Here is a 230,686-nt window from a genome sequence, read left to right on the forward strand (position 1 = left end):
CACGAGGGTGGCGACACATTCGCCTTCGTCGTCAGGGAGGAGGGCAAGGGTGCGTGATTGGAAGCCGGGGCCCATGATGTCGGCGCGCCAAGCGTCGGCGGGGGGTGGCCCGTCGTCTCCCCAGGGGGCGAGGACGTCGATGGGGAGTGTGTCTTCGGCCTGCTCGGTGGTCACTTCGTCGTGGTCAGTCATGCCAACCAGGGTACGCTGTGGGGGCTGCTTGGGGTCGGATTCGAGGGGGCGTCGAATAAGTGTTCAGGGGTGGGAATGGGGGGTGAACGAAGGTTTCAGTTGAGGAAAAGGGGGCTGACCTTTGTTTGCGCGTGAGACAAATGTTGCGGATGTTGCGATTGTGACTATTGTTGCGTATGCGACAGAAGAGGTATCTGTTGTAATTGTGATGAATGTTGCATGTGGGAGATGATTCCGTTAATCTGATGCGGAATGTAAAGGCGCGTACCCTCCTCGCGAGGGTGCGAGTCATACACTCCCCATCAACATGACAATGACCTGAACAAGGAATCCATTGTGAGTATCTTCCGTTCCGGCGGACAGAAGGGTCGTCTCACGGCGGCCCTGAGCGTGGGCACCGTCCTCGCCCTCTGCCTGCCCACCCTTGCCTGGGCCGCGCCCGGAGATGACGATATTGCGCGCGCCCGCGCCGAAGAAGAAGCAGCGCGCATGTCGGTGGCCCGTATCGAAGTTGAGCTCGCAACCGTCGCTACTCAGGCCCAGCAGGCGCTTCAAGCCGCTCAGATTGCCGCTGAACAGTACAACGGCGCGCGCGTCGCCCTCGACGAGGCCACCGCCGCAGCGAAGAAGGCCCAAAACGAGGCTGACGCCGCCCAAGCCGAGTACGAGAAGGGTCGCCAGGAAGTCGCCTCCGTCGCGCAAGCCGCCTACCGCAATGGCGGGTCGGCCTTGGATTCCCTCGCCCCCTATCTCGAAGCCGAAGGCCTGCGCGCGGTGGAAGCGCGCCAGACCACGTTGACGACCTTCGGTAACCAGGCCAACGTCAAGATGCAAAAGGTTGCGGCCCTCGAGCAGGTCGCCGACGTCATGCAAAAGGCCGCCGATAAGGCCCTTGATCTGCAAAAGACGGCCACCGCTGAGGTCGAGGAGCGTTCGAAGGCGGCGGAGAAGGCCGCAAATGAGGCAGCCGCCGTGCAGGCCGAAACCGAGATGCGCCGAGACGTCTTGCGTCAGGAACTCGCACGGAAGCAAAACACGACGGTAGAGCTCATTGAAGCCAAGGAGCGCGCCGAGGCTGAAGCGCGCGCAGCTGCAGAAGCGGCAGCCGCACAGCGAGCAGCTGAAGAGGCCGCTCGTCGCCGTGAGGAAGCTCGTCGTCGTGAAGCTGAGGAGGCCGCTCAGCGTGACGCCTACCGTCCCGCTCCGGCCCCTGAACCCGCTCCCTACATTCCGCCAGCTCCGCCGTCGCGAGGCAATGTTGGTGCTGCTCAAGGCGCGATCGACGTTGCCAAGAGTCTGCTGGGCTCCCCCTATGTCTGGGGTGGTGAAGGTGGCGCCGACGGCGGTTACGACTGCTCCGGTCTTGTGACTGTCGCCTACCGCTCCCAGGGGATCTACCTGGAGCACTGGTCGGTTGCCCAGTACCGCTACGGCGCGTCGGGGGGTTCCTACGTGTCGCTAGGCGATGCTGAACCGGGCGACCTCGTCTTCTGGTCATCGAATGGGTCGGCATCGGGCGTCTATCACGTGGCGATCTACCTTGGTGGCGGCCAGATTATTGAGGCTGCAACCTTTGGTGTTCCCCTGCGCATTACGGGTATGTATAACCGTGGCGCGATGATGCCCTACGCCGTGCGCGTCGTCTAAGGGAGCAGCGAGGCGAGCCCGCCAGAGAGTTCGTTGGTCAGCGTTGGCCCGCCACGTTGGCTGGTCAGCGTTGGCTAGCCGAACGCGGGAGGTGCCGCGTTGACAGTTCGTCAATAAAGGTCTGGGGCGGTGGGATATTCCCACCGCCCCAGACCTGTGTTGGAGCTGTTTTAAGGGGGGGCAAGCCTCCCTCAGTGCGCGCCCCCTGGCGCGCGCGACTCAGTGCTGATCGCCAGCATCCTTGAGGCGCTGGAAGGAGCGACGAATTTCCTCCTCGGCGGCCTCGCGGCCCACCCAGTGAGCGCCCTCAACCGACTTACCGGGCTCGAGGTCCTTGTAGACCTCGAAGAAGTGCTGAATTTCTAGGCGGTGGTATTCCGAGACGTCATCAATGTCGGTACGCCAGGAGGCGCGCTGGTCAGCGGCGGGCACGCACAAGACCTTATCGTCGCCGCCCTTTTCGTCGCGCATACGGAACATGCCCAGCGCGCGGCAACGAATGACGCAGCCAGGGAAGGTGGGTTCGTCCAGGAGGACGAGGGCGTCGAGGGGGTCGCCGTCTTCACCAAGGGTGTCGTCGATGAACCCGTAGTCGTCCGGATAGCGTGTTGAGGTGAAGAGCATGCGGTCGAGGCGGATGCGGCCGGTCTCGTGATCGATCTCGTACTTATTGCGATTCCCCTTGGGAATCTCGATTGTGACGTCGAATTCCATGTCTGTCTCCATCCAGCCTGTGAGGTCGTCATCATCGGGGAGGTGCCCGATTTTTGCCGTCTGCTCCGCCCGGTTTTGGTGCCGTGCGGCCTGTTTATTCGAGTCTGCCGCGCGCACCGTCTATTGTGAACGACGGAGAGGAACACCAAGGGGGTCACCTATGCGACGCAGAACTATTGCTGCGATTGTATGCTTAACTTTCGTTTTACTGGGCATTGGAGCCTACCTCGTGGCGAGTTTTTACCGCCCCTTTGCCTCCCCTGATGATGAACTGGGACCTATTGCCGCCACCGCAGCCCCAGACCTAGAACCTCAGTCCCAGCCTGCCCTGCACAGCGGCCAGGTGCGTCAAGCTCAGGAAGTAACGGCCGAACAGGTCCAAGAAGCCTATGCGCAGATCGCTCAACTCGACAGTGACCAGCCGTGGACGGCGTGGGCGCATGTGGTGGATGCTCAGACCGGCCAGACACTTCTGGACGAGGGTGCAGCTCAGCTGCGCACGCCCGCATCGGTAACAAAGATCCTCACCGCTTTCACGGCTTATACCCATCTGGATGAGAACGCTCGCCTCGCGACGGGCACCTCGCTCCTTGGCACCGACCTCTTCTTGTGGGGCCAGGGAGATATCCTCCTCGCCCGAGGCGAGGGCAACCCCCGCGCCATCAACGGGCACGCGGGCGTTGCTGACCTGGCGGCCGATACCCTCGCCGCCCTTCAAGAACGAGGGATCAGCACGGTGACCTTGCGCTGGCAGGCCAACCCCTTCGAGGGCCCGTCCCACCTGCCTGCCTGGACCGCTCAGGAGGTCGGAAACTACGAGGGCCATGTGGCGGCCTTCGCTATCGACGCTGGCCGTGTCGGTGTGGACAGCAATGCCTTCCGCTCCGACCCGGAAATGGACGTTGCCCTCGAACTTGCCGCTCACCTGCGCAATGGGGGTGTGGAAGCGATCGTCACTGCTGAAGGAGAGGCCCCCGAGGGGGCCCAAGAGCTTGCCCGCGTCGAGTCGGCGACCTTGGGGCAGCAGATCCGCTTCATGCTCCACGAGTCGGATAACACCCTCGCTGACCAGCACTGTCGCCTGGCCGCGCAGGCAGCCGAGGTGGAGACTTCCTTCTCGGGTGCGACGGCGAATATCACCAACACTATGTTGGGGGCTGGTGTTGAGGTTGCCGGAATGAAGTTGGAGGACTGCTCGGGCCTGTCCACGAATGACCGCATTGCCCCTGAGACCATGACCGGCACCTTACTCAAGGCGATGAATGCTGAGCGCGCGGACTTGCGTGACCTTGTGCGCGCTCTGCCGTGGGGTGCCTGGCAGGGGACAATGATTCGCCGTTATGAGGGCAATGAGGCTGCGGGGAATGTGCAGGCCAAGACCGGTTCCTTGTCTCAGGTGACTTCTTTGGCGGGCATTGTGCGTACCTCCACGGGGCGGGAGCTGGTGTTCGCGGTTGGCCTCGAAGGGACAGCCGAGGGGGAGTCCTACTTCCTGCGCTCGCATATTGATTCCTTCATTGAACGTTTGTCCGCCCTGTGATGGGCGCTGCTCAGTGGGGACTTTTGGCGCGAAGGAGCGGGCTAGACTGATGACCATGACCAGCAGTGAATACACCTCCGCATTGGGCCGCGTCGCTGCGGCACTGACCGCCGCAGGCCCCTATGTGTCGGCAACGGGAGCGGCCGCCACCGTTGCGCGCCTACGCAAAGCTGTCCACTGGTCTGACCCTTACCTCTCGCGCCTGACCGGGCTGGACGAGGCCGCCGCGAAGGTCCGTTCTACGCGCGCGCTCGTCGTTGACCGACGCGCAGCGATCGACACGATGGAAGCCATGATCGCGCGCGCACTGCGCGGTGCGGCTTCGCCGCTGTCAAGTGTTGCCCTTGCGATGGGGATCCGCGCAATGTCGGCCCAGTCGATGGGCGTGTGGGATCCCTTTACGCAGCACCGTATTCTCATCGCCCCTAATGTGTTGGCCGCTTCGGAGAAATACGCCCTCGATCAGAAGGACTACTGCCGGTGGAGCGCCCTGCGCACGGGCCTGTGGGCCGTTCACCTGGAGCATGCGCCGCACCTTATCGCCCACATGGGTGCATTGGCTGCCGATCTGCCCGCCAGTGCGGTGGAGTTTAAGCAGCTCATTATGTTGCTCGTGGCCTTGCCGGATGTGGAGATGGAGGCCCTCACCCCGCGTGACCTGCCCTCGATCGGGTGGATTCGTCGCCACAAGATGGACTCTGCGGGGCTGGCGGGATTGCACCTGCTGCACAAGGCTGGCGTTCCCTCCGCTCACCTGGAAGAAGAGCAGGCTGCCGCGCAGGCCTTTGCGCGAATGGTGATGGACACGGGTGCGTTGGCTCTGCTGTTGGAGCGGGTGGAGAATCTGCCGACGAGCGAGGAGTTCTCCAACCCGCAGCTATGGCGTCAGCGTGTCGGCATCTAAGGAGCGTGCGCGCGCATCGGAGCTGATCGGAGCGACTCCGACGCCTCCGGTGCGCGCGATTTCTTTACCCGTTCACCACTGCCTGGCCTCCTGGGCGCGCCGCGCCCCAGGAGAGGCACCCCCGATCGTGTTGGTCGCCTGCTCGGGTGGCGCCGATTCGATGGCCCTGGCGGTGTCGGCGATTGATTCCGCCCATCGCCTGGGACTGCCCGTCCACAGTGTGACCGTTGATCATGGGTTGCGGGAGGGCAGTGCGGAGGAGGCCGAGGCAGTCGCCTCCTACCTGGAGGATGTGGGGGCGTGCGCGCACGTCCTCGGCCCGCGTTCCTTCGACGTCCTTGCCTCGCATTCGCTGAACCCGCCTGTCTGGGAGGACGAGGGCGTCGCCGCGCCCCTCAGTCCCGCTGTGGATGTCGCCCAGGGGCCGGAGGGGGACGCGCGCGCTCTGCGCTACGGCGCGATTAGGTATCTTGCCGGGCAGTTGCACGCCGCTGCGGGAGGGGTCTCCCCGGTGCTTGTCCTTGCGGGGCACACCATGGATGATCAGGCAGAAACGGTGCTCCTACGCCTTGCGCGAGGCTCTGGCGTGGGCTCCCTCAAAGCGATGGCTGCGGTTGTTCCCTTCCCCCTCACGCACACCGCAGACATGGTCGACGGCGAGCACTCTCGCACGCACGCACCTGCGCATCCTCCGCAGGCAATGCTCCTGCGTCCCCTGTTGGAGGTGCGCCGCGCGCAGACTGTGGCCTTTTGTCAGGCTTTGGGCTGTCCCGTTGTTGAGGACCCCACGAATGCCCTTGACGGACCGTGGCGGAGCGCCGATGGGAGCCCGCTACGCCGCTCAGCGATCCGCCACCGGGTTTTACCCGCTGCGCGTGAAGCCCTGGGGATGGATCCCGTGCCCGCCCTCGCTCGAACGGCGCAATTATCGCGCGATGATGATCAGGCCTTGGATGTCTACGCTGATCGGGCCTTCCGATCAGCGCTACGGTCCTTTTCGCCGCAGGACGAGGGCGGTGGCCTCGTCCTTGATATTGCTGCCGTGGCTGACCTGCCCAGGGGGGTGCGTCGGCGGGTCATCCACCGTGCCTGTCTGCAAGCTGGCGGAGCTGCGGGGAGCCTCAGTGCTGAACATCTCATGCGTGTTGATGAGCTCATCTCCCACTGGCACGGCCAAGGGCCCCTGTCGATCCCTCGCCTGCGCGTCGTGCGAAGAAAAGACGCGTCAGGCCAGCCGATCATGGTCTTTACCTCGGCCCCGACAGTGGGGGAGTGAAAGCGCCGCCTTCCTGGGGCGTCAAAGCCCTGCCGAGTATTGCTTCTGGCCCAGTGGCCCTCCTTCTACGCTCTGGGCGAAGAAACGGACTGGAGGGGGCGTTCCACGGGGAAATATGGCACGCTTAAAGGTGCAGGAATTCACCTGCTCACCACGCTAACCGACGGAAGGGCCTGGAGTGGACGCGAAAGATATGGGAAGCGACCTCAAGGACATCTTGTTCACCGAGGAACAAATCCATGCTCGCCTTGATGAAATGGCAGCTGAAATCGACCGCGATTACGAAGGCAAGGACATTCTCCTCGTGGGTGTTTTGCGCGGCGCCGTCATGGTGATGGCTGATCTTTCGCGCAAGATCCATACTCCGCTCCAGATGGACTGGATGGCTGTCTCCTCTTACGGGTCGGGCACCAAGTCTTCGGGTGTTGTCCGCATCCTTAAAGACCTCGACAATGATGTCCACGGTAGGCATGTCCTTATCGTTGAAGACATTATCGACTCGGGTCTGACCCTGTCGTGGCTGCGCACCAACCTGGAAAACCGCGGTGCAGCATCGGTTCGGATCGCCACCATGTTGCGTAAGCCTGATGCGGCGAAGGTCGATGTGGATGTGTCCTACGTTGGTTTTGATATTCCCAATGAGTTCGTCATTGGTTATGGACTCGACTACGCCGAACGTTATCGCCACCTGCCTTTTGTGGGCACTCTGGCTCCTCACGTCTACGGCGGCTAAGTAAAGAACAAAGGATTCTCGTGGCAGAGCGCACGAAAAAGAAGCGGATCAATCTCGCATTTATTCTCATTCCGCTGCTGATTTTGATGATGGCGGGATGGTACCTGTGGCAGATTTTCCAGCCGCAGGAGGTTGATACCTCGGAAGGTCTAGAAATCCTCAAGGGTGACACCGTTGAGCGTGTCGTCATTAATGACGTCACTCAGCAGGTCAACCTCACCTTGACGAAGGACTGGGAGCATAAGACCACCGGCCTGGGGGACCCCACACGTAACCTGGGCACCTCCATTGTCTTCACCTATGCTGATGTTCAGGCCAAGGACATTATTGCCGCAGCCCAGAAGGCAGAGCCGGCGAAGGGTTGGAATGCTCTTTACCCGCGCACTTCGGCGCTGATGGCCATGGTGCAGATGGTGCTGCCTCTGCTGCTGGTTATGGGCTTGGCCTTCTGGTTCCTCAACTCGCGGATGAGCGGGGGCAAGATGCTGGGTGGTTTCACCCAGTCTCAAGCAAAGGAGTTCAACCAGGAACGTCCCGATGTCACCTTCGCTGATGTTGCTGGCGAGGACGAGGCCGTTGAAGAGCTCGAGGAAATCCGCGAATTCTTGGCTAGCCCGGAGAAGTTCCGTAAGGTCGGAGCGAAGATCCCGCGCGGCGTGCTGCTCTACGGCCCTCCCGGCACGGGCAAGACCCTGCTGGCCAAGGCTGTGGCCGGCGAGGCTCAGGTGCCGTTCTTCTCGATCTCGGGTTCGGAATTCCTCGAACTCTATGTCGGTGTGGGTGCTTCCCGTGTGCGCGACCTCTTCGTGCGTGCGAAGAAGAACGCTCCTGCCATTGTGTTTATTGATGAGATTGACGCCGTTGGCCGCCACCGCGGTTCCGGTATTGGCGGCGGTAATGACGAGCGCGAGCAGACCCTCAACCAGCTCTTGGTGGAGCTTGATGGTTTCGATGACCGCGCTAATGTCATCCTCATTGCGGCCACAAACCGCCCTGACATCCTTGACCCCGCACTTTTGCGCCCGGGTCGTTTCGACCGCCAGATCGCGGTGGATGCCCCTGACCTGAAGGGTCGTGAGGCTATCCTCAAGGTCCACGCCACCGGCAAGCCCTTGACCGAGGACGTTGACCTGCGTCAGATCGCCAAGCGTACCCCTGGTTTCACGGGTGCGGATCTGGCGAATGTCCTCAACGAGGCTGCGCTGCTCACTGCGCGCTCGAATGCGGACCTCATTGACGACCGCGCCATTGACGAGGCCATTGACCGTGTCATCGCCGGCCCGCAAAAGCGTACTCGCGTGATGAACGACCACGATAAGGCTGTGACCGCCTACCACGAGGGCGGCCATGCTCTGTGTGCTGCGGCCCTGCGCTACACCGATCCGGTGACGAAGGTGACGATCCTGCCTCGAGGCCGGGCCTTGGGCTACACGATGGTGATGCCCACCGAGGACCGCTACTCCAAGACCCGTAACCAGATGCTTGACGATCTGGTGTACGCCATGGGTGGTCGCGTCGCTGAAGAACTCGTCTTCCGTGACCCCTCCAGTGGCGCTGCGAACGACATTCAAAAGGCTACGCAGACTGCGCGTGCCATGGTGGTTGAGTATGGCATGTCCGAACGTATCGGCACTGTGAAGCTGGGCGGTTCGGACACGGAGCCTTTCTCTCACAGTGGGGGCGGGCATGCCCAGGGGCCGGGCTACTCGGGTGAGACCGCAGCTGTGGTCGATGCTGAAGTGCGTACCCTCATGGATAACGCCGTGCGTGAAGCCTGGGAGATCCTTACCCGCAACCGCGCTGTTCTCGACACCTTGGCAGAGCGCCTCCTTGAAGAGGAGACCCTGGACGAGGCGCAGCTGGCTGAGATCTTCACCGACATCGTCAAGCAGGATGAACGCCCCGTGTGGAACTACGGTGTGGACGCCGCCATTCCCGGCGCTGTGATGGGCAATCCTGTGGGCGTGAGTGATACGCCTGCGACCGGTCCGGCTTTGGACCTGACGCCTCAGGTGAGTGCGGGCGAGGGTGCAGCCGTCGATGGAACGAATACGACTGAGGGGCACAGGGCCTGATGTATAACGAAGAAGCCGTTGTCGCGGCAGTGAAGGATCTGCTTGTTGCCGTCGGTGAAGATCCGACTCGTGAGGGTATCCAGGACACTCCGGCACGTATGGGGCGGGCCTGGAAGGAGCTCCTGTCGGGGATGAATGAGGACCCTCGCGAGCACCTGCGGACCACTTTTGAAACTGGTACGGATGAGCTGGTCCTCGTGCGCGATATTGAGTTCCATTCCGTGTGCGAGCACCACCTGCTTCCCTTCTACGGGCGTGCGCATGTGGGGTATATTCCCTCCAATGGCCGCGTGACGGGCCTGTCGAAGTTGGCTCGCGTTGTGGAGGGCTACGCCCGGCGCCCCCAGGTCCAAGAGCGTTTGACTTCGCAAATCGCTGATGCTTTGCATGAGGTGCTGGCTCCCCAGGGCACCATTGTCGTTATGGAGGCTGAGCACATGTGCATGACCATGCGTGGCATCCGTAAGCCCGGTGCCTCCACGGTGACTTCGGCACTGCGGGGCATTATGGCCCACCCCGCTACCCGCGCCGAAATGATGGCATTGGTGATGGGCGGGCCTCGGTGAATTCCCTGTCCCCTGCTTCCACCACCGCTCAAGGCGAGGCGGCCGATCTGCCTGCCTCGGCGCTTGTGCGTTCTCACCCGAGGCTCCCTGCGGGGCGGGTGTTGCCAGAAGGGCGGACGTTGGTGATGGGCATCCTCAATATGACCCCCGATTCTTTCTCGGATGGGGGCTTGTGGGTGAGGCCTGAGGCGGCGCTTGCTCACGCCGAGCAGATGCGCCAGCAGGGGGCCGACATTATTGATGTCGGTGGGGAATCGACTCGTCCTGGGTCGCCTCGGATCACTTCTGAGGAGGAATGGTCCCGCATCGGCCAGGTGGTTGACGCTCTGTCTGGGGCGGGTTTCGTTGTGTCGGTGGATACGATCCACGCTGACACTGCTCGGCGTGCCGCTGAGGCGGGGGCAAGCATCATCAATGATGTCTCTGGTGGCCGCTTGGATCCTGAGATGAATCGGGCTGTGGCGGAGACGGAGTGTGCGTACGTCGTGCAGCATTTCCGTGCGCTGCCGGGTACGCCGGGGGAGCATTTTGACTACGGGGATGACCTCGTCGCGACCTTGTGTGAGCGTATTGCTGGTCAGGTCGAGGATGCTGTGGCGGCGGGCGTGAGTCCTGAGCGGATCATTATTGACCCCGGCCTCGGCTTTTCCCTCACTAATGAACAATGTTGGACTATTGTTGACTCAGTCGAAGCCTTCAGGGGGCTAGGGTATCCTGTGCTCGTTGGAGCATCACGCAAACGCTTCCTTGCGGCACGCGGGGGCGACACAGATGCCCTGACCGCAGACGTTACTCGGATGCTCGCCCGACAGGGGGCGTGGGCCGTCCGGGTTCACAATATTGAAGCCAATATTCGAGCACTCCGAGACATCGCAGGCGCAGATCTTCATGGTCGAAACCTCGACAGTCCAGACCTCGACATGACCGGGAAGTGAGGTTAAGCCAGTGAGCGCCAAGCTTGACATCATCACCCTCCGAGGGCTGACTGCCGAAGGCATCCATGGAGTGTTTGAATTCGAGCACGCTGCCCCGCAGCCTTTTGTTATCGATATTGCTCTATGGGTCGATACGACGGATGCCATTACCAGTGATGACATTGCTGACACCGTCTCTTACGCGGATGTTGCTAATGATGTCGTTGGCGTCGTTGAAGGCCCTCCCGCTCATCTCATTGAAACCCTCGCTCAGCGCATCTCCGATGTTCTGCTTGCCAACCCCCGCGTTGAAGGCGTTGAGGTGACCGTCCACAAGCCCAAGGCTCCTCTGGAGCAGGAGTTCACGGATGTGGCCATCACCGTGCGCCGCGGGCATACGCCCGGAACGATCTTGCGTATCCGCGATATTACGGTCGTTGACGGGAAGGTTGCGCCCGAGGCGGACGAACCCCTCGTGAGTTTTGGTGGGCCCGACGAGGCTCGCCCTCCCTCCTCGCAGAAACGCCACGTAACGTCACGGCCGCGCAGGCTCCTGTCGCGAATGCCCCTGCCGCGCAGTCCTCGGTAACGCATTTCTCGCAGGAGCACGCTCTCCGTGCTGAGGAAGCGCAGCCGCACAGCTTCGTCCTGGCGCTGGGAGGCAATGTTGGTGACGTGCCCGTCACCCTGGCCGCAGCGGTCTCACACCTCATTGATATTGCGCAGATTCAAATCCATGACGTTTCCCCGTTGCTGCGGACACACGCCGTGCTTGCGCCCGGTCAGGCCGCCCAGGATGACCACTGGAACGCCGTCATTCTGGGGAGCACCACGCTAACCCCCCACGAACTCCTCGCTCACACCGCTGGCATTGAGGCAGCCCTTGGGCGTGAACGTCACGAACACTGGGGGCCGCGTCGGATCGATATCGACATCATTACGATGGGGCACCTCACTGTCAGCGACGCGACGCTGACTATCCCTCACCCTCGCGCGCATCTGAGGGCATTCGTCCTCGCTCCCTGGCTTCTTGTTGATCCCGAGGCGACACTGCCCGGTTTCGGTTCCGTTGATGAATTGCTCAGCCAGACAGCCGATCTGGATGGCATTGTCGATGCCGTTGATGACTGGTTGGAATCCCCTGAAGGGATCCAGGATGAATCCGATGCCCTGGTGGCAGCCGGACGCACAGTCCCCGAAGCTGACAGCTTCCCCGCTGAGCAGTCGAACTCGTCCGAGGCCGCAGGCATGGCAGCGATCCCTGGCATGGCCGATCCCGCTCGGCCGCTGGTCATTCCACCCATTGCTGTTCCCGAGGTTGCAGAGCCCTTAGCGCTGAGCCGCCTGGATCGTCTTGACCCGAGTTCGAAGGCATCCTTGCAGCCTGATCACGGTGCCGACCTGCTGTGGCATAAGGTGTGGAACTCCTGGGCCCAGACGCCTATTGAGCCCGAGGATCTGCCTGAACAGTCGCAGGCTGAGCACCTTGGTGGGAGCGTCATTGCCGACGAGGACGTGCCTCAGGTGAGCGTGCCCGCGCCAGCTGTTTCCCCTGCTGAATCTGCGTCAAGCCCCTCCCGTGCGTCAAGCCTTACTGCTGCGCAGAGTCCGGCTCCCGCAGCTACCCCACCCGAGGCCCCGGCGGAAGCCTCGTCGGTGAGGGATAATCCCCACCGCCTGGACTTCGTTATCTCACCCGACAAGGCACCCGAAGGGGCTCTGGAAGAGGCGCAGCCCCCGGTCATTCCTCCCGCTCGTCGGACCGATACTCCCGCACAGGCGGCCCCTGTTCGCTCTTCTCGTGTCTCTACAGGTCCGGCTATCGCCCAGCCGTTACCTTTCCAACAGGTCCTCGTTGATGATGTCGTACTGGAGGAAAACCCCGGCCACCGACCGATGCAATGGGCGCCGATCCAAAGCTACGATGGTGCCTCTGACAGTGCAGGGGGGTCGCGTTCGTACAGCACGCGGATGGTTCCTCACTCCAACGTGCCTCACTCGCAGCCCGATGCCGATGCAGCTGACGAGGCTCGTGCCCGCGCCGAGCTGGAGCGCATCGAGGCTCAACGCGCTGAGGAAGCGCGACAGCGTCAGGCGCGCGTGGAGGCGGAACGCCGAGAGCAGGAGGCTCTGGAACGCGAGCGCCTCGCCCGGGAGCAACGCGAGCTCGCAGCCCAAGAAGCCGCCCGTATCCGCGAAGAGGCAGCACGTGCCGAGGCTGTGCGTGCTCAAGCAGCGCGCATTGAGGCTGAACGGATCGCGGCCGCAGCGCGCGCCGCAGCTGAACGTGAAGCCGCCCGTACCCCCTTGCCGAAGAGGACCGCGCAGTATGCGCCTTTGCCTGAGGACGGTGCGCGCACTCAGGCCGAGAGCTTCGCGCATGCTGACGCTGAGGGAGTGGAACGCCCCCTGCCACAGTGGGACTTCTCCCGTGCGAAGGTGACGATTGTTGATGACTCGGCAGACAACGCCCACGGAACGGCTGCTCGCGCCTCGGTATTGGCCCCAGACTTGCCTGAGGGAACGTTGACCGGGGCGGTTGCTGAGGCTCCCACGAGCACAGGGATGGTGAGCCGTGTGACGATGCGCCCCACAGCGACCGGGATGATTCCGGTGGTGAAGCGGGATACGCAGCACCCATGAAGCCTCTGACTCTACTGCCGCTTATCGGCTATGGCCTAGTGGGCATGGCGCTTACGGCGGGAGTGAATTTTGTGCTGCTTTCGCTGGGATTTAGCCCCTTTCTGGTCAGCCCTTTAGGGGCACTAGCTTCGGTGGCTTTGGCGGTTGCCTTACTCATTGCCGGTAATGGCGTCCGTCGTCTCCGCGACGGGAAGACGACGCGCATGACACCCCTGTGGGCTTTCCGTATTGCTCTGTTGGCACGCGCTTCTGCTGGGGTGAATGCCGTCCTCGTGGGGTGTTGGCTGGGTTTATGCCTGTCCTACCTGCCGTGGACAGAAGCGCCGGGTGTACGCGGGGCGTTGCTGTGGGCTCTATTTGCTGCCCTGTGTTCCCTGGTGTGGGCTGTTTCTGGCGTGGTGGTTGAGCGCTGGTGCCAGATTGATTCTGATGAGCCTGAGGGCACCCAGGGTGGAAGCGGGGCGCGTTCGTCGACACGTCACACTCCGTTGGCTGGCGGCGTGTAGCCTCTCGGGATTGGCGTGGGCGCGCTAGCGTTCCTCCTATGCCACACTCTTCTCGTCCTTCAGGTTCTTCGCAGGGGGAGCGTCCTCGTCGGGGCGTTGCACCTTCTGGAAGTGGAGCGTCCGCCTCTGCGGGTGGGCGTGGTCGGCCTCGTCAGGCGTCCTTGGCGGGCTCACCGTCGGGGGTTCGTCGGCAGGCGGGTCGTAGGAAGGGGCGTGCGAACCTGTGGCCGCGCCGCATTATTACGGGCACGGGCTTGCTTCTTGTTGTCGGCCTTATCCTCTGGGCGCTGTTCAACGCGGTGGCGTGGGTGTTTTCTGATTCTGACGAGGCCGTGGCGCAAAGCGGTGCGCAGTCCGGTGCCGTTGAGGACAGTGACTCGCCGCGGATGACCGCTGATGGGGTGCTCTACCCCAATGATGCGGTGCGTATCCCGGAGTGTACGCCTGACATGCTGGCACTCAATTCCACCACCGGGAGTATCCATGTCGGTCAGGCCCTCACTGCCTCCGTTGAGGTGTCGACGCAGGCGAACACGGCGTGCTCAACGGATGCGGGAATGTTTGGGCTGATGATTACCAGCGGTGATGAGATCTATTACGATTCACGCCAGTGTGAGGCCGACGGGCTTGGCTCTCCTTTGTTGCTCTCTCCTACAGCCTCTTGGTCAGGAGAATTGAAGTGGGATGGGCGCCGCTATGCGGGCTGTTCACCCATCGACAGTGATGGTGATGGTGCGACGGATCTCGCCCAGCCGGGTACCTATAAGGTGCGCGTCATGTACGGGGACCACAACACCAGCAGCGAGCACATCATCGAAGTCGGGCCGTAATACGTCGCTTGATTCCATATGGGATGGAATCCATCAAGGGCCGGCGGCACGCAGTGCTCGCGGCGCGGATGGGCATATGAGCCGCGCGAAGCACGGGCTCATGGGCACGAGCGCTGCGTGCCGCTGGCCCGTGGCGGATTGGGGCAGGGGTGCTGCGTGCCGCTGGCCCGTGGCGGATTGGGGCAGGGGTGCTGCGTGCTGCCGACCCGTGGCGGATTGGGGCAGGGGTGCTGCGCGCTGCTGGCCTGCGGCAGATTGTGGCGCGAGTAAAGCGAGCGGAAAGGACGCGTTTTACCAGCCGACGATGCCTGAGTCTGCCATCTCCTGCTGGCGCAGTAGGCTGTCGCGAATGAGCTTGGCACGGTAGGGGCCAATCGCTTCAATCTCTTGAAGCTCCTCAACGGTGGCTTCACGCAGGTCAGACAGTGAATTCCAGTGCTGGGCAATATCCTTAATGACCGACCACGGCAGGCGCGGCACGAGGGACAGCGCGCGGTAGCCTCGCGGTTGGACGAGGCGGTCAAGGTCAGCCACGTCAAAGACCCCCAAGGAGAGCACATTCGCCACAGCCATGAGGTCAACAAGCTTCTCGCCGGAAAGCTCAGATAGAAGCGTTTCAGCGGTGGGAATGGAATCCTGGTCGCGAATGTAGTCGCGCATAATAAGGGCGCGTTGGGAGGCCGAGCCGTGCAGAAGGTCATCCATCTGCAGGGCGAGCAGACGGCCCTCAGAGCCCAGCTCGTCAAGGAATCCGTTGATCTCAGTGGTGATGCGGCGAATCATCTCCATGCGCTGCATGACGGTTGCCACGTCACGGATGGTCGCAGAGTCGCGCATTTCGAGGACAGTGAGCGATTGCAAGACTTCGTCAAGGCGCTGGCTGTAGCGGTCCAGGGTATCGACGGCCAGGTTTGCGCGAGACAGCAGCGCTTCAGGCTCTTCCACCGTCTGATGGAGCTCCCCAACGTAGATGGAGATCATGCGCATGGAGGCCGAAAGGGACAGTACGGGCAGACGGGTCTGACGGGCAACGCGCTGGGCCGTGCGATGGCGCATACCGGATTCGGTGGTGGGGATGGACGGGTCCGGCAGGAGCTGGACGTTGGCCAGGCGGATCCGCCAATGTTCAGGGTCGATGACGACGGCGCCGTCCATCTTGCACAGTTCGCGCAGCCGAGAGGCGGTGAAAGGGACGTCAAGTTCGAAGCCGCCCGAGCACAGGCTGGTGACTTCTTCGTTGTAGCCCAAGACTATGAGCGCGCCGGTGTGTGAACGCTGAATTCGGCCAAGGCCCTCACGCAGGGCAGTGCCGGGGGCAACTGCTTGAAGGGCTCGCCTCATGCGGGAAGCATCTGAGCTCATCGGCGTTCCTTAATCAATCGACGTGTTCGCTGGCTGCTGGGATGGCAGCCTCATCAGCGCTCAATAAGAATTCTACGGCAGGGCTACCCGGACAGCGGTTGCGAGATCCGACACGGGCAACACCATCAGGCCATCGACAGCTTGCAGATCCTCCGACCCCTGAGCGGGCACGATTGCCTTCGTAAACCCCAGTCGCGCGGCTTCCTGGAGGCGGCGCTGAACGCTCAGGCAGGAGCGGATTTCACCGGTCAACCCGACCTCCCCGATGACGACCAGGCCAGCGGCGGTAGCCTGATTGCGCGCAGCAGAGACAACCGCGATGGCGGTGGCTAGGTCAACGGCTGATTCACTGGTACGTGCCCCACCCACCGTTGACACATACACGTCCAGGGTTGAAGTGTCAGCCCCCAGGCGTGCCTGGAGGACGGCCAGAACCATCGCCACACGCGAATGATCCACGCCTGAAGTCGTGCGCCTAGGAGACCCCGACGAGGTCGCCGCGACGAGGGCTTGGACCTCGGTGGGCATCGGTCGACGCCCCTCCATCGAGACGGTCACGCATGAGCCCGGCACGGAGGACAAGGATTGAGAGAGGAACAAGCCCGAAGGATCAGGCAAGCCGCGAATCCCCGTATCGGTTAGCTCAAAACAGCCGACCTCGTCGGTTGGTCCGTAGCGATTTTTCACAGCGCGCAGCAGACGCAAGCGCCCGTGGCGCTCGCCCTCAAATTGGCAGACGACGTCCACCAGGTGCTCAAGGACGCGGGGCCCGGCAATGCCACCATCCTTTGTCACATGGCCAACCAGCAGCACAGGAAGGTTGCGTTCTTTTGCGACGCGGATAAGCCCCGCAGCGACGGCGCGCACCTGCGCCACGCCGCCGGCGCCGCCCTCGACCTGCGTGGATTGGATGGTCTGCACAGAGTCGACGATGAGCAGGGAGGGTGAGGTCGCCTCCACGTGCCCGAGAAGTACGGCGAGGTCGTTGTCGTCGGCAAGGAGCAGGTGATCGTCGATCGCACCAATACGCTCGGCGCGGGCCTTGACCTGAGCGGAGGATTCCTCGCCCGTCACGTAGAGCACCGGCCCTGCTGCCGAGCCGTCACTGCTGCGCGCCTGGCGGGCAGCCCTCGCGGCCACATCAAGTAAGAGCGTAGATTTACCGACCCCGGGCTCACCGGCCATCAGCACCACTGCGCCGGGCACAATGCCCCCACCGAGCACGCGATCAAGTTCGCTCACCCCCGTGGCACGGCGCCGAGCCTGCTCCCCATCAACCTGGCCGATGGGGAGGGCAGGGGAGCGAGGCGCAGCGGCCGCAACACAACCGGGAGCGGCGGCGCCAGCCTCGTCAATCGTCCCCCAGGCCTGACACTCCCGACACTGCCCGACCCACTTCGGGGAGGACCACCCGCACTCACTACAGCGGTAGGTCACCTTCTCTTTAGCCATGCCACCACGCTACACACTCCACCCCGAATCTGAATGAACGCCCTTCTGTGAGGAGCGCACACCGCGCAGGCGAAGATCAAGGACGGGCCGCGAAATGCTCCAGCAGGCTTGTATCACCCGAGACAATAATGACGTCCTCAGGGTTAATACGCGTCTGCGCGCTCGCATACTCGAAAGGCTTATCAGGCGAGATCACACCCAACACATTCACCCCGTAGCGGCCGCGCAGATCCAACTCGCCAATGGTGAAACCCTGAATCTCCTTGGGTGGGTGCAGCTTCATCACAGCAAAGCCGTAGCGGTCCATCTTCAGGTAGTCGATCATGCGGCCCGACACCAGGTGCGCGGCGCGGATACCGGCGTCAAACTCAGGGTAGACAACGTGGTGGGCACCAATACGCTTGAGGATGCGGCCGTGCTCGCGCGAGGTGGCCTTGGCCCAAATATTAGGCACTTCCAGCTCCACGAGGTTAGCGGTGATGAGCACCGAAGCCTCCAGAGAGGAACCCACCCCCACAACAGCGGAAGAAAACTCGCGAGCCCCCAACTGCTCAAGGGCCTCATTCGTTGTGGCGTCAGCCTCCACCAGGGGGAAACGCCCGGTGAATTGCTGAACGCGACGCGGATTCTTCTCCACAGCCAAAATCTCGTGACCGAGGGACTCCATTGTGGTGGCCACGGCCGACCCGAAGCGCCCCAGACCAATAACCAGGGTGCCGGAGGTGCGCTGCTTATCATCTGCCATAGCTCGTATTCTCTCACCTTTGCGAGCATTTTCGAGGCGAGGCGCTCGCGTGGAGCCCGCTCATGAACCTAACTTGGGTGACAGAGACGGCGTCATGGAGGGTGAAGGCCAGGACTTTAACCGATAATCGGGCGTTCCTCAGGCATGCGAATGACGCGGCGACGCTCACGCAACGCTAGGGCGGCAGCCAGGGTCATCGTGCCGGTACGGCCAGCAAACATGAGGGCCACCAGCACATACTTCGCCAGCGGCGGCAGGGTGGGCGTAATGCCTGTAGACAGGCCGACCGTGGCAAAAGCAGAGATCGTCTCAAAAAGGATGACGTCGAGGGAATACTGCGTCAAGGTCAGCAAGAACACCACCGACACGGCCACCATCGCTGAACCAATGAGGGCCACGGACACAGCCACCCGCACCACGGGAATGGGGATGCGTCGCCCGAAGGACTCAATATCGCGGTCGCCTCGTGCTTCGGCGATCACCGCAAGGACGAGGACGGCGAAGGTCGTGACCTTAATGCCGCCGGCGGTGGATGCCGGGCCGCCGCCGATCATCATGAGCACGTCTTGGACGAAGTGGGTTTGAGGGCGCATGACCCCCACATCCAGGGCAGACAAGCCCGAGGAGCGCGCATTCACCCCCGCCAGGAGGACGTTGAGCATCTTGGAGGAGGTGTCGAGCTCGCCCAAGGTCTCGGGGTTGGTCCACTCGGTCAGGGCCATCATGACAGCACCAATTGCCGCCAAGATGAGGTAGGTGGACAGGGTGAGCTTCGTGTGCAGCGTCCACTTCGAGGGCGTGCGCCAGCGGGCGGCGAGGTCGGAGACAACGGGGAAACCAATGGCGCCAACGAAAGTGCCGACAATGATCGGGGTGATCATCCACCAGTCAGACTGGTGCGGAGCGAGGCCACCGACGATGACGACAAAACCCGCATTGTTGAACACGGAGATCGCCATGAAAAGCCCGTGCCAGGCGGCGGGAAGGACGGATTCACCCAGGGCGAGGAATCGAGGGAAGAACGCCAGAAAGAGCACGCCCTGAGCGATGACGGAGGTGGCAATGACTGCGCGGATCAGGGTGGTGATGCGCCCCATCTGCTCGGTCTTTGTTTCCGCCGCAGCTAAGAGACGCTGAGTGAGGCCAAGATGGTGAGAAACCGCGAAACCCAGAATCGAGGCGAGGGTCATGACCCCCAGTCCACCAATGAAGATCCCCAAGGCGATAACGGCCTGCCCGAAGGGGGACCAGTAGGTGGCGGTATCAACGGTGGTCAGGCCGGTGACGCACACGGCTGACACCGCTGTGAAAAGGATGTCAACAAAGGGGGCGGGGCGGTCAGACACCGTTGAGATCGGCAGTGCCAAGAGGGCTGTGATGACGGCAATGATGGAGGAGAACACCACCAGGGCCAGTCGGGCTGGGGCGATGCGGGCCTGGTCTTCGACCCATTCGCGGAGCTTGCGCAGGCGCCTCTTTTTGAGGATGGAGTGTTCGCGCGCCTCCTCCATCCGGAGGACAGGAACGGGCATGGGGGCTTCAAGCAGGGTTTCGGGGTCGAAGTGGGGTGTGTGTGACGAGGGCGTTGGGCGCGTGGGGCGTCGCCGGAAGAAGGTTCTCCCCGACCGGGGTGCTTCAGGACGACGTTCCATGAGTGTGTGGGCTTTCTCGTGGGTGAGAGGGGTCTAAGACCTCGTGGAGGTGGGCGCGTTGGGTTGAGAGTGGCGCGTATTGGCGCCGATTGGGCACATTTTGTCTCCATCGTAGGGGCAAAAGTGGGGTGTGGGAACTCGCGCGGCGGGGAAAGGAAAAATTGCTCGTCTATTTTGTAGCTCAGTGCGACGATAAGTCTGTAATATATGTTCAGAGGCGCCACAAGTGCGGATAAAGGTCCGCTGCCTGTACCCCTGGGAGACCTGGTAATGACTCAGCATTCCGCCCCCCGTTTTATGACGGTGACAGAGGTGGCGGAGCTTATGCGCGTCTCGAAAATGACCGTTTATCGGCTGATTCACGGTGGGGAGATCCCCGCTATTCGTGTTGGTAAGAGCTTCCGTGTTCCTGAAGTTGCTGTGCGCCAACTCATTGACGCCCAAATGTCACAGTGGGCCGATGATCGACTTACCGGAATTGGCGGGTAGTATTACTTCTGTTGTGCTCTTGGCACCCCTAAGAGCGCGGTAACAGCAACGACTCTAAAGAGGGAGGAACCCGATGGGCTCCGTCATCAAGAAGCGCCGCAAGCGCATGGCAAAGAAGAAGCACCGCAAGCTGCTGCGCAAGACGCGCCACCAGCGTCGCAACAAGAAGTGACGTGTTGAGGGGACTTGGCTCTGGCCAGGTCCCCTCTATCGTTCCCCCGCATCCCTTCTCGGCCGCCCTGCCCTGACGGATTTCGCGCGCCGCCCTCGTGAATCGCACGCCACGCAGGGCGCATCTGCGCCTTTGGCCCTGATAGATAGCCAAGCAGGTCACCTATTCTGTGGGGGTGTCTTTGGAGTTTCCCCCTATTACCCGGCGTCTCAAGCCTGAGGTCCTTGCCCCGGCTGGCAACCTTGCCACCGTCAAAACCGCTATCGACTTTGGTGCTGACGCCGTCTACTGCGGGGGCAAGGCCTTTGGGATGCGCAGTGCTCCCCAGAACCTGTCCCTGGAGGATTTTGAGGAGGCCGTCGCCTACGCCCACGCCCGCGATGCACGCATCTTCGTCACCTGCAATATCTTGCCCACCAATGATGAAATCGACGCGATGAACTCCTACATGGGGCAGCTGGGGGAGATCGGCGTTGACGCCCTCATTGTCTCCGATATTGGCGTCCTCATGGCGGCGCGCAGAGTAGCCCCTCATGTTGAGGTGCACGTCTCCACCCAGGCAGGTATTACGAACTACCAGGCGGCGAACGCTTTTGCTGCACTCGGCGCCAGCCGTGTCGTCCTCGCCCGAGAACTTGATATAGAGGCAATCCGCGGTATCCGCGCCCATGTGCCCGACGACCTAGAAATCGAGGCCTTCGTCCACGGCTCCATGTGCATGGCCTTCTCTGGCCGTTGCCTCATCTCCCAGCACCTGACAGGCCGCGACGCCAACCATGGGGATTGCGCGCAGTCCTGCCGGTGGAAGTACCACGTCGTGGAGGAAAAACGCCCCGGCCAATTCATTCCCGTGGAAGTCACCGACGGGGGGACCTTCCTGTTCAACTCCCACGACATGAACGTCCTCGCCCACGTCGATGAGATCCTTGATGCGGGGGTCACCAGCCTCAAGATTGAGGGCCGCGCCAAGAGCGCCTACTACGTGGCGGCCATGGCGAACGCCTACAAGACTGCGGTCAATGAGTTCATGATCCAGCGGGGTTTCGAGGACGAGGCCGGGCGCCCTCTACGCCCCTTCACGTCGGCTGCACAGCCCTCCTCCGCGCAAGGAGGGTCGGCCGTCACCCTTCCCGAATGGCTCCTAGCCGAGCCCGACAAAGTCACCCACCGAGAGTACTCCACCGGCTTCTACTACCCCGAACAGCCCGCCGGAGAGAACATCATGGTCGGCGGCTACATCAACGAGTGGCGCTGGGTGGGGGACGTCTTAGGTTACGACGAGGCCAACGCCCGCCTGCATATCTACGCCAAAAACAAGATCAGCCCCGGCATGGACATTGAATTCCTTTTCCCCGGGCATGCGCCCATCGTCTTACGTGTGCCCGATCAGGGCCTGCTGGACGAGGCCGGTGAGCCGGTCGCGGAGATCAACCACCCGGCGCATGAGTTCTCACTGCCCTGCGACCAGGCTATTCCCAGGGGTGCGATGATCCGCGCTCGCCTACGAGCCCGCACGCTCCCTGTTTCGGCAGCCTCCTGAAGCGGGGGTATCCCTTCACCCTTTGAGAGCCGCTGTGGGAGACTAGAGGCATGGTTGCTACGGTTATTCACGTCATGCGTCACGGTGAGGTCGACAATCCCGAGGGCCTGCTCTACGGGCGCCTTCCAGGTTTTGGCCTGACCGAACGCGGCCACGCCATGGCCCAATGCGTTGCCGACTCCTTCGCCCAGCGCGGCGCTGACCTCGTGGCTGTCATTGCCTCCCCTCTCAAGCGCGCCCAGCAGACAGCGGCACCCACCGCCCGCGCTTTTGGGCTGGCGGTGGAATCCGATTCACGCCTCATTGAGGCCGCGAGCTTCCTAGAGGGCATGCCGGTCAACGCTAATCGCAAGGCCCTGGCTCATCCGAAGTACTGGAAGTACTACCGTGCGCCCCTGCGCCCCTCCTGGGGAGAGCCCTACACCGAGGTTGCCTCGCGGATGAGTGCCGCACTCTCCCGTGCCCTGCAGGTTGCCAAGGGGCATGAGGCTTTGCTGGTCTCTCACCAGATGCCCATCGTCACCCTCTCGCGTTTTGCTCGGGGACTGAGCCTGCCGCATAACCCCCTGTCTCGGCAGTGTTCTCTGGCGTCAGTGACCTCGTTTATCTTCGACGGTAATACCCTGGTGGGGATCTCTTACGATGAACCGGCGGGACACCTGCTGGAGGGCGCGCTGGATATGACGCCGGGCAATTCTGCCGCTGGCCTCAAGCGCTAGGGGCAGTCAGCGGGCGTCCTCATCGGGATTGTCCTCCTTGGGGGCGTCCGCCTCCTCCGTGCCCCTGTTGGCGACATCGTCAGCGCTGACCTCGCTGCCGCCCTTGATGCCCGCAGTGCTCTCTGGGCCCGCAGTGTTTTCCTGGCTGACGGCGTCCTGGCGCGTCGAGGCAGCCGCGCGTTCCTCCTCGCGCTCGCGAGCGAGGCGTTCCTTTTTCGCTTTCTCTTCAGCTGCGCGTTCCTCGGCGCGCTTGCGGGCAAGGTCGCGCTCCAAACGGAAGAGAAACTCCGGATCGTCATCGGGGGCAACAGGTGCGGGCGCGGGTGGGGCAGTGGGAGCAACGCGGTCCCTCACAGTGCTCAAGAGGCCATCATCGTCAAGGGTTTCACCGCGTTGGCGTGCTTCGGCACGGGCCACGGCCCTCAAAATCACCCAGGCAATAGAGCCAATAGAGAATGAGGGAATCGTCAAGAGAATGAGCAGCAGCCACAGGGCTTTAGGAATACGGCCCGGACAGCGCTCCTCCGGGGTCCGCCACCAGTCGGCAAGGGCGTAGACCGTGACACCGATCCACAGCAGGGCAATGACTACTCGCAACATCCTTCGAGCATAGTCAGTTTGCCGCTTCTTCGGCACACCAGGAGGTGATCCTCACGCGGGGCGCACCCCCAGCAGCACTCTCAGAGCGCTCAGACAAGCACCCACAGGAGCGCCACCGCCGCAACAATCCCCCACAGCAGGGTGTGCAGCCCCGTATTGCGCAGCAAAGCCAGGAAATGGCCGCGTTCTTGCGCCCGGAAGATCCCACGAACGAGGGAAACCGAAGAAAGGGCGGTTACACCAGCAAGCGCAGCCCAAACGCCAGAAGGGGGGATGAGAGCAAAGACGAGGAGAAGGAAATCAGCAAGGATGCACGCAACGTACACCCAGCGGGAGGCGCGATCTCCCAGCCGCACAGCCAAGGTGGTCTTCCCGCACTCACGGTCGGTGGGAATATCACGAATGTTATTGACCATCAGCAGGGCCACCGACAGCAGACCCATGCCGCAGGCCAGCAGCCACACCCACGCGGGCAAGGCGGCCTCGTCAGAGGGCATCACCTGCGTGTAGGTCGTGCCAGCGGTCGCCATCAGGCCAAAAAAGACAAAGACCATCAGTTCAGACAGACCAACGCCCATATAGCCATAGGGAGTACGTCCCCCCGTATAGAACCAGGCAGCGATAACGGCGCCAACCCCCGCCAGGATCAACCACCAGGTGCCCGACAGGGCAACGAGCGCCAGACCAGCAACACCGGCCAGAGCAAAACAGGCCAGAGCGGCAGCGAGGACCACGCGGGGGCTGACCGCCCCTGAGGCCGTCAGGCGCGGAGGACCAACCCGGTGATCGTCAGTACCGCGAATCCCGTCGGAATAGTCATTGGAGAAATTCACCCCCACCTGCAAGAGCAAGGCAACAAGCAGGGCGAGGGCGGCGCGCACAGGCTCCCAGGCGCCGAGGTTGACCGCAGCAGCCGTACCCACAATCACGGGAGCCAGGGCCGCAGGAAGAGTGCGAAGACGAGCGCCCTCCAACCACAGAGCAGCTGTTGCCATTCTTATTTCCTCCACGCTAATTCGCGGTCAATTGACTCCTTGAGGATACGCGCTGCCTCGCACCGATCCACCTTCCCACTCCCGCTCACAGGCAGGGCATCGGTCACGGCAATAATACGGGGCGCGTGCTTAGGGTCAATCCGCAGTGCGCAGGCGGCGCGCAAGGCCTCCGCCCAGGCCCTATCTGTGGGCACGCTATCGGCTGGTGCGCTGTCGGCGGGTACGACGAGGGCGGCTACCGTCTGCCCCCAGCGCTCATCCTCCACGCCTCCCACCCAGGCGTCCTTAACCCCAGGCAGGTGCAGCAAAGCCTCCTCCACCTCGCGCGGAGAGATCGACAAACCTCCCGAGACAATGACGTCATCAGCGCGGCCAGCGACGTGCACGCGACCGTCCTCATCAATCGTGCCGGTATCGCCGGTCAGGAGCCAGCGCTCCCCCTCAATGTCGACGAAGGGGCAATCCCCATCAAGGTAGCGGGTCATGAGCATGGGCCCATGAATCGCCAGGCGTGGTAGCCCCTCCACGTCCACGAGGCGCACCCTGACGCCTTCTAGTGGCATACCGTCGTACACGCAGCCGCCACTGGTTTCCGTCATCCCGTAGGTCGTGTGGACGTGGATCCCGCGCTCGCGGGCCTCGTCGAGAAGCGCTGTTGAGATCCCCTGACCGCCCACAAGCACAGCAGAGAGCGTGGCGAGGGCGGCGGCGACGTCCTCGTCAGCCAGGCAGGCGCGTAACTGTGCGGGCACGAGAGACAAGTATGCGGGCACGCCCTCGCGGGAGGTTGCCCCGCGAATGGCGGGCAGGAGGGATGCGGGCATAAAACCGCCGGAAGTATCGACGATACGCGGCGGGAAATCATGGGCCGTGGAGCGCAGGAGAACCTGGGCGCCCGCAATGTGGTGGGTGGGGAGGGCGAGGATCCACGTCCCTGGCCCGTCGAGGGCGGCGTGGGTAGCGGCAGCGGAAGCGAGGAGGGCCTCGGTAGAGATGCCCACCAGGTGAGGTGTCCCCGTGGAGGAGCCCGAGGTTTCCAGGACGAGGTCAACGCCGTCAAAGAAATGGGGATCGGCGGCGATCGCGTCGGCGAGTTCAGGGAAGGCGAGGGCTGGCTCCATGGCGGCGCCGCGAAGGGTTGAGGGGGGAACGCGCTCGGGGGCGCGAACAACCACTACCGTGTGTGGGGCGGGATGATCGGGGTCAGCTTGCCGTTCTTCGTAGAGTTCAACGAGCTTATGGATCCCCGCGTGGGCCAGGGCGACGGCGCCGATGGCGGTGCCACCGGGAACAAGGAGAACGCGGGTGGACATGAGTCGAACCTTTCTGCGGTGCGAACAGGAGACGCCGAAGTAGAGCATAGCTTGCGCCTTGAGGGGAAGAGGAAGCTGGGAGGGCGTGAGCGGAGTTACTGGAACAGGGGCAGAAAAAGGGGGCACCGTGTTTTAGGATCGGGGGTGATGAAACTCAATCTGTCTGCGCTTTCAACGCGCGCGAAGTGGCTTATTGCCGTACTCCTTGCTGTGCTCGTCACCTCCGTTGGTGCGGCAACGGCAGCGCATATGTATTACCGGACCCACGTGGTGCCCGGTATTACAGTGTTGGGAGAGAACGTCTCCGGTCTGGACCGTCAGGCCCTCACTGCTCGCCTGGCGGCGCGTGTTGATGCGGCGAAGGCTTCCCTTGAGGTTGATGGCGTGACACGGACCGTGTCGACAGCGGATCTTGGGGTGACCGTTGACGTCGATAAGACGGTCGACGATATCTTTGCCCTGACCGCCAGCGTTGGTGGGCAGATGAGGGCGGCTTTTAGCGGTGCGGACCTGCGCCCCGACTATTCCATTGACGACGCGGTGCTGTCCGAGTTTGCCCACCGCCTAGTTGAGGACGCCACTGGCCGTGTGGAGAACGCGAAGGTCGCCTTCAACGCGGACTCAGCGCAGTTCATTGCTTCGCCCGCGCGTGAAGGCAAGAAGGTCAATATTGATCAGGTGAGGGAGGCTGCCACCACCCTGGCAACGACCCTGGCTCCGATGAGTGCCAGCGTCACTGTCGACCACGAGCAGCCCGCTGTGACCACGCAGATGGCCGAGGAGTCCGCCGCCGCTGCGAACCGCCTGATTGGCACGGCCGTGTCGGTCACTGATGGTATTACCGTTTACGAGGCCAGTGTCGCGGATAAGGCAGGATGGGTGTCCCTGAGTGTGGAGGCCACCGGCCTTAAGGGACCCGAGGTGAATGAGGCGAAGGTCGTTGAGTGGGTGAAGAAGACCGCTGAAGCGACGAATGAAGAGCCTGTCAAGGGCGTGAAGAACGTCAATTCTCGCGGGGATGAGGTCTCCATTCACTCGGCGGGCAAGCCCGGGTGGAGGGTGAAGAATGCTGATGAGGTGGCCAAGGAAGTGACCGCTGCCTTCCGTTCTGGCACACCGTATGCGGGTGACTTTGACTATGACGAGGCTCAGCCTGAGTTTGATACCCGACTGATTGCTGACGGAGCGGGTTCACTGGTGTACCACGCGGCTCCGGGTGAAAAATGGATCGACATTAACCTCTCGACGAATACGGTGAGTGCTTACGAGGGGGCGACGATTGTTCAGGGGCCGGTCTACATGGTGCCGGGCGCCCCGGAGACGCCGACTATTACCGGCACCTTCAAGGTGTGGCACCAGAATCCTTTGCAGACTATGCGGGGTTTTAACGCAGACGGTACTCGGTATGAAACGCCGAATGTTCCCTGGGCGACCTACTTCCATGGTGATTTTGCTTTGCATGGTGCTCCGTGGCGTTCCTCCTTTGGATGGAACGGTCCGGGTGGTTCCCATGGGTGTGTGAATATGCCGGTGGATTCAGCGCGGTGGATTTATGAGTGGGCTGATATTGGGACCACGGTGGTGAGCCATTACTGACCCTGAGTGTCAGCTGAAAACGTGTGCAATAGCATTGCTTGAATGCTGGTTGGCTCTTCGGAATCTGAGGGCTAACCCACTATGATCGGTTCTCATGACAGACCATCCTTCACGTCGGCGTTTGTGGATTGCTAGTGGCGTGCTCGCAAGCCTGGTTCTGATTGGCGGAGCAACGGGAAGCTATGCTTATGCGGCTCATTACGACACCCGTGCCCTGCCTGGCGTGAGTGTTGCCGGTCAGCCGGTCACCGGTATGGATGTGGCGAGCATTGGTGCGATGCTTGAGCAGCGCGCCAAGGACGTCAAGGTGGAGGTCACTGTCGAGGGGGAGGCCGTTTCTGCGAGCCTTGCCGATCTGGGCGTTGCGGTTGATGCGACGGCAACTGTTGACCAGGCGATGGCAGGCAACGCTTCCTTCACTTCGAAGCTGGGGGCACTGTTCTCCTCTCGAGATGTTGCACCTGTGGTGAGTGTGGATCGCGAGAAGCTGCAGTCCTTCGCTGATAGCCTTGCGCGTAAAGCCGGTCCGGTTGTGGTGAATGCAAGCGTTTCTTTGGATCCGGAGACGAATACCTTCCATGCGACCGAGGCTGTCTCGGGTACGGGCCTTGATGTGGATGCGCTGAGTCAGGTTGCTGAGCAGGCTGCTGGCACGTTGAGCAGTGCGTCGACGACGGCTGTTGTCCAAGAGGTCAAGCCTGAGATCAGCACTGAGGAAGCTCAAGAGATGGTGGCGGCCGCTCAGGCCCTGGCGGGTCTTGAGGTCTCTATTACTGACGGTATTGATGACTTCGCTGCCGATGCCGCAACCCGCGCTTCCTGGGTGAAGGTGCCTGTGTCATCCGATGGTAAGAGCCTGGAAAAGCCTGTCGTGGATGAGGCGAAGCTGCGTTCCTGGGTGGAAAAGACTGCGGAAGAAACCAATGTGGCTCCTAAGCCGGGCATCAATAACGTTGATGCCAATGGGAAGGTATTGGTGGAGGCACGTAAGGGTGTGAAAGGCTTTAAGGTCAATAACGCCGATGCGGTCACCAAGGATGCCTTCAAGTCCCTGAGTGAGGGGAAGAGCTTCGCGGGTGACTTTGATTATGACGAGGTTGAAGCCCCCTACGAGAGCCGTCAGGCTTTGCCGGGCGCTGAGAATGCCCTTTACCCTGCGGCTGAGGGGGAGAAGTGGCTCGAGATCAACCTGGGGAATAATTCGGTGTCGGCCTATGTTGGTCTGTCCCGCGTTCATGGCCCCGTGCCGATCGTTCCGGGTTCTCCGGGGCATGAGACGGTGACCGGCTTGTTCCACATCTACCTCAAGTACGACAAGCAGGACATGGGATGTACGCCTGAGTGGCCGTATTGTGCGAAGGATGTGCCGTGGGTGTCCTACTTCCATGGCTCGTATGCCTTCCATGGTGCGCCGTGGCAGGATTCCTTTGGGTGGAGCGGCCCGGGTGGTTCCCATGGCTGTATTAATATGCCCGTTCACGAGGCGAAATGGGTGCATCAGTGGTCGGAGATGGGTACTCCTGTGGTGAGCCATTACTAAGAGCGTGATGAGGTGTTGGGGGATATTCCTGCGAAGGGATATCCCCCAATTCTCTTAAGCCGACGACAAAATATATCTAGATGACGAGGTATTTTTTTGGCGGAATTCCGCCGGAAAGTCAGGGGCTGTCCTCGAGATCTGTAACAGTTCAATAACAGGGTGGGCATCAGTTTTGTTGTTCAGAGGTATCTGCCCTACCATGGAGTTCACACCAAAGAGGGTGCCTCCTCTATTCGGTTTCGTTAGCGTTAACGATGAGGGGTTTTCAGCCCGACCACAGCGATGTGATTGGCACGAAGGGGTGAGAAGTGACGAACTTACTCGAATTAAAGGGGATCTCCAAGACGTTCCCCGGCGTGAAGGCGTTGTCCAACGTCAACATTGACCTGCGCGCTGGAGAAGTTTTGGGCCTGTGTGGCGAAAATGGTGCTGGTAAGTCCACACTAATGAAGATCCTCACGGGTATTTACACCGCCGATCCCGGCGGCGAAATCTGGCTCGAAGGGCAAAAGGTTGCGGTCCGCGATCCCAACCATGCCCGCGACCTGGGCCTGAGCATCATTCACCAGGAACTCAACATCATTCCTGACCTGACCGTTGCTCAGAACCTCTACATTGGACGCCCGGGCTCAACCAACAAGGGTTTTATCAAGGACTCCCAGCTTGAAAAGCAGGCTCGTGAGCTCTTCGACCGACTGGGCATGGACATCGACCCCTCGGCATACTGCCGTGACCTGACGGTCGCACGCCTGCAGATGGTTGAAATTGCGCGTGCACTGTCCTATGATGCGCGCATCCTCGTCATGGACGAACCCACTGCGGCTCTTACCACCCAAGAAACCGAGACTCTCTTCGGTCTCATCCGCGACTTCATCTCTCCCACAACGGGCCTGATCTACATCTCCCACCGCATGCCCGAAATTGAAGAGATCACCGACCGTGTCTCGGTCCTGCGTGACGGCCAGTACGTCGGCACCGTCACCACCAAGGACGTCGAGATGCGCGAAATCATCTCGATGATGGTCGGCCGTGAAGTGGCAGCAGACGCGCGCCCCACCAACCCGCCCGTCTCCGATGAGGTCGTTCTCTCCGTTCAAGGCCTGTCCACCACCAAGCTCCTCAAGGACGTCTCCTTCGAGGTGCGCAAGGGTGAAATCCTCGGCTTCGCGGGCCTCATGGGTGCTGGCCGTACCGAGGTTGCGCGCTGCATCTTCGGCGCCGACCCCCGCTTGAGCGGCGACATCGCCATCAACGGCAAGAACGTCCGCATTCACAACTGCCGCGACGCCGTGAAGGCTGGCATTGGCTACCTCTCAGAGGACCGCAAGCGTTACGGTTTGCTCCTGGAACAAGACATCAAGTTCAACACCATCTTGTCCACCATGGAGGCCTTCACCTCCCTCGGTGTCATTAAAGAAGCGAAGGTTGGCTCAGTCACCCAGGAATACACCGACAAGCTGCGCACCCGCACGCCCTCGATCAACCAGCTGCTGCGCAACCTCTCCGGCGGCAACCAGCAGAAGGTCGTTATCGCCAAGTGGCTGATCCGCGACTCTGAGGTCCTCATCTTCGACGAACCCACCCGCGGTATCGACGTCGGCGCGAAGGAAGAGATCTACCAGCTCCTCGAGGCTCTCGCAGCCCAGGGCAAGGCCATCATCATGATCTCTTCGGAACTGCCCGAAGTCCTGCGCCTGTCCCACCGCATCGCGGTCATGGCACACGGCCGCATCATCGGCACCCTCGACAATGAGAACGCCACCCAAGAAAACATTATGGAACTGGCCACCGTCGGTCAGGAAGAAGCGAATGGAGTAGTCGCGTGAGCAACGCTAAAGCCCTCGATGCCAAGACGCCGAACAGCGTTGTCGCCTCGATCAAGTCCCAGATGCAGCTTGTCTTCGTCATGCTGGCGTTGATCGTCGTCTACATCTTCTTCATGTTCGCAGCACCGAAGTTCGCGCAGTTCAGTATCTTCACCGACATCCTGCTCCAGGCCGCCTACATGGGCGTCATGGCTCTGGGTGCGACCTTCATCATCGCCACCTCCGGCATTGACCTCTCCGTTGGTACGGGTATGACCCTGGTCGCCGTCGGCGCCGGTGTCTTCCTCTCCGCAGACTGGATGGGACTGCCCCTGGCCGCTGGCCTTATCCTGACCATCGCGCTGGGCGCCCTGATGGGTGTGATTAACGGTGTCAATGTCTCCATCCTTGGACTACCGCCATTCATCGCCACCCTGGCCATGATGATGGTGGCCCGTGGCCTGGCGCTGATCATCTCCGGCACCGCAACGATCTCCATCGCTAACCCCGGATACATCTTCCTGTCCACCGGTAACATCATCCCCGGCCTGTCCAACGCCGCACTCTTCTTCATCATTGCCACCGCTATCGCGGCCTTCCTGATGAACAAGACTGTCCTGGGCCGCTACGCCCTGGCCATCGGCTCCAATGAAGAAGCAACCCGTCTCTCCGGTGTGGACGTGCGCAAGTGGAAGATCATCATCTACATGGTGGCCGGTATCTTCATGGCCTTCGGTGCCATCCTCTACTCGGCTCGCTTCGGCTTCGTCCAGCCCGCTGAAGGCGTCGGCTTCGAGCTCAACGTCATCGCAGCAGTCGTTATCGGCGGCACCTCGCTGGCCGGCGGCCGCGCCTCGATCTTCGGCACCCTCATCGGCGCCCTCCTCATGGAAACCCTGAAGAAGGGCCTGACCATGATGGGCGTTGCCGCCGAATGGCAGCTTGTTGTCACCGGTATCGTCGTCCTCCTGGCCGTCTTCGTTGACAACATCCGTCGCGCTCGCGCCGCAGCGGTGTGAGCCCCCTAAACAACCCATGAGAAAGGGCCTTGCGCCCACCCCCAAGCACGAGGAACGCCGGCGTTTCTCGTCCCCCAAGAAAGGAAAATCAATGCGCTCCATCGGACGTATGACCACAGTTGCCGCCGCTTGCGTCATGGCCCTCGGCCTCGCCGCTTGCTCCGGCTCCACCGCCCCTGCAGCTGATGCCCCCGCATCCGACGCTCCTGCAGCAGACGCTCCCGCAATGGAAGAAGGCGGCACCATCTACCTGGTGTCCAAGGGCTTCCAGCACCGCTTCTGGCAGGCAGTGAAGGAAGGCGCTGAAGAGGCTGGCGCAGAACTCGGCTACACCGTTGAGTTCGTCGGCCCCCAGGATGAGACCAAGGTCACCGAGCAGCTTGACCAGCTCAAGACCGCTCTCGCCTCCGGCCCCGCCGCTATCGGCTTCGCTGCTCTTGACTCCAAGGCTGCTGCTCCCGTTCTCGAAGAGATCAAGGCCGCTGGCATCCCCGTCATCGCCTTCGACTCCGGCGTCGAGTCCGACATTCCTCTGACCACCGTTCAGACCGACAACAAGGCTGCCGCTGCTGAAGCTGCAAAGCACATGGTCGAACTCGTTGGCGGCAAGGGCACCGTTGGCCTCATCTGCCACGACCAGACCTCCCAGACCGGCAAGCAGCGTTGCGAAGGCTTCCAGGAATACATCAAGACCAACGCTCCTGACATCACCCTCCTCGATCCCCAGTACGCAGGTGAGGTCGGCAAGGCAGCAGACACCGCCAAGGCTCTCATCCAGGCTAACCCCGAACTCGTTGGCCTCTACGGCTCCAACGAAGCTGCCGCTACCGGCGCCATCCAGGGTGCCACCGAAGCTGGCAAGGCTGAGCTGAAGGTTGTCGGCTTCGACTCCGGTAAGACCCAGATTGCTGCCATCAAGGAAGGCAAGCAGGCTGGTGCCATCACCCAGGCCCCCAAGAAGATGGGCCGCATGACCGTTGAGGCCGCTGTCAAGGCCATCAAGGGCGAGAAGCTTGAGAAGATCATTGACTCCGGCTTCTACTGGTACGACAAGGCCAACATCGAAGACGACGATATCAAGCCCAACCTCTACGAGTGAGGTTCCTCAGTCTCTCGATGATTGACTGAAACCGACAGTGGGGCGGTGCGCGCTGCGCCCCGCCCCACTGTCACACCACCGGTAATCAAGGAAAATCACAGATTTCAGGGGTGCGCGACTCCCGGGCAGTGAAGCCGCGGCGATACACCCACCACCTCCACACACAAAGGACAAGGGAACAACATGACAGACCATCCCCGCATTGGTATCCGCCCCACCATCGACGGTCGTCGCCGCGGAGTCCGTGAAAGCCTCGAAGATCAGACCATGAACATGGCCAAGCGCGTCGCGGCACTCTTCACCGAGAACCTCCGCTACGTCGACGGCACCCCCGTTGAGGTCGTCATCGCAGACACCACCATCGGCGGCGTCGCTGAAGCGCAAGCATGCGCAGAAAAGTTCGCCCGCAATGGTGTCGGCCTGACCCTCTCAGTCACCCCCTGCTGGTGCTACGGCACCGAAACCGTGGACATGGATCCCACCATGCCTCACGCCATCTGGGGCTTCAATGGCACTGAACGTCCCGGCGCCGTCTACCTCGCAGCCGCCCTCGCCGGACACGCACAGCTGGGTATCCCAGCCTTTGGCATCTACGGCAAAGAAGTTCAAGACTCCGACGACGAATCCATCCCCTGCGACGTGCGCGGCCGACTCCTTGATTACGCCAAGGCCGGTCTGGCTGTCGCCCAGATGAAGGGCAAGTCCTACCTGTCCATGGGCTCAGTCTCCATGGGTATTGCCGGCTCGGTCGTCAAGGACGAATTCTTCGGCCCCTACCTGGGCATGCGCAACGAATACATCGACATGACCGAGTTCATCCGACGCATGGATGAAAAGATCTACGACGAAGAAGAATACGAAGCCGCCCTCAAGTGGATGCGTGAAAACCTCACCCAGGGCGAAGACTTCAACCCCGACTTCAACCAGCACCCCGAACTCCACGACGAATGGTGGGAGATCTGCGCCAAGATGACCATTATCGGTCGTGACCTCATGCGCGGTAACCCCAAGCTCGCTGAAATTGGCTGGGGTGAAGAAGCCCTCGGTCACGGTGCCCTCGCCGGTGGCTTCCAGGGACAGCGCCAGTGGACCGACCACATGCCCAACGGTGACGTCCTCGAAACGATCCTCAACACCAACTTCGACTGGACCGGCATCCGCCAGCCCTACGTCCTCGCCACCGAGAACGACTCCCTCAACGGCGCCTCGATGCTCTTCGGCCACCTCCTGACCGGCACCCCCCAGATCTTCTCTGACGTGCGCACCTACTGGAGCCCCGAATCCATCGAACGCGTCACCGGCTGGAAGCCCGAAGGCCGCGCCGCTGTCGGTCTGCTCGACCTGCGCAACTCCGGCTCCACCTCAATGGACGGCGCTGGCAAGTCCGTGCGCGACGGCGAAAACGTCATCAAGCCCTGGTGGGAAATGACCGAAGAAGACTGCCAGGCAGCCCTCGACGCCACCACCTTCCACCCCGCCACCTACGAATACTTCCCCGGCGGCGGCTTCTCCACCCACTTCCGCACCTCCGGCGAGATGCCCGTGACCATGTGTCGCCTCAACCTCGTTGCTGGCCTTGGCCCCGTCCTGCAGATCGCTGAAGGGTGGACCGTGGAACTGCCCGACGAGGTGGCTACCACCATCGAAAACCGCACCGACCGTGCATGGCCCACCACCTGGTTCGTCCCGAACCTCACCGGTGAAGGCGCTTTCGCCTCGGTCTACGACGTGATGAACAACTGGGGCGCCAACCACGGTGCGATCTCCTACGGTCACATCGGCGCTCAGCTCATCACCCTGGCTTCGATGCTGCGCATCCCCGTGAACATGCACAATGTCTCCGAGGACCGCATCTTCCGTCCGAAGTCCTGGTCGCTCTTCGGTACCGCAGATCTGGAAAGCGCCGACTACCGCGCCTGCCAGACCTACGGTCCGATGTACCGCTGACACCCGTCAGCAACGGGTGCCTCGCCGCTGACGAGGCACCCCTGCGGGAAGCCGACGCGCTGAAGCGTTACTCCCGCTCCTGAACACAGGTGTGCTGTGGGGTGAATACCTTAGGGATTCACCCCACAGCACACCCCACTGACACATTTTTTGCCGCAATGATGCGGCTCTTCTGCTTCGATACACCTCCCACTTCCCAGGAAGGGCCTCGCTATGACTACTGCACTTGCTGTTGATCTTGGCTCCTCGTCCGGTCGCGTTCTGGCCGGCACCCTTGTTGATGGACGCCTTGAGATCACGAAGGTTCACCGTTTCTACCACGAGGCCCGCCGCGACGGTGAAGACCTAGTGTGGGACCTGGACACCATGTGGACCGAACTCGTCGCTGGCCTGAAGATGGCCGCCGAGCAATTCCCCGACGCCGTCTCCATCTCTGTGGACACCTGGGGCGTGGACTTCGTGCCCCTCAACAGCAAGGATGAGATTGTCGGTAAGTCCTTGGCCTACCGTGACGAACGCACCGTCCGCACCCATGAGGCTTTCCGTGCCCGCATTGGCGATGAAGAATTCTTCGAACTGACCGGTAACGCTCCGGCCACCATCAACTCCGCCAACCAGCTCTTCGCCCTCACCCAGGAACATCCTGAGCAGGTTGACGAGATCGACAGCTTCCTCTTCCTGCCCGACTACTTTGCTTGGAAACTCACCGGCGTCAAGGGATGGTCGCGTACGATTGCCTCCACCTCTGGCCTGTGTGGCCCAGGCGCACGCGAATGGTCCGACGAGGTCTTCACCCGCCTGGGTCTGAAGAAGGAATGGGCAGGAGAACTCAATAAGGACCTCACGGTCGTTGGCCCCTGCACGATTCCGGGCCTGGAACACCTGACCGTTGTGCGTGCAGGCGCTCATGACACCGCCTGCGCCGTGCATGGCCTGCCTATTGAAGACGGCGTGAAGAAGGCATTCTTCCTGTCGGCTGGCTCCTGGTCGGTCTTGGGCGCCATGGAGGATAACCCCCTCATCAGCCCCGAGGCCTACGCCATTGGCCTGACCAACGAGGGCCGCACCGACGGCGGTGTCCGCCCATTGTTCAATATCACCGGCATGTGGATTCTTCAGGAACTCCAGCGTCAGTGGGAACGCGAGGGTACCCCCACTGACACGGATGAACTTGTCGCTCAGGCCCGCGAATGTGCTCCCTGCGAGGCCGTCTTTGATCCGGATGACCCGCGTTTTGCTGAGCCGGGTGGCATGGTGGAAAAGATCGATCAGGCTTTGGCTGAGCAGGGTGTGGCAGCCCCGGCGTCCATGCCCGAGTACGTGCGTCTCGTCATTGAGTCCTTCGCCCGCCGCTACGCGCGTGCTATCGACGACCTCGCTGCCATCGTGGGGGAGCGCCCCGAGCAGCTCAACCTCGTGGGTGGCGGTGCTCGCAACCACCTCCTGTCGGATCTGACGGCACGCCTGGCGAATGTGCGCGTGGTGGCTGGCCCGATTGAAGCCTCTATCCTTGGTGGCCTGCTCGCCCAGTTGGAGATCATGGGCTACCTTGATCCTGCTGATCGTCCCGCTGTCATTGCTGCTACGGCTGAGACCCGTGTCCACACCCCGTGAGCGTCCTAAACGCGTCTCGCTAGCCGACGTTGCGCGGCTAGCGGGCGTGTCGCCCAACACCGTGTCGCGCGTCGTGCGCGGAGACGGTGAGGTCGCCGATTCCACGCGGCGGCGGATCTCGGAAATCATTGACGAGGTCGGCTACCGGCCCAACTATGCGGCGCGAGCCCTCGCTGGGAAGAAAACTGGCGTGCTTCACGTCATCTTGGCTGCCCCCATGTTCCACGGTCACGGTCAGACCCTGCTGTCCGTGATGAACGAGGCCGGCGGTGCGGACTACACGGTCAGTGTTGCCAACGCCTACATGGGGGCGGGCAGGATTGACCATGGGGCTCCGCCCTTCCAGGTCGATGGCGTGATTATCCTTGGCGGGCAGCAGCCCACTGTTGAGCTCGCAATGGAGATGGCGACGCACACGCCGACGGTTCTGCTTCTTGCGAATGAGACGAACCTTCCTGGAGTGTCGACTGTGTCGGTTGACAACGCTCACGGCACAGAGGTCGCCACCCGCCACCTGTGTGAAACGGGGGTGCGTACCCTCGTTCACCTGGCTGGCCCCGATAGTTGGAGTGACGCGGATCGACGGCGTGAAGGATTCGTCACGGCCTGCGAGGCTGCGGGCGTTGCCTATGACATTGTGACGAGTCCGTCGTGGAATGCTGAGGATGGGCATCGCGCGGTCAAGACGTTAGGGGTCCTGCCCGATGGTTTTGTCGCGGCGAATGATCAGCTTGCTTTGGGTGCCATGCGTGCTCTGCATGAACGGGGCGTGGCTATTCCTCAGGAGGTCAAGATCGTCGGCTTCGATGATAACGATGGGGCAGAATGTTATTTGCCTCCCTTGACGACCATTCGTCAGCGCTTCGATCTTGTCGGGCGCGCGGCGATTAATCAGATGGCCTCCCTGCTTGACGGTGAAGGCCCCACGGATGTTCTTATTGAACCTGAGCTGGTCATCCGGAACAGCTCGCTTGTATGAAAGGAACCGACAATGCTGTACGGACCCATGACCCATCCCCAGTTGCTGCGCGCTCTGGCGGCTGCGGGCCACGGATCGAAGATCCTCATCGCTGACGGCAACTACCCCCACACTACGGGTGTCAATGAGCTGTGCGAGCTTGTCTCCCTCAACCTTGCCCCCGGCCTGCTGGATGTCAACCAGGTTTTGGATGTCCTCAAGCGCACCATCCCGATTGAAAAGGCTGAGATCATGGTGCCCGAGGATGATAACGACCCCATCGTTATCGACGCTCATGACGACTACCGCGCCGCCCTGCCGGACGTGGAATTCGGCGAGATTAAGCGCTGGGCCTTCTACGATGCTGCACGCAGTGGCGATGTTGGCATCATTATTGCCACCGGCGATCAGCGCCTCTACGCCAACCTGCTGCTCACCGTTGGTGTACGTCAGCCCGGAGAGTGAAACTCGCTGACAAGCTGAGGACTTTAGTCCTTTTCGTTTGTTGGTGAAGGCGAAAGCTTATCTGTCGAGGCCTGTCGATGGTGTTCTATGAACACCATCGACAGGCCTTCGCGTATCTTCCGCTGATTTCTTGCGGAAAAAGGAGGGTTGCTTTGAGTTTGAGGGAGTCGTTTTCTGACGTTGGTGTGACCTTGCTGTCTTTCGTTTGATCGATTACTATGGCCTCAAGAGAAAGATAAACGGAAGGGCTTGCCCTTCGGATCTCACGAGGAAGTGACCGCAATGAGCATGGATCGCGTTGAACGCGCGAACCACATCCTTGACCGCCTCGCCATGAACGGCGAGGTGAGCGTCAACGTGCTCTCCGAAGAACTCGGCGTCTCCCCGGTTACCATCCGCTCCACACTCAAAGGCCTCGAAGAAGACGGCTACCTCGTGCGCACCCACGGCGGCGCACGCCCCACTGCCTACCGCAACATCCACCTGCGCCAAAGCGACCGCGTCGAAGAAAAAGAACGCATCGCAGCCGCAGCCGCCGCCCTCGTGCGCGACGACGACCGCATCATGATTGAAGCAGGCACCACCTGCGCCATGATGGTCCGCTATCTCTTTGGACGTCGAGGGGTGCAAATCGTCACCAACTCCGTCCTTGTATTCGCCAACGCGCGAAACAACCCCCAACTGAGCATCACGCTGACAGGCGGCCAGTTCCGACCCGAATCGGAATCACTCGTCGGCCCCGTCGCTGAACGCTCCATTAACGCCTTCAACGCCCGCATTGCATTCCTGGGCACCGACGGATTCACCATCGACCGTGGCCTCACCACACAACTTGTCGAAGGTGGACAAGTCGGATCCCTCATGCGAGCCCGCGCTGAGGAGACCTGGCTGCTCGCAGACTCGTCAAAGTACGGTCGCAGCGGATTTGTCAGTTATATGGACATCGGAGAGGTCACCGGCATCATCACTGATGACGCCCTCACCGCTGAATCGGTCAAGGAATTGGAAGAGCACACGCAACTGCGTGTCGTCTAGGAGGAACACATGGCCACCATCGTGGTGATGCCCCAGCTCGGCAACTCGGTCGAGTCGTGCCTGATCATGTCGTGGGAGGTCGCCGTTGGCGACACCGTCGCCGTCGACCAGGTTCTGTGCTCGGTTGAAACAGACAAGTCCACCATGGAGGTGCAAAGCACTGACGCTGGCACCGTCCTCAAGCTCCTGTGGGAAGAAGGCGACGAAGTTCCCGTCAAGGACCCCCTCATCATCGTGGGTGAACCCGGCGAAGACATCTCCTCCCTCGTTCCCGGTGGCAGCGCCGACGCCGCCCCCGCCGCAGCTGCTGACGAGGCCCCCGCCGCCGACGCAGCCCCCGCAGCTGAGGTTCCCGCGCCCTCCTTCGCCACCTCCGCTTCCGGCGGCGCCATCTCCCCGCGCGCCCGCAGCCTCGCCGAAGGTCACGGCCTCGACGCCGCTGCCGTGACCGAAGGCTCCGGCCCTGGCGGGCGCGTCATCGAACGCGACGTTCAGGCACACCTGGCCGCCAACCCCGCGACCTCCGCAGCCCGCGCTGAAGGCGCAACCGGCTCGGGCACCGGCCTCGGCGGCCGCGTCTCCACCGCCGACCTCGCCGCAGCCCCCGCAGCGGCAGCCGCACCGGCAGCTGCCGCAGCAGCACCCGCCGCCGTCTCCGCAGGCGAATACCCCGGCGCCACCGAGGCAACCCCCCTCAAGGGCATCCGCAAGGTCGTCGCCGACCGCATGGTCGCCTCCCTCGCAGAAGCCGCCCAGCTGTCCTACACGGTCTCGGCCAAGGCAGAGGGCCTGCTCGCCATGCGCAAGAAGCTCAAGAACGCAGACGAGTCCCTGGGGTTGAGTGCCATCACCATCGGCGACCTCGTCGGCTACGCCGTGGTCAAGACCCTCACCAAGTACCCCGTCTTCAACGCCACCCTGGCTGACGGCGTGCTCACCACCTTCGAAAACGTCCACCTCGGCTTCGCAGCAGACACCCCCCGTGGCCTGCTCGTCCCCGTGGTCCGCGGCGCCTCGGCCATGACCCTCAAGCAGTTCTCCGCTGCCTCCAAGCAGCTCGCTGCTGACGCCATCGCCGGAACCATCAGCCCCGACCTGCTCTCGGGCGGCACCTTCACCGTGTCCAACCTGGGCTCCTTCGGCGTGGAAACCTTCACCCCGATCATCAACCGCCCCCAGACCGCGATTCTGGGCGTAGCTGCCATCACCCCCCGCCCGGTTGTCCTCGCCGACGGCACCGTGGGCGTGGAACAGCGCATCGGCTTCTCCCTCACCGCTGACCACCAGGTCATCGACGGTGCGGACGCCGCCCGCTTCCTGCGCGACCTTGTCGCCGCCATTGAAAACATCGACGTCACTGTTCTGGGATGAGAGATATGACTACTGAATTCGACGTAATCGTCCTCGGTGGCGGCCCCGGCGGCTACCTCGCCTCTGAACGCCTCGGCCACGCAGGCAAGAAGGTCCTCCTCGTTGAGGAAATCGCCCTGGGCGGCACCTGCCTCAACGTGGGCTGCATCCCCACCAAAACCCTGCTCAACTCGGTCAAGACCTACACCCACGCCCTCGAAGGCGACCACTTCGGCGTCCACGCTGAAGGCGTCACCTACAGCTGGGAACGCATGCAAGCCTGGAAGGCCGAGGTCGTCAAGGGCCTCGTCGCCGGTGTCGGCATGGCCGAAAAGAAGGCCGGCGTGACCGTCCTCAACGCTCGTGGCACCTTCGAAGGCCCCGGCCGCGTGACCGTGGAGGGCACCACCTACACCGCCGAGCATGTCATCCTCGCCACCGGCTCCGTTCCCGTCATGCCCCCCATCCCCGGCGCAGCCGACAACCCCAAGGTCGTTGACTCCACCGGCATCCTCTCCCTGGCCGAGGTGCCCGCCCGCCTGACCGTCGTTGGTGGCGGCGTGATCGGCGTTGAGTTCGCAGCACTCTACGCGGCGCTGGGCACCGAGGTGACCGTCATTGAAATGGCCGCCGAAATCACGCCCTTCGCTGACGCTGAGGTCGCCGCAGCCCTGCGTAAGGCACTGGGCAAGGTGACATTCGAGATGGGCTGCAAGGTTGAATCCATCTCCGATGGCGCCATCACCTACAGCAAGGACGGCGCCGCCCACACCGTCGACGCCGACGTCATCCTCATGGCCGTTGGCCGCCGCCCCGCCCTGCAGGGCTGGGGTGCAGAAAACACCGGCCTGGAAATGACCCCTCGCGGTATCGTCGTTGACGACCGTATGCGCACTAACCTGCCCAACGTGTGGGCAGTGGGTGACTGCAACGGCCGCTCCCCCCTGGCTCACTCCGCCTACCGTATGGGCGAGGTCGCTGCCGCTAACATCCTTGACCCCGAGGCTTACCGCCGCGGCGAGGTCATGCGCTGGAACACCGTTCCGTGGGTTGTCTACACCGCCCCCGAAATGGCTGGCGTTGGTATGACCGAAGCCTCCGCTGTCGAAGCAGGCCACGAGATCATCACCGCTAAGGCGCCCGCCCTCATGTCGGGCCGTTTCATCGCTGAAAACGGCTTCCGCGCACCGGGCTTTGCCAAGGTCATCGCCGATAAGCACACCCGTCAGATTCTGGGCGTTCACGTCCTGGGCGCCTACGCCTCCGAAATGATCTGGGGCGCGCAGGCCATGCTGGAAACCGAACTCACCATTGAGGACGCCCGCCAGCTCGTCTTCCCGCACCCGACGGTGTCTGAAGTTATCCGCGAAGCTCTCTGGGCTTTCTGATTCACCTCGTCCGAACCGCCAAAGAAGGCAGAAAAGAAGAAAGACAATGACTAAGTCTCTTATCGTTGATCCCTCAGTGGTGCGCGCCCCCGGCAAGCTCACCATCCCGGAGATCCCCCTCAACGCCTACACCTTCGATCTCGACACCGAACTTGCCCGTTACGGCAAGGACGGCATGGTGCGCATGCTCCACGACATGATCGTCGTGCGCACCTTCGAGTCGATGCTGGACTCCATTAAGAAGACCGGCTCCTGGGAAGGTATCGAATACAACCACGCTGGCCCCGCCCACCTCGGCATCGGCCAGGAAGCCGCCTACGTCGGCCAGTCCTTCGTGCTCACCCCCGACGACCAGCTCTTCGGCTCCCACCGCTCCCACGGTGAAATCCTCGCCAAGTGCTACTCGGCGATGCGTCAGATTGACAACAGCCAGCTCGAGACGATCATGAAGGACTTCCTCGACGGAGAGACCCTCTCCTTCGCGGAAAAGATCGACTACACCGACACCAAGGATCTCACCGAGAACTTCATCCTCTTCGGTGCCCTGGCTGAAATCTTCGCCCGCAAGTCCGGCTTCAACCGCGGCCTGGGCGGCTCCATGCACACCTTCTTCCTGCCCTTTGGCTCCTACCCGAACAACGCCATCGTCGGTGGCTCGGCACCGGTTGCTAACGGTGCAGCATTGTTCAAGCGCATCAACCGCAAGCCCGGCATCGTCATCTCCAACATTGGTGACGCCTCCATGGCCTGCGGCCCCGTGTGGGAAGCCATGAACTTTGCGACCATGGACCAGTTCGCCACCCTGTGGCGTGAAGAGGATGGCGGCTACCCGCCCATCCTGTTCAACTTCTTCAACAACTTCTACGGTATGGGCGGCCAGACCTTCGGCGAAACCATGGGCTACGAGGTCCTCGCCCGCGTCGGCGCCGGCCTCAACCCCGAAGCCATGCACGCCGAACGCGTCGACGGCATCAACCCCCTCGCCGTCGCCGACGCCACCAGCCGCAAGAAGGTCCTCCTTGAAGCCGGTAAGGGTCCCGTCCTCATGGACACCCTCACCTACCGCTTCTCCGGCCACTCGCCCTCGGATGCCTCGTCCTACCGCAACGCCGACGAGGTCGAGCTGTGGCAGAACGTGGACTGCATCAAGTCCTACTCCGAGCTGCTCATCGCCAACGGCCTCACCACCCAGGGCGACATCGACGCCTACACTGCGGCCTTCACCGAGAAGCTCACCAAGGTTTTGCGCCTGGCCACCGACGAAGAGAACTGCCCTCGCATCGCCGACGGCTACATCGAAACCGTCATGTTCTCCAACACGCCCACCGAGGCTATGGAGGAAGGCGAAGCTGAGATCTACCTCGAAGGCAACCCCCGCGTGGCCGCCCTCGAAAAGAAGATCCGCACCGCATTCGACGAGAACGGCAAGCCCGTCTCGAAGATGAAGATGTTCCAGTTCCGTGACGCCCTCTTCGAGGCTATGCTTCACCGCTTCTCCATCGACCCGACGATGGCAGCATGGGGTGAAGAAAACCGCGACTGGGGTGGCGCCTTCGCCGTCTACCGCGGCCTGACCGAGGCCCTGCCCTACCGTCGCCTCTTCAACTCGCCCATCGCCGAGGCCTCCATCGTGGGCGCAGGCGTCGGCTACGCCATGGCTGGTGGCCGCGCGGTCATTGAGCTCATGTACTGTGACTTCCTTGGCCGCTCCGGCGACGAAGTCTTCAACCAGATGGCGAAGTGGCAGTCCATGTCCGCTGGCCTGCTGAAGATGCCCCTGGTCCTGCGCGTCTCCGTGGGTAACAAGTACGGCGCTCAGCACTCCCAGGACTGGTCGGCACTGACCGCCCACATCCCGGGCCTGAAGGTCTTCTTCCCCGCTACCCCCACCGACGCCAAGGGCATGCTCAACCTCGCCCTGCGCGGCACCGACCCCGTGGTCTTCTTCGAATCCCAGCTCCTGTACGACAAGGGCGAAGAATTCGAAAAGGACGGCGTCCCCACCGGCTACTACGAGACCCCCGAGGGTGAGCCCGCCATCCGCCGTGAAGGCACTGACGTCACCATCGCCACCTACGGTGCGACCCTGTACCGCGCGATGGAAGCAGCCAAGATCCTCGAAGAGAAGTACGGCATGTCCGCCGAGGTCATCGACCTGCGCTTCGTGGCTCCGCTGAACTACGAGAAGCTCCTGGCTTCCGTGAAGAAGACCGGCCGCCTGGTTCTGGCTTCCGACGCTGTCGAGCGTGGATCCTTCCTCCACACCGTGGCATCCACCGTCCAGACCCTCGCCTTCGACGACCTCGACGCCCCCGTGGCAGTCGTTGGTTCGCGCAACGGCATCACCCCCGGCCCCGAGCTCGAATCGATCTTCTTCCCGCAGCCGGAGTGGATCATCGACACCATCCACGAGCGCGTCGTGCCGATCCCCGGCCACGTGCCCACCTCGAACCAGACCGAAGGCGAAATCATCCGCCGCAACCGTCTGGGCATCTGAGGCCCACAGCTTGCTCGGGGCAGGCACCTGATGTCTGTCCCTGAGTAAGCACGCGGGCTGGGGTGGGGAGAACACCCTCCCCACCCCAGCCCGCACACTATTACCACATGCTCTTGCCCCTTCGTCGCCGCTGATGTGAGGACCCCATGCACGCCACCCACGATGCCACCAATGATGTGACTGTCAGCCCCGCAGAACGCCTTGCCGCACTGCGCGAGCTCGCCTCCACCGAAACCTTCCCCGCATGGGAGGTTGAGTCCAACAACCACATCCACACCTGCTACTCCTTCAGCCCCTACACGCCCGCCGCAGCCGCCCTCGGAGGCCGCCGCGCTGGCCTGCGTGTGGTCGGCTCCGTTGACCACGACTCCATTGGCGCCGCCGACGAAATGACCCAAGCCTGCCGCATCCTCGGCATGGGTTCAGTGACCGGCTTCGAATGTCGCGCATTCTTCGAAGAGGGCAATGACGGCCCCTTCGCCAGCCGCAAGCTCAACAACCCCGACTCCTACGGCATCGCCTACCTCACGGTGCAGGGCGTGCCAGCCTGGGCCCGTGAGAAGGTCGCCCAGTGGCTGGCCCCTAAGCGTGAAGCCCGCCTGCGCCGCACCCTGGCTATGGCTGAGGCCGCCAACGAGATCCTCACCTCCCTGGGCCTGGCGCCCTTTGACCCGCAGGCCGACATGGTTGACCGCTCCCAGTACGCCAACGGCGGCGGCATCACCGAACGTCACCTCCTGGCCGCCATGGCCGACGCCCTCATTAAGGGCTTCGGACGCGGCCCCGCCCTCGTCGAAGGCTTGAGCGGCATGGGCGTCACCATCCCTCCCGCCCTCGCAGGCGCACTCGGGGATGCGGACAACCCCCACCTCATGTACGACCTGCTGGGCGTGCTCAAGTCCGAATACCTCGACCGCATCTACATTCAGCCCACCGACGAACTGCCCACCGCCGCTGAGGTCGTGGCCTTCGCCGACTCCATTGGTGCGATTGCCGCCTACGCCTACCTTGGTGACGTGGCGGCATCCCCCACGGGCGATAAGAAGGCTGAAAAGTTCGAGGACGAGTTCCTTGACGAGCTCTTCGAAGCCCTCGAAGAACGAGGCTTCCGCGCCGTCACCTACATGCCCCCGCGTAACACTCCCGAGCAGTTGGAACGTATCCACGAGCTCGCTGTGCGCCACGGCATGCTGGAGATCTCCGGCGTGGACATTAACCAGCCCCGCCAGTCATTCAACTGCCCCGAGCTGCGTCGTCCCGAGTTCGCCGACCTCAACGAGGCCACCTGGGCGATGGTCGCCCACGAGGCACTGTCCACCGTTGACCCCGAGCTCCACATCCTCGGCAGTGGCCGCCTGAGCCCTGAGCGCCTCGCAGAACGCATCGCCGAATACGCGCCCCTAGGCCGCGCCTTCGCTGACGGTGCCGACGCTGCTGAACTCGCCGAAAAGGCAAGCCGCGCATAAGTTTCCATTTTTGGGCCCCACCGTTGGGGCTCCGCCCTCGTAAAACTCTATGGAGGAAAACATGACCGTCGCACCGCTCGTGAGAGGCCTGTTCCTGTCCGAACTTGCCTGCCCCGTCATTGTGCGCCCCACCGACGCTCCCGCAACGCTCAGCCTGCCCGACACCGTCGAAGAACTGCGCGAATACACGCTCGGAAACGTCGAACTGCCCGTCGTCGTCTCCGCAGGAGAGGAGACCTTTGAAGTCATCCCAATGCCCGTCGGGGAGCGCGCAATCACCGGCCGCGTGGCGCTGGTTACCGGCGGCGCCCAGGGCTTCGGCGCTGAAATCGCCAAGGGCCTTATTGACCAGGGATGCTTCGTGTACATCGCCGACCTCAACGGTGAAGGCGCCAAAGCAAAGTGCGCTGAACTCGGCCCCAACACCCACCCCATCACCGTGAATGTCGGCGACGAAGACTCCGTTGCCGCCATGGCCGACGAGATCGCCCGCGTCACCGGCGGCCTCGACCTCGTCGTCTCCAACGCGGGAATCGTGCGCGCAGGGTCAGTACTTGAGCAAAACCTCTCCGACTTCAAGCTCTCCACCGACATTAACTACGTGGCGTTCTTCCTCGTCACCAAGCACGTCGGCGCCCTGCTAGCACGCCAGCACCTCACCGCACCCAACTGGCTGACCGACATCATCCAGATCAACTCCAAGTCCGGCCTGGTCGGTTCCAATAAGAATGCCGCCTACGCTGGCTCGAAGTTTGGCGGCATTGGCCTCGTCCAGTCCTTCGCCCTCGAAATGGTTGAGCACGGCGTCAAGGTCAACGCCATCTGCCCGGGCAACTTCTACGACGGCCCCCTGTGGTCCGACCCGGAGAAGGGCCTCTTCGTCCAATACCTCAACTCCGGCAAGGTTCCCGGCGCTACAACCGTGGCCGACGTTAAGGAGTTCTACGAGTCCAAGGTTCCCATGCGCCGCGGCGCAACGGGCATCGACGTTCTGCGCGCGATCTACTACATCGTCGAGCAGGCCTACGAAACCGGCCAGGCTGTGCCCGTCACGGGCGGCCAGGTCATGATGAACTAACCCCAACGACCAGATCCCGTCCTACTGAAGGAAAGAAGTAATGAGCGAGATCCCCACCACTCAGCATGCGATCCAGATCGTTGGCGCAGATGAGGTTATCGTCAACCCCAACAAGTCCGTGGACCCTGTTGGCCCCCACCAGATGATGCTCCAGGTTGAGGCCTGCGGTATCTGCTTCTCCGACACGAAGCTGCTCCACGCCTTCGACAACCACCCCCGCAAGTCCGAGGTGGTTGCCGGCATCGACCTCGATGCACTGGCGGAAATTCCCTCCTACAAGCCCGGCTCGGCACCCGTCGTACCCGGTCACGAACCCGTCTGCCGCATCATCGAGGTCGGCGAGAAGGTCACCCACTTCAAGGTCGGCGACCGCGTGCTCGTTCAGGCCGACTGGAAGCACCTGCGCACCGCCAAGTCCAATGGCGCGTTCGGCTACAACTTCGATGGCGCCCTGCAAGAATACGTCGTCGTTGACGAACGCTGCGTTGTCAACCCTGCCGACGGCGAAGAATTCCTCATCCACGTCTCTGACGCTCCTTCGGCTGCCGCTGTTGGCCTGATTGAGCCCTGGGCAACTGTGGAAGGCTCCTACGCCTGGGCAGAGCGCAACCACGTCGCTGATGGTGGCCGCCTGCTCGTCGTCGGTGAAGGCTGCGTTGAGGAACTGACCGCTGAGCACGTTCCCGGCGAGGTTGTCCGCGTTGCCGCTTCCGAGGTCGCCTCGCTGGAAGGCCAAGAGTTCGACGACATCGTCTACTTCGGTGCCTCCGCTGAGGTCATCGAGGCGCTCGCCGCACTGCTCGGCACCCGCGGCACCTTCTGCGTGGTCCTGGGTGGCGAGCGTATCGAACGCAAGGTCAGCCTCGATATTGGCCGCGTCCACTACGACTTCATCCGCTTCTGTGGCACCACCGGCAGTGATCCTCGTGAAGGCTACGCCTGGATCCCCGCCAACGGTGACCTGCGTGAGAACGACAAGATCGCCATCATCGGTGCTGCTGGCCCCATGGGTCAGATGCACACCATGCGCGCCGTGACCTCCGGCGTTGCAGGCATCACGGTCGCGGGCACTGACCTGTCTGATGAGCGCCTCGAAGGACTGCGCAGCGTCGTTGGCCCCGTCGCCGAAGCCCGCAACGTGCCCCTGGAGATTATCAACACCTCCACCACGCCCCTGGAATACGGTTACACCCACGTGTCGTGCATGGTCCCCGTGCCCGCACTCGTGTCCCAGGCCATTGACCTGGCTGCAGAGGATTCCATCGTCAACGCTTTCGCCGGTATCCCGGCAGGCACCTTCGGTGAATTCGACCTGCAGGGCATTATCGAGCGCCGCATCTTCGTGCTGGGCACCTCCGGTTCGGATGTCTCCGACATGCGCACCGTCCTGCGCAAGATCGAAGAAGGCATTATCGACACCACCATTTCCCTGTACGCCGTGACCGGCATGGCTGGCTTCGTTGACGCCATCAACGCCGTCATGAACCGTACCTCCGGTGGCAAGATCATGGTCTTCCCCATGCTCCACGACCTGGGCCTGACCCCGCTGTCCGAGATGGCCGAGAAGCTGCCTGAGGTGGCTGCCAAGCTCGACAACGGCCTGTGGACCAAGGCTGCTGAAGAGGCTCTGCTGGCGACTGCCAAGTGAGTTGGCGAGTAGCTGTCTGAGCTGTGGCCCCTGTGTGAGGCCCCTGTCTAAGGCCCCGCCTGGATTATCCAGGCGGGGCCTTTCCTCTGTTTTACACACTGCGTTGTAGTTTGCACACCGCATAGCCCCCAGAAACTGCAACGCCCCTCCCATTCGACGGCTTTTCTGGTCGTGTCTGCCGTGCTGCTGGCTGTCCTCGGCTTTTACGCACTGCGTTGTAGTTTCCACACCGCATAGCCCCCAGAAACTGCAACGCCCCTCCCATTGGCAGGGCAGGGGAGGGGCGGGCCATAGGAAAGCGCCTGCCGCAAGTGCGATACAGGCGCTTCTGGGTGGGCGTTAGGACAGTGAGAGGAAGAGCTTTTCCAGGCGGGCCATGTCTTCGTCATTGTGCGTGTGGCTGGGGTTAATGGCGCAGTCGCGCATGGCTCCGGCGACGACGACGAAGGCTGTGCGGCGCACGGCCGAGTGTGCTGCAGAGAGCTGGGTGATGATCTCGTCGCAGGGGGCGCCGTTTTCGATGGCGGTGATGACGGCGTCAAGTTGGCCGCGGGCGCGCTTGAGGCGGTTGAGTACCTTCTTGGGTTCGCTGACTGGCACTGGCGTTGCTGCTGGAGTGTTGCTCACGGTGTCCGTCCTCGTCATCTGGGGGTATTCATGCATCCTAGAGGAGGGTCCTTAAACCGTCCTTCATCGTGAGACATAACCTATACACAAATATACCCCAGGGGGTATCATGTGTACATGATCTGTACTCCTGATGAAGGGACACAACTATGAGGATCGTTGTCGTTGGCGGTGTGGGCGGCGGCATGAGCTGCGCAGCTCGCGTCCGACGCCAGATGGAAGATGCTGAGGTCATCGTTCTTGAAAAGGGCCCCGACGTTTCCGTTGCCACCTGCGGCCTGCCCTACTTTGTGGGTGGCGAGATCGCTGAGGAATCTGCCCTCACCGTGCAGACTCCCGCCAAGCTCAAGGCGTGGCTGAACCTTGACGTTCGCACCAACCACGAGGCTATCCGCATCGACGTTGACCGCCGCGCCGTCCTCGTGAGGAACGAGGCCGGGGAGGAATGGCTCGAGTACGACGCCCTCGTTCTCTCTCCCGGTGGGGACGCCGTTCGCCTGCCCATCCCCGGAATTGATCGCCCCGAGGTGCGCACCCTGCGTTCCATCGACGACGCCCGCTTCCTCAAGACCGCTGTGGCCGCTGGAGCCAAGCGCGCGGTAGTCATCGGCGCGGGCTTCATCGGTGTGGAGGCTGCAGAAAACCTTGCCGAAGCAGGCCTGGATGTCGCCCTCGTTGAAGGCGCCCCCCATATTCTCATGCCCTTCGACCAGGAGATCGTCCACCCCCTGCGCGTAGAGATGCGACGCCTGGGTGTGTCCCTCCACGAGGGCGTATCCGTCGCCGCGATTCACGAGGCCGACGCCGGCGTGATCGTTGAGCTGGGTGACGGCACGCAGATCCCCGCCGACGTTGTTGTCTCCTCTGCTGGGGTGCGCGCCAATATTGAGCTGGCCGAGAGCGCCGGGATTGAGTGCGAGAATGGCGCATTCACTGTCGACCAGCATGGTCGTACTAATATTCCGGGCATTTGGGCCATTGGTGATGCTGTGAACTCAGTGCATGCTGTGACTGGCGGCGTGCGTCCGGTTCAGCTTGCTGGGCCCGCTAACCGCGGCGGGCGCCTCGCTGCCGATGACATCGCCGCTTCCTTTGGAGGGATGAACGAGGCCCGCCCCATGCCTCAGCCTCTGGCGACCGCTATCGTTCGTGTGGGCAAGCTGATGGCTGCCGCAACCGGTGCGAACCGCGCGATGCTTGACGGCGCTGGTATTGACTACCGTGCGCTGCATGTCATGGCGAATAACCATGTGGGCTACTTCCCCGGTGCCGTTCAGATGTCTCTGGTGGTTTACGTTGATGCCAATGGGGAGATCTTGGGTGCTCAGGGTGTTGGTGAGGACGGTATTGATCGTCGTATCGATGTCATTGCCACCGCAATGCGTGGCGGGCTGCTGGTTGAGGATCTGATGGATCTGGACCTGTGCTACGCACCTCCCTTCGGGGCGGCCAAGGATGCCGTGAATCTGCTGGGCATGATTGGTGAGAATGTCGCCAATGGTTTCCTTGAGCTGTGGTACCCGTGGCAGCTGGAGGAGATGCGTCAAAAGGCGCTCATCCTGGACGTGCGTACTCCCGCTGAGGCTGCGGAGGTGCATATCGAGGGCGCCCTCGTTATTCCCCACACCCAGTTGCGTGAGCGCATGGACGAGGTTCGCGAGGCCGCCCAGGGCCGCTTCGTGGCGATCCACTGCCGTTCGGGTATGCGCTCCTACCTGTCGCATCGCATGCTCAAGGCTGCGGGTATTCCGTCGGCGTCGCTGTCGGCGGGCATGCTGGGCTTGGAAGCCTACCTGGGTGACTCTGCCCGCGAGGTTCTGGTCTACGGGGAGTGAGTTCCCCAGCAAGGTTTTCCGAGGGGCTTCCGATGGGGGCGTGCTCGGGTTTGACACTCTATGAAAGGACATCTCTATGTGTCGTGCAGTGACCTGCAAGGTGTGCGGTAAGACTACTTGGGCTGGCTGCGGTCAGCACATCTCCTCTGTGAAGGCCGGTGTTCCTCGCAATCAGTGGTGCGATGGGAAGCATACGGCTGAGGAGCGGGCCGAGGTTCCCGGATTCTTTGCGCGCCTCTTTGGCGGCAAGAAGAAGTAATCCATCAACACAATTTTGAGAAGTGAAGGAGAGGGCTATGTGCCAACCTGTTCCCTGTACCTGCGGTAAGACCACGTGGACTGGCTGCGGTCAGCATATTGATTCCGTGAAGGAGATCGTTCCCCCCGCACAGTGGTGTGATGGGGATCATGCTGGTCAGAACTGAGTCCCGAATCAGTGCTTTTCCGGCTTGGTTGTGACCGGTGAGAGCTGATCCCACTCATGCACACCCCGTGTTTTCCGCGAAAAATCGCGAAAAACACGGGGTGTGTCCACGCTCACAAGAAAATGGTTTGACGTGTGGGTGGGGGGCTGTGTAGATTATTTACTCGTTGCGCCGGACGGTGCGGGGACGCGAGAGTGGTTTTCCGTGGGGTGTGGCGCGAATGTTCACCTCAGTGATTTGCTTGGATGCGTGTGTGTCTGGGTGGTTGTTGTGTGTGGGTGTTGTTTGTGAACTCGATAGTGTGTCTTGACATTTTTTGTTGTTTTTATGCCTGTTTTTTGTTTTTGAGTTTGTTATTTGTTGGGATTGCCATGGCTGCTGTTGGTGGTTATGGTTTTCTGGGCTTTAACAGTTTTTTGTTTTTGTTCGGAGAGTTTGATCCTGGCTCAGGACGAACGCTGGCGGCGTGCTTAACACATGCAAGTCGAACGGACCGCTTGGGCGCTTTGCGTTTGGGTTGGTTAGTGGCGAACGGGTGAGTAACACGTGAGTAACCTGCCCCCTTCTTCGGGATAACGTTCGGAAACGGATGCTAATACCGGGTATTTACTGCTTGTCGCATGGCGGGTGGTGGAAAGGTTTTTTCTGGTGGGGGATGGGCTCGCGGCCTATCAGCTTGTTGGTGGGGTGATGGCCTACCAAGGCTTTGACGGGTAACCGGCCTGAGAGGGTGACCGGTCACATTGGGACTGAGATACGGCCCAGACTCCTACGGGAGGCAGCAGTGGGGAATTTTGCACAATGGGCGAAAGCCTGATGCAGCGACGCCGCGTGAGGGATGAGGGCCTTCGGGTTGTAAACCTCTTTCGCTCATGGTCAAGGCCCAGCTTTGGGTTGGGTTGAGGGTAGTGGGTAAAGAAGCGCCGGCTAACTACGTGCCAGCAGCCGCGGTAATACGTAGGGCGCGAGCGTTGTCCGGAATTATTGGGCGTAAAGGGCTTGTAGGCGGCTTGTCGCGTCTGCCGTGAAAACCCGGGGCTTAACTCCGGGCTTGCGGTGGGTACGGGCTGGCTTGAGTGCGGTAGGGGAGACTGGAATTCCTGGTGTAGCGGTGGAATGCGCAGATATCAGGAGGAACACCGGTGGCGAAGGCGGGTCTCTGGGCCGTTACTGACGCTGAGGAGCGAAAGCGTGGGGAGCGAACAGGATTAGATACCCTGGTAGTCCACGCTGTAAACGTTGGGCACTAGGTGTGGGGGCCGCCCTTGGTTTCTGCGCCGTAGCTAACGCTTTAAGTGCCCCGCCTGGGGAGTACGGCCGCAAGGCTAAAACTCAAAGGAATTGACGGGGGCCCGCACAAGCGGCGGAGCATGCGGATTAATTCGATGCAACGCGAAGAACCTTACCAAGGCTTGACATGCACCGCGACACTGCAGAGATGTGGTGGCCTTCGGGGTGGTGTGCAGGTGGTGCATGGTTGTCGTCAGCTCGTGTCGTGAGATGTTGGGTTAAGTCCCGCAACGAGCGCAACCCTTGCCCTATGTTGCCAGCACGTGATGGTGGGGACTCGTGGGGGACTGCCGGGGTTAACTCGGAGGAAGGTGGGGATGACGTCAAATCATCATGCCCCTTATGTCTTGGGCTTCACGCATGCTACAATGGCTGGTACAGAGGGTTGCGATGCTGTGAGGCGGAGCGAATCCCTTAAAGCCGGTCTCAGTTCGGATTGGGGTCTGCAACTCGACCCCATGAAGGTGGAGTCGCTAGTAATCGCAGATCAGCAACGCTGCGGTGAATACGTTCTCGGGCCTTGTACACACCGCCCGTCACGTCACGAAAGTTGGTAACACCCGAAGCCCATGGCCTAACCGCTTGTGCGGGGGGAGTGGTCGAAGGTGGGATTGGCGATTGGGACGAAGTCGTAACAAGGTAGCCGTACCGGAAGGTGCGGCTGGATCACCTCCTTTCTAGGGAGTCCCGTTTTTTGGCTCGTGTCACGCGTTGCGCCCTGTTGGGGTGTGGGTGTGGTGGGGGATGGCAAACGCTGTGTTCTATCAACGTGGTGTTGGTGGGGGTGTTTGCGTGTTTTGGGGCTGGGCATAGAGATTTCAATTTTTGGCGCTGCACTTGTTGTGTGGTGGTGGTGTTGGGGCATGCTGTCGGGTTCACGTTCAACACCTGTGGTGGTGGGCGTTGTGCCTCCATGTGACTGCTTGTGCTGCTGTGTGTGGTGGGGTGGTTGTGTGGTGGGTGGGTTGTTTGTGAACTGTATAGTGGTTGTGAGCATCTTTTGTTTTCTTGTTCTGTGTGATTTTGTTGTTTAGTTTTTGTGGGCATTCGGTGGATGCCTTGGCACCAAGAGCTGATGAAGGACGTTGTGGCCTGCGATATGCCTCGGGGAGTTGGCGAACGAGCGTTTGATCCGAGGATTTCCGAATGGGGGAACCTAGCTGCAGTTGTGTGTGGTTACCATCATCTGAATTCATAGGGTGGTGGGGGGAACGCGGGGAAGTGAAACATCTCAGTACCCGTAGGAGAAGATATTCCGTGAGTAGTGGCGAGCGAAAGCGGAGGAGGCTAAACCTTGTGTGTGTGAGAGCCGGCAGGCGTTGCGCATGGGGTGTTGTGGGGCATGATCGTTTCTCCTCTGCCGGGGAGTGGCATGTGTGTGTGGCGTGAGGTGAATAGTCTGGGATGGCTGACCGTAGTGCGTGAGAGTCGTGTAGCTGTATGCGCCGCATGCTGTGTGGGTTGTGTGCCCGAGTAGCGCCGGACTCGTGAAATCTGGTGTGAATCTGCCAGGACCACCTGGTAAGCCTAAATACTACTTGGTGACCGATAGTGCATAGTACCGTGAGGGAATGGTGAAAAGTACCCCGGGAGGGGAGTGAAATAGTACCTGAAACCGTGTGCCTTTAAGCCGTCAGAGCCTTGTGGGGTGATGGCGTGCCTTTTGAAGAATGAGCCTGCGAGTCAGTGGCACGTGGCGTGCTTAACCCGTGTGGGGTATGCGTAGCGAAAGCGAGTCTGAAAGAGGGCGTTTGTCGCGTGTTCTGGACCCGAAGCGGGGTGATCTACCCATGGCCAGGTTGAAGCAAGGGTAAGACTTTGTGGAGGACCGAACCCACCAGGGTTGAAAACCTGGGGGATGAGCTGTGGGTAGGGGTGAAAGGCCAATCAAACTCCGTGATAGCTGGTTCTCCCCGAAATGCATTTAGGTGCAGCGTTGTGTGCTTCCTGCTGGAGGTAGAGCTACTGGATGGTCGATGGGCCCTGTGGGTTACTGACGTCAGCCAAACTCCGAATGCCAGTAGGTGTGAGCATGGCAGTGAGACAGCGGGGGATAAGCTTCGTTGTCGAGAGGGAAACAGCCCAGATCATCAGCTAAGGCCCCTAAGCGTACGCTAAGTGGGAAAGGATGTGGAATCGCGTTGACAACCAGGAGGTTGGCTTAGAAGCAGCCATCCTTGAAAGAGTGCGTAATAGCTCACTGGTCAAGTGGTTTTGCGCCGACAATGTAGCGGGGCTCAAGCGTACCGCCGAAGCTGTGGCACTCACGCGTTATTCCTAGCGCCGGGAACCGGATGTTGGGGTGTGAGTGGGTAGGGGAGCGTCCTGCACGAGGTGAAGCCTGGGGGTGACCTCTGGTGGATTGTGTGGGAGTGAGAATGCAGGCATGAGTAGCGAATCTAGGGTGAGAATCCCTAGCGCCGATTGACTAAGGGTTCCAGGGCTAGGTTTATCCGCCCTGGGTTAGTCGGGTCCTAAGGCGAGGCCGACAGGCGTAGTCGATGGACAACCAGTTGATATTCTGGTACCGCCTTTCAACCGCCAAAGCTGAATCTCTTGTACTAACCACTTTGCCCAGATACCGCTCTCACCTTCGGGTGTGGGTGGTGGAGGGGCCGTGGGACCTTGAGGGTAGTAGGTTAGCGTGTTAACAGGGGTGACGCAGAGAGGTAGCTGTCGCACACTGGTGGAAATTTGTGTGTCTAAGGTCGTGGCCCGTTTCCTAGGCAAATCCGGGAAACATATAAGGGTGAGAACTGATGGGGCTGCCCGTTTGGGGTGGCTGATGGTGATCCTGTACTGCCAAGAAAAGCCTCGACGTGAGGGTGGAAGGCGCCCGTACCCTAAACCGACTCAGGTGGTCAGGTAGAGTATACCGAGGCGTTCGAGTGAATCATGGTCAAGGAACTCGGCAAAATTCCCCCGTAACTTAGGGAGAAGGGGGACCCCCTGCGGTGCCAGCGCCCTTGGCGTGCTGGGTGCGGTGGGGGGTCGCAGAGAAGAGGGAGAAGCGACTGTTTACTAAAAACACAGGTGCGTGCGAAGTCGCAAGACGATGTATACGCACTGACGCCTGCCCGGTGCTGGAAGGTTAAGAGGAAGACTCAACGCGTCTATTGGCGTGTGAAGGTTTGAATTTAAGCCCCAGTAAACGGCGGTGGTAACTATAACCATCCTAAGGTAGCGAAATTCCTTGTCGGGTAAGTTCCGACCTGCACGAATGGCGTAACGACTTCTCCGCTGTCTCGACCGTGAACTCGGCGAAATTGCACTACGAGTAAAGATGCTCGTTTCGCGCAGAAGGACGGAAAGACCCCGGGACCTTTACTATAGCTTGGTATTGGTGTTCGCTTGTGCTTGTGTAGGATAGGTGGGAGACTGTGAAGCCTGGGCGCCAGCTTGGGTGGAGTCGTCGTTGAAATACCATTCTGGTGCAAGTGTGCATCTAACCTCGGCCCGTGATCCGGGTTGGGGACAGTGCCTGGTGGGTAGTTTAACTGGGGCGGTTGCCTCCTAAAATGTAACGGAGGCGCTCAAAGGTTCCCTCAGCCTGGTTGGTAATCAGGTGGCGAGTGCAAGTGCACAAGGGAGCTTGACTGTGAGACCGACGGGTCGAGCAGGTGCGAAAGCAGGAACTAGTGATCCGGCCATGGCACGTGGGTGCGTGGTCGCTCAACGGATAAAAGGTACCCCGGGGATAACAGGCTGATCTTGCCCAAGAGTCCATATCGACGGCATGGTTTGGCACCTCGATGTCGGCTCGTCGCATCCTGGGGCTGGAGTTGGTCCCAAGGGTTGGGCTGTTCGCCCATTAAAGCGGTACGCGAGCTGGGTTTAGAACGTCGTGAGACAGTTCGGTCCCTATCCTCTGTGCGCGCAGGAAACTTGAGAAGGGCCGTCCCTAGTACGAGAGGACCGGGATGGACGAACCTCTGGTGTGCCAGTTGTACCGCCAGGTGCATGGCTGGTTGGCTACGTTCGGAAAAGATAACCGCTGAAAGCATCTAAGCGGGAAACTTGCTTCAAGATGAGGTTTCCATACACCCCAAAGGGGTGTTGTAGGCCCCCGGCAGACTACCGGGTTGATAGGCCAGAAGTGGACACACCGCAAGGTGCTCTCGAGCTGACTGGTACTAATGGGCCAACACTAAACACACACCGCCAAGCACACCGCTCGGCACACACACGCGCAAGCAAAACACGCTCACAACCACCATACAGGTTCACGACCAACCCACACCCCCCACCAAAACAAAGACCGGGGGGCGAACACAAAACAACACCATAATTGGTCGACCCTTTTGCGGCGGCAATAGCGTGGGGGAAACGCCCGGACCCATCCCGAACCCGGAAGCTAAGCCCCACAGCGCCGATGGTACTGCACCCGAGGGGGTGTGGGAGAGTAGGACACCGCCGCAACACAACCACAAAATGAGGGCCCTCAGGAAGCAACGCTCCCCGAGGGCCCTCAAACACACACCCACAACGAGCCACCACAGAAGACAAACCCACAAGGAACCTTAACCCTAGATGTGGCCCCTGAATGGCGAGCACCATCGCAGACATTGCATGCAGAGAAACACCACATGGTGTTTCTCTGGCTGTTCTTCTGGGCTCATGTGCGTTGAAGCGTGCTTGCACTCAGGGAATGGCCGCTCACGGCAGCCCGTCATGCCCGTGCATGCCAGACAGTCCAGTAGTCGACTTCTTTGATGGGAAAGCCTCCCTGGGAAGAAGCGCCGATTTCATAACAGATCCTGTCAGTGAGCACCGCGAGCTCGTCATCTGAGAGCTCGTGGAGAAGTGAACGACCAGTTCGGGCAAGCAGATCCGATGTGATCTCGGCACAATCGGCATAGACGCGTCGTTCTTCGGTGAATTGCTCAATGCCCTCGACGTTAAAACCAGCCTCCTTTAAAGCCTCTGTGACTGTTTCTTGCTTCGGGCGGCGTCTTCGCTCGACCTCAAGCAGTTCGGGGAATGCCTCGAAGAAATAACCACGGAAGTGTTGGGGTGATGATGGCATGAGGACGTCCTCCATCGTGCGGTCTTGAACGAGGAGTGTGCCACCCGGGCGCAAGATTCGATGCGCCTCGGTGAAAGCGTCAGCGGGAGATGGCAGATGGTGAATAAGTGCTCGTTGCAGGACAAGATCCACTGTATGTTGAGGAAGTCCCGTGTTACAGGCCTCTGCCTGGAGAAAAGAAACGTTGCTGAGCTTGAGGCTCTTTGCTCGCGCCGAGGCATCTTCGACCATTTGCGCTGAAAAGTCGATTCCCTGCACGAAATCGGCACCCATCTGGGCCAGGGCTGTGGAGTAGATACCTCCGCCGCAACCGATGTCCGCGACATACAAGCCCTTAGGGGAGATGATGCTGCATACCTGTGACACCCATGTGTCACTGGCTGTGCGAGTGGCGTAGGTGCCAGCGTTTGTCGAGGAATGAAAGTCTATTGCCATCAGGATGCCCCCTCAATGTTGCTGTGCTGGTATGTCAACGGCAGAAACGATTTTATCTCGATGTCGAGATAAAATCGATTGGGGAGCGATCCCATCCATTGGGACATGCACTCTTTTCCGGAGAGTGCCGCACTCTTAACGCAGTGAGGTGGATGTGGACTCTTTGCCGCGCCTGACAAGGAGGAAATGTGAAAGGATGATCGCCACGAGGCCGACATTTGCTCCCATCAGCACCTGCCATACGAGGATCTCAGCGGCAGCGTTGCCCCCGTGCTCGACGGGAGGAGGCGGTGCCACCAGAAGGATCAACGCTAGTCCTAACGGTAGACACAGGCGTGACAGCAGGCCTTTGACCCCGGGGCTTTGTGCGAATGCTCCTACGACAGCAATTCCTGCAGAGGGGAGCGTGCAGAGTGCTAGGGCTGTCGCGGCGAGTAAGGGGAGCTGGCCAACTGGAGTGAGAGGGCCGTACCACGCAATGGTTGTGGCACTCAGAAAGCCCAGACAAAGAAGGAAACTCTCCAAGTAACGGCGCCACCCCGATTGCTGAGACTGTCGCATCCCCAGCCACGTGGAGGCGGATGCTACGACTGCCCAGAGCCAAGTGCCGCTTGTCAGGTGGTTCAATAGCCACAGGGGTGATGTCGACGCCGTCTCTGTAGGGATGGACTCAATGATTCTTTGTGCTGTGGTCCCAAAGATCGCCCCTCCGGCAATGGACACGCCAATGGTCCAAAGTCTCCTGTAGGGTCCTGGCAAAGTTGTGATGCGCGGCATGTTCCCTAACATAGGGGTTGCCGTTCTCGTGGTGATAAAGGGGCTGTTTTCCTGCTGCTCGTGTCTTTCCTCGTCCTGCGGGATCTGGTGGTATGTGGGAGTGAAGATGGTAGGATCTGAATGAAGAATTAATGACATTCTGCAGTGTTGCAGTGCGCCTGATCTTCATCGATCTTGTCCATCGTCACGAGCATGTGACCGACGAAGGGAGTCCTCATGGCACTGTCTCATTCCGACGAACAGGAAGTGCGTCGAATTACCCAAGTCCCTGACGGTGACCATTGGCGCGACAGCTACTTCGCCACCAAAGTTATGTTCGCCCCCTTCATTGCAGGGCTGGGCGTGATTGCTGGCGTTATCGCCATCATCGGTTACTTCTGGGGCTGACAATCCTCCTGTATTGACGCTGCCGTAGGGAGGAATTTTCTATTCCCCTCTTAAGCTGGGAATATGGACTTTCGTGACTATGTTGCCTTTCTGCCTCTGCAGCGGCGTGTTCGCGCTGAATGTATGCCAACAGGGCAGCGGTGGGTGTGGAATTCGCATGTGATTCACGTTGCTCGTCGGCGGAATGCTCAAGCGCCCATTCGTCTCATCGTCTGTCATGGAGCGGGTGGCTACTCCGACGCGCTCTGGCCGATCTGTGCCCAGATAGATCCGGCAGCCTGCGACCTTTTCCTGCCTGACCTCCCCCTCTACGGGTATAGCACCACAGTCTCTCCGCAGAACGTGCGCTACGAGGACTGGATTGAGTGCCTCCGCGCCTTCATCGAAGAAACTGACGACGGCAGACCCGTCATCCTCTGGGGCTTTAGTATCGGGGGAATGCTCGCCCACGAGGTCGCCTGCCGGTCGCCCCTCGTCAACGAGGTCATCGCCACTTGCCTTGTCGACCCGCGCTCCCTTCGTGCCCGCCTCCATATCGGCCGCTGGGGGATGGGACTGCTAGGAACGCCCTTCCTCGGAGTGGGGAGGCGTTCGCCGCTGTCTAAAATCATGATTCCGATGAAGCTCGTTGCCAATATGGGGCGGATGAGCCGCAAGAAGGCGCTGTCGGTATTGTGTGCGAAGGATCCGCGAGGGGGTGGCGCCGCAATTCCCCTCGGTTTCCTCGCTACCTTCCTCGCATACGCTCACTCTCGTAGGCGGAGTGAGGGGGAGGCGGCTGTGCGCATAACCCTGGCTCACCCTGCGCAGGATGCGTGGACTCCCGCCTCTCTTAGCATCACAACTCTGAGGCGACTGGAGGGCGTGGGGCATATCGTGATGCTGGAAAACTGTGGCCATTTTCCGATAGAAGAACCGGGGCTTACTCAGCTTGTTGAGGCTGTGGAAGAACGCCTCCATGCTGTTGCTGGAGGAGTGAAACCCTCATGATGTCGAAACGTTCCTATAAACAGGGAAACTACGGCGGGTATTTTTGATGCGCGTGACGATAAAAAAGGGAAAAGTCCCATAAAAACGTTTCGAGAACGCTTGCGAGGTGTATCACACGGCATTAGCATGACAGTATGCGCTCATGCAACGGAGCACGCGGCGCTATTACCGTCATCATGCATCAGCAAAGGAGCTGTCATGCCGCAGATACTCAAGAACCTCGGGTTCTCTCCGCTCGCCCTCTTCCAACTCGCCCTCATCACCGTCAATGCCCAGCTCATCTACGCATTCTGGGACATCCGCAACACCCTGCCCAAGGACTTCCCCACGGCAATGGGCGTCACCGACGCGCAAGCAGGGCAGCTCTACGCCATGCAGGGCCTCGTGATCCTCCTGGGCACCATCGCCCTGGGCTGGATCGGTGACCGCTTCTCCATCCGCTCCATCATGCTCATCGCCACCATGGGCGTCGGCGCGATCTCCCTCTTCATTACCCTGAGCTCGCCCAACCTCTCCTTCCCTGTCCTGCTCATCTGCTTCTTCTCCATGCTGCTGCTCTCCGAAGTGCTCTTCAAGCCAGCAAACTTTAAAGCCGTTCGAATCTCCACCACAGAAGAACACCAAGGCGCAGCCTTCGGTTTCTTCGAATTCGGCCGCGGCCTGCTCGCCTTCCTCATCTCCCTGCTGTGGACCGCGATGATCGGCGCCGACGCCTCACCCAAGACCATCATGATGACCGCATCCATTATCGTGCTCGTCACCGGTATCGCCGTCTACTTCGTAGTCCCCAAGGACGCCCGCGTGGGCGATGATGAAGAGGTCACCGTCTCGAGCACCAAGGAAGCCATCAAGGGCGTCGCAGAGGTCGCCAAACTGCCTGTCGTCTGGGTTGCCGGCATTAACGTCTTCTGCATCTACGGCACCTTCGTTGCGGCCGGCACCTACTTCGCCCGCTTCCTCCAAGCCGGCTATGGAACCAGCGCCGTCGCCGCAGCCGCCTTTGCCACCACCGTCATCGCCCTGCGCATGCTGCCACTGGTGTCGACCATTCTCGTTGAAAAGGTCTTCAAGACCGCCACTCGCTTCATGCGTGCCATGGAAGTCGTCCTTGCCATCCTGCTCCTCATCATCGCGGCAATGTTCTTCATGAACCCCGCTTCCGTCTCCGAATTCCCGGCAGGTGACGCACCCGAAGGCATCGTCAGCAGCGGCGTCTTCTGGACACTCATTGTCCTCATGCTCATGGCCTCCGCCGTCACCTTCATGATCCGAGGCGTCTACTACGCGCCCATTGGTGAATTCGGCGTCCCCAAGAAGCAATCCTCCTCGGCAATGTCCTTTGCCATCACCCTGGGATACATTCCCGCGCTCCTCGCACCTCCCACCCTCGGTGCTCTCATCACCCCCGCCGTCAAGGACGCTGACGGTACGGTCATCACCGAAATCCTCACCCCAACGGCAACCCTTGGCACAGCCTTCATCGGCCTGGCTATTCTCGCAGCCATCGCCGCTGTGCTTTCGCATATCCTCGTCAAGATGCACGCCCAGCGCGCTGCCTAAAAGACGCTGGGGTGGGCAGGCAAAGATGCCTGCCCACCCCAGAGCGGAGGTGACCCCACCATGACACACACGTACCCACGCCACGCAAACGCCAGCTGGATGAGTGCCCTCAGCGACAGGACGGCGCTCACCGAACTGGCCATTCCCGGCACACACGACACCATGACCGCTGAGTGTGCCGAACGCTACTACGCCACCCAACACGACTCCCTTGCCGAACAACTCACCTACGGCGTGAGATTCCTCGACATCCGCCTCCGCCGCACCCTCATCGCTGCCCACCGCGAGTGGGTGAGCAACATTTCCGGGCAAGAAATCCTCGATACCGTCGGACAATTCCTTGCCGACAACCCCAGTGAATGCGTCATCATGCGCATCCAAAATGCCAACGAAGCCAAAGACGACTATCCCGAATACGGTGAAGCTATCCGCGGACTCGTCGGCGCAAATCTGGACCTCTTTCACCTCTGGGGCGCCCCCGAAACGCCCTGGCCTGAACTTGGGCAATGTCGTGGGCGAATCCTCGCCCTTGAATGCGCCCCGCCGTCGTACCACTTCAGTGACCGGCATGGCATCATCTGGGCACAAAACTGGCACGACAACGAATACCTCAGCATCCAAGACCTGTGGGACGGGCCAACAATCGAGGACAAAAAGGCCGCCATCACCGAAGCACTGGACCACAACGCTCCCGGTGACGCACTGGTTCTTAACCACATCAGCGCCACGAATGGGCAACTGGGCTACCCCGACGCCTATGCTGAGATCCTCAACCCCTTCACAAGGGCACTCAATGAGCAGATCCGCCACGAGCGCAGCAGTGACGCTCCCCGCAGGCGGGGCAGAGGAGTGCAAATCTACGACTTCAGCACCCCCGAACTGACTGCTGCGGTCATCTCCATCAACGCCTAGGGACACCGACACGGGAACAGGAGGTCAGACGATGACACTCGATTGGGAGGAACTCCTCGAAACAGCCGTCAACGTCGTCACGGAAGCTGCTCGCATCGCACGCGAATCCAGCCAAACATTCGAGGTCTCCACCAAATCCTCACGTAATGACCTCGTGACCACGGTCGACATCGCCATCGAAGGGCTCATTACCTCCCGCCTGCACTCCATCACCGGCTATCCCTGTATGGGCGAAGAAGGGCACAGCGTCGACTCCTTTGACGGACCAGTGTGGGTCATCGACCCCATAGACGGGACGATGAACTACGTCGCCACCCAGCGGGACTACGCGGTATCTGTCGCCCTGTGTGTCGATGGGGCGCCCACTATCGGAGTGGTCTGTGACGTCGCAGCCGACACTATGTACACCGCAATCGCAGGCCAGGGAGCATGGCGCAACGGGGAGCCCCTCGGGCCGGTGCCCGAGAACACGTCCTACCGTGAAGGAATCCTCATTGCCGACGTGAAGGAGCTTGACGCGCTGCCACGTCTCGCGCAGCTCGTCCGGGAATCACGAGGCCACCGCCGCTACGGCTCGGCAGCCCTTGAGTGTGTGGAGGTCGCCCGCCGCCAAGCCGCAGCTTTCGTCCACCTGTGGGTATCCCCCTGGGATATCGCCGCAGCCCAGGTGATTTGTCAAGAGGTAGGTGTGCGCGTGACGAGGTTGGATGGAACGCCGTTAGATGTGCGCTACAAGGGTTCGATCCTGGCAGCGTGGCCCCAGGCGCACGCAGAAGTCCTCCAACGACTCTGCATCGACCCCACCTAGGACTGCGAGCGTACGAGAAAACGGTCGCCGGTTCTGCGGTGCTGGGAGCTTCAGGCGCCGCAGAACCGGCGGATATACTGAAAATTGTCCGAGGAAGGCATCTCATCACTAAGGGAGGACTCATGAGCCACACCAGGGTCACCCTCCGTGACATTGCAGAGGCAGTAGGTACCTCCATTAGCACTGTCTCCCTGGCCCTGCGTGATGACGCACGTGTCAGCGACAAACTTCGCCACTCCATCCAAGCAACAGCCCAAGAGCTTGGATACAAAGTGGACCTTCTGGGCTCGATGATGCGCTCCAATACCCCCCATGTGCTTGGTGTCGTCGGCAGATTTGACCAGGAGCTTCACACTCACTACATCCGCATCCTCGGCGAAGCGGCTCGCGAACGCGGCTACTACGTTATTGCGGAAAATGCGGCTGCCTACGACCACATGACTGATGCCCTCAAAACCCTTGCGCAATTTCGAATTACCACCACTATTGCCATCAACCCCTCGCATGAGGATCACATGGACACCCTGCGCAATGGGCCCACCGTCGTCATCGGTCAAGAAAGGGTTTTTCCTGGCGCAGACCTCATGACGAGCCGGAACACCTCAGGCGCCGAGGAACTGGCCGCTCACCTCTACGCACTGGGCCACCGCTCAGTTGCTTACTTCGACGGAGCTTCAGGCGTGTCTGCGCAGACACGCAAGCAGGCCCTCGAACGTGCCTTCTCCGGCTACAACATCCGATTCGATGTGTTCCCTGCTGGTGCGACCATGGATGATGGCTTCACGGCGGCCTCTCATCTGATGGCCGATCAATGGGCTCAGTATCGCCACGCTCACCAGGAGTCCACACGCGGACGCCTCGGCGAATACTCGGCGATCGTGGGATACAACGATCAGTGCGTTCAAGGCATTGCCGTTGCCCTCATGGGAGCGGGGCTGCGCATCCCGGCAGATGTGTCGCTGGCGGGCTTTGACAACTCTCAGGTGGCACAGTCCTCAACCTTCAACCTCACCAGTGTGGACAGGGGGGTAGAAGAAATTGCAGCCCTCGCCCTCGACCGCGCTATTGAACGCATCAGCACCCCTGAGCTTGAGGCCGTCACCGTCGGTGTCGACTCCCACCTGGTCATCCGCAGTTCAACCGCTCGGGCCTATTACCTCAACACGCCTGCCCCTACTTCCGCTACCGGTGGTGCCGGCACAAATAGAAACCTGTGAAGGCGCAGCTAAAAGCCGTCAGCGTGTGCAGATCCACACCCTGACATCGCCGCCGCCCCTCCTCTTGAAGAACACAGCCGCGTATGATTGAAGGCAGTGTGAATGGCGTCCCCTCTGAGAGGCAACGCCCCTGAGATGTCACGAATGCCTCAGCATTCTGAGAATGGCCGAAAATGACGGCCCGTGACATCCGATGAAGACAATCGTGATAGTCCACGTCCCGACAGGGACCACGAGACGATACTGAAAAACAATCGCCACAACGGCAGAAATAGAGGAACACCATGGCAGACGATTACCGAGGACGATCCGACAACTCTCATGGTGGCTCTCACCGTCAGTGGCGCGACTCCGGCGACCGCTCATGGCGAGGCGAAGAGCGCCCCCGCCGATCTTTTGGTGATCGTGATGAGCGTCGTGGTGGCTTCGACCGGGATGATCGTGGTCCGCGTCGTTCTTTTGCTGATCGTGATGAGCGTCGTGGTGGCTTTGATCGTGATGATCGTGGTCCGCGTCGTTCTTTTGGTGATCGCGATGAGCGTCGCGGTGGCTTTGATCGTGGCGACCGTGGTCCGCGTCGTTCCTTTGGTGATCGCGATGAGCGTCGCGGTGGTTTCACCCGTGATGATCGAGGTGAGCGTCGTTTCGATGGTCGTGATGAGCGTCGTGGTGGCTTTACTCGTGATGATCGAGGGGATCGTCGTGGTGGCTTCGGTCGTGAAGATCGTCGCGGTGGTTTCACCCGTGATGATCGAGGTGAGCGTCGTTTCGATGGCCGTGATGATCGTCGTGGTGGCTTTACTCGTGATGATCGAGGGGATCGCCGTGGCAACTTCGGTCGTGACGACCGCCGTGGCGGTGGTTTCACCCGTGACGATCGCGGTCCTCGCCGTTCCTTCGGCGATCGCGATGATCGCCGCAGTGGTGGTTTCGCCCGCGATGACCGCCGTGGCGGCTTTGGCCGCGACGAGCGTCGCGGCGGCGGATTTAACCGTGATGATCGCCGGGGTGGTTTTGGCCGCGATGATCGCCGTGGTGGCGGTTTTGGTCGCGACCAGCAGCGCGGCAGTGAATACCGCTCCACCGACGAATACATTTCCCCCACGGGCGATGAACCTACGATTCCTGCAGGTGTCTCCGCTGAAGAACTCGACGCCATGGCACTGCGCTCCCTGAGCACCCTGTCAGGCGTCAACCGCGACATCGTCGCCCGCCACCTCGTGATGGCTGGCCAGCTCATCGATCTTGACCCCGAGCAGGCCTACGCCCACGCTCAGGCCGCAGCCAAGCGCGCTGGACGCGTTGACGTCGTCCGCGAAGCCGCTGCCCTGACCGCCTACGCCTCCGGCCGCTACGAAGAAGCCCTGCGCGAGGTCCGCGCCGTGCGCCGCATGCGTGGAGATAACTCCCTGCGCGCCGTCGAAGCCGACGCCGAACGCGGCATGGGCCGCCCCGAAAAAGCCATCCAGATCATTGACGAGACCGAAACCAAGGGCATGGAGCTGTCCGAGCAGGTTGAACTCGTCCTCGTCTCCTCCGGGGCACGCGCCGACCTCGGGCAAAATGAGGTTGGCCTGCTCATCGTCGATGAAGCCCTGGCTGCACTACCGGAAGACACCGACCCCGCGCTGGTCATGCGTCTGATGTCCGTCAAGGCTGATCGGCTCCGCGAAATCGGCCGCGACGAAGAAGCCGACCAGGTCGAAGCCGAGATGCCTGAGGTCGTGGAGGACCCTGAGATCCTTGACCTCTCCCTCTACGCCGATGCTGACGTCGACAAGAAGACCTCACCCCTGCGCGGCACCGAAGAAGCCCTGTGCGCCACCTACGATGTGGCCCTGCTTGACCTCGACGGCACCGCCTACCAGGGCAAGGAACCAATCGAACACGCCGCTCAGGCCACGAATGAGGCACAGGACGCTGGCATGCTCGTCGCCTACGTGACGAACAACGCCATGCGTACCCCCGCTGCCATTGCCGAACACCTCCGCGAACTCGGATTCGACGCAGCCCCCGAGGCCGTCATGACCTCCTCCATGGATGTCACCGCCCTCATGGCCGAAGAAATCGAAGACGGCTCCAAGGTGCTCGTTATCGGCGCTCAAGGGCTGCGCGAACCCATCGAAGCCGCTGGTTACACCGTTGTTGAATCCGCCGACGATGAGCCCGCAGCCGTCGTCCAGGGCCTGGACAAGTCCCTCGACTGGGCCACCCTGTCCGAAGCGGCCTTCGCCATCCAGCGAGGCGCAAAGTTCTTCGCCACGAACCTCGACTCGACCCTGCCTGTTGAACGAGGCTTCGCCCTGGGCAACGGTGCGCTTGTGCGCGCCGTCCAGCACGCCACCGGCGTGCGCCCCACCGCCGCAGGTAAGCCTGAGGCAGGCATCTACCATCGCGGCGCCGCCCTCGTTGGTGGGACGAACCCGCTGGCGGTGGGCGACCGCCTGAATACTGACATTGCAGGTGCTGTGACAGCAGGTATTCCTTCGCTGCACGTTCTGACCGGCGTGTCCTCCGCCCGTGACGTCATCTGCGCTCAACGAGGCCAACGCCCCACCTACCTGGCGCTCGACATGCGCGGACTCAACGAATCCCACCCGCGTCCCAAGCACCACCGCGACGGCACCTGGACCTGCGGTGTTTCCCAGGTGGCGAAGGTCCTGCGTGATGGCACCCTGACCGTTGATGGCGTGGCCCTGACCAGTGAAGTCACCGTCACTCTCGACACCTACCGCGCTCTGGCCGCAGCCGCATGGGAATACGCCATGGAGCAGCGTGCCGACGTCACCTGCCCCGAGATCACCGTCGTTGACAACGACGATCCCGCCGGAATGGTCGTCGCTCCCGAAGAACCCGAGGTTGATGAGACCATGCTTGAGGCTGAGGCTGAGGCTGAGGCTGAGGCTGATGACGCCGATGGTTTTGGCGACGCCGACATGGAACTGGGCGCCCACGCTGACGGCCTCGATGATGCTCCGGAAGAAACCTTGACCTTCCTCCCCGGCGAAGAGGAACTCGAGGAACTCCTGGGCGACATCTCCGACATGGACGACATCGTTGAGGACAACTAATGACTGACCCCACGTCCGTGGGCACACACGCCGTCCCCTCTCCAGTAGAGGGGGCGGCGTCCCTCGTCCCCGACATCGCCGCACAGCTGGCCGACATTGAGGACCTTGACCTCGATACGCAAATCACCCTACTCGGGCGGGCAGACGCGCAACTGCGTTCGGCACTGGAGGCAACGAGGCAACGCCCATGAAACTTCGACGCATCGACTCTGAGCTCGTTCGGCGAGGCCTTGCGCGCTCCCGCACGCACGCTCAAGAACTCATCGAAGCAGGGCGCGTCGCCCTCGACGGACAGGTCGTCACCAAACCCGCGCGCCAAATGGACCCTGCCCAAGCCATCGTCATCAGCGAAGAAACCGGTGAAGAATACGTCTCCCGCGGAGCCTTCAAACTCGCCGGCGCCCTCGACGCCCTCGGCGAGAGAGCCCCAATAGTCGAGGGACGCCGCTGCCTTGACGCAGGTGCCTCCACCGGAGGATTCACCGACGTTCTCCTGCGCCGCGGCGCCGCCCACGTCGTCGCCGCCGATGTCGGCTACGGTCAACTCGCCTGGAAACTCCAACAGGACGAAAGGGTCGAAGTTCGCGACCGCACCAATGTGCGCACCCTCGCAGCCGGAGACGTTGACCCCGCCCCAGGCCTCGTCGTCTCCGACCTCTCCTTCATCTCCCTCACCCTCGTCCTGCCAGCCCTCGTAGCCGTGGCCGCGCCCGACGCTGACTTCCTGCTCATGGTGAAACCCCAATTCGAGATCGGCAAGGAACGCCTAGGACACGGGGGAGTGGTGCGCAACCCCGACCACCACGTCGAAACCGTCGAAACGGTCGCCCGCGCCGCCCAAGCACTCGGGCTTGAAATCCGCGATGTTGAAGCCTCGCCCCTCCCAGGGCCCTCAGGCAACGTAGAGTATTTCCTATCAATGCACGCCACCGGCAACGGCGACCTGCGCAGCGAGGCCGACGACCTCCACAACAGGATCGTTGACGCCGTCCGACGTGGACCAGCCGGACAGGGGAAGAAGAAAGGCATAAAGTGACTCAACGGGTCATGGTGGTACGTCACGTCCACCGTCCAGATGCCATCGCCGCAGCTGAAGTAGCGCGCCGTGAACTCGAAACACACGGCATTGAGGTCGTCCCCGAACACTGCACCGACTGCGAGGTCGACCTCGTCCTTGCCCTCGGCGGTGACGGCACGATCCTCGCAGCAGCCGACCTCGCACGCACCCACGACGTCCCCCTCCTCGGCGTCAATATGGGACACATGGGCTTCCTCGCCGAAGTATCTGGCGAAGGCATCCCCAAGGTCATCGAACAGCTTGCCCGCAATGACTACCGCGTCGACACGCGCATCACCCTCGACGTCACCGTCCGCTTCCCTGACGGCAGTGAAATCACCGACTGGGCCCTCAACGAAGCCGTGCTCATGCACACCAACGTGGCCCACCCCGTCCAACTCGCCCTCGTCGTTGACGGTCAGGACGTCTCCACCTACGGCGCGGACGGCATCATCCTCGCCACCCCCACAGGATCCACCGCCTACTCTTTCTCCGCAGGAGGTCCCGTGGTCTGGCCCGACACCGAAGCGATCGTCATCTCACCCCTCGCGGCTCACGGTCTCTTCACGCGCCCCCTCGTGGTCGGCCCCTCCTCAGCGGTGGAAGTCGTCGTCCTCGAGCACGACTGGTCCGCGCCCGAAATGTGGTGCGACGGCCTACGCCAAACCATCGCACCCGTGGGGACAAGCATTATCGCCCGCGTGGGACAACGCCCCGTGCGCCTCGTACGCCTCGACGACACGCCCTTCTCCACCCGTCTGGTCCACAAATTCCACCTACCCGTGCGCGGGTGGAGGCAACGTAAAGAGCAGCATGATCGACATGGCACCACCGAGGCAGCCCAATGATCCACTCGATCGCCATCGCCTCCCTGGGCGTCATTGAAGCCACCGACGTTGAGTTTGGACCCGGACTGACCGTCCTCACCGGCGAAACCGGCGCCGGTAAAACGATGGTCCTCACCTCCGTCAACCTCTTGCTCGGACGACGCGCTGACCCTGGCCTTGTGCGCGCTGGTCACAGTGCCGCCACTGTTGACGGCATCTTCAGTCTCACCCCTGCCCTCGCCAATCGGGCTGAGGAATTGGGCGCCCACATGGACGATGAAGAAATCATCGTGTCGCGTACCGTGGCCGCCCAGGGCCGATCCCGCGCCCACCTGGGAGGCCGCCCCGTCCCCGCAGCAGTATTGGCCGAAATTGCCGACGAGCTCGTCACCATTCACGGTCAAGCCGACCAGCTGGAATTGCGCGCAGCCAACGCCCAACGCGACACCCTTGACGCCCACGGCGGAGCGGCACACGCAGCCCTCCTCGCCTCCTACACCCAAGCCTGGGCCCGTGCCGTCGCCGCCAAACGTGCCTTCGATGAAGCGCTGAACTCCCACGAGGATCGCAGCGCCGAGATTGAGAGCCTACGCGGAGCGATCACCGCCATTGCTGAACTCAACGTCCAAGCAGGCGAGGAAGACGACCTGCGCGCCGAAACTGAGCGCCTCACAAACATTGAGGACCTACGCCAATATATTGGAAAGGCTCAGGCCATCCTCGCAGCGGGCGAGAGCTCCTCAAGCGCGCTTGACCTCGTCCGCCACTCCCTCGAGGAACTCCGCCACGCCACCCGCTTCGACCCCAGCCTCGAGGCCACCTACGAGCGCCTTAATAGTCTGTGCTTGGAACTCGACGCTTTCGCCGATGACCTTGCCCACTACCTGCGAGGTCTCGAAGCCGACCCTGCGCGTTTGGCGGCCCTCCACGACCGTCGGGCCGCCCTGCGCGAGCTTTTGCGCGGCCGTGCCAGCGACACCACCGAACTGCTCGAATGGTATGAGAAGGCCCAGCAACGCCTCGACCTTCTCGAAAACTCCCGGCACACGCCTGAGGAATGTCAACGGGCCCTCGAAGAAGCCAAAGAAGAGGTCGTGCGCATCGGCGCTGAGCTCACTGCGGCCCGCCAACACTACGCTACGAGCCTCTGCGACGCCGTCACCACGGAATTGCACGCCCTGGCCATGCCCAATGCGCGTTTCATTATCGAACTCACTCCACGCAAACCTGGCCCCCACGGCTGCGAGGACGTCACCTTCCTCCTCCAAGCCCACCCCTCCATGCAAGCCCGGCCTCTGGGGCAAGGCGCATCGGGCGGTGAACTCTCACGCATTATGCTCGCCCTGGAGGTTGTCCTGGGACAGGGAAGCACCTCCCCGACCTATATCTTCGACGAGGTTGATGCCGGTATCGGCGGACGCACCGCCACCGAAGTTGGCCGCCGCCTCGCCAAACTCGCCCGCCACAAGCAGGTCATAGTCGTCACCCACCTGCCTCAAGTAGCAGCCTTCGCTGCCCAACACCTCGTGGTCAATAAAGATGGAGCGAGCACAACCGTCCGCGCCGTTGACGGGGAAGACCGCATTGAGGAATTAGCGCGCATGATGGGCGCCGACGAGGCCTCCGACGTGGCGCGCCGACACGCCCAAGAGCTCCTTAACAGCGCGAGCATGGAAGAATCAAGACTGTGAATCCCACCGACCGCTCACAGAGTTCAACACCTCACCCCGATCCTTCAACAGGGATCCGTGCCAGAGTGCGCGTTGACGCCCGTGCCCGTAAGCTTGCTGCACGCCTCGAACACGGAGAAATCGCCGTCATCGACCATGCGGATATGGATCGGGCAACAGCCCAAGCCCTCATTGGAGCTGGCGCAGTTGCCGTGCTCAACGCCTCACCCTCGTCCTCTGGACGCTACCCCAACCTTGGCCCTGCACTGCTGCTTGAAGCGGGTATTGTCCTCGTTGATGACTGCGGACCGGACATTATGACCCTGCGTGAGGGCGATGAGGTCGTCATCGTAGGGGAGCGCGTGACCCGCAGTGGAACCACGATCGCCACCGGTGTGCGCCAGAGCGCCGCTGAGGTTCAGGCCTCTATTGAGAACACGCGTGAGGGGCTGTCCACCCGCGTCGCCGCTTTTGCAGCGACCACCGGAGAATACTTCGAACGTGAAGCGCCCCTGCTGCTTGAACGCGTCGGCCTGCCTGAGATTGAGACTGTGCTTGAGGGCGCCACCGTTCTTATGGTCTTCGACGACCCGAATTCTGCCGAGGAACTCAAGGCCTGCCGCGAGTGGATCCGCGACACCAACCCCCTGGTCATCGCCGTCGAAGGTGGCGCTGACATCGCTGCGAGAGCCCACCTGCGTCCCGCCCTCATCGTGGGCGACATGGAGCTCGTTTCAGAAAAACTCTTGCGTTCAGGAGCTGAACTGGTTGTCAGTGAGAGCCTGGATCGGCCCAACCCGGGTAAGGACCGCCTCAAACGAATGGGCCTGGAATACCGCGTGATGGAGACCTCCAGCACCGCCAAGGACGCCGCGATTCTTCTGGCAGCCCTGGCCCAGGCTCAGGTCATCGTCACTGTCGGCGAGCGCACAAGCCTTGAAGATTTCCTCGACCAGGGACGCACCGGCATGGCAGGCACCTTCTTCACGCGTCTCTTGGCTGGAACCCGTCTGGTGTCTGCGACAGCCATTGCCTCCACCCACCGGCCGCGCATCCGCATGATGTCGATCATCCTGCTGATCCTCGCCGCCGGCGCCGCCCTCGCGGCAGCTGTGAGCGTCACCCCACTGGGCGCAGACGTCGTTGACTCCGTCAGCGATCTACTAGGCTCAATGACCGTCCAGTCGCCCCAATCTGATGCCATTACAGGACAGTGAAAGAGAGTACATCCCATGATTAATTTCCGTTACCATCTGGTCTCTCTCATTGCCGTGTTCGTTGCCCTGGCTATTGGCATTGTTCTTGGAGCAGGGCCGCTGCAAGCGCGTATTGCCCGCTCGGTGACCCCCGCCGACTCTGGCGCTGTCACTGTTGACACGGAGGCTCTGGCTCAGGCTGAGGTGTTGATTTCGGCGGAGAAGGCTGGTGTTGATCACCTGTCACGGCGGCTGACAGCTTCAACCTTGAAGGGGATTCCGGTGGTGACTGTCTCCCTGCCGGGTACCGACGGTGAGGATATTGCTTCGGCGCGTAACGCGCTCAGCCAGGCGGGCGCGACGATGGCCGGCGCGGTGACGCTGACGGACAACTGGGATATTCAGGGCATGGAGCAGTACCGCCAGACTCTTTCCACTCCGCTGTCCTCGCACACTGTGCGTCAGATTCCTGCCGATGCGACCTCGGATGCTGTCATTGGTTATGCCATCGTTGACGTGTTGACGACGACTGGAGCGGAGCGCGATATAGCTGCCGAGATCCTCACTGATGCGACCACGCCGATCCTCACCCTCGATGAGGATCCCAAGGGCACGGCTCAGGCCATTGTCGTCATTGGTCCGCGGAATTCGGTACCGAAGAATATTGCGACCGACGAGAACATTCCTGTGCGTTCTTCGTCAGCTTGGATGGGTCTGGCTCGTGCGATCGCTGCTGCCCCTCGTGGCGGCGTCCTCGTGGGGGATGCCTCCCACGCCCAGTCGATGCTTGCCCAGATCCGTTCCCTGAGCGTTCCAGTGACGACCGTTGATCAGGTGGGGACGAATTCGGCGAATCTTGCGATGGTTTTGGCTTTGCCACAAGCTAATGAGCAGGCACGTTCCTTTGGTGTGGGGGAGGGGTCCACCGAAGTGTTCCCCGTGATCGAAAAGCTCAACTAAAGTGGGCGGGGTGCGTGCGAGCGCACGTGTCCTACATACCTGTCGTCATACTTCTATGAGGCGCCGGAGGCCGCTATGCCCTTGACCGAAATTGATCCTGTTGTTCACGGCCCGCTGTGCGATGAGCGTGCGAGTCGCCCTGTTCATGGGCGTACTGACATTTGGCAGGGCAGGATCGTCTCTGTTGCGACTGAAGAGGTTGAGATCGTCGCGGGCGAGGCGCCGGTGACCCGCGAGTTCGTCATCCATCCTGGCGCGGTTGCGGTGGTGGCTCTGCGAGGTGAGGCCGGTGCTGAAGAAATCCTTCTGGAGCGGCAGTACCGTCATTCAGTGCGCGCGAATCTGTGGGAGATTCCTGCTGGCTTGCTGGATGTGGACGGTGAGGATTATCTTGCTGCTGCCCAACGTGAGCTCGCGGAGGAAACTGACCTTCAGGCTGCGACCTGGCATGTTCTGACCGACTATTTCAATAGTCCTGGCGGGTGTACGGAGTCGGTGCGTATCTACTTGGCGCAAGATCTCACGCCCACAGATGAAGAGTTTGAACGCGAGGATGAAGAGTTGGACATGGTGGCTGCGTGGTGCCCGCTTGACGAGGCCGTGGCTGCGGTGTTGGAGGGGCGTTTCCATAACCCTTCCGCTGTGGCGGGGATTCTTGCGGTTGCGGCTGCGCGAGCACGCGGGTGGAAGGATTTGCGTCCGGCTGATGCGCCGTGGATGCGCTGATGGAGCCAGCGGGGGAGAGGCCAAGGGGAGACGCTGGTGGGAGTGCTGAGGCTGCACCCAGTGATTTCATGGCGAGGCGTCAGGAAAGTTGACGTGTCTCACCCTCGGCATAGGGTAATTTAGCAACGACTATCTTCCCAAAAAGACGTACACTGGACTCTGTCAACTAAACGGCGGGGCCTGGCCCTCGCGTTGCGGTGTATCGCTCCAACAACGGGAACAGAGAGAAGGTGGTGACAGCGATGTCAGAACACGTTGACGTTCGTACTCGCCAGCAAGTCCTCGACCTCATTGTTGAAAAGGGTCCAGTCACAGCCTCGGCAATCGCTCGGGTCCTGGGTCTGACCACCGCAGCCGTACGACGCCACATTACCCTGCTCGAAGAAGCCCATGAAATCGCTGAACGCGAGCCGGGCAACATCGGTAAACGAGGCCGCGGCCGCCCCGCCAGACACTACGTTGCAACGGAACGCGCCCACGAAAAACTCGCCGACGGCTACTCCGAACTCGCCCTCAAAGCCCTGTCCTACCTCGGACAGCTCAACGGCGACGAAGCAGTCGATGACTTCGCCGCAGCGCGCTCTCGTGAGATTGAACGCCGTTATGCGCCGATCGTGCGCGAAGCAGGAAATGACCCCCGCGTACGTGCGCAAGCTCTCGCTGACGCGTTGACCCAAGACGGCTATGCTGCCACAGTGCGTGATATCGGTGGAGGAACCTTCGCCATTCAGCTCTGTCAAGGGCACTGCCCTATTCAGACAGTCGCCGGGGATTTCCCCCAGCTATGCGATGCTGAAACTCAAGCTTTCTCTCGGTTGCTCGATGTGCATGTCCAAAGGCTTGCCACACTCGCCGGAGGAGAACATGTGTGCACGACCCACATTCCCGTGGGAGCACCAATCATTCGCCCGGGCAGCCGGGCCGCGTTGCGTAAGTGACGCAACCCGTTGAGATACACCATTACGAAGCAAGGACAAGTATGACTCAGTCACCGCCGGTGCCTGCCGCGGAAAACCGCCCCATGAGCGATGAAGAAATCATCGACTCCATTGGCGCATATGAGTTCGGCTGGCACGACAACGATGACTACTCCAAGGATGTCCCCTACGGCATCAATGAAGACATCGTGCGCCAGATCTCTGCGCATAAGAACGAACCCGAGTGGATGCTTGAGCGTCGCCTCAAGGCCCTCGAAATGTTCGAACGCAAGCCCATGCCCACCTGGGGCCCGGATCTGTCGTACCTGGATTTCGATGACTTCAAGTACTACGTGCGCCCCACCGACCGTCAAGTGAAATCCTGGGAAGACCTCCCCGAGGAAATCCGCGACACCTACGATCGCCTGGGTATTCCGGACGCAGAAAAGAACCGCCTGGTCGCTGGCGTCGCCGCCCAGTACGAGTCCGAGGTTGTCTACCAGCAGATCCAAGAAGACCTCGAACGACAGGGCGTCATCTTCCTCGACACTGACAGTGGCCTGCGTGAATACCCGGAGATCTTCAAGGAATACTTCGGGAAGTCCGTGCCTTCGGGCGACAATAAGTTCGCCGCACTCAACACCGCCGCATGGTCGGGTGGCTCCTTCATCTACGTCCCGCCGGGCGTCCATGTGGAGATCCCCCTCCAGGCCTACTTCCGTATTAACACCGAAGCAATGGGCCAGTTTGAACGCACCCTCATTGTCGCCGACGAAGGCTCCTACGTTCACTACGTCGAAGGATGCACCGCACCCATCTACGACGTGAACTCCCTGCACTCGGCAGTGGTGGAAATCTTCGTCCGCAAGGACGCGCGCGTTCGCTACACCACTATCCAGAACTGGTCCACCAACGTCTTGAACCTGGTGACCCAGCGCGCCATCGTTGAAGAAGGCGCCACCATGGAATGGGTGGACGGCAACATGGGTTCAGCCGTCACCATGAAGTACCCTGCCTGCTTCCTCATGGGTGAGCACGCACGTGGCGAAACCCTGTCCATCGGTTTTGCTGGCCCGAACCAGCACCAGGACACCGGCGCCAAGATGGTCCACATGGCACCCCACACCTCCTCCTCCATTGTCGCCAAGTCGGTCTCCCGTGGTGGTGGCCGCACCTCCTACCGTGGCCTGGTCGAGGTCCACCAGCGTGCCCGTCACTCCAAGTCCAATGTGCTCTGTGACGCGCTCCTGGTCGACAAGATCTCCCGCACAGACACCTACCCCTACGTTGACGTGCGCACCGATGACGTCGAAATGGGGCACGAGGCCACCGTATCCAAGGTCTCCGAAGACCAGCTCTTCTACCTGATGAGCCGCGGCCTGGACGAAAACGAAGCAATGGCGACCATTGTCCGTGGCTTCGTTGAGCCCATCGCGAAGGAACTCCCCATGGAGTACGCCCTCGAACTCAACCGCCTCATCGAGCTGCAGATGGAAGGATCGGTCGGCTGATATGACCCAAGAGACCACCACCCCCACCGAAGGCGCACAGCGTAACGGCGCCAGCGACTCCATGGTGCACGTCACCCGCGCTGACCGCTTCACCTCCTTCGACCTTGCTGAACACCCCGTGCCTCACGGTCGTGAGGAAGACTGGCGCTTCACCCCGATGCGCCGCATCCGTCACCTCTTCGACCCCGAAACCTACGCCGGAGAGGACGCCGCCCTGCGCGTCGACGCCAGCGCTGAGGTCAGCGTCGAAACCGTCGGCCGTGATGACGAACGCCTCGGCACCGTCCTCGCCCCCGGTGACCGCACCGCCGCCGTCGCGTGGAATGGCTTCACTGAAGCGACCATCGTCACCATCCCCAAGGCCGCTGCCGTTAACACCCCGATCGTCATCACCATTGACGAGGTCGAGGGCGCTCGCAACCAGCACCTCATGATCCGCGCCGAGGAACTCGCTTCCGCCACGGTCATCATCAACCACACGGGATCGGCGCAGGCGGTCCTCAACCAGAGCGTTGAGATTGAGGCCGGGGACGCCGCACAACTCACCGTCGTCTCCGTCCAGGAATGGGATGACACCACGGTTCATGCTTCCAACCACCGCGTGGCCCTGGGCCGCGACACCGTGCTGCGCCACATTGTCGTCACCCTCGGCGGCGACCTCGTGCGCGTCAACGCCGAAACCGACTTCCGCGGACCTGGCGGCCAGCTCACCATGCTGGGCCTGTACTTCGTCGACGCCGGACAGCACCTTGAGCACCGCGTCTTCGTTGATCACTCTGAGCCCAACTGCTACTCCCGCGTCACCTACAAGGGCGCACTCCAGGGTAAGGACGCTCATTCGGTGTGGATCGGCGACTGCCTCATCCGAGAGGCCGCTGACGGCACCGACACCTACGAACTCAACCGTAACCTCGTGCTCACCGAAGGCGCGAAGGCTGACTCGGTGCCCAACCTGGAGATCGAAAACGGCGAAATCGCAGGAGCCGGCCATGCTTCGGCCACCGGACGCTTCGACGATGAGCAGCTCTTCTATCTCATGAGCCGCGGCATCAGCGAAGCCGACGCGCGCCGCCTGGTCGTGCGAGGCTTCTTCGCTGAACTCATCGAGCAAATCGGTGTTCCCGCCGTTCAGGATCACCTGATGGCCGCCATTGAAGCCGAACTTGAACGCGCCTCAGCCGCTGGGGCACAAACGGTCTGACCCGACGCAATACTGAGCGTCCGACGACCACCACAAGAACAGACTGAAAAGCAAGACAGCGGCTGAGACCGCAAGGAGAAACAATGTCTACTTTGACCATCAAGGACCTGCACGTGTCCGTGGAGACCACAGAAGGTCCCAAGGAAATCCTCAAGGGCGTGAACCTCACCATCAACTCCGGTGAAATCCACGCCATCATGGGCCCCAACGGCTCGGGCAAGTCCACCCTCGCCTACGCCCTCGCCGGCCACCCCGCCTACGAGATCACCTCCGGTGAGGCATGGCTCGACGACCAGCTCATCACCGAAATGAGCGTTGACGAGCGCGCCAAGGCGGGCCTCTTCCTCGCCATGCAGTACCCCGTTGAGGTCGCTGGCGTGTCCGTGTCCAACTTCCTGCGCACCGCCAAGACCGCTATCGACGGCGAAGCCCCCCAGATCCGCAGCTGGGTGAAGGAAGTCAAGCAGTCCATGGAAAACCTCCGCATGGATGCCACCTTCGCTGATCGTGACGTCAACGTCGGCTTCTCCGGCGGTGAGAAGAAGCGCCTCGAGATCCTCCAGATGGAGCTCCTCAAGCCCTCCTTCGCCGTCCTCGACGAAACCGACTCCGGCCTTGACGTTGACGCCCTGCGTATCGTCTCTGAAGGCGTCAACCGTGTGCACGCAGCACAGGGCTGCGGCATCATGCTCATCACCCACTACACCCGCATCCTGCGCTACATCCACCCCAGCCACGTTCACGTATTCGTGGACGGCCGCGTGGCAGCACAGGGCGGCCCCGAGCTCGCCGAGCAGCTCGAAAACGAGGGCTACGACAAGTACCTCACCAAGTGAGCTCCAGATAGCGAATTGGTGAAGTGATGTCACAGAAGTCGGCCCCCGCACCCGTCCACGACGACGCCGCACCACGCGGCGGCGCCCGCCCATTCAACGACGCTGAGCTGGCGGAAATCCGCGCAGATTTCCCCATCCTCGAACGCGTTGGACGAGGCGGACGCCCCATCGTCTACCTTGATGCTGCAGCAACGGCCCAAAAGCCCCGCAGCGTCATCAGTGCGGAGGCCGACTTCTATACCTTCAATAACTCCGCCGTACACCGCGGCACGCATTTGCTGGGCGACGAAGCCACCCAAGCCTACGAGGACGCCCGCTACGAGCTGGCCGCCTTCGTTGGCGGACGCGGCGACGAAATCGTGTGGACGAAGAACGCCACCGAAGCCATTAACCTCGTCGCCTACTCCATCGGCAACGCCTCCATCGGGCGCGGAGGATCAGCCTCTCACTCGCTGAGGATCGGACCAGGCGACCGTATTGTCACCACCCGAGCCGAACACCACGCCAACCTCGTTCCCTGGCAAGAACTCTGCGCGCGCACCGGCGCTGAACTGGCCTGGCTTGACCTGGATGCTGACGGCCGCATCGACCTTGACACCCTCAGCGTCATCACCCCCAACACCAAGCTTGTCGCCTTTACCCACGTCTCCAACGTCACCGGCGCGCTCTCACCCGTGGACGCCATCGTCGCCGCCGCGCGCAATGTCGGCGCACTCGTGCTTTTGGACACCTGCCAATCCTCGGCCCACATGCCCATCGACGTTGCGGCGTTGGGCGTTGACTTCGCGGTCTTCTCCGCCCACAAGATGATGGGGCCCACCGGTATCGGCGCACTGTGGGCACGCCGTCGATTGCTTGAAGCGATGCCTCCCGTCCTTGGAGGCGGCTCCATGATTGCCAGTGTCACCATGGAATCGGCCGAATACATGCCGCCCCCGGAACGCTTCGAGGCCGGCACTCAACCCGTAGCGCAGGCAGCCACTTGGCCCGCAGCCCTTACCTACCTCACGTCTTTGGGAATGGACCGCATTCACGCACATGAGGCCGCTCTGACGGGTTACCTCATGGACGCGATCGGCGACATGCCCGGCATTAAGATTCTTGGCCCCACATCCTCTGCCGACCGTATTGGCGTGGTTGCCTTCGCCGTTGATGGCGTCCACCCCCACGACGTTGGACAGATTATGGATGGTGATGACATTGCGGTGCGCGTCGGACACCACTGTGCGATTCCGCTCCACCACTTCTTCGGTGTACGCTCCTCCACACGTGCGTCGCTGTCTCCTTTCACAACAGTGGCCGACATCGACCGTTTTGTGGAATCCTTAGGACGTGTCGGTTCCTACTTTGGAAGGGTCTAATGTCTAGCCTTGAACAGCTTTATCAGCAGGTGATCCTTGATCACTCCCGTCAACGCCATGGCAGTGGCACCCTCGACGAGGGAATGGGCGCTACCTCTCACCAGGTCAACCCCACCTGCGGTGACGAGGTCACCATGGGCGTGACCCTTGGTGCCGACGGCAACATCGAACGCATGGTGTGGGAGGGCGATGGTTGCTCCATCTCCCAAGCCTCCCTGTCCATCCTCAGTGACCTCATTGACGGCAAGGACCTCGCTCAAATCTCCGAACTCTACGCCGCCATGGAAACCATGATGCACTCGCGTGGCAAGGGAGTGCCCGACGACGTGCTTGATCTTCTTGAGGACGGTGCCGCCCTCGAAGGCAGCTCTCAATTCCCCAACCGCATTAAATGTGCCCTGCTTGGCTGGTACGCTCTGCGTGACTCGCTGGCTCAACTCGGCACCGATATCGCAGGAGAAACCCGATGACCCACACCGATCCCGCTGCGAACCCCATGGCGCAAAGCGAGCCCGTCGAACAGCGCTTCGCCCCTGTCACCGAAGAAGTGAAGAAGCTTGAAGGCACCGAAATCATCGAGCAGGGCACCCTTGCCGGTGAAGATATTCTTGAAGCCCTCAAAGACGTTATTGACCCCGAACTCGGCATCAACATTGTCGACCTCGGCCTGGTCTACGGCGTCACCATCAGCCCGGAGAACGCCATCCGCCTGAATATGACGCTCACCTCCGCAGCCTGCCCGCTCACCGACGTCATTGAACGCCAGGCTGAAATGATCCTTGCGGAGTTCTCCTCTGAGGTGTCCATCAACTGGGTGTGGCTACCGCCGTGGGGGCCGGATCGCATCACCACCGACGGTCGCGATCAGTTGCGTGCCCTCGGGTTTAATGTCTGAGGCGTAGCCCTTCGCCCTTCGTTTTGGTGGACCGCCGTCCGTTTTGCTAGACCGCCAAGGATCCCCGCCGCGAGACCGCCAAGGATCCCCGCCGCGAGACCGCCAAGGATCCCCGCCGCGAGACCGCCAAGGATCCCCGCCGCGAGACCGCCAGGGTACACCGCTCGTGCCCATGAGCCTTCACTTCGTTACGGCTCATATGCCCATCCGCACCGCGAGCAGTGTACCCTGGCGGCCTTTCCTACGCTGACGGCTTTCCTTGCGGGGAAGAGATTACGCCCACAGGTTCACATCTGCGTATGACAGCGACAGTCCTTCGGCGCACAGAGAGGATAGCCTCACTTGCTGCGCAGGCGATTGAGAATGTGCTCCTTGACGAGGCGACGCTGCACCTTGCCGAGCTGATTACGAGGCATGTCGAGGATGAACTCAATGCGGCGGGGGAGTGCGTAGTGGGGAAGCACGCGCTCAGCCCATGCACGCACCTGGTCCAACGAGAGCGCATCAGCAGCGTTCTTGAGAATGATCGCGGCCGTGACTTCCTCGCGCGCATCCCCAGCGGGCAGGCCAATCACGGCCACGTCCTCGACCTCGGGCATCGTGCGGATCGCCTGCTCGACCTGAGTGGGGTAGACATTGAAGCCGCCCGAGAGGATTAACTCCTTCTTACGGTCAGACAAGACAATGTAGCCATCCTCATTGACCCCAACATCTCCGGTCCTAAACCACCCATCTTCGGTGAAGACCTGGGCGTTCTCCTCCGGGGCATTGAGGTAGCCAGAGAACACATTCGGGCCCTTCAAAAGGATCTCGCCAGCCTCTCCATCCTCCACATCACGGCTGGGATCCTCCAAGTCAACGAGGCGAATCTCCATCGACGGGTAGGGCAAGCCCAACACGCCATGACGACGATTCGGAGAGAGGGGAGAACCACACGAGACCGGGGAGGTCTCCGACAGGCCATAGCCTTCAATAATTGCCCCTCCCGTGTACTCCTCCCATCGGCGAGCAAGAGCGCCAGATAACGGCATCGCCCCGCACACCGACCACTTGATGGAACTGAGGGGCTGACCGGCCGTCTCAGCCGCCAACAAAATACGCTCAAACATCGGAGGAACACCGGGCATGAAAGTCACAGGCCTACGGCGCATGGCCTCCAAAGCAAGCTCGGCGTCAAACCTCGGCAAGATCACCTGGGTCGCAGCCAAACGCACAGCGCTACACAGCAGTAGGGTCAGGCCAAAAGCATGGAAGTACGGCAGAGCCGACATAAAGGTTTCAGCGCCCTCATGAAGCTTCCACACCCAGAACACATTCTGGTTGACGTTGGCGCCAATATTGAGGTGTGTCAGGGGCACAGACTTGGGTACACCATTGGTGCCACCCGTATGAAGAATGACCGCACGATCTTCCACCGACGCATAAGGAGTGGTATCAGGCAGTGGAGAAGCCGCCGCAACCGCACGATCCCAGGAACGGGTGCCCGCGGGAACCTCGCCACGCATCTGAGCGCGAGTCTCGCGTGCCTTCGCCACCGGCAACGACAGCAGGAAACGATGCCTGGCAGGCATGGCCGCTGAAATATCAACGGTGAAGACCTGCTCAATCGAGGTTGAGCCATCAAGGGGATAGGCCTCAACGGACTTCTCCCACACGATCGCCACGCGGCCACCATGACGTTCCAACTGGCCCTTGACCTCGGCGGCAGGAGCCAAAGGATTATGTTCAGCGGCTACGGCGCCAATACGCATGCACGCCCAGAAGGCAACAAAAGCCTGCGGACAATTCGGCAAGGCAATGGCCACCACCTCGCCCTTCTTTACCCCCGCATCGCGGAGCACCTGAGCAGCACACAATACCTGCTGGTGAACCGCCTTATAGCTCAGTGTCGCACCAAAATAGTCGATCGCCGTGCGCGTCGGGTACAGGCGGGCAGCGTCGTCCAAGAGAGCGAAGAGCGACACCTCGGGGAGGGGGATTTCATAGGGACAGCCCGGATCGTAATGAGCGCGTGCTTGCTCAACGATACTCATGGCCATACCCAATCCCTTCACTGACGATTACCTTCTCAGGGTACTCCTGTCTGACGCCTGTCCCTGACACTTCTGGGGAGAAAGGGGAAGACGCGGCACAAGCTGCACCAATGCGCGCACTCGCAGGCGCCTGTCGAGCAGATGCTCAGAGAGAGCGTGCTTCCCAGGTGTTACACGCACCAATCGACCCCTGCGTCAAACCGTGCATCAGCCACTTCTGACGCTGCTCAGCCGAGCCATGCGTCCACGACTCCGGATTCGACCCGCCCTGGAAACGCTCCTGCAACCGGTCATCACCAATAGCCTGCGCCGTCTGCAAAGCCTGAGCAATCTCATCAGCGGTAGGAGTCTTCAAGAACGCCGCGCCAGATTCAGGATCAATCGTGTGCGACGCCCAATACATCCACACGCCCGCATAACAGTCAGCCTGCAGCTCCGAGCGCACACCACCGCCATTGGGTCCAGCCTCGCGCGTGTTGTAACGAGAGAAGACGCCCGAAATATTCTGAATGTGATGGCCCCATTCGTGGGCAACCACATACTCTTGTGCCAGAGGAGCATTGGCTGCACCAAAATCGCGCTCCATCTGGGTGAAGAAGTCAAGGTCGAGGTACACCGTGTGGTCAGCCGGGCAGTAGAAGGGGCCAACCGCTGACGTCGCATTACCGCAACCGGTCGATACAGAGTTCCGGAAGATCTTAAAACCGGGCATCTTGTAGGGCACGCCCGTCTGCTGCTCTGCAAGCTGAGCATTCCACACGACGTCAAGAGAATCCGCTGTGGTCACCATGCGGCACTCGGTGTAGGCATTCGCGTCAGCCCCCGTCTTGCAATGGGACAGGTCAACGGCGCTTTGAGCGGGGCCCTGCCCAACGGGAGCCTCTGAGAGCATGGAGGTGAGGTCAATCCCGGTGTACTGGGAGATCAAGAACAACGCGATGACGCCCAAGATGGAGCCTCCACCAAGACTTGCGGCACGACCGCGACCGCCGGAGGTTTTTACGCGGGAGGAATCGGATCGTACGCTCTCATTGAAACTCATGGTCAGCCTCTCTTTGCTGCCAAAGCGCCGGCCCGGTAGCGGCCCAGCATCTCGTCGCGGAATGACTCGTAGGTGCCCTCTGCAATGGAGCGTCGGATACCATCCACCAAGCGCACGGTAAACCACTCATTGTGGATCGTCGCGAGAGTAGAGGCCAGAATCTCCTTTGCCTTGAAGAGGTGGCGGACATACGCCCGGGTGAAGTGAGTGCAAGTGTAACAGCCGCACCCTTCGACCAGCGGGGTGAAATCTGAGCGGAAGCGCGCATTCGTAATGTTGTAACGGCCATCGGGCGTGTAGATCGAACCATTGCGTGCGACGCGGGAAGGATTCACACAGTCGAAGGTATCGGCGCCTGCCTCGACAGCACGGAAGAAATCATCGGGCTCGGAAATCCCCAGCAGGTGACGAGGCAGATCCTCCGGCAGTTCTTCGCATACCCACGAGACGATCGTCCCCAGGTTTTCCTTCTCCAACGCGCCGCCCACACCAAAGCCATCAAAACGCTGCCCCTCGACCTCCATTTGAGCCAAAGTGCGTGCAGCGCGCCTACGCAGATCCTCATACTGCGCGCCCTGCACCACACCCCACAGTTGCTGGTAGGGACGGTGGGATCGCTCCTCGGTGAGTCGCTTATGTTCGCGGAGGCACCGCACCGCCCACGCCTCCGTGCGATCCAAGGACTCTTCCTGATAGGAGCGAGGATGCAGGAGAGAAGTCAGCTCATCGAAGGCAAACATAATGTCCGAACCCAGCTCATGCTGGATCCCCATCGACACCTCCGGGTTGAAACGGTGGGCAGTACCGTCAATGTGACTGTGGAAGATCACACCATCATCGTCAACGACAGCACGCGAAGCCTTCACTACCTGACGCAGGAGAGCCTCATTCGTGGTGTCGGCATTGCCTGAAAACTCCTCCGACAACACCTTCTTAAACCCAGCGCCCAAGCTCAGCACCTGGAAACCACCCGAATCCGTGTAGGTCGGCCCACGCCACCCCATAAAAGACCCGAGGCCTCCGGCCGCATCCACCAGGTCAGATCCGGGCTGCAGGTAGAGGTGGTAGGCATTGGCCAGCACCGCCTGAGCCCCAAGGCCAGCCACCATTTCAGGGACGAGGGCCTTGACATTCGCTTTAGTCCCCACAGGAATGAACGCAGGGGTAGCGATATCACCGTGGGCCGTGTGAATGACACCGGTACGGCCGAGGCCCGCGCCAGTGTCAAGACGTGTGCCGAGAGTGAAGCCGCGGTCAGAGGTAACAGTGGGAGCCTCCAAGGCTGGGAAGAAGGATGAGCCTGTCGGCTGAGTGCCTTCCGTTGCGGCGAGGGGGGCTTCAATCCAGTGGGCGTTCATGCGAGCGACTCCTGAGAAGAGGGCGCCTCAGAAGAGAGCGCAGCGGAGGCGGAGAGACCTTCAAAGCGGCGAACCCAGGCGATCACCCGGTAGGTCAAGGGCAGGAGAATAATCTCCACACCCACTTTGTAGAGGTATCCCACGATGAGGTAGTTGAGGAAGTCAGAACCGGGGATGACACCCAGGAATGCGACAGTACAGAAGATCACGGTGTCGGCGGCCTCGCCAACCACCGTTGACCCCACGAGGCGCGCCCACAAGTGCTTCTCGCCCCACCGCTGACGGATCCTCACCAGCACCAGAGCATTCAAAAACTGTCCCGCCAGATAGCCAATCACCGAGGCAGCAACAATGCGCGGAACAAAGCCGAGCACAGCCTCGAAAGCAGCCTGATTCTCATACCCCGGCCCGACCGGAGCGAGCTGCACAAGGAAGAACGCTAAAGAGGCGAGCAAGGATGCGGCAAACCCCAGGAAAATCGCGCGGCGAGCCCGCGAGAAACCATAGATCTCCGCCAGGACATCCCCCAGAATGTAGGTGAAGGGGAAAAGGATTGCGCCGCCATCAAAGACAAAGTGGGCGGGGCCGACATCAATGCCAATCACCTTCGTTGCTGCCACATTGGAAATCAGCAGGAAAGAGACGAACATGACCACAACAACGTCATAGGCGCGGGGAAGCGCAGGCGTTGTGCGGGTCGAAGCGGCAGGCGATGATGTCTGTGTAGGCATGGGCTCTCCAGTGTCGATAGTATTCCACCCCATTGTGCCTAATGACCGGCGGTCCTCTCATCTTGGTGGGGGTGGGAAGGCACACAGCGCGGGCGTATGAGGGCTTGCAACGGCAGAAGAAGTGCAGTGCCACGATAGAATTCCACCCGTGATTAACGTCCAGAATTTCTCCCTGCGAATCGGCGCGCGTGAACTCGTCAAAGATGTCACCTTCCGCGTCGACAAAGGTATGCGTATCGGTCTTGTCGGGCGAAACGGAGCCGGAAAGACCACCACTATGCGCCTCCTCGCAGGCGAGGACGATCGCGGTATCGCCGAACACGACGGCATGATCAGCCGCACAGGCACCGTCGGTTACCTACCTCAAGACACCCAAGCTGGCGACCCCGAACAAAAAGCACGCGAACGCATCATCTCCGTGCGCGGCATTGACACTATCATTGCCCGCATCCGCAAAGCCGAACAAGAAATGTCCACCCTTGAGGGCCCGCGTCAGGTCAAGGCCATGGAACGCTACGTGCGCCTCGACCAAGAATTCACCAACGCTGGCGGGTGGGCAGCCAACGCGGAAGCCTCGCAAATCGCCCACGCCCTCGGCCTTGAAGACCGCGTCCTCGACCAACCCCTTGCCACCCTCTCCGGCGGTCAACGCCGCCGTGTGGAACTGGCGCGCGTCCTCTTCTCCGGTGCCGATGTGCTCCTCCTGGACGAACCCACCAACCACCTCGATCACGACTCCATTGTCTGGCTGCGCGACTGGCTCAAAACCTTCCCCGGTGGGGCCATCATTATCAGCCACGACGTCAAGCTTTTAGGCGACACCGTCAACCAGGTGTTCTTCCTTGACGCCACCCGCGCCGTCATGGACATCTACCACCTGGGATGGACCGCCTACCTTCAGCAACGCGCCGAGGACGAACGCCGCCGCCGCCGCGAACGCGCCAATGCCCTCAAAAAAGCCGAGCAGCTACGTGCCCAAGGCGAAAAGATGCGCGCCAAGGCGACCAAAGCCGTCGCCGCCCAACAGATGCTTCGCCGCGCCCAAGAACTCCTCGAATCGGTGGGCGATGAGCGTCAGGAAGAAAAGGTCGCGCGCCTGCGTTTCCCTGAGCCCGCACCCTGTGGACGCGTGCCCCTCAGCGCCGAGGACCTGTCCAAGTCCTATGGCTCCTTGGAAGTCTTCGCCGGAGCTGACCTATCCATTGATCGCGGAGCGAAGGTCGTGGTACTTGGCTACAACGGCGCCGGTAAGACCACCCTGCTGCGCATCCTGGCAGGCATTGAAACCCCAGACACCGGCCAGGTTGTTCCCGGGCACGGGCTCAAACTGGGCTACTACGCTCAGGAGCACGAAACCCTCGACGGCGAGGCGACAGTCTACGAAAATATGGCCCGTTCCGCCCCCGGGCTGGATAACACGCAGATCCGCAATGTCCTGGGGCAGTTCCTCTTCTCCGGTGATGACGTAGAAAAGCCCGCCTCAGTCCTCTCAGGCGGGGAAAAGACGCGTCTGGCGTTGGCAACACTGGTGGTGTCGGCGGCAAATGTGCTACTCCTGGACGAACCGACGAATAACCTTGACCCGGCCTCGCGCGAGGAAATCCTCTCGGCCCTTCGCACCTATGAAGGCGCGGTCGTTCTCGTCACGCACGACCCGGGTGCTGTCGAGGCCCTCAATCCTGATCGCGTCCTTCTGCTGCCTGACGCCGATGAGGACCTCTGGGATGAGTCCTACTTGGATCTGGTGACACTGACATAAATGGCCTCTTAGCTGGAGCAGTCAAGCGTTCGGCCTTATCAGGCCGGCTCGCGGGGGCCAGCGCAAGCGGGAAGGTGGCAGACTGGCGGATTCGGCGGCCAGTTTTAGTTGCCGTAAAAGCTGCGGATAATGGCGCTCACTTGATCGGATTCGATAAGGAAACCGTCATGCCCGCAAGGAGAAGAAATCTCCGCGTAACGGGCGTGAGCGATGGCTTGCGCGCAGGCACGCACCTCGGTGGGGTAGAAGAGGCGATCGGAGTCCACCCCAATCACCAGCGTTTCAGCTTGAATGTTGCCAAGAGCGCGTTCTACGCCACCGCGGTCACGGCCCACGTTGTGGGTGATCATCGTGCGGCACAGGGTCACGTAGGAGCCCGCGTCGAAGCGACGTACGAGCTTCTCTCCGTGATAGTCCAGGTAGGAGGCGATAGCTAGGCGCCCACCTGTGAGGGGGTTTTCGCCGTGCTGAGCGTCATTTCCAAAGCGCTCCGCTAATTCTTCGGGGGCGCGGTAGGTGGTGTGGGCAATCTGGCGGGCGAGGGCAAGGCCGCGCGTGGGAGCCTCGCCGCTGGCGTAGTAGTCGCCGCCCTGCCAGTTGGTGTCAAGGGTGATGGCCTGAATCTGCGTGTGTGCCCAGGCGGCCTGCTCGGCACTGGCCTGCGCGCTGGATGCGACGATAATGAGCCGTTCCAGGCGTGCGGGGTAGGTGACTGCCCACTCGTAGGCGCGCTGGCCTCCCAGCGAGGCGCCCACAACCGTGTGCCAACGTTCAACGCCGAGGGCGTCGGCGAGCAGCGCCTCAGCATGAACCTGATCGCGGGTGGTGATGAGGGGGAAACGCGATCCCCATTCGCGCCCATCAAGGCCGATCGAGGAGGGGCCGGTGGATCCCTGGCAGCCGCCGAGGACGTTCACGCCGACGACGAAGTGGCGGCTGGTGTCAATGGCTCGGCCAGGGCCCACAATGTCGTTCCACCATCCGGCGGTGGGCTGGCCGGGCGTGGCCTCGCCGCAGACATGGGCGTCGCCGGTGAGAGCGTGGAGGATGAGGATAGCGTTGCTGCGGTCCTCGTTGAGGGTGCCCCAGGTTTCGTAGGCGAGGCGCAGGTGGGGCAGGTAGTCGCCACTTTCGAGGGTGAGGCCACCGAGGTCGGCGAAGTGCCGCTCTCCGGTGGGGTCGCCGTCACGCCATCCGCCCTGGCGTGGGGCGCGTGGGACGAGGGCGAGCGGTGGGACGAGGGCGGGTGCGCCGGTCGTTTCGTTGGGGGAGAAGGGAGTATTGGAAGGGAGCAAAGGGCGGGCGGCAGCGGACATGGCCTTACCATTTCTGTTTTCTACGAGGGGTCCGGGCGTATCCTGCATCGTTGCAGGGAGCACACAGGGGCCGTCACGCTATTGCTGCTGAGGAAGGGGCAGTGCAAGAAGCCTGGGGCTAGGGCTGCGTGCTCAGCAGGACATTCGACGGGTCAATCGTGAAAACATGTGTTGAGTGTAAGCCGGGATCCGCATATGACTATGGTCCCTCTCACATGGGGAGACGCTGTGTGAATCCTGAAGTATCGTCTTTGCCTACTGACTCTCGACCGCGTCTTGCGAAGGGGGCGCACGTAAACAGTGGCCTGTGGGCCAAGCGTTGAGACACTCAGCCCACAGACCACTGCGAAAGACAAGGACTCTCAGAGCACTTTAGAGAAGAACTCCTTGGTGCGCTCCTCCTGCGGGTGATCAATCACCTGCTCGGGGGAGCCCTGCTCAACAATCACGCCACCATCCATGAAGACGACGGTATCGGCAACCTCTCGGGCGAAGCCGACCTCGTGAGTGACGACAACCATCGTCATCCCCGACTCTGCCAGGTCCTTCATGACCGCCAAAACCTCGCCCACCAGTTCAGGATCAAGGGCAGAGGTCGGCTCATCAAAGAGCATCAGCTCGGGTTCCATCGCCAGCGAACGTGCAATGGCCACGCGCTGCTGCTGACCACCTGAGAGTTCCGAAGGGTAATGATCAGCGCGGTCAGCCAAGCCCACCAACGCAAGCAGCTCCTCCGCGCGGGTCTTCGCCTGCGCCTTAGGGACCTTGGCGACGTGGATCGGGGCTTCCATAACGTTTTCTAGAGCCGTCATATGAGGAAAGAGGTTGAAACGCTGGAATACCATACCGATCTTCGAGCGCTGCTGTGCGATGGCCTTATCCGGCAGATCATGCACAATGACCTGCCCGTTCTTTTCTTCCTCGCGGTAGCCCAGCAGAGTGCCGTCAACGTAGACGCGACCAGCGCTAATCGTTTCCAACTGGTTGAGGCAGCGCAACAGGGTGGACTTTCCTGAACCTGAGGGGCCAAGTACCACGCACACCTCACCGGGCTGCACATCCAAATCCACGCCTCGAAGAACATGGAGGTCGTCGAAGAACTTGTGGACGCCTCGAAGGGAGACCTTCGCCTGAGTGCTCATGGGGTTACCTCGATGAAAGGATCGTCGTTGGTCGTGTGGGAACGGTTAATCGCCGCTTGTCGATCATGCGTGGGGGTGGGTGAATCGCGACGATCAAAACCCTTCCCGAAGTGACGCTCAATACGGCTTTGCACCATCATCAGCAGGGTCGTGATGAGCAGATACCACAGGGCCGCCGCGATCAACAGAGGAATTGGCAAGAAGAGCGCCTGCCCCTTCGTGCGAGCCACGAAGGTCAGTTCATAGGTGTAGGGGATAGCGCTGACCAACGAGGTCGTCTTGAGCATCGAAATCGTTTCATTACCGATGGGCGGCACGATGACGCGCATGGCCTGGGGCAAAATGATCCGGCGGAAGATCATAGAGCGCGGCATGCCCAGGGCTGTTGCTGCCTCCCACTGTCCCTTGTCAACAGAGAGTAAGCCGGCGCGGATAATCTCGGCAAGGTAGGCGCCTTCGTTGAGGCCAAGGCCGATGAAGGCCATCCAAAGTGGCGTGAAATAGTCGATGGTCGAGAACTCCACGAAGGGTTCCATGAAGGGGATCCCGATGCCAATGGTGGGGTAGAGGCTGGGAAGCAGGGACCAGAAGATGAGCTGCGTATAAATGGGGGTGCCGCGGAAGAACCAGATGTAGAAGGTGGCGACCCCACGCAAAATCGGATTCACTGACTGGCGCATGACCGCCATGGTGATGGCCAGGACAGTGCCCAGGGCCATTGCGAGGACGGTCAGGAGAAGAGTGAAGAGAACGCCGCTGACGATCGTCTGCGAGAAGACCCACTGAGCAACGACATCCCATTGGTAGTTCGGGTTTGTCGCTAGAGAGTGGAGGGCGATAACAGCGATGAGGCCGATAAAAGCGGCAGAGACCCAGCGGCCGGGCCGCGGGACAGGTTTTGCCTCGAGGAATTCAATTCCGTCTTTGACATGGGGCATAGGAGGAGTCTTTCCGCGCGATACAACGTCGTGGGATGCTCGGATGGAGCATCCCACGACGTGTGGAGGTGTCACTTACCGGGGTTGAGTTCTGCAGTGGTCAGAGCCGCATCCTCAGCGCCGTATGCGCCCAGAATCTTGGCGAACTGGCCGTTATCCATGAGGTACTGAACGGCGGCCTGGACAGCCTTGGCCAATTCCACATTGTCCTTGGCAACGGCAATTCCCTGCGGTTCAGATTCGATGACCTCGCCGACCTGTTCGAGCTTACCCTCTGCGAGTTCGACAGTGAAGCCAATGACCGTGGAATCTGCCAGTGTGGCATCGTATTGACCGCCGATCACCTTCGTTGCGATGGAGGTCTGGACATCTTCGGGCTTGATTTCAATGGGGCTCTTACCGTCAGCAACGCACTTGTCGGACAGCTCTTGAGCGTAGTCCTGCTGGTAGGTGCCGTTCTGGACGCCGATAGTGGCGCCGCAGGGGTCGGTCGGGTCAAAGCCCTTGGGGTTGCCTGCTGCCACGGCGTAGGCCGAACCAACCTCAACGTAGGAGATCATATTGACCTGTTCGAGGCGCTCAGGGGTGATGGTGAAGGAAGATGCCGCCACATCGAACTTCGTGCCCAGCGCGGGAAGAATGGTGGGGAACTCTGCGTGGCTGGTCTGGCCCTCCTTGAGGCCCATGACCTTAGCAATGGCCTTGACGAGGTCAACGTCGTACCCGACGGGGGTTTGGCCATCATCGCCGCGGAACTCGCCGGGGGCGTAGTCGGTGGAGGCGCCGTTGGTAAGAATGCCCTTTTCCTTAATGTCTGCGGGGACGAGGGCGGCAACCTCGGGAACCTCTGAGAGCGTCGAGACATCGAAGGGGGTGATGCCTGCAACGCCAGCGCCTGCGCCTGAGTCGGCTGCGCTTTGGGAGGCACCGGTGGTGGGGTCTGCGCAACCTGCCAGGGCGAGGGTTGCAACAGCGGTAAATCCAATGAGTGCGGTCAGCTTCTTCATGGGAGTGCCTTTCTCTGTGGAGCGACTGATACAAGTATGCGCATATGCGCATAATATTCGTATGGGTGTCTCGCAATGAGAGATGCACTGAAAGACGCGCGGGAGCTGTCGACCAACGTGCACCCATCACACGTCACCCCAGCAGAGGGGAAAGAAAAAGTGGCCCTCCCACATTGGGAGGGCCACAGCAGTGAAGCGCCAAGGACTAACGCCCACGCAAAGCACGACGATTCATGCGAACACGATTCGGATCAACACCCTTTGGAATCGGAGCGCTCGACGCCGTCAAAGCATTCAAGCGCTGACTCACCGACGGAATCTCCTCGCGAGTCAAGACATTCTTCAGCTTACGCAGGCGAGACTGCAGATCCGCCAGACGCACCTGCCCCTCACCGCTACCCACCTCAATGAGATGAACAGGAACATTCTGCGCAACGCGCTGAATCTTCTTCCGTTCAGCATTCAGCAGCGGGCGCACGCGCGAGGACGGACCTTCCGAGATCAACACAACGCCGGGGCGGCCCACAATGCGCCAGACGATATCCTGCTCACGAGTAGCGTTCACAGGGCGCTCAAAAACAATCCAACCGCGCTTAATCTGGCTCAATACCGCATACACAGAACCAACGGTGCCCTCAATCTGCGTGTACATGGCGCGAGGAGCCAAGTAGGACAACAAGAGCATGGCAATGAGAATGCCCGTCATCACGCCCATGAGAATCCACAGCACCCAACTACCTTGAGTGAGAGCTGCAAAGAGGATATTCAGAGCGAGTGAAACGATGATGACAGCAGCGAGTACCCACTTCAGCCAGGGGTAGGAACGTGCGGTGATCTTATAAGCGTCAACCACATTGTGGTACCAACGACGCTTCTTCATGGGGGAGGGAGTCTTATCAGCCATAGCTCTTCGATCTTAGCGTGTTCTCCTCGCCAGGGGTAGCGCGCTCAAGGCCGCAATCACGCAGGCGCCAGCCGAGACGAGGAAGGCAGCCTGAGGGCCCGTGTGTGAGGCTGCAAAACCACCAGCAATCGACCCAGCAGAGACCCCCACTGTAATCGCTGCAGGCATCGCCGTCATCGCTACTGCCAAACCGCCCGCAGGAGCAAGCTTTTCAGCATTAGTAAAGGAGGTCACCATCATCACTCCCACATTGAGCCCCGCCACGAAGAGAACGCCAGCAACAGGAAGGAGGGAATCGAAGTGCCCAGCTAGCCACATGGCACCCGCCGCAAAAAAAGCTGGAAGAGCAACGCGCATCGCCGGAGTGACGCGTTCAGAGATCACCACAACGAGGATCGCCATGATTGCCGATCCAATCCCCATCGCTCCATAGACCACTCCGGCTTGGCCAGGCACCCCCAACGCTGTCGCCTTTGCCGTCAGCCCTGCTTGCGTGGCGCCAAAGAGAGTGCCGATGGCCATCATGGCAATAATGGCTGGCGCAATTGCCCACAGGACCCGGGCAATACTGGGCCGACTATCAACGCCAGCCGCCTGGGGCTCGACCAAGGTGCGGGGCGCGTGGTAGGCGAAGAGGCCCCCGGCGACGGTGACCAGGCCCGCCGCCAGAGCAAGCGGAGCAGCAGGGAAAACCACCGCGGTGAGGCCCACAAGGACCGGGCCAAAGACGAACATCAGTTCATCCACCATTGACTCATAAGAAAAAGCCGTGGCAAGCAGTCGCGGAGTCAAGGAATGAGAAACCCACCGGGCGCGCGTCAACGACCCAATCGGCAAAGACGTCACGCCAACAAAAAGACAGGCAGCCCACAGGCGCCAATCCGACCAGCCCATCAACGCCGCCGTCAGCAGCGAGGCTAATGCGAGGGCGGACAGAGGCGTCACGATAAGCAGCATGCGGCGCTGTCCGGAATAGTCCGACCAGCGCCCAATGAAGGGTGAAGCAATAGCAGTGGACAGGGAGACGACACCGGTGGCGAGACCGCCAAGAGCAACTGAACCGGTGGAGGCCGTAATGGCGCTCATTGTGCCGAGAGGAACCATCGCGTAGGAGGCGCGGGCAGCAGCGGCAACAAGCAGGCGACGCCAGCTGACGATGGTGGGAAGAGAACGATAGTGCGCGAGGGCGCGGAAAGGAGAGCTTTGCACAGGAGTGCTCCAGAAATCGACTGCCCACAAGGGTCCCACCAAGGGGAGCATGTGGGCCTGCCTCGTCAAACGAGGGGATGGCGCTATCCTATCGCTTCTCGCGCGCAACGCCGGAGGGAAAGTTATCCACAGATTCATGCCAGCGTTTGGAGAAGGCCTGAAAAATCACCATTCTGGAGTTATGGACGTTGATGGCTACGAAATTGGTGAGATTGCCTACCTCCGCAGCGATGGACCCCTGTGGGCGGCACGTGACTCGCAGGGACGCGAGGTGTTGATTTCCTTCCACTCCTCCCTTGAGGGCGAGGAAAGAAGTGACCGCTGGCGTCAGTGGGCCACCGTTGACAGCCCCCACGTTGCGGCGCTACGCGATGTCGTCCGCCACGAGGACGGCCGCTGGGCCCTCGTTCAAGAACGCGTTGACGGCGAATCCTTGGCGATCCTCCTCGCTGACGGAGGAGTGCGTGAGAAGGCCGCCCGGCACCGCATCTATCAGGGGATATGCGAGGGCATCGCCGCCTTGCATCGCGCCGGAATCATCCACGGAGATCTCAGCCCCAACAACATCATCGTCGCTCCCGGGCACAGGGCGGTCATCATTGACCTGAGCGACGACCCTGATGCACTGGCCGGAACGGAGGGATGGAGCTCGCGAGAAAACCCCAGTATGGAGGCCGACATTGACGCCGTGGAGAGGATACGCGACGCTCTGCTTGCCGCAGAAGGATCGGGAGAAGTCACTGACCCGGCAACGCGTTTACGCCTGCATGCCACGCTCCCCGCTACAGAACTTCGAGCACCTCAGCAGCGCTTCCGTGTCGCGTCGCGTGCGAGCAATTCTCGGATCCGTAGCAGCCGTGCCCGCAACAGCCGTCGCTCCAGCTCCGCGCGCCGCCCTCGACCCCGCGCTCTAGTCGGAGTCGGCATTATGGTGGCACTGCTCTTTGGCGGAGCGAGCTACGCTTTTGCAACCGCCCACACTCAGCAGGCAGAGTCCACCTCATCTGGGACTGCTGAGTTTAGTACTGCTCCTCAGAGCGCTCCTTCGTACAAGCAGAGCGTTTCAGTCAGCGGGCCAAGCGACAAGGAACAAGCCGGTGTAGGTGCCTCTGACCGAGGACAAAGCTCCCAAGGAACGCGGGCGTCGGAGGCGGCACCCGCCTGTGAGGGCGAGGAAATCTCTCGACGAGTGAGAGACATCCTGCAGGCGCGAGACGAGGCCTTCAACAGCGCTCGCGCTGATGAACTCCCTCAAGCCCTTGGCGGAGCTTTATTGGAGGCAGACCGCGCACTCATTGAACAGATACGTGACAGGGGTATTAATATCCGCGAGTTCGACACTGAGCTGACGGCACTATCTGTCCTTTCCTGCGGACTGGGGAGCGCACACGTGGAGGTCACCCTGCTACACAAAGCCCACGAACGCTGCCAAGCAGGGGAGTGCGTACAAGCCCCGGAAGGAGAAGCCCAGGTATTCATCCTGGAACTTGAAGGAAATCCGTGGAAAGCCGTGCATGCACGGTGAAAAGGACGAGGCAGGCGTGGAGCTGGCCTCGGAGGACCAGGGTGAAAAGCGCCCCTGAAAGGAAAGATCTGGGAGGGGGCAGCGGCGGGAAAGCGCTGCTGGAGGCCAGGGGAGGAACACAGTGAGGGGTCATGCGCAAATACGCATGACCCCTCACTCAGCGGGTGCAGTATCTACTGCCTTCCCTACAACGTTCAGGCCAGGTCAGCCTCAAAAGCTGCTTCCTCCAGGCGCTTCTTGACGGCCATGAGGTAACGGGCAGCGTCTGCGCCATCGACCAGGCGGTGATCGTAGGACAGCGACAGGTAGACCATGGAGCGAATCGCAATAGCGTCGTTCCCCTCGGCGTCCTTGACCACCACGGGACGCTTGACAATGGTGCCCACACCCATGATCGCGGTCTCAGGCATGTTGAGAACGGGGGTGTCGAAGAGAGCGCCACCGGAGCCGGTGTTGGTGATGGTGAAGGTCGAACCGGTCAGTTCCTCCGGGCCCACCTTGCCGTCGCGGGTGCGTGCTGCCAGATCGTTAATGGAACGGGCAATGTCAGCCATGGACTTTTCGCCAGCGTCCTTAATGACGGGAACGAACAGGCCCTTGGGCGTGTCAACAGCAATACCAATGTGCTCGTGGCCGTGGTAGGTGACCTCGGTGTCATTGATCGATGCGTTGATCTTCGGGTGGTAGGCAAGAGCCTCAGTCGCAGCCTTGACGAAGAAGGGCAGGAAGGTGAGCTTGGTGTTCTCGCGAGCCTGGAAGGCATCCTTATTGCGTGCACGCAGAGCAGCAATGCGGGTGACATCAACCTCGACAACGGTGGTGAGCTGAGCAGCAGTCTGCAGCGAATCCACCATGCGACGAGCGATGGTCTGACGCAGGCGAGACATCTTCTCAGTGGTGCCACGCAGAGGCGAGGGCTCCTGTGCGGGAGCTGCGGGAGCGGCAGGTGCGGGAGCCGGAGCCGCAGCAACGGGAGCAGGGGCAGCGGCAGCTGCCTTGCGAGCAGCAATCGCAGCCTCAACGTCTTCGCGGCGGATACGGCCACCGACACCGGTACCGGTTAGGGTAGCTAGGTCAATGTCAGCCTCGCGTGCAAGCTTGCGCACGATGGGGGTGACGTAGCCGTTGATGGCCGAGGCCGGGGCCGGAACCTCGTCGGCCTTCACGCCAGCGCTCTGCGCCACGGGGGCAAGAGATTCTGCGGTGGGGAAGGGATTGACGGGAGCGGCCGGTGCCGATGCTGCGGGTGCCGGAGCCGGTGCTGCGGGTGCCGGAGCCGGTGCGGGCTCAGCCACCGGAGCAGGAGCTGCTTGAGCTGCGGGAGCTCCTGCCTGGTCAGCGATGACGGCAAGAACGGTGCCAACGGCGACGGTCTCATCTTCCTGAACGCGAATCTCGACGAGGTAGCCCGACACGGGGGAGGGAACCTCGGAGTCGACCTTGTCGGTGGCGACCTCAAGGAGGGCCTCATCAGTCTCAACCTTGTCGCCCACGGACTTGAGCCACGTGGTAACAGTGCCTTCAGCGACGGACTCGCCCAGAGCTGGCATGGTCACCTCAGTGCCGGAGACAGGGCCAGCGGCGGGTGCCGGGGATGCCTCAGCAACGGGAGCGGGAGCTGCGGCAGCTTCCTCAACGGCGGGGGCTGCTTGAGCGGCAGGCGCGGGAGCGGCTGCCTCGGAGGCATCGCCAATCATGGCGATGGTGGTGCCCACCTCAACGGTTTCATCCTCGCCAACGAGGATCTCCAGCAGAACGCCAGCAGCGGGGGAGGGGACCTCAGAGTCAACCTTGTCGGTGGCGACTTCAACGAGGGGTTCATCCAGAGCGACGGTATCGCCCACGGACTTGAGCCAGGTGGTGACGGTTCCTTCGGCGACGGATTCGCCCAGGGCAGGCATGGTCACTGCGGTTGCCATTAGATTCTTCTCCTTGTTGACTTTTGGTCAGTTATGGGAGTGGAGAGGCTTACCCGCCAAGGCGAGGGCAGCTTCACCGATGGATTCATTTTGGGTGGGGTGAGCGTGAATCAGCGCAGCCACATCTTCAGGGTACGCCTCCCAGTTCACCAAGAGTTCGCCTTCACCAACCTGTTCGCCGATGCGAGCGCCAATGCCGTGGAAGCCCACGATCGGACCACCCTCAACGGAAACGAGCTTAATAAAGCCGGTAGTACCAAGGATATTGGACTTGCCGTTGCCTGCAAGGTTGTATTCGACAGAACGTACTGCATCGCCATACTGCTCACGAGCCTGCTTTTCAGTCAGGCCCACAGAAGCAATCTCAGGCTCGCAGAAGGTCACGCGGGGGATACCAGACTCCACAATGGGAGCAGGATTAAGGCCAGCGATTTCCTCGGCAACGAAAATACCTTGAAGGAATCCACGGTGAGCGAGCTGCAAGCCGGGCACAATGTCGCCAACGGCGTAAATATTGCCCACACCGGTGTGGAGACGATCGTTGGTCAACACAAAACCGCGATCCATGGAGATGCCAGCTTCTTCATAGCCCAAGCCAGCGGTGACAGGACCGCGGCCTACGGCCACAAGCAGCACGTCAGCGTCGAAGGTTTTGCCGTCCTCGGTCGTCACATGAACGCCGGACTCATCCTGCGTGGCGCCAGTGAAGCGAGTGTTGGTGTGGAAAGCGATGCCGCGCTTACGGAAGGTACGCTCCAGGTGCTTGGAGATCGCTTCGTCCTCGTTAGCCGCCAGGTGGGGCAGAGCCTCAAGGATGGTGACCTCAGCGCCGAAGGAACGCCACACGGAGGCGAATTCCAAGCCAATAACGCCACCACCCAGGACGATAGCCTTCTGGGGGACCCATTCCATCTGGAGGGCCTGATCGGAGCTGATAATACGGCCGCCAATTTCCAGGCCCGGGAGAGAACGAGAGTAAGAACCGGTGGCAAGGATGACATGACGGCCAGTGATACGACGACCGTCCACTTCGACGGTGTCTTGGGAAACCAAACGGCCCCAGCCCTGGATAATGTCAACATTGCGGGAGGCAAGCAGGCCCTGGAGGCCCTTGTAGAGCTTGGTGATCACCGAATCGCGGTAGGCACCAACCTTGGCCATGTCGATGCCATGGAAGGTAGAGGACACGCCAAATTGCTCAGACTCGCGGACAGCATCTGCCGTTTCAGCAGCGTGCAGATACGCCTTAGTGGGGATGCAGCCGCGGTGCAGGCAGGTGCCGCCAACTTTGTCACCATCGATCAAAGCTACTGTCATGCCCAGCTGGGAACCGCGAAGGGCGGCGGCATAGCCACCCGATCCGGCACCCAAAATGACGAGGTCGTACGTGGGTTCGCTCACGTAATCCACTCCTTAATTGTGAAAATAACGGGGATGTCCGTATGGGCCTATTGTCCCACTCTGGAGCGCTCTTTTCCTCCCTCTTCTGGAAAAATCAGGGTGGGAACTCCCACATTAGGAAAATACGCCCCCAAGACGCTTACGGGAGTGAGCCTCATGCCCCTGAAGGAGGCGTCGGCAGTGCAAGGTCCTGCCTTCTCGCGCCCTTAGACACCTCCGGGGAACCCGCACTGGCGCCACGCCTCGTACAAAGCAATGGACGCCGAATTTGCGAGGTTGAGCGAGCGGGCCCCCGGACGCATATGAATGCGTACAAGACCATTCACCTCAGGGTGGTCAAGAACCCCCTGGGGAAGACCGTCAGGTTCAGGGCCAAAAAGCAGGCCATCGCCATCGCTATAGGCAATGTCGGTGTAGAGAGTGGAACTATGCCCGGTGAAAGCCCAAATCTTGCCGGGAATCTCAGCCAGAGCGTCCTCCAGAGAAGGATGCACCTTGACATGGGCCAGATCGTGATAATCCAAGCCGGCTCGGCGCAGCTTCGTATCATCCATATCGAAAGCCAAAGGCTCAACGAGGTGCAGCATGGACCCCGTACATGCCGACAGTCGGATGGCAGCGCCGGTATTCCCAGGAATCTTTGGCTCGAAGAAAATAATGTGAAGCATCGACTCTCAACTTAGACAATGGGTTTAGGCGATGGCGAAGGTGGCAGTGAGCCTCGCTCGCGCAATCGTGTGGAAGGCAAGATGGAAGGCGCACTCGGCAGGAGTGGCCTCGTCATCAATCCCTAAAGTTTCCACATCAAGGGCATGAACCGCAAAAATATAGCGATGCGGATGATCATGCGGCGGGGGAGCGGCGCCAAAATACTCCGCCCCACCGTGGTCAACACGTAGGTGGAAGGCCGCCCCATCAAGAAGAAGATCGGACTCACCCTGCCCTTGGGCAAGCTCAGTGGTTGAGGCATCCATATCAACGATCGTCCAATGCCACCAGCCTGAGGGTGTCGGGGCGTCGGGATCAAAGCAGGAAACAACGAAACTTTGTGTCTCCTCAGGAAAACCTGACCAGCGAAGATGTGGAGAGACATTTCCGCCCTCGGCGCTATGAAGAAGTGGCAGTGCCTCCCCATCGCGAAGGTCGTCCGACTCAAGAGTGAAGGAGGGGACGGGAGGGAGAAGGTCGTAGGGATCGGGGGCGATAGGGCGTTCAAGTGACGTCATGACTGGACCTCCAGGGACGAAGCGGCAAAAACGGGATACCTCCCCTACAATCATCGAACAGGTGTTCGATAGATGTTGTGGGAAGCGAGGTGTGAGCGCCATGTCGCAAGAAAACGCTCATAGGCTTGCTCGTGCTCGTGAAATTCTCATGGGCGCGCAGATCGCTATGGGAATAACGCACACACACCCGGACCTCCAGCTTGCCGCAAAAAGCGACAGAAAAACACCCCCGGGAATGATCTACTCCATTTCCGGCACACAAAAAGACCTCAATGATGCACTTTTGCAATGCGCAACCCCTCTGACATGGATCGCGGTCGCCGCGCTACCTGAGATCGGATGGCAACGCCTGAGCGAACAAGGTCTCAACCTTGAGAGGGTCGTTGCCCTTCCCAACCTGGACATCGCCGCCGAAAGAGTGCTCTCCATCCTCGCTTCTGCGGTGGACATCCTCTGCGTCGGAGACCTCCCCCTCAGCGCTCAAGGACGCAAACGCATCGCCGCAAAAGCTCGACAAAAAGGCTGCCTCATTCTCAGTGCAACCCCCTGGCCGGGACTCTCACGCTCCTTCCCACACCACTGGCAGACAGGCGCCACAGTGACCCAACTCCCTCAGCGGGCGGTGGGAACATGACGGAAGGAATTCGGCGCTTCGCCCTATGGGTACCTGACTGGCCCACAGCCTGTCTGATCCTCGGCACCCCGCCGGGAGCGCCAGCCGTCCTCGTTGATCGAGGGCGCGTGCAGCACACTACCGTCGCTGCCCGTCAAGCGGGAGTACGGACAGGAATGAGTACCCGAACCGCCCAACACCTCTGCCCAGAATTAGTGATGAGCGGCGCAGACCCCGACACGGAAGCCGCTCATTTTGAAGAAATCCTGCGCGCCTGCGAAGAAGAAATCGCCGATATCGCCGTCCTTCGCCCAGGCCTGGCATGGGGACCCATCGGGCCCGCAGCCCGCTGGCATGGCAGCGAAGAACACGCGGCAGAAAACATTATCGATGCTGTCAGTCAACGTACCGGAGTTGAATGTCTTATTGGCATTGCCGATGGCACGCTCGCCCCGCTACTAGCCGCACGCTCGGGGCGCATTATTCCCCCGGGTGAAAGCCCGGCCTACCTTGCAGGACTTTCCCTCGAACGCATTCCCTACCTCCTTCCCGGATACGGTCACACCTTCAGCCCCCTCATTGCCGCCCTCAATAAACTTGGGATGAAAAGCGTTGAGGACCTGCGCCGCGCCGACGCTCCCGCCCTGCGCGCGCGTTTTGGTCAGCCTATGAGCTCTCTTCTGGCCTGCATCACAGGCGCAGACCTGCAGCTTCCGCAGGGACAACGCATCTGCGCTGAACTCACCTTCTCCTGCGCCATCGACCCTCCCGCCCACCAGGTCGAACACGCGGTGATTCCCATGAGGCGCATCGCCCAAGAAATCGTTGACGCTCTCACGTCTCGCGGCATGAGCGCCCAAAGCCTGACCATCACCCTCCGCAGCGAAGCTGGACAAACGCGTACCCGCACCTGGAATGGATGCGATGCTCGCGATAGTCACACCATCATTGAGCGCCTCCGCTGGCACGCCCAAGGCTGGATGAGCCTGAGTGATCTTTCCCCCGAGGACGCCCCGCGTGGCCCCTTGAGCGGTATTGACGTCATCGTCAGTGACTTCATCTCCGCGCCCGAAAGTGATTACCTCTGGGGAAAAGACGCCAACAAAGAGGTGGTTGACCGGGCCATTACCCAGATTCAAGCCCTCCTGGGCGAAGAAGCTGCCCTCGCAGTCAGTCTCCAGGGAGGGCACGACCCCCGCAGCCGTACTTTCATGCGCCCCTGGGGCAGGGGCCTGTCGGGCAGTGTTCCTCGTGAAGGAGAGTGGGAAGGAGGTGTGAGTGATAACCCCGACACCCTGTGCCATCCGCCAATTCCTGCCGCGCTCTTTGCCTGTGCCGAGAATAGAGACGCAGGAAGGAGACTGCGTCTAATCACTCCTGGGCCCTCGCCCTCGGCAACACCCGGCTTCTCTTCGTCCAACTCTGAAGCTCTGGAGGAGGAGCCCGTCCAGGCTCGACCGGTTATAGTGACGCCCCGAGGGGTCCTGAGTGACACGCCCACGCACATCACTTTGCGGGCCCAGCCCCGCTCAGGCGCCCTCGCCCATTGGGAGAAGGAGTGTCCCTACGCGATGAGCTGTGCCAGCCCTCTGTGGGTTGTGCGCGGACGCTGGTGGGACAGGGCCGACCATGCCAGGACACAGCGGGTGTACCTGCGCGTGAGAACAGAGAAAGGACCCGACCTGCTTCTCGTCTATCGATCAGGTCAATGGTGGGTTGAAGGAGCCTACGCTTAGAGCGCTAGGATGGCAGGGACAACTCTTAAAGAAGGGGAGCCGAATGGCGAAGTTGTACTTCCGCTACGGAGCAATGAACTCAGGTAAATCAACTGCTCTGTTGCAAGTTGCCTACAACTACGAAGAACGCGGCCAACGCATCCTTTTGGCCAAACCCCGCATCGACACCAAGGGGGACAGGAATATCCTCTCGCGCCTGGGAGTAGCCCGCGAAGTTGACATCCTCATTGACGCAGAAGACTCCATCCGCGACTGCGTCGCTCGCGCCAGCGCTGAGGACTTTGAATCCCCCGACAGCCCTCGGCCTGTAGCCGCCATCTTGATTGACGAGGCCCAATTCCTCACCCCCCAGCAGGTCGATGACGCCCTACGACTAGCGGTTGAAGAAAATATCCCAGTCCTGGCCTACGGCATTCGCACGGACTTCAAAACCGTTGCTTTCCCTGGGGCTCGTCGCCTCCTGGAAATCAGTCACTCCCTCGAAGAACTCAAAACCATCTGCCGCTGCGGCCGAAAAGCGATCTTCAACGGACGACGAATCGGAGACACCTTTGTTTTTGATGGCAACCAGGTGTCTATTGACGGCGTTGACGCCGAGTATGAATCCCTCTGCGGGGCGTGCTACCTCAAAGAATCCGACGGAGCCCTAGGGGACTAACGATCGACGCCACCCGTACTCCCCGCCAGCAGGAACTCCTCGACCTGCTTGCGCGCCTCAGCGACGAGGACCTCAAAGCACGGGTGGGAACCGTGCAATGGGGCCACGGTCAGCGCGCCTTCCACCAGGGAAAAATCTCCTCATGCGAATGGGACAATGACTCCCTTGCGGGGCGAATTCGCGCCGACGGCCTCGCCTATAAGGTCAGGCTCAGCGTTCACGATGGGCAGATGCGTTCCCAATGCGCCTGCCTCCTTGAAGGCGATTGCCAACACAGCGTCGCCCTCGTCCTCTACGCGCGTGAACACACGTACACTCAGGAGACCCGCGCGCTGGCCGACCCTCAGCATTGGCGCGAAGAACTCGAGCTTCTTCTTGGCGGTAGCGCTGCACCAGGGGATCCCCTCGCCCTGTACATTGAAGTCCGCGCTCCAGGGGAAGAAATCTGGCTCACCCCCATGCGCCCGGGGCAAACCCGTCGGTGGGTGACGAAACGAGCCAGTTGGACCGACCTGACCTCTACCCAGTGGGCGTCGGTCACCGATGGTCTTAATCCCACCCACGTTGCGGCCTTTCGTGACGGCTATCGTATGTCACGGCGAGGTCGGCAGTGGTTCTCTCCTGGGGAAGTCAGCCTCTCCTCCATCGGAGAAGACGCCTTCGCTTGGCTTGTGCGCCTTCACGCAATGGGCGTCACTCTCTTGTGCGACACGCATGACTGGCGTGAGATCACCCTTGACCACAACGGGCCCAGCACCTACTATCATCTGAGCCGCGGGGCTGAGGGGATTACCCTCACCCCGAAGCTGCGTTCCGCGCCCCCGGGGCATCATGTCGGCTTCCATGACCCTGATACCGGCTTATTCATTATGGAAGGCGGATGCCGCTTACGTAGCGAGACCCTCGGTGATGAAGCGACCCATCGTGAACTCCCGATCCTGAGTGTTCCCCACGCCGATGAGGCAGAGTTTTGGGCCTATCATCTGGAAAACCTCAAGGCGCGATATGAGGTAGAGATCGACACTGATGCCACGGTGGAGACCCCGCGCGTCTGTATGAGCGTCACGACCCATAGTCCAGAGCAGATTCGCGTGGCTTGGGGGTTGACCTATATCACCCCGCAGGGGCCGTCGACCGTGCCTTTGCAGGAGGATCTTCTTCGAGATGGCGTCATTGATCCGCGAGTGCCCCCTGTGATGGAACATGTGTGGCGAGCCCTCAAAGCCAGCGACACTGAGGGGATTGTCAGGCAATCCTCCCTCGCTTCTCGGCGCTCTGCTCAGCAATGGGACCCCGTCCTGCTGCCAGCATGGCGGGGGCCTGAAATCCTCGACATGTCTGACTCTTTGGCGGAGCATCCCCACATTGTCTGGCAGATTTCCCCTGAGATTGCTGAGCTTGTCGTCAGCGATATGCCCGTGGAAATATCAGTGGACCTGATTCCAGCTCACGACGGTGACTGGTTTGATCTGCAAGCCACCTTGAGCGTGGGTCAGGCCGAGGTTCCCTTCGAGCGCGTACTGCGGGCCGTCGCAGCCGGAGAGGAATACCTGCATGTCAATGGCGAGTGGGTGCGAATAGAGTCCGAACGAATTGAAGAGCTCAGAGACTTACTGGCTGAAGCCGCACTCTTGCACCCCTCAAACGATGGGAAGGTGCGCCTTCAACCTTGGCACGTGAGCCTGTGGGAATCCTTCTGCGCCCTGTCTCACCACGCCTCTTGGCATGAGCAGTGGACGCAACGCCTGCGAGCCCTTCCCGGTCGAGGAGACATCCCTGCCCTGCCGCTGGTCGACATTGATCCAGAGGTCCTGCGCTCCTACCAGCGTTTAGGCCATGAATGGCTCACCGGTCTTATGCGCTCACAGATGGGTGGGATTCTTGCCGACGATATGGGGTTGGGAAAGACCCTGCAGATCCTCGCAGCAATCGCCTCCTACCGGCAGTATGCCCCTGAGGCTCCCACGTCCATCGATCAGGCCTCCCAGCATGAGACCGTGCTCCCACAGCACGATTCGGACAACGAGGCTCCCGCCGAACCTCGTCCCGCTCCCATCCTGGTTGTCGCCCCCACATCCGTGGTGGGCATTTGGGAGGCGGAAGCACGCCGCTGGTTCCCTCGCCTGCGTGTCGACGCGGTCACAACAACGCAGAAAAAAGCCCTGCGTCCCCTCGAGATACTGAGGGAGCGAGCTGACATTATCGTCACCTCCTACGCTGTCGCCCGACTCGACGCCGCCCTATGGGCAGAACACGCCTGGGGTGGCCTCATTATCGACGAGGCGCAGATGGTGAAAAATCCACGCACTGCCGCACACCGTGCCCTCGCGGACCTGCATGCCCCCTGGCGTATCGCGGTCACGGGTACCCCCATTGAAAACTCCCTCACGGACGTGTGGGCCATTTTGCGCCTCACCTGCCCGGGGCTTCTCCCTCGATGGGCGGATTTTAACGAGGGAATGCGCCGCCCCATCGAACAAGAAGGATCCACCCGCGACCTCAAACGCTTCCACACCCTTGTTTCCCCCTTCATCCTGCGGCGTACCAAGGAAGATGTCGCCGCCGACCTGCCAGAGCGCAGCGATTTCCTCTACGAAATCCCCCTCAGCGCCGAACACCGCAGCCTCTACGAACGCCACCTCACCCGCGAGCGCGCCCACGTACTTGGCATCTTGCGTCACGGGCGGGCCCAACGTATCGATATCCTCGCGGCGATGACGCGACTGCGTCAGCTCGCCCTTGACCCCGCCCTCATCGACCGAGAATACGCAGATATTGCCTCAGCAAAAACAGACTTCCTTGTCGAACAACTTGAGCAGATCGTGCCAGGTGGGCATCAGGTTCTTGTTTTCAGTCAATTCACCTCCTACCTGGCGCGTATTGCTCGGGCCCTCGCCCAGGCGGGGATCTCCTTCGTCCAACTCGACGGTACGACGCGCCACCGTCAGGCGATCATCAACGCCTTCCGGGAGGGACAGGCCAGCGTATTCCTCATCTCCCTCAAAGCTGGGGGCACGGGCCTGACGCTGACAGAAGCTGACTATGTCTACGTCATGGATCCCTGGTGGAATCCCGCCGCAGAAGAACAAGCGATCGATCGCGCCCATCGCATCGGCCAAGACAAGAAGGTGACGGTCTACCGCCTCGTTGCTCAGGGCACCATCGAACACAAGGTTATTGCCCTTCAAGAACGCAAACGAGCCCTGGTTGATGCAGTCATGAATGAGGAGTCCTTCGGGAGCAGCCAGCTCAAGACCGAAGATATTCGCCTTCTTTTTGACGCAGCCTGGTAAGAGCGCCTCCTACACGAGGCCGACAGCGCCCCCCCTTTGTGCATCCCCTTAGTCGTGCGCTGTGGGGACAAGGGCCACCTTCAACCCTAAGCGCTCGCGGACCGCGCCTACGGCCTCGTCAAGCTGGTTCAGAGGGAAGGTGTGGGTTAGGAGGGGAGAAAGATCGATCTGCCCCTCGGCGATCATCTGGACAGCCTGGCGATGATCCTCAAAACGGGCATTCGCACTGCCCACAAGGCTGATCTCACGATAGTGAATGAGGTTAGGGTCGATGCTGGAGAGGATTCCCTTGGGAAAACCCGCAAAGAAATTGATCGCCCCACCCGAGCGCACGCACTCTATCGAGACGGCGATACTCTCTGACGCACCCACCGCCAAAATTACAAGGTCCACACCCTGCCCGCCAGTTTCCTCCAGCACGAAGTCCCTCAAAGCCTCGCCGCTGAGTTCCGTCGTCACCGCAGCGCCCATCGCGCGGGCTGGAGCGAGGCGCCCGGGCCGTCCACAGGCGATCACCCGCGCACCCGCATGAGCGGCCAAGGCGCAGTGCATTAAACCAATCGGGCCAGTCCCAATCACCAGCACCGTCATTCCTGACTCCACAGGCGTGCGGCGCAGCCCATTCAAACAGCAGCTCAAAGGCTCAGCCAAAGCCAAAAGAGGAGCAGGAACCTCTTGAGGAGGTGCCACCACACACCCATGCGTCATGGCGTCAGCTGGAATACGCACATACTCTGCTAAGCCGCCATCAAACTCATAACCAAACAAACGCAGCGAGTCGCACATATTCTCCTGGCCTCGCTGGCAGGGCGGACACTGCCCGCACACAACAGCGGGGGAGATCGACACCTGCTCGCCAACACTCCATCCCTGCACCGTGGCGCCGACCTCGACAATACGGCCAGCAAACTCATGCCCGAGGATGACCCCCGGACGAACGCCCGCAGTCTTCGTCCCATCCATCAAGCGCAGATCGGTGCCACAAATCGTGTTGGCTTCCACAGCAATCAATAGCTCGTCGGCATCAATGGTAGGGCGGGGGACAGACTCCAAGCTCAGGTGACCAGGCTTATGAAGGACAGCGGCGTTCATCATCCTTTTAGCCTAGTGATTCTCCACAATTCAGGAAAGTGGAGACAAAACGCCATCGAACATGTGTTCTATAATGAGGGGATGGGTCCCGTCGCCTACGCCGAACTCCACGCGCATTCCGCCTTCACCTTCCTCGAGGGTGCCTCCCAGCCTCACGAGCTCGTCGCAGCTGCACGTGAGCTTAGGCTTGAAGCGCTCGCGGTCCTTGACGTTGACGGCATGTATTCGGCCATTCAAGGCGCGACGGCGGCGCGCCTCCATGGTCTGCCCTATGTGCACGGCGCAGAACTCACCCTTGACCCCGCCTTCTTTGCCGGGAAGGAACTCAAAGAGGCCCTCTCCCCAGGCTGGGGGCTAGCGGTCGGCGCAGATGATCCCGGTATCCGCTTGCCCATCCTTGCCAAAACCCCTGCGGGCTACACGCGGCTATGCCGCGCGATGAGTGCCTACACCCTGGCACACCCCGGACAGCGTTTCGCCCTCCACGACCTAGTGACCCTGGCCGAGCACGCCGGTGGGCAGTGGGCGGTACTCACAGGCGGCGCACGAGGGCCCCTTCGCCGGGCCTTGCGTAGTGACGGCATCCCCGGCGCTCGTAGCGTGCTCACAGAACTTCGCGAACTTTTCGGGCAGGAGAACGTTCTCGTTGAAAGTGCGCTCACTCCAACGGACCCACCTGAACTGGCAGATGCTCTCGCAGAACTTGCCCAATGGGCCAAGCTGCCACTGGTCGCAAGCGGAGCTGTGCGTAGCGCCACTCCCGCAGGGCAACACCTCGCAGACGTGCTGACCGCAACGCGCCTGCGTGCATCATTGACGCAGGTAGAAGCACACCTACCGGCCCAGGGCTCCTTCTTGCGCAGCGGCGAAGAAATGCTTGCCATACACGCTCGCCACCCACAGGCGGTAGGAGCCGCAGCCGAATACGGGCAAGAGTACGCCTTCGACCTGCGTCTCATCGCCCCCGAACTGCCTCACACGCGCGTCCCCGAGGGACACACTGACGCCAGCTGGCTTCGGGAACTCACTTACCGGGGAGCGCAAGAGCGCTACGGCAGTCGCGAGGAGCACCCGCGAGCCTGGAGAACCATCGATCATGAGCTCGAAGTCATCGAGGCGCTCACCTTCCCCGGGTACTTCCTCATCGTCAAGGAAATCGTCGACTTTTGCGCCCAGCAGGGCATCTACTGCCAGGGTCGAGGCTCCGCAGCAAACTCCGCCGTGTGCTACGCCCTGGGGATTACCGCCGTCGACGCTGTTCGCCACCAACTCCTCTTCGAACGCTTCCTCTCCACAGGACGCTCAGGCCCGCCCGATATTGACATCGACATTGAATCCGAGCGGCGTGAAGAAGTGATCCAGCATGTCTACGCCCGCTACGGACGCGAATGTGCTGCTCAGGTGGCCACGGTCATCAGCTACCGGGTGCGTTCTGCCACCTACGATGCAGCTAAAGCGTTGGGATTTCCTGAGGAGATTTCTCGCGCATGGTCCAAAAATCGCCACCGCTGGGAGGAAGAAGAAACCGAACACCCACAGGAGGCACGCCGGAAAAACCCTCGCGAACAAACAACCCAGGAATGTGACGCTGCTTTGGCCGCAAAGGGCGCGGCCCTGTCGATTTCTCAGCTACCAGCGCAGGTGCGCGCTGTCGCCGAGGCTCTCAAGCGCCTCCCTCGTCATATGGGTATTCACACCGGTGGAATGGTGCTGACGAAAACCCCGGTCTCAGAAGTGTGCCCAATCTCCTGGGCTGCCACCCCCGATCGTAGCGTCCTACAGTGGGATAAGGATGATTGCGCGGATGCGGGCCTGGTGAAGTTTGATCTGCTGGGATTGGGAATGCTCAGCGCTCTGCGGCGAGGCTTCACGTGGATTGAGGCCTCAGGCGTGCGAGCCGACGATGGGACGCCCTACTCGTTACACAATCTGCCCCAAGAAGACTCCCGCATCTATGATCTGCTGTGCGCGGCAGACACTGTAGGGGTGTTTCAAGTGGAGTCGCGGGCGCAGATGAATACCCTTCCTCGTCTGCGGCCTCGCTGCTTCTACGACATCGTCATCGAAGTCGCGCTGATCCGCCCTGGCCCCATCCAAGGGCAGGCCGTCAACCCGTATCTGCGGCGGCGCCGGGGCGAAGAACCCGTCACCTACCTCCATGAGGCGCTCAAACCCGCTCTTGAAAAAACCATGGGGGTGGCGATTTTTCAAGAGCAGCTCATGCAGATTGCCATGGATGCTGCGGGTTTTACGCCCGCTCAAGCTGATGAGTTACGTCGGGCGATGGGCTCGAAGCGCTCACCGGAGCGCATGGCAGCCCTGTACCCCCTCCTCGTTGAGGGGATGGCTGCGCGTGGTATTGGCCAAGAAGTTGCCGACCAGGTGTATCGGCATTTGCAGGGGTTTGCCGAGTTTGGTTTTCCTGAGTCACATGCCTTCTCTTTTGCTCACCTGGTGTATGCCTCCTCCTGGATGAAGGTCTACTATCCGGAGGTCTTCTATGCGGCCCTTCTCGCTTCGCAGCCGATGGGCTTTTATTCACCGGCCTCCCTCATCCATGACGCGCGCCGTCACGGAGTGCGCGTGGGGCGCCCTGATGTGAATCTTTCGCAAGTGAAATCGCATCCGCGTGCGTGTGCGCAGGCCTCCGAGGGGCAGGGGAGGCACTGGAGGAAAGGTGTGAGGGTGTCGCCCCGTTGGGAATTGCGGCTGGGGTTGGACAGTATTTCCGGGCTTGGCGAGGCCGCCCGACGTATTGTTGAGGCCCGCGTAGAGCACCCTTTTGTTGATAGTGCCGATGTGGCGCGAAGGGCGCGCTTAAGTAGTCGTGAAATGGATCTACTGGCTCAAGCCGGTGCATTGCAGAGTATGGGGATTGACCGGCGTGCGGGTATGTGGGAGGCAGCTCAGGTTGGGGTTGAACGGGAAGAGCAGCCATTCCTACCGGGTTTGGAATTAATCGTCAGTGCTCCAGAATTTGAAGTAATGGGTGGGGCTGAAATTTCCGTCGCTGACTATGAAAGTATGCGCATGACTCCGGAAAGTCACCCAATTGAGCATATTCGGCGAACTTTAAATTCGCGGGGGGTCATGAGTGCCGATCGCATCTGCGCCCAACTCAAAGGGCAAATCATCAGCGTCGCTGGATTGGTTACCCACAGGCAGGCGCCTGCAACAGGCAAGGGGATTGTTTTTCTCTCCCTCGAGGATGAAAGTGGACTGGTTAACATCACATGCAGTGCTGGCATGTGGAAGCGTTTCTCCGTTGTTGGCCGGGAGAGTTCGGCTCTCCTCGTTCGAGGCATGGTGGAGGAAGGTCACGGTGCGGTGAGTATCCTGGCGCACTATATGGAACCAATAGCGGGACGAAAGATGGTTCGCTCTCGTGATTTTCGCTAAGTAGGCCTTAGGGTGGGGAGTGAGGGGGGAAGAGTATGCCACACTATTAGCCTGTAGGCATACTTTCTCTTATCTGAGCTGAATGTGTCTGCAGAACTGACCATGAAATCTGGGGGAACTATGACTGAAGGACAACGAAAAAATCCGATCAATGAGTTTGACAACCAGCGCTCCAAGGCCTGGCGAGTATTTTTTGAGGCGTCGGGTCGCCTGCAAGGCATCCTTGAAGCGCGTTTGAAGAAGTCGTATAACGTCAGTCTGCCTGACTACAACATTCTTCTGGCGCTGTGGGAAGCCGAGCTTCACACTCTGCGTATGGGGGAGATTGCCGAGAAGGTTGTCTACTCGCCCTCTCGAGTGACCTACCTGGTGAACAATCTCGTGAAGGATGGGCTCGTTGAGCGAGTGCCGGCAGCAAATGATGGCCGCGGCTATGACGCAGTCTTGACCGAAAAAGGTGTCACCACCGTTCTGAAGGTGACTGAATTGCATCAGCAGACCGTGCGTGAGTACCTGCTTGACGGGATGACTGAGGAAGACATCGATCAGATTGTTCGTGTTTTCCTGGCTGTTGAACGCCGACTCAAGAAGAGCGCTGTCTGACGGACTGTGACTTCGTCACGAGTTCTCAGTTGCAACTCTCTTAGCGTTCCGACGTGACTGACGCCACTGGAGTACTTGGCGGCTAAAAAAGCGTCGGAGTGGGGGTTTATCCCAAAGAAAACGCTCAAACCTGCGGAAAAATCGAAGAACACAGCCGATTTGGCGAAGGTGGCCCCAAACGTGCTAATCTCTTACTCGCACACGGGGTCAGGCCTTGTGACTGACTCGTGAAGTCACCTGCGCGGGTGGCGGAATAGGCAGACGCGCTAGCTTGAGGTGCTAGTCCTCATTATTCGAGGGTGGGGGTTCAAGTCCCCCTCCGCGCACCAAACTGAAGTAGGTGGGAAACCACCAGTCAGTTACGGCGACATGGTTTCGACCATGTCGCCGTTTTCTTCATCCACTGGGACAAACACCGCGACAACGCCGGAACAATATTGAGAAGCGCCAAGAATAATCTGTGCCAGTCTCTGCCGGAGCAAAGCTCCGCAGGGAGGGGCAGATGGAAGGGGATGTGCAATGCATATCGACGTGTGGGCCGATGTCACCTGCCCATGGTGCTACCTGGGTGTACGTCACCTGCGCGCGGCCCTCGCCTCCTTCCCCCATGCGGACCGAGTCGAGGTCGCTCTCCACGCCTACTTTCTCGATCCTGAACTTGACGTGCGCTGGGACAAATCCCATGCCCACTACATGACCAACCGACGCGGATGGGACTTCCAGGACCTGCAGGCAGCATACGAGCGCCTCGACAAACTCGGACGCGCTGAAGGCATTGTCTTCGACTGGGATCGTGCCGTCGTCGCTCCAACCTCCAACGCCTGCCGCGTCATTGCTGCAGCCCGTGAAGAAGACCTTTATCAGGACCACACCACCGGGGCCGACACCCTCCAATTCAAGGTCTGGGAAACGATCTCACGCGCCTACTTGGAGATGGGCCTGGATATCTCCGACCCTGAAGTGCTCATTGGCTGTGCCCAGGACGTCGGCATGGATCCCCACGACGCCCTCAGTGCTCTCGCCGACGAGGAATACGCCGCCCAGTCCTTCTCGGACTATCAGATCGCCGTGCAGATGGGCATTGAGTCTGTCCCCACCTTCCTCATCGACCAGCAATTCGTGGTCCAGGGCGCCCAGCCTGTGACCGCTATGACGAATATGCTGACAACCGCATGGACCGCCACCCACGAAGGAGACCCCCAATGAGCCGAGACGGCCAGGTCGAAGCCCTCGAACCCTGCAGCCTTGTTGGTGAACGTGTGAGCCTCATGCCTCTTACGCTCGAGGATACTGCCGACATGCATCGCCATGCTCAAGACCCCGAGATTCCCCGGTGGACCACGGTGCCCAGCCCCTACACCCGAGACATGGCTGAGGAATGGATCGCAGGCGCCGTTCAGGCCACTACCTGGGACAAGGGCGAACCCATCTGGGCAATCCGCCTCAATGAGACAGGTGCCTTCATTGGCCTCTTCTCGCTCTTCAGGGCGGGAAGCCGCGCCTACGAGGTTGGCTACTGGATCGGCAGCGATTTTCGCGGCCAGGGATACATTACCGAGGCAATGAACCTCGCCGCCGACTGGGCCTTCACCAGCCTCAATGCGGGCCGCATCCTCTGGCGTGCCAAAGTCGGAAACTGGCCCTCCTGGAAGAGCGCCTGGCAATGCGGTTTTAGCCGCGAAGGTATCTGGCGCGGGGTGACCATGGGGGATGAGGTTGTCGACCAGTGGACGGCCTCCCTGCTGCCCGGCGATGAGCGCCGCCCTCGTACCCCATGGGACGGGCCCGGCCCCGCAGCAGGACAAGGGCCCGCACTTGATCCCTCGCAGCCGGGTGAACTGGTTGCCCAATTCCACCGCACCTACTCCATGCCTGACCGCCTGGCGGCAGGCGAAGCTCCTACGGTGGACTACGAGCGCCTCAATATGCGCATGGGACTCATCGGCGAGGAGTTTGCCGAGCTCATGGGGGCTGTCTACGGCCCTCAAGCCCGCTCCATCACCGAAGAAGCCTTCGCGCGAGGAATGGCCGTAGACGAGGGCGCACGCGATGTCGTTGAAGCGGCGGACGCCTTGGCGGACCTGATCTACGTCATCTACGGCATGGCCCTCGAATCCGGCATCAACCTTGACGCTGTTCTTGCTGAGGTTCAGGCCTCCAACCTCTCTAAGCTCATGCCCGATGGCTCCGTGAAGCTGCGCGAAGACGGCAAGGTCCTTAAGGGGCCGGACTTCTTCCCGCCCAACGTCGCCCGGGCGCTCGGCCTCGACTGATAGGCGGCTGCGCTGATCAGCGAGCCTGAATGCCTCGCTCAACACAATACGCCTCACGTCTCCTCGCTTACTGTAGGCCAGCAGGGGAGGAGGCAAGGAGAGTCATCATCCTCACACTACGAAGTGTGCCCTTAGGCATCTGTTATGAATGGGCGCCGACGTGAGATGATGGAGAGACTTGAAAACCAGACAGGAGAAACCACTGTGGCTCGAATCGTGGTGATTGGTGGCGGTTACGGCGGCATTACCGTAGCAAAGGGGCTTGACCCGCTGGCCGACGTCATTCTCATCGAACAAAAAGACCAGTTTGTTCACCACGCTGCCGCACTGCGCGCAGCCGTTGATGAAGTATGGGAAAACGCCATCTTCATGCCCTACTCCAACCTGCTCACCCGCGGTACCTTCATCCAAGGCACCGTCGCGAAGGTTGAAGGCACCACCGTCTACGTCTACGGCCGAGACCCCATTGAAGCCGACTACGTCGTCTTCGCCACGGGTTCAACCTACCCCTTCCCCGCGAAGTACTCCTCCTCACGCGCACAGGTTGCTAAGGCTCGCCTCGAACAGCTACATGAAAACCTCGCCGCCGCTGAATCGGTGCTCATCGTCGGTGGCGGTACCGTGGGTATTGAACTCACCGGTGAACTGGCCAGCGCCTTCCCCTCCCTCCAAATCACCATCGTTGAAAAGGCTGACGACCTTCTCTCCACCCCGGGCTACACCGAAGCCCTGCGTGAAGAAATCAAGGAACAGCTCAAGGAACTCGGCGTCCGCGTGATCACCGGAGCCGAATTGGCCTACCTTCCCCCGCACAATGTCGGCGAGCTTGGCCACTTCACTGTCTCCACCAAGGACGGCCAGACCGTCGAGGCTGACATCTGGTTCCAATGCTTCGGCTCGCGCGCTAACTCCGGCTACCTGGTGGGCACGGAATACGAATCCTTGCTCCACCCCGATGGCACCTTGCGCGTTGAGCCGACCATGCAGGTCAGTGGGCATGAGAATGTCTACGCAGTGGGTGATCTCACCGATGTGCGCGAATCGAAGCGTGCCGACGCAGCCCGCCAGCAGGCCCGCGTTGTCATCTCCAATATCGCCTCTCAGCTGTCGGGTGAAGCGCCCGAGGTGTCCTACCAGCCCACCAAGGAATGGGTCATCCTCCCGCTTGGCCCGCAGATGGGCGCCTCTCAGTTGCTTGACGCTGACGGTGAGACCCGAATTCTCGGCATGGAAGAAACCGCCGAGATTAAGGGCACGGACCTCATGGTCTCCGTCATCCGCTCCCAGCTGAACCTGCCCTGATCGATAACAGATAAGCTGCATATGAGCCCCCGGTCACACCGGGGGCTCATATGCAGGTAGGCTAGTGTCCATGGCTACTGAACCGCGCAAAGCACTCGATGAGCTCATTGATGCCTTCCGCCTCCACTTCGAGGTGGCGAACTCTGACGTCGACGTCGACTCCGATGAGTTGCTGGACGCTGAAGAACGCCTCTCGGATGCTTTCTTCACCTACGATGACGTCCTCTTCACCAGCCTCGGCGTTGAGCTGCCCTTCGACATTCTCGACGAGGACGATTTCGATGAGGACTTCGATGACGAGGACGACCTCGACGATCTCGATGATGACGACGAGGACGATGATGAGGACGATGATCTCCTCATCGTTGAGGTCTAAACCTCCCCGCTCACCTCGATACGCCCACTGATCGCCACGTGTCCTCACGCGTGGCGATCTCTGTGAGCACCTGACGAATCTGCGCGGGCAAAGGTTCCGAGGAGGCCCCAAGAATCTGCTCTAACTGACGAAGCGTCCGTGGTCCCATCAGGACTGAGGTCACGCCCAGCAGATCACGAACCCACGCCAGCGCAACATCAAGAGGAGTGCGGCCCAACCCTTCAGCGGCACGGACGACAGCCTCGATAATCCCCAGGTGTTCGCCGGTCAGCGCCCACTCGACCAGATGATGCAGATGAGCTGATGCGGCACGCGAATCCGGCGGGGTCGAATGGCGGTACTTTCCGCTCAGGACGCCACCGGCCAAGGGAGAGTGCGCAATCACACCGAGCTCCTCGCCACGAGCAGCCTGGAGAAAGCCAGCGCTCTGCGGGTAGGTAAGGAGGGAGACATCCTCTTCACAGGCCGTTAGCGGTGCCCGCCCCGCGGCATTGACGTAGCCGCACGCCCAGGCGGTGTCCCACATGCTGCGATGCGACAGCCCCAGGTAATGCACCAAGCCGCGCTCATGGACAGAGACGGCGGCATCAATGCTTTCCTTCATGGGCGTCACATGATCAGGACCCACTACGAGAAGGTCGATGGTATCGGTGTTTAAAATCCGCCGTGCCCCGTCGACAGCGCGCAGGAGGCTGGCGCGCGAAGCAGCGGGGAATGTGGGGGCGGAATGGATGGGGGAGAGGCCCTCCCGGAGCGCAATGATGACGCGGTCGCGCCCGACCTCGTCAATGGCCCTTCCCAGGACCTCCAGAGCGGCGCCACCACCGTAGGAGGTCGATACTTCAACGAGGGAGCCACCGGCGTCAACGAAGGCGGCCAGCATATCGATCGCCTCGGCTTCTTGCGTGTCACGTCCCCACAAAAGGGTGCCTAGAGCAAGGTCAGAAACACATAAACCGGAGTGTCCACAGCGGCGAGAATCCATGCTCCTACCGTAATGGGTACTTCGCCACTAAGCGGGTAATCATCGCGCAGGAACAACAGATTCGAAGGGCGTGGCGCGTAGAGTAGAACGCATGAGTTGGCTCGATGCAATCATTCTTGGCCTTGTTCAGGGCCTGACAGAATTCCTTCCTATTTCGTCCTCCGCGCACCTGCGTATTGTCAGTGAACTCTTGGGCATTACCGACCCGGGTGCGGCCTTCACGGCGATTACGCAGATCGGTACCGAATTGGCGGTGCTCATCATCTTCTGGAAGGACATTGTCAGAATCCTTGGCGCGTGGTTTTCTTCCATGCCTTGGGTGCCTGCAGCCAAGCGCACGGCCTCGTCACACCCGGATGTGCGCATGGGGTGGATGATTATTGTTGGCTCCCTCCCGATTGGTTTGTTGGGCCTCCTATTGCAGGACTGGATTGATACGACCTTCAGGAACCTGTGGATTACTGTCGTCATGCTTGCTGTCTTTGCCCTTCTGCTGGGCTGGGCTGACCGCCATGGGGAGCGCACGAAGTCCCTTGCCTCGATGTCGTGGAAGGATGCGATTCTTTACGGCTTCGCTCAGGCGATGGCCCTCATCCCCGGCGTGTCGCGTTCGGGTGGCACGATCACGATGGGTCGCTTTATGGGGTATTCGCGTCCGGAGGCGGCGCGCTACTCCTTCCTGTTGGCCTTGCCAGCTGTGTTCGCGTCGGGTTTTTACAAGGTTGCGAAAGTCGCGACGGGTGGCGACTACGTTGAGGTTGGCCCGACGATTCTGGCAACAATCGTGGCCTTCGCTATTGGCTACGCCGTCATTGTCTGGTTCCTTAAGCTCATTTCGACCGGCTCTTTCGCGCCCTTTGTCTACTATCGTCTGGGGCTGGCTGCACTCATTGCCATTCTTTTGTTCACCGGCGTTCTTTCGCCCGTTTCTACCGCAGTAGGAGTGTGACCCCTCGTGACCTCTGTGCTTCCCGCAGCGATCCTGCTTGACCAGGATGGGACGATTATCGATTCGGAGCCGATCTGGGATGAGGTTGAGTTCGATCTCACCCGCGAGCTTGGAGGCACACTCACCCCGGAGATTCGCGAGACCTTCATTGGAGGCCCGCTGTCGGTGACGGCACGCACGATCATTGAGCTCACAGGGACTGCGGTGAGTCAGGAGGAGATCGAGCACGAAATCGTTGAACGCGTGGCGTCCACCATTGAAGAACGAGGTGTCCGTTGGCTTCCTGGCGTTGCTGACTTCCTTGCGCGGATGAGGAGTGCGGGCCTTCCGATTGCGGTGGTGACGGCCTCCTACCACCGGATCGCCGACGCTGTGATGGCGGATGCGCCCGTTGAGGGCATCACCTTGATGGTTGCGGGCGATGATGTTGAGCATCCCAAGCCTGATCCGGCGGGCTACCGTCTGGCAGCCGAACGCCTGGGGGTTGATCCTCAACGATGCGTGGCGGTGGAGGATTCCTTCCCGGGCATGTGCGCGGCGGTGGGTGCTGGAGCGCGGACGATTATGGTGCCTGGCATGCAACGCGTGGAGCTTGCTGAGGGAGTGAGCCGGGTGAATGCTCTGGCTGATATCGACCTGGAACTACTGGCTCGCGTCATGTCGGGTGAATGCGTGGACCTCGCCAGAGTTCCCGCCTGAGTTCCTGGAGTGTGCTGGGCTGCCGGGCTGAAGCGGACTCTTGGTCGTCTGCTCAGCTTGCGCGGGTTTGCAGCAGCTTCTCAATGCCCTCTTCCGGTAGGGGAGGCGTCGTTCCGCCGTAGAGGGGGCATGCCGCGCGCACACCACACCAGTTACACAGAGGGTTCTTCCGTGCAGGGAACACACCACGCCGCGCATCAGCCTCGATAGCATCCCACAGGCGCGCAATCTCATAACGGAAACGCTCAATGTCGCTGGCCTCGGGATCAAAGGTCAGCACCTGTCCGGACTTGAGGTAGAGCAGCTGCGTGCGCGCAGGCAGACGATCTGTCAGTTCAAGTAAGAGCGCGTAGAAACGCATCTGGAAGAGCGCGTCCTCCTGAAAACGTGGCGAGGGAGCGCGCCCGGTCTTATAGTCCACGACCCGCAATGCGCCATTGGGCGCCCGGTCAATGCGGTCAATGAAACCCCGCAGACGCACCCCCTCGGGGGTCTGAGCGACGACGTGGCTCTCCCTGCCTGCGGGCTCTAACCAGCGGGGGTCTTCAATACGGAAGTAGTGGTCGACCATGTCGCGGGTCTGCGCCATCCAGTCGCTGAACTCCTCAACCGTGGGGAAGAGGGCACTCACCTCAGGGGTGTTCTCCTGCATCGCCTCCCACAAGGGCATGACAAGCTCCTGGGCAGCTTCGCGGGTGCGCTGCGCGGCTGGCACGTCATAAATGTTTTCCAGAACAGAGTGAATGAGCGTCCCTCGGGTGGTGGCCTGCGTGGGAGGCTCCTTCATGCGATCTACCACATGTAGGCGGTATTGCAGGGGGCAGCGCTGGTACTCCTTTGCCCGTGACGCCGAGAGAGCCGGGCGCCAATCTTCTCCTTTTCCCGCACCATTGCGCACTCCGGGGGCCTGCATGTGTGCAGGCGCAGCGGGGTTGGGAGCGACATCAGCAGATGCGGTAGCCGGGGAAGCGGCGGTCACGCTTCGAGGAAGGTCAGCGGAGGAGGAAACAGTCATGGATTAACCGTAACCGGTTCCACCCGCAACAGCGTGATTCTCACAGGCCTGAAAGGGGAAGAAAGCGGTAGGATCATCAGACGATGAGCAGAGAATCAAATACCACCAGCACCCGTCCTCTTCTCGGTCAAGATGCGCGCCGCGGCCCCCTCCGTGACGGCGACCGCGTGCAGATCCGTGACCCCAAGGGGCGCCTCCACACGATCGTCCTCCAGGCAGGCGGCCGTTTCCAAACCAACCGAGGTACCCTCTTGCACGACGAGGTGATCGGCCGCCCCGACGGACAGGTGATCCTCACCCCTGAAGGTAAGCAGTTCCAGATTCTGCGCCCTCTCCTGTCGGACTACGTCATGTCGATGCCCCGAGGTGCTGCGGTGGTCTACCCCAAGGACGCGGGAACCATCGTCCAGATGGGGGATATTTTCCCCGGCGCCCGCGTGGTTGAAGCCGGCGTCGGCTCGGGCGCGTTGGCTATGTCCCTGCTCAGCGCAGTGGGGGAGCACGGCCACCTTATTTCTGTGGAGCGCCGCGAAGAATTCGCTGAGATCGCTCGGGGGAATGTGGACCTGTGGTTCGGGCGCGCGCACCCCGCGTGGGACCTGCGCGTCGGTGACGCTGCCGACGTGCTGGCTAGCCTTGAGGAAGGTTCGGTGGACCGCGTGGTCCTTGACATGCTGGCCCCGTGGGAAAACCTCCAGGCCGTGGCCCACGCTCTTACTCCTGGCGGCGTACTCCTGTGCTACATCGCTACCGTCACCCAGATGTCGCGCCTCGTGGAGGATTTGCGCTCTTCGGGTGACTTTACTGACCCGATCGCCTGGGAAACCTTGCAGCGCGAGTGGCACCTTGATGGCCTCGCCGTGCGACCTGAGCATCGAATGGTCGCCCACACGGGCTTCCTCCTGACCGCCCGTCGCCTCGCTCCCGGCGTTGACCCGCAAGAACGCGACGTGCGCCCCGCAAAGTCCGCCGAGGGCCTTGATGGCATGTGGGATCACGAGGACGGCTGGTCGGACGAGGCCGTCGGCGCCCGCGTCCCCTCCGATAAGAAGTTGCGCAAGGTCCGCCGCGATCTCAAGGCCAAGGTTGATGTCCTCGTTGCCACTGACGAGGACGCTGCATCCGGTGGCCCTCTCGCTTCAGACGAGCAGGCGGAAGGCCAGAGGAATGAGTGAGGACTTCCTCGCCTCCCAGGTGGAGGATCTCAAGACTCGCCTCACCTCCCAAGAAGAGAAGAACACTCGCCTGGCCAGCGCGCTGACAACCGCCCGCAATCAGCTGGCCACCATGCAACAGCAGGTCAAGCAGATTAATCAGCCGCCGCACAACCTGGCGATCTTTGTCCGTGCCGACAGTGACGGGCGCACGATTGAAGCCATCGTGCAGGGGCGCCTCATGCGCCTGGCAGTCGCGCCTCAGCTCGACCTGTCCTCCCTGTCAGCGGGCCAGTTGGTGCGTGTTGACGACAAGCTCATTGCCGTTGCAGGAGACCGCTTCCCTCGCACGGGCACGGTCGCTACCGTTCTTGAACCCGTTGGATTGGACCGGGTGCTTGTGAGTGTCGAAGGCGGGGCAGAACACCTCCTGACCCTGGCTGGACCACTACGTCACGGGAACCTCCGATCGGGAGATTCTGTCATCACGGACCTGCGCTCCGGCTATGCCTTTGAGCGTATTGTGCGTTCTGATGTTGAGGCCCTGCTGACCCCCGAAGTTCCCGACGTGTCCTATGAGGATATTGGCGGCTTGGCCGCGCAGATCCAGCAGGTCCGCGACGCTATTGAATTGCCCTTCCGCCACCCGGAGCTCTACCGCGACTACGGGCTGCGTCCACCCAAGGGCATCTTGCTTTATGGCCCGCCAGGTTCAGGGAAGACCCTCATTGCCAAGGCCGTCGCCAACTCCCTGTCGGGGCAGGGGTCAGGCCAGCGTACCTACTTCCTGTCCATTAAGGGCCCCGAGCTGCTCAATAAGTTCGTGGGCGAGACGGAACGCCAAATCCGCGCGATCTTCTCCCGCGCGCGCACCCTGGCCAGCTCTGACGTGCCCGTCGTCATTTTCTTTGACGAGATGGAAGCCCTTTTCCGCACTCGCGGCACCGGCATCTCTTCCGATGTGGAGACCATGATCGTTCCCCAGCTTCTGGCGGAAATGGACGGCGTGGAGTCCCTCGACAATGTCATTATTATTGGCGCCTCCAACCGCGCTGACATGATTGATCCCGCTGTGCTGCGCCCCGGACGTTTGGATGTGAGGATTCGCGTGGAGCGCCCCGACCGTTCGGGCGCCCGCGACATCTTCTCCAAGTACCTCACCCCCGACCTGCCCCTTCGCGCTGACGAGGTCGCCGCCGCTGGCTCGGTTGAGGCCGCGCTTGCCGCGATGACCGAGGCTGCTGTCGAACGACTCTACGCGCGCAGCGACGACACCGCTCTCTTTGATGCGACGCTGTCCACCGGTGCACGCATGCGTATCCACCTGGCTGACATTGTCTCGGGCGCACTCATTGCCGGCACGGTCGAGCGGGCGAAGAAAAATGCTATTAAGGACGCTCTTCATGGGCGTGGCCACGGCCTGTCCGTCGCGCACCTCCTCGATGGGGTCTCTGAAGAGATGCGCGAGTCCATGGAGCTTGCTGCCTCACAATCCGCAGAAGAATGGTCGCGGACCATCGGTATGCGCGAAGACATTGTCGGAATCAGCCCGCTGACTCTGCCTAGCGCAGCGACGAGCGCCGAAGGAAACATCCACAACGCGGGGATGGAGGAACCCCTGGCATGAGCGTCGACCGGATTATCTCAACCGAGACTGAATACGGCGTCTACCGCCCCGGAGACGTCTACGCCAACCCTGTTGCCCTGTCCAGTCACGTGGTTGGCGCCTACGCGAGGGTCTCACGCGAGAACACTCCCGCTGCAGGCTCTCCGCCCGTGCGCTGGGATTACACCGCTGAAGATCCCTTGAACGACCTGCGAGGCTACCGCATGGACCGCGCAGCAGCCCACGCCTCCCAGCTCACCGACGACCCCTACCACCTTGCCCCCTCAGGCGGCAGTGAGGAGATCGCCCGACCCACGCCAGAAGAACTCGCCCTGCCTGCCGCTACAGCGACGGTGTTGACCAACGGGGCACGCCTCTACGTCGACCACGCTCACCCGGAATACTCTGCTCCTGAAACGCGAGGCCCCCGCGACGCGGTCCTGTGGGATCGGGCAGGTGAGGTCATTGCTCGACGCATGATGGAGCAGGCTCACGTCCAAGGGCATGAGAATATCGTCCTCGTTAAGAACAACACTGATGGGAAGGGCGCCGCCTACGGCACCCACGAGAACTATCAGATGCTGCGCGACACGGACCTTGATGACATTATCCGAGGCCTCACCCCCTTCATGATTACCCGCCCCGTGATCTGCGGGGCAGGTAGGGTCGGGATCGGTCAGCGCAGTGAGGTCGCTGGTTTCCAAATCTCCCAACGCGCTGACTTCGTTGAAAACGAGGTCGGACTGGAAACCACCTTCAACCGTCCGATCATTAACACCCGCGATGAACCCCACGCAGATCCACGCCTCTACCGCCGCCTCCACGTCATTGGTGGGGATGGCAATATGTTCGACTGCTCGGCCTTCCTGCGCTTTGGGACAACGGCCCTCGTGCTATGGGCCATCGAGGCTGGAATTGGACTGGAATGGGAAGCCCTCGCCGTGTCTGATCCCGTCCAGGAAACCTGGGCGATCAGCCACCACCCCAATCTCGACTACCGTGTGAGCACAGCGGGTGGTCGTTCCTACACGGCCGTTGAACTCCAGCTGCTCTACCGTGACCTCGTCCTCGCCACCTACGAGCGCCTGGGCATCACCCCGGAGCCGGCCGCTCAGGAAGTCCTTGACATGTGGGGCAGCGTCTGCGAACGCATGACACAAGACCTCTTCTCAGTTGCCTCCGAGGTCGAATGGGTTGCGAAGTACCAGCTGCTCAGCCGTCAACGGGAACGCCTGGGCGTGGCCTGGAACGACCCGCGGATCGTTGCCATGGACCTGCAGTGGGCAGACCTCCGCCCCGGTCACTCCCTCGTGGCGCGCCTGGATGCAGCTGGACGAGTCCGTCGCCTCTTCACCCCCGAAGAGGTTGAGGCCGCAGCCGACACGCCACCTGCCAATACCCGTGCCCGTCTGCGTGGCATGGCCGTCGCCCACGTGCCCAGCCTCGTCAAAGCCTCCTGGACGTCCCTCGTCGTTGACGATCCCACGCGCGTCGGCCTCGTCAGACGCCCCCTCGCGGATGCTCTCGACACCAACCCGGCGTTGGAGCAGCTCCTGCGCTCTGGGACCATAATTGAGGAGCGCGCCTGAGGCGCACCCCGCTCAGTTTTCACTATTGATGTAAAGGAACACCTGTGGCTCAAGAACAGCTCTACGGCGGCCCCGCCGACTCCGATCACGACGACGAATTCACCGCCGGACACATCCAGACCCAAGCGACCTCCATTGACGACCTCCTCGACGAGATTGACACCGTCCTCGAAACCAATGCGGAGGCCTTCGTTCAAGGCTTCGTGCAGAAGGGCGGTCAATGAGATGAGGCGGCGAGTCGTCGGCATCGAAACAGAATATGGATTGACAGCGGCCTCCACTACGGGAGGACCGCCCCCCATTGATGCCGAAGCAGCGGCTCGCTATCTTTTTTCGCCCCTGCTCAACGCAGGCCGCACCTCCAACCTCTTCACCCGCAACGGCGGACGCCTCTACCTTGATGTGGGCTCCCACCCCGAATATGCCACTGCCGAATGTGACCGACTCGAAGACCTTCTTGCGCAAGTGCGTGCAGGCGGACAGATGCTCGCAGATCTGGCGGTTGAAGCCGAACCTCTCATGCGTGAGGATGGGGTGGAGGCAACACTGCATCTCATTGCCAATAACCTCGACTCCCAGGGCAACTCCTACGGCTGCCATGAGAACTACCTCCTGCACCGCAGGCGTGACTTCCGCGAGGTCGCCGACGCACTCGTCGCTTTCTTCATTACCCGCCAGATTCTTGTGGGGTCGGGGCATATCCGTACCGACTCTCCTACGCCCGCTTACTGCTTCTCGCAGCGCGCTGACCAGATGTGGGACGCGGTTTCTTCGGCGACCACTCGCTCCCGACCGATTATCAACACTCGCGACGAACCCCTGGCGGACTCGGGGGCATATCGACGCATGCACGTCATCGTGGGCGACACAAACATTGCTGAACCCACCACCGCACTTAAAGTGGGGGCCACAGAGCTGCTGCTGACCGCAGTTGAGGACGGACTGCGTATCCAAGATCTCGCTCTGGCTGACCCCATGCGCGCCATCCGCGAGATCAACACCGACCTCAGTGGACGTGTCACCGTTGAACTCGCTGACGGCCGCATGATGACCGCCGTGCAAATCCAGGACCAGATCCGCCAGCGCGTTATTGCCCGCCTGGAGGGCGTCGAGTTGGGGCAGATGCACCGCTACGTCCTTGACCTGTGGAACCGCGGCCTGCGCGCCGTAGAAAGCGGAGAGTGGAGCGGCATCGATACGGAGCTTGATGTCGCCATTAAGAAAAAACTCCTGGACTCCTACTGTGCTCGCACCGGGGCACCCCTGAATGATCCGCGCGTCGCTCGCCTCATGCTCATGTACCACGAGATTACCGCCGGGGGCATGGCAGAGAAGATGGAAAAGAGTGGCATGATGAAGCGCCTGACCACTCCCGAACAGGTGCGCGCCGCCATGGCGATCCCGCCGACGACGACCCGCGCTCACCTGCGCGGCCGGGCGATCGGTGCCGCTCAGGACGCGCGCGCCGACCTCGCAGCCGACTGGATGCATCTGCGCCTTGATGATGCCAGCGTGATCCCCATCGCCCTGCAGGATCCTTTGAGTAATGACGACCCGCGCGTGGATGCTCTTATTGAGAGGATCTACGCTCAGACTCCTATCCTTCCTGCATGACCATGACTCCAGATCCCGAGCACATGGGCCAGCCGACAGAGGGCACACGCACTGAGATGCCCAATCTTCCGTCCCGCGTTGAATTGCACCGCAGGGTCCCCTCCTCGCGCCTTCCAGGGGCGGGACACCGCCAGGCGGGACAAAGCGGGCAGGACGGGCAAGGCAGGCAGGCAGGAGAGGCAAGGCAGGACAGGCAGACTCGAACTGAGGCGCCCACACGTGCCATTGACCTGCCAGTCTCCCCCCGTCTCCTCGGAGCGGTGGCCCTCGTGCTTTGCCTTGTGCTGATTGCCCTGCTTGTCTGGGGAATGCGCTCAACTGCCCCGCAGGTGACAAGCAGCGAGTCGGGTGTCCAATCAGGAAGCAACACTCCGGCGCAGAGCGCCCAATCGACGGCATCCCTCTTTGATCTCATCAAAGTCTCCGGACGTGTGGGCGCAACTCCCGTGCTTGACCTTGCTGCCCCCATCGACATCAAGGGATCCAAGCGTCGGATCTACAAGCAGGGCGAAGGGCGCTTCATCGCAGAAAATACCCCTGTTCTCGTCTCGATCACCGCCTTTGATGGACATAGTGGTTCTGTCCTCAACCCCTCTGGGAGGGCGCGTCTCCTCGTGGGCCACGCTGATGCCGCGACCCTTGGGGAAGACCTACTGTCCTCGGTGGTGGGCCTCGCTGAGGGCAGCAGAATCGTTGTCGTCCGCTCACTGAACCCGAACGCAACCGCGCCGGGAGCCTCGTCAGCGGTAGAAATTGACGTTGTTGACATCCTGCCTGCTATCGCAACCGGTGTCGTCCAGGAGGGCGCCAATGGGAACCCCCTGCACGTAGAGATGGGCGATGAAGGGCCGGTAATTACTCACGGTTCCACTGAGCCCTTGGGTCTGACAACGCAGCTGCTCCTCAAGGGCGAAGGCGCGCAGGTCAATAAGGATGACAATGTCGTCGCACAGTACATTGTCATGGGCTGGAGTGACGGTATTCAACGGCAAAGCACCTGGTCAACAGGCGTTCCTGAGCTCATTAATCTGGCAAAGGTCATGCCTGGTGTCAGTCAGGCTCTCGTCGATCAACGCGTCGGATCGCGGATTGCCGTTACTGTCCCGCCAGATCTTGCAACGGGCGATGACACTCTGGCCGTCGTCATCGACATTCTCGGAACTGAACCGGCTTCAGTGGATGCGCAGAGCCCTCAATCGTCGGGCGATTCAGGGAGCGCTCAAAGTGGGGGTGTGACCTCCGCTCCGCGCTGAGTTGTCTCATTCGTGGGCAGGCACCCTGGGCGCATGTGGGAAACTAGAGGAATGTTGCGTTGGCTTACTGCAGGTGAATCCCACGGTCCGGCCCTGGTCGCCACCATCGAAGGCGTCCCCGCCGGGGTTTCTATCACGACCCAAACGATCCGTGATGCTCTGGCGCGCCGTCGACTGGGCTACGGGCGCGGCGCACGCCAAAAGTGGGAACAGGACGAGGTGACCCTCATGGGTGGGGTTCGCCACGGCGTGACGACGGGTGCGCCCATCGTCATCCATATTGCGAACTCTGAATGGCCCAAGTGGCGTACTGTCATGTCTGCAGACCCCGTAGATCCCGCTGACCTGCTCATTGATGCTGGGACGGGGGATGAGCGTGAGGTTGCCCGCAATAAGCCCCTGTCGCGTCCCCGCCCGGGGCATGCGGATATGGCCGGCATGCTGTCCTACGATCTGCCTGATGCGCGCCCGATCCTGGAGCGCGCGAGTGCCCGAGAGACCGCTGCCCGCGTGGCATTGGGTGCCATTGCGGAAGCAATGTGCGAGCAGATCGCGGGGATTCGCCTGGTCAGCCATGTGGTGGCCGTCGCCGAAGAACGTTCGGAGGGCGGCGTGCTGCCTCGTCCGGAGGACGAGTCAGCCCTGAATGAGTCCCCTGTTCGGACCTGTGATACGGAAGCTGAAGCTCGCTTCGTTGCCCGTATTGATCAGGCAAAATCTGAGGGCGATACTGTGGGCGGTGTCGTTGAGGTAGTCGCGTGGGGCGTGCCGATTGGCTTGGGCACTCACGTGCAGGCCGACCGTCGCCTCGATACGCGCATTGCCGGGGCTCTCATGTCGATCCAGTCCGTCAAGGGTGTGGAGATTGGTGATGGTTTCGCTCAGGCCGCGCTGCCGGGCTCGCGCGCGCAAGATGAGATTATTCGCGATGAGAAGGGCGAGCTGACGCGGGTTTCTAACCATGCTGGTGGCATTGAGGGCGGCATGTCCAATGGGCAGCCCATCGTTGCTCGCGCCGCTTTTAAGCCGATTTCGACCGTGCCGCGCGCCCTGCGTTCGATTGACATGCGCACCGGTGAGGAAGCGAAGGCTCTTCATCAGCGTTCCGACACCTGCCAGGTGGTCCCTGGTGCTTTGATTGCTCAGGCGGAGGTGGCTTTGGTGCTCGCTGATTTGCTGAGCACTCATGCCGGTGGAAACTCCGTTGCGGAGGCAAGGCGCAACTTGGAGGCTTATCAGGCGCGCATCCACGAGAGGATTACCTGGGATGACTGAGATTCCCCGTACCGCCTGCTTGCCTGTGGTGTTGATTGGTATGCCGGGCAGTGGGAAGTCCAAGGTTGGTCGTGGTGTGGCGGCTGAGTTGGGCTGTGAACACATCGACACGGACGCTCTTGTTGAGGAGCGTCGCGGCATGGCGATCGCCGACATTTTCAGCACGGAGGGCGAGGCTGCGTTCCGGCGCTACGAGGCCGAAGCCGTTGCCGCCGCTTTGGCGTCGACGGGCGTGATCTCCCTGGGTGGGGGAGCGGTCACTACCCCTGAGGTGCGTGAATTGCTGCGCGGGCACACGGTGATTCACATTGATGTCGCTCTGGAGGAACTGGTGCGTCGAACAGCGGGGAAGGCACATCGTCCGTTGTTACGTAACAATCCCGCCCAGGCTCTGGCCTCGCTTCTCGAGGCGCGCGGCGCGCTCTTTGATGAGGTGCACACCCACCGTATCGCCTCGGATGATTCTCCGGTGGAGGGCGTGATTGCCCAGGTGTGCGACCTGCTTGCTCCGCTGTCCACCATTGATGTTGGGGGAGAGTCCCCTTACCAGGTACTGATTGGAGCGCGCCGACCAGGCCCGCTGGTCTGCCAGTCACTCTCCTCGGCGACTCAGCGTCTTCTCATCGTTCACCCCGATGGCCTCTCGTCCTATGTTGCCGAGCTTGTGAATGATTGCGAGGCCGCAGGATACGCGTGTGCGACGATGACTCACCCTGATGGTGAGGCCGCCAAGACTGTCGAGGTGCTTGCCGCTGGGTGGGATGCGGCCGCGCAGGCGCGACTCTCACGCCAGGATGCGATTATCGGCGTTGGCGGGGGAGCGACCACTGATCTTGCCGGCTTCATTGCGGCGACCTGGCTGCGCGGTATTGACGTCATTCAAGTCCCCACGACGGTCCTTGGCATGGTTGATGCTGCGGTTGGGGGCAAGACCGGGATTAACACCCTGGCTGGGAAGAATCTCGCTGGCGCCTTCCATCCGCCCCGCGCGGTCATTGAGGACCTGCGGGTTCTTGCGTCCCTGCCTGCCGAGGACGTGCGCGCGGGTTTTGGCGAGATCATCAAGTGCGGTTTCATTCGTGATCCGCAGATCCTTGACCTGATGCGTGAGGACCCGCAGGCTGCATTGGATGTCAGCTCCTGGCAGTTGCGTGATCTGATTGCCCGCTCCGTGCAGGTCAAGGCCGAGGTGGTGAGCGCGGATCTTAAGGAGTCGGGTTTGCGGGAGATCCTTAACTACGGGCACACCCTGGCTCACGCGATTGAGCGCTGCGAGAACTACCAGTGGCGTCACGGCGAGGCCGTGGCTGTCGGCTGCGTTTTTGCTGCGGAGCTGGCCTTGTCCCTGGGGATGCTGACGGAGGCTGAGGTCAGGGCCCATCGTGAGCTCTTCGAATCCGCAGGGTTGCCGACGAGCTACAGTGGTGCCTCCTTGGAGGCCCTGCTGGGGGTCATGATGTCGGATAAGAAGGTTCGTTCGGGGACCTTACGTTTCGTGCTCCTGGATGGGCTGCAGAACCCGCGCACTGTTGAGATCACTCCTGAGCAGCTACGTGAACCGGCGCAGAAGGTGGGCATTCGTGTTGACTGAGGACTCTCAGATCCCCGCCCCGAAGGCTGCTTCTTCGATCATTCTTATTGGGGCGAGTGCGACGGGAAAGACCAGTGTCGGTACAGACATTGCCTCTCGGCTTCTTCGGAGCTTCATTGACCTGGATGAACGAGTTGAGGAGGCCCTGGGGGCGTCGATGGAGACGCTGGTGATCGACGACCACCCTGAGCTTGCCTCAACGCAGGAGCGTCTTGCCTTAGATCTCCTGTCAGCAGAGCATCTTGCAGCGGGTGGGGGAGTGGTGATCGCCTTGAGTCCCAGTGCCTCTGTGATGCCCAGCGTCGTTGAGGCTTTACGCGCGGCCGGGGAGAGCGGGCACCTCGTCGTTGAGCTGCATGCGTCGATGAGTGAGATTGCGCGACGGACGGGATTGAATGCTCCGCGGGCTGTAGCTCTGGGGGCGCCGCGGGCGATCCTTGCCCGACTGATGGAGCGGATGCGTCGGATCCATGCTGAGGTTGCGCAGGTGAGTGTGGACACTGTTGGGCGTAGCACTCAACTCATTAGCCAGGAACTGTGCGATTCGTTGTAGAATTGCGGCCGTTCCGTATTTTCCTCTAACAGAAGGCAGAACTGTGGCGACTACGAATGATCTGAAGAATGGCATGGTGATGGTGATCGAAGGCCAGCTGTGGCAGGTCGTCGAATTCCAGCACGTCAAGCCCGGCAAGGGCCCGGCATTCGTGCGTACCAAGATCAAGAACGTCCTCTCGGGCAAGATCGTTGACCGCACCTTCAACGCTGGCGTGAAGATCGAGACCGCTACCGTTGACCGCCGCGACTACACTTACCTGTACCAGGACGGCAACGACTACGTCTTCATGGACACCTCCACCTACGAGCAGATCAACATTCCTGCCGAGGTCGTTGGCGACGCCCGTAACTTCATGATCGAGAATCAGGACGTCATCGTCTCCATGCATGACGGCAATGTCTTGTTCATTGAACTGCCCGCCACCGTTGTTCTCACCATCGCTCACACCGAGCCTGGCCTTCAGGGTGACCGCTCCAACGCTGGCACCAAGCCCGCCACCCTTGAGACCGGTTACGAGATCCAGGTTCCTCTCTTCATGGAAGAGGGCACCCGCGTGAAGGTTGACACCCGCGACGGCTCCTACTCCGGCCGCGTCACCGACTGATCGTGACCAAACATCAGTTCACCTCCCGCACGAAGGCTCGTAAGCGTGCGGCGGATGTCGTCTTCGAAGCCGATCAACGTGGTATGGGCTCCAATCCGGAGGTCCTGCGTGACCTTCTGCGTGAGCGTAAGGTCATCACCGCTGCGCTGACGCCCTTGCCTGAGTACTCCATCCGTGTCATTGAAGGTGTGGCTCAGGAGCTGCGTCGTATCGACACTCTCATTGACGATCACGCTGACGTCGCTGGTTTGGATCGTATTCCCGCTGTGGACCTTGCTGTCATGCGAGTTGCCGTGTGGGAAATGCTCGCCAACCAGGAGGATGTCCCGGCTGTCATCGCCATTGATGAAGCGATCTCGATTGTGAAGTCGATTTCGACGGATGCCTCGCCGAATTTCGTCAATGCTGTGCTTGACGCGATCCGTAAGGAGATCAACTCTCCGGCGTGGAAGCGTTCGCGTGTGCACGACGATGACGTGTATGACGCTGAGTCTGGCGCCGCCGAGGTCGGTGACGAGGACTACGAGGGCGACTCAGCTTCCGAGGGCTTTGCCGCCAATGATGCTGAGGAACTCTCCTTCGAGGACTTTGTTGCTGGCGTTGCTGAGCCTGAGCCCATGGTCGATGCTGTTCCCGTGGCCTCTCCTGAAGCTGTGGTGACATCCGAAGAGGACCTCTCGGAGGATGAGGCCGCTGAGCTTGAGGAACTCCCCTCACATGAGGACGAGGACGTGGCTGAAGACGAGGACGAGGCGAAGGAAACAGCAGGAGTGGAGTCGGAGAGCGTCGCCCCTGAGGGCAAGCGTTACCCCACCTTGGCAGACATTACAGCTGCCGACCTGGCGGAGCTTGATGAACTCCTCGATGAATACTGACCAGTCCTCATAGCCTCCGGCCCTGAAGAACTCACCGATCCCCGCATGGCACTATCCTGTGGATAGACACACGCCATGCGGGGATTGCGTGCCTGGCGACGGTAAAGGCTCACCTCTCGGCTACGGGTGAGGATTGTGCACAGAGAATCCAGAGGGAAAGAATTCGTCATGCAGATTGAGCATCCGGTCCATTCATGGCTGTTGTTGTCTTTGCTCGTTGGAATCGCTGACCAGTTTCTCTTCGTGTGTTTGAGCTGGATTGTTCTCTCAGAGTCTTCACTCGGAATCGCTGTCTCAGTTCTCACAGTGATCTCTCTGGCCCGACTCCTGGCTTTCCTCCTTGTCCCAGCACTGAGCGTGCGTCTACCGCAGCTAACCATTGCTGCTATGGGGATTGGAGGACGCTTACTGGCGATGCTCCTTCTTTTCTCACTCACAGTTACAGAGACGAATCCGGTGTTTCTTTTTGCGGCCCTGGTTCTATTTGCTGTGAGTGATGGACTGTTCATTCCCGTATCCTCGGTAATTCTGAGGTCCTTATCTGCGGCAGACACATATGTCAGCTCTCTCGCCCTCATGCAGATTGCAGTCAATATCTCATTGGCCCTCGCTGCAATAATGGGAGGACTTGCACTTGAGTGGACGACACGAACTGGCATGGTTACTCTTCTGGCACTCATGTCCATACTGAATATGGTGACATTCCTCTTTTTCCGTCACCGGCATGCTGGAGCGCTGAGTGCCACATGGCAGTCAGCCGCGTTGACCTTAGGGGTACGAACAGTATGCTCGATTCCCGGAAATAAGACAGCTTTCGGACTGATTTTTATTCTCGAGCTTATGGTTGCCGGCACACTTAATGTGGTTTTTCCGCATGCATTGGCCACCGGAGGATACAATCCTTCTCACTTTGGCTATGGTGTCGCCTTGTTTGTTTCCACGAGTGTTCTATGCTCGGCAATGCTGGTCAAAGCTCCACGAATAGTGGCAGTGAAATATTATCTGTCGGTAGTTCTTTTGCTACCGTCTATCGCGTATAGCCTGGTGATTGGGCAAGTGCCAGCTGCGTACTTCTTCGCCTTTTCACTCCTTGGGGCAAGTGCCGCATTCATCGCTCCATTCCTCTCGAATCGCCTCGCTCACTCTGTTCCTGTCGAAATGCATCCGGTTCTTTTCACACTCTTCAGCCTTGCCTCGTATTCAGCAATTTTCCTGTCTTACTCGCTCTCTGGCCTCATGCTCTACATCTCTGATTCGAAGACACTCCTCACCTTCAGCGCGCTGACTTTCCTTACTCTTTCTGTGCTGTCACTCCGGAAGAAATCGAGCACCGCCGCGAGGATCCGCTAGACCTTTGGCGTGTTAAGGCCTTAAGCGGCCGCCTCCAGGCACTACGCCCAGCATGTGGAAGGTGTCGCTGTCGCCTGTGGCGGAGTCGGTGATAAGATCTCCGACGGAAATTGAATCCTTTAAAGCCCGTCCCGTGAGGCGGGGAAGGAGGTCCCGCATGGGTCAGTCATATCCACCTGTCGACGATCATCGTCAGAATCGAGGCAAAGAAGTCCTCGCTGGCGATGACATTGCGCGTTCGCTGACGCGCATCGCGTTCGAGATTATCGAACGTAATCAAGGCGCAGAAAACCTGGTGATTGCCGGTATTCCCACCCGAGGAGCCGTGCTCGCCCGTCGCCTCGTTCAGCGTATCCAAGAAGTCGGGGGTCTCAGCGCAGACCTGGCCATCATCGACACCACCATGTACCGCGATGACCTGGCCGACCACCCGCTGCGCACCCCGCACCCCACAGAGATTCCTCCCGCAGGTATCGACGGGCGTACCGTCATCCTCGTTGATGACGTGCTCTACACCGGACGCACCATTAAGGCCGCCCTCGACGCCCTCTCGGGCATTGGCCGCCCCGCTGCCGTCCAGCTCGCCGTCCTCGTTGACCGAGGCCACCGCGAACTGCCCATCCGCCCCGACTTCGTGGGCAAGAACCTGCCGACCTCCCGCCAGGAAACTGTCACCATCCTGCTGGAAGAAACCGATGGGCGCGACGGCGTGCTCCTGGGAAGGAATAACTGACATGAGCCTCAACCACCTCATCACCATCCGCGACCTCGAATACCGTGAGGCCGTCCAAATCCTCGACACCGCCGAGGCCATGGCCGCCACCCAGTCGCGCCGTGTGAAGAAGCTCCCCACCCTCCACGGGCGTACCGTCGTCAACCTCTTCTTCGAAGACTCCACCCGCACGCGCCTGTCCTTCGAGGCCGCCGCCAAGCGTCTCTCCGCCGACGTCATTAACTTCTCGGCCAAGGGCTCCTCACTGTCCAAGGGCGAATCCCTCAAAGACACGGCACTGACCCTGCAGGCTATGGGCGCTGACGCCGTCATCGTCCGCCACTCCGCTTCCGGTGCTGCTCACCGCCTCGCTCACGCCGGATGGATGAACCTCCCGGTCCTCAATGCTGGGGATGGCACCCACCAGCACCCCACTCAGGCACTGCTGGACGCCATGACCCTGCGCCGCCACTTCAAGCGCGACGCCTCGGACCCGCAGGTGGAGCCCGTCGCCCCCGGCACCGACCTCAAGGGCGCAAAAGTTGTGATCGTCGGTGACATCTTGCATTCGCGCGTGGCCCGCTCCAATGTTGACCTCCTCAGCCTCCTTGGCGCCGACGTCACACTCGTCGCACCCCCCACACTCCTACCCGTCGGCGTCGAAAACTGGAACTGCACGGTCGACTACAACTTCGACCGCGCCCTCGCTCAGGGCCCCGACGCCGTGATGATGCTGCGCGTCCAACGCGAACGCATGAGCGCCGCCGGTGGCGGCTTCTTCCCTTCGCCCGGCGAGTACCACACCCAATACGGTCTGGATCGTCAGCGCTTTAACCGCCTGCCCGACCACACCATCATCATGCACCCCGGTCCCATGAACCGCGGCCTGGAAATCTGCGCTGAAGCAGCTGATTCTCCCCGTTCAGTCATCGTCGAACAGGTCGCCAACGGCGTGTCTGTCCGCATGGCTGCCCTCTACCTCCTCCTCGCTCCGGAAGGCTCCACCCATGACTGACATTCTCATCCGCAACGCCAATATCCTGGGCGAAGAGGTCGCTGACATCTACCTCGCAGGCGGCACCATCGTCGCCATCGGCGAGGGCGCAGCAGCTCACGCCACTGACTCCACTCGCATCATTGACGCCGAGGGCCTCATCGCCCTGCCCGGCCTCGTTGACCTGCACACCCACCTGCGTGAACCCGGCCAGACCGACGCTGAAACGATCTTCACCGGCACTCGCGCAGCAGCCGTCGGCGGCTACACCTGCGTGCACGCCATGGCCAACACCAGCCCCGTTGCCGACACTGCCTCCGTTGTCGAGCAGGTCTGGCGAAAGGGTAAAGAGGCCGGATTCGTCGACGTCCGCCCCGTGGGGGCCGTCACCGAAGGCCTGGAAGGCAAACACCTATCCCGCATTGGCGGTATGGCCAACTCCAAGGCGCAGGTGCGTGTCTTCTCTGACGACGGCAAGTGCGTTTCTGACCCGGTCCTCATGCGCCGCGCCCTCGAATACGTCAAGGCCTTCGATGGTGTCGTCGCTCAGCATGCGCAAGACCCTGAACTCACCGACGGCGCTCAGATGAATGAATCTGAGCTCTCCGGTGAATTGGGGCTGGCTGGCTGGCCTGCTGTGGCCGAAGAAGCCATCATCGCCCGCGATATTCTCCTCGCCAAGCACGTTGGCTCACGCCTGCATGTCTGCCACCTGTCCACTGCGGGTTCCGTTGACATCATCCGCTGGGGCAAGCGCATGGGCGTCAATGTCACCGCCGAGGTCACCCCCCACCACCTGCTGCTCACCGAAGAACTCGCAGCAACCTACGACCCCCTCTACAAGGTGAACCCGCCTCTGCGCACCGCCGCCGACGTCGAAGCGGTCCGTGAGGGCCTGGCCGATGGGACCATTGACATTGTCGGCACCGACCACGCGCCCCACCCGCTCGAATCCAAGGACGTCGAGTGGAATATTGGCGCCTTCGGGATGACCGGCCTGGAAACCGCACTGCCCATCGTCATCACCACCATGGTCGACACCGGCCGCATGACCTGGGCTGATGTCGCCCGCGTCCTCTCGACCACCCCCGCTAGCATCGGCCGCGTCGCCGACCAAGGCCAGGGCATTGTCGAAGGAGCTCCCGCGCACCTCGCCCTCGTTGACCCCAAGGTCCGCCGCGTCGTCGACCCCGCATCTCAATGGACCCGCTCAACGAACACCCCCTACGCGGGGATGGAATTCACCGGCCAGGTCATGTACACCATCTTCGGCGGGGAACTCACCGTTGCCGGCGGCATGCCGATTGCGAAGGAGGACCGCGCATGAGCACCGATATTGCCTACCTCATCTGCGAAGACGGGCCTATCTTCACCGGCCGCGCCTGGGGAGCGCGCGGCATTCGCCTCGGCGTCCTCACCTTCGACACGCGCATGACCGGCTACCAGGCGGTGCTGTCCGCACCCGAGTACGCCGATCACATTGTCGTCATGACCGCCCCACACATCGGCAATGTCGGGATCAACGATGAAGCCCCCACTCAGGGATTCACCCTCGCTGGCCTTGTCGCCCGCGAACCCGCCCGCCGCGCGTCAAATTGGCGCTCCACCGGGGACTTCACCGACCTCCTTGTCCGCGAGGGCGTTGTCGGCATCAGCGGCATCGACACCCGTGCCCTCACCCTCCACATCCGCGACAACAAGGGCATCCGCGGCGCCATCGTCTCCGGCGACGCCCTGCCCATGGGCGCCGCTCAGCTGACCGACGAGGTCCGCGCCCAGCTTTCTCAGATTCTTACCGCAGCCATGGAGGAACAGCACTGATGCCTCGCCGCACCGATATCCGCTCCGTCCTCGTCATCGGCTCCGGACCGATCGTCATCGGCCAAGCCTGCGAATTCGACTACTCAGGTACCCAGGCCTGCCGTGTTCTCAAGAACGAGGGCGTGCGCGTCATCCTCGTGAACTCGAACCCGGCAACGATTATGACCGACCCGGAAATGGCCGACGCCACCTACGTCGAACCCATCACGCCCGACGTCGTCGCCAGCATTATTGAAAAGGAACGCCCCGATGCGCTCCTGCCCACCCTGGGCGGGCAGACGGCATTGAATACCGCCATGGCCCTCGCAGAGCAGGGCGTCCTTGAACGCTTCAATGTTGAACTGATCGGCGCGAATGCTGACGCGATCCGCGCCGGTGAAGACCGCGATGAATTCAAAGCCATCGTTGAACAATGTGGCGCTGAAGTGGCGCGCTCGGTCATCGCCCACACCATGGAAGAGTGCCACGCCGCAGCGGCAGAACTGGGCTACCCTCTGGTGGTGCGCCCCTCCTTCACGATGGGTGGCCTGGGATCGGGCTTCGCCTACACGCCTGAGGACCTTGAACGCATCGCCGGGCAGGGCCTGGCAGCCTCCATCACCACCGAGGTTCTGCTCGAAGAATCCATCCTGGGGTGGAAGGAAATCGAGCTTGAACTCATGCGAGACACCGCAGACAACGTCATCTGCGTGTGTTCCATTGAAAACGTTGACCCTGTTGGCGTCCACACGGGTGACTCCATCACTGTCGCTCCCGCCCTGACCCTGACGGATAAGGAACTGACCGACCTCATTGAAGTCGGCAAATCGATTATTCGTACGGTGGGTCTGAACTCGGGTGGCTGTAATATCCAATTCGCTGTGGATCCCACGAACGGCCGCGCGATCTGTATCGAGATGAACCCGCGCGTGTCCCGCTCATCGGCTTTGGCGTCCAAGGCCACGGGTTTCCCCATCGCGAAGATGGCGGCACGTCTGGCCCTGGGCTACACCCTTGATGAGATTCCCAACGACATTACCGGGTCCACCCCGGCATCCTTCGAACCGACGATTGACTACATTGTCGCCAAGGTTCCCCGCTTCACCTTCGAAAAGTTCCCCGAGGCTGACGCGACCTTGACTACGGCGATGAAGGCCGTCGGTGAAGCCATGGCAATTGGCCACAACTACACCGAGGCCATGCAAAAGGCACTGCGCTCCATTGATAAGAAGGGCGTGCAATTCCACTGGGAGGGGCCTGTGCCCACCGCAGAGGAGACCGCCGAACTGGTGCGCGCTGCCGCTACACCAACGGAGTTCCGCCTCGTCCAGGTGCAGCAGGCTATTCGCGGTGGAGCCAGCGTTGAGGAACTCTTTGAGTCGACCGCGATTGACCCGTGGTTCCTTGACCAGATGGTTCTTCTTGACGAGATCGCCCGAGAGATCGTCGACGCGCCCGCACTGACCCGTGAGCTGCTGATGACGGCAAAGCGTCATGGGTTCTCTGATCAGCAGATCGCGTCCATGCGCCGTATTTCCGAGATGACTGTCCGTGAGATCCGTGCAGCTTTCGACGTCCACCCTGTCTACAAGACGGTGGATACCTGCGCTGGTCAGTTTTCGACGAATACGCCCTACCTGTACTCCACCTACGAGGCGCAGACCGAGGTTGCGCCGCGTGAACGCGAGGCCGTGATTATCCTCGGTGCGGGCCCGAACCGCATCGGTCAGGGCATTGAGTTTGACTACTCCTGCGTGCACGCCACCATGGCATTGCGAGATCGCTACGAGACCGTCATGGTCAATTGCAACCCTGAGACGGTCTCCACCGACTATGACATTTCCGACCGCCTGTACTTTGAGCCCCTCACTCTTGAGGATGTGCTTGAGGTCTATCGTGCGGAATGCGCTGCTGGTCCGGTCGCTGGCATGCTCGTCCAGTTGGGTGGGCAAACCCCGCTGTCTTTGGCTGCGGATCTGGCGGCTGCCGGTGTGCCGATCCTGGGGACTTCTCCTGCTGCAATTGATCTGGCGGAGGATCGTGAGGAGTTCGGCAAGGTCTTGGCTGAAGCCAACCTTCCTGCTCCGGCGCATGACGTGGCCTACACGCCTTCGGCTGTCCACGCTGTCGCGGAGGCGATCGGCTACCCGATCCTTGTGCGCCCCAGCTTCGTGCTGGGTGGGCGCGGCATGGAGGTCATTAATGACCGTACAGGCTTGGATCGCTACCTTGATCGCCCTGATCTTGAGACGCTCTTTGAGCGTGGCCCGCTGCTCATTGACCGTTTCCTCGACGCTGCGGTGGAGATCGATGTCGACGCCCTCTATGACGGTGAAGAACTGTTTATGGGCGCCGTCATGGAGCATATTGAAGAGGCTGGCGTGCACTCGGGTGACTCTGCCAGCGTGCTTCCCCCGATGACCCTGTCGGCCCGCGAGGTTGCCCGCATCGCCCAGTCCACCGAGGCCATCGCCCGCGGCGTGGGCGTCAAGGGCCTCATCAACATCCAGTTCGCCCTGGTGTCGAATACTCTCTACGTCATCGAAGCGAACCCCCGCGCCTCCCGCACGGTGCCTTTTGCGTCGAAGGCGACGGGAGTGCCCCTGGCGAAGGCTGCGGCTCTCATCCAGGTGGGGGAGAGCATTGCCTCGCTGCGTGAATTGGGTGTCCTTCCTGCCGATGATGCGCGCACGATTCCGGCTCATTCGGCGATTGCGGTCAAGGCCGCTGTGTTGCCCTTTAAGCGTTTCCGCCACGCGGATGGGTCGGTGGTCGATTCGATCCTGGGGCCGGAGATGCGTTCAACGGGTGAGGTGATGGGGATTGACACCGATTTCCCCACGGCTTTTGCCAAGTCCCAATCGGCAGCATTTACGGATTTCCCCACGGAGGGGACCGTCTTTGTGTCGATTGCGGATTCCGATAAGCGCGCCATCGTGTTCCCGTTGATCCGTTTGCAGGAACTTGGCTTTGAGATTCTGGCGACCGAGGGGACTGCCTCGGTGCTTCACAGGAACGGGATTCGAGCCCAGGTGGTGCGTAAGAGCTCCGATGGGAGGGGTCCCAATGGCGAGCCCACCGTTGTCGACATGATTAATGATGGTGTGATTGACATTATCGTGAATACACCTCAGAGCTCTGAGGACCGTCATGACGGCTACCAGATCCGCACGGCTGCGATGTCGCACGATCGAACGATTATCACGACCCTGCAGGCCTTCCATGCTGCAGTTCAGGCCATTGAGGTGCGTCTGCGCGGAAAGTACAGCGTGAAGTCCTTGCAGGAATGGGATGCGACCCGTAAGGAGGGGGCACGATGAGCGTGACGCCTTTTGGAGATCGACTCTATGCTGCGATGCGCGAGCATGGGCCGGTGTGTGTGGGGATTGACCCTCATGCTGGCCTTCTGGAGGCTTGGGGCTTGCCTGCGACGGTTGAGGGGTTGCGCACCTTTAGCTTGACAGTTGTGGAGGCTTTGGGCGGCCGCGTGGCTGCTTTCAAGCCGCAGGCAGCCTTCTTCGAGCGTTTCGGCTCCCAGGGGATTGCGGTATTGGAGGAGGTCGTTGCTGCGTGTCGCGCGGCAGACTCCCTGTGCATTGTCGATGCGAAGCGTGGTGATATTGGGTCAACGATGGAGGGCTATGCCGATGCCTTCTTGGATGGGGGGTCCCCGCTTGCTGGCGACGCTGTGACGCTCTCTCCCTATCTTGGAGTGGGTGCGCTAGCTCAGGCTCTTGAACGAGCTGTAGAGCAGGGGAGGGGCGTTTTTGTTCTCGCGTTGACATCAAATCCGCAAGGAAAGACGATTCAGCATGCGCGTAATGCTGATGGCGAGAGCGTCGCTGCGGCGGTCATTCGGGAGTTGGGAGCCTTCAACGCACAGTGTGAATTTGATCACGTTGGGCCTGTTGGTGCGGTCATTGGCGCCACTGTCGGAACAGCTGTTCAAGATCTGGAAATCGATTGTGGACAAATGCGCGGAATCGTTCTGGCACCCGGAATTGGAGCCCAGGGCGCAGGGGTTGAACAGGTAAAACAGGTTTTCGAGGGTATCGAAGATCGGGTACTTGCTTCAACTTCTCGCGCAGTTCTAGTGGCGGGTCCAAACGTCGCCCAACTACGAAAAGCTCACGACAAGGCTGTTCAAGAACTGGCCGAAATGTGAGATAACTACGCTCCCGGTTCTCCCCAAAACCGGGGGCGTAGTGGCATCCTATTAGCGTCACATAATTCTTCATATGGTGAGGGAGAGAGCTCATGGCTCTACCGGATTTGACCCCGCAACAGCGTGCGGAGGCCCTCGAGAAGGCCACCCGCGCACGTCGTCGTCGTGCTGAGGTCAAGGCAGCACTCAAGGCAAGGGAAATGAAGCTGTCTGAGGTTCTCGACCTCGCAGCTACCGACGAGGCCGTCGCCAAGATGAAGGTTGTCTCCCTGCTTGAGGCTCTTCCTCGAGTCGGTGTCAATACTGCCTCGATCCTCATGGATGAATACAAGATCGCACAGTCTCGACGCATTCGCGGTCTTGGCCCCGTCCAGCGCGACGCACTGGTGAAGCGCTTCGGCTGAACGTGGCAAGATGGTGTGCATGACTCATGCGCGCCTGACCGTCCTCGTTGGTCCGAGCGGCGTCGGTAAAGGAACCGTCGTCTCTGCTCTCAAGGATCTCCATCCCGAGCTCATCGTCTCCGTATCGGCCACCACGCGAGATCCTCGCCCTGGCGAACAACACGGCGTGAACTACTTCTTCCTCAGCGAGGAAGAATTCGATGAACTCCTCGGAAACGATGGCTTTCTTGAGTGGGCGCAGGTCTTCGGCGGAAACCGATACGGCACGCCGCGTGGACCCGTTGAAGAACACCTCGCCGCCGGACGCCCCGTCCTTCTTGAAATCGATCTTGAAGGCGCCCGACAGGTCCGTCAGGCCATGCCCGAGGCGCAGCTCGTCTTTCTCGCTCCCCCCTCATGGGAAGAGCTGGAACGCCGCCTGATCGGGCGAGGAACTGAGACCCCCGAACAGCAACAGCGCCGCCTGGCCACTGCGCGCACCGAACTTGCCGCACAGGCAGAGTTCGATACCACAGTGATAAATGACGACGTTGAGCGTGCTGCCGTGGAGATAGCCGCCTTGATGGGCCTAAAATAGTTCGGTTAGACTCGAAGGCCGTGGTCGGCGCATCGCATCCGATGCGCACCTGAGCCGTCCTATCAGGGTCCAGTACTGAGGAGAATCAACACATGTCCGGAATTGTCGCCCAGCCCGAAGGTATCACCTACCCTCCGATTGACGACCTGCTTGAGCACGTTGACTCGAAGTACGCCCTGGTGATCTTCGCAGCGAAGCGTGCCCGACAGATCAACTCCTACAACCGCCAGCTTGAGCAGAACGTCATTCAGTTCGTTGGCCCCGTTGTCGACGTTGAACCCGACGAGAAGCCCTTGGCTATCGCCCTGCGTGAGATTGATGAGGGTCTGCTGAGCCTCGAGGCTGACCCCGAGGCCTGACCCATCATGACCGCCACCGTCGTCGTCGGAGTCGGTGGGGGAGTCGCCGCTTTTAAAGCGGCCACCCTCGTTCGTGAAATCACCCGTGCCGGACACCAGGTACGGGTGATTCCCACACCCGCCGCACTCGAGTTCGTCGGCACAGCCACCTGGGAAGCCCTCAGCGGCGCCCCCGTCTACACGGGTGTCTTCGAAGCCGGAGGTGCCGACCATGTTGAGATCGCACGTAATGCCGACCTCATCGTCATCGCGCCAGCGACGGCTGATCTCATGGCCCGCATGCGCGCAGGCATGGCCAATGACCTGCTGACAACAACGGTGCTCGCCGCGCGCTGTCCCGTCCTCATTGCTCCCGCGATGCACACTGCCATGTGGGAACACCCCGCCACCCAGGACAACTGTCAGGTTTTGGCCGAACGCGGCGTGCACATCATTGACCCCATTGAGGGTGCGCTTTCCTCCGGAGACAGCGGGAAGGGGCGCATGCCCGAACCCGAAGAGATCGCGCGCATCGCACTGAGTTATCTTCCCAGCGATGCCACTATCCCCATGCCCTCCGAAGACCACTCTGACCTTGCCGGACAAAGGATTCTCATCACCGCAGGCGGCACCCATGAAGCGATTGATCCCGTTCGCTTCATTGGCAATCACTCCTCAGGACGACAGGGTATTGCTATCGCTCGCTGCGCTGCCCGTCGCGGAGCATCAGTGACTCTGGTGAGCGCCAATATTGAGGCGTCACTTCTTCCCGACGGGGTCCGCATTGTGCCCGTCGTGAGCGCAGCCGATATGGAAGCAGCTGTCACCGCACTCTTGCCCGAGGTTGACATTGTTGTCATGGCAGCGGCGGTCGCCGACTACCGGCCTCTCGCGCCGGCGCAGATGAAACTCAAAAAGAGTGAGGAAACAGACGTTCCTCAGATTCTCCTCGAACGAACACCCGACATCCTGGCCGGCCTCGCACGTTCCCCGCAGCGCCCCGCATGCCTCGTCGGCTTTGCCGCAGAAACAGGAACACGTGAACAAGTGCTTGCTTTTGGGCAGGAAAAAGCCCGAAGGAAGGGGGCTGACCTGCTTGTCGTCAACCCGGTAGGGCAAGGACGAGGTTTTGGAGACGTCCCCAATGACGTCCACTTCCTCGACCGCGACGGCCAGGTTGTCGGCAGCGCCTCGGGCAGTAAGGACGATGTCGCCTGCGCCATCCTTGATCGCGTGAGCGCCATCGTGGCGAGTACGATGGAGCGGTGACTTCTCAACTGCGTTTATTCACCTCGGAATCTGTGACCGAGGGCCATCCCGACAAAGTATGTGACCGCATTTCCGACGCGATCCTCGACGCTCTCTTAGCAGCAGACCCCCATGCTCGCGTCGCCGTTGAAACAATGGTGACCACTGGCTTAGTACACGTCGCTGGTGAGGTCACCACCGACACCTACGTCGAGATTCCCCAGATTATCCGCGAAGAAATCTCCGCCATCGGCTACACCTCCTCCGAGGTTGGCTTTGACGGCGCCTCCTGCGGTGTCTCCATCTCCATCGGCCAGCAAAGCCCCGATATCGCTGGCGGTGTGAGCAATGCCCTCGAGGTGCGCACCCACGAGGACCGCGATGAGCGCGACCGCCAGGGCGCAGGCGACCAGGGCCTCATGTTCGGCTACGCCTCCGATGAAACCCCCGACCTCATGCCCGCCCCCATCTGGCTCGCACACCGCCTTGCTGAGCGCCTCGCACAGGTGCGTCACGAGGGCCTTATGGATGGACTTCGCCCCGACGGTAAGACACAGGTGACCCTCGGATACGAGGCGGATCGTCCCGTCAGTGTCAGCACCATCGTCGTTTCTACCCAGCATGCACCCGAAAGGACCCTCGCCGAACTTAACGAGGGAATCCGCGAACTCGTCATTGCCCCCGTCCTGGCCAATAGCGGACTTGATCTTGATGCTGACGACGCACAGATTCTCGTCAACCCCTCCGGCCGCTTCGTGATCGGTGGCCCGACAGGCGACGCCGGCCTGACCGGCCGCAAGATTATCGTTGACACCTACGGCGGTATGGCCCGCCATGGCGGCGGCGCATTCTCAGGTAAGGATCCATCGAAGGTGGACCGTTCAGCCGCCTACGCCGCGCGGTGGGCCGCAAAGAATGTCGTCGCTGCTGGCCTGGCTCGTCGTTGCGAAATTCAAGTTGCTTACGCGATTGGCCGGGCGCACCCCGTCGGCCTCTACGTTGACACCTTCGGCACCGGTGTTGCTCCCGATCATGAGATCGCCCGCGCCGTCGAAGAAGTTTTCGACCTTCGCCCCGCAGGCATGATCGCCGACCTTGATCTGCTCCGTCCGATCTACACGCCAACCACGGCTTATGGTCACTTCGGTCGAGATATCTTCCCCTGGGAGGCGCTCACCAAGACCGACGACCTTCTGGCAGCGTTCAACAACTAACCGCCGTGAACTGATAGCGTGTGTGTATCCCGCCGATACGCACACGCTATCAGCACGTTATTCCCGCCCAAGGAGCACTGATGTCAGCTGAGCCTCGTGAGTCCACCGCATGGCGCACACGCACCGCCCTGGAAATGATTATTTCCGGCGTGATTGGCCTCTACGCATCCTTCGTTCTCTCGATCGAAGCGTGGGTGCTTGCTTCCAACGCGGATGCCTCCTTCGGCTGCGACGTTAATAGCGTCATTTCCTGCTCTGCTGTGGCCCAGACCCCGCAAGCGCAGGTCCTCGGATTCCCTAATGCCTTCCTGGGGATCTTTTTCGAAACCGTCGTCTTGGCGGTGTCGGTGGCGATCGTTGCTGGCGTGCGTTTCCCACGCTGGTACATGCTCTGTGTTGAATTGCTGTACACCATCGGACTGGGTTTCGCGCTGTGGCTCTTCTACCAGTCCTACTTCGTGATCCGCGTCCTGTGCCCCTGGTGCTTACTCATTACCGCCACGACGACCCTGGTGTGGGCAGGACTGACCCGCATGAATATCCGCGACGGTAGTCTTCCTGCACCGGCTTGGCTGCGCCGCATTGTTGAGCAGGGTTTGGACTGGGCATTTACCGGGTTGTTCCTCTTTATTCTTCTTGCGATGCTCGTTGCCCGCTACGGGGTGACGCTCCTGAGTTGAGCATTCATCACGCAGATGCGGGGTGGATGTGAGTTACTAGAGCCATGAGTGTTCAAGGCGCTTTTCCCGGCTTGGAGGAGGAAGCTTCTCCCGTTGATATTGCGCGCGTTCTTGTCGACACCGACCTGCCGCACCTCGATAAGCTCCTCGACTATCAGATTCCCGAGCATCTCAGCGATGGGGCTCAGGTGGGGCACACGGTGAAGGTGACCGTGGCCGGTCGGGCGCACACAGGATGGATTATTGAGCGTGACCGGATCGTGCCCGAACATCGTTCGCTGCGTCCCATCGAATCGGTCATTTCTCGCCTGCCTGTCGTGACGCCCGAGCTTGTCGAGTACGGGACCCACGTTGCCCGCCGATCCTTGGCTACCCTTCCTCAGGTGCTTTCTCTTGCTATTCCGCCACGCCACGCGGGTGCGGAAGAGGAACACGCGTCACACTCCCGGCGCCCCTCCCATCCTCGGGACGCGGTGGTCGACGCCGCCGGAGGCGGGTGGCAGGAGGATGCTGAAGGGAGCGCATGGTCGTCCCACGAGGATGGAGTCGCCTTCCTTCACGCCCTCGCTTCGGGCAAGAACCCGCGCGGAGTGTGGGCCGCTCTTCCAGGCAACCGCGAGGAGCAACTCCACGAGGTTCTCGTCGCCTGCCTCCATTCGGGTAGGCGCGTCCTCTTCATTTGTCCAACCTCCCAGCAAGCGGAGGCGGAAGCTGCGACTATTCGTGCGGCCTTACCTCGTGCGCGTGTGAGCCTCCTTCACGGCGAGCTCTCCTCGCGTGATCGATACGCCTCCTATCTCACAGCTCTTGACGGGCAGTGCGATGTGCTCGTGGGGACTCGGTCTGCTGCCTGGACCCCGCTGCCAGATATTGGCCTTGTCATCGTGTGGGATGACGGGGATGATCGCCTGCGTGAGCAGCGCGCTCCACGTGTCGACGCCCTGGATATTGCTGTGGCTCGCGCTCATCTTCACGGCTGCGCCCTGTTGGTAGGGGCATGGGCGCGTTCGGTGAAGGCTCATTCCTTGGTGGCGTCGCGCTGGGCGCAGTCTCTGCATGCTGGTTGGGAAGAGCGCCGCACTCTTGCTCCACGCGTCGTTGTTCCCGATGACTTTGATCGCGAGAGGGAAGGGCTGTCTGCTCACCTGCAGATTCCGACGAGTGCTCAGCAGATGCTCCGCCAGGCGGTGAAGGAAGGACCCGTCCTAGTGCAGGTGCCTCTGAGTGGATATGCCCCCGCGATTGCCTGCCAGGGCTGTCGAAAGCCCGCGCGCTGCACGCATTGTCACGGCGTTCTTTCTGTGACGGCTTCGCGCACGATCACCTGCTCATGGTGCAGTCGCGACACGGAGCATTGGCGCTGTCCTCAGTGCCACGGCAGTCAGCTGCGGGCCTTCCGTGTGGGCTCTGATCGAACTGCGGAGGACCTGGGGCGTGCATTCCCTGGGATTCCTTTGACAGTGTCCTCCGCCCAACGCGGGGTCGTTGATCGTGTGGATACGAAGCCGCGCCTCGTGGTGGCCACGCCGGGTGCTGAACCGCGGGCTGATGGCGGATACGCGGCGGTTTTGATCGTGGACGCTCCGGCGATTGCGGGGCGCTCAGAACTGTGGGCCCCGCAGGAGGCTTTGCGTCGTTGGATGAATGCTTGTGCGCTCCTGCGCATCGCTCCTGTGCGGGGGGATGGGCATGGCGGGGCTCAGGCGATGGTCGTTGGGGGAGTGGAGCCTCTGCTTGCCCAATCCCTCATCCGATGGGACCCTACGCATTTTGCGACTCAGGCTCTTGAGGAACGCGTGGAGCTCGCTTTTTTCCCGGCTGCCACGATTGTCGCTATTGATGGTCCGCTGGGAGAGATTGAAGCACTCATCCGTGATCTGAGTGCCTCCACTGAGTGTGAGCATGTCGGCACGGTGCCTCGGCGCGGTAGCTACATGGAGGACGAGGCGAACGCCGATCCGCTGTCTGTTGAGGTGCGTGCCCTCGTGCGCGCCTCTCGTGCGCGCAGCGCTGAACTGCTCGAAGCCCTGCGCGGTATTCAGCAGGTGCGTTCGGCCCATAAGCGCCCGATGCTGCGCATGAGTGTCAACCCGCCCGAGCTGTTCTAGGAGACTCTTGGTTAAGCCTTTCATGCCGGGCAGGAGGGCTGCGGAGAGCATGGTCATAGCTGCGGCTCGGTCCTGGCGTGAGGGGCGCCTGTAAACTTGGATGGTGCGCATTATTTTTGCTGGTACTCCTACCGCTGCTGTCCCCACCCTGGCTGCCTTGATTGAGTCTTCCCATGAGGTCGTTGCCGTGATCACCCGGCCACCTGCCCGCGCAGGACGAGGCCGTAAGCTCGTGCCCTCTCCCGTTGCTGAGCTCGCTCACACCCACGGGATTCCTCTCATTGAGGCCGCCAACATGCGTGAGGATGCGACGTGTGAGGCAATCGCGGCCATTGGTGCCGAACTCGGTGTCGTGGTGGCCTACGGGGCGCTCATCCCTCAGGTGGTTCTCGACATGCCCACACGAGGCTGGGTGAACCTTCACTTCTCTGATCTTCCTCGCTGGCGGGGCGCTGCCCCCGTGCAACGCGCGATTATGGCAGGGGACGCGCGCACGGCCTCGTGTATCTTCCAGCTTGAGGCTGGACTGGATACAGGGCCCGTGTTTTCGCGTGAGGAGGTGATAATCGGCGTTGAAACCTCTGATGAATTGCTTGAACGCATGTCTGTTGCCGGTGGGGCGCAGATGGTCGCCCTCCTGGATGCTATGGAGGCGGGGACAGCCGCCTCGACCCCGCAGGACGAGGGCGAAGATGGTGCTGCAATTACTCATGCGGCGCGCCTGCTGCCCGGAGAAGGCTTCATCACCTTTAACGGCACCTGCTCGCAGACAGACGCGCATATCCGTGCCTTCACCTCCAACCCGGGTGCCTGGACGCTCCTCCCCGAAGCGCGACGCCTCAAGTTGGGGCCCGTCACCCACGTGGACACGCAGGACCTTCCCGTCGGCTGTCCTCCCACTGCTCCTTCTGGCACCGTGCATGCTGCGAGAAAGGCGGTCTACGTGGCCTGCTCCGACGGGTGGGTCGCTCTTGGCCAGGTCGCGCCAGCGGGCAAGGGGTGGATGGACGCCCCCGCATGGGCACGTGGAGCCCGCCTCGAGCCCGGCACTCGCCTGGGCGCATCACACCAGCCTGAGGGAGAGGAGAAGTAATGGCGACGCATCGCTACGCTGACGGCTACCGCGCTCTCAAAGATATTGACCCGGCGCGCATGGTGGCCTACACCGTCCTTGAGCAGGTCAATGAAGAGGGCGCCTACGCTAACCTCGTCCTGCCCAAAGCTCTGCGTCAGGCACGCGAGGACTATCGCGGCTTTGATGCCCGCGATGCGGCCTTCGCCTCGGAACTGGTGTACGGCACGCTGCGCCATCAGGGCACCTGGGATTGGGTGATCGCCCGTCACCTCTCACGTCCCCTGGCCGATATTGACCCCCCCGTGCGTAACCTCCTACGCCTGGGCGTCCATCAGATGCTGGCGATGCGCGTGCCAGATCACGCGGCGATTGCCTCCACCGTGGACCTTGCCCGTCACCTCGTCACCGAGGGCCCCTCGAAGATGGTCAACGCTGTGCTGCGCTCCATCCAGCGAAGCGGCGAGGACGCACTGCGTGACGCCATGGCTGAACTGCCTCACGACGAGCGCCTGGCTATCGAGTACGCCCACCCCGAGTGGATGGTTCGCGCCTTCCGCGACGCCCTTGAAGGACACGGTTATAACGCGGGTGAGCTTGAAGAACTCCTCTCTGCCGACAATGTCGCTCCCATCGTCACCCTTGTTGCCCGTCCTGGTCTGATCCATCCCGCTGACCTGGCTGACGAGGCCGAGGACATCCTCCACACCCGTGTGGCCCCCGGTGACGTGTCCGAAGTGGCGGTGCTCATCGAATCGGGCGACCCGGCACTCCTCCCCTCGGTACGTCAGGGCCTCGCAGGTGCGCAGGATGAGGGCTCCCAGCTGGCCGCCTTCGTTGCCGCCGCCGCGCCCCTTGAAGGCAGTGACGAACGCTGGCTTGACCTCTGCGCTGGCCCGGGCGGTAAAGCGACCCTCCTTGCTGCTATTGGAGCTGAACGTGGCGCCACACTCCTGGCTAATGAGATGCACTCCCATCGTGCGCGCCTCGTTGAACGCGCCAGCCGCGCTCTGGACAATGTCACGGTGATCTCTGGGGATGGACGCACACTGGGGGGACCCAACACCTCCTACCCTTTGGCCTCCTACGACCGGGTGATCGTTGACGTGCCCTGCACCGGTATGGGATCCATGCGGCGGCGCCCAGAATCGCGTTGGCGAAAGGATGCGGAAAACCTCGCTGAACTGCTACCGCTGCAGCGTGACCTGCTTGAACGCGCCTGCGCTCTGACGCGTCCCGGTGGCATCATCACCTACGTGACCTGCTCACCCCACTTGGCAGAAACCCGCGATCAGGTTGAAGCCCTGCTGGATGCAGGAGAGGTCGAACTTCTCGACACTGTGCAGATCGCCCAAGAATGCGCGCCCCTGCCCCTTGATATTCCCCAGGACGCTGGCCGGGTAAAGGGTGGGGGAGAGGGGCGCACCCTGCAGCTGTGGCAGCACCGCCACGGCACGGACCTGATGTTCATGGCTGCGTTCCGCAAGAAGCCTTAGGCGCAAAAAGGCCTAGAAGTACCTGTCACGCACTGACGTAGAATTGAAACACACGTCAATGTTGATACTGACCAAGGATTCGATCAATGAAGCCCACCATTTCCCCCTCCATTCTCAACTGCGATATTGGTGACCTGCGTGGTCAACTCAAGCTCATTGAGAGCGCAGACCTCGCGCATGTGGATGTCATGGACAATCACTTCGTTCCGAACCTGTCATGGGGGCTTCCCGTCGTTGAATCCGTCGTCCAGTCGGGCATCCTACCCGTTGACGCCCACCTCATGATTGAGGACCCCGACCGTTGGGCCCCCGCCTACGCTGAGGCTGGCTGCGCCTCCGTGACCTTCCACGCTGAGGCCGCCACCGCGCCCCTGCGTTTGGCTCGCGAACTTCACGCCAAGGGCGCACGGGCTGGCTTGGCTCTGCGTCCTGCCACCGATATCGCCCCCTTTGTTGACATTCTCTCTGAGTTTGACATGATCCTGGTCATGACTGTTGAACCCGGCTTTGGCGGACAGTCTTTTATTGACTCGATGATCCCGAAGATTCGCCGCACTCGCGAAGCGATTAACGCTTCCGGCCTGGAGGTGTCCATCCAGGTTGATGGCGGTATTTCACGGGCCACCATTGAATTGGCTGCCGAGGCTGGTGCTGATAACTTCGTCGCAGGATCGGCCGTCTTTAAGGCCGAGGATGCCTACGCCGAGGTCGAGGCCCTCCGCGAGCTTGCCCTCAAGCACTGCCACTGACAGCAGGGCTGGCACGAGCTCGCAGCCCGCAGCGAGGATTAACAGCGACACTGTTAATCCTCGCTGTTCTGTCTCCGCACGCTATTTCGTGGCACAATAGGAGGAACGTTCCGGGGTCGGTGAAAGTCCGAACCGGCGGTGATAGTCCGCGACCCGTGCAACACTGCGCGGTTGAGCTGGTGAAATTCCAGCACCGACGGTTAAAGTCCGGATGGGAGGAACGCGAGTGGTAGCAGCGCGCACGCTGCTACCTGTCGCTGTTTGCGCGCGCCCCGGACCAAGGAAGGTAACCGTGGCGACTCGAGTGGCTCAACGATCCTGGAAGACCGTTGCTGCACCCCTCATCCTCCTCACGCTGCTGCTTGCCGCGTGGAGCATCTCCGCCGCACGCACAGTGGAGGAGTGGAGACTCCCATCGCCTTCCACTGTGCTTGAGCGCTTCCTCAGTATGCTGCTCAATCCCAGCATCTGGCGACACATTGGCGTCACCGCCACCGAAGCCGCGCTTGGTTCTGTTATCGGCGCTGCCGTTGCCCTCCCGACGGCCTACCTCATCTACCGCAACTGCATCATTCGAGCGGCCGTTGAACCTTTCCTGGGTGCCACCCAATCCCTGCCAGCGATCGCCCTCGCTCCACTGCTTGTTCTGTGGGTGGGCTACGGCACCCTCGCCATTTCCCTGCTGTGCGCACTCATCGTTTTCTTCCCTATCCTCATCTCCACCGTGGTGGGGCTGCGCACCCTGGATCGCGACATTATCGAGGCCGCATCTCTTGACGGCGCATCGGGGTGGGTCATGCTTTCTCAACTCGAAGCCCCGCTGGCAGCGCCCTCCATTTTGGCCGGTGTTCGCAATGGCTTCACCCTGTCCATTACCGGCGCCATTGTTGGCGAAATGGTGATGGGTGGGCAGGGCCTTGGGCAACTTCTCGTCCAAAGCCGCAACAACCTCGACACGGCGGGCATGTTCGCCACCATCGCTCTGCTGTGCCTGCTCTCCGTGACCATCTACCAAAGCATCCGCTATATCGAGGCTCGCTACCTCGAGGAAGGTTAAAACCCATGCCACGCGCATTGCGCCGCATCGTCGCGGCCACTGTCACCTGCAGCTTCACCCTCGCCCTTGCTGCCTGCACCACTGCACCCACCCAAGGGAGCGCCCAATCTACGCCTGAGTCCGCGTCGTCGTCGGCGACGCCGACCCCCCGCGATGGTAGCGGCGTCACCCTGGGGCTCACCTACATCCCCAATGTGCAATTCTCTCCCGTGTACGTCGCTGAGGACGAGGGGATCTATCGTGCTGCGGGATTGGATATTTCAGTGCGCCACCACGGTGGTGATGAGGGCCTCTTTACCGCTCTCATGGCAGGCGAGGAGGACATGGTCTTGGCCTCGGGTGATGAGGTTTATCAGGCCCGCGAGCAGGGCATGGATCTTGTAGCCGTGGGCAGCTACTACCAGCAATACCCTGTGACCATCGTGGTTCCAGAGGACTCCGCGATCCGTAGCATCACTGACCTTCGAGGTAAGAAGGTGGGCGTGCCTGGCGAGTACGGTTCCTCATGGTTTGGTCTGCTGGCGATCCTACGTGGTGCCAGCATGAGCAAGGACGACATTGAGGTTGTCTCCATTGGTTACACGCAGCAGGCCGCACTAGCTGGCGGGCAGGTCGACGCAATCGTGGCCTTCTCCAATAATGAGCCCGTACGTTTCGATGCTGCCGGCATGAAGGTCCGTACCCTGGAGATGATGGGCGAGGTGCCCCTTGTGTCTGCCTCCCTTGTGACCCGCCGCGAGTGGTTTGAGAAGAATGAGGACATCGCATGCCAGGTCGTGCAGGGCACTGCCGCTGGGATCCGCCGTGCCGTTGAGCAACCGCAGCTGGCGATCGAAGCCACTCAGCGACGTGACACTGGCCTGAGTGAGGCCGGTCAGGTTGAGGGGGCCCGCGCGGTCCTCAAGGCCACCGCCACTCTCTTTGACGGCGGGGACGGCACCTACGCAGGGCCTCAAGACCTTGCCCTGTGGCAGCAAATGGCTGACTTCTACCTGACGATCCCGGGACTGCTCAAGGAAAAACCTGACGTTGAGGCCGCCGTGACGAACGCCTGCTACGAGTAGAGTCCACGACGAGGGAACTCCTGTGACAAGCCCGGCGCGGTGACAAGCGAGGCGCAATACGCCTGAGCCGCAGGTGTTTCCCGACCTTACCTCGTGCCGCCGTTTCGTGCCCCTGAGGGAGGACAACTCTTCTACAGTTGTCTTCATGGCACGAAACGGCGGCACATCCACCTCGACGAATATTCGCGCTCTCGAACTCTTCTTCGCCCTCTACGAGTCACGCAAGGGCATGACCCGCGCTGAGCTGGCCCGTGCAATCCCCGGCTACGTGGGCCTCGATGAGAAGGCCCTTCAAGAGACCCAGAAGCGTGACTTTGAGGCCCTCAGCGCCATTGGTGTGCGCTTTGAGGAAGAGCCCGACCCTGACCAGCGCGGCCGCATCCGCATTGCTCCCGATAGCGTTGGACCAGGTGCAGCTATCGAGTTCACCGGTCAACAAATGACCCTTATTCGCATCGCCTTTGATGCCTGGGAGGGAGGGGCGCTCGCCGACCCCGCTGTCACGCAAACCAAGCTGCGGGCCAGTAGCGAAGCCCCTCGCCGCAGCGTCTCTGACCGAGGTGAGGCCACCGTCGTTGCCTCGCCGGTGGAAGCCGATCCACCTACCCTCCTGGGCGGGATCGAAGGCTCCTCGGAACTGTCCACCATTCTCACCGCTATCACCAGCCGCCAGCCCATTTCCTTTGGCTACACCTCCACCAGCGGTCGGATGGAACGGGGAATAGATCCGTGGAACCTTATTATTCGGGGCCGAAGTATCTACCTGTGGGGCTGGGATCATGACCGGCATGACGATCGACTCTTTAAACTCAGCCGTATTGAGCCCCCGGTTGAGCTCATGGGCGAGGCCGGGGACGCCGCGCCTGCACCAGCGTCGCTAACGAATCCCTTTGACGATTTCGCCTGCGAGCCCCTGCTGTGGCAAAGAATTGGCTCGGATGTTCCTTTCCTCACCGACTGCCAGACCCTCGCTGATGCGACAGCTCCCAGTGGGTGGAGGGCAGTGCGTGGTCGGCGTGAGGAATGGGGTGTGTGGGCACAGCGCCTCATCGCCCACGGTACTGACATCATCCCGCGTGAGCCTGCCGCCTTTGTTGGGGCCCTACGCGAGCAGCTTCGTGCCGCCGCCGACACTGCGGAGGAGAAGAATCATGCCTGAACACGCTTCCCATGCCATTGCCCGCTACCTGGCGATGGTGACCTGGATCGGGCGCCAACCCCAGCGTCGCACGACCGTTGGTGAGCTCGCCGAGCATTTCGGGCGAAGCCTGCGCCAGATCGAAAACGACTTGCGTCAGCTCACCCTCTTCCGTGATTCCCTGCCAGGAGAATCCTTCGAACTGAGCTGGTTTGAACCCGAGAAAGGCACCAGCAGCGCTGAGCGCCTGGCCACCCCGATTTCTGTGCGCTCCACGCGCGGATTAGACCTGCCGCCCTCATTCACCGACGAGGAGGTCGCGACCATTATCGTTGGCCTGCGGGCCATCGCGCCGCTGCTGGACGAAGCGGAACAAAACGCGATCCCCGCAACGGTCATGGCATTGGATGCAATGAGTGCCAGCCACGCTCACCTGCATGAAAACATTGTGGATATGCCTCGCTCCGAGGGGGGAGCAACCCTCCAAATGGTCCGTGAGGCAATGATTGCCCAGCGGATGATGACCTTCACCTACACCGCGCACAATCAGGCGCGCAGCGAGCGCCGCGTCGAGCCTCTCGCCCTCGAACAAGGCCCGTCTGGCTGGCAGCTCCATGCATGGTGCCATAGCGCACAGTCGCTGCGTCTCTTTGTCCTTGATCGTATTGAGGACTTGGAGATCAGTACGGAGGCCTTCGATCCCGCGCTGCGCCCCCTCCAGCGGGAGGAATCCTCGACCGTGCAGGTGACGCTCACCAAGGACGCGCAGTGGGTGGGAGAGGCCTACGCCAGCCGCATCCTTCATACTTCGCCGGAGACTCTCACCATCGAATTGCCCATCTGGGATCGCCAGTGGGTGCGCGATCTTCTTACGCGGGTGGCCTCGTCCATCGTGGCACTGAGCGACGCCCAGCTTGCTGGGGAGATGAGCGAACACGCCCGCAACGTCCTTGAGGTGTGGGGGCAAGTGACAGGCAATGCAGACGGTACCCTGGAACTATGAGTCCAGCACGCAAACGCCACCGGAAGAAGGACGCCCAGGAGGCTCCGTCCCCCGATCGTCCCTTGAGCGCGGCCGAACGCTTCCAAGCTTTTCGCGACCAGCAGCGTTTCGATGCTAGCGAGCGTGCGATCTTTATTGAGTCACTGGGGTTTCGGCCAGACTCTTTCCAGGTTGAGGCGATGGAGGCCCTTGAAGAGGGCGAATCCGTGCTGGTAGCAGCCCCGACGGGTGCCGGTAAGACGGTGGTAGGCGAGTTCGCCACCCACCTTGCTGTTGCCCATCAACGTCGCGCCTTCTACACCACGCCCATTAAGGCTCTGTCGAATCAGAAGTTCGCTGACCTGAAGGAGCGCTTTGGTGAGGGTGCCGTTGGATTGCTCACGGGCGATACTTCCATTAACCCTGGCGCCCCGATCGTTGTCATGACCACGGAAGTGCTGCGCAATATGATCTACGCCGGGACGGACCTGTCCGCCCTTGCCTACGTGGTCTTGGACGAGGTGCACTACCTGGCTGATAAGTTCCGTGGCCCCGTGTGGGAAGAGGTCATTATTCACCTGCCCGAACACGTGGCGATTGTGGGCCTGTCGGCGACGGTGTCGAATGCGGAAGAGTTTGGCGCATGGATGAAGGAGGTGCGTGGCTCGTGCCGGATTATCGTCTCCGAAAAGCGGCCTGTGCCCCTCTATCAGCACATGATCGCTGACGGTGAGCTTTACGATCTGTACTCGCCCACGAAGGACGGGAAAGCCTCGCCGGGGCGCCTGAATCCCGAGCTTTTGAGCGCAGTCTTTAACGGACGAGGTTCCCGCACTGCGGCGGGTGGGCGGATGCGTGGCCGTTCGACCTTTGCACGCAAGGGACGCGACGAGGCTGGCGCGGCTGTAGCACGCCGTTTTGAATCCCGTCCTGCTGTGGCCATCACCCTTGAACGCGCGGGACTTTTGCCAGCTATCGTCTTTATCTTTTCGCGCGCGGGGTGTGAGGATGCTGTGCGTGCGATGCTGGCCTCGGGCATTGTCCTGACCTCGTCCACTCAGTCGCGTAAGATCCGTCAGGAGGTAGAAGCTGCGAGCGCCCTTATCCCGGTGGAGGATCATGCGGTGCTTGGCGTGGATCGCTGGGCGCGCGCTCTGGAACGCGGTATTGCTGCCCATCATGCGGGCATGTTGCCGGTTATGAAAGAGACGGTGGAAAAGCTCTTCACCCAGGGTTTGGTCAAGATTGTCTACGCTACGGAAACCTTGGCTTTGGGCATTAATATGCCCGCTCGGACGGTCGTCATTGAGGCACTACAAAAGTGGGATGGCTCGGCTCATGTGCCCCTGTCCGCTGGTGAGTACACGCAGCTGTCGGGTCGCGCGGGGCGTCGCGGTATTGACACGGAGGGGCACGCTGTTGTTCTCCACAAGGGGAAGGTCGCGCCCGAGGAGGTTTCTGCCCTTGCCTCAAAACGCACCTACCCGCTCATTTCTGCCTTCCACCCGACTTACAACATGGTGGTGAATCTGCTGAGTCACTCGACGCGCGCTGTCACCCGCGAGGTCCTGGAGACTTCTTTCGCCCAATACCAGGCCGATGGCGCGGTGGTGCAGCTCGCTCAAAGTGCCAAGCACGTCAAGCGCACTATGGATGAGCTCGCGGGCACACTGGAGTGCGACCGCGGGGATGCCGGGGAGTATTTCGCCCTGCGTGATGAGATCTCCCGCAAGCAGAAGGAGGCCAAGCGTGAGGCTGCGGCCTCCCGGAAGAACGAGGCTGCCCGTGTCCTGCACGACGCGAAACGGGGCGATGTTGTGTCCTACCGGAAGGGACGCAGGATTCAGCATGCTGTGGTTATTGACCCGATAGGCATGAATTCGCGCCAGTACGGTGTGCAGGTGATCGGCACGGATGGCCGCTGGCATCATATGGGGGCCGAGGACGTCGCCGGTGGCATCACCATCAGTGGAAATATCCCGATTAATCCCGTTCAGCTGCGCAAAGCTAAGGAGCGCGCCATGCTGGGCGCTGCTTTGCGTGACTTGGTGAGTGCTGGGTCTTTGGCTGTCCCAGGAAAGCGCGCTGACGGTGATGATGAGGTCGCTCATCTTGAGCGGGCCCTGCGTCAGCACCCTGTCCATCAGTGCCCGCAGCGTGAATCTCATGCGGCGGCAGGGCATGCGTGGGCGCGGCAGAAGCGTGAGTATGAGCGCCTTATGCGCTCTATTGATGGGCGTACCAGCTCGGTGGCGAAGTCCTTCGATAAGGTCTGTCAGGTTTTGGAGACTCTCGGTTTCTTGTCGGGCGATACGGTGACCCCTGAGGGTGAGAAGCTGCGCCGGATCTTCGGTGAACGTGACCTCGTCATTGCCCAGGCCATTCGCCAGGGCGCGTGGGATGCTTGCGGCCCTGCTGAACTTGCCGCCATCGCCTCTGCTTTTGTCTACGAGGCGCGCTCGGAGGATAGCGCACGTATTATTCCCACCAGCCCCGGCCAGCAGCTTGCTCACGCCTGGGATGCCTCCCTTGCGGCCCAGGCGGCTGTCAATGGGGCGGAAAAGGCTGCTGGAGCTGAACAATCAGCGCCTCTGGAGGCTGGGCTGATGGCTCCGATCTATGCGTGGGCTTCGGGGGCGTCACTGTCGACCGCGTTGGAGGGCAGTGAGCTGCAAGGAGGCGATTTCGTGCGCTGGGTGCGTCAGGTGTGCGACCTGCTTGACCAGCTGCGTTTCCTTGAGGACGCTGACCTTGAGCAGCGGGCGAAGAAGGCGCGTGACCTGATTATGCGTGGCGTGGTTGCGTGGTCGGGAGTATGAGCCGTCACCCTCAGGGTCCCCGCAAGGCACCTCGCGGAAAGGACGATCAACGAGGCTCGCGCGTGGGGGTGTCTCGTTTTCTGTGGAATAGTGGGCGTTCGATTGCCGCTGGCGCCTTAATGTGGGCGGCTTTTCCTGATGTCGGTGCCTGGTATGCGTCAATCATCTCCCTGGCGCTTATCATCGCGGTTGTCGACCACAGTCGCGCCTGGGGCGCGATATTTTATGCGGGCCTGTTTGGCTCGGTTTTCTGGCTCCCTCATGTCCATTGGGCAACGATTGCTTCAGGTGGTTGGTTGCCCTGGGTGATGCTGGCGCTGACGCAGATCCTGTGGTGGATGCTGTGGGGTTTGTGTGTGCGAATCTTCCAGGTGTGGCCGTGGGCGCGGACTTTGCGCGGCTCGATAGCGTTCAATATCGTGGCCTGGACGGGCATTGAGACTTTGCGCAGTGCGACACCTTTTACGGGTTTCCCGTGGGGTAAGATTGCCTACCCTCAGGTGGATTCCCCGTTGGGGCACCTGGCGCCGTGGGGTGGGGAGGTGCTTGTTGCGAGTGCGGTGGTGGCTGCTGCGGTGCTTGTGCGCTGGGCCTTCGCTTTGGTTCCTGATTTTGAGGGTGGGCGCTGGTATTCGCGTCCGGCGATGCTTGTTGGCCTGGTTGGAATCCTTGTGCTGCCGGCGTTAGTGCCACTTTATGCGGAGCAACAAGCCGGTGCGGTGAAGGTTGGTATTGTCCAGGGCAATGTGGAGATTCCCGGGGCAAAGACCTACGCCATTGAGGGGAAGGTGACGGGCAATCATGTGGCTGTCACGGAGGAATTGCTGGAGGCGACTCCCGATGTTGAGGTGATTTTCTGGGGCGAGGGTGCTCTGGACAGGGATCCTCGTGTGAATGCGCTGAATGAGCGTCTGGTGACGGATATTGTTGACAAGGCACAACGCCCAATTCTTGTCGGATTTAATGAATATGATGGGCAGAAGGAGGTTATTCGTAACCTCTATGGGCCCTGGTATCCCGCGACCGCACCCACGCCCGGTCTTGGCTCGCTCTATGGCAAGCAATTGCCCGTGCCTTTTGGAGAGTACATTCCCTTCCGTGAATTCATTTCTTCGCTCGCGACTGAGGCTGCTCAGGTCCGTGTCGACATGGAGGCTGTTGAAAATTCTTCGCGCCTGGATGTGATGGTGGGGGAGGGGAGGAGCCTGCCCGTGGCGACCGGTATTTGTTTTGAAGTCGCTTACGAGGGGCTGCTTGCTGAAGGTGTTCGTTCAGGTGGGCAGATTATTGTGATTCCCTCGAATAACTACCATTTCCGGACGTCACCAGAGTCGGCCCAGCAGGCGCAGATGGCTCGGTTTCGGGCGATGGAGTTCTCCCGATCGGCCATGCAGGTCTCAACCACCGGAGAATCCGTGCTCATCCGCCCAGATGGTGGGGTGCTTGCCCGGACGGGACGCCAGAGTGGCGAATTTGCGGTGGGGACACTTCCGTTGAGGACCTCGTTGACGCCCGCAGCGTGGATGGGCTATTGGTCGGGCTATGTGATGGTGGGGGGCCTTGCCGTAGGAATTATTATGTCAGGAATTGTTGGAGTGGTGAGGCGTTATCGTTCAGGGGAGCGCAATGTGAGATTAAAGGCGGAGTAAAGGGCATGCTCGTGTGAAAAGCGGGTGAGCTCTGCAGACAATTCCGGGCTCCATCAATCGAGGGAGCCTGGAATGAGAAGATTGTGGCGCTTAGCCCTTGCGGTAGGCGCCCTCGGGGCGCAAGCGGCCCTCGCGTAGTAAGGTCAGTTGTTCGTTGAGCACCTGCTCAAGCTCTTCCATTGAACGGCGTTCGCAGAGCATATCCCAGTGTGTGCGCACGGGCTTGACAGGCTTGGGTTCGTCGTCCTCAGGGGCATCGCCAACAATGTCAGCCATCTTGCCGCACTTGCATTCCCAGGTTGCAGGTGGCGTGGCTTCTGTAGCAAAGGGCATCTCGAAGCTGTGGCCAGATGGGCACATGTATTTGACGGTGAAGCGCTCGGCGAAAACGACGCCGTCCTCGGATTCCATCGACTTTGAGCCGATCTGCATACCACGGAGTGCGCGATCTGCCATGGGGTCCTCCTTATTTGAGACGTCAAGCGAAGGGGTGTGCGCGAGGGCGCCGCAGGTCAACTCGCCAAGTTTAGCGAATTTCTTAGCGTTGGGCACCTTTGGGCTGATTGTCGCGCGCCTCCATTGTTATCCGATAATGCGCATTATGTCAGATAAGCTGAAGGAATCCTCCCCACCCGATATGGTTGCACCATGAGACTCGGCATTGACTTCGGAACCACCCGCACGGCTATCAGCATCGTTGACCGCGGGAACTTCCCCACGGTCTCATTCCACGACTGCGACGGCGACCTGCGCGATCACATCCCCACCCTCATCGCCCTCGACGGTGATGACCTTGTCTACGGCTTTGAAGCTGAAGCTGCCATCAGCGTCGGCGCGCCCGCCCTGCGCTCCATGAAGCGCCTCCTATCCTCCCCGGCGCTCAGCGGCCGCGACACTATTGAAGTAGGCGGACGTACAATCCTCCTTCTCGATGTCCTTCGCGGATTCTTCACCTACGTCGCAGACCGCCTCCGCCAGGCCTCAACGGTGGCACCAGTGCCGCTGTCTGAGCCCCTCGAAGCCGTCATCGGCGTCCCTGCCCATGCCCATTCTGCCCAGCGCTTCTTCACCCTCGAAGCGGCCAAACTTGGCGGTTTCACTCCCCTTTTCATGCTCAATGAGCCCTCCGCCGCTGGCCTTGAATACACCCATCGTCACAGCGGCACCATTAACTCGCGGCGCACGCGCGTCCTCGTCTATGACCTCGGTGGAGGCACTTTCGATGCCTCCCTTGTCGCTGTTGATGGGACCTCTCACGAAGTCCTCGCCTCCTATGGCGATAATCTGCTCGGCGGCGATGACTTTGACGAGGTCCTCGCTCTCCTGGCTCTCAAGCATGCCAGTGAAGCCACAGGACGCACCCTCGCCCCCGAGACCATCGCCTCAGAAGAATGGAACGCACTTGTCGACGAGTGCCGACTCGCCAAGGAAAGCCTTGTCCCCCAAACGCGATGGATCACCATTTCCCTGCCTTCGTCTTGGGAATGCCCGCCGGTGACCATCGCTGCCGGGGACTACTACGAACGTTGCGTCCCCCTCATCGAATCCACCCTCGCCACGATGGAACCCCTTCTCGCCCAAGACGGCGACGATGCCATGCCCCTTGGCGAGGACGTCGCCGGTCTCTACGTCGTCGGCGGAGCCTCCCAGCTCCCCATCGTCAGCCGCGTCCTTCGGACGACCTACGGCAGACGTGTCCACCGCTCTCCGCACTCAAGCGCCTCCACCGCTATTGGCCTGGCCATCGCTTCAGACCCTGACTCGCCCTATGCCCTCGTTGATCGTCTCTCCCGTGGCGTGGGTGTCTTCCGAGAGCGTCACTCGGGTGCGGAAGTCTCTTTCGACCCTCTCCTCCCCCGCGATCTGCGGATTGAAGGATCAAGTGGGGCGACGGTGACGCGTAGCTATAAAGCCGTTCATAATATCGGATGCTTCCGATTTGTTGAATATTCCTCTGTTGATGAGGATGGCACCCCTCGCGGAGAAGTCCTCCCCCTCGACGAGGTCCTCTTCCCCTTCGACGCCACCCTCCAAGGCCTCAGCGCCGCCGAACTGGCCTCACACCCCGTCCGACACATGGATATTGGCGTCATGTGCCAAGAACGCTACAGTGTTGACGCCAACGGCATCGTCACCGTCACCATCACCGACCTCTCCACAGGCTACGTACTCACCCATTCCCTGGCATCGCGCGTCTAAGAGGTCCACAATGGAAGGATGACTCAATGGCTGAGTGATCTGGGGAGGCTCTGCGCTCACAGAGCCCACGCCGTGCTGCTCAGCTGGGTTGCCACCCTCCTCGCCATCTTCGGCTATATCGCATGGACTGGCCCCCAACTGTCCAATGACTTCGCCATCCCCGGAACTGAAGCACAAGACGGCCTCGACACCCTTGCCCAACGCTTCCCGGAAATGAATGGCACCTCCGGCCAACTGCTGCTGACCAGTGCAGACGGTGAGGCGATTGACACCCAGCGTAATGCCATCGCGCGCTACCTCGAGACCATCACCCCCACCCTGCCCGAAGGCACACAGGTCACCGACCCCTGGTCCGACTTCCTCCGCTCCCCTGCGGTCTCAGACGACGATCGCCACGCCCTCGTCAATATTCAATTCCCCTTCAGCATCAACAATATCGATGCCAACGCCAGGCGCCTCCTCGAAGAAGCCGCCACCCTCGCCCCCGCAGGGATCAGCGCCCAACCAGGTGGACAGATCTACCAAACCACCTCCGTCCCCCTCAGCCTCATGGAAGTAATCGGAGTGGGCGTGGCATTCATTGCCCTCATGGTGACACTCCGACGCCTTCCCGCCGCCCTCACCCCACTACTGACCGCCTTCTTCGGAACCGCAGGCATCGTCGGCATTATCGTCCTCATGGCACTATGGGCCGACATTTCCACCACAACCCCCACCCTGGCCGTCATGATCACCCTCGCCGTCGGTATCGACTACGCCCTTTTTATCGTGCCCCGCCACCAACGCCAGATGCGCGCAGGCCTACCCTGCCACCTCTCCATCCCACTGGCCACCGCCACAGCCGGAAGCGCCGTCGTCTACGCCGCGATGACCGTCATTATTGCCCTGTGCGCACTAGCCGTCACAGGCATCCCCTTCCTCACCACCATGGGAGTGAGCGCAGCAGGTGGCGTCGTCATCGCAGCAATCAGCGCCATCACCGCACTTCCCGCCCTGCTCGCCCTCCTCGGAGAACGTGTCCTCCCCCGCCGACGCGGCACTCACACCCGCCAAGAAGACGGCGCTGACAACAACAAGGACAAAACCCGAAACCCAACCCTGCCCCAGCGCTGGGCTCAACGCGTCACCGCGCACCCGATCCTCGCCCTCCTAGGTGTCCTCGTCACCGTTATCGCCCTCGCACTCCCAGCGCCACTCCTGGCGCTCACCCTGCCCGACAACGGCGTGGAACCTCCCGGCACCCACGCCCGCGACACCTACGACGCCGTTGAAGACGCCTTCGGGCCAGGCGCGAACGCTCCCCTGCTCGTCATCGGCGACATTATCCACTCGACCGATCCCCTCGCACTCATGGAGCAATGGGCCACAACTGTCGAGGCCGTGCCCGGCGTCGCCTCCATCCAACTGGCCACCCCCAATAGGAACGCCGACCTTGGCATCCTCGTCGTCATCCCCACCACCTCATCCACCGACCCCGCCACTGCCCACACCGTGAAGGCACTGCGCGCCCACGCAGAGCAATGGCACGACACATACGGCATCGACGCTATCCGCGTCACCGGACTGACCGCCGCTCAGATTGACATCACCAACAGACTAAGCGCAGCCCTCCTCCCCTTCAGCATTGTCGTCGTCGCCCTCGCCCTCGTGATCCTCACCCTTGTCTTTCACTCCATCTGGGTGCCCCTCAGTGCAGCGGTCGGATACCTTCTCTCCGTCGGCGCAGCCTTTGGCGTCACCGCAGCAGCCTTCACCTGGGAACCCCTCAACAACGCCCTTCTCATTGGCCAAACCGGAGCCGTCATCTGCTTCATGCCGATCATGGTCATCGGCGTACTCTTCGGCCTGGCAATGGACTACCAGGTCTTTGTCGTCACAGCCATCCAGGAAGAATGGCTCAAGGGTGCCCGTCCGCGTGAATCCATCATCCACGGGATGCGTCACTCAGGAAATGTCGTCACCGCTGCCGCCATCATCATGATCGCCGTCTTCGTCGGCTTCATTCCCCACGGCTCCTTCTACGTCCAACCTATCGCCCTTGGCCTTGCCGTGGGCGTCGCCGTTGACGCCTTCCTCATCCGCATGACCGCGATCCCCGCCCTCCTCACCCTCATTGGTGAAGCCGCCTGGTGGTGCCCCCAGTTTCTCTCTCGCTACCTGCCCCACCTCTCCCACGGCGACGAGTACGCAGGCACACCGTGGCTGGCCAGCTCTGACAGCCCTGAAAACCCTCCCCTGCTTCTCGCACAAGGTATCGTCATCAGCAGCCATGCCACCCCTGCTCTTCCCCTCAAGGACTTCCAGATCCACGCAGGAGAATGCGTCCGCATCCAAGCCACTCCCCTGCTCGCCCGCGAAGTGATCAGGATCCTCTCAGGAATAACGCGACCACGCAGAGGTCACCTCCTCACGAACCTCACACCACCCGGCGCCCGATACTCCCCCACACGCCAACGCACTGGATTCATCTACGACACCACCAGCGCCGACCTCGTCGTCAAAGACATCCACAGGAAAACCACCCTCCCCTGCCTTGCCGTTGATACGCCCCTGAGTGACGAGGAAGTCCTCAGACTCCACGAGGCCAGCGCCGGCCGCGGCGGCTGCCTCATCCTCGGCCCCCTCGTGGACCCTCCTCCTGGCATCACCACCCGCACCCTCACCCTCGAAGTACGGACACACCCGTCTCAAAACGCTGCGCGCACTCAGGAGGTCATCCCATGAGCAACTCCCCCTCCCCGCGTCGCTTCGCCCGCGCTGCCCGCATACTCATCCCTCTCCTCATCGTCTGCCTTCTGCCGCTGCTCCTCCTCGAGGTCAACGGCCCCACCCTGAAAGTTGGCGTCGTCAACGCCGACACCGGTGCAGAGGTCACCCTGCCCTCAGGAGAACGACAATTCATCCCCTTCGGCCGTCAACTCAGCGCCGCCCTCCTCGATACCCACGAGCATTCGGGCGCCGAGATAGAACTCCTCTCCATCGACAGCGCAACGCAGCGTTTCGACGAGGGCACCTTGGACGCGTTAGTACTGATCCCCGCAGAGTTCTCCACCAACCTCGCGACCTTCGGTACGCCGCAGGCACGCCAGGCTCAGGTCGAGCTACGTATCCGAGAAAGCCTTGCTCAGCACACTCACGCCCTCGCCCGTTATATCGACGAAAGCGCCAGGGCCTCCTTGGGAAGGAGCCTCAATGAGGGCCTCCTTGAGGGCATCTATGGCGGCTTAGACAGGATGAAAGATGGAATGGAACAGGCCCGCGATGGTGCTGTTGAACTTGCCGGCGGCACGACCCAAGCCGCGCGCGGCATTGAGCAGCTCCACTCCGGCTCCGCAGAGCTTTCTGACGGGCTCGAACGCTTCAGCGCAGGTATCGCTGAGCTTGACGGAGGAGCCGGGCAGCTCAATGCCGGTAGTACCGAGCTTGCGCGCGGGCTTGGACAACTGGCTCAGGGAGCCCAAGAGCTCGCCTCCGGTATGAACGAACTGGCCGTAGGGCTCACCGGGAGCAGTAGCCAGCCTGGCCTCATGTCCGGCGTCAACGCCCTCACTGATGGGGTCATCGGAACGGAGGACAGCCTAGGCCTGGTTCAGGGAACCCGCCAGCTCGCTGACGGTAATCGCCAGCTTGCTGACGGCATTGAGCAGATGAGCGCCCTTGTTGATCCCCTGCGCAAGATCCTGCCGCCGCCGGGTGCTTTGGGGAATACCAGTGTTGATCTTGTCAAAGCCCTTGAACACGCAAGGGCCCTGGCTCAAGCGGCCCTTGATGCCCTTAACGCGGGCGCAGGCATCGTTGATTCACCCGAGGCAATCGCGCTCATCAAAGAACGGATGCAAGCCCTCATCGAGGCATGCCCCGCTGATCAGCCAGAGTTTTGCGCGCAGGTGAAGGAACTTTTCGATCTCCTCGGCCCACAACTCGACACCCTGCCCCAGGTACATCAACAGTCACGCCGCGCACTCGAAGACTTCCTCGCCCAGACTGGCACACCCGAATTCCTCGACAGTATCCGCCACGCCCAAGACTTCCTTGACGCCAATGGGGGCATTGATGGCCTCATTCACGGTCCTCAGGGGCTCTTCGCTCAGGTCGATGCACTCCGGGACGGTACCCGCCAACTCGCCGATGGCGCAGAACGTCTCGCCCAAGGCGTGGCCGGAACTTCAAAGCGCCCTGGGCTCGCCCAAGGTGTCACCCAACTGCGCGATGGTGTCGAAGAACTCACGATCGGAGTGAGTGGAAGGGACCGATTCGGGCGCCTCGTCAGCGATAGTCATCTTTCTGGCGGTGCCGCACAACTGGCTGACGGACTCTTGCGCGCCCATGATGGTGCGCGCATCTTCGACGAGGGGGTCGGGCAGTATCGCGTGGGCCTCGCCCAGGCTCACGCTGGAGCGCGCGCACTAAGCGACGGCGGACAACAGCTCCGCTCCGGTAGCGGACGCGCCGCAGATGGGCTGCGCAGGCTTGATGACGGTGCTGGGCAACTAGCACAAGGCCTTGCTGAGGGAGCCGAGGCAATCCCCCGATACTCGCCAGCGCAACGTGCCCAAATCCTGCAGGTTACCCTCTCTCCCATTCAATCGGAGGGCCAGAGATCTACCGACAACACAGGACGCTGGTCGGAGGAAGCCGTCCACGGGGCGCAGATTGCCACTCTGGTGATCATCATGTGGGTGGTGGGGGCTGTGACCCTCCTGCGCACGTCGCCCTTTAGCCAGACGCAGCTCAGCCGTCCGATCACAGCCGCCCAAGTGACGATTCATTCACTGCGAGGCCCCATGCTCATTGGAGCAGCCCTGTCCGTGGTGTCTCTGTTGGTCCTGTGGGGTATTGGCCCTTCACATGCGGACTCTCAAGGCATGTCCTGGCTGTGGACAGCTCTTGCCTCAACCATCACTGTTGCCCTGGGCGTTGCCGCCATCCTTGCCATTCATCAGGGGATGCTGGCCCTCTCTGGCCCGCGCAATGGCCCGGGAGTCGTGATGGTGGCCCTCAGCGTCCAACTCATTCCCCTGGTGACCAGTCCCGTCTTTCACGGCGGCGCCGCTGGCGGACACTGGTTTGCCCTCACGCCTCTGGGAGCCCTTGTGCGGAGCTTTCATGCGGCCTACTTCCACGAGGGCGTGTCCACGTGGCTGGGGGCACTGATCCTTGTGCTTCTGTGGGCGTGCGCTGCAGTAATCGTCTCGATTGTGAACGTGGCGCGCTATCGCACAGAAAATGATGACGCAGCGCTTCTGGAAGCGCTGCGTCATCGTGCCCAGTAGCTAGGCGAGAAGATTTTAGGATACGGAGCGGCGGAGGCGGCGACGCTCTGCGAGCTCATCGATCATGACTGGTGCGTCCGCGTGTTCAATGGGCAGCTCGGCCAGGGAGCCTTCAATCTCGCGCCACACGCGGCCCACGGCAATACCGAAAACACCTTGACCACCCTGGAGGAGGTCGATGACCTCGTCGGTGGAGGTGCATTCGTAGACGGAGGCGCCATCGCTCATGAGGGTGATGGAGGCAAGGTCGTCAACGCCGCGATCATGCAGCTGGCTGACAGCGGAGCGGACCTGCTGCAAGGAAACACCAGCGTCGAGGAGCTTCTTGACGATCTTGAGCACGAGAATGTCTTTGAAGGAGTAGAGGCGTTGCGAACCGGAGCCGCGTGCTGCGCGGATGGAGGGTTGGAGCAAGCCGGTGCGTGCCCAGTAGTCGAGCTGACGGTAGGTAATACCAGCAGCTGAGCAGGCGACGGGGCCGCGGTATCCCATGGCTTCGTCGTCAATGCCTTCAAGCGGATCGCCAAATAGCATGGCCTGACGCTCAGCAGCAGGGTGCTCAAGCTGTGCACTCATGGCGACTCCTTGCGGATAATGTGTGGTCAAGAACTACTGGTATAACGCTAGGCGTGAAATGGTTGGCGGTCAACGACATTGACGGCGTGCCTCAACCTCAAGTTGAGATTGAAGGTTGGTTTTTAGTGGTGAAGCCCCGAAAGGGCAGTGCGTAACATCTCACGATGCAGATTGGCGAACAACTCCCCCAGATCCGTCGCACGCGCCGCAGCCTTTTCCTTATCCCCGCTGCGTCCTCGAGCACGTTGGGCGTCAACCAGCTGATCAACGAGGTCGGCAGCACGTTCAGCCGAGTGCCGAACGCTGCGCAAAAGACGAGGATCCACGCCCTCAGCCTCGAGCTGGCGGATCAGCGCCACCACATGCACGCTGCGGGTGGGGAAATACCCCGCCATATCCGGGGTGATGAGGCCCAGGCGCGTGTATTCCTCCAGAGTCTCAAGATCCGCTCCAGTCAGATCAGACAGGTCGCGAGCAGGAATGTAGGCACGATTCTGCGGGGTGACGACCTTCCCGTCGGAGGTAACGACCCGCGCCACAGGAGCGACCTCAATGTCATGGCCAGCATCAAGTGCAGCGAGCTCATCGCCAATAACCCGCAGGGGAAGGTAGGAATCCCGCTGTCGGCTGAGAATGAAACGCAGCCTCTCGACATCTGCCTGAGAATACTTCCGATACCCCGAACCTGTGCGAGCCGGAATCACCAGACCCTCGGTTTCAAGAAAACGGATCTTCGATACCGTCAGCGCCGGGAATTCCTTTTTCAATTCCTCAGCTACGAAGCCGATCGCCAGGGAGGGGTCTCGGCTTACACCACGCGGCCAAGGGCCTTTTTCAGCCACTCCCCCAGCCTCAACGACTACCCGAGAACCGGCATTCAGATCACGTGCCGCACTCATGCGCTGTGAGGAGAGGGCTGGTAGGTCAGGCGGTACTTGCCGATCTGTACCTCGTCGCCGGCCTGCAGCTTCACCTGGTCAACGCGCTCCCGATTGACGTAAGTGCCGTTCAGAGAACCCGAATCACGCACGATGTGGCCGCCCTCGTGGGCGAGGAACTGGCAGTGTTTGCGCGACACTGTCACGTCATCAAGGAAAATATCAGACTTGGGGGAACGGCCCGCATTAGTCACGTCGGGAGCGAGAAGGAAGCGTGCGCCGGTGTTTGGGCCACGTTGGACAATCAGCAATGCCGAGCCCTCAGGAAGAGCGTTAACGGCTTCCTGATCGCGAACCGACAAGGGCAGCGGACCGGTAACCTCCTCTTCCGGGCTTGATAGCGAGAAGACTGAGGTGGCCGTGGGGTCAAACTCCTGCTGCGCATCCATGTCACTTTCCTCCCTCTAGGTGACCTTCGACATCAGGTTCAAGCTTACGTTTTTTTATTCTGCGCGTCAGCGTGAATGAAGAAACACTAGGCTACTGTACTTTCGCCCAGCGTGGCTCAATTGCCTGCGCAACTGGACTGATCGTCACGGTATTTTCCCGCCGAATAGTGACCTCTGCGCCCTTTGCACGCATCTGGGCTGCCGAACCCGCCTGAATTTCCAAGGCAGTGGCAATCGTGTCGGGCTCGCCGATGACCTCCCAGCGGAAGGGCGAGGTCAACGGCTTCCCATCCAGGTACACGCCATTGGCATCAGAGGTAAAAGATGAGCGCATCGTCAGGCGCACACCATTCAAAGCCACCGCTTCTGCGCCGGCATTGCGCAATTCGCCTAGGGTCATGACGAAATTCGTCGTGCTGAGTGCCTTGTGCTGGTCAAGGACTGTCATCACAACGCCCGGGCCCTCAACAGGCACGAGCGCGGCATTAATTTCAGCGAGTTCACGGGCCTTAATCGCCGCGTCAAGAGCTGCTTGCCGCTGAGTGGCTTCGTCTTCCAACTCTGACAGTTCAGACAAGAGCTGCGCCCTCTCCGCGCGGAGGGCCTCCTCCTTCGAAGTTAACTCCTCAAGAAGGACCACGAGATCTTCTTGAGTGAGCGATTCGAGTGGGTCAGAGCGCTGGGAAATGACCTGACTGGCAAGGGCAAAACCCAAGGAGAAAAAGATGATGAGCAGACGTGGATACCACGGGGGGCTGAAATGAAGGCCATCCAGAGTCTGCGGCCGATGGGTCGAGAGTCCGGGGTGTTCAGCGGCATGTTCTTGTTCGTCGACTGCGCAGGGTGTTCCTCAGCTGCCCCTGTCTCGCTTCCGCTGTCGGGCATGGGGGGCGTGGGGGTGGGGGAAGTACTCATGTCACGCCTTAAAGATCAGTCGGCGGATGGAGGCTGTATTGGAGAAAATACGGATGCCGAGGACGACGACGACGGCCGTCGTCATTGCTGAACCCACGCCCAGCTGGGTGCCAAGAAAGACCAGGAGGCAGGCGATGACGACATTCCAGAAGAAGGACATGATGAAGACCCTGTCGGAGAAGACGTCCTCAAGCCAAGCGCGGGCGGCACCGAAGAGAGCATCGAGGCCGGCCACCACTGCGACGGGCAGGAAGGGTTGCATCCACACGGGGATGGTGGGGTCAAGCAGGATGCCTGCAACAATACCGGCGATGAGGCCCAGAACTGCGATCATCAGTGACTCCTCAACTATTGAACAGGGGTGGTGTGGCGGAGGGGGCGGGCGTCGCGTCCCTCCATGGTAAGTTCTTCGACCGACTGCGTGGTGATTTGAATACCTTGCAAGGATTCCACGCTGGAGAGGTAATCTCCGCTCGCCCCGCGAACGAGGGATACCGACAGTTCGGTGGGATCACCGATGGCCTCCACGATATAGGGGGCGTGAACTGGCTTGACGTTGACAAGCACTGAAGAACCTGCTGTGCGGATAAAAGAGCCCGGTCCCAGGCGGATGCCATTGATGCTCATGGCCTCCGCTCCGGCTGACCAGAGTGCGTTGACGACCATTCGGAGGTCGTGGTCGCGTACCTTGCCCGTCTGGCGAGGGGTGGAGGTTTCGATGGCGGTTGAGGGAGCGTCATTGAGGGTGACGCGCAAACCTTTACCCTGTACGGCTTTTTGGGCGGTAGCGAGGGCGGTCGCGGCGGAGAGTTCGTTGTTGCCCGGCGTGAGGTTGTGGGTCTCGGCGGCGATCTTGGCGTTAATCTGCTCGTTTTCACTGTCGAGGGTATTGACGACCTCTGTGCGTTCCTGCACTTGTGTGAGCAAGCTTGCCTCAACGTCGAATCGTGTGGGGGCGCGGAGATTCTTCACCGCCGTGATCGACACGAAGCCGAGGGCGAGTGCCAGAGCGATGACGATGATCTTCTGGACGGCAGTCGTGGGGCTTTTTTCTGACCCGTAGGAGTGGTAGCCCGCGTCGAGAGGGTTGAAGAGAATCTGCGTGAGTAGTGACATTGACGCTGCCGGGTCACGAGGGGGAGCATCTTTCTGCGTCTGCTCCTCAGGGGGCGTGGTCGTCATAGCGTCGTCTCTTGCACTCGTAATGCGCGTTCAACGTCGTCAATGTGTTCGACAATGAGGCGCTTGAGGGCGTCTGGGGCGTCAGCGTGATCCTTTAGCCACTGCTGGGCTGCTGCGAGGAGTTCACTGGAGTGCGCGCTGGTCTGCGCGTCCACAAAACGAGGGAAGGCGCCGTGGACGAAGCGGATACCCATGCCGATCGAATGGGATGTCCAGAACGTGTCGAGTGACTCGAAGAAAGCTGCTGTCAGCTCATCGCCCTCCCATTGTGAGACGCTAAGGCCCTCAAGGGTGGCACTGAGGTGGTCATTGGAGAGCACTCCGGTGAGGACTTCCTGCCAGGCGCTCGCCCGTATCTGGGCTGTGGGGAGGGCGCTGAGAGCACGCCGATGGTGGACTTCCGCTTCACCGGTGTGCGCATCGTGAAGCCAGGTGTCGAGTGCTTCGCGGGTGGTCAGGCCACGGGCGGCGAGGGCGAGGCGCGCCGTCCATTCGAGGTCCGCGCCAGCGGGCACGCGGGATGAGCGGCCCTCGGCAATGGCCTGAACCTCTGGGATGAAGGCCTCCTCTTCTGGGGGCATCCCGCGGAAGGCTGTGAGCAAGGCGTAGGCCCACTGCCTGGCCTTATCCTCACTGATTGGCGTACCGAGGACTTCGTAGCTGCGTTGAGCGACTGCGGCTTGGGCCTCAGGGCGCTGGGAGGCCGGGAGGAAGGCAGAGATCGCAGTGGCGACCGTTTGGAGGAGGCGCACGAGGACGGCCTCTTCGCTTTCGTGAGGAGCGTGGGTGAGCACAGCCTCCACGTAGCGGCGCGGATGGAGGAGACCATCTCGCACGGCCATCCACAGGGAGGCCCACACCACCGCGCGAGTGAGGGGCTGCGGGCAGGCGCCGATGGCAGCCAGGGCAGTGTCTGTGGAGTGCTCATCAAGGCGGGCAACCGCGTAGGTCAGATCCTCGTCGTTGACGACAACGAGGTCGCAATCCGCAATCGCCCCGGGCCGGTCAAGGATAGCGTCGGTATCAATGAGGGCGCTGCGCCCATCAATGCGAACGGGGAAACGGTGGGTGCGCACGAGTTCCTTCACGCCAGCAGCACTGTCACGCAGGGACCAAGTAGAGACAATGACATCGTGGGGGCGTAGGACCAGTTCCGTTCCGGGCGTTGATCCCTGAGTGAGAGTGAAGTTGCGGACCTGACCCTCTGGGCCTTCCTCCCAGGTGGCCGCCAAGGATGAGGGGCCAGTGGTGTGCAACCACAGGCGCTCCCACTCGCGTAAGTCCTGCCCAAGTTCTGCTCCCAGCGCCTCCAATAGGTCATGCAGGGTCGTTGAAGCGAAAGCGTGCGAGCGAAAGTAACGCGTCGCAGCGGAGAAGAAGACATCCCTCCCCACCCAGGCCACCAGTTGTTTGAGGACGGAGGCTCCCTTGGCGTAGGTAATACCATCGAAGTTGTTTTTCGCCGCATCCACGTCGGGAATGTCGGCGGCAATCGGGTGAGTCGTCGGGTAGAGGTCTTGCTGGTAGGCCCAGGCTTTGCGCGCGATAGCGAAGGCAGCCCACTCTCCGACGTAGGGGGTGGCCTCGGCGGCCGCCATCGTGCCCTGATTGTCAGCGAAGGACTCCTTGAGCCACAGGTCATCCCACCAGCGTGGGGTAACAAGGTCACCGAACCACATGTGGCACATCTCGTGCAAGATCACGTTCGCGCGTTTTTGACGATCAGCGAAAGTGGGCGTGTCTCGCGAAAGGAAGCTCTCTGTGAAGGTGACGCAACCGGGGTTTTCCATGGCGCCAAGGTTGTATTCGGGGACGAAAATCTGGTCGTAGGTGCCCCAGGGATAGGCCACTTGATAGTGCTGGTGGAAGTAGTCCAGGCCAGCGCGGGTGACGGAAAGGATGTCATCGGCGTCCATGAAGCGAGCCAGGGCTTGCCGACACATGAGGCGCAGGGGGATCAAGAGCCCCTCGGCCTCGGGGCAGGCCGCGAGGGCCTCGGCTGATGGGTTCCAGGCGCCGCCCTCGACGACGCTCCACTGTCCGGCGACGATGGCGGTGATGTAGCTCGAAAGAGGGGGCGTGGTGGAGAAGTGGTGGCATGTGCTCCCCTCCCCCATCTGCTCTATGTCCACGAGGGCGCCGTTGGAGGTGACGGTCCAGTCGGAGGGTGCGGTGACGTGGAAAGTCCAGGTGGCTTTCAGATCCGGCTGGTCAAAACAGGGCCACGCGCGGTGGGCATCATTGGGTTCAAACTGGGTGTAGAGGTAGACGCGCTGATCCTCAGGATCGTGGTAGCGGTGCAATCCTTCGCCAGTTCGGGAAAAAAGGCAGCGAGCGTTGACCGTGACGCTGAGAGGCTCGTTGGCGGGCAGGCCATGGAGGTCCAGCCGTGCGCCATCATGGGTGAAAGGGTGAGCCTTGCCGTTGACGGTGACACTCTCCACTGATCCCTTGAGGTCGATGAAGGTCTGTCCGCTGGCGGTGGCGAAAGAGAGGGTGGATGTGACGGCGTAGTCATTAACCTGAGGATCTGCCGCTGCCGAAAGGTCGACATGAACATCCATTGCCGACAGGGTCAGATCAGCAGAACGGGTCAGAGCATCGTGGCGCGTCAATGAGTACATGCCTCAATTCTAAGACCCCCACCATCGCCTGCCCGAGGGAAGGAATGCGGGGAGTGTCGCCGCACTCCTTCTTACGGTCGGGGCGCAGAATGCGGCGAATCCGACATCCCCTGGATTTGGCGCCCGATATTCTTCACGCACGAGCAGGGCGCACTAGAGTAAGACCTCATGAGTTCTGTTTTGGATATTCGCCCCACTGTTGAAGCGCTCACCCTCGCCCAGGCCCTGGGTGATATTGAGGTGCTGCGGTGGATTGACGCTGCGGGTGCAGCGCAAGGCTCAGCCCCCCACACTCAGGTCAGTGGCGTGACCGTATCCAGTAACGACCTCGAAGAAGGGTGGATTTTCATTGCCATCCCCGGAATGGTCAAGCATGGCGTGCGCTTTGCCTCCGCAGCCGAACGTAAGGGAGCGTCAGCGATTATCACCGACGAGGCCGGCGCCAACGAGCTGGCCACCATGGGTGTCGGATTGCCGGTCGCCGTCATCGCCGACCCTCGCGTGGCCACGGCGCACATCGCCGCCCGCGTGTACAGCTTCCCCGCCACACGCCTGACCACCATGGCGATCATTGGCACGAATGGAAAGACCACCACGTCTTATCTCATGCGCGCCGCCCTCCAATGCCGCTTCGCCGATCCTGCGCTGTGCGGAACAGTGGAAAGTCGCATCGGAGACCTACGTTTCGTCTCCAATCAGACCACTGCCGAAGCGCCGGTTGTGGAGCGCCTCCTAGCCCTCGCGGAACAGAAAGGTCTTGGCGCGGCGGTCGTTGAAACTTCCGCCCACGCCCTGAGCCTCAACCGTGTCGATGACATCATCTTCGATGTTGTTGGCTTCACCAATCTCCAGCATGACCACCTTGACTACTACGGCACCATGGAGAACTACTTTGAGGCCAAGAAGCTGCTCTTCACCCCTGAGCACGCCGCTCGTGGTGTCGTGTGCGTGGATGACGAGTGGGGTCAGCGCCTCGCCGACGAAGCCACCATCCCCGTAGTCACCGTCTCCGCGCTGACCGACACCCCCGCCGAATGGACAGTGCGCGACATTCACCCCGATAAGGAAACCTCACGCACTGTCTTCACCCTCGTCGACCCCGAGGGCGCAGGGCACCGCGTCGCCATGCCGATCCTTGGTGAAGTGAACGTGCAAAATACCGCCCTGGCGATTGTCTGCGGTGTTCAGGTCGGCTTTGGATTGGACGAGGTCATCGCCGCCATCGAAGCCGCCGAACAGATCCCCGGCCGTATGGAAAAGGTCAACCCAGAACCGGGCAACCAGCCCCTCGTTGTCGTCGACTACGCGCACACCCCCGAAGGGCTGGAGTGGACACTGAAATCCACCCGTGAACTCACCAAGGGCCGCCTCGTGCTGGTGTTTGGCACCGATGGTGACCGTGACGCCACCAAACGTGAATACCTCGCTGAATTGGCAGCCCAGCACGCCGACATCCTGTGGGTGACGGACGAGAATCCTCGGACCGAGGATCCCCAATCCATCCGCGACTACCTGCTGCGTGGTATCGCCCGCGTCCGACCCGACATGCACGACGTCTTCGAGATCACAACCAGCCGCCGTGATGCCGTGCGTAAAGCCATCCTCGCCTCCGAACCTGGAGACACCATCCTCATTACCGGCAAGGGCTCAGAGTGGTATCAGGACATTGACGGCATTAAGCACGAATACAATGACGTGCCTGTCAGCCGTGAAGTCCTTGAGCAAGACATTCGCGCCTCACTGTGAGTCTCTCGTGAGTGCCGTGTGAACGCTCCATGGGCGCACTGCCGTGGCGGTACGCATCGCCAACCGCCTGTCGCCCTCGTCCTTTGACGAGGGCGACTGCTGTGGAGGCGCAGGGGCAACACACCTCACCCCGGGCTGTGGTGGGCTTTCCCGTAGAATAAGGGGCGTGAATGACAACTTTTATGCTGAAGGCCTCTCCGAGGAAGAGATCGAACTCCAGATGCGCTCCATGCGCGCCAGCCTGGACCAATTCGAACTTGATGACGAAGACCTCGCCCTCCTTGATGAAGAATACGACTTCGACGAGGTTGAAGAGATCCGCCCGGGTCTGCCCGTACTCGCCGTCGTTGGCCGCCCCAACGTCGGCAAGTCCACCCTCGTCAACCGTATCCTTGGCCGTCGCGAAGCAGTTGTCCAAGACACCCCCGGTGTGACCCGCGACCGCGTCTCCTACCAGGCAGAATGGGCAGGACGCGACTTCACCCTCGTCGACACCGGCGGCTGGGAAGTTGACGTCGAAGGACTCGACCGCTCCGTCGCCGAACAAGCTGAAGTAGCCGTTGACCTCGCCGACGCCGTCGTTCTCGTCGTCGACGCCAATGTTGGCGTCACCGCCACCGACGAACGCGTCGTCGAAATGCTCCGCCGTAAGGGAAAACCAATTGTCCTGGCCGCCAATAAGGTGGACTCGGCCATGCAAGAATCCGACGCCGCCTACCTATGGTCCCTCGGTATCGGCGAACCCTTCCCAATCTCCGCCCTCCACGGCCGCGGCACCGGTGAACTCCTCGACGCCATTATGGAAGTCCTTCCCGAAGAATCCGCCGTCGCCACCGCGCTTCCCATCGGAGGACCCCGCCGCGTCGCCCTCGTCGGCCGCCCCAACGTCGGCAAGTCCTCCCTCCTCAACGCACTCGCAGGCTCCTCCCGCGTGGTCGTCAACGAACTCGCCGGCACCACCCGAGACCCCGTCGACGAACTCATCGAACTTGACGGGCGCGAATGGTGGTTCGTCGACACCGCTGGTATCCGCCGCAAGATGCACCGTACAACCGGAGCCGACTACTACGCCTCCATCCGCACCCAAGCCGCCATTGAAAAGGCCGAGGTCGCCCTCGTCCTCTTCGACGCCTCCGAAACCCTCACCGAACAAGACATTCGAGTCGTCCAACAGGTCGTTGACGCAGGCCGAGCCCTCGTCATCGTCAACAATAAGTGGGATCTCGTCGACGAAGAACGCCAGCAATTCTTGCGCGCCGAACTCGAACGCGAACTCGTCCAGATCCCCTGGGCACAGCGCATCAACCTCTCCGCCAAGACCACCTGGCACACCAACCGCATCGCCCGCGCCCTGGACGCCGCACTCGAAGGATGGGAAACCCGTATTCCCACAGGCAAACTCAACGCCTTCCTCGGCCAGCTCGTCGCCGCACACCCCCACCCCGTGCGCGGTGGCAAGCAGCCGCGCATCCTCTTCGCCACGCAGGTCGGCTCCAAGCCCCCACGCTTCGTGCTCTTCACCACCGGCTTCCTGGATCCGGCATACCGCCGATTCATTGAACGACGACTGCGTGAGAACTTTGGGTTCGTGGGCACGCCGATTCAGTTGTCGGTGAGAGTGCGAGAGAAGCGCAAGAAGCGCTGATGTTGATGCGTCACGATTAGGCCAGTGAGCTGGGCCGCTTGTGCCCATGAGCCTGCGCTTCGCTTCGGCTCATATGCCCAACCGCGCCGCAAGCGGCCCACCTCACCAGCCCTCTTGCCAGCGGAGATAGTAGCTTCAACGCTTCTTACCGGTGGGTCCAGAAGGGGCCGCAAGCGGCCCACCTCACCGGTCTTCAAGCGCTGGTCTTTGGCCCACCTCGTAGGCCTCCTGGCAACTGTGGAGACAGTAGCCTCAGCGGCCTTGCAGGGGCAGCTATAGGATGGCGGTATGGCTTCTTCGGCGGAATTTGTTGAGTTCGTGTGCGAACAACTTGAAGGAACAGGGGTTGTTCGCTCGCGCAAGATGTTTGGTGATTACACGGTGTATGTCGATGACCGTCCGGTCATTCTTGTCTGTGATGACATCGCGTATGTTGCCATGCATGAGGAGCTTGAAGAACCGCTCGCGGGTTGTCCAACAGGGATTGCCTACCCTGGGGCGAAGGAACGCTACATCCTCGATATTGACGACCGCGAGCTTACCCACGAGGTCATCGAAATCGTCCTGCCACTGACAGCGATTCCCAAAAAGAAGACAAAGAAGACAACCAGCTAAGCGCCACGTGCTGGCCTAGACTCTTTGCATGACCATCACACTGACCGACGAGTTCGTTGAGGCCCTCAACCTCCTGCACGCCGGTTCCAATATGTTCCTCACCGGTAAGGCAGGCACTGGTAAATCCACGCTCATCCGGCATTTCATGGCCTCCACCTCGCGGCGAGTGGTCGTTGCCGCGCCCACGGGAATCGCCGCCCTCAATGTTGAGGGCTACACCCTCCACCGGCTCTTCTCCTTCCCTATTGGTACGACCCTTGAGGCCATTCGCAGTGGCGAGGTCACCCCTAAGCGCTATAAAGGTCTCTTAAAAGTCCTCGACACGCTCATTATTGACGAGGCCTCCATGGTGCGCGCCGACCTCTTTGACTGCGTGGCCGCCACCCTCGAAATGTACGGGCCCTCCCCCGGTCAGCCCTTCGGCGGCGTGCAGATCGTCCTCGTGGGCGACCTCTTCCAACTCCCACCCGTCGTCAAAGAAGGCGCCGAGGCCGACTACCTCGCCAGTCTCTACGACACCCCCTACTTCTTCTCCTCCCAGGCCTACCAGCACGCAGCCTTCCCCACCATCCATCTCACCACCGTCTTCCGCCAGATCGGCGACAACCGGATGGTTGAACTCCTCAACTCGATCCGCGATGGGCGCATGTCGCGCACCGACCTCGCCACCGTCAACGCTCGTCTCAGCCCCGACTTCGTTCCACCGCGCGACGAGTTCTGGCTCACCCTCGCCACGACCAACCGCATCGTCACTGCACGCAATCGCAAAGCCCTTGACGCCCTCGATACTCCGCCCGTCTCCTTCACTGCCGCCATCTCCGGTGACCTCGACTCTTTCGACGCTCCCACCGACCACGAACTCACCCTCAAAGTCGGCGCACAGGTCATGCTGCTCAACAACGACCCCCAGGAACGCTGGGTGAATGGCTCCCTGGGCGAAGTCATCGACATTGACCTCAGCGATCCCTACGAGCCAATCGTCGTCACGCGCCTGATTGATGGGCGAATCGTTGACGTCACCGAACACACCTGGGATGTCACCCGGCCACGCAGGGACGGCAGCGCCCTCGTTCACGAGGTCGTCGGTAGCTTCACTCAAATGCCCATGAAACTCGCCTGGGCAATCACCATCCACAAGTCTCAAGGCCAAACCCTTGACCGCGTCATTATCGACTTGAGTGGCGGAACCTTCGCCACCGGTCAGCTCTATGTCGCACTCTCTCGCTGCACAAGCCTTGAGGGAGTTGTTCTGACGCGCCAGGTCTTTCCGCGAGATCTCAAGATTGACCACCGCGTGAAGGCTTTCGTGTCTGCCGACACTCACGAAGACAGCGTCGCGCCGCTGTGTGCAATCGAGAATCTCCTCGTCGGCCAAGGAGACGGGTACCTGCGGCCCATTGATATTGCCGTTGCCTTCGAGGACGGCTCCACAGTAGAAAGCTTGGTCAATCCGCAGCGAGATGTGGGCACAGCGGCCTCTTCCTACGGATTGAGCGCGGCCGACCTGCAGATCGCCCCCACTCTTAGTGAAGTCTGGCCCTTTATTCAAGACGCCATCGAAGGATGCGGAGTCGTCTCTCGTGGCGGGTATGCGACGCTGCGGGTGCTTGATACAGAGCTGAAGCGCACGGGGATCGTGTCAGGCTTGGATAGTGTTGCCGAGCCTGCTTCACCTCCGGGCGCCTTAGATGGCGCCGCAACAGCCGCTGATCTCGCCAGAGCCACTGCACACACTCTCGCATCAGCGGGAGTCCCGCACCCTCCCCGAGCGTTCCGCCGTATCGATGGGTACGCGTGCGGATACACCCTGAGCCGTGAGGGCGTGATCGTCCCCTACGGTGATCCTCAGGCCGTCGCTGCACTCATCGGCGCGAAGTTGGAAGGGCGCAGAGTATCGGAGGCAAGTATCTGCATCCTCAACGCTTTTGAGGCGCGCTACGGGGTGAGAGTGCCCTACGAGGCATCAAACGATCAGCTCAGCGCCGCTCAGATCCTGAAAGAGGGTGTGCGCGTGTGCTTCACAGGTTTTCCGATTGTCGACGGGAAAGCGGTTGAGAAAGAAGAAGTTGAGGCACTTGCCCGTGAGGTAGGACTGTTCGTGCAAGCCAACCTCACGAAGACACGTTGCGATGTGCTCATTGCTGCGGATGTGACAACGAACTCCGGTAAGGCAAAGAAAGCTCTTCTATGGGGAAAGCCCATGTTAAGCGTGGAGGAGTTCATTGCCTGGGCGCGCGCCCACAGCGCCTAGTCCACGCTGATACTCATGCCTGCGATTCACGCCAGCCTGTGAGTGTCTCTGGACGGCTCTCCAAGCAAAAGGCCAGTGGTATCCCCTATCTGCAGGGAAACCACCGACCTTCGCGGGATGCTGAGGTGCTGAGTTCCTTACTTGGACATGAAAGCGAGGAAGGCATCCGCCTGCGCAGACAGGGCCTGGCGGTCATCGTCGGAGAGGGTCCAGGAATCCTCAGCCCATGCCTGACCAGGCAGAACAAAACCTGCCTGGCCTTCGGTCATGACATTCATGTAAATGTAGGCCATCAGGTCGCTGACAGCTGCGCGAGCACCGGCGGTCGCTGCGCCGCCAGAGGCGCCCGAAGCAGTGGCAGGCTTCTCGGTCAAAACCGTGGGCTGGGCGGGGGCTTCTGGGGTGGCGCGGCGCGACATCCAGTCAAAGAAGTTCTTGAGCTGGGCCGGCAGTGTGCCGTTGTATTCAGGAGTGAAGACCCACAGGGCATCGCATGCGGCCACAGCCTCGCGGACGCGGGCCACGGGCGCGGGAGTGGGGAACTCTTCATCCTGGTTGAGGAAGGGCAGATCGCTGAATTCGATGAAGGTCACCTTGGCGCGGCCTTCAAGGATGGCGGCTGCCTCGTTGGCAAGGGTGCGGTTGAAGGAGCTCTTACGCAGGGAGCCGATGACAAATCCGATGGTGGGAAGAGCCACGATAGTACCTTTCTGAACAAAAGTGTGATTGTCATGCAGTATAGGCACTGCTCATCGCGAGTTGCCTCTGGGAAGAGCTGTGAGATGTCCCCCGCAAAAATTCGTATTCTGAAGCACCTGCGCTCTCTTGCCTGTTGTTCACGCAAGAGGCGATAAACACTGTGGGCAGATCGTTGCCATCATCCGTGACAGATGACACTCCTGCGCGGTCAGTCTTGCTCCTAGGTTGAGGTCATTGCCAGCAAATACACCGCACGTATGCGGGATGGGTGACTAGCCTCATCCATCTCCCCACAGGAAGGATATCGTCGTCATGAGGAAGCTCTTCAAAGGCATTCTTATCCTCATTGGTGCTCTGCTTGGACTTCTTGTTGTTCTCCTGCTCGTGATTCTTGGTCTGCGCTGGTACAACGCCAACCAGTATCCCTTGATGTCCCAAGCACCCGATGTGTCCGCCCAATCTGGCTACGCCACTAGCTCTCGAGTTCAGCGCATTGAAGGCGAATACCTGAATGGTTTCCACTTTGTACCTACGACGAGGACCCACACCGGGACGGTGATCGTCCACGGCGGCTCTGAAGGATCACCTGCCTATGAACAGGCCAAAATGATTGCCGATGAAGGCTACGAGGTCCTCGCACTGTATTTCTGGGGTCAGCCCAACCAGGTGCCAACGCTTGCGAATGTCCCTCTTGAACAATTCGATGAGGTCACCGCGTACATTGAATCCACTATCTCTGATCCCACACCAGTGACTGTCATTGGTACCTCGAAAGGTGCTGAGTACACTGCTTTACTTGCCGCCTATGGTTTTCCCGTAGATAACCTCGTGAACTTCGCTCCAGGATCCTTGTCCTACCAAGGCCTAGATTTCTCTTCCAGAGACGGTCTGCCAAGCTTCGTGAACAACGGTCAGCCTATCCCCTACGCGTCATTCGCAGCAGCGAGCCCAGGCACCGGCTTGTCTCTCATGTGGGACATGATCACTGGACGTCCTCCGGCCTTCCGTGCAATCTACGAGGAAGCCGCCGCCGCTAGTGATGGCAGTGCACGCATCGACTTGTCAGCCTTTACCGGCGAGGCCCTGTTCTTTGCCGGAGGGCAGGATGCCATGTGGCAAAGCGAGGTTGCTGCGCGGGAACTAGCGGACCAATCGGAGCGTTTCGAGGCCATCATCTACCCCGATGCCGGGCACTTCTTCCACCCCGACATTGAATCTCTAGGTAACGGATGGCAGATCATGATCGGTGGAAGCGCAGAAGGAGCAAAAAACGCGATTGAGGACTCGAATAGGATCCTTTTTGAGCGCTTGAGTCGTTGGCACCCGGCGCTCCAGTCGCATCAGTGATCCCGCATACAGAAAAGCCGCAACACCAAGATGTTACGGCTTTTCATTTCGTCGGGCTGGCGGGATTTGAACCCACGACCCCTTGACCCCCAGTCAAGTGCGCTACCAAGCTGCGCCACAGCCCGATTCTTTTTGGTGTCCCGCTCTCGCGGCGACCTGATAACTATAGATCATGATGGGGGTCGGATACCAAATCCGTTGGGAGCGAGGCGGGTCACACTTACGGTGCTGACCTGGCGAGTGACCTACCCAGTATCGCTCTTCCCTTGATATCACGCTTCAAAATGAAGCTTCCCCCATCACCTCCCTGCGCGCTCCTCAAGATCAGCCTCGACAAGCTGAACAACAGCGCCCAAGACTCCGGGAATATCTAAGCCCGAGGAATCGACCTCGTGCACGCCCTCGGCCGCAGTCATAAACTCCGACACCGTCGAGTCCGCCGCGTCGCGGTCGTCAATCTGCTTACGGGTGGCTTCCAAGAGCTCGGGGGTGACCTTGCCATAAAGCTCGCGTGTGCGCCGTTCCAGACGCGCCTGAGGGTTAGCCAGTAGCAGCACGCGCACATCGGCGTCGGGACACACGACCGTCGTGATGTCGCGCCCCTCGGCCACCATGCCCGAGCCGGAGTTGCGCGCCTCCAGCATGCGTCGGCGTTGCTCGGCGGCCATCCAGCGGCGCACCGCAAGGTTTGTCGACACGTGCATGACGTTTTCCGACACGCGCGGTTCACGAATAGCGCCGGTGATCTCGGTATCGCCCACCCAGTAGTGCGGGTCCTCAGGATCAGAGAACATGCGCAGTGGCATCTCATCAGCGATCGACGCCACCGCCTCATGGTCGGTAAGGTCGATGCCGCGCTCCATCGCATACCAGGTCAGGGCGCGGTACATCGCCCCCGTGTCGAGATAGCCGATCCCCAGTTCCTTCGCGAGCAAGCGCGACACCGTGGACTTGCCGGAACCTGCAGGCCCATCAATTGCGACCGTGGTCCCCACGGAGGCGATCAAATCCTGACGATGCTGGCGATCCATGCGCCCTCTCCTTCGATCGGTCAGCGCCCGGGGACGCCGACGCGGTCATTCTCTGTCGAAACCAATCATTTTTGAACCCGGTGATTCTCTGTTGGGTTATGCCCCGTGGTGGGCGATCAGGCGCCAGCCGCGTTCCTCCAGATCGCGTTCTGCCTGACGGGCGACACCGGGGTCTACCATCAGACGCGCCAGGCCCACTCTCTGTCCAGCAGAGTGCTCAAGCACAAGATCTTCAATATTGACCCCGAGCTCGCCCAGCTCACTAAAGAGTCGACCAAGCTCACCGGGTTCGTCAGGGACCAACACCTCAACCTCGGCATAGCGGCGAGGCGCCCCGCCGTGCTTACCGGGAATACGCGCCACTCCCCTATTGCCAGCGGTCATCACGCGGTTCACTGCGCCAACGCTGCCGCCCTCAAATGGACCCAAAGCCGCCGCAGCATCCAGATGCGTCAACAGGTCGTCAACATCGTCACGTAGGGCGTGCAAGACTTCAGCCACGGGCGCCGCATTACCGGCCACAATCGTTGTCCACAGGCGCGGATCAGAAGCCGCGATGCGCGTCGTATCCCGCAAGCCCTGCCCTGCCAGCCCAAGAGCTTCGGCGGGAGCTTCGGCCAGGCGCGCAGCCAACATCGAGGCCATTAGCTGAGGAACATGAGAGACCAGTGCCACCGACTGATCGTGGGTGGCGGCATCCATCTCCACGGGCACACTGCCCACATCCATGGCCAGGGTCCGCACCACGAGGAGGGCCCGCGCATCGCACTCAGAGGACGCCACAAGCACCCAGGGGCGTCCCACAAAGAGGTCAGCGTCCGCTGCGCCTGCTCCTGAACGCTCACGGCCCGCCATCGGGTGGGAACCGACGTAGCGGGCGGCCAGCGTGGGATCACCTGCGGCGTTAGCCTCGTCAATGACGTCTTGAAGGACGGCGGACTTGACGGAAGCGACGTCGGTGACAATCGCCTGCGGGAAGCGACGCAGGGCCTTCACGACCGTCAATCCAGCGACGTCTGGTGGTGTGGCGATGATGACCAACGAGGGCGCCGCCGCGCTACCGCCGGGAGCGAAGAAGGTGTCCTCTGCGGACAGCACCTCCGCCCCTGCTGATACGCCTGCGCCCATGTCGGCGCCGAGGCGTTCTGAGGTGGGTGAGATGTCGGAGAGGTACACGGGCACTCCCCCGGCCTGCAGGCACAAGCCTAGGGACGCTCCCAAGAGGCCGGTCCCTACAATGAGGACCGGTCCTTCGGTGGCCATGACACGGCCGGGCACAGTGCTCATCACGTCGCACTCCCCACTCAGTGGCGCCAGAACGCGCAGCTCAGAGGCCCACCGTTGAATACAAGGCCACCAGAGCATTGCCTTTCACGCGGCGGGTGGTGCCTGGCTGAAGGCGCTCCAACTTCACGGGACCAAACTTCGTGCGCACGAGCTCACGGACGGGGTAGCCCACGGCCTCCATCATGCGACGCACAATACGATTGCGCCCCTCATGGACGACGATCTCAACGGTGGTGATATCACCGTAGGTTTCCATGACTCGGAAAGAATCAGCGCGAATAGGGCCATCCTCAAGCTCAATGCCTTCGAGCAGGCGGCGGCGAGCGCCGGGCTTGACCTCGCCGTGCACGCGGGCAATGTAGGTCTTGGGCACCTCGTACTTGGGGTGCATGAGGCGGTTGGCCAGCTCCCCGTCATTGGTCAGCAGGATCAGGCCAGAGGTGTCGATGTCTAGGCGGCCCACGTGGTAGAGACGGTCCGTGCGGTCCACCACCAGGTCAGCCAGGGTGGGGCGGCCGTCGGGGTCGCTCATCGTCGACACCACGCCCACGGGCTTATTGACAGCCAGAACAATGTGGCGCTGCTCGTCAAGGATCAGGCGCTCGCCGTCAACGTGGATGACTTGGCGTTGCGGGTCGACGCGCAGGCCAAGGGTGCGCACGACCTTGCCGTCGACTTGGACGCGGCCGTCCTCAATAAGTTCTTCGGAGGCGCGACGTGACGCCACACCTGCTTGGGCCAGCACCTTTTGCAGGCGGATACCGTCGGGTACGTGGGGATCATTCCTCACAGTGTTTCCTCCAAGTCATCAAGCTCTTCTGCGGACGGCAGGTAGGGAGCCAGGGGGACAAGATCGTTAAGGGACTCAAAGCCCATTCTCTCAAGGAAAGTGTCGGTGGTGCCATAGAGCCGGGCTCCAGAGTCCGTCCATCCCACTTCTTCAATGAGACCTCTAGCAACAAGAGTACGCACCACGGCGTCAACATTCACCCCACGAATGTGCGAGATACGCGACCTTGAGACCGGCTGGCGGTAGGCGACAACGGCCAGGGTCTCCAATGCGGCTTGGGACAGCTTGGATTGGGCGGTTCCCACGATGAAGCGGCCCACAACGCCCGCCCAGGGCGCGGCTGAGTAGATCCGCCAGCCTCCAGCTGCCCGGCGAAGTTCAAAACCTCGAGGGCGCTGAGCGTGGTCGCCACGGTATTCGGCGCTGAGGAAGTCCAAAGCGTCGTCAATGAGGTCGGTGGGGACATCGAAAGTGTCAGCGAGTTCTCCGGCGGTGACGGGCCGGTCAATGACCATGAGGATTGCTTCCAGCGGGGCGAGCAGCGCGGTGGCCTCGTCGGAAAGAGGTGAGGGGCTGTGGGCGATGGAGGTGGGCTCAGTCATTGCGGGTGGTCCTCTCCGTTGTATTCCTCAACCACGTAGTCTGTTGGCGTCCCGTCCCGGCCGACCCACACAATGACGAGGTCATCGCGGGGTTCCTTTTGGTCGAATTCGACGGCGCGTTGGCGGTAGAGTTCGAGAAGGGCGAGGAAACGGGAGACGACGACGGCGCGTGTGCCCGCGTCCTCGATGAGCTCACGGAAGTGGGCTCGGCCGAGCAGCTCAAGCTTGCCGACAAGCACCTCAAGCTGTTCAGCGACGGGCACCACCGGGTCGTGTAAATGTGTGACGGTCACCTGTGTGGGGGTCGCCGAGAGGGCGTCAGCGGCGGCGCGGGCAAGATCTTCAGGGGTGGCTAGCCACAGGAGCTCCGGCAAAAGCACAGCAAAATGAGGCTCCAGGGGAACTTCGCGGGCGTAGAGTCCCGCGTGCTCCTCCAAGCGGCGTTCAATGACGGCGGAGGCCTCTTTGAAGGCGCGGTATTGGAGCAGGCGTGAAAAGAGCAGGTCGCGAGCCTCAAGGTCTTCCCGGGATCGTTCGTCCTCGCCGAGTTCTCGGGGCAGAAGGTGCGCGGCCTTCATATCAAGCAAGGTTGCGGCCACGACGAGGAACTCTGTGGTGCGTGACAGGTCTGGGAAGGCCTGCATGTGAGCGATGAACTCGTCGGTGACCTGCGCTAACGCCACCTGGGTGATATCTAAGCGTTGTCGGCTGATGAGCTGTAAGAGCAGGTCAAAGGGCCCCTGAAAAACCTCAAGGGTGACCTGAAACTCGTCGATGGCGCCCTGAGAAGGGGCGGCCTCATCGAAGAGGGTTTCAGGCGGCGTCACCACGGGCAACAACCTCGCGGGCAAGGCGACGGTAGGCCTTCGCCCCCGGATGGTTGGGGGCGTAGGAGGTGATCGGCTCGGTGGCGACGGAGGCGTCGGGGAACTTCACCGTGCGGCCGATGCGCGTCGTGTAGACCAAATCACCGAAGACCTCATCCAAACGATCAAGGACTTCACGCGAGTGCAGCGTGCGGTTATCGACCATGGTCGCGACAATGCCGTCAATCTTCAGGCGCGGGTTAATGCGATCACGGATGGTCTCGATGGTGTCCACCAGCAGGGCCACGCCACGCAGAGCGAAGAATTCGGCCTCCATCGGCACGATCACGCCGTGAGCGGCCGTGAGGGCATTGACGGTGAGCAGGCCCAAAGAGGGCTGGCAGTCAATGAGGATAATGTCGTAGTCGTCGCTCACCTGGCGTAGGGCGCGGTCAAGGGCGGACTCGCGGGCAACCTCGTTGACGAGCTGGACCTCCGCAGCAGAGAGGTCAATATTGGCCGGGATAATGTCAAGATTCTCTACCGAGGTGGAGATAATCGCATCGCGCGTTGAGGTGCGCGCCTGAATGAGCAGGTTGTAGACCGTGAGGTCAAGCTCAAGGGAGTTGATACCCAGGCCAGCCGATGCGGCCCCCTGGGGATCAAAATCGACGATGAGGACGCGCCGACCATACTCGGCGAGGGCTGCACCAAGATTGATTGTCGTTGTGGTCTTACCGACCCCGCCCTTTTGGTTGCACATCGCGATCACGCGGGCAGGTCCGTGGCCAGCCAGGGGTGCGGGAATGGGGAAATCCTCGGCGTCGAGGCCGAGTTCGCCAGTCAAAGTCGGTTGAGCGTCGTGATTCACGTCTCTAGCCTAGTGCATCGTCGGGTCAAATCCCGGTATCCCAAGCGCGTGGATGCGCCATCCGATGGACTTCCCTGAGGGTCTGGGCCGTCACTCGCGTGTAAATCTGGGTTGTCTGCACTGAGGCATGACCAAGAAGCTCTTGCACATCGCGAACATTCGCACCCCCTTCTAACAGGTGGGTGGCAAAAGAGTGGCGCAAGGTGTGGGGAGACACGTGCTCTTCGATGCCAGCCGCCTGAGCGTAGACTCCGATAGCCTCCCAGGCGGATTGGCGGGAGAGCGGGTCGCCACGCTTATTGAGAAAGATGGTGACAGCGCCTGCCCCCCGAGAGGCGAGGATTGGACGTGAACGCACAAGGTAGGCTTCGAGCGCCGCCCTCGCATATGAGCCAATGGGGACGATGCGTTCCTTGCGTCCTTTTCCAAAGAGACGCACCACCGGAAGTTCTGCGTGAAGGTCTATGTCATCAACGCACAGGTTCACGGCCTCGCTAATGCGGGCGCCGGTGGCGTAGAGAAGCTCGATGAGAGCGGCATCGCGTAGGCTGACTGGGTCATCCGAGGCGTGAGCGGCCGCTAAGAGGGCGCCGACCTGATCGATGGTGAGTGCCTTTGGTAGTCGGATTGCCTGCTTTGGGGTGACGAGCTGTGCGCTCGGGTCGAGGGAAGTGAGGCCTTCACGAAGGCAGAAACGGTGAAAGCTCCGAATAGAGGAGGCCGCTCGCGCCACAGACGAGGCCGCCGCTGGGTGACCGGTGAGCGCGCCGGAACGTAGTGCAGCCAGGTGGGCTTCAATAGTGCTGGCGGACAAGTCCTCGAAAGAATTGATCCCCTGAGCCTGTAGGTCCTCGCAGTAGCGGGTGATGTCGCGCTGATAGTTCGACACGGTGTGGGGCGAGGCCCCCTTCTCGCTCCTGAGATGGTCAAGCCACTCTCGTGCGGCATCAGAGAACACAGGCATACACCAATACTATCTGCACAGATGTGCATGACGCCGTGCGCCTGGGACCTTTGCGTTCAAGAAAACTCGATGGCACCGGTAGAATCCACTGTGGAAACCGATACGCCCCATTGGCGGGGCCCGAACGGCTTGGAGGCCGACGTGACACTTAAGTGGGATCAGCTCGACGATCGCGCAGTTACCACTGCAAAGATTCTTTCCGCAGACGCCGTTGAAAAGGTTGGCTCGGGCCACCCCGGCGCAGCCATCTCCCTGGCACCTGCGGCTTACTTGCTCTACCAGCGCCACATGCACATTGACCCCGCCGACGACCGCTGGCTCGGACGCGACCGCTTCGTGCTCTCCGCAGGACACTCCTCCCTTACCCAGTACATTCAGCTCTACATGGGTGGCCTGGGCCTGGAACTGTCCGACATTGAATCCCTGCGCACCTTCGGCGCCCTCACCCCCGCTCACCCCGAGTACGGCCACACCAAGCACGTCGAAATCACCACCGGCCCTCTCGGAACCGGTATCGCCTCCGCCGTCGGCTTCGCCATGTCGGCACGCCGCACCCACGGCCTCTTCGACCCCGAAACGCCCCTGGGTGAATCCATCTTCGACCACCACGTCTACGTCATCGCAGGCGATGGCTGCCTCCAGGAAGGCGTCGCCTCTGAAGCCGCCTCCCTCGCCGGCACCCAGAAGCTCGGCAACATCACCCTCATCTACGACGACAACCACATCTCCATCGAAGACGACACCTCCATCGCCTTCGACGAGGACGTCCTTGGCCGCTTCGAAGCCTACGGCTGGCACGTCCAACGCGTGCAATGGCTGGCAGACAACGGTGACTACACCGAAGATGTCGCCGCCCTCGATGCCGCCATCAACGCCGCACGCGAAGAAACCGACCGCCCCTCCATCATCGCCCTGCGTACCATCATTGGCTGGCCCACCCCCGGCAAGCAGGACACCGGCGGCATCCACGGCGCCAAGCTCGGCTCCGACGCCCTGCGTGGCCTCAAGGAAGCACTGGGCGCCAACCCCGACGCCATGTTCGACGTCGATGTTGAGGCCGTTGAGGCCGCCCGCGCCAATATGGCCGAGCGTGGCCGCACCTTCCGCGCCGAATGGGACGAACGCTACAACGCATGGCGCGCCGCCAACCCTGAGCGCGCTGAACTCCTCGACCGCCTCGTCGAGCAGCGACTGCCCGAAGGCTGGGAAGAAGCACTCCCCACCTTCGAAGAAGGCACCTCCATCGCCACCCGCGCAGCCTCGGGCCAGGTCCTCAACGCCATCGCCGACGTCCTGCCTGAACTCTGGGGCGGCTCAGCCGACCTCGCCGGCTCAAACAACACCTTTATGAAGGGACACCCCTCCTTCATGCCTGAGGAAAACTCCTCCAAGGCATTCCAGGGAAACCCCTTCGGCCGCAACCTCCACTTCGGCGTGCGCGAGTTCGCGATGGGCGCCGCCATGAACGGTATCGCCGCCGATGGCCTCACCCGCGTCTATGGTGGCACCTTCTTCGTATTCTCCGACTTCATGCGTGGCGCCGTCCGCCTGGCAGCCCTCATGGACCTGCCCGTCACCTACGTGTGGACCCACGACTCCATTGGCGTCGGTGAAGACGGCCCCACCCACCAGCCCGTTGAGCACCTCGCCTCCTACCGTGCGATCCCCAACCTTGCTGTCGTGCGTCCCGCAGACGCAGCCGAGACCGCTCAGGCATGGAAGGCCATCCTCGAACAGCGCCATCCCGCTGCCCTCGTGCTCTCCCGCCAGAACCTGCCCAACCCCGTCCGCGGTGAAGGCGGCTTCGCCTGCGCCTCCAATGTCGCAAAGGGCGCCTACGTGCTCTCCGACTGTGAAGGCACCCCGGATGTCATCCTTCTGGCGTCGGGTTCTGAGGTCCAGGTCGCCGTTGAGGCACAAAAGGCCCTGGCAGAAGAAGGTATTGCTGCGCGTGTCGTCTCCGTGCCCTGCATGGAGTGGTTCGCACAGCAGAGCGCAGAGTACCGTGAGTCTGTGCTTCCTGCCGCTATTCGCGCTCGCGTGAGCGTCGAAGCCGGACTTGCCCTCTCGTGGCATAGCCTTGTGGGTGACGCAGGCCGCTGCGTCTCCATCGAAACCTTCGGTGCTCCCGGCGCCGCAGATGAGCTCTTCGCCCATTTCGGCATCGACAGTGCCCACGTTGTTGCCGCAGCGAAGGAGTCTCTTGAGGCTGCACGCGCCTGAACTAGACGCTGACTAAGCCCGCGGGGGCGGATGGGGACAGGCCCATTCGCCCCCGCGGCGCGTTGTATTTGTCCATCACCTGAAAGGACCGCTGTGGAACGCCCACTACTGCGTTTGCACGACGAGGATGACCGTCGACTGCCTCGTATTGCCCCACCCTGTTCCCTGGTCATTTTCGGCATTACGGGTGACCTCGCCCGAAAGAAACTACTGCCGGCCATCTACGACCTTGTCAACCGCGGCCTCCTCAACCCCGCATTCGCCCTCACCGGCTTCGCGCGGCGCGACTGGGACAACGGCGATTTTGAAGACTTCGTCCGCCAAGCCATCGAAAAGTACGCCCGCACGGAATTCAACGAACGCACCTGGCGTCAGCTTGCCGACGGTCTACGCTTCGTTCCCGGCTCCTTTGACGACCCCGAAGGCTACCGCCGACTGGCAGAAACCGTTGCCGAGCTTGACCGCTCACGTGGCACCGGCGGCAACCACGCCTTCTACCTCTCTATTCCCCCAGCCTACTTCCCTATCGTCTGCGAACGCCTTGCTGAATCGGGATTGAATGCGCGTCAGGGCAAGGAATGGCGTCGTGTCATTGTCGAAAAGCCTTTCGGGCACAATCTCGAATCCGCACAGGAACTCTCCGAGGTTGTCGGCCGCGTCTTTGACGAGTCTGATGTGTTCCGCATCGACCACTACCTGGGCAAGGAAACCGTCCAGAACCTCTTCGCCATGCGTTTTGCCAACGCCATGTTTGAACCCCTGTGGAATGCGAACTACGTCGATCACGTGCAGATCACCATGGCCGAAGAAATCGGCATCGGCACGCGCGCAGGCTATTACGACGGCATTGGCGCCGCCCGCGACATTATTCAAAACCACCTGCTCCAGCTTCTGGCGCTCACCGCAATGGAAGAACCCGTTCGACTGACCCAAAGCGAGCTTCGCGCAGAAAAAGAAAAGGTCCTCTCAGCTATCCGGCTGCCAGAGGATCTCACAGCTTCTACCGCCCGCGGCCAGTATGCTGCCGGCTGGCAGGGTGGCGTGGAGGTCAAGAGCTTCCTCGAAGAGGACGGTATCGCGCCAGATTCCCACACTGAAACCTTCGCTGCGATCAAGGTGTTTGTCGATACTCGGCGCTGGGCGGGCGTTCCCTTCTACCTGCGCTCCGGTAAACGTCTGGGCAAGCGTGTCACCGAGATCGCCATTGTCTTTAAGAAGTCGCCCCACACGCCCTTCGAGAACTCCGATGCGACCGAGGCGGGACAGAACGTCCTCGTCGTGCGTGTCCAGCCCGATGAGGGGATGACCCTGCGTTTTGGCGCGAAGGTTCCCGGCACGCAGATGCAGGTGCGAGACGTGACCATGGACTTCGGCTACGGTCACGCCTTCACCGAGGACTCTCCGGAAGCCTATGAGCGACTCATCCTTGACGCCCTGGTGGGCTCAGCACCGCTCTTCCCCCACCAGCGGGAGGTTGAGTTGTCATGGAAGATCCTTGACCCTGTTCTTGAACACTGGGAGAGCCAAGGTGCTCCCGACCAGTACAGCCCCGGTTCCTGGGGTCCCGAATCCGCTCACGAGATGATGGCCCGCGATGGCCGGGCTTGGAGGAACCCGTGATTATTACCCTGAAAGACACCACGTCTTCTGAGATTGCTTCGCGGATCGTCGCCCTGCGTGAAGAAGGCGGATCGGCCACTCTGGGCCGCGTGCTCACGCTCATTGTCGTCGTTTCCGATGTACTGGATGTCGAGCGTGCCATCGAGATTTCTGACGCGGCATCGCGTGAACATCCCTGTCGAGTGATTGTCGTCGTCGACTCGGGCAGTATTGATGGCCCTGCCCGTTTCAACGCCCAGATCCGCGTGGGTGATTCGGCAGGCGCTTCGGATGTCGTCGTGCTTGAGCCTCGTGGGGCAGCGGCAACCGACCTCGCGTCCTTGGTCGCCCCTCTGCTGCTACCTGACACTCCGGTGGTCACCTACTGGCCGGACACTCCCCCGCCAACCCCCAGCGCTCATCCGCTGGGCAGACTCGCCGCGCGTCGCATTACTGACAGTCGTTCGGCGCAGTGCCCGATGGATGCCATCCGCGCTCTGGGTGCGGTTTACTCCCCCGGCGATACCGACCTCGCTTGGTCGGGCGTGACGCTGTGGCGTGCGCTCTTAGCCACTATCGTTGAGGATTTCGAGACGATCCCTGAACGCATCCGTGTCACAGGGCATGCCACCCACCCTTCCTCCTTCCTTATTGCCGCGTGGCTGGACTTCAAGCTTGGTATTCCCACCGTCCACGAGGTTGACGCCGACGCGCAGACAATTACCGGCGTGCACTTTGAGTTTGCTGACGGACGTGAGGTGGCTCTCACGCGTAGGGCGGGGTCTTCCGTGGCGCACCTGCAACGCAGTGGCTTCGATACGGCCTTTGTCAACCTCCCGCGTCGCGCCGTCCAAGACTGCCTGATGGAAGAACTGCGTCGTCTCGACCCTGATGTGTTCTACGGGAATATTCTGGGCGCTCTTGAGCGCTTTCCCTTCACCTCCGGAGTGATACCTGCGCATTGCGGTGCGGAAGAACCTGACACTGAAGGGGCTGAGCGATGAACCTTCCTGCACGCAAGATGGTGATCTCCCCTGATCCTGCTGCTCTCGCCTTGTCGCTGGCTCAGGACCTCGCTCATCATATTCAGGTTCAGGCTGAGCGCCGCAGTGAGGACACGCCCGTTGAGATCGCGATAGCCGGGGGTTTCGTTGCCACCACTGTCTTGCCGGCGCTTGCTCAGGCGGGTGAAGGCATCGATTGGAGCAAGGTGCGCTTCTGGTGGTGCGACGAGCGTTTTGTCCCTGCAGGTGACCCTGACCGTAATGACGAGGAGGCACATCGTTTCCTCCTCGACCGCATTGAGGGCGTGCGGAGCGTCCCTATGCCCACTGACAATGGGCAAGGGCTCGCGCAGGCGTGTGAGGACTTCACCGAGCAGTGGAATACCGTGATGGCTACACGGAGTCTTGATGTCGCAGTGCTGGGTATGGGCCCCGATGGGCATATCGCCAGCCTTTTCCCGGGCATGTACGATCCAGCAGAGAGCCGGGCGATTATCGCGGTGGATGACTCTCCGAAGCCTCCGCCCCAGCGGTTGTCGCTGAGCATGCCGGTCATCCTCTCAACGCAACGCCTCTATCTTGCTGCAGCTGGTGAGGCGAAGGCAGGTGTTCTGGGTGCGGCTTTTGCCGAGGGCGTGAACACTGGTGAGCTTCCCGTTGCGGCTTTGCGTCACCGGGAAGACACGCGCTGGTACCTTGATGAGGCTGCTGCCGCCGAGCTCTGAGGAACGAACCGTCGTGACCTTGGGCAATGACTTCCTGCGTCACTGGCAGGTCCCTGGAATCATCGCGCGCTCTATGAAACGTGGATGATTTCAGGGGTTTCCTACGAAATAGTGGTGCCGCCGAGCGAGTCGCTCGGCGGCACCACCCATGTTTTGGGGAAGAACGGATCAGAGTCCGAACTTCAAGAGGATGCCGTAGGCAACGATGCAGGTCGTCCAGACGGTGAGGATGCCGATGGTGATGCGGTTGAGGTTACGTTCGGCTACGCCAGAGGACCCTGCGGTCGAAGAGATGCCACCACCGAACATGTCCGAGATGCCGCCACCGCGACCCTTATGCATGAGAACAGTCAGCATGAGCAGCAAGCTGGAGAGCACGATGAGCACCAGGAGGGCGACCTTAAGAACTGCCACGGTGTAAATCCGATCCGATGAGATGAATAACGGCCAGGGCGACCTTGATGAGAAGGCCGCATAACACATCTAGTGTAGTCGTTAAATGCGGCTGTGGGCCAACCGGACATGCCGATTGGCCCACAGCCGCAGTGCTTACTGAGGTGGCCGACTCTCAGGGCCGACCTTAATCATTCAGGAAGCGTAGTAGGTGCACATCTGAGCGAAGGAATCAGCCTTCAGGGATGCGCCACCAATGAGAGCACCGTCAATATCGGGCTGGGCCATCAGGTCCTTGATATTGCCGGGGTTAGCGGAGCCACCGTAAAGCACGCGGGTAGCATCGGCGGTGGCGTCGCCGTAGTCGGCGCGCAGAGCTTCGCGGATAGCGCCGCAGACTTCCTGCGCGTCTTCGGCGGTGGCGGTTTCGCCGGTGCCGATGGCCCAGATGGGCTCGTAGGCGATAACGATCTTGGCAACGTCCTCAGCGCTCCATCCGTCGAGGGCTGCACGGATCTGGCCGAGTACGAACTCAACGTGGGTGCCGGCCTTACGGATGTCGAGAGCTTCACCGCAGCACAGCACGGGGGTCATCCCAGCGTCGAGGACCTTGCGGGCCTTAGCGCCAACGAGCTGGTCGGACTCGCTGTGGTACTCACGACGCTCCGAGTGGCCCATGAGCACGTAGGTGCAGCCAAGCTTGGAGAGCATAGCGGTGGAGATTTCACCGGTGTACGCACCATTGTCGTGGATGGAAACGTCCTGAGCGCCGTACTTCACAGCGAGCTCGTCAGCCTCAACAACGGTCTGGACGGTGCGGATATCGGTGAAGGGAGGAACGACAAGGACCTCACACTTGGTGACGTCGTGCTCGCGGTCCTTCAGTTCCATTGCCAGGCCCTGGATGAGGTGGTTGGCCTCGAGGTGATCGAGGTTCATCTTCCAGTTGCCTGCCATCAGCGGGGTACGTGCCATGATTCAGTCCTCCAGAACTGCGATACCGGGCAGAACCTTACCCTCAAGGAGTTCGAGGGAGGCGCCGCCGCCGGTGGAGATGTGAGAGAAAGTGGCTTCGTCGAAGCCGAGGAGGCGAACGGCTGCAGCGGAGTCGCCGCCACCGATCACAGAGAACATGTCGCCAGTGGAAAGAGCCTCAGCGACGGCGCGGGTGCCGCCTGAGAAAGCCTCGAACTCGAAGACGCCCATGGGGCCGTTCCAGGCCACGGTCTTGGCGGTCGCAAGCTTGTCAGCGAAAAGCTTTTGGGACTCAGGGCCGATATCCAGACCCATCTGGTCAGCGGGGATCGCGTCGACGGTCACAACGCTTGCGGGAGCGTCAGCTGCGAACTCAGGGGCAACGAGGGTGTCGACGGGCAAGACGAGGTCAACGCCACGCTCGGCAGCCTCAGCAATGTAGCCCTTGACGGTCTCAATCTGATCCTCTTCGAGGAGGGACTTGCCAACCGAGTAGCCCTTGGCTGCAAGGAAGGTGTAGGCCATGCCGCCGCCGATGAAGAGCATGTCGGCCTTGGTGAGGAGGTTCGCGATCACACCGAGCTTGTCGGAGACCTTCGAGCCGCCCAGAACTACGGCGTAGGGACGCTCGGGATTGTCGGTGGCGCGACGCAGGGAGTCGATCTCCTTGAGGACGAGCAGACCCGAGGCTGAAGGCACGAGCTTGGCGATGTCATAGACAGAAGCCTGCTTGCGGTGCACCACGCCAAAGCCGTCTGAGACAAAGACATCGCCGAGGGCGGCGAACTCGCGGGCGAGTTCTTCGCGCTCTTCGTCAACCTTGGAGGTCTCGCGAGGATCGAAGCGGACGTTCTCCAGGAGGGCGATTTCGCCCTCTTCAAGAGCCTCAACGGTGGCCTTAGCGGACTCACCGGTGACGTCGTCGGCAAGGGTGACCTTGGCGTCGATGAGTTCACCGAGGCGCTGCGCGACGGGAGCGAGGGAGAAAGCGGGGTTAACCTCGCCCTTGGGGCGGCCCATGTGAGCCATGATGACAACCTTCGCACCAGCTTCGAGAAGGGTGTTCAGGGTGGGCAGTGCTGCACGGATGCGGCCGTCGTCGGTGATGACACCATCCTTGAGCGGAACGTTGAAGTCGGAACGAACGAGAACGCGCTTGCCGCGCAGATCGCCGAGGGTTTCGATGGTCCTCATGAACCATGCCTTTCACGCGGGGGCACCGTGGAACGGTGCCGGTGGGAAGATGAAGAGACGAGGAACGCCCGCGCACGCGGTGCGTGCGCGGGCGTTCCTCATGTGCTCGTCACGTTAAACGTGAAGATCAGAGCTTGGAGCCAACCAGAACGGTGAGCTCAACGAGGCGGTTGGAGTAGCCCCATTCGTTGTCGTACCAGGAGACAACCTTGACCTGATCGTCGATGACCTTGGTGAGCTGAGCATCGAAGATCGAGGAGTGAGGATCGGTGACGATGTCAGCGGAGACGATGGGTTCTTCGGTGTAGGCCAGGATGCCCTTGAGATCGCCTTCAGCGGCAGCCTTAACGGCAGCGTTGACCTCTTCAGCGGTGCAGGGCTTGGAGGGCTTGAAGGTGAGGTCGGTGACGGAGCCGGTGGGAACCGGAACACGCATTGCGTAGCCGTCAAGCTTGCCCTTGAGCTGGGGCAGAACGAGGGAGACGGCCTTAGCAGCACCGGTGGAGGTGGGGACGATGCTCAGGGCAGCGGCGCGAGCGCGGCGCAGGTCCGAGTGGGGAGCATCGTGGAGACGCTGATCGCCGGTGTAGGCGTGGATGGTGACCATGAGGCCAGCTTCAATGCCGAAGTTCTCGTCGAGAACCTTGGCCAGAGGAGCGAGGCAGTTGGTGGTGCACGAAGCGTTCGAGATGATGTTGTGAACGGCGGGGTCGTAGGACTTGCAGTTCACGCCGATGACGAAGGTGCCGTCTTCGTTCTTCGCGGGAGCGGAGATGATGACCTTCTTGGCGCCACCGTCGATGTGGGCCTTTGCCTTGTTGGCATCGGTGAAGAAGCCGGTGGACTCGATCACGATGTCAGCGCCAAGCTCGCCCCAGGGGAGGTTGGCGGGATCGCGCTCAGCGAGGGCAACGATGCGGTGGCCGTTGACGGTGATGGACTCATCGTCGTAGCTGATCTCAGCATCGAGACGACCCAGGATGGAGTCGTACTTGAGCAGGTGTGCGAGGGTCTTGTTGTCGGTGAGGTCGTTGATGGCAACGATCTCGATATCTGCGCCCTGCTGCAGAGCGGCGCGGAAGAAGTTGCGGCCGATGCGGCCAAAGCCATTGATACCAACGCGGGTGGTCACTATTGTCCTCCTGCTAGTGCCCTCAATAGGGCACAGTTTCTGAGCTACCGCGCCATCGGGATGACAACGCGGCTCGCAGATGTCCTGCGATTGTGCACCTCTAAATCTACACCCCTTCGGGGGATATGACCGGGCCGTACGGCCCCTATAGCCATAGGTTGAGGTCCTCGCCACATTCTAGCGGCGAGGACCTCACAATGAAAGATCTGTCATTTACTTAGTCATCCTCAAGCATGTCCAAAGTAAGGACAGCCTCAGTGTCGGGAATTCCACGCTCATGAGCAGCCTTATCCGCCATTGCCAAGAGGCGACGAATACGCCCCGCAACAGCATCCTTGGTCAAGGGAGGATCAGTGTGCTTCCCCAACTCCTCAAGTGAAGCCTGCTTATGCTCCAAACGTAGACGGCCAGCCTCACGAAGATGCTCGGGAATGTCATCGCCAAGGATCTCGAAAGCGCGCTGCACGCGAGCACCAGCTGCCACCGCCGCCCTCGCCGAACGACGAAGATTCGCATCATCAAAGTTCGCCAGACGATTCGCCGACCCGCGTGCCTCCCGGCGAACCTTACGCTCCTGCCAGACCTTGTGGGTTTCAACGCCGCCCATCGCAGCAATAAGCACGCCAATTGCGTCGGCATCGCGGACCGACACGCGGTCCGTCCCACGCACTTCTTTCGAACGAGCCGGGGCACCGAGGCGCCGTGCACAGCCCACCAAAGCAAGAGCAGCCTCAGGGCCGGGGCATGTGACCTCAAGGGAAGAAGATCGCCCGGGCTCCAACAGCGAACCGCGCGCCAGGAATGCACCTCGCCATGCTGCGGCGGCCTCTTCATTCCCCGAAGCCACGAGTGACGGGGGAAGGCCGCGCACCGGACGGCCAAAACTGTCAATGAGGCCCGTCATCCGGGCCAGCTGGTCGGCCTCCTTCACGACGCGCACGACGTAACGGTTCCCGCGACGCAGCCCACCTGCAGAGACAATGACGATATCCGACTCGGCGTTATACATTCCCGCAATGAAACGCATGAGGCGCTTAGCAGCAATATGCGTATCGAGTTCAGCCTCAACAATGATCCGGCCAGCAACCAAATGCAGGCCGCCCGAGAAACGCAGAGTCGTCGCGACTTCGGCAGCCATGGCCGACAGGGAACTCACGCGAGTCCGCGCAAGTTCTTCTTTCATGTCGGTCGTTAATGACACAAGAGGTCCTTCCCCACAAGTCGGAATCTAGGCGAGCCAAGGCTCGTGTTTACCCACCTCGCCGAGGAATCCATCGAAGGCGTCACGCAAGACTGCCGCCAAACGCAAAGGATCATGATGGGGTTGCCCATCCCCCGTCCGCACCTGGCGTAGCAGCACGCGCGCACCCATCTGGCTCGCAGCGGCAATGAGATCATCAATGTCGTCAGTAACTGTTGGGTCAGCCACGACAACATCAAGCTTTAAGTCTGGAGCATAGTGGGCCAAAACTCGAATATGATCCGCTGTGGTCATTGCCTCAGTTTCATCTGTATGCGAGGCAAGGTTCATTATCAGAGCGCGATGCGCGTCCGTTGTCACAAGGGCACGCCGCAATTCAGGCACCATCAGATGTGGCAGTACCGAGGTGTACCACGAACCGGGGCCAAGAATCACCCAGTCAGCCCCGTGGATGGCGTCAATGACATCCTTGTGGACAGGGGGATCCTCCGGGAGAATGCGAACATGTTCGACAACGCCGGGCGCCTTCGCAACATGACTCTGGCCGCGGACGGTGCGTACCGTGTCCCCCTGGCGCAGCTGCGCTTCAATATCCAGAGGTACCGCAGCCATAGGCAAGACACGGCCTTGGGCGCCGAGTAGGCGGCCAACCCAATCCAGGCCCTCGACGGTATCTCCCAGCAGCTGCCACAGGCCCGTAATGAGGAGATTACCCAGGGCGTGACCTTCCAGAGGCCCGGAGGAGTCCAAGCGGTGCTGCATGACGTCGCGCCACGTGAGTCCCCACTCGGATTCTTCACATAGGCTGGCCAGGGCCATCCGCAGGTCACCGGGAGGCAAAATATCCATCTCCGAGCGTAGTCGACCAGAGGACCCGCCATCATCGGCAACGGTGACAACAGCGGTCAGCGAACGCGTAATATGACGCAGCGCCCGCAGAGTTGCTGACAGGCCGTGTCCGCCGCCCAGGGCAACAACTGCTTGACCGACCTCGCCGCGCACAGGCCATCCGTCTTTATCGAGGTAGGACATCTCATTCTCTCCCTAGGTCGCGGTGAGAAACGCGCACGGCGAAACCGTGTTCCCGTAGGCGCTCCGCGATCAATTCGGTCAGGGCTACAGAACGATGTTTGCCGCCTGTACAGCCAACGGCCACGGTGGCAAAAGGCTTGAGTTCAGAGAGGTAGCCGCGCAACATGGGGGCTAATAGATCGGCGTAACGCAGGCCGAAGTCGCGAGCCCCAGGCTGATTGAGCACGTATTCAGCGACGGGCGCATCCCTGCCTGTGAGGTGGCGCAGCTCCCCCACCCAGTAGGGGTTTTTGAGGAAGCGCACGTCAAGGACATGGTTGGCGTCCATTGGCAGGCCGTATTTGAAGCCGAAGGACATCACGGTGAGTTGCAGGGGACGATCCTTCTCTCCGGCGACGACGTCGCGGATATGACGGGAGAGGTCGTGCACATTCATATGGGTCGTGTCGATGATTTCGTCGGCGCGGGCACGAATCGGAGCTAGCAGGCGGTCTTCGGCACGAATACCGTCCAAAATGGTGCCTTCATCTTGGAGGGGGGGGGGGCGGCGGTTTGACTCATAGCGCCGAATGATCGTTTGGTCGTCAGCTTCGAGGAAAATGAGCCTGTAGGGTAGGCCGCCGTCGCGCAGCTCGTCGAGGATGGTGAGCAGGTCGTTAAAGAAGGCGCCGGAGCGGACGTCAACGACGAGGCCTAGGCGGTGGACACCCTCTCCGGACGGGGTCATCATTCCGATGACGGCAGGAATCAGTGTGGGGGGAAGATTGTCAACGACGTACCAGTCGAGGTCCTCAAGGGCGCGGGCTGCGCCGGTTCTACCCGCTCCGGAGCGGCCGGTGATGATGAGGATCTCGTTGTCGGCTGGGTGGGGTGCCTGGGCAGCTTTATCAAGAAGGGGAATGCCGCTCGGGAATGTGAGAGGGTTGGGATCGTCGCCAGGGTAGGTCATTGCGTCATCGCTCCTTCCTGTGAGTGTGTGTTAAGGCTACCGCGTTGTGGGGGTGGATGTCTGCGTCGTTAGTTGGGGCCGTTGATCCGTGCCGTTGGTTGGCGCCGCAGGCATGTCGTCGGCGTGTGACGAGGGTGTCGCCGTCGCTGCGCTTGGTGGCGATGTGCCAGGCGTGGTCTGCGCCAATGCGTCAACAATGGTCTGGGCGAGGAGAGCTCCAATTCCTGGGACAGAGCATATTTCATCGACGCTGGCCTGGCGAAGGCGTTTGACGGAGCCGAAGCGCGTGAGCAGTGCCTTTTGGCGGGCGGGACCAAGTCCGGGAATGTCATCAAGGATGGAACGCGTTTGGGCGCGGCCTCGTTTTGCGCGGTGTTTGGTGATGGCGAAGCGGTGGGATTCGTCGCGAATGTATTGCAGCAGGTAGAGGCCTGCGGAGGCGCGCGAGAGAATCAGCGGGTAGGGGTCGCCGGGCATCCACACTTCTTCAAGGCGTTTGGCCAGGCCCACCAGGGGAATGTCGATGCCCATTTCATCCAGGGTGGCGCGGGCTGCATTGACCTGAGGCAGGCCACCGTCAACGACGAGGAGGTCAGGACGGTAGGAGAAGCGCCGCGGTCGGCCGGTGGAGGGATCGACGGGCCCGCTGCTGTAAGCCACACCCTCCTCGTCCTCCCCCGCCTGTCCAGCTTCTTCTGCGAGGAGCCGCTTGAAGCGTCGGGTCAGCGTCTGAGCCATGGCTGCCGTGTCGTCAAGGGGCTGGCCGTTGACGGGGGCGAGGTTGAAACTGCGGTAGGCATCTTTGCGGGGCATGCCATCTTCGAAGACGACCATGGATGCGACCTGGTGTTGACCTTGGGTGTGGGAGATGTCGAAACACTCAATACGCAGGGGTGCTGTGGGAAGGTCAAGTTCGCGCGCAAGTTCTTCGAGGGCTTTCGCGCGTTCGCTGAGGTCGCCTGCTCGGCGCGTCTTATGTAATTCGAGAGCGTGTTCGGCGTTTTTGTGTACCGTCGCCAACAGGTCTGAGACCTTTCCTCGTTGAGGGACGGTAATGGAGACCTTCGCGCCACGGAGCTGGGTGAGCCATGCTTGCAGAGAGTCGCGGTCCTCGGGCTTGACGGAGACATACACGTCTCGAGGGAGAGCGGATGTCGGGGTGTGGGCGATGTCGTCGACGGAGACGGCCTCGGCCCGCTGGGAGGGGCGGCCTCGGAGGGGGGTTTGTGCGGGTGGCACGTCGGCGTAGACCTGTTCGAGGAGGCGCGCCATGAGGGCGTGCTCGTCAGCGTCGTCGAGACGGTCAAGTACCCAACCGCGGGTGCCGCGAATACGCCCGCCACGCACGTAGAACACGTGGACGGCGGCGTTGAGTTCATCGTGGGCGAGGGCGAAGATATCGGCGTCAGTTCCGTTGCTCAAAACGATGGAGTTCTTTTCGAGGACGGTGGTGAGGGCGGCGATATCATCGCGGAGCTTTGCGGCTCTTTCAAAGTCCCATTCGTCGGAGGCTTCGCGCATTTGCTCTTCGAGGGCACGGATGAACGGCCGGGCGCGTCCGTCCATGAAGTCGCAGAGGTTCTCGGCAAGCTGACGGTGATCGGCTTCAGAGATTTTGCCGGTGCAGGGGGCTGCGCACTTGTCGATGTAGCCCAGGAGACAGGGGCGTTGTTGGGCGAGTGCTCGGTTGAAGACACCTGTGGAACATGTCCGCATAGGGAAGGCGCGAAGAAGAAGATCGATGGTTTCGCGGATGGCCCACACGTGGGTGTAGGGGCCGTAGCATTTCGTGTCGCGTTGGTGAATCTTGCGGGTGATTTGGACGCGCGGGTAGCGCTCTCCGAGGGACACCGCGAGGTAGGGGTAGGACTTGTCGTCCTTGAACATGACATTAAAGCGTGGGTTGAATTCCTTGATCCACTGGAATTCGAGGGTGAGGGCTTCAATTTCGGAGGCGACGACAGTCCATTGCACTGAGCAGGCGGTGGTCACCATCTGTTGGGTGCGTGGGTGGAGTTGGCTGAGATCTTGGAAGTAATTGGTCAGGCGTTGGCGAAGATTCTTTGCCTTCCCGACGTAGATGACGCGGCCCTGCTCGTCGCGGAATCGATACACCCCGGGTTCTGTGGGGATATCGCCGGTACGAGGGCGGTAGGTCATTGGGTCAGCCACGCCGATAAGCCTAGTCGTCTTACGACCAGGATGCGGAATGGTCAAGGCTGTGGCCCAAGGAGCGGGAGTAGGATTGCTTTGTTGTGTTTTTGATGTGTCTTTAGGTGGCCCTGTGGGCCATTTCAAAGCGCAATCCGTACCATTCCCTGTGGAAGGACCCCCATGTTCGCAGACTCTCAAGAAGTTATCGACTTCATCGAATCTCAGGGGATTGAGTACGTTGACGTGCGATTCTGTGACCTTGTGGGCGTTCAGCAGCACCTCACCGTCCCGGCTGCGGAGTTCTGCAATGCGGGCATGACCGATGGCCTGATGTTTGATGGCTCCTCGATTCGCGGTTTTGCCGCTATCCATGAGTCCGATATGAAGCTCATCCCCGATCTGAGCTCGGCCTACGTTGATCCCTTCCGCGCGGCAAAGACCCTCATCATTCTCTTCTCCATCGTTGATCCTTTTACCGATGAGCCCTTCTCGCGCGACCCTCGTCAGGTTGCCGCGAAGGCTGAGGCTTTCCTACGTGCCACGGGCATTGCCGACACGTGCTACGTCGGCGCTGAAGCGGAGTTCTTCATCTTCGACGACGTGCGCTACCAGGTGAGCCAGAATCACACGTTCTACGCCCTTGATTCTTCCGAAGCTCCGTGGAATACGGCGACCATTGAACCTGGGGGTAACCTCGGCTACCGTCTGCGGAATAAGGGTGGCTACTCCCCTGTCTCTCCTTCGGACCGCGATCATGACCTTCGCGACCAGATGGCCACCAACCTCACGCGGGTGGGCCTGCACCTTGAGCGCTCCCATCACGAGTGCGGTGCCGCAGGGCAGCATGAGATCAACTACCGTTTCGCCTCGCTCATGGCTGCCGCTGACGACATGATGAAGTTCAAGTACGTCATTAAGAACACCGCCTTCCAATACGGCAAGACTGCAACCTTCATGCCCAAGCCCATCTTTGGTGACAATGGCTCAGGTATGCACACGCACCTGTCCCTGTGGAAGGATGGCGAGCCGCTCTTCTACGACGAGCGCGGCTATGGTTCCTTGTCGGATACCGCTCGCTGGTTCATTGGCGGTCTGCTCGCCCACGCTCCTGCCCTTTTGGCCTTCACGAATCCGTCTTTGAATTCCTATCGTCGACTGGTGCCGGGCTTCGAGGCGCCGATTAACCTCGTCTATTCGGCGGGTAACCGTTCTGCGTGTATCCGTATTCCCGTGACGGGCACCTCTCCGAAGGCCAAGCGCATTGAGTATCGAGTGCCTGATCCCTCGGCGAACCCTTACCTGGCCTTTGCGGCTTGCCTCATGGCGGGTATCGACGGTATTCGTAACCGTATGGAGCCCGCAGCGCCGATCGATAAGGATCTTTATGAGCTGCCGCCGGAGGAGTACGAGGATATTGCCAAGCTCCCCCACTCTTTGGAAGCGGCGTTGGAGGCTTTGCGTGAGGATCATGAGTTCTTGACAGAGGGTGATGTCTTCACTCAGGACCTCATTGAGACTTGGATTGACTACAAGATGACCCATGAGGTTGAGCCCATGCGTGTCTACCCGCATCCCTTGGAGTATCAGCTGTACTTCGACCTGTAAAGGGTTAGTCGGACAGGCTGAAAAGCGGTAGAATTACACTATTCCAAACTGTGAAGTTGATTCACTGAAATCACTTCGCCCACGAGATAGCGAGAGACTATGAAGAAGCATCGTGACGGGTCATTCAGCCAGAAAGCTCGATTCACACTCCAGGCAGACGACACCATCCCCTCGATGCTTCGCAAGCGCGCCGAGCGTAGCCCTGACGCCATCGTCGTTGAAAAGACCTCCTCTGTTGGAGCCCGCCAGCCTGTGACCGCCTCCGACTTGCAGCGCCAGGTTGAAGACGTCGCCCGCGGCCTCATCGGCCTAGGCATCAACAATGGAGAAAAGGTCGCGATCCTCTCCTCCACCTCCTACGAGTGGATGCTCCTTGACCTCGCTATTCTCACGATCGGCGCCGTGACTGTGCCGATCTACGAGTCCGACTCCACCACGCAGATCCGCCATATCCTTGACGACGCCCAGGTGGTCCAGGTCTTTACCGCTACCGCTCAGCAGGCCGAGCTGGTTGAATCCGTTGACGCCCCCTCCGTCCGTTCGATTGATGCCCTCGACCGAGGCGCCCTGCGCACGATCCTCACCGCCGGTCGCGATATTGCCCCCTCAGCCGTCGATGAGCGCGCACGCTATTTCACCGTTGACGACATGGCGACCATCATCTACACCTCGGGCACCACGGGTGTACCCAAGGGCGTTGTCCTCACTCACCGCAACTTCGTGGGCACCACCGAGGCCGTCCGCCAGGCACTGCCAGATGTTATCGACGCTCCTTCAGTGCGCATGCTCCTCTTCCTGCCCCTTGCTCACGTGCTGGCACGCTTCGTCATGCACGCACTGCTTTCAGCACGTGGCGTTATCGCCTTCTCCCCCGATGTCAAGCGCCTGCTTACCGACATCGAAGCCTTCCAGCCCACCATCTTGCTGGCTGTTCCCCGCGTTCTGGAGAAGGTCTACAACGCAGCATCGGCGAAGGCCGGTTCGGGCCTGAAGCGTCAGATCTTCGGCTGGTCGGCAAAGCAATCGCGGCACTGGTCTGCAGCGAAGGAAGGCCTGCTTGGCCCCTCTCCCCTGCTGCGCGCACGCCACAGCATTGCCGACAAGCTCGTGCTCTCCAAGGTCCGTAGTGTCCTGGGGCCCAATCTTGAGTACATTGTCTGCGGTGGCGCTCCGCTTTCCTTGGAACTCGCACACTTCTTTGGTGGCACCGGTATCACCGTCATCCAGGGGTATGGCCTGTCGGAAACCACTGGCCCGATCGCTGCTCAGCTGCCCGGTTACAGCCCCATGGGGACAGTTGGCCCGGTCTTGCCCGGTAACGCGGTGAAGATCTCCGACGAGGGCGAAATCCTCATCAAGGGCGTGTCCGTCATGCAGGGCTACCACAACCTCCCCGAGGAAACCGCCCAGGCTATCCAGGACGGATGGTTCCACACCGGCGACCTGGGCTCGGTGGATCGCAAGGGCAATATCCGCATCACCGGCCGTAAGAAGGAAATCATCGTCACCGCCGGCGGCAAGAATGTCTCGCCCGAAATCCTTGAGGATTCCCTGGCCACCCACCCGCTTATTGGGCATGTCGTTGCCGTCGGTGAGGCCCGTCCCTACATTGGTGCCCTTATTACTCTGGACCCCGACATGCTGCCCGGATGGCTGAGCTCCCACGGCCTCGACGTCGTTGACGCTTCCAGCGCCGCGGACCTGCCTGAGGTTCAAGAATCCCTGCGCAAGGCCATTATGCGCGCCAATAAGAAGGTTTCCCGTGCGGAGTCGATCCGTCGTTTCCGCATCGTTGACACGACCTTCACCGTCGAAAACGGCTACCTCACACCTTCCCTGAAGCTGCGTCGCTCTGCTGTCGTTGCCGACTTCGCTCACGAGGTGGATGCCCTCTACGAAAGCGGCCTTGACGTGCCGACGGAAGTGCCGGGCAAGCGCAAGTGATCCCACTGAGCTCCTGAGCAGACAAGTGCTCCCACGGTGATGAGCTCACCAACAGGCTGGGCCCTGGAAGCGTCAGCTTCCAGGGCCCAGGTTGTGCTCAGCGGGAGATAGACCACCTCAGCTTAGGCAGTGCGTGCCGCGTCCCTATCAAAGGTCTTAGCCAGATACTGGCCGGTGAAGGATCCAGGAATACGAGCGACGTCCTCCGGCGTGCCCTCGGCGACGACGAGACCGCCACCGGAACCGCCCTCGGGGCCCATATCAATAATCCAGTCAGCACACTTAATGACGTCAAGGTTGTGCTCAATGACGATGACCGTATTGCCCTTGTCGACCAGGGATTGCAAGACGAGAAGGAGCTTGCGGATATCCTCCGAATGCAGGCCGGTAGTCGGCTCATCCAGCACATAGACGCTGCGGCCATTGGACCGGCGCTGCAACTCGGAGGCAAGTTTCACGCGCTGAGCCTCACCGCCCGAGAGCGTCGTCGCAGACTGCCCGAGACGCACGTACCCTAGGCCAACCTCAACAAGGGTGTTGAGGTGGCGGGCGATGCGGGCAATGGGCGCGAAGAACTCAGCAGCCTCACTGATCGGCATATTGAGGATGTCAGCAACGGACTTGCCCTTGTAGAGCACCTCCAGGGTTTCACGATTGTAGCGAGCGCCGTGGCAGACCTCGCAAGGGACGTACACATCGGGAAGGAAGTTCATCTCAATCCGCAACGTGCCATCGCCCTTACAGGACTCGCAGCGGCCACCCTTGACATTGAACGAGAAACGTCCGGGTCCATACCCACGGACCTTCGCTTCTGGGGTCTCAGCAAAGAGCTTACGGATGTGATCCCACACGCCGGTGTAGGTCGCGGGATTGGAACGTGGCGTTCGACCAATCGGAGACTGGTCAACGTGAACGACTTTATCGAGTTCCTCCATGCCCGTCACCGTGCGGTGCCGACCAGGCACAAGGCGTGCACCATTGAGGCGTGAGGCCAGCGAACGGTAAAGGATGGAATTGACGAGCGTGGACTTGCCCGACCCTGACACGCCGGTGACTGCGGTGAAACAGGACAGGGGGAAGGACACCGAGACGTTATTGAGGTTGTGTTCGCGGGCGCCCTCGACAGTCAGCGTGCGCGAATGGTCAACGGGACGACGCTTGGCGGGCATGTGGATCATGCGCCTACCCGCAAGGTAGTCACCTGTCATAGACGTCTTTGATTCGAGCAGGGCCGACAGGGTGCCTGAGTGGACGATCTGACCACCGTGTTCGCCAGCCCCAGGGCCAATGTCGACAATCCAATCGGCGGCTTCCATCGTTTCCTCATCATGTTCGACGACGATGAGGGTATTGCCCAGGTCGCGTAGGCGTTCCAGGGTTTCAATGAGGCGTCGATTATCGCGCTGGTGAAGGCCGATGGAGGGTTCATCCAAGACGTAGAGCACGCCGACAAGGCCCGAGCCAATCTGCGTTGCCAGGCGAATACGCTGAGCCTCCCCACCCGAAAGCGTGCCAGCACCGCGGGAGAGAGTGAGGTAGGTCAGGCCGACATCAACGAGGAAGTTCAAACGAGCCCGGATCTCTGCCAGCACGGGCGCGGCAATCGCGCCAGCGCGTTCCTCGAGCTCCAAACCATTGAGGAAGTCACGGGCTTCAGCGATCGACAGATCTGACAGCGCCGCGATACTCAGACCGCCAACACGCACGGCCAACACCTCGGGACGAAGGCGCGCACCGCGACAGGAGGGGCAGGGAACTTCACGCATGTAGCTATCGAGCTTGTCCATCGACCATTGGGACTCGGTTTCAGCTCGCTTACGCTCAACATAGTTGACCGCGCCCTCGAAACCGGTAGTGAAGCGACGCTCGCGCCCCCAGCGGTTGCGGTAGGACACCTTCACCTCGTAGTCGTGACCGAAGAGGATAATCTCTTGAATGTCAGCAGGGAGCTCACGCCAGGGAACGTCAAGGCTGAAACCAAGCTCCTCAGCGAGGGTAGCGAGGATCTTCAACTGGTACTTGTTGTTGACGCTCCAGGGGCTCACCGCCCCTTCTCGAAGGCACAGCCCCTCATCAGGGACGACAAGTTCAGGATCGACCTCAAGTTTCATGCCCAAGCCCGTACATTCCGGGCAGGCGCCATAGGGGGCATTGAAAGAGAAAGTGCGAGGCTCAATCTCTTCCAGGGCCAGCGGGTGGTCATTGGGGCACGCGCGTTTTTCCGAGTAGCGGCGCTGACGGCCCGGATCGTCCTGGGGCAAATCGACATAGTCGATAATGACCAGTCCATCGGATAAGCGCAGTGCGGTCTCCACCGAGTCTGTCAGACGCTGGCGCATACCGTCACGCACCACTAAACGGTCGACAATGACGGAAATGTCGTGACGCAGCTTCTTTTCCAACACCGGCAGATCGTCGGTGTCGAGGCGCAACTGTTCACCGTCGATAATGGCACGCACGTAGCCAGAGGCACGCAGCTCATCGAGAAGATCCTGGTACTCGCCCTTCCTGCCACGCACGACGGGCGCGAGTACCTGGAAGCGTGTCCCCTCAGGCAGGGAGCGGACGCGATCGACGATCTGCTGTGGGGTTTGGGCCTGAATCTGCGCGTCACACTTGGGGCAGTGTGCCACGCCAGCGCGAGCGAAGAGTAGACGCAGGTAGTCGTGGATCTCCGTAATGGTGCCAACGGTTGATCGCGGGTTCCGTGAGGTCGACTTCTGATCGATGGACACGGCGGGAGAGAGTCCCTCGATGAAGTCCACGTCGGGCTTGTCCATTTGGCCGAGGAATTGCCGGGCGTAGGAGGACAAGGACTCGACGTAGCGCCGCTGCCCTTCAGCAAAAATGGTGTCGAAAGCGAGCGAGGATTTTCCCGAACCCGACAGCCCCGTAAAGACAATGAGTGAATCGCGGGGCAGGTCGAGGTCAACATCCTTGAGGTTGTGTTCGCGGGCGCCGCGGACGATCAGTTGGTCATGCACACCCTGAGTTTAATGCGCTTTCCGTAGAAAATCCGTCGCCAGTCGTACATGTGTTCCATTCCACGAGGGCCTGTGCGACAAGCTCTGGCTGCTCAACAGCGCACATATGCTTGGCCCCCTCAACATGCACGACACCGCGGGAGGGCGAGGCTGACAAAGCCTGACGCAGCGCACAGGCGGCAGCATTATCGAACCCAGCATCCTCGGAGCCATTGACAATCATTGTCGGCACGGTCACTTCGGCGAGGCCCGGGCGAAGGTCGGTCGTTGCGAGGATCTCGCAACACTGCGCGTAACCCTCGTTGTCGCACTCAATAAAGGCTCGGCGGATCCTGGAGACAGCGGAGGCGCCTCTCCCCCATTCCGCCACTGCGGCGGGAGCCTCGCCAAAACCGGCGAAGGAGGCCGAGAACCAGCGTTCCATCGTCACGTCAACGATCGCTTCAGTGCCCTGCGTGCGGACAAGGTCGGCGCGTTCGGCCCACATCTCGGGTGTCCCATTGACCGGGCCGGAAGCCATGATCGTTGAGGACAAGAGGCGTTCAGGCATCCGCTCAGCAGCGGCGAGGGCGATCAAACCGCCAATCGACAGGCCTGCAATATGGAATTGCCCGACGCCGAGCTTATTGAGCGACACTTCCAGTGCGTGCAGCAGAGCATCCATCGTCAAAGGCTCATCAATGGGGGCGGGAGCGGAACCCCCATGCCCAGGCAGATCGAAACGTACCACGCGGAAATGTGGAGTGAGGAGGGGCAGGCACCAATCCCACATCGTGTGTGAGGAGCCCAGAGAATGTCCCAGGACGAGCACGGGCGCATCTGCGGTGCCATCAACAGTGAGTTTCACAGTCCATTCAGTCATAACGATCGCCTCCTTTGAACGATAAGCCTCAAGCTTAAAGGCTTATTGTATGTCTGAGATGCGCACAATCGGCGTGAATCCACGCAGGTGGCGTGAGCTTCCTCAGGTGCGCGGCGCTGCGGTGAAGTGCTGCTGCACCCGGTAGACCACCTCAATGAGCATGCACGCCACCAGACCCATCACGCCGATAACGCTCCACTGCTCACCCGTCGGCCACTCCAAGGCGAAGAAATGCCTCGTCACGGGGATGAGGAAGCCCAGAACCGCCGCACCACCCATCGCGAGCAAGAGTCCGACTCTCCACCCCACGAGGGGGCGGGCGGTGATGCTCAGCAGCCACAGTGCCCCCGCCATGAGCGATAGAGTCGCAACGCTTTGGCCCTCTACCGTGCCGATGCCGACGTACCAGTAGCCGAGCAAGGCGATACCAGCCAGGATGATGCCGGAGGGAATCGCCAGACTCAGGGTCCGCTTGAGGAAGCCAGGTACGTAGCGCCTCTTATTGGGCCCCAGAGCGATAGCAAAGGCGGGTAGGCCGATGGTGAGGACACCAATGTAGGTGAAGTGCCGGGGCAGGAAGGGGTAGGGCCACAGGAGCAGCGACGTCGTCAGTGCCAGGGCCAGGGAGTACATGGTCTTCGTAAGAAACAGTGAGGAGACTCGTTCCATATTGGCGATGATGCGACGGCCTTCTGCAACCACGCCAGGAAGCACGGAGAATTCCCCACCGACAAGGACGATCTGTGACACGGCCTTCGTCGCCGGAGCGCCATTACCCATCGCGATGCCAAGGTCAGCGTCCTTCAACGCGAGGGCGTCATTGACACCGTCGCCTGTCATCGCCACACAGTGGTCGTCAGCTTGGAGGGCCCGCACCATGGCACGTTTCTGTTCGGGCGTAACGCGGCCGAAGACATCATGGTTGCGGATCGCTGTGGCGAAGGCCGCGCTGTCGAGATCCTCAGGTAGGGTGCGTGCGTCACAGACGCGCACTTCCTCCCCTCCGGGGGAAGTCAGGCCAACCATCTGGGCGAGGGCGGCCACAGTGGACGGGTTGTCGCCGGAGATGACGCGGACACGCACGCCTTGCGCTCTAAAGTACTCAAGGGTTTGGGCTGCGTCGGGGCGCAGGTCCTCTTCGAAGGTCAAGAGGCTCACGGGTTGGAGGTCGGCGGGAAGGGTTTCCTCACGACCACCATCCTCGGTGGTGGCGGGCACACTGGCGCTGTGAGCGAGGAGGAGGACGCGCCGGCCTCGTCCTGCGTGCTCAGCGACACTGGCACGCAAGGCGTCAACGCTGGATGCGCCTTCGGTCAGGGCAATAGCGTCAAAGAGGATCTCAGGAGCGCCGAAATACCAGGACGTTCCGGCGACGCCGAGGGCGGCCCACTTGCGCGCCGAGGAGAAGGCGATGGCCCATTCAGGGGTGTGGCGTTGGGTGACGCTGAGTGTGCCGTCGTCGATGGCGTCCATCACCGCTGCAGCGGTGGCATTGGAAGCCTCGGTGTTGAGCAGGGAGAGGATATTGCCCGCCTCGTTAGCGACTGCGGGGGCAACGCCTTCAAGGCTGTGCAGACCATGAAGGCGGATACCTCCGGTGGTCAAGGTGCCTGTCTTATCGAGGCAAAGGGCGTCGACGCGGGCGAGGACCTCCACTGCGGGCAGCTCTTGGACGAGGACATCTTGTCGGGCAAGTTTGGCCGAACCCACAGCGAAGTTCATCGAGGTGAGCAGGACAAGACCCTGGGGGATCATGCCGACAACGCCGGCGACGGCGAGGACGAGGCCATGACGCCAGTCGAGCACTCCCCCGTCAGCACCAGAAACCGTCCACTGCGTCCAGGCCAGCAGGGCAACGACGGGCAGGATAAGGAAGGAGATGACGCGCAGCACCGCGTCGATACCTTTTTGAATTTCCGACGTTGTCCGAGTAAAGGCCTTGACCTGGCGGGTGATGCCCTGCGCGTAGAGGTCCTCCCCTACTGCCGTGGCGACGATGAGGCCCGAGCCGGCGACGACCGAGGTGCCGGCAAGCACAGGGTCGCCAGCGTTCTTGCGGACGGGATGGGATTCACCCGTCAGCATCGATTCGTCGACTTCAAGGCCCGTGGCCTCCATGACGGTTCCGTCTACGCCAATACGGTCACCGAGAGTGAGTTCCACTGCGTCGTCGAGGACAACATCGTCGAAGGGGATCTCGGTGGCTTTGCCGTCGCGCCACACGGTTGCTCGGGCGGCGTCAACGATGGCGAGGGCATCGAGGGTGCGCTTTGCTTTCCATTCGGAGACGATGCCGATGATCGCATTAACGATCATGACACCGCCAAAAACAGCGTCCTTCCAGGTTCCTACGAGGAGGACCGTTGCCATTGCGCCAACCAGAATCGCATTAAAGAGCGTGAAAATATTGGCGCGGGCAATGGAGGACAGTGAGCGGGAGGTTTGCTCCTCAACGGCGTTGGTCTGGCCGTTTTTGACGCGGGTCTGCACGTCGTCGGTGCTCAGCCCGTAGGTGGAATAGTCAGCCATGCCTCGCCTTGAGTTGGGGTGTCCGAGAGTATGCGTTCAACCGTGGAAGGAATCTTTGGGGAGTGAGAGTGTGCGGTCGGGGATCACCCGACCGCACAGCTACTCAGTGACCGCGAGAGAGCGGAACGTCGTGCTTTTGCAGTGAACGGCTCTTGATGATCGAGGCGACGACGGTGATAGTGATGGTCGCGCCGATGAACACCAGGGAGGGGACGATGCCGATCTCAGGTGCCCACAGCATTGGTTCTCCGCCGTAGAGGAAGGGCAGTGTGTTGGTGTGCATTGCGTGCAAGATGAGCTTGACGCCGATGAAGCCCAGGATTGCGGCTAGGCCGTAGTGCAGGTAAACGAGGCGCTCGAGCAGGCCATCGACAAGGAAGTAGAGCTGGCGCAGTCCCAGGAGGGCGAAGGCGTTAGCGGCGAAGACCAGGTAGGGCTCCTGCGTGAGGCCGAAGATCGCCGGGATAGAGTCGAAGGCGAACATGAGGTCTGCTGAGCCGAGGGCAAGGACGACGAGGAAAAGAGGGGTGAGGAAGAGCTTGCCGTTCTCGCGGTGGAAGAACTTCTGACCGTCGAAGCCTTCAGTGATGGGGAAACGACGACGCATCATGCGCACGAAGGCGTTCTCGTGATACTCGGTGGGTTCGTCGTCAATGGTGATGCCTTCGCGTGCTTGAGACCATGCTGTCCACAGCAGCCATGCGCCGAAGATGAAGAACACCCAGGAGAACTGTTCAATGATGGCAGCGCCAACGAGGATAAAGATCAGGCGCAGGACGAGGGCGATAATAATGCCCGAGAGTAGGGCCTTTTGTTGGAATTCACGGGGAATCCGGAAGGAGGCCATGATGATGATGAAGACGAAGAGGTTGTCGAGGGACAGTGCCTTCTCCGTGAGGAAGCCAGCGTAGTATTGGCCAGCGTAGACGGCGCCGTAGACGTACCAGATGATGATGCCGAATCCGAGGCCGAGGACGACATAGCCCAGGGACCACCATGCCGCTTCCTTCAGGCTGGGGGCGTGGGGGGTTCTAACGTGGCCGACGATGTCGACGGTGATGAGGGCCAGGATGACAATGGATAAACCGACCCAGCCGAGCAGATGGACATCCACCAGGGAGACCTCTTTCGTGTACAGGACATGATCATGAGGTCTCTTCCCACCCCGGCGCGCTCCGTGGTCTGGCGGCAGCAGGGCGGTTGTTCCGAGCAGAAAACACTGCCGTGATGACGAAACAACGCTTGATGGGATTACTCCCCTCGGCCGTCAATTTTAGCGGGAGCGGGCACAACGGGCTGCGTGGGCGGCCACTTTTGGGTGCTCTGGGGCTGCGGTATTACTCACGCTGTTAGCGTGGGGCCCCTGCGTAAGTGCGCTGGTGTGGGCCGTCGCAGTGGGTCTACTGCGCTGTTGAGGGGAGAATCTCAGGGGTGATGAGGGAAGAATCAGGGTGTGCCCTTCCCTTTTTCAGGACCGGAAGCTACTACTATCTCACCTATGAGCCGAAAGAGTGTGTCCCGCCGTGAACGACTGTCACGTCTTCTCGACGCCTTCTTCGGCTCCCCGTTTGCTCCTTTGGAGCTTCCGGCTCTTCGTGAGGCATCTATTGACTATGAGGCTGTCTTACGAACGGCTCGCGTTCATCAGCTTGCCGAGTTGGGACGCCGAGAAGTCCGTGAGGTTTCGGTTGGTGTCTTGACTGATCCTGATCGACTGCTTGCTCATCTTCGCGACTCCATTGAGGATCGCTGCATCCTGTGGGTGTGCGTCGTGAACTCTGCTGATGAGCGTGACGCGATTGAGGCCGCACTGCCTGCCCTGGTACGGGTCCTGGGTGAGCATCGCAGCGGCGCGACGGTGATTGGTCTGCATACTGCGTCGATCACGCGCAGTGTCATTGTTGAACACCCTGAAAAGTTGGGTGTCTTTACCGGAATTGACACGGCCTATCTTCCGCGCGATATTGTGCGCTCCTTGACGAAGGCAAAGGTATCTTTGACGCATACGAGTGCGCTTATGCGTCTGGCGCGTGAGCCTAAATCATGGGTGTACCTGACGATCTTTATCTATTCGTCGTTGCGCGCTTTGCCGGTCATGTTTGTTCCGCAGTTCCACGGGTCTTTGCTGTGGTTGTGGATTATTGATATCGGCACGGCAATCCCCTACACCTGGGGGCTGTTAGCGATGTTTACTGCGGCTGTTCCGTGGGTGCGCTTGGCGGGCATGGTGACAACGGTGGTCACCTTTATTGCGCCCTATGTGTACTTCTGGCTCCACGGTGACGATTATCCGCCTTACATCACGATTGTGATTGTGGGGATGATCGTGGCCAGTGTGGGCGTTGAAGTATGGCGGTTCAGGCAGGAGCGCAAGCTCCAGCGCACTTACGCTGCTTGTGAAGCTGCTTGACGGTACGCCAGGCGCTGATTGCCATGATCCATGCGCCGGAAATCCACCACACGATGACGAGCCATAGTGGTGAGACCGGGTAGAGGGCGACGAGGCCGGCGGTGGCGAAGACCCAGGCGAAAGCCGCGAGGATATTGACGGGCCGCAGTCTTTCGACTCGGAAGGGGTGGACGAAGGTGAGCGGGGCAACCGTCAGCACCGCAAGAGTAATGGTCACGATGATATTCGTGACGGGTGCCAGTTCGAAGATCCACATGATGACGGCGACGACATTCCATGCGGCGGGGAAGCCCATGAAGTAGTGGTCGGAGGTCTTGAGTGCGACGTTGCAGTAGCAGAACAACGAGGACACGGTGATGAGGACCATGGCGGCAAGGCCGATGGCGGGGTGGCCGAAGTCGATGTGGAGGTAGATGAAGGCGGCGGGGATGAAGGTCCACGTCAGGTAGTCAACGATGAGGTCGAGTGCGGTGCCGTCGAATCCGGGGGCGTAGGTTTTGACCTTTGCCCAGCGGGCGAAGGTTCCGTCTACGCCGTCGACGATGAGGGCGATGCCCAGCCACAGCCACATGAGTTTGATGTTGTTTTCGAAGAGTGCCACCGTTGCCAGGCACGCCCAGAGGGCGCCGGTGAGGGTGAAGATGTGGGTGGCCCATGCGAGGGCCACGCGGTGGCGGGGAAGGCGACTATCGTCGGTCATTGCCTGTCTACTCCGTAAAGTTGTGCGGGTGGCCGTCGTCGTGACAGCCCCTCTAGGTTACCGTGCATTTGGTGTGTGGCGGTGTATTCGTCTTTCGTGCCCCAAGTAGTACCGCTTTTGTATACATCGTAGGTGGTGTGGGGGAGGAAAAGGAACTCGGGCGCTGTGGGAGACTCGACGAGGGCGGCGCCGCGTCGTTGTGGGCGCGCAGGCGTGCGGCGCGCTACGGTGGGGTTTATGACTCAACGACCTGTTTTGCGCCAGGACCATCCTTTCGAGGTGATCTCGGAATACTCGCCTTCGGGTGACCAGCCTCGCGCTATTGAAGAGCTGGCTGAGCGCTTGAACAATGGTGAGCAGGACATTGTTCTTTTGGGCGCGACGGGTACGGGTAAGTCCGCCACGACCGCGTGGCTGATTGAGAAGGTTCAGCGGCCGGCTTTGGTGATTGAGCCGAATAAGACCCTGGCTGCACAGTTGGCTGCAGAGTTCCGCGAGCTTCTTCCCAAGAATGCGGTGGAGTATTTCGTCTCATACTACGACTACTACCAGCCAGAAGCCTATGTACCTCAGACGGATACCTATATTGAGAAGGATTCGTCGATCAACGAAGAGGTTGAGCGGCTGCGGCACTCTGCGACCAATAGCCTCCTCACCCGCCGCGATACGGTGGTTGTGGCATCCGTGTCGTGCATCTACGGCCTCGGTACGCCAGAGGAGTATGTGGCACGCATGGCCGAGTTGGAGCGCGGCATGATCGTGGACCGCGACCAGCTGTTGCGTACTTTCGTCGGCATGCAGTACGTGCGTAACGATATGGATTTCCAGCGGGGTACCTTCCGTGTCCGCGGCGACACTATCGAGATCATTCCTGTGTATGAAGAGCTCGCCATCCGCATCGAGATGTTTGGTGACGAGGTGGAGGCACTTGCTGTCCTCCACCCGTTGACCGGTGCGTTGATTCAAGAGGTTGACCACGTCTATCTCTTCCCGGCGTCCCACTACGTTGCTGGCGAGGAACGTATGCGGCGTGCCATTGAAGGCATTGAGGCGGAGATGGAAGAGCGCGTTGCCTGGTTTGAAAACCAAGGCAAGTTGCTGGAGGCTCAGCGTTTGCGTATGCGCACGACCTATGACCTGGAGATGATGAAGGAGATTGGGTCGTGTGCGGGTATTGAGAACTATTCTCGTCATATTGATGGTCGTGATGCGGGCACTCCCCCACATACTCTCCTGGACTACTTCCCCGACGACTTTGTCCTCATTATTGATGAGTCCCATGTGACGGTGCCGCAGATTGGTGCCATGTTCGAGGGGGACATGTCGAGGAAGCGCACGTTGGTCGATCATGGTTTCCGCTTGCCGTCAGCGATGGACAACCGTCCCCTCAAGTGGGCTGAGTTCGTTGAGCGCATCGGGCAGACCGTGTACCTGTCGGCTACGCCTGGCGATTATGAGATGGAGCGTTCTGACGGCGTGGTTGAGCAGATTATTCGCCCCACGGGTCTGGTCGACCCTCTTGTCGTTGTTAAGCCCACCGAGGGGCAGATTGATGATCTCCTAGAGCAGGTTCGCCAGCGCGTCGAGAAGGATGAGCGCGTCCTTGTGACCACCTTGACCAAGCGCATGGCCGAGGACCTGACCACCTACCTTTCTGAGCGAGGTGTGCGGGTCGAGTACCTCCACTCCGATGTGGATACTTTGCGTCGCGTGGAGCTTTTGCGTGAGTTGCGTTCAGGCAAGTTTGATGTGCTGGTGGGCATTAACCTACTCCGCGAGGGCTTGGACCTGCCTGAGGTTTCTTTGGTGGCGATCCTTGATGCTGATAAGGAAGGTTTCCTGCGTTCGACGCGTTCCCTCATTCAGACCATTGGTCGTGCGGCCCGTAATGTCTCCGGTGAAGTGCATATGTACGCCGATAACATTACCGATTCGATGCGGGCAGCTATTGATGAAACCGAGCGTCGTCGTGCACTGCAAATTGCGCACAATGAGGAGCACGGTATTGACCCGCAGCCTTTGCGTAAGAAGATTGCGGACGTGACCGATATGCTCGCCCGCGAGGCCGTCGACACTGCCACCCTGTTGGAGGGCGGCTACCGGAAGGAGGGGGGCGCCTCGCCCTCGTCGCGCAAGGCCGCTCAGGCCGCTGCCGCCCACGAACGTCGCCCGGTGCCTGGCGCGGAGGCCGAGCTGGTTGCCCTCATTGAAGAGGTACACGCTCAGATGCGCGGCGCCGCCGAAGAGCTCAAATTCGAGTTGGCTGCACGTTTGCGCGATGAGTTGCAAGACCTCAAGAAGGAATTGCGTCAAATGCGCCAGATGAACTGAGGAAGCGTAGGATGATCTGTGCTGTTCAGAGCGGGTCCGTATTGCTGCGCTGACCAGTGCCGTTATCGAAGCCACCGTGAGGCAAGGAAGCAAGGAACTCATGAAGAAAGACGTGTACGTGAGCGATCCATGGTGGAAGAACTCCGTTGTCTACCAGGTCTACCCGCGCTCATTCTTCGACTTCAATGACGACGGCGTCGGTGATCTCAAAGGCCTGTGGGCACATGCGTCGCGTCTGGCCGCCCTCGGCATTGGCGCCGTGTGGCTCTCCCCCGTCTACGTCTCCCCCATGCGCGACAACGGCTACGACATCGCTAACTACGATGCGATTGACCCCACCTTCGGTTCCCTCGACGATCTCGATGATGTCATCGACATTCTGCATTCCCTGGGGATCCGGCTGATTATGGACCTTGTCGTCAACCACACCTCTAGTGATCACCCCTGGTTCAAGGAATCCTGCGATCCAGACTCTCCCAAGCGCGACTGGTACATCTGGCGCTCTCGCCGCAGTGAATGCACACCCAACGAGGGCGCAGGCCCAGGCGAGTGGCGCGGAGATGAGCCAAATCAGTGGCGCAGCGCCTTCTCCGGCCCCACGTGGACCTGGCATGAGCCGTCCCAGAGCTACTACATGCACCTCTTCTCCCCCGAACAACCGGATCTGAACTGGGAGAATCCCGAACTCCGTCAGGAGATCTACGCGATGATGCGTCGCTGGCTTGACCGCGGTGTTGACGGCTTCCGCATGGACGTCATCAACCTCATCTCGAAGCCGGAAAACCTCTACGAGGACGGCCCTGGCGGCCTGGATCGCGCCATGTTTGGGCCACGCTTCCACGAGTACATGCAGGAAATGCGCCGTGAGGTTTTTGACGCCTACCCTGACCGAACCTTCCTTACGGTAGGCGAAACTCCCGGCGCAACCCCCGACCAAGCATCCCTCACCACCGATCCCACCCGACGTGAGCTCGACATGGTCTTCCAATTCGAACACATGGGCCTGGATAGTGCAGACGGCGACAAGTTCCACCCCAAGCCGCTCCACTTGCCGGATATGAAGGAAAATCTTGCCCGCTGGTGCCGGGAGCTGGAAGGCCGGGGCTGGAATGCCCTCTACCTGTCCAACCACGACCAGCCGCGCCCGGTGTCACGTTTCGGCAATGATCGCGAGTATCGTCACCAGTCTGCGACAGCGTGGGGCGCGATGCTTCACGCTCACAAGGGCACGCCCTTCGTCTACCAGGGCGAGGAAATCGGCATGGCGAACTTCCCCTGGGAGTCCATCGACCAATTCAACGACGTGGAAACCATTAACTACTGGCGCGAGTGTGTTGAACTGGGCGGGCAAGATCCCACGCAGGTGTGGCCAGGCATTGTGGCCATGAGTCGAGACAATGCGCGTACTCCCGTGCAGTGGGCAGACTTGCCCCATGGCGGTTTTGGCTCCTCCGCTACCCCGTGGCTGCCGGTAAATCCCGATTATTCGCAGGTCAATGTCAGTGATCAGGCATCCGACCCGAACTCCACGTGGTGCTTCTATCAGACGATGATCGGTCTGCGTGATTCCTACGAGATCCTTACCGAAGGCTCTTTCGAGCTGCTGCAAGCCGAGGACGAGCACCTGTGGTGGGTACGTCGCGAGTGGCATGGTGAGATCCTCGACGCTGTGGCGAATATGTCCGACGAGCCCTACGAGCTGGCCCTTCCCGAGGGCGAGGTTCTGCTCGCAAACTATCCCGATGCCGCTGAGCATCGCTCTACCGGGGTTTTACGCCCCTGGGAGACGGTGTGGATTTGGCGCTAGGCTCCCCCTGAGGCGCCCCGCCTCGACCGAGGAATTACTTGCGGGCTGGCAGGAGCCACGTCATTGCGACTGCCCTCGCGAGAGTCTCAAGATCCTCTTGAGTGCCCGTGTTCTCTACCCACATGGACGCAAGTTCACGGCGCACTTTGTCACTGATTTGCGCGTCGATACGTCGCTGCGCGTCCTCGCGCGCGAGTCCTCTGGCGACGAGGCGATCCACTCGCTCATCAACTGGCGCTGCCACCATGATGACGACATCGAAGGGCTCAGCATCCTGCAAGTTGCGGATCAGAGGGACATCGTAGAGGGCGAGGGTGCCTGGCGCGGCTTCACTCAGGAGTGCGCGCGCCCGCTGCTCAATGAGAGGATGGGTGATCTGCTCAACTGCTGCACGCTGAGCAGGGTCGTGAAAGATCAGCCCGGCCAAGTGTGCCCGGTTGAGGGTGCCGTCCTCGTTCAGAATGTCAGATCCGAAATGCTGCACCAAGGCGTGGAGGCCCTCACTGCCGGGCATGACGACCTCTCGGGCGAGCTCATCGGCGTCAGCGTAGGCGCCCGCAAAAGGCGCCAAGATCCGAGCGAAAGTGGTCTTCCCCGAGCCGATACCTCCAGATATCGCCACCAGAAGAGGACGATCAGAAGGTGCGGTCCACGGGCGGATCACCTGGGCGCGGGCACCACCGACCTGCAAGGGACGCGAAAGCAGCATAGGCGATAGTCTAGCCGCGAAGCGCGGTGGCCTGTCGGACCTGGCTCATAATCTCAGCAACGAGCTGCTGGTCGGTCCCCCTCCCCTCGTGCCCTGGCGCACGCATATGCACCTCGCTTAGACCCGCAGCGGTGATTGCCCGGGCAACATTGTGGGCGCGCAATCCACCCGAACCCAAGATGATGAGCTCCTCACCGACTTGGCTGACCATGCGTGAAAGCACGTCATACTGCGCAACACTGGGATGACCGCCGGTCGTCAACACGCGGTCATAACCCAGGCGGATCAGCGTCTCGAGGCTAGAGGAAATATCTGGCACCTGATCGAAAGCCCGATGGAAGGTCAGGGGCCTCTCCCCCGCTGCCTCCCGCATGCGGGCCGCAGCGTCCTCGTGAATCGTCAGGTCCTTCCTGAGGACGCCCACCACGAAGCCCACAGGCACGCTCGCGTTTTCAGTCAAGCGATGGAGGCGTTCCACATCGGCACAGATTGCGGCGATTTCCTCGGCAGAGTGGATGAAATCTCCCGGACGAGTGCGTACCAGGATCTGCAGGCCGCCAGCGGGTGCGACTTCGAGGGCGGCGGCGACGGCCTCGTCACTGGGAGTCAGGCCGCCACAGCTCACCTCGCGGCAGAACTCAACGCGCTGAGCGCCGCCTGCACGCGCCAGAGCAATCTCCGCAGGATCTTCCACGCAGATCTCAACGAGTGTCACACCGTCCACCTTTCAAAGTGGGTCTGACCCGCTGCCTGGCATCCGAGAATAGCCGCCCCCCACCTGCCTGCAGCGCCACCGAGCTCAGCGGCGACGATGGCGGGAGCCTGACGCCAACGCAGGAACTCAGCTAAACGCTTGCGCACAGGATCGAGAAGAATCTCACCAGCGTGGCAGAGCCCGCCGCCCACAATAATGCGCTCGGGATCAACCGCAAGTATCAAGTGAGTGAAGCTAATAGCGAGGGCCGTCACCGCAGTGTCCCACACCTCGCGAGCAATGGGGTCAGTCCCAAGCCGGGCTTCGACTGCGCGCGCCCCAATATCCTCGCCGCTGAGCCTTGCGTAACGTCGAGCGATACCTTTTGCCGACGCATAGACCTCCAGGCACCCCTTCTGACCGCACAGGCACTCCTCCCCATCAGGAAAAATGGGGGCATGCCCGACCTCTCCAGCGCAGAATGTACTGCCGGGCAGAAGCTCTCCGTTCAGTAGTAACGCGACCGAGATACCCGTGCCAATCGGCATCATGGCAAAGGAGTCCACTCCGCGTCCTGCCCCAAGCACGGCTTCAGCAAGTCCGGCTGCGCGCCCGTCATGACCAAGAAGCGTTGGGCGTGAACATGCCTGTTCAACAAGCGCAGCGAGAGGAACACCATCGAGGCTGAGGTTTGCAGCGTAGAGGACCTTACCGTTGCCCTCGTCCACGATGCCAGGGCAGATGACGCCTACACCGGCGATATCGGGGTGCTCGGTGACGAGGGAGCGAGCGAGCTCCACCACACGGGCGGAAATCTCACCGCCAGAGGTGAAGTCCCCTTGATCAACGGCTGCGCCCGCTTCATCGACGATCATCCATTTGACAGAGGTACCACCAACGTCAATTCCAGCGTAGAGAGCAGTCATGGGACCACAATCCTTACCGGTAGTTCGTCGAGCGTCATATCAGGGTCGAAGGGGAACATCGGCCGATCAATATGCTGATGTCCCAAACGAATGAGGTCCTGATCGACACCACCGGGAGTGAGGGCCATGAGCCAGTGGGCCTGCGCCTCGTAGAGGTCAGGTTCCAGGTAGCCGATTTTCACCACGACAACGTCAGCCTGACGAACGTCCAACCCAAGCCGCGCAAATTGTTCATGCTCGGTGTACTGGTTGCGGCGCGTGGTGACGATGACTTGGAGCCCTCCGACACGGAGGCAAGCCGTATGCCCGCCGGCGGGATCGTCGACGAGGGCGTCGACTGTGCCGCAGATGAGTTGAGGGCCGGGGACGCGCGTGTCGATGTGACCGCCAAGTTCGACGGTCACCTCAGCGCCGACGCCAGCCTCCCAACAGGCAGCAGCGGCTGCGGGATCAACGATGGACGCGTGAATGACCTTCAGGGACGCGTCCTGAACGGGAGGCCAGTTCAGGAGGGCGTGCAGCGCCACGGTGACATCGTCAGCGCCACCTGCCCCGGGATTATCCCCAGAATCGGAAATGAAGAAGGGACGTGGCGCGCTGAGGGCGTGCTCAAGGCACTCTTCCATCGTCGCAACGGGTGCAACAAAGACGAAGTCCTGAGCGTAGTCCCAAAAGGCCTGACCGAGCACCTGTGCCTGGGTGCTCACCGCCTCAGGATCGTCGCCGTACACAACGACCGCACCTTTGCACCGTGGCTGGTCGGCCCAAGCGAAACCAATCCAGATTGCTGCGTCCGTAATACCCTCCATCGCTTCGATGGGCGGAATCATGGCGTAGAGGCTCTTCGCTGGTTCGATGCGCGTCGAGGTTTTCTCACCGGGAAGGAGGATGGGAACGTGGACGAGTGCTTTAGCAGGCTTGCCCTGACCGGCGAGGAGGCGATCGACGAGGTTTCGTGCCGCGCGCTCGCGTGACTCCCACGCGTCTTCGTGGGGCGCCATACGGTAACAGGTCATGAGATCGCAGCCGTCAAAGAGTGCGTGAGACACATTGCCGTGAAGGTCCATCGAGGCAGACACCATGGGGCCGTTGCCAACGACCTGACGCATCGCGGTGATGAGATCACCCTCGGCATCATCAAGTCCTTCAACACTCATGGCTCCATGAATGTCGAAGAAGATCCCATCCAAGGGAGCGCAGTCTGCGAGCCCGTCAAGGATTTCTTGCTTCCACGCGTCGTAGCAAGTCCGTTCGACGACACCTCCTGGAAGGGCGCGTGCGTGAAAGAGAGGAATCCAGTCAACGGCCGTGGCCCATGGACTGTCCATCCATTCATAGCGGGCTAGCAGGTGCTCACCTCGCGTGACGGTGAAGTCTTTGTCGCTTGAGGTGTAGGGAGTGAAAGTGGAACTCTCAATGTGAATGCCGCAAATGGCAATGCGGGGCGCAGTCATAGTGTGTTCTTTCTGGTGGCACATCAAAGTCGGTGATGCTCACAGGCAGCAGGGGCTACCCGGTGTTCACCCGGTGGCGCGGATGTGGGGACGTGTAGGAGCTTTAGCGTCCGCCCATGCCCGACATGGCAATACCTTTGATGAGGTGCTTTTGAAGTGCGATGACGAGGATTGTTGTGGGGATCATGGACACCATTGACGCGGCGATCTGCAGATCCATGCGGGTGCCTTCCTGGGTGGAGAAGGACGCCAGACCGATGGGGAGTGTGCCCAGGGTGTTGTAGTCGACGGTGACGATCAGGGGCCACAGGTAGGAGTTCCAGAAGCTCATGAAGGTGAACACCGCGAGCACCGCAATCGCTGACTTCGTCAACGGCAAGATGATCGTGAAGAAGGTGCGGAAGGGCCCTGCGCCATCGACACGCGCTGCTTCTTCCAGCTCGAAGGGGATACCTCGCATGAATTGGCGCATGAGGAAGGTACCGAAGGCTCCGAAGGCGAAGGGGAAGATGAGTGCCTGGTAGGTGTTCACCCAGCCGAATTTCTGCATGAGGATGAACATGGGGATGACGAGCACTTCTGCGGGAACCATGATGGTCGCAAGGAAGAGGATGAAAGCCGTATCGCGTCCGCGCCAGCGAAGACGAGAGAAAGCGTAGCCAGCGGTCGTCGACACAATGAGAACCACCAAGGTGCCCAGGATCGCCACGATGAAGGAGTTCAGGATGTATCGGACGAAGGGGCCGTAGGTGAAGACCTCAACGTAGTTCGACCAGCGCAGTTGTGCGCCAAAGAGGCGGGGTGGGACCGCGTAGATCTCATCCTTGTGCTTGAGGGAGGAGAAGAAGGCGTAGATCAGCGGTGAGGCGAAGAAGAAGGCCGCTATCCATACTGTCACATTGGCGAGGATGTCCTTGGCAACGGTGGGTTCTCCGCCCAGCAGGCCCGCGTTTGAGAGCCGGCGACGTTCCGCTGAGCTGCGTGAGAGGGTCTTTTCAGACTTCATAGTGCACCCACCTCTTTTGGACCTGGAACTGGAATGCGGTGACGAGAATAATCAGCGCGAAGAGGATCCACGCTGCGGCGGCGGCCATGCCAAGCTGTTGGAACTTGAAGCCCGTGTTGTAGATGAACATCACCATGGGCAGCGTGGAATTGCCAGGACCACCGCCGGTGAGCATCTGCGGCTGGACGAAAACCTGCAAAGAGGTAATGACCGTCATGACGGCGGCAAAGAAGATCGCCGGGGACATCATCGGCAAGATCACTTTGAAGAGCATGGTTGCGCCCTTTGCTCCGTCAATTCGAGCTGCTTCCATAACGGATTCGGGGAGCTGTTCAAGGGCCGCTGAGAAGATCAGCATGTTGTAGCCAACGCCTTGCCACACACTCATGACAACGATCATGATCATGGCCCACTGGGGGTGGGCGAGGAAGGAGGGCAGTTCGATACCAAACCACGAGATTGCGATGCCGTTGAAGAGGCCCTGGGGTTGGAGGAGCATGCGCCACACGAGGACGTTGGCGACCATTGGGGTGACCACGGGAATGAAGAAAAGGACGCGGAAGGCGTTACGGCCACGAATACGGGGGCCAACGATGAGCGCCAGGGTGAGGGAGACGACGATGTTCGCGGGCACGTAGAGCAGTGCGAAGACGACGGAGTTACGGATTGCAGGGGTGAAGTCCGGGCTTTCTGTGAGAAGCCACTTGTAGTTGTCGAGGCCAACAAAGGTGCGCTCGCCGAACGCAGGCCAGTTGTACATACTCATCACGATGGAGAGCACCACGGGCACAACTGTGAAGAGGGCGAGGCCCACCAGGGCTGGGCTGGCAAAACCCAGCGCCTGGCGGGACTCGATCTTCGCCAGCTTGCTACGCCGTGGACGTGCAGCGGGTGAAGTGGTCATGAGGATGTCTTTTCGTCAGCGACTCACTTGCCGAACTGGCTTTGGGCCTGTTCGAGCATTTGGGTCATGGTCATCTGGCCGGTGTAGACGGAGACGAGGTTGGGCGTGAAGTACTCATTCACTTGGGTCCACACGCCGGTCGAGTGCTGGCCGACGACTCCGCTGAAGGCGGCGTCAAAAGCGTCCTTGACGTCGCTGCGGACGGACTCGTCAAGAGCTTCGAAGTAGAGGGGCTGGGACTCCTTGAGTGCCGGGTAGGAGCGCCCTGAGGATGCGAGGTAGTCTTGTGCGTCCTTGGAGACCAGGGAGCCGAGGACCTTGAGAGCTGCTTCGCGTTCGGGGCCTTCACAGTTGGCCGCGATGCTGAATCCGGATCCGAGGATGAGGCCGAGGGATCCGTTCTCTCCCTTGGGCAGGCGGGTGGCACCTGCCTTGAATCCGGCTTCGTTGGTGAAGTAGCCCTTGGCGTTCCAGGTTCCGTCAACGGCCATGGTGACATTGCCAGCGTTGTACTGGTCCTCACCCCAGCCCGCTTCGGAGGCGGAGGGAACGGGGTCGGCTACGCCTTCCTTGACGAGGTTTGCGTACCATTCGGAGGCTTCGACGAATGCGGGGTTGGTTAGGTCAAGTTCGTTCTTGTCGTTGACGGGCTGAACACCTGACTTTGCAATGGGAAGAGCCATCCACTGGAATTCACCCATGCCAACGGCGAAGCCCTTGTGCTTGTCGTTGGTGGCGCCCTTAGCTGTTGCGACGAAGTCGTCGAAGGTCCAGTCCTTGCTGGGCTCAGGGGTGTTGGTTTCGGCGAGGTGGTCCTTGTTGTAGTAGACCATCATGGCGGCCACGTCGTAGGGAAGACCGTAAAGCTTGCCGTCGTAGGAGAGGATGTCGAGGGCGCCTTCGGTGAAGGCGGACTTGTCGATACCGGCAATGGCAAGGTCTTCGTCACTTAGGGGTGACAGTGCTTGGTAGAAGGTGTTGAGGCGCTGACCGTTCATTGAGGTCACGCAGGCGAGGTTGCCTGAGGAAGCGTTTGCGGTGAGCTTGGTGAAGTAGTCACCCCAGGATGCGGTTTGCGTGGAGATTTCAATGTCAGGGTTTTGCTTACGGGCGATTTCGGCTGTTTCTTCGACCCACTTCTGGCTCTCTTCGCCACCAGCCCACATGTCCCAGGTAACGGCGATCTTGTCAGTGGAGGTGCTGGCACCACTGCTGCCACTGGAGGTGGCATCGGAGCCTCCGCCGCAAGCGGCCAGAGTCATCATTGCACCGACTGCGACAAGCGCCATCGCCGTCTTAGGAGCGCGGTGTGTCATTTTTGTTGTTCCTCTCTCGTAAGGTTGCTCGTCATCGAAGCAAATACAGAAAGCATGTGTCACTCAGGAAGCCCCGGTGACGGTGTCATGGGGAGCAGAGCAACCTCGAGGCAGTCATTGCCTCAGACGAGGTTTCCCTGGGTTCGGTCGTTCGGGTGAAGTGAAGTTCGAGCGTCTGGTAGAAAGAACGTGTCGTCTCGTGCGATAGCCTCATCGCTGAGTGCTTGAGCGCATGTCTTCACACCATTTATTCGGACTTTACAACTTAGTTCGATCAAACAGTCGAACTTTGCTGTTGCATCGAGCATACATCAAGAGTTGCCGAAATGACACAATAAATCTGCCATCTCGACAGAATCTTTTGTAACATTTAGGTGACGGCGAGGATTTCCTTCGACGTCACTAAAAGAACTTTTAGGCGGGAGATTACTCCAATGGTCACCGGTAATACTGCATCCTCGTTGCCCGAAGTAAATGACTCAACCACCCTGCGCATTCTTGAAGCCGTGCGCACCCAGCAAGCCGCAAGTAGGGCTGACCTGGCTCGTCTGCTCAACCTTGCGCCGTCGACAGTATCTCAAAAGGTTTCCGAACTATTAGATGAAGGACTCCTTGAAGAGCACGGTCAGGCGACAACGCGCGCTGGTCGACCGCCCCGCGTTCTCAAAGCCCCAGACTCTCGTACCTGCTATGCGGCGGTGGATCTTGGCACCTCCCACGCCCGCTATGGCTACTCTGACGTCAATGGGCGCTTCTTCTTCGTTATTGAGCGGGCAATCGACACGAAGAAGGGCCCGTCTCAAATCGTCGAGGAAATCGTCAGCTCCATTCGCCAGGATCTTGAGGACTCGGATATCCCGCTGCGCCTTGCTGGTCTGTGTCTGTCTGTCCCTGCCCCGGTGGATGCAGAAAAGGGCTGGGTTGAGCAGGGAGCAAACCTTCCGCGTTGGAGCCGTTTCCCGCTGCGCACCGAACTGACTGAGGCACTGGGGGTTCCAGCACTGGTCATTAACGACGCCAATGCCCTCGCTATTGGTGAGCACCTCCAACATCCCCGACTGCGACACTCCATTGCCGTCAAGATCGGACGTGGCATCGGCACAGGCATTGTCATTGACTCCCACCCCTACAATGGCGCGACCGGAGCTTCAGGCGACATTTCGCACACCCGTGTTGCCAATACGGATGGGGCTGTTCCCTGCGCCTGCGGCAATATGGGCTGTCTGGAAACCCTTGCCTCAGCTCAAGCATTGCTCCGCCAATATCAAGAACAGGGTGGTGACGCGACGAGCATTGCTGAATTCGTCCGGCTCGCGCAGGAGTCTGACCCTCTGGCTACGACTCTGGCACGTCAAGCGGGCCGACATCTTGGGAAGATCCTGGCCTCAGTGGTGAGCTTCTTCAACCCCGATGCTGTGTTCCTTGGTGGCCTGATCTCGACAATTGAACCTTTTGTTGCAGCAGTGCGCAGCTCCCTTTATGACCGCTGCCATCCGCTGGTCACACGCGATCTTATTATCGAGCAGGCCAGCTTGGGGGCGGATGCGGGCATTACAGGAGCTGCGCACATGATTCGCCGCTATGTGGAAGAGATGGCTACTTCACGATAGGTGCGCCGAGGGCTTCGGCTGCTGCTTCACGCGAGCCGAGGTCCTGAACGGTGGTGAAGCCTGCGCCTTCCATGAAGGACACTGCCTGACCCGAACGGTTACCCGAACGGCAGTACACTGCGTAGTTTCCTGAGGGGTCAAGTGCCTTGATCTGCCGCTCAAAATCCTCTGCATAGATATCGATATTGATCGCGCCTTCAAGGTGGCCCTCGGCGTACTCCTCGGGTGTGCGCACATCAATAATGGTGAGGTCGCTTGCGGGGGTATCCTGCACGGCTGACTGGGTGGTCGTCGTTGCGGCCTCTTCTGCAGTGTTCGCCGCAGGGGTGCTGGAGCAGGCGCTTGCGCCAATGGCGAGGGTGCAGCACAGGGTGAGAAGGCCGGGACGGCGAAGATTCATCATGAGAACTCTCTCTACATATTCCAATAGGAAAATACTTCTTCATCATTCTATCCGCGTCCGCTCTGGTGAACGCAGCAAGACTCTAGACATCACAGTCCCTAGGCGGTGACGTCACCCACAGCCTGTATTGCCTTCGTCCTATCGATGCGTGCGGGCTTCAAAGATCGCAGAAAAAGGGTGTGGCCCCAAGCTTTCGCTTGGGGCCACACCCTTTCAGCTAGTGAATGAGAAAACCTCAGTTGGAGGAGGTCAGCTTCTCACGCAGGGCTGCGAGGGCTTCATCCGAGGCGAGGGTGCCTGCGGTGTCCACGGGGGTGGAGTAGGAAGCCTGCTCTTCAACGGTGGGGGCAGCCTCAACATCCTCTTCGAGGGCGCGAGCAACCTGAGCCTTGTGGGCTTCCCAACGTGCCTGAGCTTCTGCGTACTGAGCTTCCCAAGCCTCACGCTGAGCCTCGAAGCCTTCCATCCATTCCTGGGTCTCAGGATCGAAGCCTTCGGGGTACTTGTAGTTGCCGTCTTCGTCGTACTCAGCGGCCATGCCGTAGAGCGAAGGATCGAAGTCGTCGGTGGTGGGATCAACGCCGACGTTAGCCTGCTTGAGGGACAGGGAGATGCGACGACGCTCAAGGTCAATGTCGATGACCTTCACGAAGACCTCATCGCCAACCTTGGCAACCTGCTCGGGCAGCTCAACGTGACGCTGAGCGAGCTCGGAGATGTGAACCAGGCCCTCGATGCCGTCCTCGACGCGCACGAATGCGCCGAAGGGAACGAGCTTGGTGACCTTACCGGGCACAACCTGACCAATGGCGTGGGTGCGGGCGAATGCCTGCCACGGATCTTCCTGGGTGGCCTTGAGGGACAGGGAGACGCGCTCGCGATCCATGTCGACGTCGAGAACCTCAACGGTGACTTCCTGGCCAACCTCGACAACCTCGGAGGGGTGGTCAATGTGCTTCCAGGACAGTTCGGAGACGTGAACGAGGCCGTCAACGCCACCGAGGTCAACGAATGCACCGAAGTTAACGATGGAGGAAACGTTGCCCTTACGGACCTGGCCCTTCTGCAGGGTGTGCAGGAAGTTGGTGCGGACCTCGGACTGGGTCTGCTCGAGCCAAGCGCGGCGAGACAGAACCACGTTGTTGCGGTTCTTGTCGAGCTCAATGATCTTTGCTTCAAGCTCACGACCAATGTAGGGCTGGAGGTCGCGGACGCGACGCATCTCAACCAAGGAAGCGGGGAGGAAGCCACGCAGACCGATGTCGAGGATCAGGCCGCCCTTGACGACCTCAATGACGGTGCCGGTAACGACGCCATCTTCTTCCTTAACCTTTTCGATCTGGCCCCAAGCGCGCTCGTACTGTGCACGCTTCTTGGACAGAAGCAGGCGGCCTTCCTTGTCTTCCTTCTGAAGAACAAGAGCCTCGATCTGATCGCCAACAGCGACAACGTCATCGGGATCGACGTCGTGCTTGATGGAGAGCTCACGGGAGAGGATGACACCTTCGGTCTTGTAACCGATGTCGAGGAGGACCTCATCGTGGTCGACCTTGACGACAGTACCCTCGACGATGTCGCCATCGTTGAAGTACTTGATGGTTTCATCAATGGCGGCGAGCAGGTCCTCGGTGGACCCAATGTCGTTCACTGCAACCTGAGGAGTGCTGATGCCCGGCTGCGAGGTGGTCGTGGTCATGTAGTTGTGTACTCCGAAACGGACTGGATAGATAGTTGGACAATTCTGGTTCCCGCTCCTCGCTGCATGCACAGCCCAGATTGGGCACCTCTATCATCCTAACAGTCTTCGGCGATTCCCACACCCACTTCAGGGCGCGCGTCTCAGTGCGCAGCATCCTTCCAGCTGCGCCCCCAGCCGACCGCGACATCCAGGGGCACACTCATCGACACAGCCGACCCCATGTGTTCGCGCACAAGAGCTTCAACCTGCGTCCGTTCACTGTCTCGCACTTCCAATAGCAGTTCGTCGTGAATCTGCACCAGAAGACGGGAGGACAAACCATCGTTGACGAGTGAATTCTCAACAGCAACCATGGCGATCTTAATGATGTCAGCAGCACTGCCCTGAATCGGTGCATTCAAGGCTGCGCGTTCAGCCATCTCACGCAACTGACGATTCGAGGAATTCAGATCCGGCAGATAACGCCGCCGCCCAAACATTGTCTGCGTGTAGCCATCAATACGAGCCTGTTCAACAATGTCAGCAAGATAACGCTGCACACCGCCGAAACGCTGGAAGTAGCGCTCCCGAAGTTCCGAAGCTTCCCCCACGGAGATCTTCAACTGCTGCGACAGGCCGAAAGCAG

Annotated in this window: 191 protein-coding genes, 2 tRNA genes, 3 rRNA genes and 1 riboswitch (2 of these 197 cut by a window edge); of the genes, 127 read left to right on the top strand and 69 right to left on the bottom strand. The window is 61.0% G+C overall.

From position 1 onward, the window contains the following. Positions 1–192, bottom strand: the start of a protein-coding gene (locus tag HWX48_RS05120; RefSeq protein ID WP_175955269.1) for an alpha/beta fold hydrolase. 933 nt of this gene lie to the left of the window's left edge; 192 of the gene's 1,125 nt are visible here — the first part of the coding sequence; it begins with the start codon at positions 190–192; its stop codon lies off the left edge, out of view. 336 nt (positions 193–528) lie between these two features. Here HWX48_RS05120 and HWX48_RS05125 point away from each other — a divergent pair, with 336 nt between their 5' ends. Beyond that, positions 529–1,839, top strand: a complete 1,311-nt coding sequence (locus HWX48_RS05125; protein ID WP_368483978.1) for a C40 family peptidase — start codon at positions 529–531, stop codon at positions 1,837–1,839. Between the two features lie 219 nt (positions 1,840–2,058). On the opposite strand, the gene HWX48_RS05130 is transcribed toward HWX48_RS05125, so the two are convergent. Next, the gene (locus HWX48_RS05130; RefSeq protein WP_124868403.1) at positions 2,059–2,553 is read right to left on the bottom strand and encodes an inorganic diphosphatase; all 495 of its coding nucleotides are present in this window, start codon (positions 2,551–2,553) and stop codon (positions 2,059–2,061) included. 229 nt (positions 2,554–2,782) lie between these two features. On the opposite strand from HWX48_RS05130, the gene dacB reads away from it, so the two are divergent. From dacB to HWX48_RS05185, 11 genes are all read left to right on the top strand, one after another. Continuing rightward, complete coding sequence (gene dacB, locus HWX48_RS05135; RefSeq protein ID WP_175955271.1) at positions 2,783–4,093, top strand: D-alanyl-D-alanine carboxypeptidase/D-alanyl-D-alanine-endopeptidase; 1,311 nt, start codon at positions 2,783–2,785, stop codon at positions 4,091–4,093. 49 nt (positions 4,094–4,142) lie between these two features. Continuing rightward, on the top strand, positions 4,143–4,997 hold the full coding sequence (locus HWX48_RS05140) for a zinc-dependent metalloprotease (protein WP_175955273.1): 855 nt from the start codon (positions 4,143–4,145) through the stop codon (positions 4,995–4,997). Then, entirely contained in the window at positions 4,984–6,273 is a 1,290-nt protein-coding gene (locus HWX48_RS05145) for a tRNA lysidine(34) synthetase TilS (protein WP_175955276.1), read from the top strand. Before HWX48_RS05140 ends, HWX48_RS05145 begins: the two co-directional genes overlap by 14 nt. 178 nt (positions 6,274–6,451) lie before the next feature. Next, a complete protein-coding gene (gene hpt, locus HWX48_RS05150; protein WP_175955278.1) occupies positions 6,452–7,006 on the top strand; it encodes a hypoxanthine phosphoribosyltransferase in 555 nt (184 codons plus the stop codon). 20 nt (positions 7,007–7,026) lie between these two features. Next, positions 7,027–9,081 carry an ATP-dependent zinc metalloprotease FtsH gene (ftsH, locus tag HWX48_RS05155; RefSeq protein ID WP_175955280.1) on the top strand — a complete coding sequence of 685 codons (2,055 nt, stop codon included), beginning with the start codon at positions 7,027–7,029 and terminating at the stop codon, positions 9,079–9,081. Next, entirely contained in the window at positions 9,081–9,647 is a 567-nt protein-coding gene (folE, locus tag HWX48_RS05160) for a GTP cyclohydrolase I FolE (RefSeq protein WP_175955282.1), read from the top strand. The genes ftsH and folE overlap by 1 nt, the downstream gene beginning before the upstream one ends. A gap of 125 nt (positions 9,648–9,772) precedes the next feature. Continuing rightward, complete coding sequence (gene folP, locus HWX48_RS05165) at positions 9,773–10,582, top strand: dihydropteroate synthase (RefSeq protein ID WP_175955669.1); 810 nt, start codon at positions 9,773–9,775, stop codon at positions 10,580–10,582. Between the two features lie 10 nt (positions 10,583–10,592). Continuing rightward, the gene (gene folB / locus HWX48_RS05170) at positions 10,593–11,150 is read left to right on the top strand and encodes a dihydroneopterin aldolase (RefSeq protein ID WP_175955284.1); all 558 of its coding nucleotides are present in this window, start codon (positions 10,593–10,595) and stop codon (positions 11,148–11,150) included. 65 nt (positions 11,151–11,215) lie between these two features. Continuing rightward, entirely contained in the window at positions 11,216–13,204 is a 1,989-nt protein-coding gene (gene folK / locus HWX48_RS05175) for a 2-amino-4-hydroxy-6-hydroxymethyldihydropteridine diphosphokinase (RefSeq protein ID WP_303048071.1), read from the top strand. Further along, complete coding sequence (locus tag HWX48_RS05180; RefSeq protein ID WP_175955288.1) at positions 13,201–13,710, top strand: DUF3180 domain-containing protein; 510 nt, start codon at positions 13,201–13,203, stop codon at positions 13,708–13,710. Before folK ends, HWX48_RS05180 begins: the two co-directional genes overlap by 4 nt. A 38-nt stretch (positions 13,711–13,748) precedes the next feature. Continuing rightward, positions 13,749–14,540, top strand: coding sequence for a hypothetical protein (locus HWX48_RS05185; protein WP_175955289.1), 792 nt, complete (start codon positions 13,749–13,751; stop codon positions 14,538–14,540). A 291-nt stretch (positions 14,541–14,831) separates the two neighbouring features. Here the strand turns inward: HWX48_RS05185 and disA are convergent, their stop codons facing one another. The 4 genes from disA to HWX48_RS05205 form a co-directional block, all read right to left on the bottom strand. After that, positions 14,832–15,902: a DNA integrity scanning diadenylate cyclase DisA gene (disA, locus tag HWX48_RS05190; RefSeq protein ID WP_124868385.1), complete on the bottom strand. Its 1,071-nt coding sequence runs from the start codon at positions 15,900–15,902 to the stop codon at positions 14,832–14,834. 72 nt (positions 15,903–15,974) lie between these two features. After that, complete coding sequence (radA, locus tag HWX48_RS05195; protein WP_175955291.1) at positions 15,975–17,354, bottom strand: DNA repair protein RadA; 1,380 nt, start codon at positions 17,352–17,354, stop codon at positions 15,975–15,977. A gap of 76 nt (positions 17,355–17,430) precedes the next feature. Beyond that, positions 17,431–18,099 carry a TrkA family potassium uptake protein gene (locus tag HWX48_RS05200; RefSeq protein WP_175955293.1) on the bottom strand — a complete coding sequence of 223 codons (669 nt, stop codon included), beginning with the start codon at positions 18,097–18,099 and terminating at the stop codon, positions 17,431–17,433. A 116-nt stretch (positions 18,100–18,215) separates the two neighbouring features. After that, positions 18,216–19,610, bottom strand: coding sequence for a TrkH family potassium uptake protein (locus HWX48_RS05205; RefSeq protein WP_254872990.1), 1,395 nt, complete (start codon positions 19,608–19,610; stop codon positions 18,216–18,218). Between the two features lie 411 nt (positions 19,611–20,021). Here HWX48_RS05205 and HWX48_RS05210 point away from each other — a divergent pair, with 411 nt between their 5' ends. The 4 genes from HWX48_RS05210 to HWX48_RS05225 all read left to right on the top strand — a co-directional run bounded on the left by HWX48_RS05210 (position 20,022) and on the right by HWX48_RS05225 (position 22,671). Then, positions 20,022–20,240, top strand: coding sequence for a helix-turn-helix domain-containing protein (locus HWX48_RS05210; protein ID WP_175955297.1), 219 nt, complete (start codon positions 20,022–20,024; stop codon positions 20,238–20,240). A 73-nt stretch (positions 20,241–20,313) separates the two neighbouring features. After that, the gene (locus HWX48_RS05215) at positions 20,314–20,412 is read left to right on the top strand and encodes an AURKAIP1/COX24 domain-containing protein (RefSeq protein ID WP_003792170.1); all 99 of its coding nucleotides are present in this window, start codon (positions 20,314–20,316) and stop codon (positions 20,410–20,412) included. A 175-nt stretch (positions 20,413–20,587) separates the two neighbouring features. After that, positions 20,588–21,952, top strand: a complete 1,365-nt coding sequence (locus HWX48_RS05220) for a U32 family peptidase (protein ID WP_217701599.1) — start codon at positions 20,588–20,590, stop codon at positions 21,950–21,952. 50 nt (positions 21,953–22,002) lie between these two features. Continuing rightward, positions 22,003–22,671 carry a histidine phosphatase family protein gene (locus HWX48_RS05225; protein ID WP_175955299.1) on the top strand — a complete coding sequence of 223 codons (669 nt, stop codon included), beginning with the start codon at positions 22,003–22,005 and terminating at the stop codon, positions 22,669–22,671. A gap of 6 nt (positions 22,672–22,677) precedes the next feature. Here HWX48_RS05225 and HWX48_RS05230 read toward each other — a convergent pair whose 3' ends face one another. The 3 genes from HWX48_RS05230 to HWX48_RS05240 all read right to left on the bottom strand — a co-directional run bounded on the left by HWX48_RS05230 (position 22,678) and on the right by HWX48_RS05240 (position 25,579). Continuing rightward, positions 22,678–23,271 (bottom strand): hypothetical protein, encoded by a 594-nt coding sequence (locus HWX48_RS05230; RefSeq protein WP_254872972.1) that lies wholly within the window; start codon positions 23,269–23,271, stop codon positions 22,678–22,680. An 89-nt stretch (positions 23,272–23,360) separates the two neighbouring features. Next, positions 23,361–24,266, bottom strand: a complete 906-nt coding sequence (locus HWX48_RS05235) for a 1,4-dihydroxy-2-naphthoate polyprenyltransferase (RefSeq protein ID WP_175955301.1) — start codon at positions 24,264–24,266, stop codon at positions 23,361–23,363. A gap of 2 nt (positions 24,267–24,268) precedes the next feature. Next, positions 24,269–25,579 (bottom strand): AMP-binding protein, encoded by a 1,311-nt coding sequence (locus HWX48_RS05240; RefSeq protein WP_175955303.1) that lies wholly within the window; start codon positions 25,577–25,579, stop codon positions 24,269–24,271. 147 nt (positions 25,580–25,726) lie between these two features. Here HWX48_RS05240 and HWX48_RS05245 point away from each other — a divergent pair, with 147 nt between their 5' ends. From HWX48_RS05245 to HWX48_RS05320, 16 genes are all read left to right on the top strand, one after another. Next, the gene (locus HWX48_RS05245; RefSeq protein WP_175955305.1) at positions 25,727–27,175 is read left to right on the top strand and encodes a L,D-transpeptidase family protein; all 1,449 of its coding nucleotides are present in this window, start codon (positions 25,727–25,729) and stop codon (positions 27,173–27,175) included. Between the two features lie 94 nt (positions 27,176–27,269). Continuing rightward, complete coding sequence (locus tag HWX48_RS05250; RefSeq protein WP_175955307.1) at positions 27,270–28,715, top strand: L,D-transpeptidase family protein; 1,446 nt, start codon at positions 27,270–27,272, stop codon at positions 28,713–28,715. A 308-nt stretch (positions 28,716–29,023) separates the two neighbouring features. Next, positions 29,024–30,541: a sugar ABC transporter ATP-binding protein gene (locus tag HWX48_RS05255; protein WP_175955309.1), complete on the top strand. Its 1,518-nt coding sequence runs from the start codon at positions 29,024–29,026 to the stop codon at positions 30,539–30,541. After that, entirely contained in the window at positions 30,538–31,539 is a 1,002-nt protein-coding gene (locus tag HWX48_RS05260) for an ABC transporter permease (RefSeq protein WP_254872973.1), read from the top strand. The genes HWX48_RS05255 and HWX48_RS05260 overlap by 4 nt, the downstream gene beginning before the upstream one ends. 91 nt (positions 31,540–31,630) lie before the next feature. Next, positions 31,631–32,638, top strand: a complete 1,008-nt coding sequence (locus HWX48_RS05265; RefSeq protein WP_175955310.1) for an ABC transporter substrate-binding protein — start codon at positions 31,631–31,633, stop codon at positions 32,636–32,638. A 183-nt stretch (positions 32,639–32,821) separates the two neighbouring features. After that, a complete protein-coding gene (locus HWX48_RS05270) occupies positions 32,822–34,585 on the top strand; it encodes an L-fucose isomerase (RefSeq protein WP_175955312.1) in 1,764 nt (587 codons plus the stop codon). Between the two features lie 213 nt (positions 34,586–34,798). Further along, positions 34,799–36,199 carry a rhamnulokinase family protein gene (locus tag HWX48_RS05275; protein WP_175955325.1) on the top strand — a complete coding sequence of 467 codons (1,401 nt, stop codon included), beginning with the start codon at positions 34,799–34,801 and terminating at the stop codon, positions 36,197–36,199. Beyond that, positions 36,183–37,178, top strand: coding sequence for a LacI family DNA-binding transcriptional regulator (locus HWX48_RS05280; protein WP_175955327.1), 996 nt, complete (start codon positions 36,183–36,185; stop codon positions 37,176–37,178). The genes HWX48_RS05275 and HWX48_RS05280 overlap by 17 nt, the downstream gene beginning before the upstream one ends. A gap of 12 nt (positions 37,179–37,190) precedes the next feature. Further along, a complete protein-coding gene (locus HWX48_RS05285; protein ID WP_124868353.1) occupies positions 37,191–37,622 on the top strand; it encodes an RbsD/FucU family protein in 432 nt (143 codons plus the stop codon). 282 nt (positions 37,623–37,904) lie between these two features. Beyond that, the gene (locus HWX48_RS05290; RefSeq protein WP_124868351.1) at positions 37,905–38,657 is read left to right on the top strand and encodes a DeoR/GlpR family DNA-binding transcription regulator; all 753 of its coding nucleotides are present in this window, start codon (positions 37,905–37,907) and stop codon (positions 38,655–38,657) included. A gap of 9 nt (positions 38,658–38,666) precedes the next feature. Then, positions 38,667–40,028, top strand: coding sequence for a dihydrolipoamide acetyltransferase family protein (locus HWX48_RS05295; protein ID WP_175955329.1), 1,362 nt, complete (start codon positions 38,667–38,669; stop codon positions 40,026–40,028). Positions 40,029–40,033: 5 nt separating this feature from the next. Beyond that, entirely contained in the window at positions 40,034–41,395 is a 1,362-nt protein-coding gene (gene lpdA, locus HWX48_RS05300) for a dihydrolipoyl dehydrogenase (protein ID WP_175955331.1), read from the top strand. 46 nt (positions 41,396–41,441) lie between these two features. Continuing rightward, positions 41,442–43,892: a thiamine pyrophosphate-dependent enzyme gene (locus tag HWX48_RS05305; RefSeq protein WP_175955333.1), complete on the top strand. Its 2,451-nt coding sequence runs from the start codon at positions 41,442–41,444 to the stop codon at positions 43,890–43,892. Positions 43,893–44,038: 146 nt separating this feature from the next. Beyond that, positions 44,039–45,358 carry a PHP domain-containing protein gene (locus HWX48_RS05310; protein WP_175955335.1) on the top strand — a complete coding sequence of 440 codons (1,320 nt, stop codon included), beginning with the start codon at positions 44,039–44,041 and terminating at the stop codon, positions 45,356–45,358. Between the two features lie 61 nt (positions 45,359–45,419). After that, a complete protein-coding gene (locus HWX48_RS05315) occupies positions 45,420–46,436 on the top strand; it encodes an SDR family NAD(P)-dependent oxidoreductase (protein WP_175955336.1) in 1,017 nt (338 codons plus the stop codon). A gap of 40 nt (positions 46,437–46,476) precedes the next feature. Then, positions 46,477–48,084, top strand: a complete 1,608-nt coding sequence (locus HWX48_RS05320; protein WP_175955338.1) for an alcohol dehydrogenase catalytic domain-containing protein — start codon at positions 46,477–46,479, stop codon at positions 48,082–48,084. A gap of 339 nt (positions 48,085–48,423) precedes the next feature. Here the strand turns inward: HWX48_RS05320 and HWX48_RS05325 are convergent, their stop codons facing one another. Then, positions 48,424–48,711, bottom strand: coding sequence for a metal-sensitive transcriptional regulator (locus HWX48_RS05325; RefSeq protein WP_254872974.1), 288 nt, complete (start codon positions 48,709–48,711; stop codon positions 48,424–48,426). Between the two features lie 149 nt (positions 48,712–48,860). Here HWX48_RS05325 and HWX48_RS05330 point away from each other — a divergent pair, with 149 nt between their 5' ends. The 6 genes from HWX48_RS05330 (at position 48,861) to rrf (ending at position 56,680) form a co-directional block, all read left to right on the top strand. Further along, positions 48,861–50,546 carry an FAD-dependent oxidoreductase gene (locus HWX48_RS05330; protein WP_175955341.1) on the top strand — a complete coding sequence of 562 codons (1,686 nt, stop codon included), beginning with the start codon at positions 48,861–48,863 and terminating at the stop codon, positions 50,544–50,546. A gap of 76 nt (positions 50,547–50,622) precedes the next feature. After that, positions 50,623–50,805: a hypothetical protein gene (locus HWX48_RS05335; RefSeq protein ID WP_175955343.1), complete on the top strand. Its 183-nt coding sequence runs from the start codon at positions 50,623–50,625 to the stop codon at positions 50,803–50,805. 37 nt (positions 50,806–50,842) lie between these two features. Continuing rightward, entirely contained in the window at positions 50,843–50,971 is a 129-nt protein-coding gene (locus tag HWX48_RS11345; protein ID WP_303048067.1) for a hypothetical protein, read from the top strand. Between the two features lie 423 nt (positions 50,972–51,394). Continuing rightward, positions 51,395–52,938 (top strand): 16S ribosomal RNA (locus HWX48_RS05340). Between the two features lie 350 nt (positions 52,939–53,288). Beyond that, positions 53,289–56,417: ribosomal RNA gene (locus tag HWX48_RS05345) — 23S ribosomal RNA — on the top strand. Positions 56,418–56,563: 146 nt separating this feature from the next. Then, a 5S ribosomal RNA gene (gene rrf, locus HWX48_RS05350) occupies positions 56,564–56,680 on the top strand. Together the 16S, 23S and 5S rRNA genes form the textbook arrangement of a ribosomal RNA operon. Before the next feature lie 250 nt (positions 56,681–56,930). On the opposite strand, the gene HWX48_RS05355 is transcribed toward rrf, so the two are convergent. Then, positions 56,931–57,722 carry a class I SAM-dependent methyltransferase gene (locus HWX48_RS05355; protein ID WP_217701594.1) on the bottom strand — a complete coding sequence of 264 codons (792 nt, stop codon included), beginning with the start codon at positions 57,720–57,722 and terminating at the stop codon, positions 56,931–56,933. A gap of 135 nt (positions 57,723–57,857) precedes the next feature. Then, a complete protein-coding gene (locus HWX48_RS05360) occupies positions 57,858–58,019 on the bottom strand; it encodes a hypothetical protein (protein WP_175955345.1) in 162 nt (53 codons plus the stop codon). Between the two features lie 696 nt (positions 58,020–58,715). On the opposite strand from HWX48_RS05360, the gene HWX48_RS05365 reads away from it, so the two are divergent. From HWX48_RS05365 to HWX48_RS05470, 22 genes are all read left to right on the top strand, one after another. Continuing rightward, positions 58,716–58,886 (top strand): hypothetical protein, encoded by a 171-nt coding sequence (locus HWX48_RS05365; protein ID WP_175955346.1) that lies wholly within the window; start codon positions 58,716–58,718, stop codon positions 58,884–58,886. Positions 58,887–59,045: 159 nt separating this feature from the next. Next, complete coding sequence (locus HWX48_RS05370; protein WP_175955349.1) at positions 59,046–59,876, top strand: alpha/beta hydrolase; 831 nt, start codon at positions 59,046–59,048, stop codon at positions 59,874–59,876. A gap of 198 nt (positions 59,877–60,074) precedes the next feature. After that, a complete protein-coding gene (locus tag HWX48_RS05375; protein ID WP_175955351.1) occupies positions 60,075–61,436 on the top strand; it encodes an MFS transporter in 1,362 nt (453 codons plus the stop codon). Positions 61,437–61,496: 60 nt separating this feature from the next. Then, positions 61,497–62,348: a phosphatidylinositol-specific phospholipase C domain-containing protein gene (locus HWX48_RS05380; RefSeq protein WP_175955353.1), complete on the top strand. Its 852-nt coding sequence runs from the start codon at positions 61,497–61,499 to the stop codon at positions 62,346–62,348. Between the two features lie 31 nt (positions 62,349–62,379). Then, positions 62,380–63,156: an inositol monophosphatase family protein gene (locus HWX48_RS05385; protein ID WP_175955355.1), complete on the top strand. Its 777-nt coding sequence runs from the start codon at positions 62,380–62,382 to the stop codon at positions 63,154–63,156. Between the two features lie 122 nt (positions 63,157–63,278). Beyond that, positions 63,279–64,373 carry a LacI family DNA-binding transcriptional regulator gene (locus HWX48_RS05390; RefSeq protein ID WP_175955357.1) on the top strand — a complete coding sequence of 365 codons (1,095 nt, stop codon included), beginning with the start codon at positions 63,279–63,281 and terminating at the stop codon, positions 64,371–64,373. Positions 64,374–64,556: 183 nt separating this feature from the next. Next, the gene (locus HWX48_RS05395) at positions 64,557–65,549 is read left to right on the top strand and encodes a hypothetical protein (protein ID WP_175955360.1); all 993 of its coding nucleotides are present in this window, start codon (positions 64,557–64,559) and stop codon (positions 65,547–65,549) included. After that, on the top strand, positions 65,531–67,444 hold the full coding sequence (locus HWX48_RS05400; protein ID WP_254872975.1) for an HAD-IIA family hydrolase: 1,914 nt from the start codon (positions 65,531–65,533) through the stop codon (positions 67,442–67,444). Before HWX48_RS05395 ends, HWX48_RS05400 begins: the two co-directional genes overlap by 19 nt. Further along, entirely contained in the window at positions 67,444–67,635 is a 192-nt protein-coding gene (locus HWX48_RS05405) for a hypothetical protein (protein ID WP_175955362.1), read from the top strand. The genes HWX48_RS05400 and HWX48_RS05405 overlap by 1 nt, the downstream gene beginning before the upstream one ends. Beyond that, a complete protein-coding gene (locus tag HWX48_RS05410) occupies positions 67,632–68,480 on the top strand; it encodes a TlyA family RNA methyltransferase (RefSeq protein WP_175955364.1) in 849 nt (282 codons plus the stop codon). Before HWX48_RS05405 ends, HWX48_RS05410 begins: the two co-directional genes overlap by 4 nt. Before the next feature lie 11 nt (positions 68,481–68,491). Then, positions 68,492–69,349 (top strand): NAD kinase, encoded by an 858-nt coding sequence (locus HWX48_RS05415; RefSeq protein ID WP_254872991.1) that lies wholly within the window; start codon positions 68,492–68,494, stop codon positions 69,347–69,349. Further along, positions 69,346–71,019, top strand: coding sequence for a DNA repair protein RecN (gene recN, locus HWX48_RS05420; RefSeq protein WP_175955368.1), 1,674 nt, complete (start codon positions 69,346–69,348; stop codon positions 71,017–71,019). Before HWX48_RS05415 ends, recN begins: the two co-directional genes overlap by 4 nt. Positions 71,020–71,084: 65 nt before the next feature. Then, on the top strand, positions 71,085–72,215 hold the full coding sequence (gene steA, locus HWX48_RS05425; protein WP_175955370.1) for a putative cytokinetic ring protein SteA: 1,131 nt from the start codon (positions 71,085–71,087) through the stop codon (positions 72,213–72,215). Between the two features lie 15 nt (positions 72,216–72,230). After that, positions 72,231–73,154 (top strand): copper transporter, encoded by a 924-nt coding sequence (locus HWX48_RS05430; protein ID WP_175955371.1) that lies wholly within the window; start codon positions 72,231–72,233, stop codon positions 73,152–73,154. Positions 73,155–73,229: 75 nt separating this feature from the next. Continuing rightward, positions 73,230–73,880: an NUDIX domain-containing protein gene (locus HWX48_RS05435; protein ID WP_175955373.1), complete on the top strand. Its 651-nt coding sequence runs from the start codon at positions 73,230–73,232 to the stop codon at positions 73,878–73,880. Positions 73,881–74,122: 242 nt separating this feature from the next. Next, positions 74,123–74,818: a metalloregulator ArsR/SmtB family transcription factor gene (locus HWX48_RS05440; RefSeq protein WP_175955375.1), complete on the top strand. Its 696-nt coding sequence runs from the start codon at positions 74,123–74,125 to the stop codon at positions 74,816–74,818. A 41-nt stretch (positions 74,819–74,859) separates the two neighbouring features. Continuing rightward, a complete protein-coding gene (sufB, locus tag HWX48_RS05445) occupies positions 74,860–76,308 on the top strand; it encodes a Fe-S cluster assembly protein SufB (RefSeq protein ID WP_217701595.1) in 1,449 nt (482 codons plus the stop codon). Positions 76,309–76,369: 61 nt separating this feature from the next. Then, entirely contained in the window at positions 76,370–77,509 is a 1,140-nt protein-coding gene (gene sufD, locus HWX48_RS05450; RefSeq protein WP_254872992.1) for a Fe-S cluster assembly protein SufD, read from the top strand. An 83-nt stretch (positions 77,510–77,592) separates the two neighbouring features. Continuing rightward, positions 77,593–78,345: a Fe-S cluster assembly ATPase SufC gene (sufC, locus tag HWX48_RS05455; RefSeq protein WP_175955380.1), complete on the top strand. Its 753-nt coding sequence runs from the start codon at positions 77,593–77,595 to the stop codon at positions 78,343–78,345. 26 nt (positions 78,346–78,371) lie between these two features. Then, entirely contained in the window at positions 78,372–79,706 is a 1,335-nt protein-coding gene (locus HWX48_RS05460) for an aminotransferase class V-fold PLP-dependent enzyme (protein WP_175955382.1), read from the top strand. Continuing rightward, on the top strand, positions 79,706–80,176 hold the full coding sequence (gene sufU, locus HWX48_RS05465; protein ID WP_175955384.1) for a Fe-S cluster assembly sulfur transfer protein SufU: 471 nt from the start codon (positions 79,706–79,708) through the stop codon (positions 80,174–80,176). Before HWX48_RS05460 ends, sufU begins: the two co-directional genes overlap by 1 nt. After that, positions 80,173–80,601 carry a metal-sulfur cluster assembly factor gene (locus tag HWX48_RS05470; protein WP_254872976.1) on the top strand — a complete coding sequence of 143 codons (429 nt, stop codon included), beginning with the start codon at positions 80,173–80,175 and terminating at the stop codon, positions 80,599–80,601. The genes sufU and HWX48_RS05470 overlap by 4 nt, the downstream gene beginning before the upstream one ends. A 338-nt stretch (positions 80,602–80,939) precedes the next feature. On the opposite strand, the gene HWX48_RS05475 is transcribed toward HWX48_RS05470, so the two are convergent. The 4 genes from HWX48_RS05475 to HWX48_RS05490 all read right to left on the bottom strand — a co-directional run bounded on the left by HWX48_RS05475 (position 80,940) and on the right by HWX48_RS05490 (position 85,765). Beyond that, positions 80,940–82,640: an AMP-binding protein gene (locus HWX48_RS05475; protein ID WP_175955386.1), complete on the bottom strand. Its 1,701-nt coding sequence runs from the start codon at positions 82,638–82,640 to the stop codon at positions 80,940–80,942. 139 nt (positions 82,641–82,779) lie between these two features. Beyond that, positions 82,780–83,676, bottom strand: a complete 897-nt coding sequence (locus HWX48_RS05480; RefSeq protein WP_175955388.1) for a neutral zinc metallopeptidase — start codon at positions 83,674–83,676, stop codon at positions 82,780–82,782. Positions 83,677–83,678: 2 nt separating this feature from the next. Beyond that, positions 83,679–85,034, bottom strand: coding sequence for a tRNA guanosine(34) transglycosylase Tgt (gene tgt, locus HWX48_RS05485; protein WP_175955390.1), 1,356 nt, complete (start codon positions 85,032–85,034; stop codon positions 83,679–83,681). After that, positions 85,031–85,765 carry a queuosine precursor transporter gene (locus HWX48_RS05490; protein ID WP_175955392.1) on the bottom strand — a complete coding sequence of 245 codons (735 nt, stop codon included), beginning with the start codon at positions 85,763–85,765 and terminating at the stop codon, positions 85,031–85,033. Before HWX48_RS05490 ends, tgt begins: the two co-directional genes overlap by 4 nt. Positions 85,766–85,913: 148 nt before the next feature. Here HWX48_RS05490 and HWX48_RS05495 point away from each other — a divergent pair, with 148 nt between their 5' ends. After that, positions 85,914–87,524, top strand: coding sequence for an ABC-F family ATP-binding cassette domain-containing protein (locus HWX48_RS05495; RefSeq protein ID WP_175955394.1), 1,611 nt, complete (start codon positions 85,914–85,916; stop codon positions 87,522–87,524). Between the two features lie 104 nt (positions 87,525–87,628). Here HWX48_RS05495 and HWX48_RS05500 read toward each other — a convergent pair whose 3' ends face one another. The 6 genes from HWX48_RS05500 to HWX48_RS05525 all read right to left on the bottom strand — a co-directional run bounded on the left by HWX48_RS05500 (position 87,629) and on the right by HWX48_RS05525 (position 94,040). Further along, positions 87,629–88,840: a homoserine O-acetyltransferase gene (locus tag HWX48_RS05500; protein WP_175955396.1), complete on the bottom strand. Its 1,212-nt coding sequence runs from the start codon at positions 88,838–88,840 to the stop codon at positions 87,629–87,631. Between the two features lie 362 nt (positions 88,841–89,202). Beyond that, positions 89,203–89,982 carry an amino acid ABC transporter ATP-binding protein gene (locus tag HWX48_RS05505; protein WP_175955398.1) on the bottom strand — a complete coding sequence of 260 codons (780 nt, stop codon included), beginning with the start codon at positions 89,980–89,982 and terminating at the stop codon, positions 89,203–89,205. Continuing rightward, on the bottom strand, positions 89,979–90,920 hold the full coding sequence (locus tag HWX48_RS05510) for an amino acid ABC transporter permease (protein WP_175955400.1): 942 nt from the start codon (positions 90,918–90,920) through the stop codon (positions 89,979–89,981). Before HWX48_RS05510 ends, HWX48_RS05505 begins: the two co-directional genes overlap by 4 nt. Positions 90,921–90,991: 71 nt before the next feature. After that, positions 90,992–91,927, bottom strand: coding sequence for an ABC transporter substrate-binding protein (locus HWX48_RS05515; protein ID WP_175955401.1), 936 nt, complete (start codon positions 91,925–91,927; stop codon positions 90,992–90,994). Between the two features lie 205 nt (positions 91,928–92,132). Next, the gene (locus HWX48_RS05520; RefSeq protein WP_175955402.1) at positions 92,133–92,831 is read right to left on the bottom strand and encodes a DUF4191 domain-containing protein; all 699 of its coding nucleotides are present in this window, start codon (positions 92,829–92,831) and stop codon (positions 92,133–92,135) included. 12 nt (positions 92,832–92,843) lie between these two features. Next, on the bottom strand, positions 92,844–94,040 hold the full coding sequence (locus tag HWX48_RS05525; protein ID WP_175955403.1) for an MFS transporter: 1,197 nt from the start codon (positions 94,038–94,040) through the stop codon (positions 92,844–92,846). A gap of 181 nt (positions 94,041–94,221) precedes the next feature. On the opposite strand from HWX48_RS05525, the gene HWX48_RS05530 reads away from it, so the two are divergent. Beyond that, the gene (locus HWX48_RS05530) at positions 94,222–95,565 is read left to right on the top strand and encodes a lipopolysaccharide kinase InaA family protein (RefSeq protein WP_175955404.1); all 1,344 of its coding nucleotides are present in this window, start codon (positions 94,222–94,224) and stop codon (positions 95,563–95,565) included. A gap of 194 nt (positions 95,566–95,759) precedes the next feature. Here HWX48_RS05530 and sucB read toward each other — a convergent pair whose 3' ends face one another. The 4 genes from sucB to HWX48_RS05550 all read right to left on the bottom strand — a co-directional run bounded on the left by sucB (position 95,760) and on the right by HWX48_RS05550 (position 100,111). Beyond that, the gene (gene sucB / locus HWX48_RS05535) at positions 95,760–97,484 is read right to left on the bottom strand and encodes a 2-oxoglutarate dehydrogenase, E2 component, dihydrolipoamide succinyltransferase (protein ID WP_175955405.1); all 1,725 of its coding nucleotides are present in this window, start codon (positions 97,482–97,484) and stop codon (positions 95,760–95,762) included. Between the two features lie 27 nt (positions 97,485–97,511). Further along, on the bottom strand, positions 97,512–98,885 hold the full coding sequence (gene lpdA / locus HWX48_RS05540) for a dihydrolipoyl dehydrogenase (protein WP_175955406.1): 1,374 nt from the start codon (positions 98,883–98,885) through the stop codon (positions 97,512–97,514). A 206-nt stretch (positions 98,886–99,091) separates the two neighbouring features. After that, the gene (locus HWX48_RS05545) at positions 99,092–99,553 is read right to left on the bottom strand and encodes a tRNA (cytidine(34)-2'-O)-methyltransferase (RefSeq protein WP_175955407.1); all 462 of its coding nucleotides are present in this window, start codon (positions 99,551–99,553) and stop codon (positions 99,092–99,094) included. 24 nt (positions 99,554–99,577) lie between these two features. After that, entirely contained in the window at positions 99,578–100,111 is a 534-nt protein-coding gene (locus tag HWX48_RS05550; protein ID WP_175955409.1) for a YbhB/YbcL family Raf kinase inhibitor-like protein, read from the bottom strand. A 235-nt stretch (positions 100,112–100,346) separates the two neighbouring features. Between HWX48_RS05550 and HWX48_RS05555 the strand changes: the two genes are divergently transcribed. From HWX48_RS05555 to HWX48_RS05570, 4 genes are read left to right on the top strand one after another with little or no spacing between them, the layout of a single operon-like run. Beyond that, positions 100,347–100,745 (top strand): hypothetical protein, encoded by a 399-nt coding sequence (locus HWX48_RS05555; protein WP_175955410.1) that lies wholly within the window; start codon positions 100,347–100,349, stop codon positions 100,743–100,745. Then, positions 100,742–102,460, top strand: coding sequence for a DNA polymerase Y family protein (locus HWX48_RS05560; protein WP_175955411.1), 1,719 nt, complete (start codon positions 100,742–100,744; stop codon positions 102,458–102,460). Before HWX48_RS05555 ends, HWX48_RS05560 begins: the two co-directional genes overlap by 4 nt. A 43-nt stretch (positions 102,461–102,503) precedes the next feature. Next, entirely contained in the window at positions 102,504–103,118 is a 615-nt protein-coding gene (locus HWX48_RS05565; RefSeq protein WP_175955412.1) for a thymidine kinase, read from the top strand. Next, positions 103,079–106,411 carry a DEAD/DEAH box helicase gene (locus HWX48_RS05570; RefSeq protein WP_254872977.1) on the top strand — a complete coding sequence of 1,111 codons (3,333 nt, stop codon included), beginning with the start codon at positions 103,079–103,081 and terminating at the stop codon, positions 106,409–106,411. Before HWX48_RS05565 ends, HWX48_RS05570 begins: the two co-directional genes overlap by 40 nt. A 48-nt stretch (positions 106,412–106,459) precedes the next feature. Here HWX48_RS05570 and HWX48_RS05575 read toward each other — a convergent pair whose 3' ends face one another. Further along, positions 106,460–107,506 carry an alcohol dehydrogenase catalytic domain-containing protein gene (locus tag HWX48_RS05575; protein WP_368483979.1) on the bottom strand — a complete coding sequence of 349 codons (1,047 nt, stop codon included), beginning with the start codon at positions 107,504–107,506 and terminating at the stop codon, positions 106,460–106,462. Here HWX48_RS05575 and HWX48_RS05580 point away from each other — a divergent pair. From HWX48_RS05580 to HWX48_RS05610, 7 genes are all read left to right on the top strand, one after another. Next, positions 107,483–110,902 (top strand): error-prone DNA polymerase, encoded by a 3,420-nt coding sequence (locus tag HWX48_RS05580; protein ID WP_175955414.1) that lies wholly within the window; start codon positions 107,483–107,485, stop codon positions 110,900–110,902. The genes HWX48_RS05575 and HWX48_RS05580 overlap by 24 nt on opposite strands. A 120-nt stretch (positions 110,903–111,022) precedes the next feature. After that, positions 111,023–111,505 carry a MarR family winged helix-turn-helix transcriptional regulator gene (locus HWX48_RS05585; protein WP_175955415.1) on the top strand — a complete coding sequence of 161 codons (483 nt, stop codon included), beginning with the start codon at positions 111,023–111,025 and terminating at the stop codon, positions 111,503–111,505. A 239-nt stretch (positions 111,506–111,744) separates the two neighbouring features. After that, positions 111,745–111,834: transfer RNA gene (locus tag HWX48_RS05590), tRNA-Leu, on the top strand. A gap of 190 nt (positions 111,835–112,024) precedes the next feature. Further along, positions 112,025–112,711, top strand: coding sequence for a DsbA family protein (locus HWX48_RS05595; protein WP_175955416.1), 687 nt, complete (start codon positions 112,025–112,027; stop codon positions 112,709–112,711). Next, a complete protein-coding gene (locus tag HWX48_RS05600) occupies positions 112,708–113,778 on the top strand; it encodes a GNAT family N-acetyltransferase (RefSeq protein WP_175955418.1) in 1,071 nt (356 codons plus the stop codon). The genes HWX48_RS05595 and HWX48_RS05600 overlap by 4 nt, the downstream gene beginning before the upstream one ends. A gap of 204 nt (positions 113,779–113,982) precedes the next feature. After that, entirely contained in the window at positions 113,983–115,080 is a 1,098-nt protein-coding gene (locus HWX48_RS05605; protein WP_175955420.1) for an NAD(P)/FAD-dependent oxidoreductase, read from the top strand. 70 nt (positions 115,081–115,150) lie between these two features. Further along, positions 115,151–115,456 carry a DNA primase gene (locus HWX48_RS05610; RefSeq protein WP_175955422.1) on the top strand — a complete coding sequence of 102 codons (306 nt, stop codon included), beginning with the start codon at positions 115,151–115,153 and terminating at the stop codon, positions 115,454–115,456. A 10-nt stretch (positions 115,457–115,466) separates the two neighbouring features. On the opposite strand, the gene HWX48_RS05615 is transcribed toward HWX48_RS05610, so the two are convergent. Further along, complete coding sequence (locus HWX48_RS05615; protein ID WP_175955424.1) at positions 115,467–116,441, bottom strand: aldo/keto reductase; 975 nt, start codon at positions 116,439–116,441, stop codon at positions 115,467–115,469. A gap of 91 nt (positions 116,442–116,532) precedes the next feature. Here HWX48_RS05615 and HWX48_RS05620 point away from each other — a divergent pair, with 91 nt between their 5' ends. Next, on the top strand, positions 116,533–117,390 hold the full coding sequence (locus HWX48_RS05620) for an undecaprenyl-diphosphate phosphatase (RefSeq protein WP_175955426.1): 858 nt from the start codon (positions 116,533–116,535) through the stop codon (positions 117,388–117,390). Between the two features lie 6 nt (positions 117,391–117,396). Continuing rightward, positions 117,397–118,089, top strand: coding sequence for an HAD family phosphatase (locus HWX48_RS05625; RefSeq protein WP_175955428.1), 693 nt, complete (start codon positions 117,397–117,399; stop codon positions 118,087–118,089). 52 nt (positions 118,090–118,141) lie between these two features. Here HWX48_RS05625 and HWX48_RS05630 read toward each other — a convergent pair whose 3' ends face one another. Further along, a complete protein-coding gene (locus tag HWX48_RS05630; RefSeq protein WP_368483980.1) occupies positions 118,142–119,104 on the bottom strand; it encodes a RecB family exonuclease in 963 nt (320 codons plus the stop codon). An 83-nt stretch (positions 119,105–119,187) separates the two neighbouring features. Between HWX48_RS05630 and HWX48_RS05635 the strand changes: the two genes are divergently transcribed. The 34 genes from HWX48_RS05635 (at position 119,188) to lnt (ending at position 158,837) form a co-directional block, all read left to right on the top strand. Beyond that, a complete protein-coding gene (locus tag HWX48_RS05635; RefSeq protein ID WP_175955430.1) occupies positions 119,188–120,279 on the top strand; it encodes a tRNA (adenine-N1)-methyltransferase in 1,092 nt (363 codons plus the stop codon). After that, the gene (arc, locus tag HWX48_RS05640; protein WP_175955433.1) at positions 120,272–121,885 is read left to right on the top strand and encodes a proteasome ATPase; all 1,614 of its coding nucleotides are present in this window, start codon (positions 120,272–120,274) and stop codon (positions 121,883–121,885) included. Before HWX48_RS05635 ends, arc begins: the two co-directional genes overlap by 8 nt. Further along, complete coding sequence (gene dop / locus HWX48_RS05645) at positions 121,882–123,453, top strand: depupylase/deamidase Dop (RefSeq protein WP_175955435.1); 1,572 nt, start codon at positions 121,882–121,884, stop codon at positions 123,451–123,453. Before arc ends, dop begins: the two co-directional genes overlap by 4 nt. A gap of 44 nt (positions 123,454–123,497) precedes the next feature. After that, positions 123,498–123,677 carry a ubiquitin-like protein Pup gene (locus tag HWX48_RS05650; RefSeq protein ID WP_175955437.1) on the top strand — a complete coding sequence of 60 codons (180 nt, stop codon included), beginning with the start codon at positions 123,498–123,500 and terminating at the stop codon, positions 123,675–123,677. A gap of 1 nt (position 123,678) precedes the next feature. Beyond that, positions 123,679–125,067 (top strand): Pup--protein ligase, encoded by a 1,389-nt coding sequence (gene pafA / locus HWX48_RS05655; RefSeq protein ID WP_175955439.1) that lies wholly within the window; start codon positions 123,679–123,681, stop codon positions 125,065–125,067. A gap of 260 nt (positions 125,068–125,327) precedes the next feature. Further along, on the top strand, positions 125,328–126,320 hold the full coding sequence (locus tag HWX48_RS05660) for an FKBP-type peptidyl-prolyl cis-trans isomerase (protein ID WP_175955441.1): 993 nt from the start codon (positions 125,328–125,330) through the stop codon (positions 126,318–126,320). 51 nt (positions 126,321–126,371) lie between these two features. Beyond that, the gene (aroC, locus tag HWX48_RS05665) at positions 126,372–127,595 is read left to right on the top strand and encodes a chorismate synthase (protein ID WP_175955444.1); all 1,224 of its coding nucleotides are present in this window, start codon (positions 126,372–126,374) and stop codon (positions 127,593–127,595) included. Next, complete coding sequence (gene aroB, locus HWX48_RS05670; protein WP_175955445.1) at positions 127,588–129,186, top strand: 3-dehydroquinate synthase; 1,599 nt, start codon at positions 127,588–127,590, stop codon at positions 129,184–129,186. The genes aroC and aroB overlap by 8 nt, the downstream gene beginning before the upstream one ends. Further along, a complete protein-coding gene (locus tag HWX48_RS05675; protein ID WP_175955447.1) occupies positions 129,176–129,739 on the top strand; it encodes a shikimate kinase in 564 nt (187 codons plus the stop codon). Before aroB ends, HWX48_RS05675 begins: the two co-directional genes overlap by 11 nt. Before the next feature lie 43 nt (positions 129,740–129,782). Continuing rightward, complete coding sequence (efp, locus tag HWX48_RS05680) at positions 129,783–130,346, top strand: elongation factor P (protein ID WP_175955449.1); 564 nt, start codon at positions 129,783–129,785, stop codon at positions 130,344–130,346. 2 nt (positions 130,347–130,348) lie between these two features. Next, positions 130,349–131,221: a transcription antitermination factor NusB gene (nusB, locus tag HWX48_RS05685; RefSeq protein WP_254872978.1), complete on the top strand. Its 873-nt coding sequence runs from the start codon at positions 130,349–130,351 to the stop codon at positions 131,219–131,221. 168 nt (positions 131,222–131,389) lie between these two features. Beyond that, positions 131,390–132,571, top strand: a complete 1,182-nt coding sequence (locus tag HWX48_RS05690) for a hypothetical protein (protein ID WP_175955451.1) — start codon at positions 131,390–131,392, stop codon at positions 132,569–132,571. A gap of 157 nt (positions 132,572–132,728) precedes the next feature. Further along, a complete protein-coding gene (gene pyrR, locus HWX48_RS05695; RefSeq protein ID WP_175955453.1) occupies positions 132,729–133,304 on the top strand; it encodes a bifunctional pyr operon transcriptional regulator/uracil phosphoribosyltransferase PyrR in 576 nt (191 codons plus the stop codon). 1 nt (position 133,305) lies between these two features. Further along, positions 133,306–134,298 carry an aspartate carbamoyltransferase catalytic subunit gene (locus HWX48_RS05700; RefSeq protein ID WP_175955455.1) on the top strand — a complete coding sequence of 331 codons (993 nt, stop codon included), beginning with the start codon at positions 133,306–133,308 and terminating at the stop codon, positions 134,296–134,298. Next, a complete protein-coding gene (locus tag HWX48_RS05705; protein ID WP_175955456.1) occupies positions 134,291–135,604 on the top strand; it encodes a dihydroorotase in 1,314 nt (437 codons plus the stop codon). Before HWX48_RS05700 ends, HWX48_RS05705 begins: the two co-directional genes overlap by 8 nt. Beyond that, on the top strand, positions 135,601–136,098 hold the full coding sequence (locus HWX48_RS05710) for a carbamoyl-phosphate synthase domain-containing protein (protein WP_175955458.1): 498 nt from the start codon (positions 135,601–135,603) through the stop codon (positions 136,096–136,098). Before HWX48_RS05705 ends, HWX48_RS05710 begins: the two co-directional genes overlap by 4 nt. Continuing rightward, positions 136,098–139,397: a carbamoyl-phosphate synthase large subunit gene (gene carB / locus HWX48_RS05715; RefSeq protein ID WP_175955468.1), complete on the top strand. Its 3,300-nt coding sequence runs from the start codon at positions 136,098–136,100 to the stop codon at positions 139,395–139,397. The genes HWX48_RS05710 and carB overlap by 1 nt, the downstream gene beginning before the upstream one ends. Then, the gene (pyrF, locus tag HWX48_RS05720; RefSeq protein ID WP_175955470.1) at positions 139,394–140,242 is read left to right on the top strand and encodes an orotidine-5'-phosphate decarboxylase; all 849 of its coding nucleotides are present in this window, start codon (positions 139,394–139,396) and stop codon (positions 140,240–140,242) included. The genes carB and pyrF overlap by 4 nt, the downstream gene beginning before the upstream one ends. A 92-nt stretch (positions 140,243–140,334) precedes the next feature. Further along, positions 140,335–140,646: an integration host factor, actinobacterial type gene (mihF, locus tag HWX48_RS05725; protein WP_175955472.1), complete on the top strand. Its 312-nt coding sequence runs from the start codon at positions 140,335–140,337 to the stop codon at positions 140,644–140,646. A 19-nt stretch (positions 140,647–140,665) separates the two neighbouring features. Further along, a complete protein-coding gene (gene gmk, locus HWX48_RS05730; RefSeq protein WP_175955474.1) occupies positions 140,666–141,223 on the top strand; it encodes a guanylate kinase in 558 nt (185 codons plus the stop codon). A 92-nt stretch (positions 141,224–141,315) separates the two neighbouring features. Continuing rightward, a complete protein-coding gene (gene rpoZ, locus HWX48_RS05735) occupies positions 141,316–141,582 on the top strand; it encodes a DNA-directed RNA polymerase subunit omega (RefSeq protein ID WP_124867484.1) in 267 nt (88 codons plus the stop codon). Between the two features lie 6 nt (positions 141,583–141,588). Next, a complete protein-coding gene (coaBC, locus tag HWX48_RS05740; RefSeq protein ID WP_175955476.1) occupies positions 141,589–142,830 on the top strand; it encodes a bifunctional phosphopantothenoylcysteine decarboxylase/phosphopantothenate--cysteine ligase CoaBC in 1,242 nt (413 codons plus the stop codon). Next, entirely contained in the window at positions 142,827–144,023 is a 1,197-nt protein-coding gene (metK, locus tag HWX48_RS05745; RefSeq protein ID WP_175955479.1) for a methionine adenosyltransferase, read from the top strand. Before coaBC ends, metK begins: the two co-directional genes overlap by 4 nt. 80 nt (positions 144,024–144,103) lie before the next feature. Then, positions 144,104–144,703, top strand: coding sequence for a vitamin K epoxide reductase family protein (locus HWX48_RS05750; RefSeq protein WP_254872979.1), 600 nt, complete (start codon positions 144,104–144,106; stop codon positions 144,701–144,703). Between the two features lie 44 nt (positions 144,704–144,747). Further along, the gene (locus HWX48_RS05755) at positions 144,748–146,811 is read left to right on the top strand and encodes a primosomal protein N' (RefSeq protein ID WP_175955481.1); all 2,064 of its coding nucleotides are present in this window, start codon (positions 144,748–144,750) and stop codon (positions 146,809–146,811) included. A gap of 100 nt (positions 146,812–146,911) precedes the next feature. Next, on the top strand, positions 146,912–147,904 hold the full coding sequence (locus HWX48_RS05760; protein ID WP_368483981.1) for a methionyl-tRNA formyltransferase: 993 nt from the start codon (positions 146,912–146,914) through the stop codon (positions 147,902–147,904). Continuing rightward, positions 147,904–149,379, top strand: a complete 1,476-nt coding sequence (locus HWX48_RS05765) for a transcription antitermination factor NusB (RefSeq protein ID WP_175955485.1) — start codon at positions 147,904–147,906, stop codon at positions 149,377–149,379. Before HWX48_RS05760 ends, HWX48_RS05765 begins: the two co-directional genes overlap by 1 nt. Before the next feature lie 86 nt (positions 149,380–149,465). Further along, positions 149,466–150,128: a ribulose-phosphate 3-epimerase gene (gene rpe / locus HWX48_RS05770; protein WP_175955487.1), complete on the top strand. Its 663-nt coding sequence runs from the start codon at positions 149,466–149,468 to the stop codon at positions 150,126–150,128. Positions 150,129–150,230: 102 nt separating this feature from the next. Continuing rightward, a riboswitch (FMN riboswitch) is annotated at positions 150,231–150,355 on the top strand. Positions 150,356–150,420: 65 nt separating this feature from the next. Continuing rightward, the gene (locus tag HWX48_RS05775; protein ID WP_254872980.1) at positions 150,421–151,185 is read left to right on the top strand and encodes an ABC transporter permease; all 765 of its coding nucleotides are present in this window, start codon (positions 150,421–150,423) and stop codon (positions 151,183–151,185) included. A 5-nt stretch (positions 151,186–151,190) separates the two neighbouring features. Beyond that, positions 151,191–152,249, top strand: a complete 1,059-nt coding sequence (locus HWX48_RS05780) for an ABC transporter substrate-binding protein (protein ID WP_175955490.1) — start codon at positions 151,191–151,193, stop codon at positions 152,247–152,249. A 145-nt stretch (positions 152,250–152,394) separates the two neighbouring features. After that, positions 152,395–153,408, top strand: coding sequence for a YafY family protein (locus HWX48_RS05785; RefSeq protein ID WP_175955493.1), 1,014 nt, complete (start codon positions 152,395–152,397; stop codon positions 153,406–153,408). Beyond that, the gene (locus HWX48_RS05790) at positions 153,401–154,390 is read left to right on the top strand and encodes a YafY family protein (protein WP_175955495.1); all 990 of its coding nucleotides are present in this window, start codon (positions 153,401–153,403) and stop codon (positions 154,388–154,390) included. Before HWX48_RS05785 ends, HWX48_RS05790 begins: the two co-directional genes overlap by 8 nt. Continuing rightward, on the top strand, positions 154,387–157,188 hold the full coding sequence (locus HWX48_RS05795) for an RNA helicase (protein WP_175955508.1): 2,802 nt from the start codon (positions 154,387–154,389) through the stop codon (positions 157,186–157,188). The genes HWX48_RS05790 and HWX48_RS05795 overlap by 4 nt, the downstream gene beginning before the upstream one ends. Then, entirely contained in the window at positions 157,185–158,837 is a 1,653-nt protein-coding gene (lnt, locus tag HWX48_RS05800; protein WP_175955516.1) for an apolipoprotein N-acyltransferase, read from the top strand. Before HWX48_RS05795 ends, lnt begins: the two co-directional genes overlap by 4 nt. 90 nt (positions 158,838–158,927) lie before the next feature. Here the strand turns inward: lnt and HWX48_RS05805 are convergent, their stop codons facing one another. Next, positions 158,928–159,293, bottom strand: coding sequence for an RNA polymerase-binding protein RbpA (locus HWX48_RS05805; protein ID WP_175955518.1), 366 nt, complete (start codon positions 159,291–159,293; stop codon positions 158,928–158,930). A gap of 192 nt (positions 159,294–159,485) precedes the next feature. Here HWX48_RS05805 and HWX48_RS05810 point away from each other — a divergent pair, with 192 nt between their 5' ends. Genes HWX48_RS05810 through HWX48_RS05820 form a run of 3 tightly spaced genes read left to right on the top strand, consistent with a single transcriptional unit; the run spans position 159,486 to position 166,309 of the window. Beyond that, positions 159,486–161,036: an Hsp70 family protein gene (locus HWX48_RS05810; protein WP_175955520.1), complete on the top strand. Its 1,551-nt coding sequence runs from the start codon at positions 159,486–159,488 to the stop codon at positions 161,034–161,036. An 18-nt stretch (positions 161,037–161,054) separates the two neighbouring features. Next, positions 161,055–163,760, top strand: coding sequence for an MMPL family transporter (locus HWX48_RS05815; protein WP_175955522.1), 2,706 nt, complete (start codon positions 161,055–161,057; stop codon positions 163,758–163,760). After that, complete coding sequence (locus tag HWX48_RS05820) at positions 163,757–166,309, top strand: hypothetical protein (protein WP_175955524.1); 2,553 nt, start codon at positions 163,757–163,759, stop codon at positions 166,307–166,309. The genes HWX48_RS05815 and HWX48_RS05820 overlap by 4 nt, the downstream gene beginning before the upstream one ends. A 15-nt stretch (positions 166,310–166,324) precedes the next feature. Here HWX48_RS05820 and HWX48_RS05825 read toward each other — a convergent pair whose 3' ends face one another. The 7 genes from HWX48_RS05825 to pepN form a co-directional block, all read right to left on the bottom strand. Then, positions 166,325–166,885 carry a MerR family transcriptional regulator gene (locus tag HWX48_RS05825; RefSeq protein WP_175955526.1) on the bottom strand — a complete coding sequence of 187 codons (561 nt, stop codon included), beginning with the start codon at positions 166,883–166,885 and terminating at the stop codon, positions 166,325–166,327. Between the two features lie 122 nt (positions 166,886–167,007). Beyond that, positions 167,008–167,784: a MerR family transcriptional regulator gene (locus tag HWX48_RS05830; protein ID WP_175955528.1), complete on the bottom strand. Its 777-nt coding sequence runs from the start codon at positions 167,782–167,784 to the stop codon at positions 167,008–167,010. Then, positions 167,781–168,212 (bottom strand): FHA domain-containing protein, encoded by a 432-nt coding sequence (locus HWX48_RS05835; protein WP_175955530.1) that lies wholly within the window; start codon positions 168,210–168,212, stop codon positions 167,781–167,783. The genes HWX48_RS05830 and HWX48_RS05835 overlap by 4 nt, the downstream gene beginning before the upstream one ends. Positions 168,213–168,303: 91 nt before the next feature. Beyond that, positions 168,304–168,852 carry a DUF881 domain-containing protein gene (locus tag HWX48_RS05840; RefSeq protein WP_175955532.1) on the bottom strand — a complete coding sequence of 183 codons (549 nt, stop codon included), beginning with the start codon at positions 168,850–168,852 and terminating at the stop codon, positions 168,304–168,306. 276 nt (positions 168,853–169,128) lie between these two features. Next, entirely contained in the window at positions 169,129–169,461 is a 333-nt protein-coding gene (locus HWX48_RS05845; RefSeq protein WP_124867527.1) for a small basic family protein, read from the bottom strand. Positions 169,462–169,475: 14 nt separating this feature from the next. Continuing rightward, a complete protein-coding gene (locus tag HWX48_RS05850) occupies positions 169,476–170,309 on the bottom strand; it encodes a DUF881 domain-containing protein (RefSeq protein ID WP_175955534.1) in 834 nt (277 codons plus the stop codon). Further along, positions 170,306–172,933, bottom strand: coding sequence for an aminopeptidase N (gene pepN, locus HWX48_RS05855; RefSeq protein WP_175955536.1), 2,628 nt, complete (start codon positions 172,931–172,933; stop codon positions 170,306–170,308). The genes HWX48_RS05850 and pepN overlap by 4 nt, the downstream gene beginning before the upstream one ends. Positions 172,934–173,101: 168 nt before the next feature. Here pepN and HWX48_RS05860 point away from each other — a divergent pair, with 168 nt between their 5' ends. The 4 genes from HWX48_RS05860 to HWX48_RS05875 all read left to right on the top strand — a co-directional run bounded on the left by HWX48_RS05860 (position 173,102) and on the right by HWX48_RS05875 (position 179,190). Next, positions 173,102–174,679, top strand: coding sequence for a UDP-N-acetylmuramoyl-L-alanyl-D-glutamate--2,6-diaminopimelate ligase (locus HWX48_RS05860; protein ID WP_175955537.1), 1,578 nt, complete (start codon positions 173,102–173,104; stop codon positions 174,677–174,679). Between the two features lie 166 nt (positions 174,680–174,845). Next, on the top strand, positions 174,846–176,324 hold the full coding sequence (gene der / locus HWX48_RS05865; RefSeq protein ID WP_303048069.1) for a ribosome biogenesis GTPase Der: 1,479 nt from the start codon (positions 174,846–174,848) through the stop codon (positions 176,322–176,324). Positions 176,325–176,612: 288 nt separating this feature from the next. Further along, positions 176,613–176,939 (top strand): hypothetical protein, encoded by a 327-nt coding sequence (locus HWX48_RS05870; RefSeq protein WP_175955538.1) that lies wholly within the window; start codon positions 176,613–176,615, stop codon positions 176,937–176,939. A gap of 28 nt (positions 176,940–176,967) precedes the next feature. Then, entirely contained in the window at positions 176,968–179,190 is a 2,223-nt protein-coding gene (locus HWX48_RS05875) for an AAA family ATPase (protein WP_175955539.1), read from the top strand. A 137-nt stretch (positions 179,191–179,327) separates the two neighbouring features. On the opposite strand, the gene HWX48_RS05880 is transcribed toward HWX48_RS05875, so the two are convergent. After that, positions 179,328–179,888 (bottom strand): NADPH-dependent FMN reductase, encoded by a 561-nt coding sequence (locus tag HWX48_RS05880; RefSeq protein ID WP_175955540.1) that lies wholly within the window; start codon positions 179,886–179,888, stop codon positions 179,328–179,330. Between the two features lie 313 nt (positions 179,889–180,201). Here HWX48_RS05880 and HWX48_RS05885 point away from each other — a divergent pair, with 313 nt between their 5' ends. Then, complete coding sequence (locus HWX48_RS05885; protein ID WP_175955541.1) at positions 180,202–181,236, top strand: acyl-CoA thioester hydrolase/BAAT C-terminal domain-containing protein; 1,035 nt, start codon at positions 180,202–180,204, stop codon at positions 181,234–181,236. 51 nt (positions 181,237–181,287) lie between these two features. On the opposite strand, the gene HWX48_RS05890 is transcribed toward HWX48_RS05885, so the two are convergent. The 8 genes from HWX48_RS05890 to xerD all read right to left on the bottom strand — a co-directional run bounded on the left by HWX48_RS05890 (position 181,288) and on the right by xerD (position 187,587). Further along, positions 181,288–181,361 (bottom strand) — tRNA-Pro (locus tag HWX48_RS05890). A gap of 174 nt (positions 181,362–181,535) precedes the next feature. Then, the gene (cmk, locus tag HWX48_RS05895; protein ID WP_175955542.1) at positions 181,536–182,267 is read right to left on the bottom strand and encodes a (d)CMP kinase; all 732 of its coding nucleotides are present in this window, start codon (positions 182,265–182,267) and stop codon (positions 181,536–181,538) included. 96 nt (positions 182,268–182,363) lie between these two features. Then, positions 182,364–183,554 (bottom strand): prephenate dehydrogenase, encoded by a 1,191-nt coding sequence (locus HWX48_RS05900; RefSeq protein WP_175955543.1) that lies wholly within the window; start codon positions 183,552–183,554, stop codon positions 182,364–182,366. A 40-nt stretch (positions 183,555–183,594) separates the two neighbouring features. Beyond that, positions 183,595–184,344: a pseudouridine synthase gene (locus HWX48_RS05905; protein ID WP_175955544.1), complete on the bottom strand. Its 750-nt coding sequence runs from the start codon at positions 184,342–184,344 to the stop codon at positions 183,595–183,597. Beyond that, positions 184,341–184,946, bottom strand: coding sequence for an SMC-Scp complex subunit ScpB (locus HWX48_RS05910; RefSeq protein WP_175955546.1), 606 nt, complete (start codon positions 184,944–184,946; stop codon positions 184,341–184,343). The genes HWX48_RS05905 and HWX48_RS05910 overlap by 4 nt, the downstream gene beginning before the upstream one ends. Next, entirely contained in the window at positions 184,943–185,722 is a 780-nt protein-coding gene (locus HWX48_RS05915) for a ScpA family protein (RefSeq protein ID WP_254872995.1), read from the bottom strand. The genes HWX48_RS05910 and HWX48_RS05915 overlap by 4 nt, the downstream gene beginning before the upstream one ends. Positions 185,723–185,759: 37 nt before the next feature. After that, the gene (locus tag HWX48_RS05920) at positions 185,760–186,623 is read right to left on the bottom strand and encodes a ParA family protein (protein WP_175955550.1); all 864 of its coding nucleotides are present in this window, start codon (positions 186,621–186,623) and stop codon (positions 185,760–185,762) included. Positions 186,624–186,648: 25 nt separating this feature from the next. After that, positions 186,649–187,587: a site-specific tyrosine recombinase XerD gene (gene xerD / locus HWX48_RS05925; protein ID WP_175955552.1), complete on the bottom strand. Its 939-nt coding sequence runs from the start codon at positions 187,585–187,587 to the stop codon at positions 186,649–186,651. Positions 187,588–187,728: 141 nt separating this feature from the next. Between xerD and tkt the strand changes: the two genes are divergently transcribed. The 4 genes from tkt (at position 187,729) to pgl (ending at position 193,138) form a co-directional block, all read left to right on the top strand. Then, positions 187,729–189,810, top strand: coding sequence for a transketolase (gene tkt, locus HWX48_RS05930; RefSeq protein WP_254872981.1), 2,082 nt, complete (start codon positions 187,729–187,731; stop codon positions 189,808–189,810). Positions 189,811–189,903: 93 nt separating this feature from the next. Continuing rightward, positions 189,904–191,430 (top strand): glucose-6-phosphate dehydrogenase, encoded by a 1,527-nt coding sequence (gene zwf, locus HWX48_RS05935; RefSeq protein WP_254872982.1) that lies wholly within the window; start codon positions 189,904–189,906, stop codon positions 191,428–191,430. Next, positions 191,427–192,413 carry a glucose-6-phosphate dehydrogenase assembly protein OpcA gene (locus HWX48_RS05940; protein ID WP_175955558.1) on the top strand — a complete coding sequence of 329 codons (987 nt, stop codon included), beginning with the start codon at positions 191,427–191,429 and terminating at the stop codon, positions 192,411–192,413. The genes zwf and HWX48_RS05940 overlap by 4 nt, the downstream gene beginning before the upstream one ends. Beyond that, the gene (gene pgl, locus HWX48_RS05945) at positions 192,410–193,138 is read left to right on the top strand and encodes a 6-phosphogluconolactonase (RefSeq protein WP_175955560.1); all 729 of its coding nucleotides are present in this window, start codon (positions 192,410–192,412) and stop codon (positions 193,136–193,138) included. The genes HWX48_RS05940 and pgl overlap by 4 nt, the downstream gene beginning before the upstream one ends. Positions 193,139–193,306: 168 nt before the next feature. Here pgl and secG read toward each other — a convergent pair whose 3' ends face one another. The 8 genes from secG to uvrC form a co-directional block, all read right to left on the bottom strand. Next, on the bottom strand, positions 193,307–193,552 hold the full coding sequence (secG, locus tag HWX48_RS05950) for a preprotein translocase subunit SecG (RefSeq protein WP_254872983.1): 246 nt from the start codon (positions 193,550–193,552) through the stop codon (positions 193,307–193,309). Between the two features lie 174 nt (positions 193,553–193,726). Then, positions 193,727–194,509: a triose-phosphate isomerase gene (gene tpiA, locus HWX48_RS05955; RefSeq protein ID WP_175955700.1), complete on the bottom strand. Its 783-nt coding sequence runs from the start codon at positions 194,507–194,509 to the stop codon at positions 193,727–193,729. Further along, positions 194,510–195,700, bottom strand: coding sequence for a phosphoglycerate kinase (pgk, locus tag HWX48_RS05960; protein ID WP_175955564.1), 1,191 nt, complete (start codon positions 195,698–195,700; stop codon positions 194,510–194,512). Between the two features lie 127 nt (positions 195,701–195,827). Next, positions 195,828–196,832, bottom strand: a complete 1,005-nt coding sequence (gene gap, locus HWX48_RS05965) for a type I glyceraldehyde-3-phosphate dehydrogenase (RefSeq protein ID WP_175955566.1) — start codon at positions 196,830–196,832, stop codon at positions 195,828–195,830. A 217-nt stretch (positions 196,833–197,049) separates the two neighbouring features. Further along, a complete protein-coding gene (gene whiA, locus HWX48_RS05970) occupies positions 197,050–198,033 on the bottom strand; it encodes a DNA-binding protein WhiA (RefSeq protein WP_175955568.1) in 984 nt (327 codons plus the stop codon). A 27-nt stretch (positions 198,034–198,060) separates the two neighbouring features. Continuing rightward, a complete protein-coding gene (gene yvcK, locus HWX48_RS05975; protein WP_175955570.1) occupies positions 198,061–199,065 on the bottom strand; it encodes a uridine diphosphate-N-acetylglucosamine-binding protein YvcK in 1,005 nt (334 codons plus the stop codon). Between the two features lies 1 nt (position 199,066). Further along, complete coding sequence (rapZ, locus tag HWX48_RS05980) at positions 199,067–200,014, bottom strand: RNase adapter RapZ (protein ID WP_175955573.1); 948 nt, start codon at positions 200,012–200,014, stop codon at positions 199,067–199,069. 36 nt (positions 200,015–200,050) lie between these two features. Continuing rightward, positions 200,051–202,186: an excinuclease ABC subunit UvrC gene (uvrC, locus tag HWX48_RS05985; RefSeq protein WP_175955574.1), complete on the bottom strand. Its 2,136-nt coding sequence runs from the start codon at positions 202,184–202,186 to the stop codon at positions 200,051–200,053. A 162-nt stretch (positions 202,187–202,348) separates the two neighbouring features. Here uvrC and glnA point away from each other — a divergent pair, with 162 nt between their 5' ends. Both glnA and HWX48_RS05995 read left to right on the top strand, forming a co-directional pair. Continuing rightward, positions 202,349–203,773, top strand: coding sequence for a type I glutamate--ammonia ligase (gene glnA, locus HWX48_RS05990; RefSeq protein ID WP_175955575.1), 1,425 nt, complete (start codon positions 202,349–202,351; stop codon positions 203,771–203,773). A 99-nt stretch (positions 203,774–203,872) separates the two neighbouring features. Next, a complete protein-coding gene (locus HWX48_RS05995; RefSeq protein ID WP_175955576.1) occupies positions 203,873–205,717 on the top strand; it encodes a long-chain fatty acid--CoA ligase in 1,845 nt (614 codons plus the stop codon). A gap of 122 nt (positions 205,718–205,839) precedes the next feature. On the opposite strand, the gene uvrA is transcribed toward HWX48_RS05995, so the two are convergent. From uvrA to HWX48_RS06015, 4 genes are all read right to left on the bottom strand, one after another. Further along, positions 205,840–208,701 carry an excinuclease ABC subunit UvrA gene (uvrA, locus tag HWX48_RS06000; protein WP_175955577.1) on the bottom strand — a complete coding sequence of 954 codons (2,862 nt, stop codon included), beginning with the start codon at positions 208,699–208,701 and terminating at the stop codon, positions 205,840–205,842. Further along, entirely contained in the window at positions 208,694–209,563 is an 870-nt protein-coding gene (locus HWX48_RS06005) for an alpha/beta fold hydrolase (RefSeq protein ID WP_175955578.1), read from the bottom strand. Before HWX48_RS06005 ends, uvrA begins: the two co-directional genes overlap by 8 nt. 102 nt (positions 209,564–209,665) lie before the next feature. Further along, the gene (locus HWX48_RS06010; RefSeq protein WP_175955579.1) at positions 209,666–212,092 is read right to left on the bottom strand and encodes a cation-translocating P-type ATPase; all 2,427 of its coding nucleotides are present in this window, start codon (positions 212,090–212,092) and stop codon (positions 209,666–209,668) included. A 103-nt stretch (positions 212,093–212,195) separates the two neighbouring features. Continuing rightward, the gene (locus tag HWX48_RS06015) at positions 212,196–213,206 is read right to left on the bottom strand and encodes a TerC family protein (protein ID WP_175955580.1); all 1,011 of its coding nucleotides are present in this window, start codon (positions 213,204–213,206) and stop codon (positions 212,196–212,198) included. 399 nt (positions 213,207–213,605) lie between these two features. Here HWX48_RS06015 and HWX48_RS06020 point away from each other — a divergent pair, with 399 nt between their 5' ends. Then, complete coding sequence (locus tag HWX48_RS06020; protein WP_175955581.1) at positions 213,606–214,502, top strand: hypothetical protein; 897 nt, start codon at positions 213,606–213,608, stop codon at positions 214,500–214,502. On the opposite strand, the gene HWX48_RS06025 is transcribed toward HWX48_RS06020, so the two are convergent. Continuing rightward, positions 214,450–215,202: a phosphatidylcholine/phosphatidylserine synthase gene (locus HWX48_RS06025; RefSeq protein ID WP_175955583.1), complete on the bottom strand. Its 753-nt coding sequence runs from the start codon at positions 215,200–215,202 to the stop codon at positions 214,450–214,452. The two genes, HWX48_RS06020 and HWX48_RS06025, sit on opposite strands and share 53 nt — an antisense overlap. A 237-nt stretch (positions 215,203–215,439) precedes the next feature. Between HWX48_RS06025 and uvrB the strand changes: the two genes are divergently transcribed. Continuing rightward, positions 215,440–217,533, top strand: a complete 2,094-nt coding sequence (gene uvrB, locus HWX48_RS06030) for an excinuclease ABC subunit UvrB (RefSeq protein WP_175955585.1) — start codon at positions 215,440–215,442, stop codon at positions 217,531–217,533. A gap of 100 nt (positions 217,534–217,633) precedes the next feature. Further along, a complete protein-coding gene (locus HWX48_RS06035) occupies positions 217,634–219,340 on the top strand; it encodes an alpha-glucosidase (RefSeq protein ID WP_175955587.1) in 1,707 nt (568 codons plus the stop codon). Positions 219,341–219,374: 34 nt separating this feature from the next. Here the strand turns inward: HWX48_RS06035 and coaE are convergent, their stop codons facing one another. The 7 genes from coaE to HWX48_RS06070 all read right to left on the bottom strand — a co-directional run bounded on the left by coaE (position 219,375) and on the right by HWX48_RS06070 (position 226,349). Continuing rightward, positions 219,375–220,049, bottom strand: coding sequence for a dephospho-CoA kinase (gene coaE, locus HWX48_RS06040; RefSeq protein ID WP_175955589.1), 675 nt, complete (start codon positions 220,047–220,049; stop codon positions 219,375–219,377). 10 nt (positions 220,050–220,059) lie between these two features. After that, complete coding sequence (locus tag HWX48_RS06045; protein WP_175955591.1) at positions 220,060–220,764, bottom strand: copper homeostasis protein CutC; 705 nt, start codon at positions 220,762–220,764, stop codon at positions 220,060–220,062. Continuing rightward, the gene (locus HWX48_RS06050) at positions 220,761–221,669 is read right to left on the bottom strand and encodes an ROK family protein (RefSeq protein ID WP_175955593.1); all 909 of its coding nucleotides are present in this window, start codon (positions 221,667–221,669) and stop codon (positions 220,761–220,763) included. The genes HWX48_RS06045 and HWX48_RS06050 overlap by 4 nt, the downstream gene beginning before the upstream one ends. Then, the gene (locus HWX48_RS06055; RefSeq protein WP_175955595.1) at positions 221,666–223,123 is read right to left on the bottom strand and encodes a M81 family metallopeptidase; all 1,458 of its coding nucleotides are present in this window, start codon (positions 223,121–223,123) and stop codon (positions 221,666–221,668) included. Before HWX48_RS06055 ends, HWX48_RS06050 begins: the two co-directional genes overlap by 4 nt. 103 nt (positions 223,124–223,226) lie before the next feature. Continuing rightward, positions 223,227–224,129 (bottom strand): carbohydrate ABC transporter permease, encoded by a 903-nt coding sequence (locus tag HWX48_RS06060; protein WP_175955597.1) that lies wholly within the window; start codon positions 224,127–224,129, stop codon positions 223,227–223,229. Further along, positions 224,119–225,033, bottom strand: a complete 915-nt coding sequence (locus HWX48_RS06065; protein ID WP_175955599.1) for a carbohydrate ABC transporter permease — start codon at positions 225,031–225,033, stop codon at positions 224,119–224,121. Before HWX48_RS06065 ends, HWX48_RS06060 begins: the two co-directional genes overlap by 11 nt. A gap of 23 nt (positions 225,034–225,056) precedes the next feature. Then, positions 225,057–226,349, bottom strand: a complete 1,293-nt coding sequence (locus tag HWX48_RS06070; protein WP_217701597.1) for an ABC transporter substrate-binding protein — start codon at positions 226,347–226,349, stop codon at positions 225,057–225,059. 434 nt (positions 226,350–226,783) lie between these two features. Between HWX48_RS06070 and HWX48_RS06075 the strand changes: the two genes are divergently transcribed. Continuing rightward, on the top strand, positions 226,784–227,959 hold the full coding sequence (locus HWX48_RS06075; RefSeq protein WP_175955601.1) for an ROK family protein: 1,176 nt from the start codon (positions 226,784–226,786) through the stop codon (positions 227,957–227,959). Here HWX48_RS06075 and HWX48_RS06080 read toward each other — a convergent pair. The 3 genes from HWX48_RS06080 to polA all read right to left on the bottom strand — a co-directional run. Further along, a complete protein-coding gene (locus HWX48_RS06080; RefSeq protein ID WP_175955603.1) occupies positions 227,946–228,362 on the bottom strand; it encodes a rhodanese-like domain-containing protein in 417 nt (138 codons plus the stop codon). The genes HWX48_RS06075 and HWX48_RS06080 overlap by 14 nt on opposite strands. 235 nt (positions 228,363–228,597) lie before the next feature. Next, positions 228,598–230,058 carry a 30S ribosomal protein S1 gene (gene rpsA / locus HWX48_RS06085; RefSeq protein ID WP_175955605.1) on the bottom strand — a complete coding sequence of 487 codons (1,461 nt, stop codon included), beginning with the start codon at positions 230,056–230,058 and terminating at the stop codon, positions 228,598–228,600. 143 nt (positions 230,059–230,201) lie between these two features. Next, positions 230,202–230,686, bottom strand: the 3' portion of a protein-coding gene (gene polA / locus HWX48_RS06090) for a DNA polymerase I (protein WP_175955608.1). The gene runs 2,266 nt beyond the window's last position; 485 of the gene's 2,751 nt are visible here — the last part of the coding sequence; the start codon falls outside the window, past its right edge; it ends in the stop codon at positions 230,202–230,204.

Origin of the sequence: Schaalia sp. Marseille-Q2122 (assembly GCF_903645355.1) — a bacterium.
GTDB lineage: Bacteria > Actinomycetota > Actinomycetes > Actinomycetales > Actinomycetaceae > Pauljensenia.

Excerpts from the sequence above, each read along its gene's own strand:
- aroB (WP_175955445.1), top strand. The coding sequence starts at position 127,588 with ATGACTGAGATTCCCCGTACCGCCTGCTTGCCTGTGGTGTTGATTGGT.
- HWX48_RS06050 (WP_175955593.1), bottom strand. The coding sequence starts at position 221,669 with ATGACTGCTCTCTACGCTGGAATTGACGTTGGTGGTACCTCTGTCAAA.
- gmk (WP_175955474.1), top strand. The coding sequence starts at position 140,666 with ATGACTCATGCGCGCCTGACCGTCCTCGTTGGTCCGAGCGGCGTCGGT.
- HWX48_RS05710 (WP_175955458.1), top strand. The coding sequence starts at position 135,601 with ATGAGCACCGATATTGCCTACCTCATCTGCGAAGACGGGCCTATCTTC.
- aroC (WP_175955444.1), top strand. The coding sequence starts at position 126,372 with ATGTTGCGTTGGCTTACTGCAGGTGAATCCCACGGTCCGGCCCTGGTC.
- HWX48_RS05885 (WP_175955541.1), top strand. The coding sequence starts at position 180,202 with ATGAGGAAGCTCTTCAAAGGCATTCTTATCCTCATTGGTGCTCTGCTT.
- HWX48_RS05285 (WP_124868353.1), top strand. The coding sequence starts at position 37,191 with ATGCTGTACGGACCCATGACCCATCCCCAGTTGCTGCGCGCTCTGGCG.
- HWX48_RS05470 (WP_254872976.1), top strand. The coding sequence starts at position 80,173 with ATGACCCACACCGATCCCGCTGCGAACCCCATGGCGCAAAGCGAGCCC.
- xerD (WP_175955552.1), bottom strand. The coding sequence starts at position 187,587 with ATGCCTGTGTTCTCTGATGCCGCACGAGAGTGGCTTGACCATCTCAGG.
- radA (WP_175955291.1), bottom strand. The coding sequence starts at position 17,354 with ATGGCTAAAGAGAAGGTGACCTACCGCTGTAGTGAGTGCGGGTGGTCC.
- HWX48_RS05415 (WP_254872991.1), top strand. The coding sequence starts at position 68,492 with ATGGTGGTACGTCACGTCCACCGTCCAGATGCCATCGCCGCAGCTGAA.
- HWX48_RS05870 (WP_175955538.1), top strand. The coding sequence starts at position 176,613 with ATGGCTTCTTCGGCGGAATTTGTTGAGTTCGTGTGCGAACAACTTGAA.
- HWX48_RS05320 (WP_175955338.1), top strand. The coding sequence starts at position 46,477 with ATGAGCGAGATCCCCACCACTCAGCATGCGATCCAGATCGTTGGCGCA.
- HWX48_RS05700 (WP_175955455.1), top strand. The coding sequence starts at position 133,306 with ATGAGCCTCAACCACCTCATCACCATCCGCGACCTCGAATACCGTGAG.
- carB (WP_175955468.1), top strand. The coding sequence starts at position 136,098 with ATGCCTCGCCGCACCGATATCCGCTCCGTCCTCGTCATCGGCTCCGGA.
- pgl (WP_175955560.1), top strand. The coding sequence starts at position 192,410 with ATGAACCTTCCTGCACGCAAGATGGTGATCTCCCCTGATCCTGCTGCT.
- HWX48_RS05245 (WP_175955305.1), top strand. The coding sequence starts at position 25,727 with ATGAAACTCAATCTGTCTGCGCTTTCAACGCGCGCGAAGTGGCTTATT.
- HWX48_RS05275 (WP_175955325.1), top strand. The coding sequence starts at position 34,799 with ATGACTACTGCACTTGCTGTTGATCTTGGCTCCTCGTCCGGTCGCGTT.
- HWX48_RS05635 (WP_175955430.1), top strand. The coding sequence starts at position 119,188 with ATGAGCAGAGAATCAAATACCACCAGCACCCGTCCTCTTCTCGGTCAA.
- HWX48_RS05550 (WP_175955409.1), bottom strand. The coding sequence starts at position 100,111 with ATGACGTCACTTGAACGCCCTATCGCCCCCGATCCCTACGACCTTCTC.
- sufD (WP_254872992.1), top strand. The coding sequence starts at position 76,370 with ATGGTGCACGTCACCCGCGCTGACCGCTTCACCTCCTTCGACCTTGCT.
- HWX48_RS05210 (WP_175955297.1), top strand. The coding sequence starts at position 20,022 with ATGACTCAGCATTCCGCCCCCCGTTTTATGACGGTGACAGAGGTGGCG.
- sufU (WP_175955384.1), top strand. The coding sequence starts at position 79,706 with ATGTCTAGCCTTGAACAGCTTTATCAGCAGGTGATCCTTGATCACTCC.
- HWX48_RS05335 (WP_175955343.1), top strand. The coding sequence starts at position 50,623 with ATGTGTCGTGCAGTGACCTGCAAGGTGTGCGGTAAGACTACTTGGGCT.
- rpsA (WP_175955605.1), bottom strand. The coding sequence starts at position 230,058 with ATGACCACGACCACCTCGCAGCCGGGCATCAGCACTCCTCAGGTTGCA.
- folE (WP_175955282.1), top strand. The coding sequence starts at position 9,081 with ATGTATAACGAAGAAGCCGTTGTCGCGGCAGTGAAGGATCTGCTTGTT.
- HWX48_RS05225 (WP_175955299.1), top strand. The coding sequence starts at position 22,003 with ATGGTTGCTACGGTTATTCACGTCATGCGTCACGGTGAGGTCGACAAT.
- sucB (WP_175955405.1), bottom strand. The coding sequence starts at position 97,484 with ATGGCAACCGCAGTGACCATGCCTGCCCTGGGCGAATCCGTCGCCGAA.
- HWX48_RS06065 (WP_175955599.1), bottom strand. The coding sequence starts at position 225,033 with ATGACCACTTCACCCGCTGCACGTCCACGGCGTAGCAAGCTGGCGAAG.
- HWX48_RS05290 (WP_124868351.1), top strand. The coding sequence starts at position 37,905 with ATGAGCATGGATCGCGTTGAACGCGCGAACCACATCCTTGACCGCCTC.
- HWX48_RS05510 (WP_175955400.1), bottom strand. The coding sequence starts at position 90,920 with ATGCCCCATGTCAAAGACGGAATTGAATTCCTCGAGGCAAAACCTGTC.
- HWX48_RS05850 (WP_175955534.1), bottom strand. The coding sequence starts at position 170,309 with ATGACGACCACGCCCCCTGAGGAGCAGACGCAGAAAGATGCTCCCCCT.
- HWX48_RS05185 (WP_175955289.1), top strand. The coding sequence starts at position 13,749 with ATGCCACACTCTTCTCGTCCTTCAGGTTCTTCGCAGGGGGAGCGTCCT.
- coaE (WP_175955589.1), bottom strand. The coding sequence starts at position 220,049 with ATGCTGCTTTCGCGTCCCTTGCAGGTCGGTGGTGCCCGCGCCCAGGTG.
- HWX48_RS05830 (WP_175955528.1), bottom strand. The coding sequence starts at position 167,784 with ATGAGTGCGGCACGTGATCTGAATGCCGGTTCTCGGGTAGTCGTTGAG.
- HWX48_RS05505 (WP_175955398.1), bottom strand. The coding sequence starts at position 89,982 with ATGAGCACTCAGGCGAAGGTCTCCCTTCGAGGCGTCCACAAGTTCTTC.
- HWX48_RS05215 (WP_003792170.1), top strand. The coding sequence starts at position 20,314 with ATGGGCTCCGTCATCAAGAAGCGCCGCAAGCGCATGGCAAAGAAGAAG.
- HWX48_RS05910 (WP_175955546.1), bottom strand. The coding sequence starts at position 184,946 with ATGACTGAGCCCACCTCCATCGCCCACAGCCCCTCACCTCTTTCCGAC.
- cmk (WP_175955542.1), bottom strand. The coding sequence starts at position 182,267 with ATGGATCGCCAGCATCGTCAGGATTTGATCGCCTCCGTGGGGACCACG.
- HWX48_RS05380 (WP_175955353.1), top strand. The coding sequence starts at position 61,497 with ATGACACACACGTACCCACGCCACGCAAACGCCAGCTGGATGAGTGCC.
- HWX48_RS05565 (WP_175955412.1), top strand. The coding sequence starts at position 102,504 with ATGGCGAAGTTGTACTTCCGCTACGGAGCAATGAACTCAGGTAAATCA.
- uvrB (WP_175955585.1), top strand. The coding sequence starts at position 215,440 with ATGACTCAACGACCTGTTTTGCGCCAGGACCATCCTTTCGAGGTGATC.
- pyrF (WP_175955470.1), top strand. The coding sequence starts at position 139,394 with ATGAGCGTGACGCCTTTTGGAGATCGACTCTATGCTGCGATGCGCGAG.
- pafA (WP_175955439.1), top strand. The coding sequence starts at position 123,679 with ATGAGGCGGCGAGTCGTCGGCATCGAAACAGAATATGGATTGACAGCG.
- HWX48_RS05530 (WP_175955404.1), top strand. The coding sequence starts at position 94,222 with ATGGACGTTGATGGCTACGAAATTGGTGAGATTGCCTACCTCCGCAGC.
- HWX48_RS05315 (WP_175955336.1), top strand. The coding sequence starts at position 45,420 with ATGACCGTCGCACCGCTCGTGAGAGGCCTGTTCCTGTCCGAACTTGCC.
- HWX48_RS05600 (WP_175955418.1), top strand. The coding sequence starts at position 112,708 with ATGAGCCGAGACGGCCAGGTCGAAGCCCTCGAACCCTGCAGCCTTGTT.
- HWX48_RS06055 (WP_175955595.1), bottom strand. The coding sequence starts at position 223,123 with ATGACTGCGCCCCGCATTGCCATTTGCGGCATTCACATTGAGAGTTCC.
- coaBC (WP_175955476.1), top strand. The coding sequence starts at position 141,589 with ATGACCGCCACCGTCGTCGTCGGAGTCGGTGGGGGAGTCGCCGCTTTT.
- rpe (WP_175955487.1), top strand. The coding sequence starts at position 149,466 with ATGAAGCCCACCATTTCCCCCTCCATTCTCAACTGCGATATTGGTGAC.
- HWX48_RS05835 (WP_175955530.1), bottom strand. The coding sequence starts at position 168,212 with ATGGATGCGCAGCAGGAGTTTGACCCCACGGCCACCTCAGTCTTCTCG.
- tgt (WP_175955390.1), bottom strand. The coding sequence starts at position 85,034 with ATGAACGCCCACTGGATTGAAGCCCCCCTCGCCGCAACGGAAGGCACT.
- HWX48_RS05845 (WP_124867527.1), bottom strand. The coding sequence starts at position 169,461 with ATGATCGCAGTTCTGGGCCTCATCGCCGGTATTGTTGCAGGCATCCTG.
- HWX48_RS05810 (WP_175955520.1), top strand. The coding sequence starts at position 159,486 with ATGAGACTCGGCATTGACTTCGGAACCACCCGCACGGCTATCAGCATC.
- HWX48_RS05400 (WP_254872975.1), top strand. The coding sequence starts at position 65,531 with ATGGCACTGCGCTCCCTGAGCACCCTGTCAGGCGTCAACCGCGACATC.
- HWX48_RS05610 (WP_175955422.1), top strand. The coding sequence starts at position 115,151 with ATGGCTACTGAACCGCGCAAAGCACTCGATGAGCTCATTGATGCCTTC.
- HWX48_RS05330 (WP_175955341.1), top strand. The coding sequence starts at position 48,861 with ATGAGGATCGTTGTCGTTGGCGGTGTGGGCGGCGGCATGAGCTGCGCA.
- HWX48_RS05620 (WP_175955426.1), top strand. The coding sequence starts at position 116,533 with ATGAGTTGGCTCGATGCAATCATTCTTGGCCTTGTTCAGGGCCTGACA.
- HWX48_RS11345 (WP_303048067.1), top strand. The coding sequence starts at position 50,843 with ATGTGCCAACCTGTTCCCTGTACCTGCGGTAAGACCACGTGGACTGGC.
- HWX48_RS05460 (WP_175955382.1), top strand. The coding sequence starts at position 78,372 with ATGTCACAGAAGTCGGCCCCCGCACCCGTCCACGACGACGCCGCACCA.
- HWX48_RS05520 (WP_175955402.1), bottom strand. The coding sequence starts at position 92,831 with ATGGCTGATAAGACTCCCTCCCCCATGAAGAAGCGTCGTTGGTACCAC.
- HWX48_RS05270 (WP_175955312.1), top strand. The coding sequence starts at position 32,822 with ATGACAGACCATCCCCGCATTGGTATCCGCCCCACCATCGACGGTCGT.
- HWX48_RS05755 (WP_175955481.1), top strand. The coding sequence starts at position 144,748 with ATGAGTGTTCAAGGCGCTTTTCCCGGCTTGGAGGAGGAAGCTTCTCCC.
- HWX48_RS05475 (WP_175955386.1), bottom strand. The coding sequence starts at position 82,640 with ATGGCCATGAGTATCGTTGAGCAAGCACGCGCTCATTACGATCCGGGC.
- HWX48_RS05405 (WP_175955362.1), top strand. The coding sequence starts at position 67,444 with ATGACTGACCCCACGTCCGTGGGCACACACGCCGTCCCCTCTCCAGTA.
- HWX48_RS05490 (WP_175955392.1), bottom strand. The coding sequence starts at position 85,765 with ATGCCTACACAGACATCATCGCCTGCCGCTTCGACCCGCACAACGCCT.
- HWX48_RS05130 (WP_124868403.1), bottom strand. The coding sequence starts at position 2,553 with ATGGAATTCGACGTCACAATCGAGATTCCCAAGGGGAATCGCAATAAG.
- HWX48_RS05785 (WP_175955493.1), top strand. The coding sequence starts at position 152,395 with ATGGCACGAAACGGCGGCACATCCACCTCGACGAATATTCGCGCTCTC.
- HWX48_RS05240 (WP_175955303.1), bottom strand. The coding sequence starts at position 25,579 with ATGTCCACCCGCGTTCTCCTTGTTCCCGGTGGCACCGCCATCGGCGCC.
- pyrR (WP_175955453.1), top strand. The coding sequence starts at position 132,729 with ATGGGTCAGTCATATCCACCTGTCGACGATCATCGTCAGAATCGAGGC.
- HWX48_RS06070 (WP_217701597.1), bottom strand. The coding sequence starts at position 226,349 with ATGACACACCGCGCTCCTAAGACGGCGATGGCGCTTGTCGCAGTCGGT.
- HWX48_RS05790 (WP_175955495.1), top strand. The coding sequence starts at position 153,401 with ATGCCTGAACACGCTTCCCATGCCATTGCCCGCTACCTGGCGATGGTG.
- rpoZ (WP_124867484.1), top strand. The coding sequence starts at position 141,316 with ATGTCCGGAATTGTCGCCCAGCCCGAAGGTATCACCTACCCTCCGATT.
- HWX48_RS05250 (WP_175955307.1), top strand. The coding sequence starts at position 27,270 with ATGACAGACCATCCTTCACGTCGGCGTTTGTGGATTGCTAGTGGCGTG.
- HWX48_RS05500 (WP_175955396.1), bottom strand. The coding sequence starts at position 88,840 with ATGTCCGCTGCCGCCCGCCCTTTGCTCCCTTCCAATACTCCCTTCTCC.
- HWX48_RS05900 (WP_175955543.1), bottom strand. The coding sequence starts at position 183,554 with ATGAGCACTGTGCCCGGCCGTGTCATGGCCACCGAAGGACCGGTCCTC.
- HWX48_RS05820 (WP_175955524.1), top strand. The coding sequence starts at position 163,757 with ATGAGCAACTCCCCCTCCCCGCGTCGCTTCGCCCGCGCTGCCCGCATA.
- HWX48_RS05430 (WP_175955371.1), top strand. The coding sequence starts at position 72,231 with ATGATTAATTTCCGTTACCATCTGGTCTCTCTCATTGCCGTGTTCGTT.
- HWX48_RS05750 (WP_254872979.1), top strand. The coding sequence starts at position 144,104 with ATGTCAGCTGAGCCTCGTGAGTCCACCGCATGGCGCACACGCACCGCC.
- HWX48_RS05825 (WP_175955526.1), bottom strand. The coding sequence starts at position 166,885 with ATGAGTGCACAGCTTGAGCACCCTGCTGCTGAGCGTCAGGCCATGCTA.
- HWX48_RS06035 (WP_175955587.1), top strand. The coding sequence starts at position 217,634 with ATGAAGAAAGACGTGTACGTGAGCGATCCATGGTGGAAGAACTCCGTT.
- pgk (WP_175955564.1), bottom strand. The coding sequence starts at position 195,700 with ATGAGGACCATCGAAACCCTCGGCGATCTGCGCGGCAAGCGCGTTCTC.
- lpdA (WP_175955331.1), top strand. The coding sequence starts at position 40,034 with ATGACTACTGAATTCGACGTAATCGTCCTCGGTGGCGGCCCCGGCGGC.
- HWX48_RS05310 (WP_175955335.1), top strand. The coding sequence starts at position 44,039 with ATGCACGCCACCCACGATGCCACCAATGATGTGACTGTCAGCCCCGCA.
- HWX48_RS05545 (WP_175955407.1), bottom strand. The coding sequence starts at position 99,553 with ATGCTTCACATTATTTTCTTCGAGCCAAAGATTCCTGGGAATACCGGC.
- HWX48_RS06075 (WP_175955601.1), top strand. The coding sequence starts at position 226,784 with ATGGTCACCGGTAATACTGCATCCTCGTTGCCCGAAGTAAATGACTCA.
- recN (WP_175955368.1), top strand. The coding sequence starts at position 69,346 with ATGATCCACTCGATCGCCATCGCCTCCCTGGGCGTCATTGAAGCCACC.
- HWX48_RS05295 (WP_175955329.1), top strand. The coding sequence starts at position 38,667 with ATGGCCACCATCGTGGTGATGCCCCAGCTCGGCAACTCGGTCGAGTCG.
- HWX48_RS05575 (WP_368483979.1), bottom strand. The coding sequence starts at position 107,506 with ATGATGAACGCCGCTGTCCTTCATAAGCCTGGTCACCTGAGCTTGGAG.
- HWX48_RS05410 (WP_175955364.1), top strand. The coding sequence starts at position 67,632 with ATGAAACTTCGACGCATCGACTCTGAGCTCGTTCGGCGAGGCCTTGCG.
- HWX48_RS05140 (WP_175955273.1), top strand. The coding sequence starts at position 4,143 with ATGACCATGACCAGCAGTGAATACACCTCCGCATTGGGCCGCGTCGCT.
- HWX48_RS05765 (WP_175955485.1), top strand. The coding sequence starts at position 147,904 with ATGGCGACGCATCGCTACGCTGACGGCTACCGCGCTCTCAAAGATATT.
- HWX48_RS05860 (WP_175955537.1), top strand. The coding sequence starts at position 173,102 with ATGAGTTCTGTTTTGGATATTCGCCCCACTGTTGAAGCGCTCACCCTC.
- HWX48_RS05760 (WP_368483981.1), top strand. The coding sequence starts at position 146,912 with ATGGTGCGCATTATTTTTGCTGGTACTCCTACCGCTGCTGTCCCCACC.
- HWX48_RS05875 (WP_175955539.1), top strand. The coding sequence starts at position 176,968 with ATGACCATCACACTGACCGACGAGTTCGTTGAGGCCCTCAACCTCCTG.
- dop (WP_175955435.1), top strand. The coding sequence starts at position 121,882 with ATGAGCGTCGACCGGATTATCTCAACCGAGACTGAATACGGCGTCTAC.
- HWX48_RS05630 (WP_368483980.1), bottom strand. The coding sequence starts at position 119,104 with ATGACTGTTTCCTCCTCCGCTGACCTTCCTCGAAGCGTGACCGCCGCT.
- lnt (WP_175955516.1), top strand. The coding sequence starts at position 157,185 with ATGAGCCGTCACCCTCAGGGTCCCCGCAAGGCACCTCGCGGAAAGGAC.
- HWX48_RS05265 (WP_175955310.1), top strand. The coding sequence starts at position 31,631 with ATGCGCTCCATCGGACGTATGACCACAGTTGCCGCCGCTTGCGTCATG.
- glnA (WP_175955575.1), top strand. The coding sequence starts at position 202,349 with ATGTTCGCAGACTCTCAAGAAGTTATCGACTTCATCGAATCTCAGGGG.
- HWX48_RS06060 (WP_175955597.1), bottom strand. The coding sequence starts at position 224,129 with ATGAAGTCTGAAAAGACCCTCTCACGCAGCTCAGCGGAACGTCGCCGG.
- HWX48_RS06025 (WP_175955583.1), bottom strand. The coding sequence starts at position 215,202 with ATGACCGACGATAGTCGCCTTCCCCGCCACCGCGTGGCCCTCGCATGG.
- HWX48_RS05815 (WP_175955522.1), top strand. The coding sequence starts at position 161,055 with ATGACTCAATGGCTGAGTGATCTGGGGAGGCTCTGCGCTCACAGAGCC.
- HWX48_RS05385 (WP_175955355.1), top strand. The coding sequence starts at position 62,380 with ATGACACTCGATTGGGAGGAACTCCTCGAAACAGCCGTCAACGTCGTC.
- HWX48_RS05615 (WP_175955424.1), bottom strand. The coding sequence starts at position 116,441 with ATGGATTCTCGCCGCTGTGGACACTCCGGTTTATGTGTTTCTGACCTT.
- HWX48_RS05180 (WP_175955288.1), top strand. The coding sequence starts at position 13,201 with ATGAAGCCTCTGACTCTACTGCCGCTTATCGGCTATGGCCTAGTGGGC.
- HWX48_RS05595 (WP_175955416.1), top strand. The coding sequence starts at position 112,025 with ATGCATATCGACGTGTGGGCCGATGTCACCTGCCCATGGTGCTACCTG.
- HWX48_RS05435 (WP_175955373.1), top strand. The coding sequence starts at position 73,230 with ATGCCCTTGACCGAAATTGATCCTGTTGTTCACGGCCCGCTGTGCGAT.
- HWX48_RS05580 (WP_175955414.1), top strand. The coding sequence starts at position 107,483 with ATGAAGGACAGCGGCGTTCATCATCCTTTTAGCCTAGTGATTCTCCAC.
- HWX48_RS05705 (WP_175955456.1), top strand. The coding sequence starts at position 134,291 with ATGACTGACATTCTCATCCGCAACGCCAATATCCTGGGCGAAGAGGTC.
- HWX48_RS06080 (WP_175955603.1), bottom strand. The coding sequence starts at position 228,362 with ATGATGAATCTTCGCCGTCCCGGCCTTCTCACCCTGTGCTGCACCCTC.
- HWX48_RS05205 (WP_254872990.1), bottom strand. The coding sequence starts at position 19,610 with ATGGAGGAGGCGCGCGAACACTCCATCCTCAAAAAGAGGCGCCTGCGC.
- HWX48_RS05560 (WP_175955411.1), top strand. The coding sequence starts at position 100,742 with ATGACGGAAGGAATTCGGCGCTTCGCCCTATGGGTACCTGACTGGCCC.
- disA (WP_124868385.1), bottom strand. The coding sequence starts at position 15,902 with ATGAGCTCAGATGCTTCCCGCATGAGGCGAGCCCTTCAAGCAGTTGCC.
- HWX48_RS05690 (WP_175955451.1), top strand. The coding sequence starts at position 131,390 with ATGCAGATTGAGCATCCGGTCCATTCATGGCTGTTGTTGTCTTTGCTC.
- HWX48_RS06005 (WP_175955578.1), bottom strand. The coding sequence starts at position 209,563 with ATGACTGAATGGACTGTGAAACTCACTGTTGATGGCACCGCAGATGCG.
- pepN (WP_175955536.1), bottom strand. The coding sequence starts at position 172,933 with ATGTACTCATTGACGCGCCACGATGCTCTGACCCGTTCTGCTGATCTG.
- HWX48_RS05515 (WP_175955401.1), bottom strand. The coding sequence starts at position 91,927 with ATGAAGAAGCTGACCGCACTCATTGGATTTACCGCTGTTGCAACCCTC.
- yvcK (WP_175955570.1), bottom strand. The coding sequence starts at position 199,065 with ATGTCCTACCTCGATAAAGACGGATGGCCTGTGCGCGGCGAGGTCGGT.
- HWX48_RS05365 (WP_175955346.1), top strand. The coding sequence starts at position 58,716 with ATGGCACTGTCTCATTCCGACGAACAGGAAGTGCGTCGAATTACCCAA.
- HWX48_RS05390 (WP_175955357.1), top strand. The coding sequence starts at position 63,279 with ATGAGCCACACCAGGGTCACCCTCCGTGACATTGCAGAGGCAGTAGGT.
- HWX48_RS05780 (WP_175955490.1), top strand. The coding sequence starts at position 151,191 with ATGCCACGCGCATTGCGCCGCATCGTCGCGGCCACTGTCACCTGCAGC.
- HWX48_RS05555 (WP_175955410.1), top strand. The coding sequence starts at position 100,347 with ATGATCTACTCCATTTCCGGCACACAAAAAGACCTCAATGATGCACTT.
- HWX48_RS05480 (WP_175955388.1), bottom strand. The coding sequence starts at position 83,676 with ATGAGTTTCAATGAGAGCGTACGATCCGATTCCTCCCGCGTAAAAACC.
- sufB (WP_217701595.1), top strand. The coding sequence starts at position 74,860 with ATGACTCAGTCACCGCCGGTGCCTGCCGCGGAAAACCGCCCCATGAGC.
- HWX48_RS05355 (WP_217701594.1), bottom strand. The coding sequence starts at position 57,722 with ATGGCAATAGACTTTCATTCCTCGACAAACGCTGGCACCTACGCCACT.
- HWX48_RS05230 (WP_254872972.1), bottom strand. The coding sequence starts at position 23,271 with ATGTTGCGAGTAGTCATTGCCCTGCTGTGGATCGGTGTCACGGTCTAC.
- HWX48_RS05585 (WP_175955415.1), top strand. The coding sequence starts at position 111,023 with ATGACTGAAGGACAACGAAAAAATCCGATCAATGAGTTTGACAACCAG.
- sufC (WP_175955380.1), top strand. The coding sequence starts at position 77,593 with ATGTCTACTTTGACCATCAAGGACCTGCACGTGTCCGTGGAGACCACA.
- folP (WP_175955669.1), top strand. The coding sequence starts at position 9,773 with ATGGGCATCCTCAATATGACCCCCGATTCTTTCTCGGATGGGGGCTTG.
- HWX48_RS05200 (WP_175955293.1), bottom strand. The coding sequence starts at position 18,099 with ATGGCAGATGATAAGCAGCGCACCTCCGGCACCCTGGTTATTGGTCTG.
- rapZ (WP_175955573.1), bottom strand. The coding sequence starts at position 200,014 with ATGACCTACCCTGGCGACGATCCCAACCCTCTCACATTCCCGAGCGGC.
- mihF (WP_175955472.1), top strand. The coding sequence starts at position 140,335 with ATGGCTCTACCGGATTTGACCCCGCAACAGCGTGCGGAGGCCCTCGAG.
- HWX48_RS05305 (WP_175955333.1), top strand. The coding sequence starts at position 41,442 with ATGACTAAGTCTCTTATCGTTGATCCCTCAGTGGTGCGCGCCCCCGGC.
- HWX48_RS05235 (WP_175955301.1), bottom strand. The coding sequence starts at position 24,266 with ATGGCAACAGCTGCTCTGTGGTTGGAGGGCGCTCGTCTTCGCACTCTT.
- HWX48_RS05375 (WP_175955351.1), top strand. The coding sequence starts at position 60,075 with ATGCCGCAGATACTCAAGAACCTCGGGTTCTCTCCGCTCGCCCTCTTC.
- arc (WP_175955433.1), top strand. The coding sequence starts at position 120,272 with ATGAGTGAGGACTTCCTCGCCTCCCAGGTGGAGGATCTCAAGACTCGC.
- HWX48_RS05440 (WP_175955375.1), top strand. The coding sequence starts at position 74,123 with ATGTCAGAACACGTTGACGTTCGTACTCGCCAGCAAGTCCTCGACCTC.
- HWX48_RS06010 (WP_175955579.1), bottom strand. The coding sequence starts at position 212,092 with ATGGCTGACTATTCCACCTACGGGCTGAGCACCGACGACGTGCAGACC.
- HWX48_RS05795 (WP_175955508.1), top strand. The coding sequence starts at position 154,387 with ATGAGTCCAGCACGCAAACGCCACCGGAAGAAGGACGCCCAGGAGGCT.
- HWX48_RS05805 (WP_175955518.1), bottom strand. The coding sequence starts at position 159,293 with ATGGCAGATCGCGCACTCCGTGGTATGCAGATCGGCTCAAAGTCGATG.
- HWX48_RS05995 (WP_175955576.1), top strand. The coding sequence starts at position 203,873 with ATGAAGAAGCATCGTGACGGGTCATTCAGCCAGAAAGCTCGATTCACA.